Raw genomic sequence first — 230,686 nt, 5'->3', positions numbered from 1 at the left:
GTCGGCCTGGCGCACGAGCAGCCCCGCGCCCTCCAGCTGCTGCAGCATCCGGTGCAGCGTCGGTTTCGGCAGGCCGGTCTCCTCGACCAGGCCCTGCAGCGTCACCAGCTGGTCCTTCGCCGCGATCAGCTCGAGCAGCGCGAACAGCCGCATGGTCGGGGTGTCTCCGTCGAGGCCCGCGCCGTCCGGCTCGCGCACGAGTTCCACGGCGCTGGTCTTCCGCAACTCACTCACGTTCCGAAAACTAGCACATCCTGTCTCGTTTTCCATCAACTGCCGGTTGACCTCCCGAGCGTGGCGTCCTATCGTCCATCGCGTTCAGCTTTCACGAACCTCACGTACCGAAAACCAAGACTTTCAGCGTCGAAGGAGTTCAACCATGGCGGAGAGGAAGACGGGCGACGGCCGCACCGTCGTCAGCGGGCCGGCGAAGATGACCCCGTCGGAGGCCTTCGTCGAGACGATGGTGGCCAACGGCGTCACCGACATCTTCGGCATCATGGGCTCGGCGTTCATGGACGCGATGGACATCTTCGCGCCGGCCGGCATCCGGCTCGTCCCGGTAGTCCACGAACAGGGCGCCGCGCACATGGCCGACGGCTACGCCCGGGTCAGCGGACGGCACGGCGTGGTCATCGGGCAGAACGGCCCCGGCATCAGCAACTGCGTCACCGCGATCGCGGCGGCGTTCTGGGCGCACAGCCCGGTCGTGATGATCACGCCGGAAGCGGGCACGATGGGCACCGGCCTCGGCGGCTTCCAGGAAGCCAACCAGCTGCCGATGTTCCAGGAGTTCACCAAGTACCAGGCGCACGTCAACAACCCGAAGCGGATGGCCGAGTACACCGCGCGGGCCTTCGACCGGGCGCACGCGGAACTCGGCCCGACCCAGCTGAACATCCCGCGCGACTACTTCTACGGCGAGATCGAAACCGAGATCCCGGAACCGCAGCGCCTCGACCGCGGCCCCGGCGGCGACCGAACCCTCGCCCAGGCCGCCGAACTGCTGGCCACCGCGGAATTCCCGGTCATCATCTCCGGCGGCGGCGTCGTGATGTCCGACGGCGTCGAGGAGTGCAAGGCGCTCGCCGAGCGGCTGGGCGCGCCGGTCGTCAACAGCTACCAGCACAACGACAGCTTCCCGGCCAGCCACCCGCAGTGGTGCGGCCCGCTCGGCTACCAGGGCTCCAAGGCCGCGATGAAGCTGATCTCGCAGGCGGACGTGGTGATCGCGCTCGGCACCCGGCTCGGCCCGTTCGGCACCCTGCCGCAGCACGGCATGGACTACTGGCCCAAGAACGCGAAGATCATCCAGATCGACGCCGACCACAAGATGCTCGGCCTGGTCAAGAAGATCACGGTCGGCATCTGCGGCGACGCGAAGGCCGCCGCCGCCGCGCTGACCGAGCGCCTCGCCGACCGCACCCTCGCCAGCGACGCCACCCGCGACGAACGCGCCGGGCGCATCAAGGCCGAGAAGGACGCGTGGGAAGAAGAACTCACCGAGTGGACCCACGAGAAGGACCCGTACTCCCTCGACATGATCGCCGAGCAGGAGGGCGAGGAGGGCAACTGGCTGCACCCGCGCCAGGTCCTTCGTGAACTGGAGAAGGCCATGCCCGCGCGGGTGATGGTGTCCACCGACATCGGCAACATCAACTCGGTCGCGCACAGCTACCTGCGATTCGAGGAGCCGCGGTCGTTCTTCGCGCCGATGTCCTTCGGCAACTGCGGTTACGCGCTGCCGACCATCATCGGCGCCAAGGCCGCCGCGATGGACCGCCCGGCGATCGCGTACGCCGGCGACGGCGCGTGGGGCATGAGCATGGGCGAGGTCATGACCGCGGTGCGGCACGACATCCCGGTCACCGCCGTCGTGTTCCACAACCGCCAGTGGGGCGCGGAAAAGAAGAACCAGGTCGACTTCTACGACCGCCGGTTCGTCGCGGGCGAGCTGGAAAGCGAGAGCTTCGCCGGAATCGCGCAGGCGATGGGCGCGGACGGCATCGTCGTGGACAAGCTCGAGGACGTCGGCCCGGCGCTGCGGAAGGCCGTGGACGCGCAGATGAACGAAGGCCGCACCACGGTCATCGAAATCATGTGCACCCGCGAGCTGGGCGACCCGTTCCGCCGCGACGCCCTGTCGAAGCCGGTGCGGTTCCTGGAGAAGTACCAGGACTACGTGTAATCCCCCGCTTCGCGAACAGCTGAACCGGCCGGGCCTTCGCGCCCGGCCGGTTTTTCGCGTCCGGACACCGGATCTGGCACTAGTGATCCGCCTCTTTCTGGCTCTGGGCGTGGACCAGAAAGATTGCGATCGTCGACACATTCCCGTTCTCGCACACACAGGAGGTCGCCAGGTGAACGTCACGGAGCTGCGGGCCACTGCCCGCCGACACCTCGGGCCGCACTTCACGCGCAAGGACACCTGGCAAAGCGAATTCCCGGTGTTCGTCCGCGGCGAGGGCAGCTACCTGATCGACACCGAGGGCCGCCGTCACCTCGACGGTCTCGCCGGGCTGTTCTGCGTCAACATGGGCCACGGCCGCGCGGACATCGCCAAGGCCGCGGCCGAGCAGGTCGGCACCCTCGCCTACGCCAGCAACTGGGGCTCGGCGCACCCGCCGTCGATCGAGGCCGCCCGGATCATCGCCGACCTCGCCCCCGGCGACCTCGGCACCACGTTCTTCGTGAACTCCGGTTCGGAGGCGGTCGAGACCGCGCTGAAGTTCGTCCGGCAGTACCACCGCAGCCAGGGCGCGCCGGAGCGGACGAAGATCATCAGCCGCGAAATGGCTTACCACGGAACGACAATGGGCGCGCTGTCGGTCACCGGCCTGCCCAAGATCAAGGAGCCGTTCGGCCCGCTGCTGCCGGGCATCCGGCACGTCCCGAACACCCTCGGCCTCACCGGCGACTGCGGCCCGGCCGACCAGCTGGACTGCGTCCGCGCCATCGAGGCGGTCATCCTCGAGGAAGGCCCCGAGACGGTCGCCGCGGTCTTCGCCGAGCCGGTCCAGAACGGCCGGGGCGCGCTGGTCCCGCCGGAGGGCTATTGGCCGGCACTGCGGGCGCTGTGCGACAAGTACGGCATCCTGCTGGTGTCGGACGAGGTCATCTGCTCCTTCGGCCGCCTCGGCCACTTCTTCGGCCACGGCCTGACCGGCGTCGTACCGGACCTGATCACCTTCGCCAAGGGCTCCACCTCGGGCTACGCCCCGCTCGGCGGCGTGATCGTGCGCGAGCAGCTGGTCACCGAGCTGTACGACTCCCCGAAGGGCGGCGTCTTCACCCACGGCGCGACGTGGGGCGGCCACCCGGTGTCGACGGCCATCGCGGTCGCCAACATCAGCGCGATGCGCGACGAGAAGGTGCCCGAGCACGTCCTCTCCGAGGGCCCGAAGCTGCAAGCCGCGCTGGAGTCGCTGAAGGACGCCCACCGCTGCGTCAAGGACGTCCGCGGCACCGGCTTCTTCTACGCGATCGAGCTGATGGCCGACCGCGACGGCGGCCGCGAGCTGACCGACCAGGAGTCGCTGACGGTCCTGCGCGAGGTCCTGCCGGAGTCGTTCCGCCGCACCGGAGTCATCCTCCGCGGCGACGACCGCGGCGCGACCATGCTCATGATCTCGCCGCCGCTGGTGGCCGACACGGACGTGCTGGACGAGCTCCTGCACGGCGTCGACGGCATGCTCACCGACGTGGAGAAGGCGATCCAGCCCTGACGGATAGCCGCGACGGGCGCTGGGTACCCCTTTGTTCCGAGGGTGCCCGGCGCCCGTCCTGCTGTCCGGGATCAGGCCGTTCTGGTACCGGAGCATGGCTAGCATCTGGCTCTCGCGGAGGGGCCTGTTCCTTCCTACGGTGACGGGAACCACACAGCAGCTCTCAGCGACATCGCGGCGGCAGTCGGCGCGGGGACATCGAGGTCCCCCGGCGCCGCCGGAAGGAGGAGACGTGGGTTCTGCACCGGAAACAGCCGCCCAGAGCGGTCTCAAACCGGGCCTCAAGCAACGCCACATGAATCTGATCGCACTGGGCGGCGTGATCGGCGCCGGCCTGTTCGTCGGAAGCGGCGTGGTCATCCAGTCGGCCGGGCCCGCGGCGGTGGTCTCGTTCTTCATCGCCGGCCTGATCACCGTGCTCATCATGCGGATGCTGGCCGAAATGACCGTCGCGCGGCCCGCGCTCGGCTCGTTCTACGTGTACGCCAGGGAGGCGATGGGCAACCGGGCGGGCTTCACCGTCGGCTGGATGTACTGGTACTTCTTCGTGATCGTGGTCGCCGTGGAAGCGGTGGCCGGCGGCCGGATCCTGCAGCTGTGGCTGCCGAACGTGCCCCTGTGGGTGCTGAGCCTGGGCCTGCTCCTGCTGCTGACCGCGACGAACCTGGTGTCGGCGCGGTCCTACGGCGAATTCGAGTACTGGTTCTCCTCCATCAAGGTCATCGCGATCCTGGTGTTCCTGGTGGTCGGCGCCCTGTACCTGTTCGGCGTCTGGCCCGGTTCCCACGGAGGCGTCAGCAATTTGGTCTCCCACGGCGGCTTCGCCCCCATGGGCATCGGCGCAGTGCTGGCGGCGGTCGTCCCCTGCGTCGGCTTCTACACCGGTGCCGAGATCGTCACCATCGCCGCGGCCGAATCCGCCGAACCGCGCCGCGCGATCGCGAAAGCCATGCGCTCCATCGTGTTCCGCGTCGTGCTGTTCTACGTCGGCTCGGTCTTCGTCGTGGTCGCGGTCAAGGCCTGGAACGCCCCCGACACCGCAGTGAGTCCGTACGCCGCGGTCCTGGACGTCCTGGGCATCCCCGCGGTGGCGACGATCATGAACGCGATTGTCCTGACGGCCGTGCTCTCCTGCCTGAACTCGGCCCTGTACACGTCCTCGCGGATGCTGTTCGCCCTAACCCGCAACGGCGACGCCCCGAAGATGTTCACGAAACTGTCCCGCAGCGGCGTCCCCCGCCGGGCCATCATCGCCGGCACGTTCATCGGCTACGTCTCGGTCATCGCGGCCTACACCTCGCCGAACCTGATCTTCCAGTTCCTGGTGAACTCTTACGGAGCGGTGGCGCTGTTCGTGTACCTGGCCATCGCCCTGGCCCAGGTCCGGCTGCGGAAACGCCTGCAGAACACCGATCCGGGCGCACTCTCGCTGAAAATGTGGCTCTTCCCGTGGCTGAGCTACGCGACAATCGCCCTGATGGCGGCGGTTATTCTGGCCATGGCGTTCCTCCCGTCGACCCGCTCGCAGTTCTGGCTGAGCGCGGTGACCCTGGTGCTGATCCTGATCGCGTACCAGGTCCGCAAACGCCGTCCGGCCGGCCCCGCGGCGACGGCCGAGACCGATGCCTCACGCGGCGAGGCCGGGGTGGCTTCCACCTGAGCCGGGCCAGCACCAGCTGGGCGTCTTCGGTCTGCCGGTTCCCGGCCAGACCTTCCGCCCGGCTGGTGTTGCCTGCCGGACTCGGGGAGTTGGTCGCGGGTCCGGGAGCCAGCGGTCCTCGCCTGGGTCGGACCAGGTTCTCCCGACCGCACCAGCCGGGTCCGGGCGGCCTCCACCCGCTCAACCAGCTCCCCTGGCCTAGCCGGGCACGGGCCGCCGGAAAGCTGGCTCGAATACGGGTCCCCGGCGTCGCCGAGCGCGTCCGGAGAACTAGTTCCGGGCATTCTTCCCCTGACCTCACCGACCAAGCCCCGGCCTGGTCGGTGAGGACCGTTCCGGCGGCCCCCGCCCGGGTCAAACCTGGGCCCCGACCAGCTCGACGAACTGATTCCGAGCGTCCCCACCCTGCCGAACCAGACCCCGCTGACCGCATCGACCACGGGCCGCCCGGCAAGCCAGTTCCGGGCGGCCTCCACCCGCTCAAACCGGTTGCCCTGGCCCCGCCGGGTCCATGCCGCGCGGCTTGGTCCCGACCGACCCTCACCCGGGTCCGTCCCCCGCTGGTGCCCCGCGATGCCACGATTCTGGACCTACCGCCACGACCAGGCGTGCCGCAAGGTAAACCGATCCGCCCGCGCCGTGGAGGTCTGATGCCGCACCCGTCGAGTGCCCTCGCTCCCCCGGCCCGCCGATGACGTTCTGGCAGCTGCCCCCGGCGGCGATGGCCTTCGCCATCGCCGCTTTGCTGGCGGGAGGCCTGATCCGCGGCTACTCCGGCTTCGGCGCGTCCTTGGTCTGGGTGAGCTGCCTCTGCCTGGTGCTCCCGCCGTCCGCCGTCGTCCCGAGCACGCTCCTGCTGGAAATAGCCTCCAGCGTGACCCTGCTGCCGAAGGCTTGGCCCGACGCCCACCGCCCGTCCATCCGCTGGCTTCTCGCCGGCGCACTCGTCGGACTGCCGACCGGCATCTGGTTCCTCGCGGCGCTGCCCGAACGCACGACAAGACTGACCGTCGGACTGGTAGTCGGAATCTCCGCACTAGCCCTAGCTTTCAGCCACCGAACCCGGCGCCTTCCCAGCCGCGCCGCGTGCGCCAGCATGGGAACAGCGTTCGGAGTCCTCAACGGAGCATGCGGAATGGGCGGCCCGCCAGTCGTCCTGATGTACCTGGCGTCCCCGCTGCCGATAGCAGTGAACCGCGCGAGCCTGGTTGTGTTCTTCCTGGCCGCCGACTCGATGACAGTCACCACCGCCGGCGCCGGCGGCCTACTCACCGGCGACGTTCTCCTGCAAACCGCCCTCTTCCTCCCCATCGCCCTGGCCGGAATCGCCGCCGGAACCTGGCTGTACCACCACGGACGCGGCGATGTCCGCCGGATCGTCCTCGGAATCCTCGCCGTACTGTCCCTGGCTTTGGTAGGCCAAGCGGTGGTCACGTGACCCTGTCCCACACCCGCCAAGCGACATCCCTCGCCCCTCACCCCGCTTCCTTACCCCTAACCTCTCCCCAACGCCCCGGCACCCACGGGACGGCGTCTCTCGCCCCTCACCGCTTTCCCTTATGCCCCAACGCGACCACCCGCCCTGCGGCAGCCTCGTTCACCCGCCCAACAACGTCCCCCGATCCTCACCCCGCCTCCCTCCTGGACACGACAGCCCCGCCCACTCACCGCACCCCCCAGGCGGCCCCATGATCCTCGGCGCACTGGCCGTCGCCTTCGCGGGCTTCATCGGCGGCCTGACCGGATTCGGCGCGTCCCTGGTCGGCACTCCCCTGCTGCTGCTCATCGGACTCCCGCTGCCGCAGGTAGTCGTGATCAACCTGATCACCACCATGATCACCCGGCTAGCGGTGCTCCACCGAGAACGAGACCACATCGCCTGGCGCCGCGTAGCAATCCTCGGCGCAGCAAGCCTCCCCGGTGCCGCCGCCGGCGCCCTCACCCTGCACCTGCTGCCGCCCCACGCCCTCCGCATCCTGGCCGGCACCGTCGTCGTGCTCTCCGGCCTGCGTCTGTTGCTCCGCCCGACCCAAGAAGCCCACCCCGCAACCCCAATAAAACAAACCGTCGCCGGCCTGCTAGGCGGCTACCTCTCCACGACGACGTCCCTGAACGGCGCACCCCCAGCCGTCCTGCTCGCCTCCGCGAAAGTCCCGCCAAGAACCTTCGTAGGCGACCTCGCAGGCTACTTCGTAGTGACCAACTGCCTGTCCCTGCTGCTCCTGGTCACCGCAGGCCAGTTCGACACCACCAACCTGGGTTGGCTGCCACCCCTAGTCCTGGCCGCCCTAGCCGGAAACCTCCTCGGCGGCCGCCTCATCGGCCGCGTCCCGCGCACAGTGTTCGACCGAGCGATAGTCGGCCTGATCGTGACGTCCGGCTTGGTGACCATGATCAGCGCCTGACCCCAGGCGGCGCACACGTCCCGTCTCACTCCCGTCAACCGATTCGCCGGACTGCCTCGACCAGCGCTTTGAATCGACCGCGCCGATGCCAAGGCTCAGCCGGGAGAACACCAACCGCATCCCGCCAGTTCGTTCGCCTGGCAAGATCAGCAGCGCGCCCCGCTCCGGTCTCGGGAGCGATGTTGTAACCCCAACTTCGACTGGCGCTGACCTGCGAATACTTCGCCGGAGTTCAGAATGTTGAGAACAGATGATCATCTCATGCGAGCCAATGACCCGATTCCACACCCCCCTGAAAAGAGGTGTCCGAGCGTCGTATACTCTCTTCATCAGCAAGTCCGAGTGGCGGAATGGCAGACGCGCTAGCTTGAGGTGCTAGTGTCCTTAACGGACGTGGGGGTTCAAGTCCCCCCTCGGACACGCGTACTAACCCTACGGGGTGGGCGGATGGTCACATCGACCATCCGCTCTTTCGCGTTATAGACCAGTTCCAGGCCGATCTCCTCGTATAGCTCTTGCAGCCGGGCCGGGCTCGCGCTGATCACCTGTCTCCCGGCGTCCGCCAGCGAGTCGACCAGCGCTTCGACGTCCGCTCTCCCCAGCTCTGAGCCTGCCGGAGTCCTCGCCAACTCCTCTGCCGCCGCGTCGCGTTCCTCCCTCGCGCGGTTCAACGGTTCAATCAGCGCTTCCAGGTCCGCACCGGCCTCGATGGCCTGCGTAAGCCTCGCCAATCGAGTCTTCGCTTGAGTCAGCCGCCGCTGAGCATCCGCGGTGCGCTGCGAGTTGACGTTCACGTCGCCAGCGACGCCCAGCATTGCGTCCACAGTTGCGTCACGTTGATCCTCCGAGAACGCATCGTGGATGTAGCTGTTCAACGGACCTAGCAACGCCGCTTCCGGCAGATAGATGTTCTTCGGGTGATCCGTCAAAGCTGGCGATCCGGGAACGAGCGTCCGAGCAGCGCACCGGTAGTAGATCCGCGTGTCCCGCGGCGTCCCCTCCATCTTGCGTTTGCAGTGATCGCACCGGACTCGCCCGCGAAACGCGTACGTCCACTTCGTGGCCTTCGGTCCTCGCTCCAGCTTCCGACGCGCTTCGAGACCACCAGCCGCGCGAGACCGGCGAGCGAGCTGAACCGCAGTGAAGTCCTCCACCGAGATGATCTCCGGATGCGCTGGCTTGCGTGACCGGACAACCCGGTCAGCCGACGCGCGCCGGAACCGCGTCACATGCCCAGCCGCAACGTCGTCCGGATCTAGCAGCATCTCCTGCCGTGCCCACCTACCGAAGAACGCGTACCCGGTGTACCGCGGATTCTCCAGAATCGACCGGATCGTGCTGCCCTGCCACCCGTCCGCGAGGCGATGCTTGTTCTGCTCAGGACGACGCGCGGACGGACACCGAATCCCCGTCACGGTTCAACCCGTTGGCGATCGCGCAGGCAGAACGGAAAGGTGGAGACATGGCTGACTCTCCGGCAGTTGAAGGCTGACCGGCTAGCGGAACTGCCGCATACCCTCGACTGCATCTCGGCCGGCGGGGCATAGGCCGTTCGGGTTGATGGCTCGATGATCCGTAAGGTGCTCGCGACCCCGGAGTCTTTGATGAAGGTCTATCGCGAAGACTTGCACCAACCGCGCCGACTCATCTCCGACGGCGAGCCCGCCCACGATGCGATCGCCGTCTCGCGCCGCCGCTACCGGCTAAAGATGTTCCACCGACCTCTTGACGACCCCCACTTCGACTTCGAGACCGTTTAGATACCCGCCACGAAGCGGGCAGCAGTGGAACAGTGGTTCTCTGAAGACAACACCGGATCCCCTACGTTTTCCTCACCGTATTGCGTATCATCTTGCGGAATGAGCATAATCTAAAACACCTAAAGGCCGGAGTGTTGAAAACGACACGACGACGTCGAAAAGCGGCCTAACTAAGTGTTCGTATTTGTACGACGGTTAGCCGACACGCAGGGCGAGGAGCATGTGGCTGACCGAGGAGCTGCGTGAGAGATCCAGCCAAACGGCGCCCGGGCCAGCGTCGGGTCCGAAGAGCATAAAAGCAAGGTTGAATGGTTCCCGAAGGCGCCTGGCTCACTGTGGAGAACCGACATGCAGATGTGACCAAGCATCACTTCTGGACTATGTAATCATGTCACCCGAACTAACGATGGACTGTCGGCGCGCGGCCGTCCAGGTGATCCAAGGGGGACTCCGCTGAAATTCTCGAACAAGTTTTCGACCGCCCTCCCCGCGCGTAGCGATGCAGGCAGGTTACCGTGCGCATGATCCCGGACTCGGTGCACTCCAGTGCCAGTCGCGCAGAGCAGGAGATTTTCTCCCAGCTAGCCGCACTCGAAGTGGCGACGGGGTGGGAATATGCCCTGCACAGCACCAACTTGCCTGAGCACGACCGGAAACGGGTCTGCGAGATCGATTTCCTGCTGTTGGGCGAACGTGGCTTGCTGCTACTGGAAGCTAAGGGAGGCGAGATCCTCCTGAAGAAGGACGTGTGGCACACGCGCGACCTCAAGGGCAACCGGCACCGGCTCAAGGAGAGTCCTCTCGACCAGGCCCAGACGAGTATGTTCGCCTTGGCGAGAGTCCTCCGCCGCATCACCGCCGACCCGCAGCTGGTCGAGCGCACGGTGTTCGGCTACGGAGTTGTCTTCCCAGACAGCGAGTTCGACGCGGTCAGCGTGGAGTGGGCTCCGGAGATGGTGATCAACTCGATTCGACTGGCCTCCGAGGGGTGGGTGGACTGCCTCGACCGGTTGGGTGCGTTCTGGGAGAGGAAGCCGGGCAACCGTGGTCCTCTGTCCGCCGATGACGTCGAGCGCTACCTCAACGTCCTGCGCCCCGACTTCGACCGTGTGCTGTCCTTGCGCCGTCTCGACGACATGGTGGAGAAAGAACTCGTTGCCCTGACCAGGAGCCAGTACAAGGCACTTGACCAGCATCGGAGGAATCCGCGACTGGTGTTCGAGGGCGGTGCCGGGACGGGCAAGACCATGCTTGCAGTGGAGATGTGCCGACGTGTCCGAGACTCCGGCGAACGTATCCTGCTGACATGCCACAGTCACATCCTGGCAGCCTTCATCCGTTCGCAGCAGGACTTGGACGGCATTACCGCAGTACCGTTCGACGAGATGTCGACCTTTGGTGCGGACACCTTCGACATGGTCGTGGTGGACGAGGCACAGGATGTCATAAACGGACATGGCCTCGATGTGCTGGACAGCGTGCTGTCCGGCGGATTGGCAGATGGTCGCTGGGCCTTCTTCCTCGACTCCAATAACCAGCGTGGACTGGTTGGGCGCTACGAGGACCGCGCTAAAGCCAGGCTCGACTCGCACCGACCCACCTTTGTCGACCTGATGGACAACTGCCGGAACACGATCGAAATCGTCCGCGCAACCCAGGAGCGGACCGGCGCCGACTTGGGGGTGACCACGGCCGGACACGGCCGCGAGGTCGTAGTGGTCGAGGAGGACCGCGGTAAGGCAATCATCGCAGTGTCTGCGGCCTTGGCCGAGCTCGAAGAGCACGGCGTGCCGCTCGAGCAGGTCGTGCTGCTGTCACCGCACGACCTGGCCGCATCGATCTTCGTCGACCTGCCCGTCGAGTGGCTTGAGCGGGTCGATGTGCTGGACCTGATGCGCATGCGCCGTCCTGGCCGCGGACGCGTCGGGTTCGCGCAGGTCGCCGACTTCAAGGGGCTGGAGAGCCGGTACGCCTTCTTGGAGGTGGACGCCGCGACGGACGATCGGGCTGCGCGCGCCCAGTTGTACGTGGGCATGACTCGCGCCAAGGCCGCGCTCTGGGTGGTCAAGCCGGACGCATCGGGGGCAGATCAGTGAGAAGGTTGCACACCACCGGGTTCCCGGACCGCGACCGGGTGATCGACTATTTACACGACCAACTGGTCGGTCCCGTAGACGGCGAGGACGAGGTCTTGTACGAGCGGGCTCCGCAGCATCGGTACCTGACCGCCGTGCTGTATCCGATGTCGCTCACCGTGCCCTCCGCCGATGGGAGCTTCCCAGCCGACGATGCCGAGGAAGTCGACGATCAAGCGGGAGCATTGCCCGAGGACGACGACGAGAACCCCATCACGCTGGCGGGACAAAGTCGGCCGAGTTCGGCTGGCATCAGCTTCATGACCGCGGAACGGTCCGCCATTGTGGTGGAGGTGCGAGCTGGGCAGTACCTGGCCACCTCGGACGACGAGTGGCGACGCGAACCGCTGGACCTCGTGAGGGAAGAAGGGCTGCGATTTGAGCCTCCACCCTCCGGGGCGAGCAGGCGGACGGAGGTTTGGAACGGGGCGGCCAGCGTCGAGGTCATCTGGCGTCTGCATCCCGATGGCGTGATCGTTACCGTCGTCTTGGTCAACCGCAAGATGCAGGAGGAGCGCCGGGCGGTGAACCCAGAGGACTTGCTCTTCCAGGTCGACCTGCGCTGCTCGGCCGTCGAGGGCACCCTCATCCGCTATCCGGCACAGGCGCGGGCACATAGTGACGAAGAGGCGGAAGAACTCGAACTCCAGTACCGTGACGTGCCGGTGTACGCCGTCGGCCACGGGACGGCCGCCCTCTGGGACACGACCGGCGACCAGCCCTTGTGGGTCGGCACGTCGTTCCTACCCTTACACGTCGTGCCCGACGTCGACTTCGACCTCCCCGACGTGGCCGCCGCCGTCCGCCTGAACGGCCTCGCCGCGATCGCTACTGATCCTGAGCCCGTGTTCGCGGCCCTGACGGGCTTCGTCGAGCGGTACTCGGACTGGATCACGAAGACCTGGGACGCCGCAGTGGCGGACCTCGACCAGCGACTCCAAGCCGCCGCTCAGCGGTTGCGCGTCCGTGCCACAAGTGCCAGGGACCGCATGCTGAGCGGTCTCGACTTCCTGCGCGAGGACCAAGTTGCGCTCAAGGCGTTCGCGCTGGCCAACCGCGTGATGCTCATGCAGATGGCGCACAGTCAGCCGCACCTCGGCGGCTCGCCGCACGCTCCCTCGGAAGCACCGGACCCGGCAGTCGAATATGACTCGCTTGACTACGCTTGGCGACCGTTCCAGCTCGGCTTCCTGTTGATGACGGTGAAAGGAGTGGTCCAAGAGGGCGAAGATCGGGACTTGGTCGACCTGATCTGGTTCCCCACCGGTGGTGGCAAGACCGAGGCGTATCTCGGGCTCGCGGCGTTCACCATCCTCCACCGGCGCCTGACCAGGGGTGACGCGGGATTGGGCACGACGGTCATCACCAGGTACACCCTGCGTCTGCTCACCAGCCAGCAGTTTCAGCGCGCCGCGACCATGATTGCCGCCTGCGAGCGGGTGCGCCGGGACGACCCCGAGTACAGGGGACAGCTCGGCAGCCGTGCCGTGTCGATCGGCCTGTGGGTCGGCGGTGATAACAGCCCTAACAGCTTCGCGGAGGCCCGGCGACTGATCGCTCGGCTGCGGGACGGTGCAGCGAGCGACCAAGGCTTCCAGATCGAGTCCTGCCCGTGGTGCGGTACGAGGATCATGCCCGGCAGCCCAGCCGACGAGCAGCGATGGGGCATCTCGGCGACCAACAACTCCTTCCGCGTGCGGTGTGTGAACGACAAATGTCCATTCCGCACCGAGCTGCCCATGTCGTCCGTGGACGAAGACCTCTACTTGAACCCGCCCACCATGCTGGTCGGCACGGTCGACAAGTTCGCCCGCGCGGTCTGGAAAGAGGACACCGGCGTGTTCTTCGGCGCGGGTCCCTACCCGGGTCCGTCACTGATCATCCAAGATGAGTTCCATCTCATCTCAGGACCGCTCGGGACCATAGTCGGCCTCTACGAAGCGGCTTTCGATGTGCTGATGGCGCATCGGGGCAATAAGCCCAAGATCGTCGCCGCCACGGCCACCATCCGCAGGGCCGACGAGCAGACCAAGGGTGTCTTCGGGCGGCCTGTTTCGCTGTTCCCGCCAGCGGGTGTCGACGCGGCCGACTCGTACTTCGTGAGCACCGACCGCAAAGGACCCGGTCGTGCCTACATGGGAGTCATGCCACAGGGGCATACACCGCTCACCGCGCTCATCCACGTCGCCGCGGCGCAGTTGCAGGCACCGCTCGAAGTGGACCTGACGCCCGCGGCCAAGGACGCATACTCGACACTCGTCGTTTACCACAACAGTCTCCGTGAGCTGGGCAAGACGATCAACCTCGCTTCCGACGACATCCCGTCACGGTTGAAGGTGATCGCACAGGCCGAGGACCACGTGCGGCACCTCGACGACGACAACGTGGTCGAGCTGACCAGTAACGTGGCATCAGCACAGATCCCGCAACGCCTGGACCGGCTCAAGGAACCGCACGACGCTCCGAACGGCGTCGGCTTCCTGGCCAGCACCAACATGATCTCCGTGGGTGTCGACGTCGGCCGTCTCGGCGTCATGACCGTCGTTGGCCAGCCGAAGACGACCGCTGAATACATCCAGGCCACCAGCCGCGTGGGTCGGAACGCCGACCGCCCCGGCCTCGTGGTGACCGTGTACTCACCCTCCAAGCCGCGAGACCGGTCGCACTACGAGTCGTTCACTCCCTATCACGCGAGCCTTTACCGCTCGGTGGAGCCGAGTTCGGTGACTCCGTTCTCGGTACCAGCGCGCTTGCGTGCCCTTCACGCAGACTTGGTCGTCCTGGTGCGCCACGCGCTCGGTCTGTCGGGTGACCAGGAGGCCGCGTCATTCGACCCCGACGACGAGCGCTTCTCTGCGCTCCTCAAGAGGTTCCTCGGCCGCGTTGAACGAGCCGATGCAACCGAACTGGAGCGGGTCGAGGCTCACCTCAACGACCTCGTTGAGACGTGGGTGAAGCGGGCCGTGGATGCGGAGCAGGCTGGCGGTCTGCGCTACAGCCAGGGCGGGCGCGAGCGCCCCAGGCTGCTCAAGCGGTTCACCGACCAAGGGGACGGCTGGGCCACGCTCGACTCCATGCGCAGCGTGGACGTGGAGGTCCAAGTCGAAGTGAGGGGCACCCGGAAGTGACGATTCGCAAGGTTCGGCGTTCGCAAATCATCAGTCCTTTCGGCCCTGGAGCGATCATCGATCTCGTCGGCGAGTCGTTCGTGGTGGAGGACGCCGGGAAGTGGCGCGGCCCGCACGTGTCGATCGATTTTCCGCGCTTGGCCGCCTACCTGAAGGTGGATTCGCTCGCGGCACCGTCACCCCGCCGGCCCATCCCCTACTACCGCTTTCCCCAGTGGCTGTTCTGCCCAAGCTGTCGGCGCATGAGCCGGTGGTCGTACAGGAAAGAGGTCGCCAACACTGCCCCATCATGTGAACACTGTCCCGGCCGCAAGCAGCTCGTTCCAATGCGGTTCGTTGCGGTGTGCGCCAACGGACACCTGTCGGACGTCGACTGGGCCGCCTGGGCACACTCCGCGGATCGTCGCAACCGGAATCAGAACCAGTGCCAGCGGCCGGACCTGAAGTTCCTGAACAAGACCGGCGTCGGTGGTGGCCTCAACTCGCTCGTCGTGCGCTGCGGAACGTGCGGCGGTGAGAAGTCCTTGGACGGATTGACCACCAGGATCGGACTGAAGCAGATTGGCGGCAAATGCTCTGGCAGGCAGCCGTGGCAGGACTCGAGAGACGCCTCGGTCTGCTCCGAGCAAATGGTTGCGTTGCAACGTGGGGCCTCAAGCGTATATTTCCCCACGGTGGAGAGCGCGATCGACATTCCGCCGGAGTCGGCGTGGAGCACGATCAGCGACCCGCTAGCTGCACTGATGAGGAGCAACGAGTTCAAGTTCCTGGTCGGCCAACCTAATTACAAGCTGGCCAAACAGATGATCGAGGTAGCAGCCGATGAGTACGGGCTCTCCGTCGCCGAGGTCGAGGCGGCCCTGGCGCGCGAGGCCGGTGATCCGCGCACTCCCATCGACGGTGGTCCGGAGAACATTCGCCCGGACGAGTGGGCGGCCCTGATCAACCCCCAGGAGGACCACGATCACCGAGACCGCTTCATCTCGCGCCGAGCCGATCGACCGCTGGGTGACGCTGGAGGGACGACAAGCGGCTGGCGGAAACCGATCGTAGATGTCGTACTGGTCGATCGCCTGCGCGAAGTTCGGGTGCTGACGCATTTCGAGCGCCACACGATGCAGGAGAAGGTGCCGTCGAACTTGAGTTCCGACGGCGATTTCCTGCCGGCGATCGAGGTATTCGGCGAGGGCTTTTTCCTCAGATTCGACGAAGAAGCCCTCGTCCGCTGGGAACGATCAGGCCCGGTGGTCGACCGATGTCGGAAGCTGTTGGAGCGGCACGAAAACAAGGGAGTCAAATGGCTTCCGGATCCGACACCGCGCTTGGTGCTCCTGCATACCTTCGCGCACCTGCTTCTGCGCAACACCGCCTTCGAAGCTGGCTACTCGACTTCCGCGTTGCGCGAGCGCCTATACGTAACGAAGAGCGGCAAAGGCCCCGCCATGGCGGGCGTATTGATTTACACCGCAGCTGGTGACTCGGAGGGCACTCTCGGCGGCCTCGTAAGGATGGGTGAGTCCCCCCGGTTGGGTCGGCTCCTCGACATGTCGATCACTTCGGCCCAGTGGTGCTCCTTCGACCCTGTGTGCGCGGACCACCCCGGTCAGGGACCGGACGGGCTGTCCCTGGCGGCGTGCCACGCGTGCTCGTTGACCCCGGAGACGAGCTGCGAGGTGATGAACAGGCTGCTTGACAGGCGTCTTCTGATCGACCCGGAGTTTGGGTTCTTCAAGGACCTGGCTGCGATGGTTAACGGTGTACCGGGGAACACGCTGTGAGTGCCGTGTTACGTGCCCCGCATCATGAAGCGCTGTGTCACACCGTGGTAGCCGCCGCGCCCGCAGTCGACCAAGCGGACCAGGCAGTCGCGGCCTACCGCCGCTTGCGGGGGCGCGGCAAGGAGCTTCACGTCATCACCAGGTCCAGCGTGCTGACGAGCCGCATCCGCACGATGATGCCGTTCGAGAGCCGTGGAGACACGGTGATGACCTACCACTCCTACTTCGCCAACATGTGGCGCGCAGTGCTGCGAGTCAGACAACCGGAGACGGAAGATTACGACTTCGATTTCTGGGAATTCAAGCGGCATCTCCGGGCCCGTTACGTCCGACCGCTAGACCAGCGACATGTCATCGTGGTCCAAGGGCAGCAGCTGCCGCCCGACTTCTACACGGTGCTCCGGCTACTGAGCATCGAGGCGACGGTATTCGTCGACCCCGTGCAGACGGTCGGCGACTCCGGTACGACACTGCACGACCTCACCGCTCTTCTCGGTGTCGATGCCGCCACGACCTCGCACGACGTCGATGGCGGCACCGCGCAGATCGACCAGTTGCTAGAGCGCCTCGGCGATGGATCTTTCCTCACAGACGTCTCCCGCCATGAAGGTCCGCGGCCAGTGCTGGTGGATCATGAGGATGTCGACGAGGAGATCCGGTTTGTCGTAGAGCACGCGACGGCGCACCACGACCGGCGAATCGGCGTGCTGCTGCCGACTCGCGAATTGGTCCAAGCCTTCAAGGATGGGATCGGCGACCTGTTCGACGGAACGACGCAGTGGCACCTGTCCGGTGCAAGGGTCCCGCGGCACGCAGCGGTTACCGCATCCGACCCGGGAATCAAGGTTCTGACTTGGGTTAGCGCCGTGGGTATGCGGTTCGACCACGTCATGCTGGCGGGACTCGACCAGGTCGAGGACCGCTTCCGGCTCGAAAACGCGCTGCGGGTGCTCGGCCCGACGACGCACTCGGACTTGTTTCTCTCGTACTCCGGTGTGGGGCGGCCCACTGCTTTGAGCGGGCTCCCGTTCGCGTTGGTGGACGACCGCACGCGCAAGGCGGTCGGCGACGAGTGGGTGGAGGTGATATCCACTAGGTGCCTCCCAGTCTCTCCTTCCACGACAGAGCAGCTGCCCCCGCCCAGCCGCTCAGCCGTCGACAGTGCCCGCGCGGTGCTCGCTGCTCTAATGCGGAGCAAGGACCGCGCCAAACGCCTGCTGACGGCTGAGGAAGAGGTCGGGCTGGCGCAGTTGATGCGGCTTACCGGCGAAGATCTCGCGGAGGAACTGCCTAAGGGGTTTCGCTCAACGCTGCGCAGCGCTGACGTGCGGGCGAAGGCGTTCGACGCCATGGTGTTGCACAACACCGGCCTCGTGCGCTCCTGCATCACGAAGCACCTCGGTGCTGGTCTTGAGGACGAGGACCTGTACCAGCACGGGCTGTTGGGTCTGATGCGGGCGATCGAGAAGTGGGACGGTTCGCGAGGGCTGAAGTTCTCCACCTACGCGGTGAACTGGATCAACCAGCACATGGGCCGAGCAGTTCCCGACGAAGGCGCGATGATCCGGCTGCCGGTCCACAAGTACGAAGAAGTCCGCAAGGTTCGCACCATCCGGAACAACCTGCTCCTCCAGCAGGAAGACGCTCCAATCGCGGAGATCGCCAAACGCACCGGATTGTCTTGGGAGAAAGTGCTGGACTGCCTGCGGTTGTCCTTGGGTGTGATCAGCCTGGACGCACCCTTGGGCATGGATGGCGAGACCTCGTTCGCGGAACTGATCCCTGCTCCGCTCGACGACCATTCGAACCCCGACTACGTGGTAGACCGCGAACTCGGCGCCGAACTCGTGCGTGAAGCTTTGTCACTGCTGAAGGAGCGTGAAGCCGAAGTACTCAGGTTGAGGTTCGGCTTCAATGGTGGTGTCGACCTCACCCTGGATAAGATCGGCGAGCGCTTTTCGTTCACCCGCGAACGAGCGCGGCAGATCGAAAGCAAGGCGAAGGACAACCTGCGCGACAAGCTCGCGGACGTAGGTCTGGTGGCCGGTGGTGCAAATTCCGTTCGCATACCCTCACCGAAGCGTCCGACCTGTCGGGCGAACGGCATGCGTACACCGAAGCGTGAGAAGCGCCCGGCCAGCACGGAGATCGCCACGGGATCGGGACTCGTGGACCTGCTCGGCGCTGCAGACGGAGATAGTGCCGTGGGAACTCTGCTGATCGCCTTGGTGGACCGCGCGTTGGGATCCGGTGCCCGCCACGTCCGTATTAGGAGCGCGGGCTCTGGCACGAGCTGCAGACTTTCGCTAGTCCACGACGGCGCAGCCTTCGCCGGATATTCGTTGCTCTCGACGCTGTCCGAGGGACACGAGGTGTCGCGCGGGTCGGTAGCCCTCGGCATCGCCGCCTCCCTGTACGGTGAGATCACCACTTGGGAGTCGCATGCGTCCCCGGTTTGCTTGGTGCTCACCTCCGCCGTGGACACCGGAACTTGGTGGCTGCATCGCACTTCTCGGAGGCTCCCCGCGGGGCTGCTGGCCAAGGACAAGGTCGACCGCTGGTCGGTGGTGTTGCTCCGCATGCCACGTCCGCAAGTCGCGGGTGCACACTTCGGAACGATCCTCGACCGGTGCATCCGCGACTTGGGTGTGGTGTTCGGAGCGTTGTTGGAGCGCAATATTTGCCTGGAAGTCAATGGATGTGCGGTAACTGCGAGTGACCCGTTCTTGTGGTGCAATCCGGCCGGGCAGCACCTCGGGGAAGAGCGGGTAACCGGCGAAGGCTTCTCGGTGATCGCCAGTCCTCGCGTCCTACCTCACCCGGACCTCCTGCGTGCCGGAGAGGCGGACTCGGTCGGTGACCCGATCGACTGGCGGGCCTCGCAGGGTTTCTACGTGCGATGCGACGGCCGATACTTCTCGCTCGGTGGGTGGCTCGGACTCGACGGCCTGGACATGGCGGAGAGCACCGCACTGGCCAGGGTCCTCGTCGAGGTGCCGTTCGCCCAGCGCTCCGCCTGGGGCGAAGATCGCCCCGGAGCCGCGGCCGTAGTGCCGGCACCGCTGCGGCCGAGGCTGGCCGCTCTTGCGCGCATAGCGCGCGCCAAGTCAGAGCTTGTAATCGAACAACACCGAACCAGGGGGACGACGTGACGGACGGCGAGCTCGCCGCCTTCGCAGCGGAGCTGCGGCGCAGGGTGGAGGACCGGGTCCAGGCGGAGCCGGAGCTAATGGCACGGGACGCCTTCGTAACCCTAATCGGCGAGCACCTGATCGACGATGGGGCGCTAGACGATCTGGACACCTGTTACTTGTTCATGCCCTGGCAGAGCCGTCGCATCGAGGTTGCGGGGTACGACATCACAGGAGACGGCACGATCCTGCACCTCGTCACGGCCGATCACGGCTTGGACGCTGAGCCCCTGAAACGTGAGCGGCTAACCCAGTTGGTCCGTCGCGCCGGCGCGTTCGCAGAGTTCTGCCGCAGCGGACTGCACGAGCAGCTTGAGCGGTCGAGCCCGCCTTACGACATGGTCGAGCACATCCACGGCGCGTGGCCCCAGTTGCAGATGATCAAGATTCTGGTCTTCACCGACGGGAAGAGCGGGTTGCGCCGAGCGGAAGAGTCCACCGTTGCTGGTCTCCCGACCCTTGTGAACGTGTGGGACGTCAACCGTCTCCACAAGCTGATCAGCTCGGGCGCCGACCAAGAGGACATTCTCATCGACGTCGCGAAGATGGGGTACGAAGTGCACTGTCTGGAGTCACCCGAGCAGGCCGACGGTTACCGATGCTTGATGGCGATGCTGCCGGGGAAGCTGCTCGCCGATCTGTACGACGAGCACCACAGCCGGCTGCTCCAGCGCAACGTGCGTGCGTACCTTCAAGCCAGGGGAAAGGTCAACAAGGGGATCGCGGAGACGATCAAGGAACAGCCCGGTCGATTCCTGGCCTACAACAACGGCGTATCCGCCACTGCTCGAGAAGCAGACCTCGAGCGGACATCGAGCGGACTGGTGCTGCGGACCCTGACCGAGCTGCAGATCGTCAACGGTGGACAGACCACCGCCTCGTTGCACCACGCTGCGCGCAAGGGAATCGATCTGGCCCAAGTCATAGTGCCCGCGAAGATAACCTTGATCCCCGATGACCGGCTTGACAGCATGGTTCCGGAGATTTCCCGCTACGCGAACTCGCAGAACGCTGTCACCCCAGCCGACTTCGAGGGCAACAGCCGCTTCCATGTCGGGTTGGAGCGGTGGTCCCGCACCACCTGGGTGCCCTCTCTCGGGGTCGACGTCGAGCAGACTCGCTGGTACTACGAGCGCGTGCGCGGGCAGTACGACGTCGAGAAGAACAGGTTCACGACCGCCGCCACGCGACGCAAGTTCGACCGCGAGAACCCTGTGCGACAGCGATTCGGCAAGACGGACGCCGCCAAGTACGAGTTCGCCTACTCGCTGCGACCTGAAATCGTGTGTCAGGGCGCTGAGAAGTGCTTCCGAACGTGGACGTCGGACGAGGGCTTAGCCGAGCGCGAAGCGCCCGATGACGTGTACTTCCGCCATCTGGTCGCCAAGGCAATCGTGTTCCGCCAGGTCAGAGCGATTATCCAGAAGCAGAACTTCGGGGGGTACCTCGGCCAGACAGCTGCGCACAGCGTGTCGTTGATCGTACAAACGCTCGGCGGGCTCGATCTCGACCGGCTCTGGCGCGAACAGACGCTGCCCGAAGCGATCGTCGCGGCGGTACCCGAAGTTGCCAAGGCTGTGCGCCGGGTGCTCACCTCACCTCCGAGCGGCGGAAACGTCACCGAGTGGGCAAAGAAGACCGCCTGCTGGGACAGTGTCCGCGCGATAGGGTGGGTCCCTCCTGCCGACGTTCTCGTCGGTTAGGCGACTTCATCCCCGTTTCATTGTTAGCGCGTCGGGTCGGCCGAGCGGACCGGTCCCAGGAAGTGGCATGAGGAAATTGAGCACAACCAGATCTACGGTGGTGGAGGTCCCGCGCGGGTCCCTGTTCGTAGGACGGGAGGCGATGTGGCGGTCTACGCGGTGAAGCTCGAGCGCAGCGACTTGCTCCAGTTGCCGGCACACCCGGACGCGTGCACCGAGGAGACCTTCGAGCAATGGTGCGCCGAACGAGTGGCGAAAGGTGCCCGGCTTGCGGTCGACTTGTTCTCTGGTGGCGGCGGTTTGAGCCTGGGCTTGACCGACGCCGGGTGGACCGTCGCGGCGTCGGTCGACCACAACAAGTTCGCGTTGCAGACTCACCGGGCGAACTTCCCCGGGCTCGCGTTCGACGTCGATTTGGGAGACCCGCAAAAGCGCGCCGCGCTGGTCAGGATGCTCAAGCGCGTCGAGATTGATCTCATCGCCGGCGGGCCACCGTGCCAGCCGTTCAGCAGGGCAGGGCGCAGCAAGATCCGCAGTCTGGTGGACGCGGGCGTGCGCGACGAGTTCGACGAACGCAAGGAACTGTGGCGAGCGTACGTCGATGTCGTGCTCAAGGTGAGGCCTCGCGCGGTGCTGATGGAAAACGTGCCTGACATGGCTCTGGGCGACGACTTCCACGTCGTGCGGCGGATCGTGAACATGCTGGAGGACGTCGGATACCGGACCAACCTCCGGCTGGTTGACGCCCGGCACTACGGCGTTCCCCAGCACCGCAAGCGGTTGATACTGCTAGCCCGCCTTGACAGCGACGCCTTCACCTGGCCTCGCCCAGGCAAAGAGGTGTTCGTACAGGACGCAATTCACGACCTACCTCGCCTCGGCCTCACGACTGGTCGTCGAGATCTGCCCTACTCACCTGACGGCGAGGTATCGGAGTTCGCGAAGGCGATGAGACGCGGCATCGGCGAGCAGAGAGTGTGGGATCACATGACCCGGCCGGTTCGCGAAGACGATCGTGAGATCTTCGCCTCGATGACGTCGAAGACCCTCTATGCGCACATCGATCCCAGCCTGCGCAGGTACACCGCAGAAACATTCGACGACAAGTACAAGCGGTTGGACTGGAAAGAGCTGAGCCGTTCCATCACCGCTCACATCGCGAAGGACGGCTACTGGTACATTCACCCGTCTGAGAACCGCACGCTCACCGTACGTGAGGCTGCCCGTATCCAAACATTCCCGGACCACTTCCGCTTCGCGGGCAGCCGCAGTCACGCGTTTCAGCAGATCGGCAATGCGGTGCCGCCGATGTTGGGAAAGGCGGCAGCTACCGCCTTGGTCCCGGTACCCGTCGCCGACAAGGCCCGGCAGAACCGGTGGCGCGTTCTCGCAACCCGCTTGGTCGCTTGGGCCGAGGATCGGCGTGCCGGGAACTACTGGTGCGTCCTCCCCGGAGATGAGCTGACCCCGCCCGTTGCCGCGGTCGTGGCGATGCTGGACCCGTCACCCGTCGAACTGACCGCCTACTCTGCTGGCCTCCGCGAGGTGGCCACGCGGGGGCGGATCACCAAGCGAGCGGTCGACCTCATCGAACGAGCGGTAGTCACGCGTGGAGCGGCTGCATCGGTCACACGCCTACGGCAGTTGCAGAACAACAGGAAGCTCTGGCTGCACCCCCAGGACATGCCGGAAGTCTTAGCGCTTCCGCCTGGGAAGACCGCACTCCTGAAGCTGCTAGCGGGCGACGACGTCCTGTTAACCAGTCAGCCGGCCATCCGTGTGTCGTCACGCGTACTAAACACCAGTTCGGAGCGGACGAACAGCCTCACCGACGGCAGGGTCGACATCTCCCGCTTGGTAGGAGGCGACTCCAGAGCGCCGCTGCGCATGGCCGCGTTGCGGCTGGTCGGCCAGCTTCATTGCCACAAGCGAGCACCGATGTGCGCGGGATGTCCACTGGCCCGCCAGTGTGCGACCGCCCGCGACAGTGAGTTATCGGACAGACTGTTCTGACCAGAATTGCAAATAATGCCGACAGCCGGAAGGATATCGCGATAGATCAGGAGGATCCATCTTCCTTGCAGTGCGGTAAATGGGTGGCGTCAGGCGAACCCGTCGGTTCCATTTCTCAGTCTGTGGCCAATAGATCGCCCTGTTCAGTGAGGAGTGGCCGTGTAGGCTGTCTTGACGTGTCGCCGACGTCCGCTTAGCGATGCCCGATGCTCAGTTTGCGACCGTAGACTGCCATGCCTGGTCCAAACCAGCGAGTTGTTGGCGGTGTCTCGCGCCTGGCGACCAAGATGGTCCCAGCCGAGCATCGCTTTGGCGCTTCAAGCTGCAGTTCAACGTCGAGCTTGCTGAGATGTGTGCCTACACGCAGCACCCGCACACTCCCGGCCCGGCGCTTTACTCGCGGTGGACTTCTTGCGGGAATTCCTGGCCTATTCGAGGGTTTCAAGCATATTGCGAAGCGTTTCGTCGGGAGCTGGCTCGGTGATATGAACGGGTGGCCTGTTCGTCGGGGGTGCCTCTCTGGCTTTCGGTGTCGGGGTTTCGGCCGAAATACCTGCCTGGGCCGCGGCCGTAGCGACGACGTACGCGGGACGCAGCTCTTCGGGCAAATCTTCTGGCTCGACAGATGACAAGACCTCCGCCAAATCCCACCAGTTGCCGTAACGGGCTGTGTATGCTTGCCGTGCCGGCTCGTCGAACAGCCACGCGCGGAGTTCGCCGTGCACAACATCGGTCATGTCCTCGTGGATCGTCCGCAGGCGCTCGGGTGCTCCCGGTACCTCCAGGTCGGTCAGCAGTTCTGCTAGCTCGATGAGGTCCGACCACAGATATCCGAGCTGGCCTTGCGCGCGCGACCTGTCGGCGATGGCCTCGTCGAGCAGTTTGGGCCCTAGCCGAAGGCGCTGCTCTGCTGGGACCAGCTCGGTTGCCGCGAGGTTGGCAGCGAGGGTGATGAGATGCCGCGATTCGCAGTCGCCGATTCGGACGGAATCCGCGTTCTCGATCTTGTCGGCGATGAACTCGGCCAAGCCCCGGGAGCCGATGACGATTGCGGCTTTTAAGTAGTAGTCTAGGTCGCTCGTCCAGCTTCCGTCATCGTCTTCGTCGCCCCAGTCGTCGTCTCTAAGCGCCTCCTCGAAGGACCGTCTCTCGGTTTCGGCGTAGTCGCGAAGGAACAAGTCCGTCAGGTCGTCGACGCGGGTGCGTAACGTCTCCCGCAGAACGCTCTGGGAGCGCAGAGACGCGAGCGAGACCAGGTGGTGAAGACGTGAAGCGTCGATGATCGTCCCGAGCAGCTCGTCGAGGGAGACCAGCTTCGATTGGACACGGCTCAGCAGATAGTCACGAATAGACGGGTTGTGAAAGGTTGCAACGACGGGTGCGGGTTCGGATTCATGCTCGGTCGGGTCGAACCGGCGCGAGGTTTCGATCATCGAGCCGTCGAGGACTTTCACCGCGTCGTAGAACTGCCGGCGGTCGTCCGGCTGCCTGAGAGCGATGCGGTAGCTGCGCCAGGCGTCGTGGAGATCGTCGAGCTCCGTGTCCCGGCCGAAGGTGAACAGCACCTCGAGCAAGTGGACGGCGGAAGCATCAAGCTGCTGTTCTATGACGCGTGCCCAGATTCGCTCTGGGTTCTCGAAGTTGAGGAGCAGGGCCTCGGCCACCTCCGCGGTGCCGTCACGGCCAGCGAGGCGCAGGGTATTCGCGACGAGTCGGGGACTGAAGTTGCGGTGCCAGAGGAGATCGCGCCACTGCGAAGGGACGGCGAACTTTCTCTTCTCAGCGGCTGAGATTTCGGAGTAGTAGACGTGGTTGTACAGGATGCTGGCACGGATATCCACGCTGTAGGCGTCCATCCCGACATCGCACGTGAGCGGCTCGAGGTCGCCGTCGTCCAAAGTCTCGTGGCGATGCTTGGCCTCCCGCAGGATGTATTCGCGTGTGGTGAGGACCAGCAGTTTCCCCGGCGTCTCCCGGATCCGGCGAAGGACCCCGAGCAGCCGACGATCCTCGTTTTTTCCGAGGTGGTGGTCGAAGGCAATTTCGCCCAGGAAGTCGTCGTAGAAGAACAGCTGTGGGCTTTCGGGAAGCCACATTCTATCGATTTCGCTGATTTCCCGCGTCACGTCGACCACCTGGTAGCCTCTTCCCAGGTGGAGGCGGGCGAGCATCTTCGCGATCGTCGACTTGCCGATGCCCGGAATACCCGCCAGTAGGCAGACCGACTCTCGCTCGAGAAGCGCCCGGGCTATGTCGAAGGTGGGGGTCGGGACGAACGTCATCGCAGCGTCGTCGAGCTCGCTAACCAGGTCTTCCGAGCGGAGCAGCGCGTCTTGGTTCAGCACCGCATGCAGGACAGCGGCGCTGGTCAGCCACAGCCGAAGATGGCGCTGCACGAGTGCCGGGCGCTTGCGCAACTCCTCGGTGAGCTGCTCCGCGCCGTACAGGTCGCCAGTGCTGTGAACGTATGGGGCGAGGTCTTTAAGAAGGGTGTCCTTCGCGTCGACGGTCAATTCGACGCTCGTGGCGAGGATGTACCGTGCAGGCCGCAGTTCTGCGATCTTGGCCCGCTCCTTATCGCGCATGTGGGCGAGCAGCTTGACTCGGCCGCTGCGAGCCCAGTGCTTGCATTGGATCACCACGTCGCCGGCGTCACCGGTCATGTGCCGAAGGTCGATCCCTCGGTCGGCGCCGCGGGCTAAGATCTCGATCTTTAGACCCAGGATCTCCTCAAAAAGGTCCCGGCAGACCACTTCGAAGTCGTAGTCACTCAGCCGCCCCAGATCGAACGAATCCATCAGCCCATTCTGCCCGGCGCTCAACGGCGTCGCAGCGGCACCGTTAAGCGTGAGCCCGCAACGGCGAGGTGCCGTGGTCGGAGTCGCTGTTGAAGCCAGTCGTGACAGTCTTATCTGGTGCCAGGGTCGTGTTGCAGTCCGCGTCCATCACGGTGACCCGGTCCGCCGTGATGGAGATAATCGCCGTCTCCGCTAGGTGAGACCGCTGGCTCGCGGATGACATCGAAGTCAGCGTCCACGGCGTACCGACCTTTTTGGCCACGGCGAGGTCTGCTGTGAAGCCGTCGCTCCGCTGCTCCTGGCGGCGCTACGCCAGGCAGACAGGTCGCAGAAGCCGAACTCGACTCGCTGTCGAGCCTGCTCCGGCGACGTCCTGAATAGCTAACATGCCTGATCAAATCAGTATGAGCGTTGTGGTTAGCGTGCAAGATCGTCCTCGGACACTCTTTCGTAGCATTACTGCTACGTCTAACGTACAAGTGCTCTAAGGTACTTCAACATCCAGATCCGGCCTCTAGCCGGACCCCGCTGCGGCGGTCGTGGGCATGACCGGAACCGTCGTCTCCCCCGGTCTGCGTCATCGACGGCCTGCTGCGCAACGACTCCGCCATCCGACTGGACGATCAGCGGGCGGCTGCGCCAGTGCGTCTACCGCCGCATCCCGTTCCGACCTTCACGACGCCCGGCACCCGACCAGTTTCCTCCGGCAGGCCGCTCGGGTTTACGAGGCGGGCGGGTGCTCGGTCAGCCGGGCGCGGAGGGTGCCGGCGTCGGGGTGGTGCAGGTCGTCGAGGATGAGCAGAGCCCGCCGCCAGCACCGGTGCGCGGCATGGGTGTCGCCTGCGGCCTGGCGGGTGTCGCCGAGGCGGATGAGCGTGTTGGCTTGCGGATGGCGAACGCCCACCTTCTGATACAGGTCCAGTGCGGCGTGGTAACAGGCGACGGCTATCTTGGGCTCGCCGAGGTGATGATGGATGCAGCCGAGGCTGTCCCAGGTGTCCGCCTCGCCGTGCATGTTTCCGGCTGTTTGCTGTAGTTCAAGGGCTTTCGTGCAGTAGCGCAGGGCTTCGGCGTGCCGGCCGAGTTTGGTCTGCATCCAGCCGATCCCGTTCAGCGCGTCGGCCTGGCCTGCCCGGTGCCCTGCCGCTCCGAACAACTCGTAGGCGATCCTGTCGCTCTCGATCGCTTCCTGGTAGTCACCCTGCAGATACGCCACGATGCCGAGAACGGTGTGATCACGTGCCTGGCCGAGCGGGTCGCCGAGCGACTCGTCCGCTTCGAGCGCGCGGACCGCGCTGGACCGCGCATCCGGAAAGCGGCCGAGCTGGACGTAGGCCCGGCCGAGTTCGCGCAGAGACCGGGCCTGCCCATCCGGGTCGCCCGCACGTTCGGCCGCGGCGGTCGCGACGAGCTGAGCGGCGACCGTCTGAGTCCAGTGTCCGGCGCGGATGCAGAAATCGGCCACGCTGCAGGCGAACTGCCACGCGTGCAGGTCGAAACCGGCGTCGGCGGCGCGGGCGACGACGCCGGGAAACACCGGTCTCTCGGCGGCGAACCACTGCCGTGCCTGCTCGCCGTCGACGAGTTCGCCGACCACTGCACCGGGCTGGGGCGCGGCCAGAGACAGCCGGTCGTTGAACGGGTTGAGCAGCAGCGCCGCGGCGTGCGCGGTGTGGAGGTAGTGATCGAGCATGCGGTGCAGCGCGACGTGGCGCGCCTGCTCGGTCTCGTCCTGGCGCGCCGTTTGCGCCGAATACGCGCGCAGCAGGTCGTGGCAGGCGAACCGGCCGGTGCCGGTTTCGGCGAGCAGCTGTGCCCTGGTCAGCTCGGACAAGGCCGGCCGGGCCTGGTCGAGTCCGGTTCCGGCGAGACTGGCGGCGGCCGGGATCGAGACGTCCGGGCCGGGATGCAGGCTCAGCAGCCGGAACATCCGCGCCGCCGCGGCGCTCAGCGTCCGGTACGACCAGGAGAACACGGCGCTGAGGTCGACGCAGGCGTCGCCGATGTCCATGGCCCGCAGGCGATCGCGGGCCTCGCGCAACTGGCCGGCCAGTTCGGTCAGCGACAAAGTCGCGGCGAGGGTCGCCTGTGCGGCGACGATGCTCAACCCCAGCGGCAGATGCGCGGACAGCTCGATCAGGTCGTCGACCGCCTGCGGTTCGGCGGCCAGGCACTCCGGGCCAAGCCTGTTCGCCAGGAGGTCCCGGGCTTCGGCAGTGGTCATCAGATCCACGGACACGGCGTGCGCGCGCTCGCCGGCGATCAGGCCGCCGAGCCGGTCGCGGCTGGTGACGACAGTGAGGCATTCGGCCGAGCCCGGCAGCAACGGCCGGACCTGACCGGCGTCGCGAGCGTTGTCCAGCACCACGAGCATCCGGCGACCGGCCAGCTCGGATCGGTAGAGCGCCGATCGGTCCGCGAGACCGGCAGGGATCCGTTCGGCGGGTACCCCGAGGGCGCCGAGGAAACTTCCGATCGCGTCGGAGGGCGCGACCGGCTCGCCGCTGGGGTCGAAGCCTCGGAGGTTGACGTAGAGCTGCCCGTCGGGAAACCGGTCCGCGATCCGGTGCGACCAATGCACGGCAAGAGCGGTCTTGCCGACGCCCGCGGTGCCGGTGATCGCCGCGATCGCGACACTGTCCTGCCGGTCCAGCAACCCGGCGAGTTCTTTGAGCTGGTCCGCGCGGCCGGTGAAGCGCGACACCGCGCCTGGCAGCTGTCTCGGCACGGCAGCTGCCGCTGGGCGGGCGGCGGCCAGCGGTGCTGGTGCGGGAAGCGGGATCGGCGCGGCGAGGGTCGCATCGTTGCGCAGGATAGCCACGTGCAATTGCTGTAGTTCCGCGCCGGGCTCCAGCGCGAGATCGTCGGCCAGCCGCTCGCGGGTGCGTTGATAGACCTCCAGCGCTTCGGCGGTGCGCCCCGACCGATGCAGAGCCGACATGAGCTGCCCGACCAGCCGTTCCCGCAGCGGATGCGCGGCAACCAACGCGGTCAACTCCGCCACCAGACCCGCGTGCTCACCGGCGATCAGCTCCCAGCCGACCGCCTCTTCGAGCGAGGCAAGCCGGTCTTCCTCCAGCCGCCTCGCCTGCGCCGCCAGGCACGGAGTGACTCCGCTCAGCGCTGGCCCCCGCCACAGTCGAAGCGCCGCCCGCGCCGCTGCTGCCGCGCCGGCGGGATCCGCGGCCGAGAGTCGCCGGGCGCCCGCGAGTGACGAGGCGAAAACACCAGCGTCGACCTGATCCGGCTCGGCGTTCAGGGCGTACCCGCTCGAACAGGTGGCGATCGCGTCTCCGAGCGCGCCGCGCAACCGGCACACCAGCTTGATCACCTGACGCCGTGCCGACGACGGCGGCTCCTCATCCCACACCGCGTCGACAAGCGCGCTGACCGACACCGTGCGCCCCGGGCACAACGCCAGCGCGGCCAGCACGCAACACTGGTGACGACTCGAGATCGCCAGCCGTTCCGGTCCGCGCCAGACCTCCACCGGCCCCAGCAGCCGGAACTCCAAACGATCGGCAACACCCAACGGTCCCCCTCGCTGCGCCCACCCAACCTTCCGCCGTCCGCCTGCACCGGCAAATCGCTCCGGCACCGGCGGCGACGCCTGCCCCTCTGGCTGGAACCCGGTCGTGTGCCGTCCGAGCCGACAGCAGACGGATCTGCTGCTGTCGGCTGGGCAACGCACGAGATGATGCTTCTCCGTCGCGGCAGCCGCGGCGACCCGCCACGACGCCCCTTACGTCGTTCCGCTCAACACGCGGAAAAAATCCTACCGGCCGAGTCCCGTATCGGAAACTGAATTTCGACCTCATCTCCCCACCGCCATCACGATGCTACTGCTCGACGACCCGCAGGCAGGTCCCGGAATCATCGAACGTGCAGGAACTGCAATGCCAGATCGATTGGAGGCGCCGGCACTGCCCCGGGCCACCGTGGTACTCGCTGCGCCAGACAGCGTGAATCGCACGCCAAGCTCGTGAACTGTTTCGTGAATGTTTTTCCTGTGCCGCTTCCGCGTCGTCTCGACAAGTTGCATGTTCTATGACTGCTTGCCGAGGGAAACACGCGCACGCTCCTCTCGCTGAGACTGAGGCCGCGGAGCAGTCCGTCGCAACAGGCGCGTCAGAGCCTTCTGCGGCAGTCACCGGTGCTTGTCCAGTGCGGACCGGTTGTTTTGTGCCAGCACGCCGACGCGCTGCGCTCCTGCGGCCAGGCCCTCGAACTGCATCGGGCGGTCGGCAGCAGGCACGGCGAGGCCGACACCTGGGACAGCCTCGCTGTCGCCCACCACAACCTCGGCGAGCACCGGCGGGCCGTCGCCTGCTACCACAACGCACTGGACTTGCACGAGAAGTTGGGCGCTGCCCATCCTCCACGACCTGCACCACCCCCGACGCCGACGTTCTCCGCGCACGACTGGCCGGGCACCCACCGACCCCCTAGACCCACGCCCACCCGACAGAGCCCGTCGGGTACCGAACGGGTACCGAGCACCGACAGGCTGACAGTTGTCGGCCGACATCGGGTCGGTCGTTTTCACAGCAGGGGTGGATTCCCGAAGCCGGTACACAGTGGCAGGGGGCTCTCTGCCGAGATGCTGGATCAGCATGGCGCGTTACAGATTCAGAACCGCGAGTCTGGCGATCGCCGCCGCGGTCCTCGCGATGTTCGCGAGCACCGCGGCGGGTGTCCATTCACGGCCCCCCGAAAGGAGTAGTCGTTGTCCTCGTATATCGCTGACCAGCGTCTTTGGCCAATGAAAGCCCGCAGCGCATATAGTCGTTTCATCCGTTTAGCCTGATTAAATTTTCGGAAGAATTGACCACGCGATACCTGTCCCTGCCTGGGCGCAACGCTCTGGCCTGGGTAAACGCCTGGACGTAGACCCCTGAATGGATATATCTGACTCACTGGAGGAGCTTAATGCGATTCAACGGGATCAGGAAGCGCGCCACGGCTGCTGCGATCGCCGTGGTGGCGATGGCTGGGATCGGGGTCGGGACCGCGTCCTCGGCCCAGGCCTCCGAGGGCAGCACGCCGTTCAGTCACGGTGGTTGTGCGGCGATCGAGGACATCACTCTCGGAGCCGACTACCACGACTACATGGAGATCCTGCCGACGCAGAACAACGGCTCCTGCCTGTTCGGTGTCTTCAACCGGATCACCTGGAAATGGATGGGCACCGGCGCGAGCTCCAGCTCGAACCCGCAGGGGTGGTTCTACGACGGTCCCGGCCAGAGCCTGGAGGCGTGCCTGATCGACACGGCCAACAACAACACCTGGGCATGCGGCCCGATCAACTGAGCAAGGCGCAGTGAATGAGGCGGGAGCGGGCCCTTCCGGGTCCGCTCCCTGCGACTGCCGTGGGACCTGACGCGAGGGCATGACGCGAATCCACCACCCGGCTGTGCCCGGGCGATGACGCCCACCAGGCACTCGAGGCACGTCATGAACCTGCTCGACGCGCTAGCCCCCCATACCGAATCCGGCTCGAACGCCCCATCGACAACAAGACCACGACTCGCAAGTGACAGAAACCGTGATCGAGTGACAGCTATCTCGATCCGTCACAGCAGGTCTGCGACTACAAGCGATAGTTGTCACCGGACACAGTCTGCGAACTGGGCGACCAGTGCCGATTACAAGCGGCATCTGTCACAAAAGACAGACGCTAACTGTCATCTCACGCGGCGTGACGCGGGGTCGGGTGTGCGGCTCGGGTCCAAGATGCCCGCGTGACGACGACCGCGTCCGAACGAAACACTGGGTCCAACGCTCCACTGTGGTCTCATTTCTGCGAGTGGACGGATCTCGCGATCGCCGAGACCCACTTCGCCGAGGCTCGCGAGCAACTGGACCTGGCGGCGAATTGGCCTCGACGCTGGACCGCTGCTGTGCGAATCGCGTGCAGCGACGTTGCAGCGCCGTTCCCCTCGCAGCGTGCTAGCGCTGGTGATCGGTCACTGCAGTTTCCACTCAGAGGCGTTCCCGATCCCTTGCGCCCGGTCCAGTGCAAGGCAGTCTTTCTTCGACTCGGGTCCGAGGTACGGCCACATCTCGCGGAGCATGTCGTTGCGCTCGGCTCCGGCCATGTTCTGCACGTTGTCGAGCAGGAACATCCTCACCTGGAACCGAGCTTCCTCGTCGCCGGCCTTTTCCGCAGTGCGGAGGACGTGCTCGATGCAGCCGAACGTCCGATGGCGGGTGTCTTCGTCGGACTGGTCCCACGTCTGCACGATCGTGTTGGCGATCGTCGCGACCCGTTGGGACAGGCGGGTGCGAGGGGGCAGCTTCGGACGGCGGCGACGGCGTGCGGTGTCCTCGTCGAGCGGTTCCCAGGTGGGGTCGAGGTAGGGCGGCTCGTCCCAGTACGCCAGGAGATCCCGGTCCGCCGCGGTGAGTTCCGGGGCGGACCCGAGGAGCCCGGGCAGCCATGCGGGCTCGAGGTCCGCCGGCGTCCCCGGCTCGTCGTGGTCGGTCATCACATGATCGCATCCTTCATGTCGCGCAAAGTGTTCTCTGCCACCTGGCTAGCATGATTGATCACGTGACCGTTCTTGGCCAGCCAGTCCCCGAAGGCGGGTATCGGGGTCCGGATCTTCTCGGCATGGTCGGCATAGTCCCGCCTGGCGGACGCAAGATCGTCCTGGGCCTTCTTGTCGATGTAAACCGCGTTCGTCTTAATAGAGAGATGCGAAGTCGTATCACGGAGAACATCCGCGGAATCGAACGATTCGGGCTCGGCGATCACGCGACGCACCGAAAGTTCAGCTCCATCGACGGCTTCGTCCACCACATCTCAGGCTTGCTCGCATTCGCGGCCGATATCGAGCCCGCTTGGTCCGCTCGACACCGACGGCGATGGCTCGACGCACTGCAAGCCAACAACTGGCTGGACCCCGCATCTCAGCAAGTATCAGTCGAGTAGGGCCACGTTGTGTTTAAGTCGATCGAGCACATCTGCAGCTGCGCTGCACGTTCCAGTTAAAAAGCGTGCCTTCTCCGCCACTAAACCAGCGTGAGCCATGTGAATAGCGAGCAAATCGCCCCTCGGACACCAAAACTGGTGAGATTTTCCCAAGTCTCTCAGCAACCGATCACCCAGCACAAGGGTGGTCGGCTTTCCTCGTTGAGCAGCTGTTCCCGGTGTCGGGCGGGTGGTCGGCATGATCGCTGTCGTCCCGCCGCTCATCCCAGGAGTCGAGCGGCACTCTCGCTCCCCTGGCACCCGCTGTTGAACAACTCCTGCTGCTGACTGTCCCACGATCGACGAGCAGGGCCTTTCCGCCGTGGGAAAGTGATTCTCCTGCGGAGAAACCGAAGTACCAGCGGAGCTCGGCTTGCCGGAACGCGGCGGACGGCGGTCCCGCCGGTGTGTCCGGCAGGACCGCCTCTACCGGTTTACTCGCCGCGGGTGGCGGCGAGGTTTTCCCGGAAGAACGGGACCGCTTCGGCGACTGCGTGGTCGACGTACTTCGGCACGTCGTAGAAGTCCATGTGCGCGCCGCCCTCGACCACGACGAGCTTTTTCGGGCTGCGGGCGCGGCCGTACAGTTCGGCGGACATCCACAGCGAACCGGCGTCGCTGCCCGCGACCACCAGGAGCGGCTGCTGCAGCAGGTCCTCGACCATGTGGAACGCGTCGAAGGTGAAGATCCTTGACACGCTCTTGGTGAACAGGAACTTGTTCTTCGCGTTCGGGTGCTGCGCGCGCGGGGTCAGGTAGTACTCGCTCGCCTCGACCATGTCGCGCGGGGTGTTCTCGTCCGGCTCGGCCGGCACGTAAGGCAAGTACGCCGCCTCGGCGCCCTTAGCCTCGGCCGTGCGCTGCTGCGCCACGGCCTGCAGCGTGGGGACAGCGGCCGCGTCGGAGTCGGTGCCGTACCAGTTGCGGCGGAACGAGGTGCCGATGTTCACCGCGCTGACCGTGGTGAGGGCCTTGATCCGGTAGTCCGTCAACGCGGCGTTGACCAGGTAGCCGCCGCCGGCGCAGACGCCGAGGCCGCCGATCTGCTCGGCGTCGACGTAGCCGAGGGTCTGCAGGTAGTCGACCGCCGCCCGGACGTCGTCCACGCGCGCGGCCGGGTCCTCCAGGTGGTGCGGCTCGCCGCCGCTGTCGCCCTGGAACGAGGCGTCGAACGCGAGCGTGACGAAGCCCTGCCCGGCCAGCTTCTCCGCATACAGGCCCGCGGTCTGCTCCTTCACGCCGCCGCCCGGGTGCACGGCCACGACCGCCGGGTAGCTGCCCTTGGGGTCGAACCCGTCCGGCAGGTACAGGTTTCCCGCCATGGTGATCGAGTCGTTCGGGAAGGTAACTGCCTCCACAGACGTCACTGCACTCACTCCTTGCACGTCTTCGGTGTCCCGAACCAGGCGGCCCGGGCTGCTGATACCCACTCTGCGGCGGTTCGCGCGGGCGTGGCAGATGCCGCTTGTCGGGGGTACCGGCAGCCCCTCCTTCCGCCGGCGTTCCGCGTTTACCCTCGAGGCATGGAGATCGCCAACGACCTCAGGGAATTCCTGATGACCCGCCGCGCGAAAATCACGCCTGAGCAGGCGGGAATCATCGCGGGCGGGCGGCGGCGGGTCAGCGGGTTGCGCCGCGAGGAAGTCGCCCGGCTCGCCGGAGTCAGCACTGAGTACTACGTGCAGATCGAACGCGGCCGCGTGTCCGGCGTTTCCGACGAGGTGCTGCACGCGATCGCCACGGCGCTGCAGCTGGACGACACCGAAACCACGCACCTGTTCGACCTCGCCCGCGCCGCCGGGAAACGGGCCGGCTCCGGCCGCACCGTCCGGCAGCCGGTGCCGGAGGGGGTGCAAGCGCTGATCGACACGATGGTCAACGCCCCCGCGATCGTCCAGAACGGACACCTCGACGTGGTCGCGGCGAACGCGCTCGGCCGTGCCCTCTACGGCGTCGTCTACGAGCGCACCCCGCACCCGCCGAACCTTGCCCGGTTCATTTTCCTCGACGACCGCGCCGAAGAAGTCTTCCCGGACTGGAAGAAGGCCGCCGACGACGCGGTGGCCCTGCTGCACGTCGAAGCGGCCCGCGCACCGTATTCGAAAGCGGTCACCGGGCTCATCGGAGATCTCGCGACCCGCAGCGAAGCGTTCCGCACCCGGTGGGCGGCGCACGACGTGAAGGCGCACCGGCGGGGGACGAAACTGTTCCGCCACCCGGTCGTCGGCGAGCTGACGCTGCGGTTCGAAGGACTGCAGGTCGCCTCCGCGCCCGGCCTCACCCTGATCGGCTACACCGCCGAACCCGGCTCCCCTTCAGCCGAGGCGCTGCAGTTGCTGTCCAGTTGGACGGCGAGCGAGGCAGCCGGACCGGCGGTGCGCTCCGCGGGGCACGAGACAGCGGACGACGACCGCCGGGCTCAAGCCTAGCGAACTGGTCGTCCCGTTCCGCGGCCCAGCTCGCGCACCACCTGCTGGCGGACCGGCATCGCCGAGACGCTCATCGGGCCGGGTGCGGTCCACGGCACCGGAAAAGCGCCGGCGGGTCTGGGACGCACCGGCGCTTTTCCGCCTCAGAACTCGATGACCGCCTTGCCGCCGGTCTGCTTGTCGAAGGCGGCATAGGCCTCCACCGCGTCGTCCAGCCTCCAGCGGTCGGTGAAGACCAGGTCCGCCTGAACCCCGTGCCGGGCGATGAACCGGGCGCAGTCCGCCTGGCCCACCGGCGAGAAGGTGTATGAGCCCACCACCGTCAGCTGCTTGCGGATCAGGTCCGGGCTGACGTCGAGCGTCACCGTCGAGCCTTCGCCGACGAACGCGACAGTGCCCCATTTCGCCGCGGACTTCACCGCCGCTACCCGCGCCGGTGGTGCGCCGGAGCAGTCGAGCGCCTTGGTCACGCCTTTGCCACCGGTCAGTTCCCGGATGGCTTCGACCGGATCGACCGACGTCGAGTCGATCGCGTGCGCCGCGCCGAAGTCCTTCGCCCGCGCCACGCGTTCCGCCGCGATGTCGACCGCGACGACCTCCGCGCCCATTGCCGCGGCGAGCTGCACCGCGGCCTGACCGACCGGGCCTTGGCCGAAGACCGCCAGCGTGTCGCGCGCGTTGACGTCGAGCCGGGTCAGCGCTCCGTAGGCGGTGCCGGTGCCGCACGAAATCGCGGCGCCGGCGGCGAAACTCAGCTCGTCCGGCAGCGGCACGAGCGTCCGTGCGGGCACCTTGAGGTAGTCGGCGTGCCCGCCGTGCGCGGTCGCGCCGTAGATGACGTTGCCGCGCTCGCACATCTGCGGCCAGCCCGTCCGGCACAGGTCGCAGAACCCGCAGCCGTCGTAGTGGTGGACCATCATCCGGTCCCCCACTCGCACGGCGCGCGGGTCGACCGCCGAGCCGATCGCCGCGACGACGCCGCACGGCTCGTGCCCGCCGATGAACCCGGCACCGTCGCCGGTCATCCCGAACGCGGCCAGCGCCTGACCGGCAGGAGCCCGGTAGAAGTGCAGGTCGCTGCCGCACATCCCGGAGGCCTTCATCTCCAGCACCACGTCGTCCGGGCCGGGTTCGGGATCGGCGAAGGTCTGGATCTCGAGGACCCGGTCGCCTTGGAAAATGACTCCGCGCATGAGAATTCCGTCCTTGTCAGTGCACCGCGGCGAACATCAGGCTTTCCTCGTCGGCTTCCTCCGGGGAGAACTCCGCGGCGATGCTGCCCGCGCGCGCTACGAGCACGCGGTCGGACAGCGCCTGGATCTCCGGCAGGTACGAGGAGATGACCACGACCGCGACCCCGTCGTCGGCCAGCGCCCGGATCATCGCGTGGATTTCGGGGATCGTGCCGAGGTCCACGCCGCGGGTCGGCTCGTCGATGATCGCGACGAGCGGCTTCCGGGTCAGGCCCTTGGCCAGCACGATCTTCTGCTGGTTCCCGCCGCTCAGCTCCTCGACGGTCGCCTTCGTCGGCCGCAGCGTGCGGACCTGGAATTGTTCGACGAACCGTTTCGCGACCGAGGTGCGCGAACCGGGCCGGAAGAGGAGCGGCAAGCGCCGCGCACCGCAGAGGTGCCCGAGGTAGATGTTGTCGGCGATCGTCAGGTGGCTGAAGAACCCGGAGGCTTTCCGGTCCTCGGTGATGTAGACGATCCCGGCTTTGCGCGCCTGCCGTGGCGTGCGGAACCGCACCGGCTCGCCGTTGAGCCGCACGCGGCCGCCACGCAGCCGACGCCGTTTCAGGATCCCGCTGACGATCATCGCGGTCTCGCTGCGCCCCGCGCCGACCAGACCGTAGATGCCGACGATTTCCCCGGCGTAGGCGGAAAACGCCATGTTCCGCACCACCGGCAGCAACGTCACGTCCTCGACCTGCAACGTCGGCGTCGGCTCGGGTGCCCGGTTCGGCTCCACCCGTCCCATCTCGACCGTGCGGCCGACCATCATCTTCACCACGCGATCGCGGCTGAACTCCGGCCGCTCCAGCGTCCCCTGGACGACGCCGTCGCGCAGCACGGTGATCCGGTCCGCCTGCTCGAACGCCTCGTCGAGCATGTGCGTGATGAAGATGACGCCGATTCCGCGCTTCTTGAGCTGCTGCATGGACAGGAACAGCTGCAGCCGCTCCTCCGGCGTCACCGACGACGTCGGCTCGTCCAGGATCACCAGCTTCGCGTTGCGGTGCACCGCGCGGGCGATCTCCACCATCTGCTTCTGCCCGACGCCGAGTGCGCCGGCCGGGACGTCCGGGCGGATGTGGAAGTTGTGCGACTCCAGCAGCTCGCGTGCCACGACGTTCAGGTGGCCGAGGTTGTTGAACACCTTCTCGTCACCCATGAACAGGTTCTGGGCGACAGTCATCGACTCGACCAGCGAGCCTTCCTGGTAGACCATCGCCACCCCGGCCTCGACCGATTCGCGCGGAGTCGTGAACGCCCGGGCGGCGCCGTCGACCTCCAGCGTGCCCGAATCGTGCGCGACCGCGCCGGAGACGATCTTGACCATCGTGGACTTCCCGGCGCCGTTTTCGCCGAGCAGGGCGTGGATTTCGCCCGGCCGCACGTCGAAGTCGACGCCGTCCAACGCGTACGTTCCGCTGTAGCGCTTGCTGATGTTCGTCAGCCGCAGCACCGTGCTCATGCGTCCTCCAGCCGCAGCAGGTTCCGGCCGCCGCGCGCGGCAGCGACTACATGTCCGTTGTGGACGGTCACGCCGGTGACGCCGTGCCGCGGGCTGTCGACCCGGGCATGCGCGCTCTCCGCGACGCGGCCGGTGTGGTCCATCCGGAACACCAGGCCGCACGACCGTGCCGGGGCCCAGCTCTTGACCACGCCGAGCACGCGCAGCTGCCCCATTTGCATCGTGTCGGTGAAGGGGTCGCCCGCGCGCAGGCGCGGGACGAACCATTCGTCCGGGCTGATCGTCTCCGTCATCTCGGCCAGCAGCGCGGGTTCGTCCAGCAGCAGTTCGGTGACCCGGTTGCGGATGTAGGGCGCGACGAACCACCAGCCGTCCCCGCCGACGTGCACTCGCCCCGGATAGACGGGCAGGTTCGCGCTCAGCACCCGGCCTCGCTTGCCCGGCGCGGATCGCGCTTCCACCCGATGGTCCAGGCTCAGCGACAGCAGCACTTCGTCCTCGGCGATGCCGACGCCCGACGGCCACGCGAGGCGCTCCGCGACCACTTCCGCCCGCGCGCCGTCGACCCGTACGAGCAGCCCGGACCGGTCGCCGGTGACCAGCGCCCGGGGCCACTCCGCGACCTTCGTCGAGCCGACAGTCGCCAGCAACGCGGACCCGTCCGTCGCGAGCGCAGTGACGCAGGCGGTGACCGGTGCGTCCGTACACAGATCCTCGGTTTCGCCGGAGCGCGACACCGAGACCAGGCCACGCCCTTCGACTGCCGCGACGACCTGCTCGTCCCGCACGGTCAGCGCCGTCACCGGGCTGCCGAACGAAGCCAGCCGCGCCACCTCGTCCTCGCGCACCGAGAAGACCTGATTGCCGCTGCTGAACACCAACCCCGTGGCGGTCACGACCACGTCGTCCGGCTCGTACTCGCCCGCGGGCAGCAGTTCCGCCGCTCCGTCGAGCCGGAGGTTCGGCCGCAGCCCGGTGTCCATCGGGGGCACCGTGCGCGCACGGCCCCAGTTCGGGTTGATCCATTCCTTCACGGTGTCCAGTACCGGGCTCATCGCACCGCCTCCGCCGACCGGCGAGCACTGGCCGTCCCCGGAACGGCGGCCGGGTCGATGTCGCCGATCTCGCTCGGGTCCAGTTCGAGCCTGCCGATCCGGTTGTTGCTGACGCCGCACAGGTACAGGTGCCCGTCGCGTTCCTTCGCCGCGGTCACCATCGGATAGTTCTCCATCGTTTCGTCCCACAGCACGGAGAGGATCTCGCCGCGGTCGCTGAACTTGATCGCGCACGACGTGTTCAGCTGCGGCACCACCCAGTTGTCCACCGCCGCCTCGCGGGTCATCCGCCGCCGCACCGCCGGGTAGCGGCCGAGCAGGTCGGACATCTGGGTCCGCATGGCGCACAACGGCATCCAGTAGTTGCCGTCGGAGGACCGGTTGATGTTGTCCGGGTAGCCGGGCAGGTTCTCCAGCACCGGTTCCAGCTGTCCCTTCTTCGGCCCGGCGATCCAGAGCCGGTCGACGCGGCACAGCCCGGTGCTGGCGATCAGGATCGACTCGCCGTCGTGTGCGGTGCAGATGCCGTTGGGGAACACGTAGTTCGACACCACGACCTCGGTCTTGCCCTCCGGCGTCACCCGGATCACCCGGCCGTTCGGGCGGAATTCCACCAGCTCCAGCAGGAAGTCGGCGGTGTTCGTGCGGGTGGAGAAGTCCGAGGCGTAGATCGAGCCGTCCGGGGCGATGTCGAGGTCGTCGATCGCCCGCAGTCCCGAGTCGTCGATCAGCGACAGCGGGCTGCGCTTGACCTTGTTCGCGACCAGTTCGGGTTCGCCGTCGGTGCCGATCCGGTAGATGCCCATGCCGCCGACCGCGACGACCAGCCGTCCTTCGGCGTCCCACGCGTGCCCGCACGGGAAGCCGCCGGTGCGCGAGAAGATCTCGCCTTCGGTGTCGTCCAGGCCGCGGAACCGCCACACCCAGCCGCGCTGGTCGCCGCAGTAGACGTTGCCCTCGGCGTCCACCGCGCAGTCCTCCGCGCCGCGGATCTTGCCGAGCCCGACCGGAGGCGCGTCGGTGAGCCGGCGGTTGAGCGACCAGACCGTGCCCGGCTTCGTGACGTCCACCAGCGGGCCGAGCCGCAGCCGCGCCGGGTCGATCTTCAGCTTCTCCACCGCGCGCTGCCGGTACTTGCCCCATTTGAGGTCCAGCACGGTGAACACGAGCAGCACCGCGGCGAGGATGACGGTGTAGTACGAGCCCTGCGCGCCGTCCGAGACGGTCGCCTGCTCGATGATCGTCACCACCGCGACGCCGACCGCCGCGCGGAGCACCGAACCGCGGCCGCCCTTGATGCTGACGCCGCCGAGCACCACCGCGGTCAGTGCGATGATCTCCCAGCTGTTGCCGACGTTCGGGTCGGTCCGGGCCAGTCGCGCCGACGTGAGGATCGCGGCCGTTCCGGCGAGCGCGCCGGACAGGACGTAGGTCCAGAACGTCACGGCGGTGACCGGGATGCCGTTGCGCCGCGCGGACCTCCGGTCCGAGCCGGTCGCGGTGACCCACCAGCCCCAGCGGGACCGGGTCAGCGCCAGGTGGACCACGATCAGCACCACCGCGAAGAGGAACCACGCGGTCGGGATGCCCAGCACGCGGCCCTCGCTGAGGAAATCCCAGACGAGCGACGGTTTCGTGACGCCGATCTGCGTGCTGTTCGCGTTCTGCAGCACCGAGGCCGCGCCGCCGAAGGCGATCAGCGTAACGAGAGTGGTGATGAACGGGCGCATCCGCAGGATCGCGATGAGGAACCCGTTCACCGCCCCGAGCAACGCACCGGCGGCGATCGCGGCCGGGACGACCAGGGCGGTCGGCCACAGCCACACCCGGTCGGCGACCATCGCGCCCAGCCCGCAGAACCCGACGACGGAGCCGACCGACAGGTCGATGCCGCCGCCGACGAGCACGACGGTCAGCCCGATCGCGAGCAGGCCGTACTCGGACACCTCGTCCAGCACGAGCGGCGCGTTGGCCGCCCCGACATTGGTCGTGGCGAGCACGTAGACGCACAGGGCGAGCGCCAGCACCAGCGGCACCGCGCCTTCCATCCACCGTTTCTCGAACAGATCCGAGACGGTGCGGTAGCGGGCGATTCTTTCCGTGCGCCGGCCGCCGGTCATGCCGAACGCGTCCAGCCCGCGCCGCAGCGGAGACGTAGTCATCGGGTCCCGCTCACTTGCTCTGGTAGCACGCGATGGTGGTCTGGTCGATGTTCGCCTTGTCGACCACCGTGCTCGACACATACCCGACCGAATGCGCGCTGCCCGGCTTCGCCCCGTTGGTGAGCAGGTTCTGCGCCGCCACCGCACCGGCCGCACCGATGCCCTGGACGTCATAAGCGGCCGAAGCGGTCACCGTGCCTTGTTTGAGGGCGTTGCACCAGTCCGCGTCCGCGTCGAGCGTGTAGACGCCGACCGAACCCGGAGCGACCTGGCCGCGACCCTCCGCCGCCTTGACGGTCTGTCCGACGGTGATCGAGTTCAGGTCGAAGGTCACCATGAAGCCGCACACCTTGCCCTGTTGCTGCTGCAGCACGGATTCCGCGGCGGCCTGCGCCTGGGCGTTCTGGAACTGCGAGTGCGCGACGAGCGTCTTGTAACCCTCCTTCTCCACGACGTCCTTGATGCCCTGGTCCCACAGGATCGAGGCCGGGTCGTTGCCGGGGCCGTCGATGATCGAGATGGTCTTGGGAGCGTTGCGGGAGTTGCAGTCCGAGACCGCGCGCTTGGCGATCGACTGCGCCGCGCCGTAGACGTCGACGCCGACGAACGTGTCGCCGAGCCGTGTGGAAGGCATGTTGAGCACCACGGTGTAGATGCCCGCCTTCTGCGCCCGGTCGATCGCGTTGTCGAGCAGGCCCAGGTCCTGGTTCTGCAGCACGAGCACGTCGGCGGCCTTGCGCGCGATGAGGTCGTTGATCGTGCTGATCATCCGGTCGCTGCTGAAGTTCGAGTCGTAGACCTTGAACTCGGCCCCGGCGCTGTCGAACGTGCGCTGCATGGTGGTGCCCCAGTTCTCGGTGAGCTTGTAGCCCTTGTAGAGAATCGGGACGAAGGCGATCCGCTTGCCCTTCATCGCGTCGTGCGCCTTCTGCCGCATCGGCATCAGCTGCTCGTTCGCGCCGAACACCGCGTTCGCCGCGGCGGCCGTCGAGTCCGACGAGCCGCCGCCGACCGAACAGCCGGACAGTCCCGCCGCACCCAGCGCCGCCGACGCGGCGAGCACGAACAGCTTCCTGGTGATCTTCATGTCACTTCCGTTCCCCGGCGTCGTTGCCGGTCACAGTTCGCCGGATTTCTCGGTTTCCTCGTTGCGCGGGCGCAGCCACGCGTCGAACGCGATCGCGGCGGCGAGCACCGCGCCGCGGATGAGGTCCTGCACGGCCGTGCTCAGTCCGTGCAGCACCAGCAAGTTGTTGAGCACGCCCACGAACAGCGCGCCGACGAGGACGCCCAGGATCGTGCCGCGCCCGCCGGACAGCGAGACGCCGCCGATCACCACCACGGTCAGCGCGGTGAACAGGAGCGGATCGAAGGACGTCACGGTCGTCTGCACGCTGCCCTGGATCGACACCGTCACGAACCCGGCGACCGCGGCCAGCAGCGCGGACAGCACGTAGGTGAGGATCTGCAGCGGCCGCACCGGCGCGCCGGTCGACCGGGCGGTCTCGAAGTTGTCGCCCATCGCCCGGATCAGCCGCCCGGGCGTGGTGTAGGCGACGAACAGCCAGGCGAGCAGGAACGCGCCGCCCGCGATCAGCACCGGCCTCGGCACGCCGAGCACCGAGCCGCCGCTGAGGTGGGAGAGGAACGATCCGGCCGGCACGCCGTAGACGTTCTGGATGAGGAACAGGATGTCGATCCCGCCGATCGCCAGCATGCCGGTCGCCAGCGTCACGAACAGCGCGGGCACTTCGAAGACCGCGACGAGAACGCCGTTGACCAGCCCGATCGCCAGCGCGAGCGCGGTCATCAGCGTGATCGCCTGCCATTCCGGCATGCCTTCGCTGATGAACGCGAGCGTCGCCTGCGCGCAGCCGAGCCCGATCCCGGCCACCGAAAGGTCCAGCCCCTTGCCGAGGACGACGATCGCCTCGCCGATCGCGAGGATGCCGAACGCGGCGGACAGGTTGAGGATGCTGCCGAAATTGCCTGCGGTGAGGAAATTCGTCGTCGTGGCCCCCGCGGCGAGGGCGAGCAGCACGGTGATGCCGAGTACCAGATAGGTCTGGTCGAAGCCGCCGAGGCGTGCCCGCAGCGGCACGCGTGGCTTCGTTGCCACTGATGCGGTAGTCATGGGATTCCCGGTTCGATGGGTGGGACAGCGCGGCCAGTGTGTCGGCCGTCACCCGGCCGCCACATCTGCCGCCGGTCGTATTCCGTTACCCCGTACGGCCGATGCGGCGACTGGCCCCAGCCTCGTCGCGGATATATAATGTTCGGAATTTCCGCAAGGGAGCTGCCCATGAACGCGACCGGCTTTCCGCGGCTCGACAGCGTCCGGCTGAGCGCCGATCTGGCCGATCAGGTCCGCGAGCTCGGACTCGACGCCAGCGCCGTGCTCGACCGGCTGCTGCCGGTCGGCCGCTGCGCCGAGGTGCTGCCCGCCAAACGGCTGCTCGGCCGGGTCTGGGACGCCGCGATGGCCGAACTGGGCTCGGCTCCCGCGCCGGACCGGCTGCCCGGCCTGACCGCGCTGCTGAGCCGGGTCCGCGAGCTGGAGTCCCGAGTGGACGATGCCAGGGTCGCCGACGGCGTCGCGACGATGCGCCGCGTCCGCCGCGCGCTGACCCGTTTGCACGCCTCGTCGACCGCCGAGGAACTCCTCTCCCGCGCCGCCGAGGAGGCTTGCACGATCGGGTTCGACCGCGTGCTCGTCTCCACTGTGGACGATGCGACCTGGGTGCTGCGGCGCATGGTGATCGAACAGGATCCCCGGCTGGCCGCGGAAATGCTCGCCGCCGGCCGCGAGGCTCCCCCGCGCTTGGACGGCTCGCTGGTCGAGTCCGATGTCGTGCGGGAGGCCCGCGCGGGCTTGGTCTACGACGTGCAGGAGAACCCGCGGGTGAACCGGCAGCTCGTCTCGATGTCCGGCTGCACGTCCTACGCCATCGCGCCGTTGCGGGCGTACGGGAAAGTCGTCGGGCTGCTTCACGCGGACAGCTACTACTCGCCTCGCCGGGAGGTCGACGCCACCGACCGCGCCGTGCTGAACCTTTACGCGGACGGAGTGAGCGAGACGCTGGCCCGAGTGTCCGTCCTCGAGGGACTGGCCTCACTACAGGCCGGAATGACCCGGCTGGCCGCGGACGTGCGCATCGCTCCCCCGCCGCCGGACCCGCCGCGGCATCCACTGCTGTCGGCCCGCGAGGCGGAGGTGATCGACCTGATGGCGCGCGGCGACGCGAACCGGGCGATCGCGCGGAAGCTGTCGATCTCGGAGGGGACCGTGAAGACGCACATCACGCACATCCTGCGCAAGCTCGACGCGGCGAACCGGGCGGAGGCGGTCGCGTACTGGCTGCGGAACTGAGCCGGCCCGCGGCTCAGGCGGGCACCGGCTCCAGCCGGGTCGTGGTGGCGGCGGCGGTCTCGGCGACCATCGGCGCCAGCGCGCTCGGCATGCTGCGGTACTTCTGCGTGTACGCGGCGTCGACAGCGGCGTTCGTGTCGGCGTCCGCCTCGAGGTGCAGAGACACGTCGGTCTCCACTCCGTCCGCTCGCACCCGGGCGAGCTGCTTGGCCGCGGCCCAGCGGTACCAGCCGCCCTCCGTGCCGAACGCCGAACGGATGTACAGCTCGTCGCCGGAGCGGACCACCCAGATCGGGGTCCACCGGCGGAGTGAGCCGTCGCGGCGGTAGCTGCTGATCTGGATCTCCGACGCGGCGCCGATCCGGTCGCGGATCTCGGGGTCGAACGACATAGCGGGCTCCTTCGAGACGAAAACGAAACGGTTCGCTTCGCACGCTAGGCGCTCGCGGACGGGCGTGGGAGGTGCTGTCAGCCCCCTCCCACGCCCGCGTCGCCGGTCACGGCGCGTCGAACTCCAAGGTGGACGAATCGACCGCCGCGCCGCCGCCGTCCGCGACCAGGACATGACCGGTCACCATCGACGCGTCGCCCGAGGCGAGAAACGCGCACACCGACGCGATCTCCTCCGGTTCCGCGGCACGGCGCAGCGGCACGTGTTTCGTCGTCAGCGCATACGCCTCGTCGAGCGTGATGCCCTCGCGCTTCGCCAGGTAAGCCATCGCGCCCTCGCCCAGCGGAGTCCGGATCCAGCCCGGGCAGACAGCGTTCACCCGGACCCCCTTCGGTCCGTAGTCCCGCGCGAGCCAGCGGGTGATGCCGATGATCCCCGCCTTGGCCGCGGTGTAGCCGACAGTCCCGGGCGGACCGGCGATCAGCCCGGCTGTCGACGCGAACAGCACGAGCGAGCCCTGCCGCTGCACCAGATGCGGCAGGGCTTCCCCGGCCAGGTAGAACGAACCGTGCAGGTTCACGTCCAACGCCCGCTGATACGCCTCCACGTGCTCGGGCCGCGCGGTGCCCGACACTGCCGCGCCCTGCGTCGCGATCACCGTGTCCAGGCCGCCCAGACTCGCGACAGCCTGCTCGACCACGTCGTGGATCGCGGCGCGGTCGGTGCCGTCGGCGGGCAGCGCGACCGCGCCGAGTTCGTCCGCCAGTTCCTTGAGCCGTTCGGCGTTCAGGTCCGTGACCGCGACCTTCGCGCCGTCCTCGGCCAGCCTTCGCGCGGTGGCCGAGCCGACTCCGCCCGCCGCGCCCGTCACCAGTGCCAATTCGGGCTTGCGCCGCCGGACCGGGTCGTTCATCGTGCGCCTTCCTCTCCCGGCCGCGTCGCCTCGGACGCGCCGGAATTCGTTACGGTACCGAGCTTTCCGTACTTCTCACGCAGGGTGAACTTGAGGATCTTCCCGGACGCGTTGCGCGGCAGCTCCGGCTGCGCGGCGAAATACCGGGGCACCTTGTACGTCGCCAGGTTCTCCCGGCAATAGGCCCGCAGCTCCGCTTCGTCGAGCGCGATGCCTTCCGCCAGCACCACGACCGCGCAGCCGACTTCGAGGTACTTCGGGTCCGGCACCGCGACCACGGCCGCGTCCAGCACCGCCGGATGCTGCGTCAGCACCCGCTCGATCTCGGCCGGGTACACGTTCTCCCCGCCGCTGCGGATCATGTCCTTCGCCCGGCCGGCGAGCACGAGGAAACCGTCGGCGTTGACGAAGCCGAGGTCCCCCGTGCGGCACCAGCCGTCCACGAAGGTGTCCCGGTTCGCCTCCGGCCGCTGCCAGTACCCGGCGCAGACCGCAGGGCCGCGGACGAGGATCTCGCCCACCTCGCCGGGCGCGGCCGGTTCGAGCCCGTCCCCGGCGACCCGGACCTCGGTGAGCGGCACCGGGCGGCCGACGCTTTTCGGCTGGGCGTCGAAGTCCCCGTCGTCCAGCGTCGTCGCGATCGCACCGCCCTCGGTCAGCCCGTAGACCTGGGTCAGCCGCACCCACGGCAGTTTCCGCCGCACCTGGTCGACGACCCACGGCATCATCGTGTCCCCGCCGATGACGAAGTGCGTGACCGATTTCGGCAGCCGGTCCTCGATCCCGTCCACGCGCAGCAGGTCGTGCAGCATGAACGAGAACAGCAGGCAATCGGTCACCTGCTCGGCTTCGAGCACCTCCAGCAGCCGCTCGACGGTGAAGTTCCCCGACCGCATGCACACCACGGTGCCGTGCATCAGGAACGTCGGCGCGGTCACCGCCTCGAACGCCCCTGCGTGGTAGAGCGGGCCCGGCACCAGCGCGACGGTTTCCGGCGAGAACCGCCAGCGCAGCGCCTGCGTGGTCGCCGTGCTCACGGTGTTGGCGTGCGTCCACACCGCGCCTTTGGGCAGGCCGGTCGTGCCCGAGGTGTAAAGCAGCGACATCGGGTCCGCGTCGCTCACTTCCGGCACGTCGGCCAGCGGTTCGCGGCCGAGCAGGACGTCGAACGGAAGCGCCCAGTCCGGCACCGGATCAGCGGTGTCCGGCCGGACCACGAAGGTCTCGACGCCGGTTTCCGCGCGCACCGGCTCGACCCGGTCCAGCAGGCTGTTGTGCACGATCACCGCCTTGCAACCGGAGTCGGCGAGGATGAACTTCAGCTCGGCCGGCGCGAGCCGGAAGTTGAGCCGGACCGCGACCACGCCGAGGTGCATCGCGGCGAAGCACAGCGGCAGGTACTCGGCGTCGTTGAAGAGCATGAGGCCGAGCCGGTCGCCCTTGTTCAGGCCGAGTTCCCGCAACGCCGTCGCGTACCGCAGCGATTTGTCCCGCAGCTGCGCGTAGGTGAGCCGCTCGCGACCGTCGAAGCTGACCGCGATGCCGTCGTGGCCGGGCGGCGGGAGCTGGTCGGCCACCGCGTCGAGCAGCCTGGTGAACGTCATGACCTGCCCTCCTGTCTCACACGCCCGGTCCGAAGACGATTTGCTTCAGTTCGGTGAACTCCTGGATGCCCTCGGGCCCGGACTCGCGGCCCCAGCCCGAGCCCTTCACCCCGCCGAACGGAGCGCTCACGGCGGGCCCGAACGTGTTGATCGCGACCGAGCCCGCGGCGATGGCGGAAGCGGCTTCCGCGGCGAGAGCGCGGTCCGCGGTGTAGACGCTCGCGGCGAGGCCGAAGCTCGTGTCGTTGGCCAGCCGCAGCCCGTCGGCCAGATCGTCGTAGGTCTGCACGACGGTGACCGGCCCGAACACCTCATTCTGCGCCAGATCGGCGTCCCGGGCGACGCCGGTGATCAGGGTCGGCTCGTAGTAGTACCCGGCGGCGAATCCCTCCGGCCGCCGTCCTCCCGTGACGACTTCGCCTCCGGCAGCGCGCGCACGGTCCACAAAGCCCTCGGTCCGCCGCAGCGCCGCCTGATTGACCACCGGTCCGATCTGCGTCCCCCGGTCGAACGGGTCGCCGATCCGCAGTCCTTGCCAGGCGGTGCGGAGCCGGTCGACGAGTTCGTCGTGGCGCCGCCGCGAGATCAGCACCCGGGACAACGCGGCGCACACCTGCCCGGCACCGCCCGTCGCCCCGGGCACCAGCGACTTCAGCACCCGGTCGAGCGGCGCGTCGTCGAGGATCAGCGCCGGGGACTTGCCGCCGAGTTCGAGGTGCGTGCGGGCGAACCGTCCCCGCGTCGCCTCGATGATCTCCTGCGCGGCGACCCGGCCTCCGGTCAGCGAGACCAGATCGGCGCGCGGGTCCGCGGTCAGGTGCCGGGCCACCTCGACGTCGCTGCACAGGATGCTCAGCGCACCGGCCGGGAAACCCGCTGCCGCGGCGGATTCGGCCACCAACCGCATGACCAGCTGCGATTCGGGTGCGGCCTTCACCACCACCGGGCAGCCCGCGAGCAAGGCGGGCACGACCTTCGTGGCCATCGTGACCACCGGTCCGTTGTAAGCCAGGATGGCGACGACGACCCCTGCCGGTTCGCGGCGCACCACGACGTCGCCGAGCAAGGAGCTGCGGTGGTCGTCGCGCAGGGCGTCCTCCGCACTCGCCAACGCGGAGTTCCACGCCCCCGCTGCGCCGTATTTGTGCAGCGTCGCGCTGTAGCGCACCGGCATGCCCGCTTCCGCGGCCCAGACCGTGCCCAGGTCCGGGAACCGGGCCTCCAGCGACGCGCAGAACCTCGCACAGATCTCGACTCGCTGCTCGACCGGCAGCCGGCCCCACCTGGAGTCCGTCGCCGCCGTGAGGGCCGCGTCCGCTTCCGTTGCGGACGGCAGCACGACTTCGGCGACGGTTTCCTCGGTCGACGGCGAAACGATCTCGTACGCCGGTCCGGTAGCAGGCACCCACTCCCCGGCCACGTAGACCGAGTCGAGGCGAGGCACCGGGACACCGGCGATCTCGCGCGTCATGCCCCGCGATCCGACCGGAAGAACGGGCTGGCGGGCTTGAGAAACATCGTCGCGAACGGCGGGATCATGAAGTCCGGCAACACCATCTCCCCGGACATCAGCTGCCGCTTGACTTCCGCGCGGAAGCCTTCGAGGTCGCCGGCGGTTTCGTAGATCGCCAGGTGCCCCTCGTCGACCGGGCTGACGCCGGGCAGCGGCTTGACGTCCGACACCTCGAACCGTTGCGCCCGAAGCATTCCCGGCGCGGACATGATCTGCGGAATGTGCTCCTCGTCGTACCACTTCCCGAACGTCGCGTCGTCGCCGGTGTGGCGGCTCCACGCGAAGAACAGATGCCGGTCGTCCAGGTTCTCCGCCTCGGCGAACCGCTCGGTGTGGAAGGGTTCGCTGACCGGCTTCGCGAACAGCGCTTGGAACGGCTGCACCATGTAGTCCGGCAGCACCATGTCCCCGGAGATCAGCTTCCGCTTGACCTCGTCCCGGAACCCCTGGGGGCTTCCGTCCATTTCGTACAGTGCGAGGTGGCCGAAGTCCAGCGAGCGCACGCCCGGCAGCGGTTTGGTGTCCGCGATGAGGAACCGCTGCGCCCCGGCCATCCCTGGCGCGTCCATCACCTGCGGGATGTGCTCGTCGTCGTACCACTTCGCGTAGGTCCCGTAGTCGGTGGTGTAGGTGCTCCACGCGAAAAACAGGTTCCGATCCCCGAAAACCGGGACCTTGGCGGAAACCATCAGCTCACTCCTCGTTCGTCCGACCGGCCGGAACGCAGCCGGGTTGTTGCTTTTTCGTCGACCCGCAGGCCTTCGGGGTCGAAGTGCGGGTCGCCGACGACGACCACCCCGTAGTCCCGCGCCGCCCCTTCGACGCTCACGTACTCGTCGCGCACATCGGCGAGCACCTTGGCCGGTTCGCGCTCGAACGGCGAGCCCCATCCCCCGCCGCCGTTGGTCAAGCACCGCAGCACCGAACCGGCTTCGGTCAGCCACGCCTTCTGGCTCGCGAAGTAGTGGTAGACGCCCTTTTCCGGGTCGAGTGCTTTGGTTTCCGGATCCAGCACCCCGGCGACGGGCGTGCTCCGCGCGTAGACGTCGCTCGAGACGCCCAGCAGTCCGTCCGGTCCGGAAGTCCCTTCTCCCGGCGGGAAAATCCACATCGCCCCGGTCGGGCCGGGCTTCCCGCCGTCGGCGCCGACGCCGCTGGGCTCTTTGGTCCGGAACGGCGACAGATGCTGGGCGGCGGCGGTCAGCCAGAGCGTGTCCTTGAGGTTCGCCGCGCCGCCGCGGTGCTTGCCCGGCCCGCCGGTGTCGATCGCGTGCTCCTTGCGCAACATCACCACCGGCGAGTCGTGCTCGATCGTCTCCGTCGCCGGATCGAGGTTGTTGAGGTTGTACAGCACGGTGTAGCTGTCGCCGTCGCCCTCTTTGGTGGCACCCCACGGGCCGTGCTCGCCGCCGCATTGCGTCGCGCTCGTCCAGGGCGTGCCGTCGTCCCGCACTCCGCTCGCGTTGTGCGTGTTGGTGGAGCCGTAGTCCCCGCCGACCGCGCGTTCGCCCAGCACCGGGTTCAGCGCTTCGAAGATCGCGGAGATCAGCGCGCCGGAGGGCTCCCAGAACATCATCGGTGCGCCCTCCGGCGGCAGCGCGCTCAGCGGCGTTCCCGGCGGCGCGACGAGGTCGACGTTGCGCCAAGTCCCGGAGGTGAACGGGATCGCCGGGTCGAGCAGCATCGTCAACGCCACGCCCAGCGCGGTTTTCGCGTCGAGGACGCCGCAGTTGATGCAGGTCCGGGCTTGCGCCGAGGTGCCGGAGAGATCGGCCTCGATGTCGTGCCCGCGTTTGCGCAGCGTCACGCGCACCCGGTAGTCGACGGTGTCGTCGAGCCCGTCGGCGTCGATCAGCGCGCTCCCGGAGTAGTCCCCGTCCGGGATGCGGGCGATCGCTTCGCGCATTTGCTCGGCGGACGTGTCGCACGCGTAGGCGAGGGAGCCGAGGAACGCGTCAAGGCCGTAGCGCTCGATGTTCTCCCGCACCAGCCGCTCGCCGAGCTGCAACTGCTGGTGCATGCTCTGGAAGTCCGGCAGCAGCAGACCGCCCCAGCGGGTGTTGTCGAAGATCAGGCTGAACGTGGACCGCACCGGCTGGTCCTTCGCCCACAGCAGCATCGGCGGCAACACGAGGCCGTTCTCGTAGACGTTGGTCTTGGTCGCGGAGAACCCGCCGGGCACCGTGCCGCCCATGTCCAGCTGGTGCGCGCACATCGTCACGAACGAGACGATCTCGCCGGCCACGAACACCGGCCGGGTGAACAGGACGTCGTTCACGTGGCGGCCGCCGCGGTACGGGTCGTTGCAGATCAGCACGTCGCCCGGGGAAAGGTTCTCCGGCCCGAACTCTTCCACCGCGTTGCGGGTGGCGTCGGGCATCGTGCCGAGGAACGGCGTCAGGCTGTTGCTGACCACGGCCATCCGGTAGTCCTGCGCGGGTGGGCCGCTGATCGTGCACGCGAAGTCGTACCAGTCGCGGATGATCGGCGAGAACGCTTCCCGCAGGAACGCGGTGCTCATGTGCCCCACCGCGTACTTCAGCCGGTTCACGATCACCGACCCGGTGAACCGGTCGGCGTGATAAGCCGTCTGGAACTGCTCGTCGGTGAGATCGCGGATGCGTCCGGCGGGCTCCTCGATGGTGGTCATGGCGCTCACTTCTTCCGGATGACGAGTTCGCCGTAGCGGCCGACGACCAGATGCTGGCCCGCCCCGACGTGAGTGGTGGACAGTCCTTCGTGGACGATCGCCGGGCCGTCGAATTCGTCGCCCGCCCGGAGCGCGATGCGTTCGTACACCAGCGCTTCCTGGCCTTCGGCGTCTTCGCCCAGGTACCGCAGAGTCGTGGTGCGAACCGGAGTGAGCGGCTCGTCCGCAGCGCGCGCGGGCAGCTCGGGGTACTCGACCTTCGGGGTGTCCAGCACCGCGCGGACCCGGAAGGTGACGCCCTCGACCGGGATCATCTCGAAGCGGTTGCCCGAACGTTCCTGGTAGGTGTCGTGGAACGACGCGATCATCGCGGCGACGGCCGGCTCGTCGATCGTTCCGTCCGGGACGGGCACGAACGGCGTGTCCCAGCTCTGTCCGACCAGATGCCCGTCGTAACTGCGCTCGAAAGTCACTGCGGCGTCCGCGCTCAGCCGCTCGCGCAACTGCGCCTCCATCTCGGCGAACAGCGTGTCGATCCGCTCCGCGACGTCCGGCGTGAGCACGGTGTAGGCGCTGCGGTTCACGGTGAACACCTGGTCGGCCGAGAGCAGGCCGAGCGCGGAGAACAAGCCCGGGTTCGGCGGCACGACGACCTGCTTGCAGTGCACCGCGTCCATCGCCGCGGGCAGCAGCATCGGCCCGGCCGCTCCGTACGCGATCAGACTGTAGTCGCGCGGGTCGACGCCGTTTTTGATCGCCACGTTGAACACGCCCTCGGCGATGTTGTGCACCGCCATCTCGTACGCGTACCGGACGCGCTGGGCGAGCGTGAAGTCCGATTCGAGGTTCTCGAACGCCTGGCGGGCGAGTTCCGGGTCCAGCGCCAGCTCGCCGCCGGCGAACGTGCCCGGGTCGATGATCCCGATCAGCAGGCAAGTGTCCGTTGTGGTCGGCTGCGTGCCACCGCGGCCGTAGCAGGCCGGGCCGGGCGTCGAACCGGCGCTGCCGGGGCCGACCTGGATCTCGCCGGTGGCGCCGATCGTCACCAGGCTCCCGCCCCCGGCCCCGATCGCGCTGACGTCGTTCGCCAGTGCGTTGACGACGAGGTCGTGCTCCAGTTCGAAGGTCGTGTCGACGAACGGTTCGCCGCCGGTGACGACGCTGATGTCGCACGACGTGCCGCCGACGTCCGCGCACAGCAGCTGCGACTCCCCGATCAGCGAACCGAAGTGGGCGCTGGCGACCGTGCCCGCGGCGGGGCCGGAGAACACGATGCGGAACGGCTGCTCCATCGCCCGATGCGACGGCACGAGCGTCGCGGCGCAGTCGGCGAAGTTCAGCTGCCCGGTGAAGCCGAGTTCGGCCAGGCCCTTCTCCAGCCGCGCGGTGTAGTCGGCGTAGATCAGTTTCATCAGCGCGTCGACCATCGTCGTCGAGGCCCGCGCGTATTCCTTGGCCAGCGGGGAGACCTCGCTGGACAGCGAGCACGGCACGTCGCCGAGGACCTCGCGGACCAACTCGCGCAGCCGGAGCTCGTGCGCCGGGTTCACGTAGGCGTTGATCAGGCAGATGGCCACTCCGGCCACGCCGCACTTGCGCAGCACTTCGAGTTCGGCCCGCGCCTGGGCTTCGTCCAATTCGAACAGGACATCGCCGGAAGCGGTGAGCCGTTCCCGGATTCCCCGGCGCAGATACCTCGGCACCAGCGGCCGCGCGGCGTCGCCGAAGCTGCGCCGCCAGCCCGGGTCCAAAATGGCCTCCGCGGGCCGCCAGACCCGGCCCATGTCGAGGATGTCGCGATGCCCCTCGGTGGCGAGAAACCCGATCTTCGGCACAGTGCGGGTGATCACCGCGTTCAGCCCGTGGGTGCTGGCGTGGTTGAACACCGGTGCGCCCGCGACGCCGAGCAGCGCGGCGCCCTCGAGCACCGGACGGGTCACGTCGGTGTAGTCGGTGGAGACTTTGGCGGTGCGGATCTCCCCGTCCTGCAAGGCGACCACGTCGGTGAAGGTGCCGCCCACGTCGACTGCGATCATCATTGATCCTTTCGCTACAGGAGGTCGGAGAGCAGCTGGACCGGGCCGAGCCGCGGACCGGGGTCCCGGCTGACCGAGAACAGGCACGACCGGCATTTCACGACGTCGAACCAGCCGCCCTCGGAATTCACCGGATAGCGGGACAGTTCGGCGGCGCCGCAGCGCGGGCAGACTCCCTCGACTGGTTCCCGCTCGAGGGAAGGCGGGTTCGGTTCCTGGCTCATTTCGGCGCAACTCCACTGTTGGCTCGATTCGGCCGGCGCTGGTGCGCCACCGCACACCGAACGGTAGGCCGGAGGAGACCGGGGCAACAGCCGCTCACCGCACGGCCGAGTCCGCAAAACGAAGCACGCCTCACCCGAAGTTCGATCCATTATGGACGGACTGGACCGCGGATTCCCTGACGGGCACATGGTTACGGGCGGTGCGGCAGCCTCCTCGGCCGTCGCACCGCCCGTCGCTCTAATTCAGGCAGCCTCGCCGATACCGCCCAGGACTTCCGCGCCGGCCGGGGTGAGGCGTGCGCGAACGCGCTTCCCGATCCCCGCCGGTCCGGTTTGGACGATCAAGCCCCGGTGGGCGAGCGCGTGCGCGGTGTACTGGTCGCAGCACGCCACGCCGTCGACGAACATGTCCGGCTCGCTGCTGCAGGTGATCTCGGCCCGCCCGGCCGCCACGACGCGGAGGAGGGCCCGTGCCCGGCAGCTCAGCTCGGAATCGGTTCGAGGCGCCATCGCGCACCTCCTCGTCGTCGAAATAATATTTTATATTATCCTTCGGCTGCGGCCGGCGTCAAGGCCCGGCGGCCCAGCAGCGCGAGCGGGACCAGGCTGATCAGGCAGGCCACGAGGATGTAGACCGACACGGACAGCGTCGTGTGCGTCGCGGCGATCAGCGCCGCCATCACGAACGGGGCCAGTCCCCCGCCGATGATGTTGGCCAGCTGGTACCCCATCGACGCGCCGGAGAACCGCACGGACGGCGGGAACATCTCGGCGAACATCGTGACGCCGGGGCCGAACATCGCGCCGACCGAGATCTGCCCGACCACGATCGCCAGCAGGATCGCCCAGAAGTTCCGGGTGTCGGCCAGCGGGAAGAGCGCGAAGCCCCAGATTCCCGCGAGCACCACGCCGCCGGCGTACACCGGACGCCTGCCGACGGTGTCCGACAGCCGCCCGCACAGCACCGTGCTCACCCCGGTCGCGATCATCGAGAACATCACCGCGGTGAGCATGGTGCCCTTGGCGATCTTCAGCTCCCGCACGCCGTAGTCCAGCAGGCCGGTCACGGTCGCGTAGAACATGATCGTCGCGGGCAGGAAGATGAACACGACCAGCAGCAGATTCTTCGGCCGGCGCAGCACCTGCACGACCGACGAGCGCTTCGGCGCCGCGGCGAGTTTCTCCTCCACCGCCCGGAAATCGGGAGAGTCTTCGAGGAAGCGGTGGATGTAGAACACGACCGGGATCATCACGATCCCGAGCAGGAACGGAATCCGCCAGCCCCACGCGGCGAACTGGTCCGCGGTGAGCGCACCGGACAGCACGACGAAGACCAGGGTGCCGAGCACCATCCCGGCGAAGATGCCCAGTTGCGGCAGCGAGCCGTGCAGCCCCCGGCGGTTCGGCGGAGCGTGCTCGACCGCGAGCAGGGTCGACCCGCCCCACACCCCGCCGACCGCGATCCCTTGCGCGACGCGCAGGATCACCAGCAGCACCGGAGCCAGCGCGCCGACCGAGGAGAACGTCGGCAGCAGCCCGACCAACGTGGTCGCCACCGCCATGGACAGCGTCGACGCCACGAGCGCGGGTTTGCGCCCGAACCGGTCGCCGATGTGCCCGAAGACAGCCGCGCCCACCGGGCGGCCCGCGAACCCGACCGCGAAGGTCGCGAACGCGGCGAGCACCCCGGCCGCCGCGCTCGTCGACGGGAAGAACGCGTGGTTGAAGACCAGCGAGGCCGCGGTTCCGTAGATCAAGAAGTCGTAGTACTCCAGAGACTGCGCCGCGATGGCGGCCGCCAGCACTTTCCCGCGGCGTTTCGTCGCCGCCTCAGCCGGTGCGATACGTCCTTGTACGCTCATGTCGTCCTCATCCCGGAGCCGGTGTTCACCCGACAGTGTTCGACGGGCAATGAAATATAAAATATTCAATCCTTGATCACAAGGAACCGGATCCTGATTCGGCGGCGGGTCAAGCGGTGCGCTGACGGGCGGGTCTCGGGCCCGGGCAGAGCGCGCTGAAGAGTCCGGCCGCATGGCCGGCGGGAGTCTCGAGACGACGCGGGAATCGCGACGACGACCGGGCCGAAGATCTCCCTGCGGGCGATCCGCATGTCGTCGGCGACACCGCGGAAGATCGCCGGACTCGCTCAGTCGCCGATGGTGCGGGGACCCGGGCAAGCACGCGGCAGCCCTGCTCGGTCGCGAGTACCGAGCAGGGCCGCCGTTGCCGTGCGCACTTGGGCTACGCCCGGAAAATCGTCTTGTACTCCAGGTACGCGTCCACGCTCTGCGGCCCGAGTTCCCGGCCGATCCCGCTGTTCTTCACCCCGCCGAACGGCGTCTCGATCGGCAGGGTCGAGGTGTTCACCCCGACGCTCCCGGTCACAATCCGGCGAGCCACCGCCGTCGCGCGCTCGCGATCCGGGGAGAACACTCCGCCGCCGAGGCCGTACTCCGAGTCGTTCGCGATGGCGACCGCTTCGTCCACCGTCTGGTACGGCATCACGGTGAGTACCGGACCGAAGATTTCCTCGCGCGCGATGCGCATGTCGTTGGTGACGCCGCGGAAGATCGTCGGTGCGACGTAGTACCCGCGCTCGAACGGGCGGCCGCCGCCGATCACCATCTCGGCGCCTTCTGCCTTGCCGAGTTCGATGTAGGACTCCACTCGTTCCCGCTGCGTCGCGTTCACGAGCGGGCCGAAGAACACCGTCGGGTCGAGCGGATCTCCTTGCGGGATCCCGGTCATCGTGGCCGCGAGCAGGTCCACGACCTCGTCGTAGCGCGACGCCGGAGCCAGCACCCGGGTCAACGCCCGGCAGGTCTGCCCGGTGTTCGGCGAACACGCGGAGAGCACCAGCGGCCGGAACGCGTCGAGATCGACGTCGTCGAGCAGGATGCCCGCCGATTTGCCGCCCAGCTCCAGCGTGACGTGCTTCAGCTGCTTCGCACACTCGGCGGCGATCGCTTTGCCCGCCACGGTCGAACCGGTGAAGGCCACCTTGTGCACGCCAGGGTGCGCGACCAGGGCAGCGCCAGTCTCGCGGCCGCCAGTCACGATGTTCACCACGCCTTCGGGAATTCCCGCCGCAGCAACGATTTCCGCGAAAACGAACGCATCGAGCGACGTCTCTGGCGCCGGCTTGATCACTGCGGTGCAGCCAGCCGTCAGCGCGGGGCCGAGCTTCCACGCGATGAGCGGCTGCGGCCCGTTCCACGGAGTGATGGCCGCGACCACGCCGACCGGTTCGCGCAGCACGATCGCGTCGCCGCTCGCTGTCGTGACGTGTTCCTCGACCGAGAGTTTCTCCGCCAGCGAAGCGAAGTACCGGTAGCAGACCGGTACCTGGCTCTGCATCGCGCGGGTGATACTGATCGGAGTGCCGTTCTGCCGCGTGACCAGTTCCGAGATCTCGTCGGACCGCTTCTCGAACTCGTCCGCCAACGCGCGCAAGTACCCGGCACGCGTGGCTGGCGACAGAGCCGACCAGGGGCCGAGGGCTGCGCTGGCGGCGGATACGGCGGCGTCGACGGTCGCGGCGTCGCTGTCCACAATGGACCCGATCACTTCTTCCGTGGCCGGGTTGACGACGTCGATCATGCCACACCTCCGACCTGGTTCAGCAGCACCGAAACGTCCTCGACGTGCTGCAGATCGAAAACCGCCTGGACGATCGCGTCCGGGTCCGCCACGACGCCCTCCACGTTGTGCCGGAACTTCGCGACGAGTTCGTCGTCAGTCAGATACGTGGCCGGGTCGGGCGACGGGCTGCCCTTCGGGTAGGCGCGCTCGCCGCGGTAGGTGGTGCCGCGCGCCTGGACCTCGACCAGCGACCGGCGAGCGGCCGGGTTGTTCTTGAGCGCCTCCGTGTAGTCCGGGTGCGCCTTGAACTCGGCCTTCTTCGTCAGGTCGAGCACCGACGGGTCCAGCACCGCTTCCGGGGTCTGCCAGTCCTTGCCGGGCGGAATCCGGTGCGCGGCGAGAGCGAGGCCGTGCGTCATGCTGAACTGGGCGTCGCGCGGGTTGCGGATGCTTTCGTTCACCCACACCGGCTGCATGACGAAGCTCTCGCCATACGCGGTGATCGCGTCGATCTCGTCGGGACGGAGGTCGTGGGTCTCGACGATTTCGGTCAGCGCGTCGAACAGTGCGTGCATGACCCGGCAGTGCGGATACGGCTTGAACGATTGGAACGGCGTGAACGTCCACTCCGCACCGAGGTCCGCGGTGATCGGCGCGGGTTCCCAGCGGGAGGTGCCGATGAAGCGCGGGAAGCCGTACTCGCGGTCGTCGAGCATCTGCCGGTCGCCGGTGTGGCCGCGTTCGGCGAGGTTCGCGGCGGTGACCGCGGACAGCGCCATTCCTCCGGCGAGCTGGTACTTGATCGTCGTCGACGGGGCGTGCATCATCCACGCGCGCTGAGTGTTGGTCGGCGCGGTGGAGCCCATGATGCCGAGCGCGTCGGCCAGAGTTTCGCCGTCGAGGCCCTTTACGACGCCGACCGCGGCCGCGGCACCGAAAAGCGTGCTGCTGTAACCGATGACGTCGGGGATGGTGACGACGCCGTCCTTGATGTCGCGCAGGTAGTCGGTCGCCTTCCCGATTCGGTACGACATTTCGTGGGCTACCGCGATGGCCTCGAGCAGCTTCATGCCGGACGTCCGCAACGACTCCGCGGTGGCCAGTGCGCCGGGCAGCACGTACGGTGTGACGTGCCCGGGCGGCAGGACCGCGTCCTGGTCGAGCGCGTTGATCAGTTCGGCGTTGGCGAACGCGGCGGCGGGGACCGAAGTCTTCGTGCCGGTGCCGAGGATCGACGCCGAACCTTCAGTGCCGCCGAGGTAGCGCGCGTAGTCGACGCCGCGCTGCGCGCCTTCGTCACCGAGGGACGCCACGGCGCAGCCGAGCGAGTCGAGCAGGATGCGCTGGGATTCGCGGATCACCTCGTCGGGGAATTCCCGGGCGTCCGCGCCCGCGGCGAATCCCGCGAGCTGCTCGATGATCGTCGCCATGCCTGCTCCTCGTCGATGTCAGGTCGGCCGCCACCCGGCAGCGCGCATGAAATATATAATATCTAGTCAATGGATCCGGTCAACCCGCGCGGGCGGCGGCTCGGAGAATCAGCGGATGCGCAAGGCTTTCAGCCGGTTGTACAGCGTCGAGCGGCTGATCCCCAGCGCCCGGGCGGCTTCGAGCTTGTTGCCGCCTGCGGCCGCGATCGCCGCGACGATCACTTCACGCTCGGCCCGGTCGAACGGCGAAGCAAGCGCCGATCCGTCCCGGTGAGACGGCGGAAGGTCGGCCGGGACGACGTCGCCCGCCGAACGCAGCTCCGCCACCGCGCGGACCACCCGGCGCAGTTCGGCCAGATTCCCCGGCCACGGCTGAGCCGCCAGCACCCGCAAGGACTCCGGCGTGAACCAGGCCGCGCACTCCTCGCTGAGCATGCGCTGCGCCAGCCGCGGAATCTCGTGGCGGCGGACGCGCAACGGAGCCAGCTCCCGCCGCTCGCCGCAGCACGCCGTGATCGGTGGGTGCGGTTCGCCCGGGGCGGAGGTCAGCACGAGGTTCCGCTTCGACGTCCGGGCCCGCGCCGCGACCAGCGCGGCCAGCCGCCCCGACAGCAGCTGGACGTTTTCGACGATCACGGCCGGCCCGTCGCCGTCCAGCAGGCGGCTGGCCTGCTCGGCCCAGTCCGCCTCGCCGACCCGGACCGTTTCGACCCCGTCCAGCACCGCCGCGTCTTCCCCGGCGGCCTCCCGCGCGACGGTCGTCTTGCCCGTGCCCGGCTCCCCCGCCACCAGCAACGGCCATCGCACCGGCACCGCAGCGCGCGCACGCGATTGCGTCTCGGCGACCAGGTCGACCATGGTCCCCTCGGTGCCGTCCACCGGTGCCCAGGACAGCCGCACCGGCTGGCCGGACGTCAACGTGATCCGCGCGTTCTCCCCGCCGTCCTCGATGCAAGCTTGCACCGCGGCATGGTCGGCCGGTGCCAAGAGGTCGAGCGCGGGCTGAGTGGCCAGCACGAGGCCGTGCCCGACGACCAGCACCCGACGGTCCCGTCGGCGAGCCGCGGACTGGAACGCGGCGAGCAGCCGCTGCTGCGCCTCCGCCGCGTCCGTGCGCAACCTGCTTTCGATCTCCGTGACCAGATGGCGCACCAGTGCCGGGGCCAGCCGTTCGTCGCGGCTCACGGGCACCGCGAAGTCGAGCACTCCGGCAACCCGCCGGGTCCCGGGGTGGACGATCGGGTGGCCGAAGCAGGTGAACCCGTGGAACGCGGGCAGCGCGTGCTCGGCGCCGCGCAGCAGAAGGCTCCGGCGGGTTTCCAGCGGCGTGCCGATCGCGTTCACGCCGACGTCGTCCTCGCCCAGCCGCACGCCCGGCAGGACGCCCAGCGAAGCGACTTCCCGGCCGAACGAGCGTTCGCCGTACCGGATGTCCACCACCCGGGCCTGGGGGTCGGCCAGCAGCACCGCGACCGCGCTGCCCCGCACCTCCGTCTGCACGCGGTCGAGCACCGGACCCGCGGCGCGGGCCAGCGCGCCGCGAGTCGGCACCGCACTCATGGAACATAATATTTCATGTGGCCGTCCGCCGGGTCAATGAAACGGCCCGCTCAGTACAGTGTGTAGCCGCCGTCGACCGGGACCGTCACGCCGGTGACGAACGACGCCGCGTCCGACAGCAGCCACATCGCCGCCTGCGCCTGTTCGACCGGCTCGCTGCCGCGCCGCAGCGCGTGCGTGGCAGCGACGGTCTTCTCGTACTCCGGATTGAGCTTCAGGTACTCCAGGTACATCGGCGTGCGCGCGGTGGACGGGCCGATGGCGTTGACGCGGATGCCGTGCTCGCCGTATTCGGCCGCCGCCGCTTTCGTCAGGCCCATCAGCGCGTGCTTGGACGCGGTGTACTCGGCCGCCAGCGGAATGTAGATGAACGACCCGACCGACGCGGTGTTGACGATCGACCCGCCGCCCGCGCGGAGCATCGCCGGCACCTCGTGCTTCATGCAGAGGAACGGCCCGGTCACGTTGATCGCGAAGACCCGGTCGAACTCCTCTCGGCTGAGATCGGCCAGCTTCTTGCCGTTGTTCGGCACACCCGCGTTGTTGAACGCGCCGTCCAACCTGCCGTACGCGGATTCCGCCGCTTCCACCATCGCCGCCACCTGCGCCTCGTCGGTGACATCGGTGGTGACGAACTGGACCTCGTAACCCTTGCCCGACAGTTCCTCCGCCAGCGCTTGGCCTGCTTCGGCGCTGATGTCCGCGATGGTCACCAGCGCGTCGTTCTCGGCGAACAGCCGCGCAGCCGTCTCGCCGATTCCGCTCGCACCGCCGGTGACGATGATGGAGCGTCCTGCGATTGCACTCATCGAAAGTCCGTTCCCCGCCTAGACGGCGATGTCCATCTCGGGGCCGATGTACTCCTCGGCCGAGACCGCCTTGCCGTCCTTCACCGTTACCACCTGAATCAGGTGCACCCGCGCGGCCGCCAGCGTGGCCGAGGTCTGCACGAAGAAACCCTTGTCGGTCAACGTGTAGCGGGAGTTTTCGAACGTCGGAAGGCCGCCACGCTCGTGGACGGCGTCGACTGCTTCCTTGACGGTCATCCACTTGTCGTCGGCGCTGTGCCAGACCTTGCAGTCGTCCGCGCACAGCGAGTAGAACACTTCGACGTCCGAGAGCGCGCGGATCCAGCCCTTGGCCAGTTCTTCATGAGTCGTCGTTGACATGCGAAGAACGCTAAGCGCGCACTGACCGCCCGACTGTCCGGATACTTGGACACTTCAGCTGTCGAAGGCCACCGTCGAGGCGTCCACCGCCGCGCCGCCGCCGTCGGCGACCAGCACGTGGCCGGTGACCATCGAGGCATCGCCCGAGGCCAGGAATGCGCAGCAGGCCGCGATTTCCTCCGGCTCCGCGACCCGGCGCAGCGGAACGTGCGCGGCGCTCAGCGCGTAAGCATCTTCCAGGCTGATGCCTTCGCGCTCGGCGAGGTGCGCCATGCTGCCTGCGGCGAGCGCGGTCCGGACGAAGCCCGGGCACACCGCGTTGACGCGCACGCCTTTCGGCCCGTAATCGCGGGCCAGCCAGCGGGTGAGGCCGATGATCGCCGCTTTCGCCGCGGTGTAGCCCGCAGCTCCGGGCGGACCGGCGATCAATCCCGCGGTCGAGGCGAACAGCACCAGGGAGCCTTTGCTGGCCGCCAAGTGCGGGAGCACTTCTCCGGCCAGGTAAAAGGATCCGTGCAGATTGACGTCGAGCGCGCGGTGGTACGAGTCGACGTGTTTCGGGTGTGCTCCCCCGCCGATCGCCGCGCCTTGGGTGGCGATCACCGTGTCGAGGCCGCCCAATTCCTCGACCGCTCGCGCGACCAAGGCCCGGATGGCTTCGCGGTCGGTGCCGTCGGCCGGGACCGCGAGCGCGCCCGTGTCGTTCGCGACCTTCGCCAGCCGGTCCTCGTCGATATCGGTGACGACCAGCTTGGTACCGCCTTCGGCGAGCCGTCGTGCGGTGGCGGAGCCGACGCCGCCCGCGGCCCCGGTGATCAGCGCGAGTTCCGGCTTGGCGCGCCGTGGTGGATAGCTCATGTGCGACTCCCGGTCAGTTCTCGGCGGGGAAGAACGGGCTGACTGGCTTCAGGAACATCGCCGTGAACGGAGGGATCATGAAGTCCGGGAGCGCCATTTCCCCGGAGATCAGCTGTCGCTTCACCTCGGCACGGAAGCCTTCGAGGTCTCCGGCGATCTCGTAGATCGCGAGATGACCGAGATCCGGGGTTTCGACGCCGGGCAGCGGCTTCAGTCCCGACATCTCGAACCGCTGGGCGCGCAGCATTCCCGGCGCGGACATGATCTGCGGGATGTGCTCCTCGTCGTACCACTTCGCAAAAGTCGCGTCGTCCCCGGTGTGGCGGCTCCACGCGAAGAACAGATGCCGGTCGTCCAGGTTCTCCGCCGCCGCGAACCGTTCGGTGTGGAACGGTTCGCTCACCGCGTCGAGGAACAACGCCTGGAACGGCCGGTTCATGAAGTCCGGCAGCACCATTTCGCCAGAGATCAGCTTGCGCTTGACCTCCTCGCGGAACGGCTGCGCCGAGCCCTCCATCTCGTAGATCGCGAGGTGCCCGAAATCGAGCGCGCGCACCCCCGGCAGCGGTTTGGTGTCCGCGAGCAGGAACCGTTGCGCTCCCACCATTCCCGGCACGTCCATCACCTGCGGGATGTGCTCGTCGTCGTACCACTTCGCGTAGGTGTCGTAGTCCGTGCTGTACGTGCTCCACGCGAAGAACAGACTCCGGCTGTCGAAAGTGGGCGCCGCCATGTGTTTCACTCCTTCTGGTTCACGCGGAATTCAGACCCGGCGCTGCAGGCCGGTCCACAATTTCTCGCGCAGGATCTGTTTCTGGATCTTCCCGGTGCCGGTCTTCGGCAGGTCCTCGACGAAGACCACCTTCTTCGGCACCTTGTAGCCGCCGAGCCGCGCCCGGCAATGCGCGAGCACCCCGTCTGCGGACACGGCGTTCCCGGGTTCGGTCGAGACGAACGCGGTGATCGCCTCGCCCCATCGCTCGTCCGGAGCGCCGACGACGGCGACTTCCCGGATCCCGGGCAGTTCGGAGACGACGTTCTCGATCTCTCGCGGGTACACGTTGAACCCGCCGGTGATGATCATGTCCTTGCGCCGGTCGAGGATGAACAAATACCCGTGCTCGTCGAGGCAGCCGACGTCGCCGGTGTGCGCCCAGCCGTCCACAAAGGTCTCGGCTGTCGCTTCCGGCTTCCGCCAGTACCCGGCGCTCACGTGCGCGCCGCGGGTCCGGATCTCGCCGGTCGTCCCGGGCGGGACGGGGCGGCGGTCCGCGTCCACGATCTCGACCTCGACGTGCGCGGTCACCCGGCCCGCAGAGGCCAGCCGGGGCAAACCGCGCTCGTTCAGGGTTTCGACGTGGTCCTCCGGACGAAGCGTCGCGATCGGCAACTGCGCTTCGCTCGCGCCGTACAGCTGCTGCATCGCCTCGCCGAAGTACGCCCGCGCTTTGGCCGCCCGATCCGGCTGGATCGCCGAGCCCGCATACGGCAGGATCCGGACGTTGCCGACGCGACCGGCCGGAGCGCCGCGCCGGGCGAGTTCCTCCAGCAGCATGGTGATCATCGTCGGGACCAGCGGCAGCACAGTCACCTCTCCACCAGCCGCAAGGTCCGCGACCTGCGCCGCGTCGAACTTCGACGCGTAGACGTTCAGCCCGCCGCTGGCGGTGAGCACGTCGGCGATGCCGCCGCTGAAGTGGCTGATCGGCGCGGTGTGCAGAGCGGCGTCGCCCAGGCCGAGTGGAGGCAGGACCTCGCGGGCGTTGCGGACGAGCGCACCGACCGTCCGGTGCGGCACCCGCACGCCCTTGGGCTGCCCGGTCGAGCCGGACGTGTAGAGCAGCCAGGCATCGTCCTCGGCATCGGGCAGTGGCAACTCGTCGTCCGAGCCGGAGGCGACGAACTCCTCGAACGGGATGCCCTCGGATCCTTCGCCGAGGACGATGATTTCCTTGACCTGCGGCGGAATCCACGCGGTGCCGTTCTCGGCGAGCCACTCGCCGTCGACGAGCACGAACGCCGGTTCCGCGTCTGCGGCGATCTGGGCCAGCTCGGCGGGGTGCAGCCGGGGCAGCAGCCCCACGCGGACTCCGCCGCCGAGCACGAGCCCGTGGTACGCCTCGGCCCATTCGCAGCTGTTCGGCCCGAGCAGCACCGCGCGGGTGCCGCGTTCCGCGCCGAGCGCCCGGAACGCTTGGGCGATCCGCCGGGCGCGGGTGCCGAGTTCGCCGTAGGTCAGCTCGCGCCGGGAGTCCCGGATCGCGGGCCGGTCGGCGAACTCGGCGTACGCCTGGGTGTACAGCCGGGCCAGTGGGGTCGGGGACATGCGCGTCACCCCAGCCGCGAGGGTGCCCAGTCGCGCGTCGGCGAGCGCCACGCGGGCCAGTGGTCCTCGGGCTCCGGCCGGGTCACTGACAGATGCGTGAAGCAATCCTGGCACTTCACGACCATGCGCGGGCCCAGGTAGTTGGCCACCGGGTACCGCTTGACGTCCGTGCTCCCGCACGACGGGCAGGTGGCGTCCACCGGCGTCCGCTCGACGGACACGCGCGGGGTTTCCGGGCGGGGGAAGAGAAGTCGGTCGACAGACATGGGTGCTCCTATCCCAGGATCCAGTTGACGGGCGTGGCGACCGGCACCGACCAGGTGCCCGCGTCGCGCCGGGCGGCGAGTTCGGCGCGGCGCTCGGCGGTCGCGGTCTCGTCGATTCGGCCGTCGCGCAGCACGGCCCCGAACGCCTCGGCGGCGAATTCCTCGCTGTACAGCCCGTCGGCGAGGTCACGGCCGAGCCGGCCGAGGTCCCGGGCGAGCGGATCGCCCCAGCCGCCGCCTCCGCCGATCAGGAAGCGGATCGCGTCGCCCGCTTTCAGCACCAGCCCGGAGAACTTGCCGGTCTGGTACCGCGCGCCCCGGCAGAACCCGCCGTTGTTCGGGTCCGGGCGGCCGTCGTCGTCGAACATGCCGAACAGCGGTTCGGTGCCGCGAAGGTCGAGCGGATCCGCGTGCTGTGCCAGGTCGAAGTTCTCGATGTACCAGCCGAACGCGGGCGCGCCCGGACCGGCCCCGGCGGCGCCCGGCGCACCGACGCGCACCCGGTCGCAGGTGATCGTGACCATCGTGTCCGACTGCGCGGTGAGCGTGTACACCGAGCCGAGCCCGCCGCGGTACTCGCCCGCTCCGGCGGTGTCGAGCACCATCTCGTGCTGCGCCACGATCAACGGGCTTTCGATCTCGACGTGCTCCTGCACCGAGGTCCGGCAGTTGCCGATCGGCGTGACGCAGAAGGAAATCCCGTCTTCCTTCCAGGTTCCGCCCCACCCGCCGCCGGCGAGGGCGAACGCGCCCCACGGCATGCCCTCGTGCCCGGCGCGAGTGTCGATCCCGCCCAGGCTGACCACCAGTGCGGTACCGGTGTCGCACGCGATCGCCCTGTCGCCGACAGCCTGGCTCAATGCACTGGCGACGGCGTTGATGCCGCGGGCTCCGATGTCGGCATGGTTCGAGCAACTCGACGGCGGCAGCACGCACACCACGCTGCCCTGCGGCAGAAGTGTCTCAATAGGACGGAGCGTGCCGCTGTTGACCGGCGTGCTCGGGTCGACCATCAGCTTGACCGCTTCGATGCACCGCACCGCCTCGCACCACGCCGTGCCGCAGTTGCCCAGCGGCTGCCTGCCGGAACCGGAGAAGTCGATCTCCATGCTGTCGCCGCGCACTTTCACCGTCACGCGCACCGGAATCGGTTCGTCGGTGACGCCGTCCTCGTCGAGGAAATCCTCCACGGTGTAGTCGCCGTCCGGGATGCCCGCGATGCCGCGGCGCATGCTCGCTTCGGTGGCCTCGATCGCGTAGCGACCGGCTTCCTTCACCTTCTCCAGACCGCCGCGCGCGACGAGCGCCTGCAACTGCCGCTCCCCCACGACCAGGCAGCCGTGCAGGGCGCGCAAGTCGCCGAGGACGAGGTGCGGCACCCGGTTGTTCTCCAGGATGAAGTTGAACAGCGGCCGCACCGGAACGTCGTTGGCATACAGCAGGGACGGCGGCAGCTTGAGCTGTTCCTCGAACGACGTCTGGGTGCCGTTGGAGAATCCGCCGGGGATCGGGCCGCCGAGGTCGACCAGATGCGACGTCGAATGCAGCATGAACTCGACCCGGCCGTCCACGAACACCGGCCGGAGCAGGTTCACGTCGGACTGGTGGATGGTGCCGCGCCACGGGTCGTTGACGAAGATGACGTCGCCGGGCTGCAGCGAGTCGAGGTCGAACTCGTCCATCACGAAGTTCACGATGTGCGGCGAGGTGAAGGCGTGCTGCATACAGCCTTCCCACTGCGCCACGGTCTCCCAACCGTCGCCGCTGCGGACGTGGATGGCGGTGGTGCAGTCGAGAATGTCGCGGCACACCGGGGAGAACGCGCTGCGCATCAGCGCCTCGTTCATCTCGCGGGCGACCTCGATCAGGCCGTAGCGCAGGATGTCGAGTTCGAACTCAGCGGTGCCGGTGGCGGGTTCCGCGGAAATCGTCATGGCGGCGCTCCTAGTCCTGGTTTTCGATGATCAGGAGACGGTCGGCGTCCACGCGGGCGCGGCGGCCCGGGAGCACGACCGTGGTGGCGAACTTCTCCGAGACGATCGCCGGGCCGTCGACGACCTCGCCCGCGGCGAGCCGTTCGCGGACATGCACCGGGACGCTCGTGGTCTCACCGGACCCGGGCACGCGCAAGTCGCGTTCGCCGAGCAGGGATTCGCCTTGCTCGGCCGCGGTGGACGGCACCTTGTTCGGCCTCGGGATCACCGCGGTCACTTCCAGCGTCGAGACGACGACGGGGATTTCGGCCGCGGAGAAACCGTAGGAATCCTGGTAGAACGCGTGGAAGTCGGCGACCACGCCGGGCACGCGCTCCTCGGACATCGGGCCGGGCGCGAGCGGGAGCCGGTTGTCCCAGGTCTGCCCGCGGTACATGGCGAAGACCGCGCGGTCGAACGCCAGCCCGTCCAGTTCCACGCCCTGTGCGGCCAGTTCCTCGGTGAGGCTCTGTTCCATCGCGGCGAATTCCGCTTCGACCGTCTCGGCGTTGTCGGCGGTGAGAGGAACCATCAGCGACTGCGCCCGCGTGGTCCGCAGGTCGCTCTGCAACAGCCCGAGCGCGGAGAACTGGCCCGGCGTCGACGGCACGACAACCGTGTCCAGTCCGAGGATCCGTGCGACGCGGTCGGCCAGCATCGGGCCCGCCGAACCGAACGGCAGCAACGCGAACTCGCGGACGTCCAGTCCGCGGTAGACCGAGATGGTGCGGATCTTCGCGGCGATGTCCTCGCACGCGATCTGGTAGGCGGCCTCGGCCAGCTCCAGCGCGGAAAGCCCCCACTGCTCGCCGGTCTTGGCCAGCGCAGCGCGGGCGGCCTCGACGTCCAAGGAGATCCGGCCGTTCGCGAACAGATCGGGTTGGAGCACTCCGAGCAGCAGGCAGGCGTCGGTGAGCGTTGCCTCGGTGCCGCCGCGCCCGTAACACGCTGGGCCGGGGTTGGAGCCCGCCGATTTCGGTCCGACCGCGACCTGCCCGAGCGCGTTGGGGCCGATGATGCTGCCCGCGCCCGAGCCGACGCTCTCCACATCGACCAGTGGCAACGTCAGCGTCAGGCCGGTTTCCAGGGTCCACAGGTCGGTGAGCGGGGTCTGCGCGTCGACGATCGCCGCGACGTCGGTGCTGGTGCCGCCGACGTCCATGGTCAGCAGATTGCGCTTGCCCGATTCGCACGCCAGCTGAAGGCTGCCGGTCACGCCGCCGACCGGGCCGGACACGAGCTGGAAGACCGGAGCTTTGCCAGCGTCCTGCACGGTCGCGACGCCGCCGTTGGTCGTCATGATCCAGAGCGTGTCGCCGAACCGCCGCTCCTCCAGCGCGACGGTGAGCCGCTGCAGGTACCCGACCACGGCCGGGCCGACATACGCGTCCAGCGCGACGGTCGTGGTCCGTTCGTGCTCCTTCGTGACCGGATACAGGTCCGAGGTCTGCACGTAGGCGTGCGGAATCTCCTCGGCGAGGATCTCCGCTGCGCGCCGTTCGTGGCCGCGTTCCCGGTAGGAATTCATGAAGCACACAGCGACCGCCTGCACACCCTGCGCGGCGAAATCGCGGGCCGCCGCGCGGACGGCGTCCTCGTCCAGCGCCAGCAGCTCCGTGCCGTCGTAGCCGATCCGCTCCGGGATGCCGATCCGGTCGCGCCGGTGCACGATCGGCCGCTCCTGGTGCGGACGCAGCCAGGTCGGGTCGTAGAACCGGTCGCCGAACTCGCGGTGCATCCGGCCGATGTCGAGCAGGTCCCGGTGCCCGCGCGTGGCCAGCAGCCCAGTCTTCGCGCCCGCGCGGCTCAGCAGCGCGTTGATGCCGACGGTGTGCCCGTGCACGATCTCCGCGACCTCGGCCGGCTCGACACCGATCGCGGCGAGCGCCTCGAGGACGCCGTGTTCCTGTTCCTTCGTGGACAGCACTTTGCCGTCCCGGATTTCCCCGGTGGCGCGGTCAAGCCCGATGATGTCGGTGAAGGTCCCGCCGACGTCGATGCCGACCAGCCAGCCTGCCGAGCCTCGTTGCTCAGTCACCTCATGCCTCCACGGGTCGTGGTGTGTGAGGTGATTCTGTGCTCGGTGCGACCGCGGTCACATCGGACAAGGGTGCGAGAGGGAGTGGGACCTTAGGACAGTCCTCCGCGCAGCCAGAGCGCGATCGCCTCCGTACGGCTGGCGACGCCGAGCTTGCGCAGGATCTGCGTGACGTGGGATTTAGCGGTGCGTTCGGTGATCGCCAGCTCGCGCGCGATGTGCCGGTTGGACCGGCCTGCCGCGAGCAGCTCCATCACCTCATTTTCCCGTGCGGTCAACGGGATTTGCGGACTCGCCGCAGGTGGAGCGACCGGCGCGGGAAGAGCCGCCGGACGCGTCATCAAGCCGTCGGCGGTGTCGCGCAGGAATGCCAGGCCTTCCAGCATCGTGAGGCGGCCGAGGGAATGGCTCAGCGCTTCGGCCATCAGTGTGAGCAGCGCACGGTCGGTTTCGTCGACGTCGCGGCCTTGGTGGTAGCGATCGCCGTGCAGCAGCCCGACGACCTGGCCCTGCACCGTCAACGGCGCGATTCCGTACGAAGTGGACTTCGTGACGCGGATCAGGTCGCGGTCCACGCGCCGGCTGTGCTGGGTGTCGAAGATGAGCCGGGTTTCGGCCCGGTCGACCACGTCGGCCTCGATCAGCCCGCCGCGCAAGGCGGGCGGCGACGCTTTCCCGACCGCGACGATCTCGTCCGCCCACCGCGGCTCGCGCACGACGCACATCGTGTGCAGCCGCCACACCGAATCCACCACCCGGGAGACCAGGACCCGGTCGAACCCGAGCCGGCACCCCGCTTCCGGTACCCGGCCGAGGAATTCGTCCACGGACTTAGCGTCCCGGACCGACGCGAGCGACGCGGCCACCTGCCGCAGCAGCACATGCCGGTCGGCGAGCCGCGCTTCCGCCAGTTCGGCCTCGACCGCGCGGATCCGGGCCAGCAACTCAGCCAGCTCACGCCGCCGTGTTCCGGACACTCCCGCTTCCTCGGCAGTGTGCAGCGTTTCGGCCAGCACCGCGTTCCACAGCCGCCCGAGCACGCTGACCGCTTCGTCGGCCCAAGGACCGTCGAGCCGCGGCACCGGCACGTCGAGCCCCAGCGCGGCCCCGACGTCCACGCACAAGTCCCGGTACCGCGCGGCCTCCGAGACCGTGTTCTCCACGTCCATCGGCCACCTCTGGTACTTCCGAGGCACGGCATCGCCGCCGTGTTATGCACAATATATGCGCAGCAGGGCGAGGGTTCAAACACCGCCTTCCCAGCGGCCCGGCACAGAGAGCAGCGGGGAACGGCGAGGCCCTCAGCTAAGCGCCGAAGGTACCGCCGTTTCCCGCCACAGCACCCTGTCTCAGTACGAGCGCGGCAGCCCGAGCACCTGCTGTGAGATGTAATTCCGCACCATCTCCTGCGAGAACGGCGCGTTGCGCAGCAACCGGACCTCGCGCCACAACCGCTCGACGTGGTACTCCTTCGCATACGCGTAGCCGCCCAGCGTCGAGAACGCCCGGTCGCACGCCTCGAACCCGCCCTCGGCGCCCAGATACTTCGCCGCGGCCGCCTCCGGCCCGCACGGCTTGCCCTCGTCGAACAGCCGCGCCGCGCGCAGCACCATGCCCTCGGCCGCTTCCAGCCGGATCCACGAATCCGCCAGCGGGTGGGCGACCGCCTGGTTCTGCCCGATCGGACGGTCGAACACGACCCGGTTCTTGGCGTACTCCGACGCGATGTCCAGCGCCGCCCGGCCGAGGCCGATGCCTTCCATGCCGACCACGATGCGCTCCGGGTTCAGCCCGTCCAGCAGGTAGTAGAAGCCCTTGTCCACCTCGCCGACCAGCCGGTCCTCCGGCACGAACAGGTCGTCGATGAACAGTTCGTTCGTGTCGATCGCCGCGCGGCCCAGCTTCTCGATCTCCCGGACCGTGATCGCGTCGCGGTCCATGTCCGCCAAGAACAGCGACATGCCGTAAAGCGGCTTGTCCTCCCGCCGCGGCGAGGTGCGGGCCAGCAGCAGGATCTTCTGCGCGTTCTGCGCGTTGGTGATGAAGACCTTCTTGCCGTTGACCTTCCAGCCGCCCTCGACCTTGGTCGCCTTGGTCTTGATCCGCGACGTGTCCACCCCGGCGTCCGGCTCGGTCACGCCGAACGCCATCAGCAGCTCGCCCGCCGCCAGCTTCGGCAGGAACTCCCGCTTCATCTCCTCCGAGCCGTACTTCACGACCGGGGCGGGCGGGAACACGTAGAAGTGGATCGCCGAACCACCGGCCATCCCGGCGCCCGACGCCGAGATCTCCCCCATCATCACCGCGGCCTCTTCCAGGCCAAGGCCGATGCCGCCGTACTCCTCCGGGATCATCGCGCCCAGCCAGCCGCCCGCGGCGAACGCCTTCACGAACTCCCACGGGTACTGGTGATTGCGGTCCTTGTCCAGCCAGTAGTCGTGGTCGAACTTCCGGGCCAGCTCCCGCGTCGCCTTCCGGACGATCTCGACATTGCTTTCCGGGTCGGTCATTGCGCGTTCTCCTCCGCGAGTACCGGGATGTCTTCCAGCGGCGTGGCCGGGTCCAGCGACGACAGGTCGCCGACCGGCGTCCCGACGAACCGCGCCCGGATGGCGCGCCGCATGATCTTGCCGTTCTTGGTCTTGGGCAGCGTCGGCACGACGTACAGCTCCGGGGCGAACGACTTCCCCGCGTTTTCGAGCGCGGTCGCCGCCAGGTCGCCACGGTCGGCCCCCGGTGCGCGCAGCACCGCGAACGCCACCGCCCGCTGGCCGCGCAGTGCGTCCGGGGCGCCGATCACGGCCACCTCGGCGATCCGCTCGTCCCGCAGCAGCGCCGCCTCGATCTCGGCCGGACCGACGCGCCGCCCGGCCAGCTTGAGCGTGTCGTCGGAGCGGCCGTGGATCCGCCATTGGCCGTGCTCGTCCACACTGGACAGATCGCCGTGCACCCAGATGCCGTCGAACCGTGCCCAGTAGGTCTCGAGGTAGCGCTCGCGGTCGTGCCAGAACGCGTGCGTCATGCCGGGGAAAGTGTTGCGCACGGCCAGTTCGCCGATCGCGCCGACGACCGGTTGCCCGGCGTCGTCGAGCACCACGGCGTCCACTCCGGGCAGCGGACCGGTGAACGCCGCCGCTTCGCCCGGCAGGAACGGATAACCGACGATCAGCCCGCCGCCGACCTCGGTGCCGCCGCTGTAGTTGACGATCGGCACCCGGCGCTTGCCGACCTGGTCGAACAGCCACCACCAGGTCGGCTCGTCCCACGCCTCTCCGGTGGAGACGAACGACCGCAGCGTGGCCAGCGCGTGCTCCGGCTTCTCCTGCGCGGCGCGCAACGCACGGGCCGCGGTCGGCGCGATCCCTTGCACGGTAACGCCGTTGCGCTCGACGACGTCCCACATCCGGTCGGGGGCGGGATGCGTCGGCAGGCCTTCGATCATCACGATGGTCGCGCCGAGCTGCAGCGGTCCGGTCATCAGCATCGGGCCGACGAGCCAGCCGAGATCGGTGATCCAGCAGACGACGTCGTCGGCGTGCACGTCGAAGCCGTAGGCGAAATCGACGGCGGTCTTCACCGCGAATCCGCCGTGGGAGTGCACGATCCCCTTCGGCCGGCCGGTCGTGCCCGAGGTGTAGACGACGGTGAGCGGGTCGTTCGCCTCGGTCGACGCGGTTTCCACCGGAGCGGGCGACGGATCCAGCTCGTCGTAGTAGACATCCCGGCCAGGCCGCATCGCCACGTCGGTCCCGAGGTGGCGGACCACGACGACGGTGCGCACGGACGGCGCGTCCGCCAGCGCCGCGTCGGCGACCGGTTTCAGCGGGACTTCCTTGCCCCGCCGGGTGGTCCCGTCCGCGGTGATCAGCGCGACCGCTTCCGAATCCTGCAACCGGGTGGCGAGCGCGTCGGCCGCGTAGCCGCTGAACGTCGGGACCGCGATCGCGCCGAGCATCGCGATCGCGAGGAACGCCACGACCGCCTCGGGCACGACCGGCATGAACAACACGACCCGATCGCCTCGCGCGACGCCCGCGGCGGCCAGGTTCGCGGCGAACCGGCGCACCCGCTCGTCCAGTTCGCCGAAGGTCAGCGTGCGCCGCTGCCCGGAATCGCCCTCGTAGACCACCGCGGTCTTGCCGGCGAGTTCGCCGCGGGCGTGGCGGTGCGCGCACAGTTCGGCGACGTTGATCCGGCCGCCGGGGAACCAGCGGGGAAACGGCTTTCCCTCGGATTCGTCCAGCACCCGGGCGAACGGTTCGGCGAAGGCGACGTCGAGGTCGTCGACGACGGCGCGCCAGAACCACTCCGGGTCGGCGATCGCCCGCCGGTTCACCTCCGCGACGCCCGCCGCGTCGGCGGACGCTCCCCACTTCCGCACGGCGGCGAGGTACCTGCTGCGGTCCCGCACCTCCCGCGGCGGCGTCCAGGCAGGGCCTGCTGCGTCCTCGGCCATGGCCACTTCCTTTCCCGAACCGCTGCTCAGGCCTGTGCGGCTGCCGGGTCGGCGGACCGCTTGAGCATCAGGCCGGCGCGCAGGGCGTCGCACACGATCTCGTCGCGCTGGTTGATCCCGAGGTGCCGGAACATGACGATGCCGGAATCGCCGCGGCTCTTGGACTCGCGCTTGCTGACGATCTCGGTGCGCACGTGGATGGTGTCGCCGTGGAACACCGGCTTGGGGAAGGTGATCTTCTCGAAACCGAGGTTGCCCAGCGTGGTGCCCTGCGTCGTCTCCGGCACCGTCACCCCGGACACGAGGCCGAGGATGAACAGGCTGTTCACCAGGCGCTGGCCGTAGATGCTGTTCTTGCTGTACTCGGCGTCGAGGTGCAGCGGAGCCAGGTTCAGCGTCATGACGCTGAACAGCGTGTTGTCGGCCTCGGTGACCGTGCGGCGGGTCGGGTGGTCGATGACCATCCCCGGCTCGAACTCCTCGAAGTACAGGCCTGCCATCCGGTGTCCTCTCCCCGCCGCGCTGGTCGCGGCGCCTGTAGTCACGGTTGATGTGCCGCCGGGCCTCGGACCGGTTGCTCGGCCGCGCCCCGCCTTCACTGAATATAAAATATATACTCTGCGAGTTGACCCGTCCAGCCGCGAGGTGAATATCATATATTCTGCGTACTCCCCCGACGGCGCGGGAGACGAGGAGGAGCCCATGTCCGAGGACCAGCAACTCGCCGCGCGGCCCGGCCCGGTCACCTTCCGCACCGCGGACCTCGACACGGCCCGCGAGCAGGTGACGCGAACCTTCGCGAGCCACGAGGTGCATGTGGCCGATCGCGCGGGAATGCGGTTCCGGCTCGATCTCGCGCCGTCCCCGCACCTCACGATCGGGCGGATGGCCTACGGGGCGGACACGACGATCGTCGGCCCGCCGATGCGGTTGTGCTACCACGTGAACCTGCCCGCCACCGGCACCAGCACGGTGGAGCAGCACGGCGTCCGCCGCACCTTCGCCGCGGGCGAGGCGGGCGTCGCTTTCGTGCCGCAGTCCCCGGTGCTGGTGCGGTGGAGCGCGGACTCCTGGCAGTACCACGTCAAGCTGCCCAAGGATCTGCTCGAGGCGCACGCGGCGAAGCTGATCGGGCAGCCGATCCGCGAAGAGATCGACTTCGACCTGACCTTTTCGCTCCGTTCGCCCGCCGCGCAGGCGTTTCTCGCGACCGTGAGCTTCCTGTACGCGGAACTGAACCGGGACGGCGGCCTGGCGACGGTTCCGGCCGCGTGCCACGAGTTCGAGTCGGCGCTGATGACCCAGCTGCTGCTGACCCTGCCCAGCAGGCTCAGCGACCGGCTGCACAGCCGCCCCGCGCACACCCGGGGTTCCCGCATCCGCGAGATCGTCGACTACCTCGACCGGCACCCCGAGGAGACCGTCACCACCGCCGACCTGGCCGCCATGGCCTCGATCAGCCCGCGAGCCCTGCAAGCGGGTTTCCGCGAGGAGGTCGGAAAATCGCCGATGGCCTACCTGCGCGCCGTCCGGCTGGACCGGGTGCACCGCGAACTGCTGTCCGGCGGGCCGGACTCAGTCACCGACGTCGCGGCGCGCTGGGGCTTCTTCCATCCCGGACGATTCGCGCACCAGTACCGCGAACGGTTCGGGGTGCTGCCGTCGGCAACCGCCCGCCGGTGCGGCTGACGGACGGCTTCCGGGGCTCAGGCCGACTGTTCGCGAGGCTCGGCGGACGCGGTCCACGCAGTCAGCAGCCGGTCCAGGTCCAGCACCCCGGCGTCGGGCGCGGACGGTTCGCGCGCCGGAGTACGGCTGAAGCGCGGGGCGGGCCGCGGGTGGAGCACACCGCCGACGCGCTCGAATACCTGCCGTTCGGCGTTGTGCGGATGCTCGGCCGCTTCGTCGAAAGTGAGCACCGGCGTGACGCAAGCATCGGTGCCCGCGTAGATCCGGGCCCATTCGTCGCGGTCCTTCCCGGCGAGCGCCGCCGCGATGAGCGTGCGGAGCCGGGGCCATCCCGCGCGGTCGTCCTGGTCCGGCCAGTCGCTCGGATCGACGCCGAGCCGGGAGACGAACTCGCGGTAGAAATCCGGCTCCAGCGCGCCGACCGCGACGTACCGGCCGTCCGCGCAGCGGTAGGTGTCGTAGAACGGAGCGCCGGAGTCGAGGTAGTTCGTGCCGGGTTCGTCGGAGTACCGGCCGGCGGCCCGCAAGCCTTGGAGCTTCGCGGTCAGCAACGCGACGCCGTCGATCATCGCCGCGTCGAGCACCTGGCCCCGGCCCGACGTGCGGGCTTCCAGCAGCGCGCTCACGATGCCGAAGGCCGCGACGAGGCCTCCGCCGGCGTAGTCGCCAAGCAGGTTGATCGGCGGCCGCGGCGCCTCCCCTGCCCGGGCCATCGCGTGCAGCGCACCGGTTTGCGCGACGTAGTTGATGTCGTGGCCGGCCTGCTGCGCGAGCGGACCCGACTGGCCGTATCCGGTGAGCCGCGCGTAGACCAGCGCGGGGTTCCCGGCCAGCAGGACCTCCGGCCCGAGCCCGAGCCGCTCCGCGACGCCCGGGCGATAACCCTCGACGAACACGTCGGCCGCTTCGGCGAGCCGCCGCACCGCGCGAACGCCCTCCGGAGACTTGAGATCGGCCTCGACCGTCCGGACGCCCCGGTTGGCGAGATCGTGGCGGGCGGCCATGCCCTCGGTCTGGCCGAGCGCCCGGCCCCGCCGGCGCGCCGGTCGCGTCACCCGCACGACTTCCGCGCCCAGGTCGGCCAGCAGCATGCTCGCGAACGGCGTCGGGCCCATCCCGGCGAGCACCGCCGCCCGTACTCCGGCCAGCGGTCCGGTCCCGGCCGTCTCGGTGGTCATCGGCGCTCCTCGGCAGTCGCAAGAATCACGGCAGAGATAATTAAATATTATATACTCCGGGTCGGCCCAGGCAAGGGCGTCGCCCCGTCGCGAGCGGTCAGTTCGCCCAGAACCCTTGCCGCTCCAGCAAAGCCACCGCGCGCTCGCTTCCGTCCGCGAAGTGCTTTTCCACGAGCGTCCGCGCGCGGGCGCCCGAACGGCTGCTCAGCGCGCGCAGGATCCGCCGGTGGTCGTCGGCCGCCTTGTCCGGCCAGTCCGGATGCGCCTCGTAGAACCCGTGCGACACGGTCTTCACCAGGATCGCCAGGATCGAGACCAGCCGGCGCGAGCCCGAGGCGTGGTTGATCCGGCGATGGAACTCGAAGTTCAGCCGTTCCAGCTCCGCCCGATCCGGCTCCTGTTCCATCCGGTCGGCGAGATCTTCCAGCGCCTGAAGGCTTGCCGGCGACAGATTCTTCGCCGCCCGTTCGGCGGCCAGTCCGGACACGAGGCCGAACACGCGGTAGTGGTCGCGGATGTCGTCGCGGGTCAACTGCGCGACGAACGCGCCGCGGCGGGCGATGTGCTCGACCACGCCCTCGTGGTCGAGGGTGATCAACGCTTCGCGGATCGGGAGTTTGCTGATGCCGAGTTCGTCGGCGAGGGCTTCCTGGTCGATCTTCGCCCCGGCGCGCAGCTGGCCGGAGAAGACCCGGCGGCGGATCTCCTGGGCGGCCATCGCCTTGAGGTTCGCCGGGCCGGTGCGGCGCGGCGCGGCTTTCGCGGTTTCGGGCATCGCCACGACTCTCTCCGATCCGTGCGTCGGCGGCTGTATCGGATGAAGTATTACACGACCGGGGCAAGCCCAGGCGGGCTCTTCACCGCCTTACCGACGAGGGCGGCCAGGATCGGAAAAGCGCCTTGAGCTGGGAAGAAAGTCCGACAAGAGATCGTCTCCGGCTCACCCGGCGGTGTGAGCCATTCGATGATTTCTGATAAAGTATTTTCTCAACGGGCGGTTCTGGGTCATAGTGTGGGGCATGGCAGCAGCGGTTACCCCCGAGGACTTCCGGCCGATCCTGGAGTTGGTGCGCGACTTCGTCCGGGCGAAGGTCGTTCCGCGCGAGCAGGAGATCATGGACGGCGACGCCATCCCGGACGATCTGCGGACGCAGGCGGCGGAGATGGGCCTGTTCGGCTACGCGATCCCGCAGGAGTGGGGCGGGCTCGGGCTCGACCTGACCCAGGACGTCGAGCTGGCGATGGAGTTCGGTTACACGTCGCTGGCGCTGCGGTCGATGTTCGGCACCAACAACGGCATCGCCGGGCAGGTGCTGGTCGGGTTCGGCACCGACGAGCAGAAGAGCGAGTGGCTGGAGCGCATCGCCTCGGGCGAGGTGGTCGCGTCGTTCGCGCTGACCGAGCCCGGCGCCGGGTCCAATCCCGCGGGACTGCGCACCAAGGCGGTGCGCGACGGGGACGACTGGGTGATCGACGGGCAGAAACGCTTCATCACCAACGCTCCCCTGGCGGATCTGTTCGTCGTCTTCGCCCGCACCCGGCCGGCGGACGAGTCCGGGCCGGGCATCGCGGTGTTCCTCGTGCCCGCGGACACGCCGGGGCTGGAGGTCGGGCCCAAGGACAAGAAGATGGGTCAGGAAGGCGCCTGGACCGCCGACGTCACCTTCAACGGCGTCCGCGTGCCCGGGTCCGCGCTGGTCGGCGGCAACGAGGACGACGGGTACCGCGCCGCGATGACGTCGCTGGCTCGCGGCCGGGTCCACATCGCAGCGCTGGCAGTGGGTTCCGCGCAGCGTGCGTTGGACGAGTCCGTCGCGTACGCGGCTTCGGCGACGCAGGGCGGTCAGCCGATCGGCGATTTCCAGCTGGTGCAAGCGATGCTGGCCGATCAGCAGACCGGGGTGATGGCAGGACGCGCGCTGGTGCGGGAGACCGCGGCGCGGTATGTGTCCGGTGAGGACCGGCGGATCGGACCCTCGGCCGCGAAGCTGTACTGCACGGAGATGGCGGGCAAGGTCGCCGACCTGGCGGTGCAGATCCACGGCGGCACCGGGTACATGCGCGACGTCCCCGTCGAACGCATCTACCGCGACATCCGGCTCCTTCGGCTCTACGAAGGCACCAGCGAAATCCAACGGCTGATCATCGGCGGCGGTCTGGTCCGCCAAGCCAAGAAGGCGCAGAAATGACCAGCCGCGCGGCGACGCGGGCACGGGAAGCGACCACCCTCCTGTTCGTCCCGGGCGACCGCCCCGAGCGCTTCGGCAAGGCCGTGGCCTCGGGGGCGAGTCTGGTCGTGCTCGATCTGGAGGACGCCGTCCCGCCGGACCGCAAGGAGTACGCGCGGGAACAAGTCGTCGCGTGGCTCGAGGAGAACCCCGAGTGCGCGGTGCGGGTCAACGCCGCCGGCACCGCCTGGCACGACGAAGATCTCGCCGTGCTCAGGCGGCGCCGGTGCACCGTGATGCTGCCGAAAGCCGAACCGGTCACGACGCGCGCCGCGGGCGAACAGCTCGGGGTCCTGCCGGTGGTGATCGCGCTGGTCGAAACCGCGCGCGGGGTGCTGGACGCGCGGGAGACCGCGACCGTCCCGAACGTGCAGCGCCTCGCGTTCGGCAGCTTCGACCTCGCCGCGGAACTCGGCGCGGATCCGGCGGACCGGGACGCGTTCGTCGCCGCGCGGGGCGCACTTGTCCTCGCCTCCGCCGCAGCCGGTCTGCCCGGACCGATCGACGGCGTCACCGCGGATCTGGACAACGAGCTGCATCTCACCGACGAAGTCCACTACGCACGGCGGCTCGGGTTCACCGGAAAGCTGTGCGTGCACCCGAAACAGGTCCCGGTCGCCGCCGCGGCGCTGCGGCCGACCCGCGAGGAAATCCGCTGGGCACAGTCGATCCTCGATGCCGGTGCGGACGGCGCGGTCGCGGTGAACGGGCAGATGGTCGACAAGCCAGTGCTGGAACGCGCCCAGCGCGTCCTCCGGCAGGCACGAGAAGGGAACGGGCGATGACGCTCACCGACGACGAACAGCAGATGGTCGCCCTGGTCGCGGAATTCGTGGACGAACGGGTCCGGCCCCGCGTGCGCGAATTCGAAGCCGACGACATCTACCCGGCCGAGTTCATCGACGAGATGAAGAAACTCGGCTTCTTCGGCCTGCTTGTCCCGGCCGAGTACGGCGGGGTCGACGTCAGCACCGCGTGCTTCGCCCGCGTCACCGAGGAACTCGCGCGCGGCTGGATGAGTCTGGCGGGCGCGATCGGCGGGCACTCGGTCATCACTTATCTCATCAAAACCTTCGGCACTCCGGAGCAGCGCGAGAAATACTTGCCCGCGATGGCCGAGGGGCGGATCCGCGCGACGATGGCGCTGACCGAGCCCGGCGGCGGCAGCGATCTGCAGGCCATGCGCACCCAGGCTGTGCCGGGCGACGACGGCTACACGATCACCGGATCGAAGACCTGGATCTCCAACGCCGCGCACTCCGGCCTGATCGGGCTGCTGTGTATCACCGACCGCGACGCCTCCCCCGCCCATCGCGGCATGAGCGTGCTTTTGGTGGAACCCGGCGACGGGCTCACCATCTCGAAGAAGCTGCCCAAACTCGGCTACCGCGGCGTCGAAGCGTGCGAACTCGTCTTCGACGGCCAGAAAGTGCCTGCCGACGCGGTTCTCGGCGGCGAGCCGAACCAGGGCTGGTCGCACATGATGCGCGGGCTGGAAGTCGGCCGGATCCAGGTCGCCTCCCGGGCGCTGGGGGTCGGGCAGGCCGCGTTGAACGACGCCGTCCGCTATGCCCAGGAACGTGAATCGTTCGGCAAGCCCATCTGGAAACACCAGTCCGTCGGGAACCTGCTCGCCGACATGGCTACGAAGATGCGCGCGGCCCGGCTGCTCACGTTGGACGCTGCGGAGAAGCTCGACGCGGGCGAACGAGCGGACATGGAAGCCGGGATGGCGAAACTGTTCGCGTCCGAGACCGCCATGCAGGTCGCGCTCGACGCCATCCGCGTCCACGGCGGCTACGGCTACTCCCGCGAATACAACGTCGAACGCTACTTCCGCGACGCCCCGTTGATGATCGTCGGCGAGGGAACCAACGAAATCCAGCGCAACGTCATCGCCGCCCAGCTCGTCGCCCGCAACAATATCTGAGGAATCGCCATGACTCTGCTCACCGGCCGGACCGCCGTGATCACCGGCGGCGCGCAAGGCATCGGACTCGCCATCGCCCAGCTGTTCGTCGCCCAGGGCGCCCGCGTGGTGCTCGGCGACATCGACGGCGACGCGGCCGCGAAAGCCGCCGAGAGCTTGGACGGTGTCGGCGTCGCCTGCGACGTCACCAAAGCGTCCGATGTGGACGCTCTGCTCGCCGCGGCCCCGTCTCCGGTGGACGTATTCGTCAACAACGCGGGCATCACCCGCGACGCGACCATGCGCACCATGACCGAGGACGACTTCGACCAGGTCATTTCCGTGCACCTCAAGGGAACCTGGAACGGCACCCGCAAGGCCGCCGCGCTCATGCGCGAACGCAAGAGCGGCGCGATCGTCAACCTGTCCTCGCTCTCGGGCAAGGTCGGCATGGTCGGGCAGACCAACTACTCCGCCGCCAAAGCCGGAATCGTCGGACTCACCAAAGCCGCCGCCAAAGAAATGGCCCACCACGGCGTCCGGGTCAACGCGATCCAACCGGGCCTGATCCGCACCGCCATGACCGAAGCCATGCCGCAGAAAGCCTGGGACCAGAAAATGGCCGAGATCCCGATGCACCGCGCGGGCGAAGTCAGCGAAATCGCCTCCGTCGCGCTGTTCCTCGCCTCCGACCTGTCCTCCTACATGACCGGCACCGTGCTCGAAGTGACCGGCGGGCGATTCATGTGACCGGCTGGGAACCGCACGCCGTCACCACCGCGGAGCTGGTGGACCCGGCCCCGGTCGAGGCGCTGGCCGCACTGTTCGACAACGGCCTGCCGGCGCCGCAGCCGGGCGACGACCTGCCGCCGCTGTGGCATTGGGTCGCACTCCCCCGCTGGCCGGTCTCCTCCGAACTCGGCCCCGACGGACACCCGGCGCGCGGCACGTTCCTTCCGCCGATCGACCTGCCGCGGCGGATGTTCGCCGGAGGAGAAGTCTTGCTGCACCGCGCGCCGAAGATCGGCGAGACGGTCACCCGTCGGTCCATTGTGGACTCCGTGACGGAGAAATCCGGCCGTTCCGGACAGCTGGTGATCGTCGTGGTGCGGACCGTTCTGTCCGGTGTGGACGGTGCGCCGCTCGTCGAGGAACGGCAGGACCTCATCTACCGCGAAGCAGGCACGACCGCCTCCGAGGCAGCCCCGGCGCCAGCCGACCTCGCGGGCGCCCCGTTCCGCCGCAGCGAAGACGGCTGGGATTTCGCCACCGACCCCACCCTGCTGATGCGCTTCTCCGCCGCCACTGCGAACGCCCACCGCATCCACTACGACTGGCCCTACGCGACCCGGACCGAGGGCTATCCGGGTCTGGTCGTGCACGGGCCGCTGATGTCTCTCGCGCTGGCCGAGGTGCTGCGCCTCGGCTCCCCCGCCGCGCGGGTGACCCGGCTGGCGCACCGCAACCTGGCACCGCTGTTCTGCGGCCAACCCGCGCACCTGCGCACCGAACCGCGTCCCGGCGGCGCGACCCTGACTCTCGTCGGTCCTGCGGGGCCGTGCACCAGCCTCGAAGCCGACTACCCCGAGGAAGGCACTCCCCATGCGTGACGCCGTCATCTGCGAACCTGTCCGCACCCCGATCGGCCGCTTCGGCGGTTCGCTCAAGACCGTGCCCGCCGCCGACCTCGGCACCATCGCGCTCAAAGGCCTCCTGGAACGCACCGGCCCGCCCGCCGACGCGATCGACGACGTCATCCTCGGCCACTGCTACCCCAGCGCCGAGGCCCCCGCGATCGGCCGCGTCGTAGCGCTCGACGCCGGACTGCCGGTCACCGTGCCCGGCATGCAGGTCGACCGCCGCTGCGGATCCGGGCTGCAGTCGGTGCTGCTGGCCGCGCTCCAGGTGCAGGCGGGCGCGAGCGACCTGATCGTCGCCGGCGGGGCGGAAAGCATGTCCAACACCGTCTTCTACGCCAACGACCTCCGCTGGGGCGCCTCCGGAGCAGGCGTCCACCTCCACGACTCCCTCACCCGCGGCCGCCAAACCCCCGGCGGCAAGCACTACCCCGTCCCCGGCGGCATGCTCGAAACCGCCGAGAACCTCCGCCGCCAGTACAGCATCAGTCGCGAAGAACAAGACCGGCTCGCCGCCGAATCACACCGCCGGGCCGTCGCCGCACAGCAATCCGGCGTGTTCGCCGAGGAGATCATCCCGGTGCCGGTCGAGACCCGCAAAGGCACCACCGTCGTCGACACCGACGAACACCCCCGGCCCGACACCACCGTCGAGACCCTCGCGAAGCTGCGACCGGTGCTGGGCAAACAAGATCCCGAAGCCACCGTCACCGCGGGCAACGCCAGCGGCCAGAACGACGCCGCCGCCGTCTGCATCGTCACCACCCGCGAACGCGCCGACCAACTCGGCCTCCGCCCCCTCGTCCGGCTCGTGTCCCACGGCGTCGCCGGGGTCGAGCCGAAGGTGATGGGCATCGGACCGGTGCCCGCCTCCGCGCTCGCACTCGAACGCGCCGGGCTCAAGATCTCCGACATCGACCTCATCGAACTCAACGAAGCCTTCGCCGCGCAGGCACTGGCCTGCACCCGCGAATGGGGCTTCGGCGACAAGGATTTCGACCGGCTCAACGTCCACGGCTCCGGCATCTCCCTCGGCCACCCCGTCGGAGCCACCGGCACCCGCATCCTCGCCACCATGGCCCGCGAAATGCAGCGCCGCGAAGCACGCTACGGACTCGAAACCATGTGCATCGGCGGCGGGCAAGGCCTCGCCGCGGTCTTCGAGCGGGTGACCGCATGACCCGCGTATTCGGCTCAGCCGACGAAGTCCGGGCCGCGATCGGCGAGGAAATCGGGCCGACCGACTGGTTCGCCGTCGACCAGGCACGGATCGACGCGTTCGCCGAGGCCACCGGCGACCGGCAGTGGATCCACACCGATCCCGAGCGGGCCGCGAACGGGCCGTTCGGGTCGACGATCGCGCACGGCTTCCTCACTCTGTCGCTGATCCCGTTCTTCAGCGCGCAACTGGTCCGGCTCGAGTTCGGGTCCGCGCGGATCAACTACGGGCTGGGCAAGGTCCGCTTCCCGGCACCGGTTCCGGTCGGGTCCCGGCTGCGCGCCCGTGCGACGTTCGCCGAGGCGAAGGACAGCGCCGCCGGGGTCACCGTCACCACGCGGTACACCGTGGAACTCGAAGGCGCGGCGAAGCCGGCGTGTGTCGCCGAAACCTTGGTGGTCGTGGCCGGATGACCGAGTTCTGCCGCCTCGACGAAGCCGTCGCCCGCCATGTCCGCGAGGGCGACGCGCTGCACGTCATCCTGGGACACAGCCGCTGGAGCGCGCTCGTGCGCGAGATCGCGCGGCAGCACTGGCACCGGCCGTCGCGGTTCACGCTGATCATGGCCAGCCTCTCGTCGCTCGGCGCGGTGCTGTTCCGTTCCGGGTGCCTGGAGAAGGTCGTGACTGTCTACTCGGGAGACTCGTTTCCCGTGTTCACGCCGAATCCGGTGTTCCAGCAGTCCTATTCGGACGGTTCGGTCGAGGTCGAGAACTGGTCGTTCCTGAGCTACATCCAGGGTTTGCGCGCCGCCGCGACCGGCGTGCCCGCAGTCGTCACGGGCTCGGTCCGCGATTCGTCAATGGCCGAAAACCCCGGTTACGCGGAGGTCGACACGCCGTTCGGCCGCGTCGGCCTGGTCGCGCCGCTCACCCCGGACGTCGCGATCGTGCACGCCGCGGTCGCCGACCGCCAGGGCAACCTGGCCATCGCACCGCCGATGTTCGAAGGCTCGATCGGCGCGTTCGCCGCCCGGCGCGGAGTGCTGGCGACGGTGGAGAAAGTCGTGGACGACCTGCGTCCCTGGGCACCGTTCGTCCGCATTCCGGCGCACCGGGTGCTGGCCGCGGTCGAGGCTCCGTTCGGCGCCCATCCCGGCGGGGTCTTCCCCGGCACCGAGGGCGCGCGGCTGCCGGTCGACGGCTACGCCGAGGACGTCGAGTTCTGGATCGCGGCGCGGGAAGCGAGCCGTTCGGCGGACTTCGACGACTGGATCCGCGAATGGATCCTCATCGACCACGACACCTACCTGGCGAAACTCGGCGAAGCGCGACTCGCCGACCTGACCCGCACGCTCGGGCAGTCGACTCCGCCGACCGGCCGCGGCGAGCACACCGGGCCAGTGACCCGGCCGGAACGCGCGGCGACCTGGCTCGCCGCACTGGTCCGGTCGCGGATCGCCGAAACCCGCGCCGACGGCGTGCTCGCCGGTGCCGGGCTGGCGAACCTCGCCGCCTGGGTGGCCGTCGAACAGGCGAAAGCGGACGGACACGAGGTCGCGCTGGCGGCCGAACTCGGGCTGTGGGACTACTCGCCGACGCCCGGCGACCCGTTCATCTTCAGCTTCGCCAACTTCCCGTCGTCCTCGATGCTCCTCGACACCGAACAGGCGCTCGGGAATCTGGTGAACGGCCCCGCGACGCGCTCGATCGCCTGCGTCGGCGCGGCGGAAATCGACCGGCAGGGCAACATCAACACCACCCGCGTCGCCGGCGGCCCGTATCTCGTCGGTTCCGGCGGCGGGAACGACGTCGTGACCGGTGCGGACGAGACGTACGTCGTCGGGACGATGAGCCCGCGGCGGTTCATCGAAAAGTGCAGCTACGTCACCAGCCCCGGCGCACGGGTCCGGGCCGTGGTCACCGATCTCGGCATCCTGACCCAGCGCGACGGCGAACTCGTGCTCACCGCGATCGCGCCCGGTCCGGAGCCGCTGGCCGAACGCATCGAGCACGTCCGGTCGCGGTGCGGCTGGGACCTCACCGTCGCCGACGACCTGCGCGAACTGCCCGAGGTGACCGAAGAAGACGTACGACAGCTGCGAAAGTACGACCGCGAGGGCTTGTTCCTCCGCGACGGCAAGAAGGGAGCAGCATGAGCCGCTACGCACGATTCGAGAACCTGCGGATCGACGGACCGGACGAGGACGGCGTCCTCGAACTGGTCCTCGACGCCCCGAACCTCAACGCGGTGAGCGAAGCCGCGCACGCCGACCTCGCCGACGTCTGGCGCGAATTCGACCGCGACCCTTCGGTGAAAGCCGTTCTGCTGCGCGGCGAAGGCAAAGGCTTCTCCGCGGGCGGGTCGTTCGATCTGGTCGAGAAGCTGGCCACCGACTTCGAAGCGCGCTCCCGCACCATGCGGGAGGCGCGGGACCTCGTCTACAACGTGATCGACTGCTCGAAGCCGATTGTCTCGGCGATCCACGGCCCTGCCGTCGGCGCCGGGCTGGTCGCCGGGGTGCTCGCGGACGTCTCCGTGGTCACCGCCAACGCGAAGATCATCGACGGCCACACGCGCCTCGGCGTCGCCGCGGGGGACCACGCCGCGGTGTGCTGGCCTTTGCTGTGCGGGATGGCCAAAGCCAAGTACTACCTGATGACCTGCCGACCGCTCAACGGCGCCGAAGCCGAACGGATCGGCCTGGTGTCGCTGTGCGTGGACGAGGAAGCCGACCTGCTGCCCACCGCCCGAGAGATCGCGCACGAACTCGCGAACGGCGCGCCCACCGCGATCCGGTGGACCAAGCAGAGCCTCAACCTCTGGTACCGCCAGCTCGCCGGTGCCATCTTCGACTCCTCGCTCGCTTTGGAGTTCTACGGCTTCGGCGGGCCCGAGGTGCACGAAGGCCTCGCCTCGCACCGCGAACGCCGCAAGCCGGACTTCTCCCGGGTGCACGACGCATGAACCCCGCACTGCTGGCAGGGCTGCGGGTCGTCGAGCTGTCCGCCTACGTCGCGACCCCGCTGTGCGGGCTCACCCTCGCCCAGCTCGGCGCGGACGTGATCCGCGTCGAACCGCTCGGCGGCGCCGCCGACCGCACCCGCTGGCCGCTCTCTGACTCCGGAACCAGCCTCTACTGGTCCGGCCTGAACAAGGGCAAACGCGCGATCGCCGTCGACCTGGAGTCCGAAGAGGACCGTTCGCGGGTCGCGGACCTGATCGTCGGCGGCGGCCCGTGCGTCGTCGTGACGAACACCGAACGGCACGCCGACCTCGGATACGAAACACTCAGCGCGCGACGGCCGGACCTGATCCACGTGCTGCTGTCCGGGCGTGCGGACGGCGGCGCGGCGGTCGACTACACGGTCCAGGCCGCGACCGGATTCCCGATGCTCACCGGTGCCCCCGAGACGCCCGCGCCGGTCAACCACGTGGTGCCCGCGTGGGACGTCTGCGCCGGGCTGTACCTCGCGGTCGGGCTGCTGGCCGCCGAACGGCACCGGCAGGTCACCGGCCGCGGCCGGTCGATCCGGGTCGCGCTCGAGGACGTCGCCCTCGCCACCGCCGGGAACCTCGGCTACCTCGCCGAAGCACAGCTCACCGGCCACGAGCGGACGAAGTCGGGCAACGACGTCTACGGCACCTACGGCCACGATTTCGAGACCGCCGACGGCGTCCGGGTGATGATCGTGCTGCTCACCGAACGGCACTGGGCGAAAATGCTCGCCGCGACCGGATTGTCGGCCGCCTTCGCCGGATTGGCCGAGGCGCTGGGAATCTCGTTCGCCACCGAGTCCGACCGCTACCGGCACCGCGACGTGATCACGCCGCTGCTCGCGAGGTGGTTCGGGCGGACGCCGTACGCCAAAGCGGCGGAAACGCTGACACGGCACCGGATTCTGTGGGAGTGCTACCGCAGTTTCGCCGAACTCGGCCGCGACGGCGGGGCCGCGCTGCGCGAACTGGCGCTGTTCGGAGAGGTCGACCAGCCCGGCGCGGGCCCGCACCAGGCGCCGAAGTCGCCGATCCAAGTGGACGGGGCCCGGCTCGCCCCCCGCCCCGCGCCGGAAGTCGGGCAGCACAACGACGAAGTGCTGCCGACGCCCGCCGAAAACTGACGACGCTGTCCGCGGCCGCCTCCTTCCTCTGACATATAAAATGTTATATTCGGGAGGTGACGATGGCCTTTTTCACCGCGGCGCCGGGCCCGGCCGGCGAACTCCTGCACCCGCTGCCGGAAGCACGGGCGAGCTGGAGCGACGGCGCGCAGCTGCGCGGCATGGCGACCAGCGGAGCGCTCGCTCGCGCCGCGGAACGGGCGGCCGGGACGGGAGCGTTCCGCCCGGCCCGCTGGACTGTCGATCTGCTGCGCCCGGCGGCGTTCGCGCCCTCGGCCGTACGGACGGAGGTCGTGCGCCGCGGCCGTCGCCTCTGCCTCGTCGAGGCGACGCTCTGGCAAGGGGAAACCCTCGTCGGCAAGGGCTCCGGGCTGTTCCTCGCGGCCGGCTCCCCCGCTGTCGGCAGCGTCTGGGCCCCGGCTGGGCACCCCGCGCCACCGCCGCCGGACGTGGCGCCCGCGACCGAGGAACCGCGCGTGTTCCACAGCGAGGGCGTCGGCTGGACCGGATCGCCCGAACCGCACCAGAACGCCTCGCGCAAGACGATCTGGGTGTTCCCCCAGGACATCGTGCGCGGCGAGCGGCCCACGCCCTTCCAGCACGCCGCGACCGCCGCGGACCTGGTCAACCTCGTGACCAACTGGGGCGACGCCGGCCTGGAGTTCATCAACGCCGACCTCACGCTCACCCTCGGCCGCGTCCCCGCGAGCGACCTGCAGCTGGGCCTCGCCGCCGACCACCGCGTCGAGCACGACGGCGTCGCGGTCACGACCGCGACCGTGTTCGACCGCGAAGGGCCCCTCGGCACGGTCAGCGGAACCGCGCTGCTCGCCGCCGCGCCGGTGGATCCCCGGCGGGTCGGCGCGCCCGGGAGCCTGCCGGCCGTGCCATAATCCCCTGCCGTCGATATATCATGTTCTTTGCTGAACATCAGATCCTCGAAACCGCTTCGAGGCGTTGGGGAGGTGGCCCGTGGCCGACGAACTGGCCCGGCTGCGCGGCGGCGACCGCCGTCAGCAGCTGCCCGAGGAAGTCGCGACGTACGTCCGCGAGCTGATCATGTCCGGCGACGTCAAGCCGGGCGAATTCCTGCGCACCGAACCCATCGCCGAGGCGGTCGGGGTCAGCAACACGCCCGTGCGCGAAGGGCTGCTCTCGTTGCGCAGCGAGGGTTTCGTGGAACTCGTGCCGCGCCGCGGGTTCGTCGTGGCCCCCGTGTCGCGCCAGGACGTGCGGGACCTGTTCTGGGCGCAGGCCCAGTTCTCCGCCGAACTGGCCGCGCGCGCCGCCAAGAAGATCACGCCGGAGCAGGTCGCGCGCCTCGAAGCGATCAACGAGGATTTCGAGAAGGCCGCCGGAGCCGGGGACCAGGAAGCGATCACCCGGCTCGGCCACGAGTTCCACCGCCAGCTCAACCTGGCCGCCGACTCCCACCGGTTGACGCTGCTGCTCAGCTCCGTGGTCAAGCACCTGCCGAACCGCTTCTACGCGACGATCGAAGGCCACGTCGAGCACACCCTCGCCGACCACGCCGAACTGCTGCAGGCCTTGCGCGGCCGCCACGCCCGCAAGGCGCGCACGATCGCCGAACGGCACATCCTCGACGGAGCCGACAACGTCGTCCGGATGCTCGAGGAGCGCGGTCTCTGGTCGGAAGAGACGGAATAGTCCACACCGGACAGCGGCTGAGCGGCCTGCCGCTGACAGAACGAAACCGGCTGGGTCACCTCGATCGAGGTGACCCAGCCGGCGCTTTTCGGCAATGCCAGGATCTTGAGCCGCGTGGTCTCAGTCTCGCTGACCGTCCACAAGAGACGCCACAGCCACTGAAATGCCTGATTGCTCCCCGCCCGACCCTGTCTTGCGGTCCGTGAGGGGAACCCTGAGGGAATCTGATTCCTTCAGGGTTCCCCTCACGGACCGCACACCCCGCATCCCAGGCCAGGAGACACCATCGACCTGGGCGGACGCTGCTCGAACGCACCCGCAGCGCCGCCTTAAGCTCCTGGCATTGGTGCTTTCCGGGCATTCACCGCGCCAGTCTCCGCCCGCGCGACAATCCTCGAACCGGCCGAGGCGGACCGCCCCGGAAGCAGCCGGGAACAGATCAAGCGTTCGCCGCGATCGCGTCCGCCTGCGCGACGATCCCTTCCGCTGTCTTCACGTGCGCGATGTCGACGTGCTGGCCCTCGAAGTCCACCGCCGCGCTGCCCGCCGCCTCCGCCGCGCGGAACGCCTCGATCAGCCGCCGGGAGTGATCGACCGCCTCCGGCGTCGGCGTGAACACCTCGTTGGCGATCGCCACGTGCGACGGGTGGATGCACACCATCCCGCGGTAGCCCAGCTGCTTGTTGTCCGCGCAGAACTGGCGCGCCCCGTCGAGATCGCGGATGTCCTGCCACACCCCGGCCACCGGGTGGTGCAGTCCGGCCGCGCGGGCGGCGAGCACGAGCCTGCTGCGCAGGTACAGCGTCTCCAGTCCGGCCGGGGTGAACTCGAAGCCCAGCTCGCGGCCGACGTCGGCGCTCGGGCCGGTCGCGCCGAGCAGGCTGGACACCCGAGTCGTCGCGGCGGCGATCTCCTCGCAGTGCGCCATCGACACCGCGGTCTCGAAGCTCACGATCAGCCCGACGCTGCCCGCTTCAAGTCCCTCGCGCGCCTCGATGTGCGACACGACCGCGTCGATGCGGATCAATTCCTCGGCGTCGAACACCTTCGGCAGGAACAGTCCGGCCAGCCCGGACCGGATAACCGCTTCGAGGTCGGCGCCCTGGATGCCGCTGACCGACGCGTTGGGCCGCACCCACACGTCGGGACGCACGCCCTGCGCGTGCAGCCGGTCGATCGTCTCCGCGACGACCGGGCGCGCGCTCTCCTTTTCCGCGACCGGGACGGAGTCTTCGAGGTCGAGGATCAGCGCGTCGGCACCGGACGCGAGACCCTTGTCCGCCCAGGAAGCCTTGTGGCCGGGGACGAAGAGCATGGAACGGTACGGCTTCATCGAAGTTCTCCAGTAATCGTTCAGGATTCGTACAGGACGCCGGTCGCGAACAGCTTTTCGACGTCTTCGGCCGCCAGCACCTCGCTCGCGACCGCACGAGAGTCAGCGCCCACCGTCGCCGCGACCGAAGACCGGTCCGGGCGCACGCCGTCGAACGTCCACGGCGGACGGAGCAGCGCGAGACCGTCCGGCTGATGGTCGGCGATGTCCAGGTGCCGCACCTGCGGATGGTCGAGGTAGCCGGTCATGGACAGCACCGGCGCGAACGGCACGTCGTGTTCGGTGAGCACGCGCTCCCAATATTCCTTGGGTTTGCGCGCGAACTCCGCCTCGACGATCGGCACCAGCTCGAAGTAGTTCGCCTCGCGCGGGCGGTACTCGGCGAAGCGCGGGTCCTCGAGCAGATCGGTGCGCTCCAGCGCGCGGCACAGCGCCTGCCAGAACTTCTGCGACGACGACAGGTGCACCGCGAGGTACTCGCCCGTGGAGGTCGGCACGCAGAAGTTCTGCGCCTGCGGGTGCCTGCTGGTGCGACTGGGATCGCGGCCGAGTTCGAAGGCCTGCGTGATGCCGTCGGCGGTGAGCACGCTGACCGCCTCCATGATCGAGGTCTCCATCCGCTGCGGCTGCCCGGTCTTCAGCTTGCCGACCAGCGCGGCGAGAACGCCCGCCGCCGTCGTCAGCCCGGTGACCAGGTCCGCGCTCAGCCCGCCCGCGAGCTGCGGCCGCCCGTCGTCGCTGAAGAGCGAGTACAGCCCGCCGAACGCGTGCCCGATCGTGTCGTAGGCGGGCCGGCCGGCCAGCGGCCCGGTGGAGCCGAACCCGGTGACCGAACCGTAGACGACGTCCGGGCGCAGTTCCCGGCACTCGTCGGGACCGAGCCCCATGGCGGCGAGCTTGCCGGGGCGGAGATTCTCGAGCACCACGTCGAAGCGCGGCACCAGCGCCTTGATCAGGTCGATCCCCTCGGCGGTCTTGAGGTCGACCGAAAGGCTGCGCTTGCCGGCGTTGTACTGGCGGAAGTACGGGCTTTCGTTGTTCATCCGGCGCCGGAAGTCCTCGCCGACGACCGGCTTCTCCACCTTCACCACCTCGGCGCCGAGGCCGCACAGCATCGAGGTCCCGAACGGGAGCGAGATGTAGCCCCCGATCTCCAGGATCCGGATGCCGTCGAGTGGCTTGTGCTGCATGTCGCCCGCCTTCGCTGAGGGTGCACTGCGATAATATTTTATATTATCTGGCCTGCCGTGAGTCAAGGCGTCCCCGTTCGCCGCTGACCCTGGTTTAGATATTTTATATTCTGTATGCTGACCCAGGTCTCCCTCGGACGAGCAAGGAGCGTGCCCCGATGCCCGCACAGCCCCAGCTGTGGCAAGGCCACTACGACAAGCTTTTCCTCGGCGGGCGGTGGACGGCCCCGGCGTCCGGCCGGCGTTTCGACGTGGTTTCCCCTTCCACAGAGGAAGTCCTCGCCCGGGTGGCCGAGGGCGTCGAGTCGGACATGGACGCGGCAGTCGCCGCAGCGCGCCACGCGTTCGACCACGGCCCGTGGCCCCGCCTCCCGCTCGAAGAGCGGATCGCCGTGCTGCGCAAGCTCAGCGCCGCTCTGGCCGAGCACGAGACCGACATCGCGCAGCTGGTCAGCGCCGAGATGGGCTGCCCGATCACGCTGTCGACGAAGATGCAGGCGATCGGCCCGCGACTGCTGCTCGACGCGTTCCTCGATCTCGCGCCGGACTACCCGTGGCAAGACACCCGCCGGTCCGCGACCGGGCACGCACTCGTCACCCGGGAGCCCGTCGGGGTGGTCGCCGCGATCGTGCCGTGGAACGCACCGTTGCTGATCACCATGATCAAGCTCGCGCCCGCCCTGCTGGCCGGCTGCACCATGGTGCTCAAGCCCTCGCCGGAAACCCCGCTCGACGCGTACCTCCTCGGCCATCTGCTGGAAGAAATCGGGCTGCCCGACGGGGTGGTCAACATCGTCCCGGCGGGGCGGGAAGTCAGCGAATATCTCGTCCGGCATCGCGGCGTGGACAAGGTGTCGTTCACCGGTTCCACCGCGGCCGGGCGGCGGATCGGCGCGTTGTGCGGCCAGGACCTGCGCCGCTGCACGCTCGAACTGGGCGGCAAGTCCGCGGCGGTGCTGCTCGACGACGCCGACCTGGACGCCGCGATCGCCGCCGTCCGCGCCGTGTCGCTGCGCAACACCGGCCAGGTGTGCAGCAACAAGACCCGCATCGTGGTCTCCCGCTCGCGCCGCGACGAACTCCACGACCGGCTGGTGGACCTGATCGGGTCGATGCCGGTCGGCGATCCGTTCGACCCGGCGACCGAGATCGGCCCGCTCGCCAGCGCGGCGCAGCGCACCCGGGTCGAGGGCTATCTCGCCGACGGCAAGGCGTCCGGCGCGTCGCTGCTGATCGGCGGCGGACGGCCGGACGGGCTGGAGCGCGGCTGGTACGTCTCCCCCGCCGTGTTCGCCGACGTCGATCCGGGCGCGAAGATCGCCCAGGAGGAGATCTTCGGCCCGGTCCTGACCGTGCACGCCTTCGACACCGAGGACGAGGCGGTCGCCATCGCCAACAACTCGGACTACGGCCTCAACGGTTCGGTGTTCTCCGCCGACCCGGAGCACGCGCTGGCGGTCGCCCGGCGGATCCGCACCGGCACCGTCGAGGTCAACGGCAACCCGGTCGGCTTCACCGCGCCGATCGGCGGATTCAAGAACAGCGGCATCGGCCGCGAAGCGGGCCCCGAGGGCTTCGGCGCCTACGTCGAGCTCAAGTCCTACGGCCTCCCCCTCTCCTGATCGGAAAGGCAACCACTGTGGGTACCTTCTCTCCCGTCGAAGAAGCCGCGGCGCGGCTCGTCACCGACCTGACCTTCGACGCGATCCCGGCCGAAGCCGTCGCCGGGACCCGTCGGCTGCTGCAGGACCAGCTCGCCCTCCAGGTGGGCAGCGCGGCGCTGCCGTGGAGCCAAGCCGTGCTCGAAGCGACCAGGGCGGCACACGTCCCCGGAAACGCGCACGTCGTCGCGAGCGGCGACGCGATGAGCGCGGCCGACGCGGCCTTCCTCAACGCCACCTTCGGCCACGGCTTCGAGTACGACGACGCGCACCGGTCCAGTTCCGCGCATCCGGGCAGCTGCGTGATCTCCGCGGCGCTGGCCGTCGGCGAAGAACTCGGCTCCGACCTGCGCGACGTGCTCACCGCCATCGTCGCGGGATACGAGGTCTACACCCGGATCGGCAAGCTGGCGAACCCCGATCTCCTCGTGCGCGGGTTCCATCCGCACGGTCTGCTGTCGACCTTCGGCGCCGCCGCGGTGGTGGCCAAACTGCGCGGATTCGACCTGGAGACCACCGGGCACGCGCTCTCGATCGCGCTCAGCCACGCCTCCGGCACCACCGAGTACACCTCCGGCGGCGGTTCGATCAAACGCGTGCACTCGGGCATCGGGACCCGCGGCGGCATCCGCGCGGCCGAACTCGCCGGGGCCGGGATCACCGGCCCGACCACCTTCCTGACCGGTTCGAAGGGCTTCTTCCGCACCTTCGCCGCAGTGGAGGTCGGCGACGAGCACGCGGCCGACTTCGGGCTCGGCGAGACCTTCGAGATCTCCCGCGTCTGGCTCAAGCGCTACTGCTGTTGCGGGATCAACCACGCCTACATCGACGGCGCGCGGCAGCTGACCGGAGACGCGGACCGGATCGAGTCGGTGCTGCTGGGCATCCAGACCGGCGGGGACGTGGTGATCGGCAACCAGAACCGCAACGCGTACGCGCCGAAGATCATCGAACACCTCCAGTACAGCCTGCCGTTCCAGTTCGCGCTGTCGGCGCTGGGGCGCGGCAACGGGTTCTCGACGCATCAGGCGTACCTGGCCGGGAAACTGGACCTCGGCGAAGACAGCGACGTCGCCTCGCTGGCCCGGAAGGTGAAAATCGAGGTGCGGCCGGACCTGGACGAGCAGTACCCCGGGCGCTGGGTCGCGGACCTGACGGTGACCTATCAGGACGGCACGGGCGAGCACGTGTTCGTGGACAACCCCGCCGGGACGGCGGAAAACCCGATGTCGCAGGCGGATCTGGACGCGAAGTTCCACGACGTGCTGTCCTCGGCGCTGAGCGAGGACCAGCGGGCCGCACTGCTGCACGCGATCAAGGGCGGCGACCTCGACCAGCCGGCCGCCGAGTTCGCCAAGCTGCTGCGGGCCTGAATCGGCGAAAAGCGGCGGCGGGTCTCGGCCTCCGCCGCCGCTTTTCGCTTGCCTGCCACAGGACTCGATGACTGCCTTGCCGCCGGTCTGCCGGGCGACGCGAACCGTTCGATCGCCCGGAAACTCGCACTCTCCGATCGAGCCCGGCACCGCATCGCATCCTGCGCCGGTCTAGAAATATTTTTTATATTATTGCTAGACTGTGCGCATGACCCCTGACGAGGCACTCGAGAATCTGCTGGTCACAAGGTGGAGCTGTCGCGCCTACCAGGACCGGCAGGTGCCCCGGCCGGTCGTCGAGCGGCTGCTGTCGCTCGCGCAGCGGACGGCGTCGTGGTGCAACACCCAGCCCTGGCAGGTGATCGTCACCAGCGGTGCGGCGACCGAACGGTTCCGGAAAGCGATGACCGAGTGGGCGCGGGAGAACCCGGCCGAGTTCGACTTCGCCCCGCCCGCCGAATACCGCGGCGTGTACCGCGACCGGCGCCGCGCCAGCGGCTGGCAACTGTACGAAGCCGTCGGCATCGAACGCGGCGACCGGGAAGCATCCGCCCGGCAAGCGTTCGAGAACTTCCGCTTCTTCGGCGCCCCGCACGTCGCCATCGTCACCACCGACGCCGTGCACGACCTCTACGGCGCCGTCGACAGCGGGCTGTACGTCGGAACCTTCCTGCTGGCGGCGCAAAGCCTCGGGCTGGGCGCGATCCCGCAGGCCGCCCTCGCCGGGCACGCCACGCTGATCCGGCAGCACTTCGACATCCCGGACGACCGGAAGATCCTGCTCGGCATCTCGTTCGGCTATCCCCACGAGGACCATCCGACGAACAGCTACCGCACCGCTCGCGCGCCGCTGGAGGAAGTGGTGACCTGGGCCGACGAATGACGCCGGCCGTCGTACTTCAGGAAAATGCCCCCAGAAGCAGCAAGAGGCGGGGCGGATGTCTCCGCGCGGCGAGTCGATGATCGAGCGGGTCGTGCGCGTGCTCGAGGCGGTGAAAGACACGGGCAGCGCGCGCACCGCGTCCGAGATCGCCCGGTGCACCGGGATTCCGGTGCCTTCCGCGCACCGCATCGTGGCGGACCTGACCCGGCTGGGAATCCTCGACCGCGACGCCGACCGCCGGATCCGGATCGGAGTGCGGCTGTGGGAGATCGCGGCCCGGTCGGCCGGGCTGCCGACCCTGCGCGAGAGCGCTCTCCCCTACCTGGAGGATCTGCGCGCCGTCGTCCAGGCGCCGACGCTGCTTTCGGTCCTGGACCACAACGACGTGCTCAACGTCGACACCCTGTCCGCACGCCAGGCCGGTGCCACCAATGTCACCCAGCCCGGCGTCCGGCTGCCCGCGCTGTCCTCGTCGCCCGGCATCGTGCTCGTCGCGTTCGCCCCGCCGAGCGTGCGTGACGAGATCCTCTCCTCCGCCAAGATCGTCCGCTTCACCGCGCACAGCATCCTCGACCGCGCCGAGGTGGCCCGGATCGTGCACGAGGCCCGCCGGGTCGGGCACGTCGTCGCGCGCCGCTGGATCTCCCTTGATTCGACCGGCATCGCCGCCCGATCCTCGCCGACGACCGCACCGCGCTCGCCGCCCTGTCCGTCACCGTCCCGTTCGCCGCCGACGCGGCCGCCGAACTGCTGCCCGCGCTGCACACCACTGCCCGCGGCATCTCCCGCGCGTACCGGCTCCACTCGCCCGACCCGCGGATCGCTCTGCTCCTCCGGCAGATCCGGCGTGCCGTCGAACCCGGCTGAGACTCATCGCACCGGCTGTTTCTCGACAGCCGAGAAACACCCTTCCCGCGTCGGCCGAACCGGACGAATCTCGGGGCCGGACAACGGAGTCGAGAACGGAGCTGAGCGCATGCCAGGAAAACTCGCAGGCAAGGTCGCGTTCGTCACCGGAGCGGCGCGCGGGCAAGGCCGCGCCGAAGCGCTGCGGTTGGCGCGGGACGGCGCGGACATCATCGCCGTCGACATCGCCGCACCGGTGGAGACCAACGTGGCGCCGCCAGCGACGCCCGCAGACCTCGAAGAAACCGCGCGCGGGGTGAAAAGTCTGGGACGTTCGGTGGTCACCGCGCAGGTCGACGTGCGCGACTACGCCGCGCTGAAGGCCGCGCTCGACGACGGGGTGCGACAGCTCGGACGCCTCGACGTGGTGGTCGCGAACGCCGGGATCTGGTCGTACGGGCTGAGCGAAGAGATCTCCGACCTCGAATGGCAGACCACTCAGGACGTGGTCCTCAAAGGCGTGTGGCACACCGCGAAAGCGGCGATCCCGATCCTCAAGAACCAGGGCTCGGGAGGGTCGATGATCTTCACCAGCTCGACCATGGCGATCAAGGGAATGCAGAACCTTTCGCCGTACGTCGCGGCCAAACACGGCGTGGTCGGCCTGATGAAGACGCAAGCGCTGGAGCTGGCCCCGTTCGGGATCCGGGTCAACTGCGTGGCGCCGACATCGGTCAACACGAAACTGATCCACAACGACGAAACGTACGCGCTGTTCGCACCGGACCTCCCGGAAGCGGAACGCACCGCCGACCGGGTCAAGGACCGGTTCGCGACCATCCCGGTGATGGACGTGCCATGGGTCGAACCTGAGGACGTCGCCAACGCGGTGGCGTTCCTCGCTTCCGACGAAGCGCGTTACGTGACCGGGCTCGAACTGAAGATCGACGCGGGGCAGACGCTGAAATGACCGAGGACCCCATGCGCGCGCTGTGCCGGTTCGCAGCGCGGACGACCTGCGCCCACCTTCCCGAAGACGTCGTCCGGCACGCGAAACACACCCTGCTCGACTGCATGGCGGTCCTGATCGGCGGGTCCGGAATGGACGGCATCCCGGCCATCGCGGACCTGGTGCGGGACAAGGGCGGCAAACCGGAAACGCCCCTGCCGTTCTACGGCGGACGCGTGCCCGCCGCCGAAGCCGCGCTGGCCATCGGCCCGATGCCGAGGGCGATGGACTGCGGCGATCTGCACGAGGAAGCCGGGCACGTCAGCGAGTACATCGTCGCGAGCCTGCTCGCCGCCACGGGGCTGCGGTCGGCCGTCACGGGCGCGGAGTTCTTGACCGCACTGGTGATCGGCCAGGAAACGTTGATCCGCATCGGATCGGCGTACCGGGTGATCAGCAAAGCGGTGAAAGACAACGACTGCGGCGGGCACTACATCTTCGGAGCTGTCGCCGCGGTCGGCAGTCTGCTCGGATTCTCCCAGGAGGAGCTGGAGAATGCCCAGGGCATCGCCCGCACGATGACTCAGCCGCACACTATGGGCATCTACGCACCGGCGACGCTGATGGTGCGTGTGCACCACGGGCTGGTGTGCCAATCCGCGATCACCGCGTGCCTGCTCGCTCGCCGCGGCATCACCGGGCCCCGGCAGGAAGTGCTGACCGGACCCAACGGTTTTCTGCGCACCGCACGCTGGGAAACCGATCCGGACGCGATCGCCCGCGGCCTCGGAAAGGACTGGACGGCAACCCAGATCACTAGCAAGGGTTACAGCGCCTGCTATTTCTCGCACTCTTCGATCGACGGCATCATCGAGCAGATGCGCGCGCACGAGTTCGCCGCCGCCGACATCGCGAACGTCCACATCGCAGTCTCGACCTCGGGATGGCGGGCAGTGTGCGAGCCGACCGAAAAGAAGTGGGATCCGCAAACCGTCCCGGAATGCCAGTTCAGCCTTCCCTACGCCGTGGCCACTGCCGCCTTCGACCGACGGGTGTTCGTGCAGTCCTATTCGGACGAAGCGCGGCGGCGTCCGGAGGTGCGCGAGCTGATGACCCGGATCTCCGCCGTCGAGGATCCGTCCGTTTCCGACTGGGGCACCCGGCTGACCACGACCCTGCGCGACGGCCGGGTGATCGCCACCGAACACGTCTATGTGAAGGGGCATCCGAAGAACCCCTTCAGCGAACAGGACTTCATCGACAAGTTCCGGATGTGCCTGCCGTTCTCGGTGCTGCCGCTCGAGGATTCGACGGCTGACCGGATGCTCCAGGACGTTCTGGCGCTGGAAAAGGTCGACGACGTGATGGCGGCCTTGCTGCTGCCCCTGACACCGGAAGACTGACGGACTCATGACAGAAGAATTCGCGGGCAAAGTCGCCGTGATCACCGGAGCGGGACGGGGCATGGGCGCGGAAATCTCGTCCCGGCTCGCCCAGGCGGGAGCATCCGTGTTCGCGGTCGACCTCGAACCGGCTTCGGAATCCGCGCCGGGGATCGTCCCGGTCCCGTGCGACGTCTCCGACCCCCGCGCCGTGCGCGCCGCAGCCGCCTCCGTCCTCGCGGACGCCGGGCAGATCGATTTTCTCGTCAACGGCGCGGGATTGGTCAGCGTCACCCGGCCGGTCGAGACCATCTCCGACGACGACTGGGCACGGCTGATGGGGGTGAACGTCAACGGCGCGTTACACTGGATGCGCGAGGCACTGCCCGGAATGAAGGCGCGGCGATCCGGCAAGATCGTCAACCTCTCCTCGCGAGCCGGGCGGACCCTCGCCAACTTCGCCGGCGCGCACTATTCCGCGTCCAAAGCCGCGTTGCTCGGCCTCACCCGCCAAGTCGCGCTCGAAGCGGCACCGGACAACGTGCACGTCAACGCGATCGCGCCCGGGCTGGTGGAAACCCCGATGCTGAGCGGTTCCGTCGACGAGCGGAAACGGGAAGCAGCCCGTGCGGCCACTCCGCTGCGGCGCATCGGCACGACCTCCGACATCGCCGAACTGGTGCTGTTCCTGCTTTCCCCGAAGTCCGACTACATCACCGGAGCCACGGTGGACATCAACGGCGGCGATCTGATCCTGTAGCTCCCGACCCCTGGCTGAGGCGCTCTCAGCCAGGGGTCGCCAGTACCCCCGAACAGGAGCGTCTGTCTCGACGAGGCGAATCCGGGCAGGCTCGAACTCACGGAAGCCACTGCCGAGGAGAAGAGGCTCATGAGCGAGATCGAGACCCGCCAAGTCATCGTCAAAGCCCCGTACTGGGACATCGCGGCGAACCTGCTGCTGCCGCCGGGCTTCGACGAGAACAAGACCTACCCTGCCGTGCTCAGCGCCCATCCGATCGGCAGTTGCAAGGAACAGACCGCCGGGAATGTCTACGGCCCGGCGCTGGCGCAGGAAGGCTTCGTCGTCATCGCCTTCGACGCGAGCTTCCAGGGCGACAGCGGCGGCGAGCCGCGCTGGACCGAGGACCCGACCCAGCGCGTGGCCGACTTCTCCCACGTGGTCGACCACCTCGTGACGCTCGACTACGTCGACGCGGACCGGATCGGCGTCCTCGGCATCTGCGGCGGTGGCGGGTATGCCACGAACGCGACGATGCTCGAACGCCGGATCAAGGCGCTCGGCGCGGTCGTGCCGGTGAACTACGGCCGTCTCATGCAGGAGGGCTTCAGCGAGTTCGACCCGGTCAAGCTGCTCGAACAGGTCGGCGAACAGCGCACCAAGGAGGCCCGCGGCGGCGACGTCCAGGTCAATGAACTGCTGCCGGCCTCCCCTGAAGCGGCCCGCGAAGCAGGCGCTACGGACCGGGACGTCGTCGAAGCCACGGACTACTACAAGACCGGGCGGGGCGGGAAGCCCAACGGCGTCGCCCGGATGAACTTCGGCTCGCTGAACCAGGCACTGAACTGGGACGCGTTCCTTCGCGCCGAGACGATGCTGACGCAGCCGGCGCTGATCGTCGTCGGAGACCAGCCGGGTGCGTTCGGTTCCTACCGCGACGGGACGGAGCTGTACGGCCGGATCGCGGCATCGCGGGACCGCCAGCTCGTCGTGGCCGAGGGCTACTCGCACTACGACCTTTACGACCAGCCCGAGCCGGTCAAGATCGCGCTCGACGCGCTGATTCCGTTCTACCGCAAGCACTTGGGGCAGGCTGCCTGACGCGGCTCACTCACCGCCCCCGAACAGCCCGACGAGAGTGCGGGACACCGACTCGGCGAACTCGTCCACGCCGAGCCGGTATTCCGGGTCGAACCATTCGCCGATGAGCGCCAGTCCGCCCAGCGCCAGATTCAAGGTCAGGTGCAGGTCCTCGGCCAGCTCGTCCGCCACTGCCCGGAAGATCATGGTCTGCTCGCGCCGGAGTTCGTCGCGACGGGACTCCAGCGCCGCGACCGGGACCCGCACCTTGAGGAAGAGCGGAATGAACTCCGGGTACTCGCGAAGAGCGAGCACGGCTTCCTCCCGGAACATCAGCCTCAGCCTTTCCCGTGGCGGATGTTCCGACTCCGCGATCGCCACGAGCCGGGGGAACACCTCCGCGGCCGCGTGCTCCATGCACCGGAGGAACAGCTCTTCCTTCGACGAGAAGTAGTGGTAGAGGCTGGGGCCGCGCAGATCCAAGGCCGCGCCGATGTCCTCGAAATTCGTCGCCTCGTAGCCGCGCTCGGCGAAAAGCCGGGCGGCGGTGTGCTCGATGAGCCGGACCCGCTCGGCGCGTTTGCGCGTCGCGCGGGCCTCGGTGCCGCTCGCGTCCTTCACCCGGCCTCCTCGCTTGCCCGATCTGAACGCACAATATATTATCTATTCATTCATAGGGAATCTAGCGGTCAGGAGAATCGTGGAAGCGGCAGGCGTACGGGTACCGCACACCGACGACGTCTTCGTCGGTGGCGAATGGCGGCCGGCGACCGGAGACGGGCACACCATCGTGTCTCCGTCGGACGCGAGTCCGGTCGGCATGGCACGGCAGGCTTCCGAAGACGACGCGACCGCGGCGGTCGATGCCGCCTTCTCCGCCCGTGGAGCGTGGGCCGCCACTCCCCTGGCCGACCGGGTCGCGACGTGCGCCCGCTGGCTGGACAACGTCGACCGGCGTGCGGCGGATCTGGACGTGGCCTGGGCCGTCGAGGCGGGAATGCCGGTGCGGCACGGCAAGGCGCTGCACCGGTTCGGGACTCTCGCCTCGTGGCGATCCGCGCTCGACGGCGCCGAGGAGATGCTGCGGGAACGACGCCGGTCCTCGGAACTCGGCGATGTCCTCCTGCGGCGGGAGCCAGCCGGCGTCGTGGCGGCAATGCTGCCCTACAACGGTCCGGTGGTGACGGTGGCGTCCAAGGTCGTTCCAGCGTTGCTCGCCGGGTGCCCCGTGATCGTCAAGGCAGCACCGGAATCCCTGTTGACGATGGCGTTAGTGGCGGAATGCGCCCAGCAGGCCGGTTTTCCCGCCGGAGTGGTGAACTTCGTGTCGGGACCGGTCACCGTCGGGCAGGCACTGACCCGGGACCCCCGGGTGGATCTGGTTTCGCTGACCGGCGGGCACACGGCGGCGCAGGACGTCCTCGCGGTCACGCACGGCCGGTACGCGCGCACTCAACTGGAACTGGGCGGGAAGTCGCCGGCGGTGATCCTGGACGACGCGCCGCTGGACAAGGTGCTGCGGGCGCTCGTGCCCGGCGCTACCAACGGGGCGGGCCAGGTGTGCGCGTTGCTGTCCCGGATCCTGGTCTCCGAACGTCGGCACGACGAGGTCGTCGAGCGGCTGAAGTCCGCCTGGGAACGCCTCGTCATCGGTGATCCGCTCGATCGGGCGACGCACATCGGCCCGCTGGTCAACGAGGCGGCTCTGCGCCGCACCGAAGGTTTCGTCGCCCGGGCGAGGCAGGACGGCGCCCGGCTCGTCACCGGCGGCGGACGGCCCGCCGGGCTGGAGACCGGGTGGTTCCACCAGCCCACGATCTTCACCGACGTCGCCGAGAACGCCGAACTGGTGCGGCGCGAGGTGTTCGGGCCGGTGACCGCGGTGCAGGTGTACCGCGACCTCGACGACGCCGTCCGGCTGGCCAACGCCACCGATTTCGGGCTGTCGGGTGCGGTGTACACCGCTGATGTCGAGGCAGGGATCGAAATCGCGGGCCGGATTCGCGCCGGGGCGGTGGCGGTCAATTCCTTCGGTCCGGCGATGAGCGCTCCGTTCGGCGGGGTCGGCGCGTCGGGCTGGGGTCGCGAGTCCGGGCCCGAAGGAATCCTCGGTTTCACCGAGCTCAAGCAGATCCTCGTCGGTGCCGCATGACGGCGGGACCGCTGACGGGGCTGAAAGTCATCGAACTCGCCGGGATCGGGCCGGGGCCGTGGTGCGGAATGCTGCTCAGCGATCTCGGCGCCGAAGTGCTGCGGGTGGACCGGCCAGCTGCCGTGGGCACGATGCGCACCGATCTCGGCGCCGCCAACGGGCGGCAACCGGCTTTCGTCAACGACCGGGGACGGCGCTCGATCGCGGTCGACCTGAAGCACCCCGAAGGCGTCGATGTGGTGCTGCGGCTGGCAGAACAGGCTGACGTCCTCATCGAGGGCAACCGCCCGGGAGTCGCCGAGCGGCTTGGCGTGGGCCCGCAGGACTGCTTCGCACGCAACCCCAGCCTGGTCTACGGGCGGGCCACGGGCTGGGGCCAGGAGGGTCCCCTGAGCCAGACCGCCGGACACGACCTCAACTACCTCGCGACGTCCGGCCTGCTCGCGACGATGGGACCAGCGGGCGGACCGCCGGCGATCCCGCTCAACCTGCTCGGCGACTACGCCGGCGGCGGGCTGATGCTCGCCATGGGCCTGGTGGCCGCCCTGTGGGAAGCCCGCGACGGCGGACCCGGCCAGGTCGTCGACGCGTCGATGCTCGACGGAATCGCCCTGCTCGGCGGCGTCTTCTACGGCCAGCACCAAGCCGGGATGCTCGCGCCCGAGCGAGGCAGCAACACTCTCGACGGCGGGGCGCCGTTCTACACCGTCTACGAGACCGCCGACCGCGGCTGGATGGCTGTCGCCGCGATCGAGGCCAAGTTCTTCGCGGAGCTGCTCGCTGTCCTCGAACTGGCACCGGAACTCGCCGCGCGCCAATGGAACCGCGCCGAGTGGCCGTCGCTGCACGCGACGATCGCCGCGGTCTTCCGCACTCGTTCGCGAACCGAGTGGGAATCCCGGTTCGAAGGGCGGGAAGCGTGCACGACACCGGTCCTCGACCTGGACGAGGCGCTGCGTCACGAACACGCGGCAGCCAGGAAGAGCTTCGTTCCGGTCGACGGCGTGCTGCAGCCCGCCCCTTCGCCGCGGTTCAGCCGAACCCCGGGCGTCGTCCAAGGCCCGGCGGTTCCTGCGGGGGCCGACACCGGCACCGCATTGCTCGACTGGGGCCTCACCGCGGAAGAGGTGACCGCTTTGCGGGCATCCGGAGCGATCGTTTAGCCGTCCGACGCGAGACACGGGAGTCATCGATGGGGATGAGCCTCAACTACGTCACCGATTCGATCGCGGGCCAACTGCCGCCGATCGACCCCGGCCGCCCGGCCGTCGTCCTGGGCGGCGAACCCGCGGTGTCCTGGACGGAACTGCGGGCGAGGGAACTGCGCTATGCCCGTGCCTTGCAACGAGCGGGCGTGCGGAAAGGCGACCGGGTCGCGCTCCTGCTGCGCAACTGTGCCGACTACATCGCGCTGTACCTCGCGATCGGCCGGGTGGGCGGCATCGCCGTTCGCCTCAACTGGCGGCTGACCGGCCCGGAACTCGAGTTCGCCTTGAGCGATTCGAGCGCGAGCCTGCTGCTGTTCGACGCCGAGTTCGCACCGGTGATCGAGAACATCCGCGACGGCATCGTGGTCTCCACTTATGTTTCACGCCCCTCGACCGGCCCTGGCCCGGACTGGGCCACTCCCCTGCCGGTGTTCGCCGCCGAGGAGTCCGACGCCTCCGGTTTCCCCGAACTGAACGCCGACGACCCCGTCTCGCTGATGTACTCGTCTGGTACGACAGGGCGGCCGAAGGGTGTGCTGTTCTCCCACGGCAACGCGTTGTGGATCGGCTCCGTCCAGGCGCAACGGTGGCGCATCGACGAGCGCACCGTCGCCCAGACCAGCGGGCCGCTCTTCCACGCAGGCGGCTTCGAAGTGCTGCTGCTGCCCGCGCTGCTCGCACACGGCACGGCGGTCACCTTCCCTTCCGGCAACTTCACCTGCGAACGGTTCCTTGAAGTCGCCCGGCACAACGGCACCACGTCCATGCTCCTCTACCCCTTCATGCTCGCCGACCTGCTGCACATGGACGCGATCGAAACTCTCGTCCCCGCCGCCCTCCGCCGGATCGTCACCGGCGGCGACGTCGTCATGCCGTGGATCTACGACGAAATGGAACGTCGGCTCCCCGGCGTCGAACTGGTGCAGTCCTACAGCCTCACCGAAGGCGGCGCCGTGAGCACCAGCCTGGAATTCGCGGTGGCGCGCGGCCGCGAAAGCAGAATCGGCCGCCCGCAGGCCATGACCGAGGTGAAGGTGATCAGGCCGGACGGAACACCCACCGGCAGCGGAGAAGTCGGCGAGATCTGCGTCCGCAGCGGCGGGGTGAGCATCGGGTACTGGAATCTTCCGGATGCCACCGAAGCGACCTTCGTCGACGGGTGGTGTCACACCGGCGATCTGGGCAGCATCGACGAAGACGGCTTCCTGACGATCGCCGGACGGGCCAAGGACATGTACCGCAGCGGCGGCGAAAACGTGTATCCGGCCGAAGTCGAGATGGTCCTGACCGGACACCGCGATGTCGCCGACGCCGCGGTGATCGGCGTCCCCGACCCCCGGTACGTCGAGACCGGGGCCGCGATCATCGTGCCCGCCGAAGGCCGCCCGGTCGACGCCGAGCACGTGCGCCGGTGGCTGGCGGAACGACTGGCCAAATACAAGGTCCCCAAACACTTCCACTTCGTGGACGACCTGCCGCGCAACGCCAGCGGGAAGGTCCTCAAGAGCGTTCTCCGCACAACTTATGGAGGCAAGCGAAATGACTGAAGCCGCGCTGCTCGAGAAGGCGGGCTCCGCCCTCCGGATCACCGAAATCACGCTGGCCGATCCAGGCCCCGGAGAGGTCGTCGTCGAAGTACGCGCCACCGGCGTGTGCCAATCCGACGTGGGCGTCTTCACCGGAAAGCTCCCCGCGCCGGTACCGCTGGTCCTCGGCCACGAAGGGGCGGGCGTGGTCGTCGAGGTCGGTGCCGGCGTCGAGGACCTGAAAGCCGGTGACCACGTAGTGCTGTCCTGGCTGGCCAGCTGCGGCAGCTGTTTCTATTGCCAGCGGGCCGAACAGCACCTGTGCGGCCGTCCCCGGACCATGCTCGGCGCGCACACCATGGTCGACGGAAGCACCCGGATGAGCCTGAACGGCGCCCCCGTCCGCCAGTTCTGCGGGTTGGGCAGCTTCTCGCAACGGACCGTCGTGCCCGCCGGAGCCGCGATCAAGATCCCCGACGACATCCCGATCGCCTCCGCCGCCCTGCTCGGCTGCGGTGTCCTCACCGGATTCGGCGCCGCCGTCCACACTGGCGAAGTACGTGTGGGCGACACTGTCGCCGTCGTCGGCTGTGGCGGTGTCGGCCTCAACGCCGTGCAAGGCGCCCGAATCGCCGGAGCCACCACCATCATCGCGATCGACGTGCACGCGGACCGCCTGGCGCTGGCCTCCGAACTCGGCGCCACCCACACCCTGACTGCGGGCCCCGACGTCGTCAAGCAGGTGCAAGCCCTCACCGGACGTCGCGGCGCGGACGTCGTGATCGAGGTGGCCGGACGACACGAAACCGTGCAGCAGGCGATCGCCATGGCACGCCGCGGCGGCACGACGGTTCTCGTCGGCGCCGGACCAGGCGTCGGCATCGACGAGGTCTTCGGCAACGTCGTCATGGCGGGCAAGACGGTGAAGGGCTGCCTGTACGGCTCAGCGCACGTCAAACGCGACATCCCGCGCCTGGTCGAGCTGTACCGCAGCGGTGCCCTGCACCTCGACCAGCTGGTCACCGAGACCTTCGCCTTCACCGACATCGCCAAAGCCGTCGACTACTGCGCCGCGGAACAAGGCGCCCGCGCCGTCGTCCTCGCCTGAACCGCCCGAAGGAGACCTCCGTGTCCGGCACCGTCAAACACCTCTGGGCGCTCGACGCCCCCACCATCGCCACCGACTGCGGCCTGTTCCAGCTCGGCACCGGCGGCGCCCCGCTCGCCGTGCCGATCCCGACGTTCCTGATCGAGCACGACCTCGGCCTGCTCATGTTCGACTCCGGACTAGACAGCGACGCCGCCGGTGACCCCGCCCGCGCCTACGGCCCCCTCGCCGAAGCCTTCGACATCCGATTCCCCGAAGACCATCGGCTGGACACCCAGCTGGGTGAAGGACAGCGGGCTCGGTTACGACCTGGGTCTCGAAGGGTTCGACGAGTTCGTCGAGATCAACAGCATCGGCATTCCCTCGGACCTGCCCTGGCCCGCCCGCTGAGCACACCCGATCGAAGAGACAGGAGACATCCGATGAGAGCGGCCGTCATGGTCGAGGTGGGCAAGCCCCTCGAGATCCGCGAGATCGAGCTCGACGAGCCGATGCCGCGCGAGGTCGTGGTCAGGGTCAAGGCCAGCGGGCTGTGCCACAGCGACCTCCACACGATGAACACGGACTTCGAGTGGCCGCTGCCGCTGGTCCTCGGCCACGAGGTCGCCGGCGTCGTGGAATCGACCGGCGCGGACGTCACCGGAGTGAAGGCGGGCGATCATGTCGTCGCCAACCTGATCTCGAGCTGCGGCGCCTGCGCCGACTGCGTGCTCGGGGTCCCGACGAACTGCGCCAACCCCGGCGCGATCCGGCGCGGACCGAACGAGCGGCCGCGTTATTCGCTGGACGGCAAAACCGTCACCCAGATCGGCGACATCGGCGGCTTCGCGGAAAAGATCCTGGTGCACGAGCGCAATCTCGTCCCGGTCGACAAGGCCCTCCCCTTCGACCGGGCCGCGCTGCTCGGCTGCGGAGTCATCACCGGCATCGGGGCCGTCAAGAACGCCGCCCAGGTGAAGTTCGGGAACACCGTCGCCGTGATCGGCTGCGGCGGGGTCGGCCTCAACGTCGTGCAGGGAGCCGCGATTTCCGGGGCGAGCCACGTGATCGCGATCGACCTCCAGCCGGCCAGCTCGAACACGCCCGCACATTCGGCGCCACCGAGGTCGTCAATCCGGCCGAAGAGGCCGATCTCGCCGCCCGCGTCCGGGAAATCGTCGGCAAGGGCGGTGTCGACTACGCCTTCGAGGTCGTCGGGCTGCCGCAGACCGTTCGGCAGGCGACCGACATCACCGGCCGCGGCGGTTCGACCTACGTCGTCGGCAAGATGAAACCGGGGACCGGGGCCGCGCTCACTGCCGACGACCTGTTGCGCGGCAACAAGAAGCTGAGCGGAGTGTTCATGGGCGCGACCGTGGCGGAGATCGACATCCCGCTCTACACGCGGCTGTACCGGCAAGGCAGGCTGAACCTGGACGACCTCGTCTCGGAGACCATCACACTGGACCAGGTCAACGACGGATACGCGAAGCTCGGGATAGGCGAAACCGCGCGCAGCGTCGTGGTCTTTGACTGAACCCCGCCGCGCCGTCAGACCTCCTGGCCGTCGAGCGGCCGCCGCCAGACGAGGACCACGACCGCTCCGGCGAGGATCGCGGCCGTGAGCGCGAACGGGACCGGAATGAAAGGGTCCACCAGGACCAGCAGCCCGGCCAACGGCAGGACGGCGTTGACGACCCGGTCGGCGTGCGGCCGGATCGCGAGAGCCCAGATGCCGAGCACGAAGACCGCGAGCGGAACAGTGTAGGCGAAAGACGCGCCAGGCTGATGCAGCGCACTGTGCCCGGTGAGGACGTCGATCTCGACCTCGATGCCGGCGGAAAACGCTCCCGCGGCGGCGAAGATGAAGAAGTGCCCGTACCCGTAGGCCAGCGAACTCGCGAAACCCTTGATGGCGCGGTGATGCGGCGGCCAGAAGTAGATCCACCACAGCGCCGCCGTCGCGACGAGAGTCAGCACGGCGATGCCGATGAGTTCTCCGGGCGATTCGGTGTCGCGAAGGGCTTCGATGATCGCGTTGGCAGAGGCGAGCAGGCTCTCGCCGAGGAGGATGAGCGTGAACAAGCCGTACCGTTCGGTGATGTGATGCGGGTGCCAGGGCGTGGACCCGGTGCGCTCGGCGACGATCGGCACGGCGATTTCCGCGACGACGAGCACGATCAGCGCGACCGTGAACATCCCGGCCGGAAGCAGCAGCGAAGCCAGCCACAGCAGCTGGACCAGGGTGATGCCCGCCGCGTAGATGAGCGTCGCCCGGCGCGCGGGCCCGCCTGATCGCGACGCGCGCAGCCACTGGGCCACGAGCGCGAAGCGCATCACGACGTAGGCGAGGATCAGCACCGAATAGTCGCCGTGCTCGAACGCCGGACCGATGCCGGAAGCGAGGACGAGCACGCCGCCCATCTGCACGATCGTGAAGACCCGGTACAGCCAGTCGTCGGTGTCGAACGAGGTGGCGAACCAGGTGAAGTTCATCCAGGCCCACCAGATCCCGAAGAACACGACACAGTAGTTGCCGATCCCGTCGAGCACGTGCCCCTCGCCGAGCGCATGGTGCAACTGCGCGGCGGCGATGCTCACGGCGACCACGAAGACGAGGTCGAAGAACAACTCCAAGGTGGACGCGGCACGCCCGGCTTCGTTCGGGTCGCGCGGTCGCATCGGAACGAGCCGGAATCGGGAGTCGGGCGTCATGGCATGGATCTTCCTGCACCCTAGCGGTGTACGCAGTCCTCAAGCGTGTTGCGGGTGGGCGGCAGCCCGCGCCTCGCGAGCTAGTCGGGCCAGTGGGTGCTGGCCGCCAAGGACTTCGGCTTCCCCGAACTGCACCGCGCGGAGACCCCGCGGCGCGAACTCGAATTGCTGGTCACCACTCGGCTGATGGCGGTGGTGCCGCGCCAGTACGCCCTGATGCCGAACCAGCGTGGCGGCGTCGGGGCGTCCGCGACCTCGGCTACCTCATCGAATCTGATCCGGCGGCCAACCGGGAGCGCGCCATGACCGGGTCCGGCATGATCGGCTCAACTGCCGGGGTTTGGCGACCGATGTGACCGCGGCGTGGGGCTTCCAACAACCCGGGCACTGTCGCTCCCGCTTCGGCGTCAGCCCGTCGGAGACCGCACCCGAGCCATCGGGACGCCTGCTCAGGATCGCTGGGTGAGATGCGCGGCGAGCCCTGCGAGACATCCGGCTGCGACGACAAGGACGAGCACCGCCGTGCTCAGGACCGCGACCGTGCCGCGGGTCGTCGCGAGCCTGAGCCGTAGGGCAAGAAGCAGGCTCAGTACCGCGCAGCCGATCGGCACTGCCCACAGCCAATGCGGTCGCACAAACAGACCCAGCACAGCTAGTGCCGCCAAGACCAGGCTGATCAGGAGGGCGCTGAAACACGCTTGCCGGAGGATCGCGCTCTGCCAATACACCGGACCTGGCTCCTCGCCCGAAGTTCGACGGCTGTTACTCATCAAGCCAGTCCCGTTCGGAAAAGTCTTCGATGTACTCGTCGTCTTCGAACTGACGGCGCGAAGTTCGAGGCTTCCGTGATTCGTCCACTTGCTCGTCTGCCAGATCGCGGAGTGCGTTCTCGCCTTTGGCTGCCTCAGCGTCCTTCTCAGACTTCGACAAGCCGCTGTACCAGGCGGCGAAGTCGTCGACCGGTTTCTCCAGAGCCCCGGCGTAGAGCTGAGACTCGACGACCCGTCTCGGAGTCACATTCCCGGCCAGCAGTTCTCGAGCAAGTTCCGCCATCACCGGGTTTCGGGTGTTCGCGGCCAATTTGACCAGCAACGCATGCCGTGCACGGTCCTGGACCGGGTCGGCGGAAAACCGCGGGCGGTCTTCGGTCATCTTCACGCGCCGGGGTGATCGTAGCCGGCGGGCAATGGGTGTGCCTGAAGTGCTCCGCTGGAGCCAACGACATCGAGGATGCCGCTGTGGGTGATTCGAACGGTGTTCTCAATATTCATCAGGAGGTTGCTTATCTGTTCCCAGGCGTCGACGATGCTCTTGCACTCCAGAGCCGCCAACGCCCAAAACGCCGCCGCGCCGACCACAGTCTCGGACAGCACAGCCCCGGCGGCGACCTCGATGGCAGCCCAGAAGGCGTTGTCGAAGATGCTTTGAATCAGGTCATTGACCGACTCCGAGAACTCCCAAACTCCTTGCGCTGCCTCGCGGTACTTGTCTCGCAGAGCTGCCAGCCCTCCGCTGTATCCGTTGACCACGTCGCCGAGCCCGGTGAAGTAATGGAATGCTTCGTTGGCCGCGTGGCCGGTCCAGGACGTCAGCAGTGCGTCGATATTCGCTTTGAGGTCCTGTCCCAGGTCGGAGCAGAAGAACGACAACGAGTTCAACGCGTCCGACGCTTTGGCGAATTGCTCCCAGTCGCCGGCCACCCAGTTGGAGAACTCTTGAACCGGGTTGACCCCGATCGTGCCTTCAAGAGCCTTCTGGATCCAGTACCCCGGGCTGATGAGATTGCCCAGATCGTTGAGGATCTGGACGGGGTTGGTGAACCCGTCGGCCTTGGGCTCCGCGAGCCGGGTGGCCGGAAACGCGGTCTGCTGGACGGCCTCCGGCCCCTGGCCGGCGGGAAGCCCGGGCAGCGACGGCATCGGCGGCGGACCGCCGGGATCGGGATAGGTCTGGTCCAGCCGACCGGCCGAACCGTGGTCGGTGCGGTCGTACATCTGCCAAGCGCGATCCAGTTCGGCCCCGCTTGCTTCGCACACCTTCTCCAGATTCCGCAACGCGGTGAGGATCTCCGTTTTGGCCTGCTCGTGACTGCCGAGCAGCCCAGCGATCAGGCCCGGGTGCTCGCCGATCCGCAGGTTTTGTCCGCGAATCCCTCGGCGGCCGTCGCATCCTGCTGATGGTTCTTGACGATCCCCGCATACACGCCGAGCTGGAATGTATCGACAGTGAATCCCACCGAGCCCCTCATTCGCGTAGTCGTCCCGGAGCTCCTGAATCAAGACGACCCACTCGTCGCGCACGGCGCACTCGGACACACGCATTAACCCTACGGGGTGGGCGGATGGTCACAGCGACCATCCGCTCTTTTGCGTTATAGACCAGTTCCAGGCCGATCTGCTCGTACAGCTCTTGCAGCCGGGCCGGGCTCGCACTGATCACCTGCCGACCGGCATCCGCCAGCGAGTCGACCAGCGCCTCAACGTCCGCTCTCCTTGACGCCGAACCGGCTGGAGTTCTCGCCAGCTCCTCTGCTGCCACGTCGCGTTCCTCCGTGCGCGGTTCAACGGTTCGATCAGCGCTTCCAGGACCGTCCCGACCCCGCCCGTGACGGCGAACGGCCCAGAACGGATCTGCGCGTATCGGGTCCGGCAACACACACCGCGGCCCATGCGAGCACCCCAGAACAGCCCGAACGACTGGAGAACGAGATGACCAATACCCGCCACGCCGCCGGTGTCAGTGCTCGATGCTCGCCCTCGCGGCGGCCGCGGCCGGTCACCGCCTGCCCAACGAGAGAAACGGCGTTGCCCCGGCCGACGGGCCGGGGCAACGCGGTCAAGCAGGATTCCTGGGTCAGTTGAACGAGATCGTCGCAACCGCGTGCTCGCTCAACGAATCGTTGGTGACACCGACTCCGCACACTGAGACGGAACAGTCCACCGAGCCGTACGGACTGCCGTCGATCTTCACCCCTTCGAAGGTCTTCGTCACGACCAGGTTGCCGGACAGACCGCCGTTCGCGTCAGTAGTCGCGCGCTGAGAGGTAGCCTGCACGCACACGACGTCACTGCCGATCTGCGCGCACTCGCCGACTCGCACCTTCTCGTTGCCGGTGAACCCGGACGCCGTATACGAGACAGTGTCACCGCTGTTGAGACCAGTGGACGGTGTCGCCGTTACAGCCGGCGGACCGGCCAGCGGTTCAGCCGCGGCGACGGACTGCCCGAGCCCGGCCAGCCCAATCGAGAAAACGAACATCGAAGCCCCGAGAGCGGTTCGACGGCCAGTCAAATTCATTTTTGCCCCGTTTCATATCTGACTGAAAAGACAATTATTACGCATTTTTATATGACCAGAACGGCCGCCACCAGACTAGCCGCTGACTCAAATCCCGTCCACCCGAAGGAAATCCCCCCCTGATTCATGACGCAGCAAATCCCGATAATTCGGAATAATTGAGTTGCTAGCAATAGCATCGAATTGAGGTACTAGCAGCAGTGACCGCCCCTGGCCGAACGGACCGGCCCGAACGACGGAGCGGGCAGGTACGCCCGCTTGGCAGCGAACTCACCGGCCGTCAGGCTGTCCCGTCCGCCCTCTCGGCAGCCAGCCGTTCCGCGAACTTCTGCCACATCTCCGCACAGCCCCGGGCCAACTCCAGCACCGTTTCCTTGCAGTGGTCGGGCACGTTGGCGATGATCCGCTCCCACTCCTGCTCAGTGACGGCATTGACGTCCAGCAGGCGCAACAGCATCCGGCCCACCCCGTTCAACCGCAGGGACGGATCCCCGCGCAGGCTGCGAAGGACCAGTGCCCGCTCTTGGGCGAAGATCCGGCCGGCCGGCCCGTCGTCGTCACCGCGCCGGCGACCGTGGCCGGACTGGTCGGCAGCACGACGCAACCGTTGCGGCACCGGATCCTCGTCGCGGCGAATCCTAGCCAGAACGTCGCGGACCGTTCCCGGGGAGAGACCCGCGGTGCGAGCAATGTCACGCAGCGAAGCGTCCGGGTTCTCGGCGATCAGGCGAGCGGCCAGCTCTCTGCCGCCCGCACTGTTGATCGGCCGCACGCGACCGTCACGGCCAACCCTGTTGCGCAACTGGGCGTCGCGCCCGGTTGCACGCTGCCGGAGCCCGCCGACAGTGTGCGGCGACAGTCCAGCAGCGGCGGCGATAAGCCGATCCGACCAGCTCGGGTAAAAGGCGATGATGCGGGTCGCCGCCGCCATCCGGTCGGCGAGCGAAAGAGGCAAGCCATGACTTATGTTCTCGCGCACGCCGAGAACATAAGCCGCAGTATCGTCGCCATCGAAAAAAACAACTTCAATATACCCGGCACCGCGCAACGCCTGAGCCCGCAGCCGGTGCATTCCGTCGATCACTCTCATCGTGCCCCGCTGCACGATAATCGGCGGCAACTCCACCCCCGACTCAGCGAGCGTTCTGACATGCTCGTCGTTCTCGCCCTTTATCCTCGGCGAGTCAGCGGCCAGCAGTTCTTTAATCGGAACTCGAACCGACTTCCCGCGGCGAACTTCTTCCGCCATGGGAAGCGCCGTTCTACGTTCTTCGCCAATTAGAAAAGTTCCCTGAAAGTCCCTCGAAGACTCGACCACAATCCCCCCGTGCACCAACACCAGCACGATACACACAACACGCGATCCGAACCGTCGAATCATCCCGATTTCTCAGTTCCTATGCATGAACACACCTCACACGTCCGAACGGCCTAACGGGACGTTCCGAGCAGTTTTTACCGCAGAACTCCATATTCGACATGGTGATCCTCTTGAGCCAATCGGTCAAGCAGGCCGGAATCGCAGTGTCAAAACTGCCGATCCGGTACGAATTCAGCTGTTTTGCCAACGCGAAAGACCTCGACCAGCAGCGACAGTGAAGAGCGATCAGCGTTCTGGACCGCGCAGCACCCGGAGTCGCATGCGGTAAGCTGATCACGCCACCCAGTCCGACCACTATGAAGGCAGTGCCGCGAGTCGCGCGCGGCGAAGCTCTGACGCTGCCGCGGGACGGGCTTGATCCGTCTGTTCGAAGCGCATGCGTGCATCGTCACGATCGGCAACGGATCTGAACTCGAGAGGACACGGATCGGTCTCCTCGGTGGACGTTCGGGTGCCGCCCACTATGGCGGAGGACGGGCCGCACGCAGCGATCGCCGCCCGGCGCGTGCAGCCCGCGCTGCCGACGCTCACCCTGCCCGGTACGCCGAGTCGTTGCGTGCCCGAGAGTTGTTGTCGAACCGGCCGGGGCGCGGTCGGCTATCTGCCAAAAAGCGAGTTCCGACATCAGCCAGTTCATCGACGCCGTGCACCGGGTCGCTGCGGGCGGCGGCGCCGTGGACCCCGAGACTGTCGCCGAGATGCACTCTCACGGCTCGCGGGGCGCACTCTCGACGGTCCACCCCGCGAACTGGAGGTTCTGGCACTGGAAGTCGAGCGTCCATCCCATAGCGCCATCGCCGCCCTTCTGTTCATCACCGAGAAAACGACCGACAAGCACGCCAACAGCATCTTCGGAAAACTCCGCCTGCAGGCCGCCGGAGACAGCGATCGCAGAGTTTCCGCCGTGGTGGCCTACTTGAACAGCTGACAGGACGGCCACCGAACGCCCACCCGCGCGACCGGTAAAGCCGCCCACAAACCGGTCCGGTTGTTCTCCGCGCATTCGACGCGCCCTGGCGCGGCGACGGCCCGCGCACCACCGTCCACCCCTTGGGGCGTCGACGAAATACCGCCGCAGGATGTGCTGATTCTCATCGTTGACCAGCATCCGGTACATGCCGTCTTTGCCCTCGAACAGATTGCTCATGCGGCTGCCTCGGAACGCCCGCCAGCCGGACGGCCTGCTGTCAGGCTGAATCCTTGCGAAGACGGCGAACTGCCGAAAAACGAATCAGCAATTGCACCTTACCAATCAACATCCTACGAACGAAGCCGAGGAAAGGTCGAACGCATGGATCCATGCGCGGACGCGACTCCTCTGCATCCTCGAGAGCGCCTCGCCAAGCGGGACATAGATACGCTGATGCGGCTACTGCTCGACCACCCCGTCGACCGAGGATTCATATATCCCGGGGCCGCTCCTGCGCTACCGCAACGGCGAACACAGCACCAAACGTCAGTGCGACCACTTCTGATAACGACTCGGGCGCACCGCCCTCGCTCACGTCGAACGCCGCTTCGGCGACGGCGCTGCCTACCCCTTCTACCAGACGCACCTTTCGCGTTCCGCTTCGGCGACTCCCCAATCGCCGCCGCGATCTGGCCGCTGATCGTTGACGGTCTGGGCGTCATCGCAACGGTCGATCTCCGGAGACGCCCCACCGACACCAGTCGCCGAACCGCGTGGTCCACCTCCGCGTTCGACATTTCGCTCTCGCACTGCGCCACCATGGGAGCAACCGAGAACCTCGCCGTTCTCGGCACCGTCGCCGCAGGCCCGCCCGCTCGGCCACCCTGCTTCGCGCCGCGCGGTGGGCGCAGCCTCGACTGCGCCGACCGCCGACCACGCCTCCGTTGCCGCAAGTCGAGCACGAGGGCCCGGCTTGGGACCTCCGCAGACCGGTTCCGGTCCCCGGACGGGTCAGTGCGCTTCACGCAGGTAGGTCAGGACGGCCAGGACTCGCCGGTGGGTGTCTGGGGCGACCGGCAGCTCGAGCTTGGCGAAGATGTTGCCGATGTGTTTGGCCACCGCCGCTTCGGTGACCGACAACTGGGCGGCGATCGCGGCGTTGCTCCCTCCTTGGGCCATGCGGTCCAGCACCTCGCGCTCGCGGGCGGTCAGGCGGGAAAGGGTGGGGCTCTCCCGGTTTCTGGCGAGCAGCTGGCGGACCACCTGGGGATCTATCACCGTTCCGCCGGAGGCGACGCGACGGATCGCGTCGGTGAGGACGTCGATGTCGCCCAGGCGGTCCTTCAGCAGGTACCCGACGCCCGCGGAGTCGGAGCGCAGGAGTTCGGCCGCATAGGTCTGCTCCACGTACTGGCTCAGCACGAGCACCGGCAAAGCCGGGCGGGTGGTTCTCAACCGCAGGGCCGCGCGCAGTCCTTCGTCGGTGTTTCCCGGGGGCATCCGCACGTCGGTGATCACCAAGTCGCATTCCGCCCGCGCTAGCGATGCCAGAAGTTCCGGGGCCGTGCCAGCCTGGACGACCACCTGGTGGCCGTGGAACTCCAGGATTCGCACCAATCCTTCGCGCAGCAGGACCGAATCCTCGGCCACCGCGATCCGCAGCCCGGTCACGACAGGGGCTCGCTGGGGATGCGCACGCGCACCACGGTGGGGCCGCCGGGAGGACTGGACAGCGCCACCGTCCCGCCGACCACCGCCGAGCGGTCGGCCAGCCCGGTCAGGCCGCCGCCCGCGTGCTGGTCGGCGCCGCCCCGGCCGTTGTCCCGGATCTCCACCAGCAACACGCCTTCTTGGTATCGCGCGACGACTTCGGCCCGGTCGGCGCCGCTGTGTTTGACGACGTTGGTCAGTGCTTCGCTCACGGCGTAGTAAGCGGCGCTCTCCGCCGAATCCGGCAGTCGTGCACCGACCGCAGTGTCCAGCCGCACCGGCAGGGCGCATCGGTCCGCCAGATCGCCGAGCGCGGCGTCCAGCCCCCGGTCGGACAGGATCTTGGGATGGATGCCGCGAATCAGGTCGCCGAGTTCCGCCAACGCGAGCTTCGCCTCCGCATGAGCGCGGTCGACCAGGGCTCCTGGGCCGCTTCCGGCGTCCAGCTGGGTGCGGGCCAGGCCCAGCATCATCGCCAGCGAGGTCAGCCGCTGCTGGGCGCCGTCGTGCAGGTCGCGTTCGATCCGGCGGCGCTCGGCCTCGTGCTGGTCCACCATCCGGGCACGTGAGCGCCGCACTTCCACCAGTTCGAACTCGCCGCCGCGCGCCGGCTCCAGCATCACCCGGGTTACCCTGGCCCGCGCGCCCGCCGCCGCGGGCAGCACGAACACGGCGACCGCCAGTGCGACAGCTCCGAGCGGCACAATCACCCAAGCGAGACCGCTTCGCACCATCGCAGCGCCGGAGGGCACCCATCCGGACGGGGACACCGCCACCACCAACGGCGCCAGGATCATCGCGCAGGGCAGCACCACGCCCACCAGCACGACGAGCAGGTCGAACACCCACAGCAGCGTGGCGAGCAGGGCCGTGTAACCCAGTTCCTGCCAGGTGGCCCGTTCCCGCAACCTGGCTTTCGACCGTCGCCACCAGCCGCCCGCGCCCGACGAGCGGAGGGCGACCGGCACCGGCTCGGGACTGACCCACCGCAGCCTGCGCCGCTCCAGCCGCGCGACCGGGATTCCCAACTGGCACAACAGGAGCAACGGCCCCAGCCCGATCGCCACCGGTGCCAGCGCCACTCCCGCGCCTGCCGTCGCCACGATGACCAGCAGACAGCCGACGCCCAGTGGCACACCGCTCAGCAAGTACGCCACCGAACGCACCACGCCGGCTCTCGACCTGTCGCGCACCACGCCCCCTCCTTCGGAAACCACCATAGGGCGGTTGGCACGCACCGCGCCGGTATATCCAGCACTACCCCTGAACACCTGCCTAGGCCCGTGCGCGGAGGTTCGAACCAGTGTTGGCTCGAGCGCATGGGATCTTCGCCGTCGTCTGACGCCGTTCGTCTGGTGCGCCTGACCAAAGTGCACGGCACCGCGCCGCACGAAGTGGTGGCGCTGAACGCCATCGACCTGACATTCCGCCGGGGCACCTTCTCCGCGGTCATGGGTCCGTCCGGTTCCGGCAAGACGACGCTGCTGCAGTGTGCGGCAGGCCTGGACCGGCCCACCGACGGCGCGGTCTTCCTGGGGGACACCGACATCAGCACCTTGTCCGAAAGGGAGCTCACTGCGCTGCGCCGGAACCGGATCGGGTTCGTGTTCCAGAGCTTCAACCTGATGGCCGCCCTGACGGCCGCGCAGAACGTGGCGCTGCCGCTTCGCCTGGCCCGGGGCAGGGTGGAAGCCGATCGGGCGCACCAGCTGCTCGCACAGGTCGGGCTGGGCAACCGAACCACACACCGGCCGGCCTCGTTGTCCGGTGGCCAGCAGCAACGGGTGGCCATCGCGCGTGCGCTGGCCGGCAATCCTGAGGTGGTGTTCGCCGACGAACCGACCGGTGCCCTGGACAGCCGCAACAGCCGTGACGTGCTCGAACTGCTGCGGAAACTCGTCGATGACGAAGGGCAGACCGTGGTGACGGTGACGCATGACCCGGTCGCGGCGGCGTTCGCCGACCGGGTGACGTTCCTGGCGGACGGCCGGGTCTCCGGTCATCTCGACAAGCCCACCGCTGCGGTGGTCGCCGACCTGATGACCGCGCTTGAGGAAACCGCGCCGAAGGAGGCCGGCTGACATGCTGTGGATCGCCTTGCACACCCTGCGCGGCCGCCGCGTGTCGTTCGCGGGAGCGTTCCTCACGCTGGTTTTCGGCGTGGCCATGATATCCGCGGCCGGCACGGTGATCGCCGTGTCAGGAGACGAGCCGGGCACCGCAGGCTTGGCCGCCCGCACGGCACTGGCCGAGGCGGGCAATCTGCTGGCGCTCTTCGCCGGCATCGGCGGATTTCTGACGATCTTCATCGTGGCAAGCACCTTCTCGTTCACGGTGTCGCAACGCCGGAGCGAGTTGGCGTTGTTGCGGATGGCCGGGGCCGATCCCGGTCAGGTGCGTCGGATGGTGCTGACGGAGACGACGCTCCTCGGCACGGCGGCAGCGGCGTTGGGCGCGTTGCTCGGAGTCCCGCTCACCTCGGTGCTCAGCGACGTCCTGGTATGGAAGCAGGTGCTGCCCGCCGGCATCGAGTTGCCGTTGTCTCCGTCGAGGTTGGTCGCACCGCTGCTGGTGGCGTTCGCGCTCGGCCTGGTGGTCGCGCTCCTCGGCGCGTGGCCCGCCGCGCGCCGGGCCGGCGCGATCCGTCCGGTGGAAGCCTTCCGGGAGGCGGTCGTGGACAACCGGCCGATCCCCCGCGCCCGGTGGATACTCGGTGTGCTGGGTCTGGCCGCCGGGTTGGGCATGGTGTTGTCGCTGCCGCGCGTGCCCCCGGACGGCCAACTGCCGCTCGCCCTGTTCACCGCCCAGCCGATCGTGGTCGGCTTGGCGCTGCTCGCGCCGGCGTTCGTCCCTCGGCTCACCGGGCTCGTGGTCGCACCTCTGACGGCGTTCACCGGAGCCAGCGGTCTGCTGGCGCGAGAGAACCTGCGCGCTGCGCTGCGCCGGACTGCGTCCTGCGCCGCTCCCGTCCTGGTCACAATAGGAATCACCGGCTCCCTGCTCGCTGGCACGGACCTGCTCGGGGCGGCGGGACGGGCGAGCGCGGCGAAGCTGTACACGTCGCAATTACGGGCCACCGGAGACAACCTGGACACAGCTGTACCCGGTGTCCGCGCCGCAGTGCTGACCGAGGAGGCCACAGTCAGCGCGCTGGTACAGCGCACCAGCAGAGAGGTGACCGCCGTCGGCGTCACCGGGAAAGGACTCTCCGACGTTCTCGGACTGGGCACGACCACCGGTGACCCGGCTCGGCTCACCGGTTCGACCGCGATGCTGGGAAGACGCCAGGCGGCAGGCTTCGGCTTGGCGGTCGGCGACTCTGTGATCCTTCGGATGCCCGATGGCACAACAGTTCCGGTCAGGGTGGTGGCGGTCTACGACGGCCCGCCTTTGGCCACTCCCCTGCTCCTGCCGGAACAGCTCGTGGCCGAACACCGAACGCCCGGTTCCCGTCCACCCGCGCTGCACCTGGCGCTGAACGATCCGGCGGACGCCGCCAGGGTGGAAAACCTGTTGACAGCGAAGGGTTACCGGGTGACGTCGACGGCGGAATGGCTGGCGACCTCAGCGGGGTTCCGTGAGGACGGCATGCGACTCGGCGCGGAGCTGCTGGCATGGTTCGCCTTGCTGTACACCCTGTTCGCCGTCGCCAACACGGTCACCATGTCGTTCGGCGAGCGCGCGGGCGAGTTCAGCCAGCTGCGATTGCTCGGCGCCCAACGAGCGCAAGTGTTGCGGATGGTTCTGTGGGAGGCCATGGGAATCGCGCTCACCGGTCTCGCATTGGGAGCGGCGGCGGTCGCACTGGCAGTAGGCGGACTGTGGCAGGCGATACGGTCGGCAGGGCTCGACATCCCGCTCGACCTGCCGTGGGGTCCGCTGCTGTCGATCGCGGCGGCCTGTGTCGTGGTGCTGCTGACAGTGGCCACAACGGCGACAACGGTGGTGATGCGCCAGTCAGACGCGCGCTGACACCCACGCGCGGGCGAGCCGTCGAACGCCTTCGACGAGTTGGTCCGGGCGGTGGAAACTGTAGGACAGCCGGACGGCGGGCACGGGGCCGCGGCCAAAGCGGGAACCGGGGATGACTGGAGCGCGAGCCAGAGGAAAAATCCGCCGTGGGGGCAGGCGAATCGAAACTCGGGCAGCAGGTGCTCGCGCAACGCGGAAACCAGGACGTCGCGGCGAAGTCGCAGCTGCTCTCGCAGACGTCGCACATGGGCTTCGTAAGCACCGCTGGCCAGCAGGCCCGCGACGGCGACAGCCGCCAGGTGATTCAGGCCTCCGCCGCTGCTGAACACCGCGCTTTCAGCCAGCCGGCTCGCCGTACCCGCATCGGCGGCGAGCCAGCCGAGGCGCAGACCTGGGGCAAGCGACTTGGAGAAGGTCCCCAGCCGCAGGACCCCCTCGTATCCGGCGAGTCCGGCGACGGAAGACGGCGGGACCGAACCGAACGTGATGTCCGCGTAGGCGTCGTCCTCGACCACCAGCGCCCCGTGATGCCTGGCCACATCGATCAGTGCTTCGCGGCGACTGCTGGGCAGGACGACGCTTCGGCCCGCCTTCGCCCCATACGCCCGACGCCCAGCCGCCTCCTGGTCGTCCCCCTGCACGACACGCATCAATCGACCGAGTTTTCCGCAGAGGACCCCGTCAGCTGGCTTCGGCCTTCGAGTCGCCGCGCGAAATCCGCCCATGATCGCGCACATTCCCGCGCCAAACCTGAAACCGCGTCGCGGCAATGCGGCGGGATGCCGCGGCCCAGCTCGGCCTGCCGCAACGCCGGATCCTTGCGCAGAATTTCCAGTCCCGATACCGGGTCCCGCACGCTCGGGGCCGGCGAGCCGGAACCGGCGAGGCCGCCGCTCGCCGCCGCGTTGCCGACTCGGTCTGTGCCAGTCGCCCCGGTTGCCGACCGTCGGGAAGGCTTGTCCTCCCCCACCGTCAGACGCACCGACATCAACCCTCCTCTGCTTACCGCAATCAGCACGCATCTCCCGCCGCCCGAAGGAGAAGTCGACACTCGCGCCGTCCTCCAAGTCAGCATGCCTGCAACTCGTTGTGCACCTGCTGCCAGACCACGTCGTCGTCCACCGGCTGGGTCGTGCGCGAGATCTCGTACCGTCCGAAGAAGCGCGAGGACCTTGGCGAAATTCTCACGAACGATCTCAGCCTCGAGCGGGGTGCCGGAATCGCCAGTGCCGCGTTCGGTTACGCGCGACATCCATACTCGCTTGAGTAATGCGACCTGGGGCAGCTTACCCCGAAGCCCACGTTCGCGGAATCAGCGAATTAGGCGCTTCCGGCACGAGAAAATCGTGAACATTCTCCGCGCAAAGAGATCGCTAGAGCACTCGACCGTCGGACTGGGTGATCGCCCATCATATCGACGCACCTACCCGAGCAATTATAATCATGGACTAGAAACGTCGCGAATACCGCTCCTGCAGCTTATCGTCGAGCAATCAATACGCACGTGGAATAGCTCTGCACCACGGCACCGTCGATCCCGGCAAAATCGTGCGGACAGGCTAAGGCACGTCGAAGCCAAGGCGAGGCGACGGAGCTGAGCGGTCGCTTGACAAGTGGCGCCCCGGCGCATCCACGGCTTCCGCTCGCGCAAGCCCGCCGTCGAACGGCCGAGCAGGTCACCGTCCAGCCGAACCCGGGCCCAACGAACGCCGACTGCCCGCATTGCGATTGTGCACCCGCAAAAGTTGAACTTGGAGCCCGAACTGACAGCGGGCACAGCAGCGGCACCGCAGTGCCCGGCTGCGCGAACGAACCGCAAGTCTTCACCGCGAGATGGTCGCAGCCGGACAAGCCCGGTCCGATTAATGCTGACCGTCGGCACCGCCTTTGCGAGCACGCGCTCCTGCTGAGCGACCGACACGGCTGCCGTCTGCTGCCACATCGCTTCCTCTCCGCGTCCGTCGGCGTTGCACGACCTGCCCCCTCGACAGATCGTGCAACGCCGAACCCAATGCCCGGACGAGCCGACTGAGACCACGGCATAGGTTCGGGCACAACGACGTCGCTGCCGCTGTCTTCCCGTCGAGTCTGGTACTGCTCCGCGCTCAGTGGATCTTCCAGGCCCGTTCGCCTCGACAACACCAAGGCCAGAGGCCCAAACGCGTTTTCCGGTCCGGACGGCGCGGAGGCTCACAGGCGCCATGACGGTCCTGAACGAAGCCCTGGCCGTCGCTTTCGGGTTCGCGTCCATCGCAACCTCCGCAGCGCGCACGCCGCTTCACCGGACGGGGGCAGCACTCAGTTCCAGCAGGCCGCGCCGCGGCCGGCAACTTGCGTGGTTTCGACCGTTCCTCGCTCGCAAAGACCGAATGCCGGGTCCGCCTGCTCCGACCACCATGCTCGCCGGGATCACCTTGCATTCCCAGACCGCAGTGGCCAGTATGAGTCTCCGCCCGACCGGAGTAGCCACCCGAGCACGTACGGTGCCCGACCGCGACGGCGACATCGGCTTGGGGAGGACGATGAGATGGGCTTTGAGCCGCGCGGGCTTTTCGCGGAGCGCTTCGCGCTGCTTTACGCCGAGGCGGGCGATCCGCCGCTGAAGCGGGTAACTGAATCAGTTCTGCGCACGCGGCGGCTCGACGAACGGGGACGGCCCATCACAGTCTCGGCGCAGCGGGTAAGCGACTGGCGACGGGGACGAAACGTCCCTGCCCGCTTCGCCTCGCTAGCTGTCGTCTTGGAGATCCTGATCGGGCAGGCACGCCAGACCCGTTCCACCCCGGTCGTGCCCGATCTGTACGACCTGGCTGCCTGGCAAGAACTGTGGAAGCAGGCGCTCGACAGCCCGATTCCCGGCACTTCCGCGGCTGACGACACTGACCGCAAGACCGCCGGTCAGCCCGGCTCCGCAGCCGCGGCCGCCTGCCCTTACCGGGGTCTGGCATCGTTCAGGCAAGAGGACGCCGGCTCCTATTTCGGACGCGGCCGGAGTACGGACGCCCTGGTCACCAGGCTGACGACCAAGGCGGACGCCGGCGTGGTCATGCTGATCGGAGCGTCAGGCGCCGGGAAGTCGTCGCTGATCGCCGCCGGCCTGCTCCCGAGGCTGGAAGAGGCCGCATCGAGCGGCAGCTGGACAACTGTCACGATGACCCCGCGCGACAATCCGATCCGCGAACTCGCCGCACGTGTGCCAGAGCTTGAAAATGCCGCGAAGCTTTTGTCTGATCTGCGCGACACAGAATCCGGCTCTTCGTCAAGCGAAGACAACTCAACGGCCATAGAGCAAGGGGAGCCTGACGCCGTCCAGGCCGATTTCCTGGAAGCGGTGCAGGTCGCTGTCGCTGAGCACCTCGACCGCCGAGCGCGACCGACGACTCGGCTCGTGCTGGTAGTGGACCAATTCGAGGAAACCTTTACCCAGTGCGCGGACGAGTTGCAGCGACGTTTGTTCGTTCGCACACTTCACGCCATCAGCAGCTGCACTTCACCCCACACTGGACGACCTGTTGTCGTACTGCTCGGGTTAAGGGCCGACTTCTTCGTTCACTGCCTCGAATACCCGGAACTCACGGCCGCCTCCCAGAACGGCGACCTCCAGGTACTCGGCCCGATGACCACCGGCGAGCTGCGCGAGGCCATTACCGGACCGGCGAAGTCGATTGGTCTGCAACTGGAGCCAGGGCTCGTCGACTTGATCATCCGCGACGTCGGCGCCGGCGCGGCACGCACTCACACCGGTTCGGCCGAAGGGCTCCACGACGCGGGAGTTCTGCCCCTGCTGTCGCACGCGTTGCTGGCAACGTGGCAGCACCGCCAACCCGGCAAGCTCACCATCGAGGCGTATCAATCAGCCCGCGGAATCCGGGGTGCGGTGGCAGCAACCGCGGAACAGGTGTGGGCCGACTTGGACGGGCGAGGGCAAACAGCCGCACGCGCCATCCTCCTGCGACTCGTGCGGGTCAGCGAGGACATGCGCGACACGCGGAGGCGATCGACCCGGCACCACCTGGTCGACCAGGCCGAGGATCCCGTCGCCGCGGAAAAAGCCCTGGAAATGCTGACCGCGGCCAGGCTGGTCACGCTCGACGAGCGATCGGTCGAGATCACGCACGAAGCCCTGCTCCAAGCCTGGCCGCGGCTGCGGAGATGGCTCGATCAGGACCGAGCCGGCAACCTTCTTCGGCAACGGCTTGAAGAGGACTCGACGTCCTGGGAGAGACAGGAACGCGACGCGTCCTTGCTCTACCGAGGCGCGCGTCTGGAGGCGGCTGCGCAATGGATCAAGACAGCGGACCCCGCTGAGGCGACGACCACCGCCCAGGAATTCCTCGCGGCATCGTCACGGCAACGCCGTCGAAGCAGCTGGACTCGACGCGCTGCCATGGCCGCTGTAGTCGTCTTCGCCCTTGTCGCGGCATCAACAGCAGTGGTCGCCATCCGGCAGCGGGACGAAGCGCAGTTCCTGCAGGTCGTCGCCGAAGCCGACCGGCTCCAGGCGTCCGACCCCTCGCTGGCGGCCCAGCTCGATCTCGTCGCGCACCAGCTGCGTCCAGACGATCAGAACGTGCAGACCAGGCTGCTGTCCACCCAGCAAAGCCCGCTGGCCACACCGTTGGCCGGCCACAACGGCGCCGTGTACTGGACCGGTTTCAGCCCCGACGGAAACGTCCTGGCCACCGCCAGCGCCGACCATACGGTCCGGCTCTGGGACACGCGTGACCGCGGACGACCCCGCCAGCTCGGGGCGCCCTTGACCGGATTCGGCAGCTGGGTCGCCTCCGCGGTCTTCACCCCGGACGGCCGCACGCTGATCACAGCCGGAGACGACCATGCGTTCCGGCTGTGGGACGTCGCCGATCCCGCCCGTCCGCGCCCGCTGGGACCCTCGGCAGACGTCGGGAGCACCATTTACACCGCCACAGTCAGCCCGGACGGCCGAACGCTGGCCGTCGCCACCAGCGACCGCACCGTCAGGCTCTGGAACATCGCCGACCGCGCACACCCGGTCCCGCTCGGGAACCCGCTCGCCGGTCACACCGGGCTGGTGCGGACTGTCGCGTTCAGCCCGGACGGACGCACCCTCGCGTCCGGCGGCAACGACCACACGATCCGGCTGTGGGACGTCTCCGACCCCACCAGGCCATCGCCGCGAGGACAGCCGATCCTGGGCCATGCCGGCATCGTGCATTCAGTGGCATTCAGCCCGGACGGTCACACTCTGGCCAGCGGCAGCGAAGACAAGACCGTGCGCCTCTGGGATCTCGCCGCGCCGGCAGGGCCGGCCGTTCTCGGCAAGCCTCTCCTCGGGCATGTCGGAGAGGTCTGGCAAGTCGCGTTCAGCCGGGACGGCCGCATGCTCGTGTCAGGAGGCGACAGCACCGCGCGGCTCTGGAATCTTTCCGACCCATCCGCCGCGGTGCCGCTGGGCAAGCCGCTGTCGGCCAGCAACGGCCAGGTGTTCTCAGTCATGTTCAGCCCCGACGGCCGCACGCTCGCAGTCGGCAGCGGAGACGGCATAGCACGGCTGTGGTCCATCCCCGACCTCATTCTGCTGGGCCAGAAATCAGCCATCACGTCCTTGGCTTTCAGCCCGAACGGGCGACTGCTGGCAACCGGTTCCGAAGACAACTCCGGCCAACTCTGGGACGTCGCCGACGTGGCGCACCCCCATTCTCTCTGGCTCTCGAAGACGGGACACAAGGGGTCAGTCAGCTCGATCGCATTCAGTCCCGACAGCCGCGTTCTCGCCACCAGCGGAATTGACAGCACCATTCAGTTCTGGGACGTCACCGCTCCAGCGAACCCGACTCCGATCGGACACCCGCTCCGACTGAACACAAAATACGGAAGCCCCATTCTGTTCAGCCCGGACGGCCGCATTCTCGCCACAGCCAACGACGATCGAACCCTGCAACTTTGGGACGTCCGCAACCCGGCGGATCCCGTGCGACTGGGCCAGCCGATTCCCGGCAACCCGTCCAACGGGAACTCCGCGGCGTTCAGCCCGGACAGCCGCATCCTCGCCATCAGCAACGACGACAGCACTGTACAACTCTGGAACGTCACCGCGCCCGCACACGCGTCACGTCTCGGCCGACCTCTTGCCGGCCACACGAAGCCGGTCCTGTCCGTGGCGTTCAGCCCGAACGGCCGCACACTCGCCACGGGCAGCGACGATCAAACACTCAGGCTCTGGAACATCGGCGATCCGTCAAGCCCGGCCCCGCTGGGCCAACCCCTCGGCGGCTACACCGATGCCGTCAACTCCATCACGTTCAGTACGGACGGCACTATGCTCGCAACCGGCAGCACCGATCGAACATTCCAGCTATGGGCCGTCTCGGCGACAGAGGCAACACCCATCGGCCAGCCCATCGGCGCGGATGCGGACGCCGTCCACCTGAGTTCCTTTCACCCCTTCGATCCGCACGGGAACATTCTCGCGACCGGAGGGGAGGACGGCGCAGTCCGAATCTGGAATCTCGACGAGCAGCAGGCCGTCCGCCGAATATGCGAGTCGACCAATAATGTTCTGGCCTCCAAGCAACCGCGAGCACGCTTCCCGCAAATCGACTACGATACACCCTGCCAGTAACGTTTTCAAAGATTGCCTCCTTTGCAAAGCATCTTCACCACAGCAAACCCTGGTCCAGTCCTACACTGGCGGAGCCTCATTTCTTTAAACCACCGCAACATTTACGAAAAACGTGTAACATGGATGCATGCAGGTTTTCAGGAGACTCGGAACTCTTCCCGCGGCCGCCACGGTTCTCACCGGAATGACAGCCGTGCAAATGACTCTCGTCGCTGCCGGGAACATCACGGACTTCGGAACAAACCAAACTTTCGTCCGTCATGTCCTGGCAATGGACACGACTTTTCAGTCGCCCCATATGATGTGGCGTGCGATCACCAGCACCGGAGTTGCCGACGCGATTTACGTCGCCATCATCGCATGGGAACTGATCACCGCACTGGCACTGATCGCCGGTTTTTTCGCCGGAATACGGTCCCACCTGGCCGGACGCACTCTGCCGATGGCGAGCCAGCTTTCCAACCTTGGCTGGGTCATGCAGTTGACACTTTTCGGAGTCGGCTTCATGGCAATCGGCGGGGAATGGTTTCAAATGTGGCAGTCCAGCAAGTGGAACGGCCTTTCGCCAGCCTTTCAAAACGTCATTGTCGCCTCACTCGGCCTCATCCTCACCCACCTCGCCACAAAAGAGTCAAAACAGGCAGCGAACCCGACTGACGGCAGTTCAAACTGACCTTTTCCCGGCCACAACACCCTGGCAGCGAACCACGTCGCGGTGACCCCGCCGCGACTCTTCTCCCGCAGCGAGAAAGTGATGCGGCAAGCCCTTGTCGCTGAAATTCCCGCCGGCTCGGAGTTCACTGCATCGCGCCTGCCACCTGGAGTCGGAGTTCGCGAACTGAAGTTTCAAGAAGATTCTTCTCATAGGCCATGGGATCGGGATCGCTTTCGTCGTAGCCGTCGATAATGGCTTCGATCCGGGAGAACCACGCTTCAAGATTGGGCTTCAAGCCGACCGGAATACGCCCGCGGCCGATCGCGTGCTCGACGAGCAACCGGAAGTCTTGCGCAAGCAGTTCCGGCTTGGGCCGAATGGGGTTGAACCAATCGTCGGCGAGAACCGAGCGCAGCCGGCTGGCATGCTCATTCCAATGGAGCGTTATTGCCAAGTCCGAAGTGAAGCCCGCAGGCAGGACCTTGGGCCAGAGGTCGCTACGCGCCGCGCGCTGGCCTGACCACGGAGTAGAACCAACCTTAGGGAGGATTTCAGGCAGAAAAAGACCGGCCAACGGGGCGAAAAAACCATTAAGCCATTGATCGGGGTAGATGGGACGCCAGTAGAGGTTCGAGATCGTCGCGTCGGCAATCCCATGCACAATAGGATCGACCAATAAAGCAACCAGCGGCGTTTCTCCATAGTACTCCAGGTCGGCATCCATCAGGCAGACAATATCTCCCGCTGCGGAATTTACGCCCTGAACAATGGCTTCCCCTTTACCCTTTTCGGCGATCACTACGCTCGCGCCGGAGTCCTTGGCGACCTGCGCCGTCCGGTCGGTGCAACCGCTCGCGCTGACAATCACTTCACCCTCGACGCCCAACGCTGAAATTCCCTGCCGAGCGGCGGTCACCGCGGCTGCGATGCTCGATTCTTCGTTATGCGCAGGCAGCACGACAGAAAGGGTGGCAGACTCGGTCACGAGCGTACGAGATCGAGGCATGTCCATGATCACTTGCCAGTACTCCATTCTTACGATCGAACGAGGGCAGTCGTCGGGTTGCGGTGCGAGCCTCGTTCGCTGAGATTTGGGCCTTCGTTCACCAGCCCAACCCGCGCGCACTGAACGAACAACGACTCACCCGCCCGAAAGCCCAGCCCGACACGAGCAGCAGTCTTGTCGCGGACGGCGAGGCCGTTCACATCGACTTGTCGGGCGAGACTACGGGAGTCTTCGCTCCACGCAGCATTGGCTGGCGGGCGGCAAACCGAACCGATGCGACTCCACACATGCCAGTAAAGCCTCCCCCGTAATTCCGCGCCAACAATACGGCGCGCGCCGGGAGTGCGCAAACGCTGTGATGATCCGGAACGCGCTGATCCCCTCAGAAAACCCCCGAAACTCATTACTCCAAGCCTCCGGTTGCAGCCCAATCGGGACGGACCCGCCAGGACGATCCGCGAACGGCAAGGGCGATCTGCGCGCGGCACATACCTGGCACTTCCAACGACAAACACCGCGTCTCCACCGCTCGCAGCCCGTCCGTCCGGGGCACCAGAGCAAACCTCCTGTTCTGACCAGTGATTTTGCGCGATCGCTCGTATCGTTGATCAGGTCTCCGAGGAGCCGCCAGAGCCTGATCCTCACCGCAACTCGGACCGTCCGCTGGCTCGATTGGCCACGACACCTGCACGGGCGATGCAGCGGCCTCGCATCGCGCACCAAGACGAGCGGATAGTCGTGGTCCTGGCCCCGATCCAGGCGAGCAGCCCGAATGGATCAGTGGCCCGGACTTCCGGAGCCCACACCGAATCGTATCCGCAGCACTCGGCGGCGCGGGCCAGTTCCGCGAGTGCGTCCGGCACCGGGTTCGCCGGGCGCGAACGAAGGCGCGCGCGTCGCCGCGGGCTGAGGACGGCACGGTTCGGTGGGCTATTTCGTCGAGCCGACAGTGCTGGTGGAGACACGGCCGGGCATGAAGGTCGTCGACGAGGAGATCTTCGGACCGGTGCTGACCGTGCAGCGTTTCGACTCCACCGAGGACGCAGTGAAGGCGGCGAACGCCACCGCGTACGGGCTGGCCGGCGGGATCTGGACGGCCGATCTGGCCCGCGCCCACACCGTGGCGGCCGAACTGAAGGCGGGCACGGTCTGGATCAACTCCTACAACGTCCTCGACCCCGCCCTGCCGTTCGGCGGTTTCAAGCAGTCAGGGTGGGGCCGCGAACACGGTGAGGCGGTGTTCGACGCCTACACCGAAACCAAAACCGTGGTCGTTCCCCACTAGCGGACAAGCCGCCCGTGCTGCTGACCGCGACCGAATCGCGGTCAGCAGCACGGGATCGAACCGCGGGCCGGTCGACGTTTCCGCGACCGCGGTCGCCCAGCCGTGCATCCGATGCGGCGACACACCCCGCAGAGCATCGGAGCGCATCGGTCGACACCTGCGGGTTCGCGCTCAGCGGCTACACCGACCAATCCCATTTCAACCGGGAGTTCCGGGCGCTCACCGGCTGCGCGCCCACCCGGTTCCTTTTCCTCACCAACCAGGAGACCTGATCCCCTGCTGTCGGTGATTCAGACGTTTTGGCCGTGTGCCTTCCACCGCCCTAGGCCCGGCGGTGCAACTCCCCCGCGTAGGTGTTGATCGCACGCCGAATCCGCACCGGATCGCGAAAGTTCCAATTGTCCAGCATCTGCACGCGGCCCGGTATTCCGTTAATGCTGCTCGATTCGCCCTTCCAGCTGAACTCCGGCGCGTCGGCATTTGCCTTCACCCAGAGCCCGCCCGAGTCTTCGGACCAAATGTTCGCCAGGTGCGTCCACGGAATGGTGAGGTGCTCGCGTTCGGTGCGCCTGTTCTCCCGGAACGAGATTTCCAGATACGCGGGAGCGAACTCCGCCCAGCAGTAGAACGTCCACCAGGAGTTCACGGAGATACCGACGCAGAACACGGCCACCAGGAGCATGCCGACTGCAGCCGGAATCGAATACCCGCGGTCATTCGAAACCCAGAACAGGGCTATCCCGGTGGTGCCGAGGAACACTCCCATCGTCATCCAGATTCTCGAGCCGCCGCCGTCGCCGTCAGGCCGAATTCGCACTTTCTGCGAACCGCCAGCAACACCGCTCTGCGCCAACTGGATCGCGGTCAAGACCGCTGCCACGCCCAGTCCCGCGGCGACCGTCCCCACGCTGTTGCGGTCGCTGGCCAGGTTCACCAGGTAGGCCGCGCCGACGGCGCAGACGGCACTGCACAGGATCCGACCGATCATGAGACTCCCCACGCGGCGTCAAAAGACACCTCAGCTTGCCCATCGTGCATTCATCCGCGGGCAGGCCTGCCCGCCACAATCTCTGGTCGGCCGCGCTTTTGCTGGTGTTACGCCCGGCGCTGGCCGTGGTCACCGTTGCGGTCCTGAACCACGACCCGGTCTACGCGCTAACGCTGATCACGGCCGCGCGAGTTCGAGTTCCCCGAGCGAGCCCTAGCGCGAAGATCCTCCAGCCCACCGGGAGTCGTAGCGCTGGCGGCCACGGTCTCGATCCCTTCGCGAGGGCGAGGGATCGTCGGGGACAGCGCACACCAGAGGCTTCGAGTCAGGCGCGCGCTGGCGGTGGCGCCGATGGTGTTCAACAGGACGTCGTCGGTGGCACTGACCCGGCCAGCGTCCAACAGGTACTGCACGGCTTCGATTCCGATCGAGACGAGCGCCGCCGCCGCTGCTACTCGGGTGAGCGACCGCAGCCACTGCAACCGAAACGGGACCAGCGCGGCAAGCGGCGCCAGCAGCACCAGATTGCCCGCGATCTGCCAGCCGGCGTCTTCTCCCAGTGTGGCGACGTCTTGGCCCGGTATCAGGTGCAAAGTGCTGCCTTCGGCGTCCCCGGCGGGCGCCGTGACCAGGACGACGACCAGCCCGCCGCAGAGCAGGATCGCGGTGTCGATCGCGGCGGTGAACGTCGCGACGGAGGCTGGCCAGCGCCGACTTCGGCGCACCGCCAGCACGACCCAGAGGATCTGCGACAGCGGCAGCGCGACGACCGTGACCGGAATGAGGCGTTCGACTACCGAGTCCACCCAGCACCTCTCCCCTGACCGCCCCTGGCAAGATCACCTTCGCATCGGCCGGGGAGGGTGTCTCGTCGTCACGATCACCCAACCTGGTGGAGGCCGCGCCTCGGTCGTTGCACCGAATGCCGTGTCTTGCAGCGGGATCGACCAGCCCAGGGCTCGGTGACCGGTTAACGCAATTACGCCGGTCGTGTAGCCGAAGGGAGCGCGACATTGCCGCCGCACCCTCCGCCACCCGGGTGCGAACTGCTCGCGGATCGCCCCGGAAACTGTCGGTGGCGCGTGCGAAGCTGGTGACGTGGAAGTGCACTTCGACGCTGAACTGTGGATCTGGAACGCGCGGCGGACCGACACCTGGACCTTTGTCGCCCTGCCCGGTGACATCTCGGGCGAGGCAGCACGCGCGGCTACGTGCTCCCGGTGAAACGCGCCGTGCGCAAGGCCGAGAAGCTCGATCCCGGCGACGTTGCCCGGGTGACCGTGCCGGTCCTCGACCTCTGACGTCGGCGGAGGCGGTCCGCCTGCAGGAGGCCGTGAGTTCGTCCGGGCATCCAGTCGGTCTGCTCGCCCGGGGATCCGTGATCGCGACAGTCTCTGGCTCCGGTCCGCTGCATGAATCCCGGCGGCGCGTGGTTCGCGATACGACCCGATCCAACTGGATGACGACCGCGGCCATAGTGAGGCCTGCGATCACGACAAGCGACTCTGGCTGATGCTCCCGTTGCTCAGCACACCTCATCGCTAGCCGCTGGTGGCGGCGGCCAGCTTCACTGACGAAACCTCGTATCCAGCGCACGACAATCTGAGCGGCCAGCCAAAGCTTTCCAGAATGAGGCACCGGATGTTCGCGGTGCCTGGGCCGCCGGGGCTACGGCCCGCTGCTGTGTGAGAGCTCGGCGGCGATGTCGGGGAAATGGCGGTGTTGGCCAGACCGAGCCGCCCGGCCAGCGCGACAACGGCCGGGGCCTTGCCGGTCGTTTCGGCGAGTTCGTCGTGGGCCGGGCGGACGTCGTCAGCGGTAGACAGGCGGTGTGGCGGTTCACGTGTTCTCCAGGCGTGCGTTCAGTCGCATCGACCCGATCCGCGTCTCCATGAACTGCGATCCGTGCGCCTTCGCCGACCTCAAGGGCAAGACCAGGGCATCGACGCTGCTGAGTCCCGGCGCAGCAGCCCTGCGCCCCAAGTCTCCAGTTCAGGCCGAGTCTTCCAGGGCTTTGACGAGGAGAAGAGACAGTCGGCGGAACTCCTCGGCGTCGGCCCGGCCGAACTTCTCCAGTGCCGGAGCCAGCCGGGCCTCGATCTGGACGAAGGTCTCGTCCATCAGCTTGTGCCCCTTGGCCGTGAGATTGTTGTCCACCACCCGGCCCCGGGCCGGGGAGCGCTCCACCAACCCCTCCTCTTGCAGGCTCCGGACGAGCCGGCTGACCGCCTGCGGCGTGTGGACCGCGGCGCGTGCGAGTTCCGAGGCGGACGCTCCGGGCGCCCGCTTCAGCTCCCGCAGCACCGTCCATTGCCCGAGGGTGAGCCCCAGAGGGTGGATGACCTGCTCGATCCGGTCGGCGAAGTGTTGCCGGATGATCCTGGACAGAGCACCGATTTCGATCCCCTGAGGAAGCGGGTCGCCCGGGTTCTTCATGGTTGACATCGTACCTGCCGGGTTCTATGTTGAATCTAGATTCAATGTTGAATCTAGATTCTATGCCAGCGAGCTGACCGCTACCGACTCGCCTGCCACCCTCCCCGCGTCCGCATCCGGAGATAGACCATGCCCGCAGCCGCCCAGTCGAATACGCACCAGCGAGCAGTGCCTGGCCGGCTGGTCGTCCTCCTGGCCGTTTCCTGCGGGCTGACCGTGGCCAACCTCTACTACGCCCAGCCGCTGCTGGAGATGCTGCGCCGGACCTTCCAGCTCCAGGACTCGACAGCCGGCCTGCTGATCACCCTGACCCAGCTCGGCTACGCCGCCGGCATGGTGTTCCTGGTCCCCCTCGGCGATCGCATCGAGAACTCCCGCCTGGTCTCCGTCCTGCTCACCGTCACCGCCCTGGCCATGGCCGCCGGCGGCCTCGCCCCCACTTTCACCGTCCTGCTCGTCGCCGCGCTCGTCGCGGGCGCCACCTCCGTCGTCGCACAGGTCCTGGTCCCCTACGCCGCCGACCTCGCCCCCGATCACCTGCGCGGCGCCGTGGTGGGCAAGGTCATGAGCGGACTGCTCGCCGGGATCCTGCTCTCCCGCACCGTCGGCAGCCTGCTCGCGGACGTCGCGGGCTGGCGCGCCGTCTACCAGGTCTCCGCCGCGCTGATGGCGGTCCTGTCCCTGGTCCTGCGCCGCGCACTGCCCCGCCGGGCCCCCACCAGCACCCATTCCTACGGCGCGTTGCTGCGTTCCACGACCAGCCTGGTCCGCGTGCATCCTCGGCTGCGCCGCCGGTCCTTCTACCACGCCTGCATGTTCGCCGCCTTCAGCGCGTTCTGGACGACGATCTCCTACGTCCTGGCCGCCGCGCCGTACAACTACTCCCAGCTCCAGATCGGCCTGTTCGCTTTCGTCGGCGCCGCCGGCGCGCTCGTCGCACCTCTCGCAGGCCGCCTCGCCGACCGAGGGCTCGCCCACCGGCTCACTCCCGTGACCTGTCTGCTCGCCTCAGCCGCCCTCGCCTGGGCCGGTCTGGCTGCCCACCAGATCGTCGCCCTCGCCGCCGCCGCGGTCCTCCTGGACTGCGCCGTGCAGTGCTCCCTGATCTTCGGACAGCACATCATCTACCAACTCGACGGGGCCGCCCGCGCCCGAATCACCAGCGTCTACATCGCCACTTTCTTCATCGGCGGCGCCATCGGCTCCCAACTCGGCACCCTTGCCTACCACTGGGGCAACTGGCACGCGGTCACGCTCACCGCGGCGGCCTTCCCCGTCGTCGCCGTGCTCGCCTGGACCACCGACCGCACCCACACCAGCCGGAAGCGCCGGGCGGCAGGCACCGTGTGAAGCCGCCTTCGCCATCTTCGAGGACAGCTCCGCAGTCGCGAGTTCGCTTCCTGGCAGGGCGAGGCGGGTGCTCCGAATGTTGATCAGCGACTGCGACAGAGAACGTCCGCTCATGCCAACGAGAGGACATCACACGGGCAAGTAGAGGGGGACGCCGGCAGGCTCGGTGGCGTCGGCGCGGGGTTCGGCGGTTACCCCGGCAGGACGTAGGCCCGGTCGGTCGCGTAGATCGCGGCCAGGTCGTCCGCGGTGATGCCGCGACCGGCGAAGCGGGCGATCACTGTCAGTCCCTTCGCGTTGAGGTGCCGGAAGTCGTCGAAGTCCAGGTCTTCACAGTGCGGGGCGCCGGGGTCATGACCCGGATGGCCCGCGTACAACAACTGCCCGCGCTCGGCGAGGGTGAGTTGAAAGTTGGCGTTGACGTTCCAGTACAGGCTCGCGGCCTTTCCGTTGCGGGACAGCGCGGTCAGCCTGTCACGGTCGGCGCCTTGGAAGCCGTTCTCCTCGACGGCCAGCACCACGTCGTCCACCTCGAGCACGGCCAGCAGCGGCACGTACCCGTGCCCTGGGCCCCTGAGCCGTTCCCACGCGGGCCGCTCGACGATCGACTTGATCGACACCGGTGCGGCTGGGTCGCCGCCGAGCGCACTGATCACCTCCTCCGGCGCGAGGCCGCGCACAACGGTGATCGTGGCGGCTTGGCCGAGCGAGCTTTTCTCGATCCACCGGTGCTCGGCGTCGGGTGCGATCACCAAAGGCGGTTCAGGTTCCCCACGCAGCCGATGACCGAGCCGGTCCGTCTTCTTGTGCACCGCGTCGGGTGCGGCCGGTGCCTGCCACATGACCAGGTGACAGAAGTCTTCGGCATCGTCGCGGCCGGTCACCTGCACGCGGACTCGGTAGTCGCCCGGCCACGGCGGCGTTTCCCCACAGCGGCGGCCGTATCCGGATGCGTTCCCGGACAAGACGGCACCGCCCTCCGACGCGGTCCAACTGATCTCGACGACCTCGTCCCAGCCGGTGAGGTCGAGTTCCTCGGGCGGTCCGGTCAGCACGTGCATCGATATCGGCACGTGGCCTTCGGCCACGCCCGTCCGGATCACCACGCCGTCTTCCACTGCGGCGACCAGGCCGTTGCCGGAGAAATCGGCGTTCGCCGGAACCGCACCTTCGGTGACCCAAAACCGGTGGTCCGTTACCGCGGCCGACATTGAGGAAGACTGCGGCAGCAGGTATTCAGCGCGCCGCTTGGCCAGCACGGCCGCCGCGTAACCAAGCGGCTTGGGCACCGTCGGCAACACGAGCGCCGCAGCACCCAGCGCCACACCGACGATCGCGGGCGTCTCACCGGCCACCGCACTGCCCAACGAGCGCAGCACCGCGGTCGACACGATCACGGCCAGAGCGAAATGCGCGGCACCGTGCTGCGCGGCAATTTCCGCTTCATCGCCGGCCGCATGCGGCACAGCCGCTATGTCCCGCAACGCTTCGAACAGTTCCACCACGCGGTCAGCCGCGCCAGGGTGTACCTGTTCGACGATGGCCACGGCCTGCTTCGTGGCGCACTGCTCATCGCCCATCCACCCTGTGACGTACCGCGTGACGGTCGACTGAGCCAGTCCGGACACAAGATCATGCGGGATGTCCACGGCCAACCGATCGACAGTCAGTTCCAGTGCACCCAGCAGCCGTTCGGAAAGTACGTCGCCAATTTCGTCCAGCGCTGTTTGGACCCTCGTGCCGTGCCGCGAATACCCCTTCGGCTCCCACCGGCCAAGGCGACCAGCAGGCTCTTTCGGCACGCGCGCAACGATGTCCGGCAGCGCAGCCGACACGACCGACTCGAAATTCTCGATCCCCATCACACTATGATGCCCATGCGTCCACAGCCCCAGCAATGTTGTCTCGCTGGACGCTAGATGATGTTGGTATCGGCCTCTTGAGCCAGCGTCCAGACGTAGTACCAGGAGTCTTGGCGAAGCGCGCAAGGCCGGCCCGTACACGGCCACCAGCGTCGCCCCGACCGATCCGATCACGGCACCGGTGACGCCGACGACCTTCTTCCGCCGTGCTTTCTCCATCTCGGAACGTGTCGACCGAATGCGGTCTTTGATCTGCAAACCCAGTTTGAGGAGTTCACGGTCCGATTGCACAGCGTTGACCGCCGTGTCCAGGTCCAGGAGGCTCTGGCGCAGGAAATCGCGGAAGCCCGTATACGAAGCGAATTCCTCAGCTGGCGTGGCGCTCAGCTTCGCGTGACCACGGTGTCTGTCGCTGCGGGCCAAGTGCCTGCCCGACGGCTAGCCGTCGCGGTTCGATCCCACGCGAGCGGAGCGGAGTGCCCAGGCTGCGGAGCCAGGCCCCTACGGCTTCCGGGCGCTGATCGTCGCCTGGTCGGTTTCGATGTTCTTGAAGCCCGCAGCCTCCAGCGCTTTGGCGCAGACCTCCACGTCGCTGCTCGCCCCGCGCCAGGAATACTTGAAGCTGCCACCGCTTCTGAGCGCGCGGAACGCGCCGGGCGCGGCCCGGTTCCAGTCGATCGCCTCGGGCGCCATGTAGTAGCCCTCGACGGCATCGAGGCTGCCCGGCTCGAAGAGCTGGCCGACATCGGAGCCGTCGGCTTCCACGTGGTTCGGGATGTCCTTGCGGCTGACAGCCTTGATGTTGAGATTGACGTTGATCCCGTCCGGCGGCTCGTGCGCCGCTCCGGTGCCACCGAGGTTGGCCACCACTTCCTTGCCTTCGGCGCGAAGGCGTTTCACCAGTGCCCGCGCCTGTGCGGTTGCCTTTGACATGTCCGGCGTGCGAGCAGCCGTAGCCGGGTGTTTCTGCGTCTGCGCGGCCTGCCGTTGTCGCACGTCCTCCGATGCGGGGCGGCCAGCGGCGGGACGTTGCAGCGGAGGCCGGGCTGGTGGTTGGCCCGTGGCCGGAGGCTGCTGCGCGGTCGGGCCCTGCGGCGAGCCTGCCTTGTCAGCCCGCGGAGGCTCCGCGGGACCGTGCGGCTGTGTCGTCGGAGCCGATGGTTCGGTCTCTGTCCGAGGACTCGGCATGGCGGGTCCGGCACTCGGGGCTTCGGGTTCGGCCGACCCGGCCGGTGGTTCTGGCTCCTTCGCGATCCCCGGCGCCTCACCCGGTACCGGTGAGGTTCTGAGCAACTCTGGAGGGATCGGCTCCTTCAGGTAACGGCCGAGCCTGGCGAACCCGATCCGCACGCCGATGACCGCAGCGGACGCGGCCACCAGCGTCAGGGCGAGCACGGTGAGTTCGCGCTGGACCTGTGCGACGTATTCATGAATGGCGTCGTTCATCATCCACGCCAGACGAGGGGTCGTGGCGGGTGAGACGACGGTGGGCGCGATCACGGCGCCGCCCGCGCCCCGGTAATACGCGAATGGCTGCGCTGTCCCCGAGGCGAACGGCCCGAACGGGATATCCTTCACGGCGTCGTCGTAGGCGGCGTAGACGCTGTGATTGATCGGGGTTGCCCGCCGCAGTCCGAGATCAACGTAGGCGTCGGCGACGAACACCGGCTTGTCCAGCCCCTTGCACACGATCAGATACCCGCCGAAATAGAGGTTGAAATACACGGCGGTGACGCGGCGGTCAAGGTAGTCGGCAGCGGCGCGCGGGTCGGCGGCTTGTGCTGATACCGCGGGGAGCCGCACCCCTGCGCTGCGAAGCCGGGCCGTCTCCTGCGGGGTCTGGCCTTCGACATCCACGTCGATGTCGGGATCCGGTTGACGTTGGACGGCGAGCGCCGTGGGCGTCGCCGCGCTGACGGTTCGGGCTCCGGCCGCGGCGTCGGCCTCGTGCTCGGCGGGACTGGCGGCTGCTCCCAGGGGCAACGGCTCGGACGGCACGGTCGCTGCCGGTGGCTGCTGGGCGACATGGGTCAATTCATGATCGAGGAGTCGGCGGCCTTCGGATGTACCCGGTCGGTACTTGCTTGCCTGGAAAACAATGTGCGAGCCGACTGTGTAGGCGCGGGCTCCGACAGCGATGGCTGATGCGTCCGCGCGGCGGTCGGTATGCACCCGCACGTGGCTGAAGTCCTGGCCGAATTTGTCCGCGGCGGCCCGCTGGACCGATTCTTCGAGCGGTTCGCCCGTCGATCGCACCACTTCGTGCACGGCCGCGGGCGGGACGTGTCGTCGACGCGGACGTGCGTGCGCGTGTTCGCCCATGCGAGGAACCGTGCCTCGCGGGCGTCACCGCAGCGTCACGTGCGCCCGCCCGAGATCCTTTTCCCGAGAAATGACTCCGGTTTTGTGGCATGGCCACGGATTTTCATGCCGGTGCAGTCCTCCGTTCCAAGCGCTTGCCCACCGTCACAGAGTGGCAGCCGCGCGCCACGACCGGCTGCTTTTCGCGGCCGCGCGGGCGACGACAGCCCCGTCCTCAGGCCCACAAAGGCAACTAGCGGCCGCGTGGCGTCTGCCCCCGGCCTTCGCCTGCCCCGACTGTCAGCAAGTGACCATTCCAGCAACCCGCAGAGCGTGACCGGCCTGATCTTCGGCAGGAACTTCCCTCATTCCACTCGCGGCCGCAGGCGCGTTGGCCGATGCGGTGTGGTCGCATTCGCGCTCATCAGCCGGGACGCCGCCGTGATCGCACAGACGGCGTCCCCCGCCAGGAGCGACCGATACCCGGGCTATCCGGCCGGTCGCAGTCAGAAACCGGCGAACGCTGCTCGACCCCTGATGACAACATCCGCTCACAAGTGACAGCTACAGTGCGCCAGCTAGCAGATTCATTGCGCATGAAGCGAGTCAAGGCACAACCCGCAGTTCCGGGCGCGGGGAATGATCCAGGAATTTCCGCTCTCCGTCGGTGACGAGACTCGGGTTCTCGCTTTCCCGGGCGTCGTGGCGGTCCTCGGCGAGCACTCGGTCGAAGTCCGCCACATCGGACCCGATCTCGGTGCGCACACCGGCTTCGTGCTCACCCGGATGCGAGAGACGACTGGCTCCGCTCCAGCTCTGTCGGCACTGCCCTGCGGAGGACCGGGATTCCCCTTCTCCGGCCAGCTTCGGCACCGGGAGCTGGTCCAGTTCGTCGGCTCCGGCAGGAAGCCATCGGCAAGCTCAAGGAGGCCGACGGCTGAACGGCTGTCGGCGTCCATGGGAGCACAGCGTCGAAAACATCCGTCGTGGCAAGAAGATCATCGCCGGGCACGCCCGCGGAGTCAGTACCTCGGATACAGCTCCGGCCCGGGCAGAGCGCGTCCTCCGTCGCGCCGCCCGGCGTGGAACAGCAGGGTTCGCGCCTGGTCCCGGGTCACCCCGAGACAGCCGCACAAGGTGCCGAGCGAAGCGCCGCGCTCGGCCAGGATGAAACCGACGTAGAGCACCGCCGGGGACACCTCCGGCAACTCGGCCGCCAAATCCGGCGGGAGCGAGCACAGCAAGTCGCGCTCGAACTCCCGGCGAGCCTCCGCCAGCAACTCGTCGCACCCGTCCCCGCGGCGACGGCGCAGGCACCGGGTCAGCACCGTCCACATCAGACTTCACCGCACCAGCGGGCACGCAGCCGACGCGTGCCGTTCTCGTCGAGCACCGGCTCCCAGATCATCCGCAGCCGACGAGCCTGCTCGATCGGACGGCGCGGGGCCGGCGGGGTCGTCTCAGCGTGCGGCTGGCGGACGCCGGTCAGGATCCTTGTCATGAGTCCTCCCAAAGATTGATCGATCACGGATGTGCGGCGACTGTGCGACGGACTCACGGCCCTCACCTCCTTCGCGCATTGACGGACAAGCTGGACTGCGGCCGACCGTGTTTCGGGCAGGCGCGAACCCCGCACCGGAATCTCCGGGCGGGTCGTTCGGCCTGAGGGTCAGTCTCGGATGCCGGGTGCAGACGGGGACGCGAGGGTGAAGGGGCTGCTTCGCCCCGGGCGACTTCGGCTCATTCCTCGCCCCCCTTTGCTGTCTCGGGCACCAACCGGTCGATGCCCGCGCCAAGACAGGGGACCGCGTTCCACCGCGAGCGGCGCACCCCTGCACATTCGTAAGAGCTTTGGCACTGCCCGGCGTATCCGCGCACCCGTGCGCGAGAAGCCACTTGGCCTCACCCCTTAACCCGGGGAGAGGTGTCCTGACCGTGGGCGTCTCTCGACGTCGTGGGGTCAGTGGCCTGTGTCCGGACAGACGCCTCACCTAACGAGGTGCCGCTCCGCCAGTGAACACCTCCACGGCCACCACTGTCAAATACTTGTACAAGTGTTGTAGGCAAGGGCCGCGACGTTGCTACCGCCGTCGGCGACCGCGAACGGCAGGACCTGGCGGCGAAGGCCAAGGGAGCGCTGAGGGTTTGTCGCCCAGGCCGAACTTCCGGCGGTAGTCGCCGAACATCCTGCGGACCGGCACAGCCAGCCGGTCCGGGTTGCGTCGAGCAGTCTCAGCCGGAAGCGGACGCGCCGGCCCTCGTCCGGATGAGCTCCTCGATCCCGTCCAGGATGCGGTCCAGGCCGAAGACGAACTCGTCGTCCGGGCCGTCCTCGGCGTCGATCGCTCCGGCCTCCAGTGCCGCGGCCACGGCGGGGAACCGGGCCGGGTCAAGGACTTTGCCCAGCATCTGGCCGTAGAACGACATCGCCTCGCCATGCTCGGCTCCGGCGGAGGCGAAGGCGTCCGCCACGTCGGCGATCACCGTGGCCTCGCTCCGGACGAATCCGATGAGCAGCATCATCACCGAGAGCTTCTCCCGCTCGCCGAGCCCGCTGCCGTCGAGGCGGCCCAGCCCGTGTTCCAGCCAGATCACCTGGTTCGGCGTGACCGGCGGACCGCTCACCGGGATGCGCAGCACCCAGGTGTGCTCGCGCAGGACGGTGTGCAAATCCCAGGCCCAGCGGGACAACGCCGCGCGGCAGGGCTCGCCGGGCTCGCCAGCGGACGGCGGCGTGCGGTATGCCGCGTCGGACATCAGGATGAGCAACTCCTCCTTGGTATCTACGTAGCGGTAGAGCGCCATGGTGGAGGAGCCGAGTTCGGCGGCCACCCGGCTCATCGACACCGCGGACAACCCCTCCGATGCCGCGACGCCGACCGCCGCGTCGACGATGCGCTCCAGGCTCAGCCCCCGCTGCCGTGCCTTGCCCGGCCGCTCTCGCACTCCCCAGGCCGCTTCGATCACCGATGGCAATCCAAGTCCGCGCCGATCGCCCATGTGGTCCGCTTTCGTCGACTTCGCCAGTCTGTTTCGTCCAGCGCAGATTGTAGTGCGCGGCGGCGCTCGCGCTTCTCCGCGGCGGGGAGAACAGCCAGGTCAGCACGCGCGGTATGGAGCGACGTCCGGGGTCGCGTGAGCAGGCCGCCCGCCTCTCCCATGAACCGCGTACGACTTACGCGTATGCTATAAACTTAACCGGACAGCCATTCGGACGGCAGCGATCCATCGGTAGTTCGAGGAGAAGAATGTGACCCCGACCGGAACAGCCATCGCGGCGAGAGGGATCCGGAAGAGCTACGGCTCGCTGACCGCCCTCGACGGATTCGACCTGACCGTGGAGGCGGGCACCGTGTGCGGCCTGCTCGGCCCGAATGGCTCCGGCAAGACCACCGCGGTCAAATGCCTGGCCACGCTGCTGCGGCCCGATGCGGGCAGCGCGCGGATCAGCGGGCTCGACGTCGTCTCGAACGCGGACGCCGTGCGCCGGCGGATCGGGCTGACCGGTCAGTACGCGGCGGTCGACGAGATCCTTACCGGACACGAGAACCTGGTGATGTTCGGCCGTCTCTACGGGCTGACCGTCCCGGCCGCCAAGCGCAGGGCCGGCGAACTGCTCGAGCACTTCGACCTGGTCGAGGTGGGCAAGCGGTCCGTGGCGCAGTACTCCGGCGGAATGCGGCGACGGCTGGACCTCGCGGCCAGCCTCGTCCAGGCGCCCGAGGTGCTGTTCCTGGACGAGCCGACGACGGGCCTGGACCCGCGCAGCCGCAACCAGGTCTGGACCGGCATGCGGCAACTCGTCGAGGCGGGCGCCACGGTGCTGCTGACGACGCAGTACCTGGAGGAGGCCGACCAGCTCGCCAACCGGATCGCGGTGCTGGACACCGGCAAGGTGATCGCCGAGGGCACGGCGGACGAGCTGAAATCACGGGTCGGCGGCGACCAGGTCGACGTGATCGTGCGCGACGAGGCCTTCCTCTCCGCTGCGGCCGACGTCCTGCGCAGGCTCGGCGAACCGTCGGCGGTCGAGCACGAGCGCAAGCTCAGCATGGCCGTTCAGGGCGACCGGATCACCATGCTCAACGAGATCCTCCGCCTCCTCGGCGACGCGGGCATCAACGTCGAAGACATCGGCGTACGGCGGCCGACCCTGGACGAGGTGTTCCTCGGACTGACCGGGCGGCGCGCCGGCGAACCGGAACCGGAGGGCGCGGCGTCATGACGATTTCCAGCAGCACCCGCAGTTCCGGGGCGCCAGCCGGCGTCGGCCAAGCCCCGCGGCCGGGCGACCGGGCGGTGCACAGCCGCGGCGGCAAGGCGTGGGCGGACACCCGGGCCCTGGTGCGCCGCACCATGACCCACGGCATCCGCGAACCGATCGAGCCACTGCTCTCGCTGGTGATCCCGATCATGATGATGCTGTTGCTCGGGTACGTCTTCGGCGGATCGATCACCATTCCGGGCGCCTCGAACTACCGCGAGTTCCTGATCGCCGGGATCATCGTGATGGTCAACGCCTACGGACTGAGCAACACCGCGTCCGGCATGGCGAGGGACACCGAGCGCGCGGTCTTCGGCCGGTTCCGCTCGATGCCGATGGCCGCGTCCGCGCTGGTCGCCAGCCGGGCGATCTACGAGATGGCCCGCGGCGTCGTCGAGACCGTCGTGGTGGTGCTGGCCGGCCTGCTGATCGGCTGGAACTGGCACCACGGCTGGGGCGATTTCCTCACCGCTCTCGGCCTGCTCCTGCTGTTACGGCTGGCCTTGGTCTGGGTCGGCATTCTGCTCGGCCTGACGGTGCCCGCCGAGGCGGTCTCGCCGATCGTCTACCCGCTGGTGTTCCCGGCGACGGTCATCTCCAGCAGCTTCGTCGCCCCGGAGAAGATGCCGGACTGGCTCGGCGCGGTCGCCGAGTGGAACCCGATTTCCTCGATCGTGAACGCCACCCGCGAACTGTGGGGCAACCCTGGCGTCGGCGGCGACTCCTGGATCGTGCACCACGCGCAGCTCATGGCGGTCGTCTGGCCGCTGGCGATGATGGCGCTGTTCATCCCGTTGGCTGTCCGGCGTTTCCGCCGGGTCACGGCCTGACTCGGGCTCAGCCCGCACCTGGCGGGTGGCACCGGGTTCGCGTCCTACGTCGATGACAAATAGCGGAGGACGGCGGCGGGCCGCTGGCAAATTCCGGTCCGGACTTGGGCACTGGTCGCGATTCGACGAATCCGGCTGCTTGTCCGGTTTACCCTGGCACTGACAGCTTTTTGCCGCGTCGCACGCATTGTGCCCACGGTGTGCGGCGTCAGCCGGGACCGGGGCGCGCTCGGCCGGGGCATCGTGCTGGCGATGGTGCGCCGGGCGCTGGGCGGCCACCGGCTGCGCCTTGCCGAGGGCCTGCGCGACGCTCGGCACCTGAGATCCATTCAGGACTGTCCTTAGTGGATAGTCCTGAATGGATCGCGCCGGTCCCCCGACAGGACGACGCCCATGCCCGTCCGGCCGGGCGGATCGGCCGCCAGTCCGTGACAGCGAACGCCGGGTCTCGGTCCTGCCAAGGTCAGGCCGTCCGCGCATCCCCTGTCCGCCAGCATGAGGTCGCGGACGTCGGTTCGACGATCGAACTGACCGGGCGGCCGAGGCGGCAGGAAAGATCACAACGCCGCGGGCGGCCAGGCCGGCAGGGCGGCGGTCCGCGGCCGGAGAGCAGGCATCGCGCGGGGCTCGACTCCGATCTCGGCCATGGCGCGGCGATAAATGTCATGGCGGCGGCGCGCTTCTCCGATCCGGCCCGCTGTGATCAGCACCTTGATCAGGTTCAAGTGCGCTTGCTCGTCGTAGGGGTCGTCCTCGAAGAGGCGCAAGGTGTGGCGGACAACCTCGTCCACGTCGCCGTTCGTCTGGCAGTGGTGGATCAGGGCGCGCAGTACCGCCTGGTGCAAAGCGCGCAGCTCTTCGACCGTGTGTTGTGCCCAGTCGGCATAGGGATCGTCTTCGAGGAAGTCGCCCGTGTACAGGCCCGCGGCCCGGTACATGCGGGCCACGGCATCGGTCCGGCCGGCGCGATGCGCTTCCACCGCGGAGATTGCGGTGCTGCGGAACTCCGCGACGTCGATGCTCACCAAAGCCGAGTCCAGCCAGACGGACGTGCCGTCGGTGAGCAGCGGCTGCGGATCATCTTTGGCCGGCTGCAGGACCTGTCGCACGGTACTCAGCAGCACCGACAACCGGTTGCTGGACTTGCCGGGGTCGACGCCTGGCCACAGGACTTCCATCAGCTGGTCCCGGGGCGCGGGCCTGCTGCGCGAAACGAGGACTTTCAGCAGGTCTCGCGCTTTGCGTGACTGCCACGCCGTCCTCGGCACGGCGACGCCGTTTCGGATGACCCGGAAATTGCCCAGCGCGTAGATCGCCACGGTGTGCGGCGCTTCGGTCGCCGAGCGAAGGCCGTTCGCGCCGCACTCGACAGCCGGGTCGAGGCCGTGCGCGGGCACCGCGGCCAGGGTGCCGGCGGCGAAGCCGGGAAGCGAGACGGTCGCGGCGCCTTCCGGACGGAGGCCGTTCTCTTCTCGAGTCTCGGCGTTTTCGCGCGGCACGTCCGCACCGGCTGCGGCGAATTCCTTCAGACTGGCCACCGAGGCGGTGTCAGGCAAGTTTAGTCGCATTGATCTCACCTGGAATGCCTTTGCCTTGTTGGTCTTTTCCCGTCGAACGCCGGAACTTCCCGGCACCGAGCGGGCGGAAAACCCGGGGACACGCGCCGTCGCCGAGGCGGCCGCGGGCGGCTCAGACCATTGCGCCGGTTCCCGGCCTTCCCGTCACCTGCCGAGCCTGCGTTCACTATCCGACCCCCATTGCTTTCGTCCGGGCGGAATCCGCCGTCTCGGCGGACTTCTGGCGCTGATTCCGCCGCTCCGGCGAAGTCCTGGGTATGCCGGATGCTCATACGCGTCCTTCGTCGAGGGAGTGCTTGGTCTGCCCACATCCAGTCGTCGGGAACCGCACTCCGTTACCGCTGGAAACGAAATTGCTCCATTCGTGGGATTAGCCCCCGAATGGAGCAGCGGGCAGCCGTTTAACCCGCCGCCGAATGCCCTTAAGTGAACGCTAAGCCTGCCGGAAACCCCATTTCTTAACCTTCCGTCCGTCCGCGAATCGCAGCCGAAAGGGGTGGCTCGGATGACGGTGCAGGACGAGGCGAACTACGAGGTCTACTGCCTCGCCGACCGGCTGTTCTACGACCAGCCGACCCGTCACGCCGGCGAAAGCACGGACTTCGCGGCCGCCGCGCGCGCGGTTCCGCCCGGCTGGGCGCACGAGTCCAGCGACACCTGGATGTACTACGCGCCCGAGGACGTGCCGCTTCCGGCACAGGGCTGGAAGATCCACGTGTCGTCGCGGCTGGAGGACGCCGAACGGGTGCTGGACACGGTACGGGAATTCTGTGAAAGCAACCGAATCGCCTTCAAGTTCTTGCGCAGCAGAAATGTTCTGGTGCTGTTCAACGCCAAATCGGCATTCCGGGGATCGAGCGGAAAACTGGTCACGATTTACCCGGATTCGGACACCCGTTTCGAGGCCGTGCTCGCCGAACTGGACGGCCTGCTTCGCGGGGTAGCAGGCCCGTACATCCTGAGCGATCTTCGCTACGGCGACGGGCCGCTGTACGTGCGGTACGGCGGCTTCACCGAGCGTTTCTGCGTATCGGACAATGGCGAGCGCGTGCTCGCCATCGAAAACGCCGACGGGACATTGGTGCCCGACGTGCGCGGTCCCACGTTCGCGCTCCCGCCGTGGATTCAGCTGCCGTCGTTCCTGGAACCGCACCTCGCCGCCCGTGCGGCCGTCACCACCGCGGATCTGCCTTACGCGATCGAGAGCGCGATGCAGTTCTCCAACGGCGGCGGCGTGTACCTCGGCCGGGACACTCGCACCGGCGACCAGGTAGTGCTCAAGGAGGGCAGGCCGTACGCGGGCCTCGACGTGGCCGGCCGAGACGCGGTGACCCGGATCCGGCACGAGCGCGACATGCTGGCCCGCCTCGCCGGGCTCGACGCGGTGCCCGCGGTGCTCGACTGCTTCGAACTGGGGGAACACCACTTCCTCGTCGAGGAGTTCGTCGACGGCAACCCGTTGCAGCGCCTGCTGGTGCACCGCTATCCGCTGACCCATCCCGATCCGGAGCCGGAAAAGCTGGCCGAGTACGTCGAGTGGGCGCTGGGCATGCTGGCCCAGGTCTCCGCCGCGGTGGACGCGCTGCACGAGCGCGGCGTCGTGTTCGGCGACTTGCATCCGGAGAACATCCTGGTCACGGCCGAGGGGCGGCTGGCACTGATCGACTTCGAGGTCGCCACCCTGACGGAAGACGCGGCCCGCTCGTCGCTCGCGCACCCGGCGTTCTCCGCGCCGCCGGACCGGGTCGGCACCGAGGTGGACCGGTATGCGCTCGCCTGCCTGCACCTGGGTATGTTCGCTCCGCAGGCCACCATCACCACGCGGTTCGACCCAGGCAAGGCACGGCAGATCGCGGCCTACGCGGCCGAGGTCTTCCCGTTGCCGCCGGGCGCGTTGGACGAGTCGGTGCGCGTCATCGAGGGCGCGGAGCCGGGGCCGTCCCGGATGAGCGGGCTTCCGCTGCCCGGAGTCTCCCCCTGGGACGATCTGCGGGCCGCGCTGCGAACCTCGATCCTCGCGTCCGCCACCCCGGACCGCGACGACCGCCTTTTCCCCGGCGACATCGCGCAGTTTCTGCCCGGAGGCGGGATCAGCATCGCGTATGGCGCGGCAGGCGTGCTCTACGCGCTCTCCGCCACCGGTGCCGGACGCTTCCCCGAACACGAGGACTGGCTGCGCAAACACGCGTTGACTCCGGCCGACGGCGCTGCCCTCGGCTTCTACGACGGCCTCCACGGCGTCGCGTATGTCCTGGCCGAACTGGGGCATCGGCAAGACGCGCTGAGAATCGTCGAACGCTGCCTCGCGATGCCAGCGGACGCGGCCGAACTCGGGTTGCACGGCGGGCTGGCCGGCATCGGGCTCGCTCTCCTGCACTTCCGGGCCGACCTCGGCATCGGGCCCGCGCTGTCGGTGGTCGACCAAGTCGCCGACCGGCTGGGCGGAGTGACCGATGTCCCCGAAATCAGCGGAGGCGACCATCCCCGGGCCGGGCTGATGTTCGGATCGGCCGGGCCGGCGTTGCTGTTTCTGCACGCCTACGAGCAAACGGGCGACCTCGGCCTGCTCGATCGCGCGGAAATCGCGCTGCGCCAAGACCTTCGCCGCTGCATCCGCGCCGAGGACGGCACCGTGCAGGTCGACCAAGGCTGGCGGACGCTGCCGTATCTCGACGAGGGCTCGGTCGGGATCGCGCTGGTGCTGGAGCGCTATCTGCGCCACCGCCCGGACGAAGAGCTCGGCGAAATGCTGGCCAGGCTGCGCGCGGTCACCCGGAGCGCGTTTTTCGTGCAGTCCGGCCTTTACACCGGCCGGGCCGGAATGCTCCTGGCCGCGGAACCGTCCGGAGCGGACGCGTTGGTCCGGGGTTTGGGCTGGCACGCGGTGCCCTGCGGCGACGGGCTCGCGTTTCCCGGCGACCAGCTGTTGCGCCTGTCGATGGACTTCGCGACCGGGACGGCGGGCGTGCTGTTCGCGCTCGGTTCGGCGCTGCACGGCGAACCGGTGCGGCTCCCGTTCCTGGCCGGCCCCGAAGACCCGGATGCCACTGGGCATTCGTCAAGTGACGACCCATCGAAGGAGGTGTAATCACATGGCACTTCTCGACCTGCAGGGCATGGAGGCCCCCGGCGGCAAGGGCGGCGGCGGCGGTTCCACGCTGACCGTTCTGGGCTGCGCGTCGCACACGCCGAGCAACGTCAGCCTGTTGCTCTGCCACTGACGCCCGACGGGTCCTGGGCGGACTTGGCCTCCGCCCAGGACCCTGCCCTTCGCGAAAGGAGCGGCCGTGCTCGCCGAACGCCTGCCGATCGCCGACGACCTGCACGGCCGCCTCGTGCCCGATCCCTACCGGTGGCTCGAAGACGCCGCCAGCGCGCAGACCCGGCGCTGGCAGGCCGCCGAGGACGACCGCTGGCGCGCGCACGCCGCCGCTTTGCCCGGACGCGCCCGGCTGCACGGGGACGTGCGGCGGCTGAGCGCGGTCGGGGTGGTGACGGCTCCCCTGTGGCGCGGCGACCGGCGGTTTTTCCTGCGCCAGGAACCCGGTCAGGAACACCCGGTGCTCTATGTGTCCGAATCGGACGGTACGGAACGGGCGCTCGTCGACCCGATGAAGCTGGACAGCGACGGCCTGGTGGCGCTCGATGCCTGGCACCCCAGCCACGACGGCGCCCGCCTGGCGTTCCAGCTCTCCCGCGGCGGCACGGAGAACTCCGTTCTGCACATGCTCGACGTCGGCTCGGGCGAGCAGATCGACGGACCGATCCGGGGATGCCGGTACACGCCGGTCGCGTGGCTGCCCGGCGCCGACAGCTTCTGCTACGTGCGGGAGCGGCGAGTGTGGCGGCATCAGGTCGGTGCCTCGGTCCAGCAGGACGTCGCGGTGACCGGCCGAACCGGGTCGTTCGGGCTGGAAATCGACCGCGACGGCCGGTGCCTGGTGCTCGCCGAAGGCACCGGCCTGTGGCTCGTCGACCCCGCCACCGGCGCGGAGCGGACTGTCCACGAAGGACCGGACGGCCGCGCGGCCGCGTTGCCCCACAAGGATCTCCTGTACCTCCTCACCGACAAGGGCGCGCCGCGCGGCCGGGTGTGCGTGGCCGATCAGTCCGCGCCCTCGCAGTGGCGCGAGTTGATCCCGGAAGATCCGGCGGCGGTGATCAGCGATGTCGCAGTGCTGGACGATTTCCTTGTGGTGAGCCGGATCCGGCACGCGATCGGCGAGATGAGCCTGCACGACCTCAGGACCGGCGACCGGGTCGCCGACGTGCCGTTGCCCGGTGCCGGATCGCTGGGATCGGTGTCCACGCGCGGAAACGAGGCGTGGTTCGGCTACACCGACAGCGTGACCCCGGGTGCGGTCTACCGATACGACGCCGAGACGCGCCAAACCAAACTCTGGGCGGGAACGCCCGGCATGAAAGTCCCCGACGTGCTCAGCCGGCAATTGACCGCGAAGTCCTCGGACGGCACCCCGATCCGGGTCGTGGTCCTCGCGAAGCCCGGCACTGGACCGCGTCCGACGATTCTCTACGGCTACGGCGGTTTCGGCGTTCCGCTCACGCCGTCCTACTCCAGCTACATCCTCGCGTGGGTCGAGGCGGGCGGTGTCTTCGCGTCCGCTCAGGTGCGAGGCGGCGGCGAGGAGGGGGAAGAATGGCACCGCGACGGAATGCTCGACCGCAAGCAGAACGCCTTCGACGACTTCGTCTCCGCGGCCGAGCACCTGATCGCCGAGGGCTGGACGACGCCGGCGCAGCTGGGCATCTGCGGCGAGTCCAACGGCGGCTTGCTGGTCGCGGGAGCGCTCACTCAGCGTCCGGAATTGTTCGCCGCCGCGGTGTGCTCGGCGCCGGTGCTCGACATGGTGCGGTACGAGCGGTTCGGCCTCGGTCCGCAGTGGCGCGAGGAGTACGGCTCGGCCGCGGACCCCGAGCAATTGGCTTGGCTGCTGGGCTATTCGCCGTACCACCGGGTGGAGAAAGGCGTCGCTTACCCCGCGGTGCTGTTCACGACGTTCGGCGGGGACACCCGGGTAGACCCGATGCACGCCCGCAAGATGTGCGCGGCGCTGCAATGGGCGACCACGAGCGGGCGGCCGGTGTTGTTGCGCCACGAACCTGACGCCGGCCACGGCGCGAGTTCGGCTACCCGGGCGATGCGGCTGGCGGGCGACCTGCTCGCGTTCCTCGCCGAGCACACCGGGCTGGACCTCTCATGATCACTTTCGGCGACGTGGTGCGGCGCGCGGGCGGCTGGCTGCCGTTGATCGGGCTCGCCGGCCTCGTCGGCAGCCTCGGCACCCTCGCGTTGCCTACCGTGCTTGGCCACGCGGTCGACGCGCTGATCACCGGGCACAGCCGCGGCGTCTGGGTGGCGGCCGCAGGGGTCCTGATCGCCGTCAATGTCGTGTTCGACGTGGTCGACGCCTACGCGGGCACCGCCTGCGTCGCCGGGACCACGGCGTGGCTGCGCGATCGCGTCGTGCGGCACGTGCTCGCGATCGGTCCGGCCCGCGCCGCCCGATTCGAGACCGGCGACCTGGTCACGCGGGTCTCCGGCAGCGCCGTCGAGGCCGCGCAAGCCGGGCCCGCCGTCGTCACGACGATCTCGGCCGCGCTGCCGCCGATCGGCAGCCTCGTGCTGCTGGCCTGGATCGACCTGTGGCTCGCTCTCGCCTTGCTGGCCGGCCTCGCGCTGGTAGTGGTTGTGTTGCAGACGTTCGCGTTGCGCAGCGCGGCAGTGCTGGTCGCCTACCAGCAGACGCAAAGCGCGATCGCCGCCCGGCTCGCCGAATCCCTGGGCGGGGCCCGGACAATCGCCGCCGCGGGCACGGTCGGCGCGGAAGAACGCCGGGTGCTGGCAGACCTGCCGAAGCTGCACGAACACGGTGCCGGCACCTGGCACGTCCTGGCGCGTTCCAGCGCGCAAGCCACCTTGGTCGGCCCGCTCGTGCTGGTCGCCGTCCTCGCCGCCGGCGGCATCGAACTGCTGCGCGGCCGGATCACTCCCGGCGAACTGTTCGCCGCCAGCCAGTACGCGGTGATCGGCGGCGGGCTCGGCGCGTTGACCGGGGTCTTCAGCAGGCTCGCCCGTGCCAAGGCGGGAGTGCGCCGGGTCGGCGAAGTTCTCGCGACGGAACCGGTTTCCTACGGCACCGAAGCGTTGCCGGACGGCCCGGGCACTGTCGAATTCCGCGGCGTGACTGTGCGCGCGGACGACGCGGTGTTGCTGGAGGACGTGCACCTGAGTATCCCCGGCGGAGCGGCGGTGGCCGTCGTCGGCGCTTCCGGGGCGGGCAAGTCGGTGCTCGCGGAGGTCGCCGCGCGCCTGCGGGCACCGGACGAAGGCGAGGTCCTGCTCGACGGAATCGCGCTGGCGGCGCTGGATCATCGTGCGCTGCGGACCGCGGTCGGCTGCGCGTTCGAGCGGCCGGTGCTCGTCGGCGCGTCGATCGGGGACGCGGTGGCCGCCGGGCGCGAGATCGACGTGCGGGCCTCGGCGCGCGCCACGCACGCGGACGAGTTCGTCGGCCGGCTCCCGGACGGCTACGCGACACCGCTGGCCGACGCTCCCCTGTCCGGCGGCGAGCACCAGCGGCTCGGCCTGGCCCGTGCCTGGCCCGCCCGGCGCCTGCTGGTCCTCGACGACGCGACGTCCAGTGTGGACATGGTCACCGAGATGCAGATCGCCCGCACCCTCACCGACGACCACGGCGAACGCACCCGGCTGATCGTCACGCACCGCGCGGCGACCGCGGCCCGCGCCGACCTGGTGGTCTGGCTGGCCGGGGGCAAGGTCGTCGCGACCGGCACCCACGACGAACTGTGGGCGCGGCCCGGTTACCGGGAGGTCTTCGGATGAAGCGCGAAATATCCTTTGGCCTCAAGGCGATGCCGCGCGGGCCGGTGGCGGCGTTGCTGCTGTGGTCGGTGCCCGAGGCGCTGCCCGCCGCGCTGTCCGGGTTCGCGGTCGCGCACGCGGTCGACTCGGGTTTCCTGGCCCATCGCCCGGCAGTGGGCCTCGCGTGGCTCGGCCTGCTGCTCGTGGCCGCCGGACTGGGCGCCGTCGGCTCGCGACAGGTGTACCGGCTGCTCGGCGCGCTGGTCGAGCCGTTCCGCGACACGCTCGTGCGCAAGGTCGTCAGCGGAGCGTTGGGGCACGCGGTGCGCGGGCGTGCCGACGACGGGGCCATCGCGCGGCTGACCCACCAGGTCGAGATCGTCCGGGACACCTACGCCGGGCTGATTGTCGTGCTGCGCGGGTTTCTCGTCACCGTCGTGGGCGTGGTAGCCGGAATGGGGTCGGTCGACCCGGTCATCGTGGCCTTGCTGCTACCGCCGTTCCTGCTGGGCCTCGGCCTTTTCCTGGGCACGCTCCACCTTGCCGCCGAACGATTCCGCCGATCCGTGCACGCCGACGAGCGCCTCGCGGTCACCGCGGGAGCCGTACTGGCCGGAACTCGCGACATCGCCGCGACCGGTGCCGAAGAGCACTCCGCGGACCTGGTCGCCGGGCCGATCCGGGCGCAGGCCGACGCCGAGCGCGCGATCGCCACCGTCACGGCGGCCCGCACTCTTTGCCTGGCAGTCGGCGGCTGGGTGCCGCTGGTGGTCCTGCTCGTCGCCGGACCGTGGCTGGTCAGCCGCGGCCTGACCGCCGGCGCCGTGATGGGCGGGCTCACCTACGTCCTCATCGGACTCCAGCCGGTGCTGCGCAACCTGATGACCGCGGTCGGCGGAAGCGGCCTGCGGTACGTCGTCACCGTCGGGCGCATCCTCGACGCCGCTGAGCTGCCCGCCGAACCGGAGCGCCGGGCCGAGGCCGGCCGCAGCGGCGAACTGACCGTCCGCGACCTCACTTTCGCCTACGGCTCGCATGCCGAACCCGTGCTGAGCGGGCTCGATCTCGTCGTGGCGCCGGGAGATCACCTGGCCGTCGTCGGTCCCAGCGGCATCGGCAAGTCGACGCTGGCCGGGCTGCTCTGCGGATTGCTGCGTCCCACCGCGGGCGAGGTCCTGCTCGGCGACGTGCCGGTCTCCGACTTGTCCGCGCAACGGCTTGCACAGGTGCGCACGCTGATCCCCCAGGAGGCCTACGTCTTCGCAGGCTCCGTATTGGACAACCTGACCTACTTCGCGCCGGACGCCGACCCCGAGCAGGTGGCGCGGGCCGTCACCGCGATCGGCGCGGACGAGCTCGTGGCCCGGCTCGGCGACGAACTCGTGCCCTCGGCGTTGTCGGCAGGCGAACGGCAGCTGATCGCACTGGTGCGCGCCTACCTCTCGCCGGCCTCAGTAGTGGTCCTGGACGAAGCGACCTGCCATCTCGACCCCGCTGCCGAACGCCGGGCAGAGGAGGCGTTCGCCCGGCGCGACTGCACGCTGATCGTGATCGCGCACCGGATCAGCTCGGCGTTGCGCGCTCGCCGGGTGCTGGTGCTCGACGGCACCGGTGCCATCGCCGGAGAGCACCAGACACTGCTCGAAACGTCTCCGCTCTACCGGGACCTGCTCGGTCACTGGAACCCCGATCGCCGCCTGGAGGAAGTGTGACGACCGCCAATCCGCTCGCGCCGCTCACGGCCGACGAGATCGCGGCCGCGTCCGCGATTCTCAAGGGAGCCAAGGGACTCGGCGCCATGGTGCGGTTCATCAGCATCGAACTGCACGAGCCGGCGAAACGCTCCGTGCTCGACGGCGTCCCGGTCGACCGCGAGGCGTTCGCCGTCCTGCGCGACCGGGACAGCCGCACCACGATCGAGGCCGTGGCCTCGATCACCCGCGGGGAACTGCTGTCCTGGCGAGAGGTTCCCGGCGCGCAGCCGGGCTTCTCCCGCGACGAGTTCGCCGACTGCGACGCGGTCCTGCGCTCCGACCCGCGGTTCCGGGAGGCGTTGCGCCGCCGGGGAATCACCGATCTGGACTCGGTCGCGATCGACCTGTGGGCGGCGGGCAACACCGGCCCGGCCGAGGACCCGGCACGGCGGCTGATGCGCCCGCAAGTCTATGTGCGGCAAGGGATGTACGACAATCGCTACGCGCACCCGGTCGAAGGCCTGACTGCCCTGGTCGACATCGACCGGATGGAGGTCGCGGAACTCGTCGACCACGGCGTCGTGCCGATCCCCCACCGGCACGGCAACTACATCCCGGAGCTGATCACCGGCGAGATCGAGGGCTACCCGGACAACGTCCCGGCGTTCGCCGCGACCCGAGACGATCTGCGGCCGCTGGAGATCACGCAACCGGACGGCCCGAGCTTCACGCTGGACGGCTACGAGCTGAGCTGGCAGCGCTGGCGCCTGCGCGTCGGCTACACCATGCGGGAAGGCCTCGTGCTGCACCGGATCGGGTACGACGACGGCGGGCGAGAGCGGCCGATCGTGTACCGGGCCTCGATGTCGGAGCTCTACGTGCCCTACGGCGATCCGAACCCGTCGCAGCGGGTGAAGAACGCCTTCGACATCGGCGAGGGCGGCATCGGGCCCTGGCTGAACTCCCTCGCGCTGGGCTGCGACTGCCTCGGCGAGATCCGCTACCTGGACGTCGTGATGTGCGACGACGACGGCGCTCCCGTGACGCTGCCCAACGCCGTCTGCATCCACGAGGAGGACGACAACCTGGCCTGGAAACACACCGACGGCAACCTCGGGCACGCCGAAACCCGCAGGCAACGCCGGCTCGTGGTCTCCTGCTGGGCCACGGCGAACAACTACGACTACGGGTTCTTCTGGTACTTCTACCTCGACGGCACCATCGAGTTCGAGGTGAAGCTCACCGGCATCGTCTCCACCGGCGCGTACGAGGGAGATGCTCCGCGCTACGGCACCGCGGTCGCTCCCGGCCTGTACGCACCGAACCATCAGCACTTCTTCAACATGCGGCTGGACATGTCCGTCGACGGCGAGCACAACAGCGTGTACGAAGTGGACACTGTCGCGGTGCCAGGCTCCGAGCAGCACAACGCGTTCGCCGCGCAGCCGACGCTGCTCGCCCGGGAAAGCGAGGCACAGCGGCTGGTCGACCCGCTCTCCGGTCGCAATTGGACAGTCGTCAACCCGTCGGTCCGCCACCACACCGGCCGCCCGGTCGGCTACCAGCTGATGCCGGGGACGAACATCCTGCCGCTGGCCCAGACCGGATCGCAAACGAGCAGGCGCGCGGGCTTCGCGTACCGGCATTTGTGGGTCACCGCCTACGATCCGGACCAGCGCTACGCGTCCGGCGACTACCCGAACCAGCGTCCCGGCGACGACGGACTCGTCGAGTACGTCCGGGCCGACCGGCCGCTCGTGGACGCCGATGTCGTTGTCTGGTACACGTTCGGAGCGAACCACGTGCCGCGCCCGGAGGACTGGCCGGTGATGCCGGTGTCCAAGGTGGGCTTCCATCTCAAACCGGTGGCGTTCTTCGCCGCGAACCCGGCGTTGGACCTGCCGAGACCTCGGTGCTGAGGCTTGCGGCGGCGGTATCGTCGGCCGGACAAGGCTTTGCGGGAGGCGACGCTCGGGCATGCCGTCGGGAGGACCGGCTCCGGCGCCTCCCGACAGCACCCGCGAATCAGGACTTGGGCAGCGTCACGCCGTACCTCTTGGCCGACAACGTCGCCGGGAAGAAGCACGAGGTCTGAGTGTCTCCGCCGGACAGCGTGCCGAGACCCTTGCTCCCGTCATAGGCCGGACCGCCCGAGTCGCCGTGATCGGAATGCGCGGTCGTGCAGAACTCGTGGTAGACCGTGTAACCCTCCGCCTCGAAGGTGTAGTCGACCTTGGTCACCTCGCCCGACGTCACCCCCGAGGTGATCCCGGCCCGCTTGATCTGCTCGCCTACCGTCGCGTCGGCGAACTCGGTGATCTTCGTGCCGTCGTTGATCTCGCTCGGTCCCTCGCCCGAAGCGTTCTCCACGAGCATGTTGTCCTCGTCGGGGAACACCGCGTCGACGGTCTTGCCGTCGTTCCACGGGCCGCCGCCGCCGAGCTTCTCGCAATGGCCGGCGGAAAGGAGCAGCTTCTGGCCGTCCTTCTCCACGTTGAACCCGTTGGAACAGGACGCTTGGCCGTTGCTGATCTTGTCGCCGCCCTTGATGAACAACGACATCGCGCCGGGATGGTGCTCGACGCGGACCATGTCGCCGTACTGGCGGGCGGTCTCGAGCAGCGAGTCCTTCTGTGCCTTCGGGGTGGCGTCGTAGACGTCGACGACGACCTGGTTGCGGGCGAGGTCGAGGCCCCAGCCGGCGCTGGGCACGCCGCCGGTGGCGTCCAGGTGCTGCTTCACCGTGCCGAGCTGGCCCAGGCTGTACCGCACCACCTTCGCGTTCAGGCCGGAAGCGCGCACCTTGGCCGCGTCGGCGTCGTTCAGCACGGTGACGACCGAGGCGCCGCTGTCGTCGAGGTAGTGCCCGCCGGTGGCGGAGCCGAGGCTGTTCATGACCGCGGCCGGTGTCGCCGCCGCGGACGCGGCGGGCACGGTGGTCATGGCGAGGGCCAGCGTGCCGAACGAGCCGACGGCGAGGACGCTCAGCCTGAAACGTGTCGATCGCATGTGTTTCCTCCTGTGCGGAACGGGAGAGAAAGGACGTGCACCGAGCGGGGAGCCCGCGTCAGGGCCTCCGGATTCGGTGCCGGGCTCGGCTGAGTGCGGAGGCAGCTCCGCCCGGGTGCGTCGGGTGACCGGATCGGGACCATGAACCTCCAGTTCGGCGGTCCGGACCGTCTCGTCGTTGAAACGGAACGTGATCAACCTTCGGTTCGTGATTCTCGAACAATTCGAGGCAAGTGCGACACCGACGAAGGTAGGTTCACGTTTGTCGCAATCCCGCGCCCGAACGGCGCAGCGGAGGCGACGAGCGCGGCGCGCCCAGCGCGGTCGACGCCTCCGTGCTCGGTCTGCGGACGGTCGGGCGCGAGTGTCCACTTGGGACGGTCGCTTCCACGCCTGGCGCCGGCCGGAACTCAAGCCGGACCGAGACGTTCGAGCGACACCGTCGCTTTACGGTGCACTGGAAAACGGTTCTTGCCGCTCTTTCTCGCGTCGTTCTTCTTCCGCGGACTGGCAATCAAGCCCGTCCGCGAATAACTGGCCGCCGGGTTACTCTCCGGTGCTGTCTCCACGCTGGCCGTGGGCGCATCGGCTGGGCTCGGCGCGCAGGCACACCGCACCTCCGTTGACGCGCAGTCCGGCGTCGTCGAACGCGGTAGTCCAGGAACGGGCGATGGCGGTCTGCGCGGTGGCGAGCGGGATCAGCCCGCTGCAGACGGCGTCTTTGAGTTTGTTCTCGACCGCGTCCTTGGGGTTGGGAATCTTCCCCGGCTCGACCCACAGGTTGCGCGGGTCGTCAGGCGCTCCCCCGAGTTCCAGGGAGACAAGGTGGTCGTACTCGCCGGTCTCGCCGGCGGGCAGGGTGTACGCCTTCGCCGTGGTGTCCTTCATGCGACTGGTCTTGCCGGTGGGCGGACGCACGGTTTTGGTCCAGCCGCTCTTGCACACCGTGGTGGCGATATTCGCTTGGGAGACCTGCGGATTCACCGCACCGGGGGTGCAGGACGGGTCTGGCGTCGGTTGCCCGTCGCGGTTGCCGAGGTGGCAGGAACCAGCTGCCGGAAGCGGCGTCGCAGAGCTTCCGACCGACAGCGCGGCACCGCCGGCCGACTGGGCAGGCGCCTTGCCACCGCTCGATTGCTGCCCGGTCGCGTGGCCGGGGGTGCACGCGGAGCATGCCACGATCCCCGCGGCAAGAACCCCAGCGAGACGTACCGCCCGAAGCGGACGTAAACCCTTCTTCAGCACGTTCTTCCTTTCACCGCAGCAACAATCACGCGCGCCCAGATCCGGGCGGCGCACAGCTTCTCCGCTGCCGCCGGAAGCGAGCGGCAGCGACACGCGCCCTTCCTCGGAAATCCCCCGCGCCGGGGCCGATCGCGGCGGCAGGTTCGGATGTTTCCGACGTCGCAGCATCAACTACGCGCACCAGGCCAGCCGAACCATTGGCGGAGGATGTGGGTTCCTGGGCGTGCTGAACGAAGCGGACATGACCGGCGTAACGAACGGAGTCGCACACACGACTACAAATCACCATGTGGCAAGGAGTTTGCTCATGTTCAAGGGCGTCGCCCTCACCGCCTGTTCAGGTCGTGACGTAGGCGATCTCGTTGCCGGCGGGGTGACTCCCACCGCCGCTTCGACACAAGGATCCTGTCCTCCGCGGCAAGCCGGACAGCCATGCGTCAATGGGCAACTGGTCCAGTCCAGCCCGCCCAGCGAGACACCTCGTTCTCGCGCACCGGCCTGATCCGGCAGCTGACGGCCCACGTCACACGGCTCGCCGCGCGCCAGGCACGAGCCCTGACCGGCGAAACTCCTGACTGAACTGAGAGGTCACGAGCGCCCAGACCCGGTGCCGTGCAAAGGAAGGCCACGAGCGGCAGCCGCCGCCTTCGGGCTCGACCGTGTTTCGCGCTCCGGTGAGGCGAATTCTCACTGTTTCGTCTACGGCCCTCGCTTCAGCGGCAGCCCGGGCGGCCGCCCGGCAGGCTCGTGAGCAGTTCCACGCCACGCCACGCGCCGCACTCCGCGCTGCCAGCCTGGCCTCGATCAGGGAACGACCTCCGCCATCCCCCCGCCGTCGATCGCGGAGGCGGCGAGTGCGCGCATGCGGCGGAGCAGGCGGGACGTCACCGGGCGGACCAACGGGTGGACGCCGCCGTTCGCCTCGGCGGCCTGCTGCCACTTCGCCTGGCGAGACTGGCGGACGGCGGGGTCGGCCAATTCGGCGCACTCGAGGGTGTCAGTGTTCAGGTCGACGGTGATCGTGTCGCCGTCCTCGACGAGGGCGATGGGGCCGCCGAGCGCGGCTTCCGGGCCGACGTGTCCGATGACCAGGCCGACCGATCCGCCGGAGAACCGCGCGTCGGTCATCAGCGCGATGGAGATGCCTTTCGTCCGGCACAGCGCGGTGATGCGGGAGGTCGGGTCGAGCATCTCGGGCATGCCCGGCGCGCCCCGCGGGCCTTCGTAGCGGATGACGACCATGTCCCGGTCCGCGAACTCGTCCGGCGTCTCGACCAGCGCCCGCAGCAGGGACTGCTCGCTGTCGAAAACGCGCGCCCGTCCCTCGAAGCGGCCGTCGACCACGCCGGTCTCGACCCCGGCCAGTTTGATCACCGCGCCGCCGCCGGGGGCGAGGTTGCCCGACAACAGCCGCAGGCCGCCGGTGGGCTTGAACGGCTCGGCGACGGGGAAGATCACCCTGCCGTCCGGGGCGGGCGGGTCGAGCCGTTCGATTTGCTCGCTGAGGGTCTCGCCCGTGCAGGTCAGGGCGGAGCCGTCGAGCAGGTCGTGCCGGAGCAGTTCAGCCACCACCGCCTGCAGGCCGCCGGCGGTGTCGATGTCCACCATGCTGTACTGCCCGAACGGCCGGGCGTCGACGAGCACCGGGACGTTCCGGGAGAGCCGGTTGAACTCCTCTTGAGTCATCACCTCGGACCAGAAGTCGAGGCCGGCCGCGCGGGCGATCTCCGGCGCGTGCAGGACCACGTTCGTCGAGCCGCCCAGCGCGATCGCCACGACGGCGGCGTTGCGGAACGCGAGCGGGGTGGCCAGAGCGCGCGGCGCCATTCCGCGCTGGGTCATGATTTCGAGGCAGTCCACGATCTGCTCGGGGAATTCCTCGACCCGGCGCGGGTCCTCGGACGCCGGCGACACCATATGCAGCGGCTCCAGCCCCAGCACGGCGATGAAGGACTGCATCGTGTTGTAGGTGAAGATCCCGCCGCAGCTGCCGTGCCCGGGACACGCGTTGCGCGCCCACCGCTCGCGTTTGGCCGCGTCCGGGTCCCCGGCGACCTGGAAGCAGCTGACCAGATCGATCGTTTCCCCGGTTTCGGGATCCGTGCCCGGACGGATGGAACCGTCGGAAACCACCACCGCGGGCACGTCGCGCTCCAAGATCGCCGCCGTGGCGCCGACCGGAGGCTTGTCGCACGCCACCACGGCGACGACTCCCCGCATCTCGCTGCCCTCGAAATGCAGGGACAACCCGTCGTTCGTCGTCTCGCGGCCGATCAGCGAGTACCGCATCTGCGGGGTGCCGTTGCGCTGGCCGTCCGAGATCCCGCCGGAGTAGTTCGGGGCGAGCAGCCGGACGGGCAGGTCGCGCTCGCGGATCCGGCGCGCCAGTGCCTCGTGGATCGCCGTGACTTTGTCCGTGACGCCGACGCAGCAGACGCTGTCCCCCAAGGTCCCGACGACGCCCCACGCGTCCCCGTGGATCTTGTCCACGTCCTGGCCCAGCGACCGGGCCGTGGCCACCGCCTGGCAGTCCTGGCCCGGACGCCACACATCCCGGCGGCTCGACTCGTCCATCAGCTCTCCCGTCGTCGACACGATCGTCCCTATCGTCGCAGATCCGGCCGGGTGCGCAGCTCGAGCGACGCGGCGGCACGCGGAACGGGATGCATGGGCCTCAGCGGTATCGATCTGGATCTCCTGGTGGCGCTCGACGCGTCGCTGGCCCGTCTGCGCAAGCACTTCGACGAGCCGCTGCTGGTGTGCGAGGGCTGCGGCTCACAGTCTCGCCCCGGTCGCCGAGTCGCTGGTCGCGCCTGTCCCCGGAGCGGGTTCTAAACCTATGCCCGCCGAACTGTCCGCTTTGGCGTCCGGCACGTTCACAGAACAGGACGCCGCTGAAGCCGCCGCGTGCCGGATGTGCCTGCGCTTGCTTGGCGCTCCTGGGCCTTGGTCACCGATTTGGACCGCGAAACCCTGGTGGAACTGACCGTCCTGGTCGGCTATTACCGCACCCTTGCCCAGCTGATGCACATTTTCGGGATCGGAATCCCGGTGTCTTCGTGACGACAGTGTCCGGTCTCGGCGCAGCGTGGTGACGGAGCGCATGACGGGGAATACCTTAGCGTCCCTGATCGGAGGAGAGCACCGTGCGCTCGGCCCCATTGCGGCGAGTACCCGGCCTCAGACAGCACCTTGCCCATCAGGTGCTGTCTGAGGCCTCGCGACCTTGCCGTCGATAATGCCGCTCTCGGATCGCTGAACCGCTGCGATCACGACCTTCCCGGACTCCATTCCGGACACAATGCGTTGCAGGCGTGGACTTCAGCGGCGAAAGCCGCGATTCGGGTCGCGTTCCTCGCCGTCATAGAATGGTTCGAACAAAAACTCCAGCTCGCCGGGCGCGGCGGAACTCTGATCCGAGTACAACAAACCAATGTGGTCCGTGTCCTCGAAAAGCGCGTCGTAGAGGTTGTCGAACTCGTTGTCGTATCGTGTCTCCGGCAAGCCTTGAACAAAGCTTTCAATCACGTCCGGGTCGTCGAGCAGGCCCTCCGCCTCCCGGATCATCAGGTCCAAAGCGACCTGCTCCGCCATGTCCAGAGGATGTGGCTCGACCCCGTCTTGCAGATCGTTGGTCAGATCGTCGAAGACGCGTGCCATGCGGCGAAAGAACTCGGCTGGCTGCTTGGCCATGATGGCAGGCATAATTTCCGCAAAGGTCCGCGGACCACCGGCATTCACCTCCTCAGCATGGTCGAAATACTGGTCAGCGAGGATGGATCCCGCCGCGGCCAACACCTCCGCAGTGCGAGGAGTCAGATCAGGCCGGACACAGTCCACACACCCGCCTTCTTCACAGATTTCGCAATCCTGGCAGTCGTCGACACAGTTTCCGCACGCGGTGCACTCGCCGGATGGGCAGACCGTCGACGGGAACATCAGGATTCCGTCGACGGGGTCGCCAGGCAGATGGTCCGCCAGCCTTGACCGTCCCAGCCGGGTGTCCTGAGCAGGCTCGATCGGCAGCTGACGCACCGCTGCGGCGACACTTTCCGGCAGACCGGTCAACGCCCCGTCAAGACGTTCGACGTGGTTGCGACGACCGAGCAGACGAGAATTGAGAGCATCCGCCAGACGCCGCGCGGCGGTGGCATCGGGCACGGTGGCCAAGGCAAGCAATTGAGGATGGCCCGGGAATCCGGTGATCGCCATAATCCGGTGCTTGCTGGCTGTGTGATGAGGCAAAAATGCCTCGTACCGATCGTCGTCAAAGGACACAGTGGTCTCCGATAGCAGAGGCTGACCAGGCGTTCTGCCAGCACACGCCGACAGAACGCCCCTCAACAAAGGTTATGGGTGCGCACTGATGGTCCGGGTGCTTCCGCAGACCGCGTGGTGCAAGGAGACGGTAGCACAGTTCGCCGCTGCGCATGGACCGGCATTCGGTGCAACGGACTGCCTGCTCCGACAGGCCCGAGGCGGCGAACAGGAACATCGCCGAGTCAGCCTAATTGATCAAGGACGCGATGCCCCCGCTCGCGGCCAAGCCAGCGCGAGCAACTTGCCACCCGCCAACAGATCGCCGCTCCTGGCCTGGGAGCGGCGGCGGACGCGATGACAGGCAAGCGAGAGTTCGCGGAGGCGCTTGGCACCGACGAAGCGAGCGACTACGCAGAGACGGTCCGCCCTCTCACCCTCGCACTGACACCCTCGGCGATTGATCACCCGCGGTTCGCGAACTCCGAAGGCCGCCAACCGCGCACACGGCAGCAACCGCGAAGGCCGCGGCCTCGTAAGTCATCGCGTGCCACAACGCCGCACCCGCCGTCGCCGCTGGCGCGGCGTACGCGATGCCAGCGAACGTGACTCCCAGCGTTCCGCCCAGCTGCTGCGCCGTGGGAAGCAATCCGGAAACCGAAGCCGCCGCCTCGGGGCGCGCTCTGGCGATGATCTGGGTGAATGCCGACGCGGTGAAGACCCCGAAGGCGACTCCGCCGACGCACAACGCGAGCCAATACCACCAGCGCAGGTCGATCAGCACCGGGACGGCAAGGCACACCAGTCCCATCGCGAGCGAGGCGGCGGCGAGCGCCCGGGGGCCGAACCGGTTGCCCAGGCTGTTCGCGATCCGGCTGCTGGCCAGCGCTCCGACGGCGTACGGCGTGACGCTCAGGCCCGTCTCAAGCGGGCTCCAGCCCTTGGCGCCCTGCAGGTGCATCGACAGCAGCAGAGTGAAGGACGGGACGCCCGCGTTGAAGACCAGCACGGCGGCCAGTCCCCATCTGGTCGCTGGTTCGTCCAATGTGGACGGTTGGATGAGCGGTTCCGCCGCCCTGCGCTGGGAAAACACGAAACCGGTCAGCGCCACCGCCGCCAGTGCCAGGCTTGCCCAGGTCCACGGCGGCCAGCCGGTCTGGCGTCCCATCGTCAGCGGGAACACCAGCAGTGCGAAGCCCAGCAGGCTCAGCGTCGCGCCCAGCGGATCGACGCGCGCGGGTTTGCGTTCTTCCCGGACGGACGGCAGCGCGGGCGAGAGCGCGAGGGCGGCGATCCCGATCGGGACGACCACCAGCATCGCCGCCCGCCAGCCCAGTCCCAGCGGATCGAGCTGGGTCAGCACGCCGCCGAGCACCGGGCCGGCGAGGGAAGCCGCCGCCATCGTCGCTCCGAAGGCGCTCAGCGCGGCGGGGCGGCGGTTCGCGGGCAGCGCCGACTGGATGATCGACAGGATCTGGGGCGCCATCAGGCCGCTGCCGAAACCTTGCAGGGCGCGCCCGGCGATCAGCACCCACGCGTCCGGCGCGGCGGCAGCCCCGATCGAGGCGGCGGTGAACAGCGCCATCCCGGCGACGAACATCCGGCGGTAGCCGTACTTGTCCCCCAACCGCGCGGAGACGAGCAGCGAGCAGGCGTAGGTGAGGGTGTAGGCGGCGAGGACCAGCTGGGTCTCCGCCGCCCCGGCGTTCAGGTCCCGCTGGATGTCGACCACGCCCACCTGCATGACCGTGACGCTGAACAGCTGCACAAACGTGCCGGACAGGACGATCGGCAGCAGAAGTCGTTGCGACGCCGGAGAAAGACGCACCGAGCTCATCGGTCGGACCGGTGCAGGGCGACCGCGGCGAGGGTCGTCGCCAGTTCGTCCGGCCGGGTCACGAACGGAGAGTGGCCGCCCGGCAGGGAATGCACGCGGAACGGGTTGTCCGGGGTCAGCCGGTCCGCCTCGGCGATCATCAGGTCCTGGGTCGCGGGCGGCAGGGCGAGATCGTCGACCAGCCGCACGTAGGAGCGGGAAATCCGTCCCCAGCGCGCGGCGGAGACCGGGACCGGGGTGGTGAAGTTCGCGAACGGGAGGTCGGGGTGCAGGAACTGCCGCCACGATTCCGGGCTGCCCTCGGGGAGATCGTCGAGGAACGCCCGGCGGATGACGCCCACGACGGCCGGGTCGGGGGAAAGCGGGTTGATCCGGATCGCGCCGAGTCCGGCCGGATCGCCGACCGGCGGGACCTGGACGGCGCCCGCGTTCTCCTTGGCCTCGATGTAGTCGGCGAACCGGGGCCGGCCGCCGGGCACGAACGCGGACAGGTAAACGAGCCGGTCGACGAGTTCCGGCGACTGCTCCGCGGCGGCGGACGCGGCCGCGCCGCCGGCGCTGTGGGCGACCAGGACGACGTTCCGGTACCGGGTGCGCGCGCTGACAAGCGCGTTGAGCACGACGTCCGTGCTGTCCTGCATGGTGACGTCGTGCAGGGCCGACCTTTCGCTGGCGAAGCCGGGCTGGCCAGGCAGGAAATACCCGCTGGGGACAGGCGCGTCGAGCCCGCTCCCCGGCAGGTCCACGGCGACGCTGGCGAGGCCGTGCCGCGCGAGCGCGCGTTGCGTCGCTGTCCAGTGCAGGGCGGAATGCCAGGCGCCGTGCACGAGCAGGATGACGGTCTCGGACGAGGAGGGTCGGGTCACTTGAGGTCCTTCGGGAGTCGATCACGGACCTCCCCAGAGCACACCCGCCGTGCAGCGTTATCCACCGCGATATCTTGCGAATGCCTTCGCGATACTTCCTGCGTATCATGACGCCGTGGAAGCTCGTCACCTCCGTTACGCCCTGGCCCTCGCGGAACACCAGCACTTCGGCCGCGCCGCCGCGTCGCTGGGCATTGCCCAGCCGCCGTTGTCGACGCAGATCGCCGCGCTCGAGCGGGAAGTCGGCGAGCGGCTGTTCGACCGCACCGCGCGCGGCGTTTTTCCCACCGCCGCCGGGGACGCGTTCCTCGCCAGGGCGCGCGGCGCGCTTGCCGAGATGAGCCTCGCGCTGGTCGACGCGGGCCGCGCGGCACGCGGGGAGACCGGGAGGCTGCGTCTCGGGTTCATCGGGTCCGCGCTGCTCGACCCGCTGCCCGGGGTGATCGGCCGGTTCCGGAGGACTCGTCCGGAGGTCCGGATGACCTTGCAGGAGCTGGACAGTTCCGCCGGGTCCGCGGCGTTGCTCGCGGGCGAGCTGGACGTGGCGGTGGGACGGGGCAGCCCCCGCGGCACCGGCGCGGAGCACCTGGTCACCGTGCCCATCGGCGCCGACCACCTGGTGGCCGCGGTTTCGGCGGGACATCCCTTCGCCGGGCGCCGGTCCGTCGACGTCGAACAGCTCTCCCGCGAGCCGCTCGTGGTCAGCGCGGACGCGGCGGGCTCCTATCTCAGATCGGTGTTCGAGCCCGCCGCCCTCGACAGCGCCACGCTGGCGCGCGACATCCACACGATCGCCGGGCTCGCCGCCTGCTCCGCGGGAGTCGGACTCGGTCCGGAACGGATGCGGCTGATCGCTCGCAAGGACATCTGGTTCTGCGCCGTCGAGCCGCGATTCCGGCTGCCGGACCTGCAGATGTCCTTCCGGGCGGCCGATTCCTCGCCGACGCTGGCCGCTTTCCTTTCCGTGGTCCGGCAGAACTGCGCCGACGTCGGCGGCCGGCTCGACGAACTGCTCGCCCGACACCCGGCCGCCACTGGGCGACAGCCGTCGCCCGGCGACTCGTGACTCGAAACGCCGACCGCAAGGGAGAAAGCATGCTTCGGAACACACTCGAGTCGGTGCGCCTCGACGACGTCGAACTGGCCTGCCGCGTCGTCGGCGACGGACCGGAACTGGTCGTCCTGGTGCACGGATGGCCGCAGACGCACGAGTGCTGGCGTCAGGTCATCCAGCCGCTCAGCCTCGGCCGCACCGTCGTCGCCCCGGACCTGCGCGGCTACGGCGCATCCGGACTGGCCCGCTCGGGCGGCTACGACAAACGCGCCACCGCCGCCGATCTCAGTGGCCTGATCCATCACCTGGGATTCGAATCGGCGACGGTGATCGGCCACGACCGCGGCGCCAGGGTCGCGCACCGCTGGGCGCTCGACCGCCCCGCCGACATCACCGCGCTGGCTCTGCTGGACATCCTGCCGACCAGGGTGGTCATGAACTCGTTCGACCGCGGCTCCGCGAACGCGATGTGGCACTGGTTCTTCCACCGGAACTCCGAACTTGCGGCGAAACTGGTCTCCGGGAACGTCGAGGCCTACCTCGGCCATTTCCTCGCCAGGGTGCGCGAAACCGGAGCCGTCGACGAGGAAACCTTCCGGCATTACGTCAAAGCGTTCGACGACCCGAAGCGGCTGCACGCGTCCTTCGAGGACTACCGCACCGGATTCTCGACCGACCTCGACCGCGACGAGGCGGACCACGCCGCCGGAGCGCGGATACAGGCGCCGCTGCTGCTCCTGTGGGGCGCAGAAGGGGGCCTCGGCGGGCTCGACGTGGTGAAGGTCTGGCAGGAACACCACGCTGATCCGGCTGGTGTGCGCGGGTGGTCGGTTCCTGGCGGGCATTACGTTCCGGAGGAAGCGCCGGGGGCGGTCGTGGATGCGGTCGAGGGGTTTTTGGGGTGAGGGCGGCTGTGTTTGATTGCCGCGACTTCGTCGCGGCGGAGAAATCGCCTTCATCCGGTTTCTTCCCTCCCGATCCGCTCGGCCCGGGGGCCGATCGGATCGCTCAGTCCAGAAACCGGGGCGATTTCTCGTTGTGGTCGGCTGTGGGGTCAGGGCGACCCGGGGCGATTTCTCGGGCCGGTTCAGTGGGCGGTCAAGGCGACGGTGGGGCGATTTCCCGGTTAGGTGCGGCGGGGGGTTAGGGCGACGGCCGGGGGCAGGTTTGCGGGGTGGGGGTCGATGGCTGTTCGCGCAGGGGCTGGCAGCTCGGCTCAGGGCGGGCGGGAGCGGGCTTCGCCGTGGAGACCGGATTGCCGTCGAGTGTCTCTGCTGGAGGGGGCGGGTGGGTCGCGGGTTCGCTGGGGCGTTAGGCGGTGGACTCGTAGGTGGGATCGTCCTGGTAGCTCCGGGCGGTTTCCCGCAGGCAGCCCAGCAGCACGTCGCCGTGCTTCAGGTCGTTGCTTGCCCAGGCTGCCCACGTCCGCATCCAGTGCTCGGGGCGCTCCGCGTGCAACGGGATCCAACGCCAGGCGGGAAACCACTTCCGGGCGGACGTCGCGCCGATGAGCACTGTGTCGACCCCTGAGCTGGTGGCGATCAGTTCGCTGTGCTCGGAAAACGCGCGGAACAGCCAGTCGACTTCGGTTCCGGTCGCGGTCGCCGCCGCGCGGAGGCCGACCTCTTCTCCCTTGGCGGAATGGGCCATGACGCGCAGCCCGCCGAGATCGGTGACATCGAGCTGCTCCCGGTCGCGCGGCCCGGTGCCTTCGCGGAAAACGCAGCCGAGCCGTTGCCGGAACAGGAGTTCCTTGCGGAGCTCGGGCGGCTGGGTGTGCACGAGGCTCAGATCCAGCAACCCGTTGAGCAGCAACCGGCGCTGCTCCTCGCTCGTGGCTTCGACGATCGCGAAATGGATCTCCGGCGCGGCTTCGCGCACCGCGTTCAGGTAGTTCTCGATCCAGCCTGCCGGAATCCCCGACGGGACTCCCAAGTGGACGAGACGCCGCGCGCCGGCCGCGGCCTGGAGAACCTCGGGGACCCGGTCGACCAGCTCGAAGATGGACAGCAGGTGGTCCCGCAGGCCTTCGCCGACCGCGGTCAGCTCGGTGCCGGTCGCGGTACGCCGCAAGAGCTGGTGCCCGAGCGACTTCTCCAGCCGGGCGATCTGCCTGCTCAGCGTCGGCTGGGTGAGGTGCAGGGCCGCCGCGGCGCGCGAGATCGAGCCGAACTCGGCGACAGCGCGGAAATAGTCGAGGTGGCGCAGCTCCAGCATGAACCGATGATATGCCTCTGAGGCATGGCCAGGTCGATCAATAGGCATTTGATCTATAACTGCTGGTCGCTCAGGATCGTCCCAGCGAGCAGAAGAGCGGAGAGGAAGCGATGACCGTCGAGTTGGCTTTCGAGCAACTGCCAGGGCCGGAGGAAGCCCCGTTCGTCTTCGTGCTCGTCCACGGCTGGGCACGCTCGCGCTCGGATTGGCACCCCGTTCTGCCTGGCCTGCAACGGATCGCTCCGGTCGTGCTCGTCGACCTGCGCGGGCACGGCGAGTCCGGGCCGGGGCCGGACATGCGGCTGCCGCACCTAGCAGCGGACGTGCGCGCGCTGGTGGACCGGCTCGGTCTCGGCCGGGTGGTGCTGGTCGCTCATTCCGCGGGCAGCGAGGTGGCCGCCTTCCTCGCCCGGCAGGCACCGGAATCGGTGGCCAGGCTGGTCGTGATCGACCCGGCGTTCGGACTTCCGGACAACGATCGGGCCCGCATCGAAGCGATCGCCGAGCGGCTCCGGCGCGAGGATCCCGTCGCGGTCGCCCGGGAACACTTCGCCGACCACGGTCCGTGCCCGGTGCTCCCCGGCACCGGCGACCAGGTCGCGGCCGCGCCCGAGGCTGTCCGCGACCTGTTCATCGAATTCGCTTTCGGCGCGGAGGCGCTGCATTTCCGCTCTCAGGCGAAGCAGTTCTTCGCCGATTTTCCCGTACCGCTGCTCGCGATCTACCGAAACGACGAACGCGCCCGCCTGGCCCGCGAGTTCCTCTCCGGAGCCACGGTCAAAGTCCTGCCGGGCGGGCATTGGACGCACCACGAGCACCCCGGCGACGTGGTGGCCGCGATCGCCGAATTCCTGTCCCCCGCGGAAAAGAAGGAAGCACACCATGACTGAACCCCGCCGTGTCGCCATTGTCACCGGAGCCGCGGGAAAACTGGGCGCCGCCATCGCCGAACGCCTGCTCGAAGACGGCGTCGCCGTCGTGGTGGCCGACGTCAAGTCGGGTGCGGCCGCCGCGACCGCCGCGGATCTGCGCGCCAGGTTCGCCCCGCCCGCGGTCGGCATCGCCGCGGATCTCGGGTCCGTCGAGTCGATCGAGGCCCTGGTCGCGGACGTGGGCAGGCGCTTCGGCCGGATCGACGTCATCGTCAACAACGCGGCCGTGAACCGCCGCTCCACGCTCGCCGAACTGTCGGCGGACGACTGGGACCTCATGAGCGAGGTGAACCTGCGCGGCCCGGCGTTCCTCGTCAGCAGGGCGCTGGAGTTCTTCAAGGCGCAACACGGCGGCGCGGTGGTCAACATCGCCTCGCGCAACTGGGTTTCCGGCGGGCCGGTCGCCTACACCGCCATGAAAGCCGGGCTCGTCGGGCTGACCCGCTCCTTCGCCACCGAACTCGCGAAGCACAACGTCACCGCGAACGCGGTCGCGCCCAGCTTCATCCGGTCCGACTTCACCGCCTACGACCGCGACGACGAGCAGATCCGGCGCCTGACCGCCGAGTACCAGGCCATCACGCCGATGCCGCGGATGGCGGAACCCCGGGACGTCGCCGAAGCTGTCGCCTTCCTGGCCTCGCCCGCGGCGTCGTTCATCACCGGCGAGGTCCTGCACGTATGCGGCGGCGCGCAGCTCGCCCCGCTTCCCCAGACCCCGCTCGCCGTCGAACACGCGGCCCTGCCGTGAAGTTCGGCGTCGCGACGATCTGTCTGCCCACAGTGGACATTCCCGAGTGCATCGCCCAGGTTCGCGCAGCGGGTTTCGCCGGGATCGAATGGCGGGTCGAGCCGCGCCCCGGCAGCATCCGAGACCCCAAGCCCGCGCATCCGTACCTGGTCGGCCACCGCGCCACCCTCCCGCTGGACGTGCCCACGGCCGAGTCAGTCGCCCGCGACACGCGCGCGGCAGGACTCGACGTGATCGGCCTGGCGCCCTACCTCGAGGTCGGCGACACCGAGATGCTCCGGCTCGCGTGCGATCTGGCCAACGCTGCCGGCGCTCCGCAAATCCGGTTGCAGGCACCGCGAATCTCCCGAACGGGACAGTCCTATTCGGACCTGTTCGAGCGCACCGTCGCGTTCTTCGGGGAAATCGAGACCGCCGCGAGAGCGGCCGGAATCCGCGCTCTGCTGGAGATCCACCACAACACCATCTGCCCCAGCGCCTCGCTCGCGCACCGGGTGGTCTCACGCTTCGACCCCGCGCACGTCGGGGTCATCTACGACCTCGGCAATCTCGTCTTCGAAGGCTACGAGGCGCACGAGATCGCGCTCGACCTGCTCGGCGGCTATCTCGGACACGTGCACCTGAAGAATGCCGCGCACTTCCGCTCGCCGGGCGGCGGTTGGCAAGCCGGGTGGACTCCGCTCGAGGACGGCGAAGTCGACGTCCGCCAGGTCCTCGGCCTCATCGACCGACGCGGTTACCCCGGCTGGGTCTCGGTCGAGGACATGAGCCTGGACCGCCCGCCCGTCGCGACCCTGCACCACAACGCGGCACAGCTCCGCGAGTGGGGCCTGCTGCACTGAGCTTCCCGTTACTGGACAAGGAGGTCCACAATGGATGCGACAAAGTCCGCATCGGACACCGCCGCGCCCCTGGTCGCGAAGGCCTCTCGCTACCGGTGGGTGATCCTCGCCGTGTGCTGGCTGGCCTACACCCTGATCTACCTCAACCGCACCGCCTGGTCCGTGGTCGCGGTCGACGCTTCGCATTCCATCGGGTTGTCCGTGGCGCAGCTGGGGATCTTCGCGACCGCGATGTCCATCGGGTACGTGGTCACCAACATCCCCGGCGGAATCGTCGCGGACCTGATCGGCGGCCGCCTCGCCGTGGGGATTTCCCTTGTCCTGGCGGGAGTGCTGACGTTCGCCTTCGGCACCGTGCGCAACCTCGGCGTGGGGATCGCGATCCAGGTCCTCATCGGGCTGGTCAGCGGCGCCGACGTCGCGTCCTTCACGAAGCTGCTCAGCCGCTGGTTCCCGCCGCGCGAGCGCGGGACCGCGTTCGGGCTGTACATCACCGCGACCGCGTTCGGCAGCGTGCTCGCCAACGCCTCCATCCCCGCGCTCATGGCGCGGCTGGACTGGAACGGGGTCTACTACCTGTTCGGCGTGCTCACCGTCGCGGCCGGCGTGGTCTGCTGGGTCCTGCTGCGCAACGACCCGCCCGGCTCGGCCGAGCCGGCAGAACCCGGCGGACGCCTCGGCTTCGCGGCGATGCTCAAGAACCGCAACCTGATGTCGCTCGCCGCCGCCGGACTCGGCATGCAGTGGGCCACCCTGGGGTTCCTGGCCTGGGGCAACTCCCTGATGGTGAAATCGCTCGGGCTCTCGGCGGGAAAGGCCGCGCTGGTCATGGTCATCGTCAGCACCACCGCGATCGGCGTCAAACCCCTGGTCGGCTTCATGTCCGACCGCCTGCGCGGCACTCGCAAGGCGCACCTGATGATCCTCAGCGGGTACTTCGTGCTCATCCTGGTCGTCTTCGGCCTGGTGCGCGATTACACCGTCCTGCTGATCCTCGCCCCGCTTCTCGGGTTGGGCGTGTACGGCTACACAGTGCTGACCAACTCGACCGTCCCGCAGTACGCCGATCCGCGCTTCGTCGGAGGCGCCTTCGGCCTCGCCAACACGGCCTGGCAACTGGGCGGCGTATTCGCACCGATCGCCGTCGGCGCCGTCTTCAGCGCGACCGGCTCGCTGTTCCTGGCTTTCGGCGTCCTGGCGATCGGGCCGCTGCTGGGGGTGCTGCTGCTTATTCCGATCCGCGAGCAGGCAGACCGCCGCTCCGACGATGCCGCCGGGTCATCGAGCACAGTCAGCCTTTGAGACGGGGACAGCTGCATTGTCTCGGAAACCCGTGCCGCCATCTCGGGGCCGGTGTTCACCACGGTATGGGCTGGTGCTCGCCATCGCTGTCACCGCCCTGCGAAACAACGCAAGCGTCAAGGGCGGCGCCCCGAAGCGAAGAACATCTGCCCGCATTCGCCGGGGCGGGCGGCGCGCAGTTCGGCGTCGAACTCGGCCAGTGCGTCCAGGTGGGCTGTGGTCGCGCCGGTGGAGGTCGCCATCCAGTCGGGAAGCAGGTAGAAGGGCGTGGTCCCGGTTTCGGTGAAGCCCGCGGCGGCCATCTCGCCTGCCAACACGGGCGGCGGGACTAGGCGGGTTCGGAGGTCGGACAGTTCGGCCGGGGTGTACATGGCGAGGAACGACTGGTGGGGGCACCGCGGATCCCAGGCGCTCACGATGAAAACCCCTCCCGGGCGCAGCACTCGGTGGGCCTCGGCGACGAAGCTCAGCCGGGCCGCCCGGGAAAAGTGGTTGATTGTTCCCATCATGCAGGTAACGAGATCGAACGAGCCGTCGAGGAAGGGCAGGGCCGATCCGTCGGCGACGGCGAACCGGCGCGGGCCGCCGTCGTCGGGGAGTTGGTGGATGCCCTCGTCGCGCAGGTCGATCCCGACGGACAGGACTCCGTGTTCGGCCAGCAGCCGCGGATAGCGCAGGGTCCCGCTGCCCACGTCGAGCGAAGCTCTCGTCCGGGACAGGTCGATCGCCTCGAACAGGCGGGTCATCTCGACGTGTTTCTTGGCGCGGTCGGGTTCGGAGGCGTTTTCGAACTGGTGGTAGAAGGTGCCGTCGTAAGCGCTGATCCGGGTGCCCGGCCGGGCCGCCGTCCGCTCTCGTCGGCAGGTCTCGGCGCGAGTCCAGGCGTCCTGGAAACCGGCCTCCCATGAAAGAAGCAGTTCGAACTGGCAGACCGCTTCGGGAAACCGGGCCCGTTTCTGGAGAGCGCAAGCGAAATCGTAGATCTTCCGCTTGTCCGCGAGAGTGGGCTCGCAGGCAGCGGACCGCCGGTAGGCGAGGTCCGCTGCGGCGTCCGCTCCGAGACTGCCAAATGCGTCGCCGACGGCTCGCAGGGCACGGGCGCGGAGCCGGACCGAATCGGCCGCCGTTTGGTAGAAGCCGATCGCCGTCTGGGTTTCGCCGGTTCGGGCGAGCGCCTCGGCGGCGTCGAAAGCGGCGAACGGGTCTTCGCGGAGGGTTCTCCCGGACGTCCGGGCGATCTCCGCCACGAGCCGGTCCGCGTCCTCTTGGGCGAGCACGCCCGTGCGGCGCAAGCGGGCAATTCGCCGCACTGCGAAGCCAGGCGAACCTAGGGAGCTGAAGTGGCACGCGGCTTGGGAGAAGTGCTGGCCGCTCAGCTCCTGCTCCGCGCACAGGAGGGCGGCGACCTCGGCGGCGGTGGGCGAGACGTGCACGGCGTACAGGACTCCCGAAGCGGTGGCGGCGACAGCCAGTCCCCAGTTCTTCGCGAAGGCCAAGCCGACGATCTCGCCGTCGAGCCGGAGGGAGTCCCAAGGGATGCCCTCGACGAGGACGTGGACGCGCTCCGCGTCGGCCGCAACGACCAGGCGCGGCTCGCCGGTCTCCGCCCGGTGCCGTACCGGGAGATCGCCGCCCCAGTCCTCGACCGGTCCCGGCGCGGTCCTGCCGGGCGCGCGGGACGGTTCCGGACCGGTGACCGGCTCGCCTGACTTGTCGAGCAGGAAAGTCTCCCCTGTCGTCTCGACGGCGACGGCCTCCTGCTCCTCGACGGCCCGGACCGCCACGACGGGGCCGGGGCTGCGACGGGTCCAGCAGATCCTCATTCCGCCGCTTCTCCCCTGCTCTCGCGGATCCACTCGGCGAACGCCGCCACGGTCGGGCGTTCGAACAGCTTCTCGAGCGACGCCTCGACCCCGAAGCGTTCGTTGAGGTCGGTCAGCAAGGCGGCGGCATGCAACGAGTTCCCGCCCAGGTGGAAGAAACTGTCGTCGACGCCGACCTCGACGGCGTTCAGGGTGCGGCCCCACGACTCCAGCAGCGCCTCCTCCACGCGGTCCCGCGCCTCGCGCCCGCTCCCCGAGATGGTGACCGGCCGCTCCGCGAGCGCGCGCCGGTCGACTTTTCCGTTGGCAGTCAAGGGAAATCGGGGAACTGCCACGAACGCGACCGGCACCAGGTGCTCCGGCAGCTTCCGCTCCAGTTGCGCGCGGAGGTCCGGCGGGGCGGCCCGGTCGCCCGCGAGCACGTAGGCGATCAGGCGGACCCCCGCGACCGGGTCGCGGTGGGCGACCACCACCGCGTCCGTCAGTCCCGCCAGCGCCTTCACGGCCACCTCGACCTCCCCCGGCTCGACGCGGTGACCGCGGATCTTGACCTGATTGTCGGCGCGCCCGGAGAACAGGACCTCGCCGTTCGCGTCGACCTGCCCGAGGTCGCCGGTCCGGTAGGCGCGCCCGCCCGGCGGTCCCGACGGATCGGGGACGAACCGTTCGGCGGACAGCCGCGGCCGGTTCAGGTAGCCCCTCGCCAGCACCGGGCCGCCGATGTGCAGTTCGCCCGTGGTCCCCGGCGGAAGCGGCGCGCCGTGTTCGTCGAGGACCTCGATCCTCGCCCCGTCGATGGGCCGGCCGATCGGCGGCAGCTCCGGCCAGCTGCCCGGGTCGGCGGCCAGCCGGGTCGAGGTCACGATGTGGGTTTCGGACGGGCCGTACTGGTTGCAGAGCCGGGTCCCGCGCAGCTGCTGGAAGAACCGGCGCAGGCTCGGCGTGACCACGAGCTGCTCGCCCGCGGTGATCACTTCGCGAAGCAGGGTCGGATAGGCGTCCCGGGCGTGGGCGGCGTTGGCGAGCGCCTGAAGCGCGACGAACGGCAGGAAAAGCCGGGTGATCCGGTTCTCGGTCAAGAACCCGAGCAGCCGCCCGGAGTCGCGCCGGATTTCGTCGGCCACCAGAACCAGGCAGCCCCCGGTCGACCAGGTGCTGAACATCTCCTGGAACGAGGCGTCGAAGCCGGCGGCGGAGAACTGCAGGGTCCGGTCGGTTTCGCCGGCCGCCGAGTCCCCGCGCTGCCACTCGACGAGACTCGCCACCGGGCCGTGCGGCATCGCGACGCCCTTGGGCACTCCGGTCGAACCCGAGGTGTACATGACGTAGGCGAGGTCGTCGGGCGAGACGGGAACGCGGACCGGCTCCGGCGGCGCTCCCTCCGGGGCCTGGTCCGGGTCGACGACCGTGATCCCGGCCGGCATCCCGAGGCGCCGGGCTGCCTCGGGCCGGGCGACGAGCACGCGGACGCCCGCGTCGGCCGCCATGAAGGCCGTCCGCTCGGCGGGAAGGCCCGGGTCCAGCGGCAGGTAGGCGGCGCCCGCCTTCAACGTGGCAAGGATCGCCAGCGGCAGCGCGAACGACCGCTCCGCGCAGATCCCGAGCACCGTGCCCGCGACGCCGAGCGCGGCGAGGCGGGCGGCCAGCCGGTCCGCCAGGAGATCGAGACGGGCATACGACATCGCCCGCCCGCTGTGCTCCACCGCGGGCAGGCCGGGCGTGCGGCGGCACTGCTGCTCGACCAGCCGGTGCGCCGCCGGGCGGCCGTTCCCGGCGTCTGCCGTCATCGCCCGGACCCCGTACCGCCCGGTGCCGCGGGGACACGCCCGCCGGGGTTTTCGACGAGGTGCCCCAGGAGCGCCGAGAACCGGGCAAGCAGGCGATGCGCGGTCCGTTCCTCGAACAGTTCCGCGTTGTACTCCAGGAAACCGCTGATCGCGTCGTCGTGTTCGGTCAGCAGCAGAGCCAGGTCGTTGCGGGTGGTGCCGAGGTCGAGCTCCATCGGCTCGGCGGTCAGCCCGGGCAGCGCGGGCAACGGATCGCCGGTCGCGGTGGTCAGGCCGAGCTTCGCCTGGAAAAGCGGACTGTGGCGGGCGGTGCGAGGCGGGTTCAGCGCCTGGACGACCCGTTCGAAGGGGACGTGCTGGTGCGGCAGCGCCCCGACCACGGCCGCCCGGACCTCCGCCAGCAGCTCCCGCCAGGCTGGCGACGCCGGCATCCGGACGCGCAGCACGATCTGGTTGACCAGGAAGCCGATCAGCTCCTGGGTCTCCGGGTCCGGCCGGTTCGCCACGTCCGTGCCGACGACGAGGTCCCGCTGGCCGGTGTGCTCGCCCAAGGCGGCGCAGAACGCGGCGAGCAGCACCATGAACGGGGTCGCGTGCTCGGCTTCGCCCAGCCGCCGGACCGCGCGGGTCGTCCGGCCGTCGAACGAGACGGGAACCAGGCGTCCTTCGTGACCGAGCCGGGCCGGGCGCGGCCGGTCGGTGGCCAGCGGGGGCAGGTCCAGGATCCCGTCGAGCCGGGCCGTCCAGTAGTCCAGCTGCCGGTCGAAGAACCCTTCGTCGGCCAGTTTCCGTTGCCAGGCGGCGTAATCGGCGTAGTGGAACGCGGGCTCGCCCGGCGGGAACGGCTCGCCGCGCAGCGCGGACTGGTACAACTCGGCCAGCCCGGTGCGGAACAGCTCCATGGACCGACCGTCGTGGACGAGGTGGTGGAAACAGAGCATCAGGACGTGCTCGTCCGCAGACAGGCGCAGAATCCTGGCTCGCAGCAACGTTTCGCGGTCGAGCCGGAACGGGCGGCGGTACTCGGCCGACGCCAAGCGCGACACCTCGGCTTCGCGCTCGCCCGCCGGCAGCGCGCTCAGGTCGACGACCGGCAGCGGCACGGGCAGCGGCGGCCGGATCGACTGGAACGGCCGCCCGTCGCGGGTGACCAGCACGGTGCGCAGAATTTCGTGGCGCCGGGCCAGCTCGGTCGACGCGGCGGCCAGCGCTGCGACGTCCAGCGGTCCGCGCAGGCGGTCGAAGGCGGGCACGTTGTACTGGAAACCGTCGGGATCCATCTGCTGCATGAACCACAGCCGCTCCTGGGGGAACGACGGCACCAGGAAAGGCGTGCGCTCGACGCGCCGGAGTGCGGGCCGATCCGCCTCGGGAGTTTCCTTCTCCGCCATGGCCTCGTCGACGCAGGCGGCCAGGTCGGCCAGCACCCGCTTGTCGAACGGGAGCTGGACGGGCAGGTCGAGGCCGAACTCCTCGCGGAGCCGGAAGACCAGCCGGAACACGACCAGCGAGTTGCCGCCCAGACCGAAAAAGTCGTCGTCGGCGGCGATCCGCTCGCGCCCCAGCAGTTCCCGCCAGACGGCCGCGATCTTCTCCTCCGTCGCGGTGAGCGGGCGTTCCGGCGTTTCGGCCGTCGTCTCGGGCACTCCGGCCAGCTCCCGCAGCGCCGCGCGGTCGACCTTGCCGTTGAGGGTCAAGGGAAGTTCCGGGAGCACGACGTACCGGTCGGGGGTCATCGCCTGCGGGAGATACCGGCGCACCTCGTCCGCGACCTCGGCCAGCACCCCGGCGTGGGCCTTGCGCCACAACGGGTTGTTCGCGTATTGCCGCAGATCCGGCCGGGCAGCGGGCGGCGCGGGGGTGGGTGCCGGGCCGGGCTCGACGTCCGGACCGGCCGGCACCGGCCGCACGACGGCGTCGAACGAACCGTCGGCACGCCCCTCGAGCCAGCTCACCTCGACGTGGCAGGGAAGCTCGTCGGCCAGTGCCCAGAGGTCTTCGGGGTCGACGCCCGGGTTCGAGATTCCCTCGGCCTGGGCCAGCAGTTCGCCGACCGAAGACGCCGGATCGCGTTCGGCCAGCAGGTCGCGCAGCACCGCGAGCTGTTCGAGCCGCGCGTTGGGGATGTTCCGCAAGGATAGCGGCGGAACCGGGTCCCGCACCAGGCGGCGAAGCTCCTGGAGGCTGAACTCGTCGGCCTCCCAGTCCCGCCACTCGGCGGCGGGGACGGCCTCGGGCCGCTCGCTCCCGTCGCCCACGGTGAGGACGACGTCGTATCGGAAGCGGGTCAGTTCGTTGCGGTAGCGACCGCGTTTCGGCAGGACCCTGGCCGCAGAGATGCTGGGCAGTTCCGCCCGCAGGACACCGAAAAACCGCGGGTCGATGCACAGTTCCTCGTCGTAGGCGGTGCGCCGCTGGACGCGCGCCTTCAGCTCCCTGACCCGCATCGCCACGTCGGCCCGGTGCGCCTCGACCGAGGCGTGGAACAGATCGAGCAGGCACAGGCTTCGCAGGTCGCCCAGGAAGATCCGGCCGCCGGAGGGCATCGCCGCCGCCGCGCGGCGCAACACATCGACCAGATAGGCGAGGGAGGGGAAGTACTGGACGACGGAGTTGAGGATGACCGTGTCGAACTCCTCGCCGTCCAGGATGCTCTCGTGCGCGGCGGCGAGGCGCAGAGCGACGGCGGATTTCCCTGTGTCGCCGAGAAAACCCCGGACGGTGTCCAGCGCGGCCGCCGAAAGGTCTGTGCCCACGTAAGACTCGCAGCTCGGGGCGACTCTGGCGAGGATCATCCCGGTGCCGCAGCCGATCTCCAGCGCCCGGCGCGGCCGGAGTTCCAGAACCCGGGCGACGGTGTCCCGCAGCCAGTTGGCCATCTCGGCCTCGTCGATCGGGCCGCCGGTGTAGCTGCTGGTCCAGCCCGCGAGGTTGAACGACGGGTCCTCCGCGGCTTCCCCTCGTCCGCGATAGGTGCCTTCGTAGATCTGCTGCCACTGGCCCACGTGTTCGCCAGGCAGATCGTCGCCGCCGTCGATCCGCCGCTCGTCGAGGCACAGGAACGCAACCAGGGATTCTTCGCCCGGCGCGGCTCCCTCGACTACGTCGGCGGCGCACTGCCGCACCGCGTCGTGGCGGGCGAGCACGGCCTCGATCTCCCCCAGTTCGATCCGGTTCCCGCGGACCTTGACCTGGCCGTCGCGCCTGCCCAGGTACTCCAGGTTCCCGTCGGGCAGCCAGCGCACCTGGTCGCCGGTCCGGTAGAGCCGCGCCCCGGGTTCGCCGCCGAACGGATCGGGGACGAACCGCGTCGCGGTGAGGGCCGCGCGCCGCCAGTAGCCGTAGGAAACCCCCGCGCCTCCGACGTAGAGTTCGCCGGCCACGCCCACCGGGACCGGGCGCAGCCGGTGGTCGAGGACGTACGCCCGGACGTTGTCGATCGGCCTGCCGATCGGGACCCGGCCGCCGGGCGACACCGCAGCGCCGACCTCGTAGGCGACGCACGCCACCGCGGCCTCGGTCGGCCCGTATTCGTTGACCACGCGCGTCTTTCCGCGCAACGCCGCGATGTCGTCTTCGAAGAGCGCTTCCCCACCGATGATCACCGTCTTGGCCAGGTCGCCCGCTCCAGGCCCGCCGCGCTCCAGCAACCGCACGTGCGCCGGTGTCAGCTTGACGAACGCCAGGTCCCGCGCGGTCCGGGCGAAGTTCCGCAGATCCTCGCCCGGCGCGCCCGAATCGGGCAGCACTACCAGGCGCTGCCCGACGAGCAACGGCGCGAAGATGCTCGTCACGGTGAGGTCGAAGGCGACCGACGAATGGACCGGAACCCCGCTTCCCCCAACGGGATCGAAGGTCGCGATGACCCATCGGAGGTAGTTCACGACGTTGCTGTGGGACAGCATCGACGCTTTCGGCTGGCCGGTCGAGCCCGAGGTGTACATGAGGTAAAGCAGGTCGTCCCCGGACCCGGTTTCGCCGAGTGGGCGGTCCGGCCGCGCGGAGACAGCGGCCTCGTCGGTGTCCAGACAGAGCACACGCGCCGGCGCCGCCGTGACGGCGGTGCGAAGCCCTTGACACGTAAGCAGAAGCCCCGACTCGCTGTCGGCCAGCATGGCGTCCAGGCGTACGGACGGCTGGGCCGGGTCGAGGGGCAGGTAGGCCGCGCCCGTCTTGAGGATCGCGAGCAGCGCGGTGACCAGCTCCGGCGACCGGCCGAGCAGCAGCGAGACCACTTCGCCCCGGCACGCTCCCAGTTCCCGGAGCCGGTGAGCGAGCCGGTTCGACGCGCGGTCGAGAGCCTCGTAGGACATCTCGCCGTCCGGGGAGCTGATCGCCACCGCTTCGGGCGTCCTGGCCGCCTGCTCCCGGAAAAGTTCGTGCAGGACACTGCTTTCCCGGCGATCCCCGGCGGCCCCGTTTCCCTGCGACAGCAGGCGGTCCGCCTCGGCGGGCGACAACAGCGGCAGGTCGGCGACCGGAGCGGCCGGGTGCGCCACGACCGCGGCGAGCACGCTTACCCACGAGGCGGCGATCCTCGCGGCGGTCGCGGCGTCGAAGAGGTCGGCCGCGTAGTCGAGGCAGCACTCCAACCGGTCCGGCGTGCCCCAGGCGTTGAGATCGAGGTCGAACCGCGCGGCGTCGCCGTCGGTCTCCAGCAGCGTCACCTTGAGCCCCGGCAGCGCGCTGAGCGGCGGCGGCGTGTTGTTGAGCGTGAAGTTCACTTGGTACAGCGGGCTGCTGGCGAGGTCGCGCCGGGGAAACAGGCGCTGCGCGATGAGATCCACCGGCGTGTCCTGGTGCTCGTAGGCGGCCAGGCAGGTCCGCTTGACTGCCTTCAGAAGGTCCACAAAGGACTGATCGCCCGCCGGACGGATCCGGAAGAGCACCGTGTTGGCGAAGAAACCGATGAGCGACCGAAGCTCCGGCTGGCGGCGGTTCGCGACCGGGCCGCCGATCACGAGGTCGTCCTGCCCGCTGTACCGGGCCAGCACGACCGAGAAAGCGGCCAGCAGCGTGATGTACAGGGTCGTCCCCGAGTTCCGGCTGAGGTCGTCCAGCGCCCGCCCCAGTCCGGCGGGCAGGGCGAAGCGGTGGGCGCCGCCCCGGTACTCCTGCACCGGCGGCCGGGGCCGGTCGACAGGCAGCGCCAGCAGTTCCGGGGCGCCGCTCAGCTCCGCCTGCCAGAACGCGAGCTGACGCTCCGCCTCGGGACATTCCGACCAGTCCCGCTGCCATCGGCTGTACCCGGCGTACTGGACCGGCAACGCGGGCAGCGGCGACGGGAGCCCGTTCAGGAACGCGTCGTACAACGCGCGGAGCTCCTCGCCGAAGACGCCGAGCGACCATCCGTCCACCACCGCGTGATGGAAGTCGGTCACCAGCACGTTCTCGTCCGCCGCGCGACTGATCAGCCGGAACCGCACGGGAGGCCCGGCGGCGAGGTCGAAGGGGGTGGCGTGCTCGGCGGCGATGAGACGCGCGCACTCCCGCTCCCGGCCTTCCGGAGGCAGGCCCCGGAGGTCGATGACGCGGACCTCCTGGCGGGCGGCGGGCAAAATCCGTTGCCACGGCACGCCGTCCTTCACCGGGAAGGCCGTTCGGAGGATCTCGTGCCGGGCGACGATCTCGTCGAGGCAGCGGGACAGCACGGCAACGTCCAGCGGGCCGGACAACCGGTAGGCGATGGGACTGTTGTAGAAAGAGCTGGCTGACTTGAGCTGGCCGAGATACAGGATCCGGCGCTGGGTCGAGGAGACCGGCGCGTCCTCGCCGGAGGTGCCCGCGTAGGCCGTCAGGACCGGCGGCAGGCCGCGTTCCTTCAGCCGCCGCCGCAGGACTTCCCGCTGCCCGGCGGACAGCCGCCTGATCCGCTCCGTCAGGTCAGGCACGGTCACCCCCCGCTTTCCTCGAGATCCGGGATCTGCTCCAGGTCGTCGACGAGCGCGCTCAGCTCGTGCCGGGAGCCGCCGCCCGCCCGGATCTCCTCGGCCAGGCTCGCGACCGTCGGGGCGTCGAAGAACCGTTCCAGCGCGACGTCGGCCCCCAGCCGCTCCTGGACCAGCGACAGGACCACCGTCGCCAGCAGGGAATGGCCGCCGAGGGCGAAGAAGTTGTCGTGCCGGCCCACGTCCTCGACGCCGAGCGTCTCGGCCCACACCGCCGCCACCGCTTCCTCGGTCCGGCCTTCCGGCGGCACGTGGGCGTCGTCCTCGATCCGCCGGGCGCCGGCCGGTTCCGGAACGGGGACAAGCTCCAGACCGCCGTCACGACGTCGCCGCACCCGGTGCTCCGTCCGGACCGGCGGGGCGCCGCCGGCCCACAAGTCCCCCGGGAGTCCGGGCGGCACGGGGTGCCGATACGCGTCGAGCACCTGGAAGGTGCCGTCCGGCCGCGCTGCTGGCTCGCGGTACAGGTCGTCGGCGGCGAGACCGGCCGGGAGCGCGCTTTCGTCGAGACAGCCGCCGTCGTTCTGCCCCAAGGGAAAGCCGCCCACACTCTCGTCCAGCGATTCCGTCATCCGGCGCAGCACGGTCAGCCACGCGTCCACGAGCCCGGTCACCGTCTCGGCGTCGAACAGGTCGGTGGAGTACTCCACGTCGCCGGTCAAGCGGCCGCCGGCTTCGGTGACGGTGACGGAGAGGTCGAACTTCGCGGTCGGCCGTTCGATCTCCCGGACCTCGACCCGCACGCCGGGCAGCGGCAGCCGGGTTTCAGCCGCCCGGATGAGCTGGAACATGGCCTGGAACAACGGATGGCGGTCGGCCCGGCGGTCGCCGCCCCACATTTCGACCAGCCGCTCGAACGGCACGTCCTGGTGGTCGTAGGCGTCCTGGCAGGTGCGGGCCGAGTCGGCCAGCACCTCGCGCAAGGTGGTGCCGGCGCGGACCGGGGTCCGCAGCACGAGCATGTTGACGAAGAGCCCGATCATCTCGTCGGTCTCCGGCCGGTCGCGCCCGGCGATCGCGGTGCCGAGGACGAGGTCGGTCTGCCCCGAACAGCGGTGGAGCACTACGAGGAATCCCGCCAGCAGGGTCATGAAGAGGCTGACGCGCTCGTCCCGGCCGAGCTGTGCCAGCTTCTCGGCGAGGGTGTGGTCCAGCGGGAAACGGTAGGTGCTGCCGCGGAAGGAGACGTCCGACGGACGCGGCCGGTCGGCGGGCAGGACGAGGGTGGGCAGCCCCTCGATTTGCTTGTGCCAGTAGGAAAGCTGCCGTTCGAATCCCTCCCCCGTCGCCGCCTTGTGCTGCCAGGCCGCGTAGTCCGCGTACTGCAGCCGCGGCATTGGCGGCGGGTGGCGGTCGCCGGACTGGAGTGCTTCGTAGCGTTCCCCCGCTTCGCGGAGCAGGTTGTCCAGCGACCACGCGTCGGCGACGATGTGGTGGAACGTGACGAGCAGCAGGTGGCGGTTCTCCGCGGTTTTCAGAAGCCGGAGGCGCAGCAGCGGCGCGCTTCCCAGATCGAAGGGCTCGTCAGCTTCTTGCCGGACAAGTCGGTCGACCGCCGGTGTCCGCGCGGCCTCTGGGACCCCGGTCAGATCGACGAACCGGAGCGCGACCTCCTTGCCGGTGATGATCTGCTGCAACCGGCCGCCGGCCAGCCGAAAACAGGTCCGGAGGCTTTCGTGCCGGCGGGAGCAGGCCCGGAAAGCCTCGCCGAGCCGCCCGGCGTGCAGCGCGCCCGTCAGGTCCGCGGCGACGGTGACGTTGTACACCGACGGGTCGTCCCCGAGCTGGCTCGAGAACCAGATCCGCTGCTGGGCGAACGACGCCCCGGCGGCGGTGGCGGCGCTCAAGGCCGCTCCTCCGCGTGCGAAGGATCCGACATCGCGACGGCGATCCGCCGCGGCCCGGTGAAGGGCTCGCGCCCGTGGGAGGCGAGCATGTTGTCCACCACCAGCACGTCGTCGAGGCGGTAGTCGAACCGGCTCGCGGCGGACCGGTAAGCGTCGCGAAGGGCGGCCAGCACGTCGTCGGGGATGCGGCCGCCGTCGCCGTAATAGGTGTTGCTGGGCAAGCCGTCCTCCCCGAACATCTCGAGCAGGCCCCGGCCGACCTCCGCCGGGAGCGCGCTGACGTGGAAGATCGCCACGTGGTTGAACCAGACCGCTTCCCCGGTCCGCGGATGCCGGTGCACGGCGTCCCGCACCGCCGTGGTCCGGAGGCGGCCGGGGCCTCGCCACTCGGCGCTCGTCCCGGTGCGGGCGCAGTACCGCAGGACCTCGTCCGGATCGTCGGTACCGAACGCCTGCTGCCACGGGATGCCGACGTCCTCGCCGAAGTTCCGGACGACCCGCCACCGGCGGCGGGCGAATTCCTCGACCACCGCCGGGTCCAAGGCCCGCAGGACCCGCCGGGTGTCGGCCAGCGGAGTGGCGCCGCGCTCGTGCGGCGGCTGCAGGCAGTGGAAGTACAACGTCATCGGCCAGGACAGCTGGTAGGAGTTTTCGTTGTGGAAGAAGATCTCCTCCGCCGGCGGGTAGTCCGTCGACGTGTAGATGTTGCCCTGGATCGTGCTGCGGGGCGAAGACCGCTCGACGTAGGGAAGCGGCTCTCCGGACAGCGCCCGGACGACCGCCTCGAACCCGGCCACCCCGCCGACGTCGAAGCCCCGGAGCAGCACCGCCCCGTGCTCGTCCAGCCGGGCCCGCAGGGACGCGCGCTCGGCGGTGATGCGCTCGACGAGGTCTTCCTCGGGCGCGCCGCGTTCGACCACGTAGGGAAGCGCCATGGTTTTCCCTCTCTCGACGGGGCCGCTCAGGTCCGGGCGAACCGCAGGTCTTCCGGGATCTCGAAGTGCAGCGCCGAGGCGCAGAACTCGTGCCACTGCGGGGACAGCGTGTCCCACAGGATTCCTGGTTCGGCCAGCACCGGACTGCGCACCACCGCGAGATCGCCGCGGACGTAGACGATCGCGTCGTCGCCGAGTTCGGCGGCTTCCGGCCGGGCGGCCGCGGCCCAGCCGGGGAATGCCCGGAGGTCGCCGAGCCGGTAGGCCCTGAAGTAGTCCTTCATTCCGCACCCTCCCGGTCCGTTCGCTCGCGCAGGCTCAGCGGACGCATATCCGTCCAAACAAGCTCGACTCGGTCCAGACACTCGCTTTTCGTGCCGCCCGTGCCCTCATCCCGCCAGCCCGGCGGGTTCGGCCGGTCCGCGGGCCAGATCGAGTACTGCTCCTCGTGGTTGACGACGACTCGGTAGGCCCGGTCGTCGGTTTCGGCCTCCGGCATCACTGCGTTTCCTCTCCCGCGTAATGGACGGCTGTCCGTTCCGCCGGGACCATCTCCGCCGATTCCGACGGCCCGACGTCGCCGCGTCGGAGCCGGTCGTCGACCAGCGCGGCGAGCCGGGCGGGAGTGGAGTTCCGGAAGAAGTCCCGCATCGAGACCTCGACCGCCCACCGGCCGCGCACGCCGGCCAGCACCCGCATCGCCAGCAGGGATTCGCCGCCGAGACGGAAGAAGTCGTCCTCCGCCCCGATCCGGGAGCGCGACAGCACCCGTTCCCAGATCCGGACGATCTCCTGCTCGGTCCCGGTCCGCGGCGCGCGATACGGGCGGGCCCGGTCCGGCTCGGCGGCCTCCAGGGCCGCGACGGCGAGCCGGTCCGGCTTGCCGCCCGCGGTAGTCGGGAGCGCGTCCACCAGGACGATCCGGTCGGGCAGCATGTACGCCGGCAGCCGGGCGCGGAGCTCCTCGTGGCAGTCTTCCGGCTCGATCGCCCAGCGCCCGCCGGCCGGGACGAGAAACGCCCGCAGGCGCGCACTGTCCGCGACGACGACGGCGTCGCGAACGCCCGGGACCGAGCGCGCCGCGGCCTCGACCTCGCCCAATTCGACCCGGTAGCCGCGGATTTTCACCTGGTGGTCCCGGCGTCCGAGGAACTCGATCGCCAGGCCGCGCGGTGTCCGCCGGTACCGGGCCAGGTCACCGGTCCGGTAGAGCCGCTGCCCCGCGACGGCGCCGAACGGATGGGGCACGAACGCTTCGGCGGTGCGCGCCGGATCGCCGAGGTAGCCCCGGGTCACCGTCGGGCCCGCGACGTGCAGGCAGCCGGGCACGCCCGGCGGCACCTGGTTCAGGTCCGAGTCCAGGACGTAGGCCTCCATGCCGGGCAACGGGGTCCCGATCAGGACGATCCGGCCGTGGTCCTCCTCCGGCGCACAGGAGAAACAGGTGCTGTCGATAGTGGCTTCGCTGACGCCGTAACAATTGAAGACGCGGATCTCCCGCTCGGCCAGCGCGTGGATCGCGGCCAGGTCGCCGGTGTCGAACACGTCGGACCCCACGATGACCACCCGCAGCGGGCCGAGGCCGCCGCCCGTCGCCCGGACGTGGCCGAGCAGCGCCCGCAGGACGACCGGGACGAAGTCGGCCAGGTCGACTCCCTCGGACCGGACCAGGCGGAGAAGTTCCTCGGGGCGAAGGAGATCCTCCCTCGGGCACACGACGAGCTTCGCCCCGGAGCACAGACCGCGCACGAACTCGCCGAGGAACCCGTCGAAGGTGAAGTTCGCCATCTGGAGGTGCGCCGTGGTCGACGCCTCCAGCCGGAAGGTCTGATTCCAGGCCGCGTACACCGCGGCCAAACCGCCGTGCGTGCCCATCACGCCCTTGGGGCGGCCGGTGGAACCGGACGTGTAAATCACGTAGGCGAGCCTGTCGGGGCCGGTTGCCCGCACCGGAGCAGTCGCGTCGTCGTCCTGAATGTCGTCAAGGCACAGCACGGTCAGCGCGGGGCCGCCGATCTCCCCCGCCAGCGCGCGGTGGGTGAGCACGACCTCCGCTCCGGCGTCGTCCAGGATGATCCGGAGCCGGGCGGCCGGGCTGTCGAGATCGAGCGGGACGTAGGCCGCCCCGGCCTTCCACACCGCCTGCACCGCGACGAACGTGTCGGCCGAGCGCTCCAGGTAGACGCCGATCCGGTCCTCCGGCCGCACCCCGAGCCGGATCAGCCGGCGCGCCAGCCGGTTCGCGCGCCGGTCCAGTTCCGCGTAGGTCAGCCGGACGTCCCCGTGGACGATCGCGACGGACTCCGGCGCGGCGCGGGCACGGCGCTCGAGGAGGTCGGGCACGAGCGGCCGGGGGCCCGGCGGGAGCGCCGGACCGCGGGCGGCGCGGGCCAGTTCGGCCGCATCGGCCTCGCTGACGATCCCCGCGTCCCGCAGGGGCGTGTCCGGGTGTTCGACGAGTTGCCCGACCACCGCGAGCCAGCTCGTGATCAACCGGTCGATCGTTTCCCGGTCGTAGAGCGCGGTGTCGTAGCGCGCCTCGATCGAAGCGCCGGAGCGGGACTCGACGATCTCCACCGCGAGGTCGAACGGGGTGACGTTGACCGCGACCCGGTCGACGCCGGCGACCAGCCTGCTGCGGTGCGAGTCTTCGACCGGTTCGGCCAGGTACTGGAACAGGATCCGGAACAGCGGGCTGCGGGTCGGCGGCCCGCCAGGCACCAGGCTCGCCACCACGTCGCCGAACGGGATTTCGTGATGGGCGTAGGCGCCAAGGCAGGTGTCGCGTACCCGGGCGAGCACCTGCCGGAGCGTCGGGCGGCCGGTCAGGTCGGCGCGCAGGACCAGGGTGTTGATGAACGGTCCCACCAGGTGCTGGCTCGCCGGGTCGGCGCGGGTGGCGATCGGCGTGCCGATGGCGACGTCGTCCTCGTCCAGGTAGCGGCCCAGGGTCGTCAAGAACGCGGCCGCCAGCACCATGAACACGGTGACACCCTCGGCGGGCGCGAAAGCCTGCACGCGCGCGGAAAGCGCGTCGCCGAGCTCGCGCCGGTAGACGGCGCCTTCGGCGGGGGCGTCCTGTGTTCGCGGCCGATCCGGCGGCAGCTCCGTGGCGGGGAGACCGTCCAAGCGGTCGCGCCAGTAGGCAAGGCACCGCTGATGATCCGCGCCGTGGCGCCAGGCCTCCAGCCGGGCCGCCGCCGCGGCGTAATGGCCGGCTAGGTCCGGCAGTTCCGTGGGCCGATGCTCGATCGCCGCGTAGTAGAACTCGAAGAAATCGCGGAGGAGGATCCGGGTGGAGTGCACGTCCGAGACGATGTGGTGGACCGACACCACGAGGGTGTGCCGGTCGTGGCCGGTCCGGATCAGGGCCGCGCGCACCAGGGGGCCGCGCGCGAGGTCGAAAACGCGGTGGGCGAGATCTTCGACGAGCTTGCCGAGAAGCGCTTCCCGCTGGCCGGACGGCAACGGCGACAAGTCCGCCACCGGCACCGGCACGGCGGGGTCCGCGGCCAAGCGCGGCGCCGGTTGTCCTTCCACCGCGGGAAATTCGAGGCGGAGGGCCTCGTGCCGCCGCACGACCTCGCGCAAGCTCCGCTCGACCAGCGAGTGGTCGACGGGCCCGCGCAGCCGCACCGCGGTCGCCAGGTTCTGGTGCGGCTTGCCCGGCCAGATCCGGTCCAGCAGCCAGAACTGGCGCTGTGCCGGCAGAAGCGGGACCGTCGCGTTCATTCCGCGCTCCCGGACAGCTCCGGCCGGGCGCGCCGGCCGATCGGGGTGAACGATCCCGCAGCGGCGATCGCCAGGCACGCGCCGCCGATCGCCAGGCAGACCGGGCCGACGCCGAACTTCGCCGCCAGCGCGGTGAGCACGGCCGCCCCGATCGGGCCGAGGGTCGAGTGGACGGTCCAGAAGGTGGAGGTCACCCGGCCCAGCAGGTGGTCCGGCGTGACTTCCTGGCGCAGCGACATCGAGCAAATCCCCGCGATTCCGGTGCAGAACAGGAAAACCGACACCAGCACCGCGACGAGGGCGACATTCGCGGCGAGCCCGAGACCCGCGACCACCGCGCCCGCGAGCGCGTACGCGCCGATCCAGCTGCCGCCGAAACCCAATGCCCCGCGGACCCGGGCGACCGACGCCGAAGCGATCAGGGTTCCGACGGTGCCTGCCGCGAGCACGACGCCGACGACACTGTCCGGCTGGCCGAGATCGTGCTTCACGTGGAAGACGACGATGTCGATCAGGCCGAGCGTGAGGAAAGTCAGGAAGGACAACAGGATCGTCAGGGTCCGCAGAACCGGGTGCCCGCCGAGGAATCGCAACCCGACCATGAAGTCCGACAGGAAGGAGCGCCGCGCCGCGTCCGGCGCTTCGGCCGGCTTCGGGACGCCGTCCCAGCGCAGGAGGTACAGACCGGCCGCGGACGCGACGAAGGTGGCGGCATCGATCGCGATCACGGCAGCCGGGCCGAAAACTCCGGAAAGCGCGCCCGCCAGCGTGGGGCCCAGGACACCGGCGACAGCGTAGGAGGCGTAGAGACGTCCGTTGGCCTTCGTGATCTGGTCCGCTTCGACCAGGCTCGGGGTGACGGTCACGTACGCGACCTGCGCGGCCATCGAGAAAACCCCGGCCACCGGGACAATGACGTAAAGCAGCCAGACTTGAGGCGAGAAAGCCCAGATCAGCGGGACGGCCCCGAACAGCAGCGCGCGGGCGAGATCGCAGACGATCAGCAGGCGGCGCCGGTTCACCCGGTCGGCGACCGCGCCGGAGAACAGGCCGGTGACGATCGTGGCGACGCTGACCAGCCCGGTGATCATCCCCATCTGGACGACCGAACCGGTGGCGCGCAGGACGAGCAGGGGGATCGCGACGTAGGAAATGGAGTTTCCCACCGCGGACAGGGTCTGCGAACTGAGGAAAATGAAAAAATCACGGGTTCCGGCCGACGTTTTCGGCTGTGCCTTGGCCTCCCCGCGCGGCATCAATTCCCCTCCCCCGGCGCCGGACGGCCGCGGGCCGCCCGGACTTTGTGGAGAACCCTCGGATCTGCCGAGTAGAACAGCGTCCACCGGCAGTGTCAAGGACAGTCGCGCGAATGCGCGGCCGTCCGGCAGAGACCCGCAGGCTTGACAGAATCCGTTGCCTGGCCTCAAATAGAAAGGAAGAGGGGGTGTTCCGCCCGGCCGGTTCCACTGCGGTTCGACCGCGGAGCCGAGGCCGGGTTTCCGCGGCTGAACCGTCCGCGCCGACCCGTTCGGAAGCGGCCGGAACTGGGGGGTCGAATCCGTGCCGGTCACCGAAAAATCCGTTCCACCGCCGCAGCGATCATGACCGCCGGCGCCTGCTGGCGGCAGTTGTCGGGCAGCTCCGGGCACCTGGTGCCGTCGGTCAATTTCGAGGCCGTGCGCGGCACGGCCGGATTCGCCGACCTCGCCGCGGCCGCCGGCGGACTCGAGCAGTTCGAACTGATCGAGACTATTCCGCGGAAGTTCGCGCGCGGCTGCGATTATCTCCGGGTATCCGAGCCGGATCGCTATCTCGGACCCTGGCTGGCCGAATTGACCGAAATGGCCGCGCCCGAACGTCCGGTCCGCGCGGTGCTCGGCTACTGCGCGGGAGCCGCATTGGCCAGAGCATTGGCTGACGCGGCAACGAAATACGGCCTCGGAGAACCGATTCTGCTGCTCTTCGATCCCCTTCGGGTCAATGGCACGACGCTGAGCCGAGAATTCGCCGAGGCACTCGACACGGTCCGTCCCCAGCTCACGCCCGGCGAAATCGAGGGCGCCCGGAATTCGGCGGCGCGCTGGGAGGAGCGCTGCGCCGACGCCGGCGGCCGCGCTCTCGCGCCCATGGCGGAAGCGCTCGACGAGGTCTATCAGGGCCTGGTGACCGCCGCGTGCGGCCGGCTTCGGGTGGCGCCTGCTCTCGAAAGACAGCTGTGCGACCGGTTCGCCTCCTATTTCGCCTATCTCGTCGCGTCTTCCCGATGCGAGGAGACGGCCGCCGGTCCGGTCGCGGAAGTCGTGTGGTCGAACACCCGCGAAGCGGTCCCGCACGCCGGGGACCGCGCTGTCCGCTTCGATGTGCCCGAACCCCAGCTGCTGGCCGACGCCGCGGTGGCGGAGTTCGTGTCCCAAACCCTGCGTCGCTGAGGCAAGGAGACCGCGATGGTCCCCGGCAAGCCGGCCGACCCGCTCGACGAGCGCCGTGCCCGCGTGCGCGAGCGACGGCGGGCGCTCTCCCGGTCGTTGCATGCTCACGAGCGCGACTGGCGGTTCGCCCCAGGCGACGGCGGCAGCCCGGAAACGGTCTCGGCGACGGCACTCGAACGCGAGCTGGAGCTCGACCGGGAACTCGCGTCGTGGGCGGAGTCCTCGCCTAAGCCGCGAAGCGACGCCGAACTGGCCGCCGAACGCCGCCGGCTCAAGTACTTCCCGGTGCTGTTCGTCAGCGCACCGCACATCGAATCCGGGGCCAGCGGGTCGTTCCCAGGCATTCCGACGCCGCTGTTGTACGCGACGTCGGTCCTCGACCGGGCCCTTCGGATCGACGAATTCCCCGGCGCCCGCGTCCCAGAGGTCGTCGCGGTGATGAACCCGCTCGTCTACGACAGCGCCTTCGAGGAGCAGCTGACCGCGCTTCTGCGCGCGCACCGCCCGCGGCTGGTCGGCGTCAGCAATCTGTCCGAAGGCCACCACTTCGCCCTGCGGATCGCCCGTCTGATCAAGCGAGTGTCGCCGGAATCCCTGGTGCTGCTGGGCGGCCAGCACGAGGACGGCGTCAACCCCGAGGTCTACGTTTCGGCCTCGGAGCGGCTGGCCCGGCGCGGCGCGCGGTACCAGGCGGCGTATTCGCCGTTCCTGATCACCCCGGAGGAGGCCGACCGGCTGCGCACCCTCCAAACCCTTGCCAGCCAAGAAGAACGCGCGTTCGTCGACCTGGTGTTCGCGGGCGACGCGGCCTACGCGCTCCTGGAGATCCTGAAGGTGGTCGCGGACCATCTCACCGCGGACACCGCCCGGATCAAGGCGGAAATCCTGGCCCGGCCCGAGGTTTTCGCCGGCCTGCCGGGCAGCGGACGGCTTTTTCTGGTCGACGAGGGCACCGAAACGCTGGAATCCGTGCGGTTGAGCGGTTCGGCGCTGGAAGGCGACTCGATGCCGTTCATCGACCTGGGCCGCCTGACTCACGAGAACCGGTTCCCGATCTTCGGCGGCAAGCTCACCGCGCAGGTGCTGGCCTGCCACGGCTGCAAGTACTCGTGCTCCTTCTGCCACGAATCGGCCGACTCGACGCTCTACGGGACGCCCAAGATCCGCCAGCGCTCGGCGGGCAACGTGGTGAAGGAGATCGAGCTGCGGCTGGAGCAGGGTTTCGAGGCGGTCTTCTTCGACGACAGCACATTCACCCAGGACCGCCGCTGGGTAGCGGAGTTCGCCGGGCTCATGGCCCGCCGCGGCGGCGGCCGGCCGCTGATCGAGTGGGGCTGCCAGACCACGATCAACGACGTCGACGCGGCGCTGCTGCGGCAGCTCTCGGAAATCGGGTGCAGCTATGTCTATTTCGGCGTCGAGTCCGCCGAACCCGATCCCGCAAGCGTGCAGAAGGTGCGCCAGCTCCGCGTCCTGCCGGCCGCGACGAACTGGTCCGCCCGCTTCCGGGAGGTGGCGAAGTGGTGCCACGAGGCCGGAGTGCGCGTGGGGACGTCGTTGCAGTTCGGCCTCGGCGAAACGCGCGAGCAGCTGATCGAGACGGTGGAGCTGATCGCCGAGATGCACCGCTGCGGCTACATCCCGGACGGCTGTGTGGCGCTGAACATCAACAGCCCCTACCCGGCGACCCGGCAGTGGCTGGAACTGCTGAAGTCGGGCCGCCCGATGCCCGACTACCGGGAGAAGCTCAAGCGGCATCCGTCGTTCGAGACCGCGCACCAGTTCTCCAGCATCAGCGGAGCGGAGGCCGAGGAGCTTTACCGGCTCGCGGCGGAACGGCTGGGCGCCGCCATCCACGTCGAAGGGCGGTAGCCGTGCCCGGCGAGGACCGCCTGTCCGGCGCACGGACACTGACCGAGGTGTTCGCCGCTTCGACAGTCCGGTATCCCGGCCGCGTCGCGCTCAGAGATCCGGACCGGACGCTGACGTACGCGGAGCTGGACCGGCGCAGCAGGGCGCTCGGCGACCGGCTGGCGGCCTCCGGAGTGCGCCCCGGGGACTGGGTCGGGCTCCTGCTCGACCGCACTGTGGACGTCGGGGTGGCCGTGCTCGGCGTCCTGCGGTCCGGGGCGGGTTACGTGCCGCTGGACCCGGCGCTGCCCGCGGCGAGGATCGCCGAGATCCTCGCCGACGCGGCGGTGGACGTGATCGTCACCGAACCCGGTCTGCCCGCCACGCCCGGCGTGACACGGGTGGAGGTGTCCGTCCGGAACGACGTCGCGGCAACGGTTCCGGGCGTTCCGGACCCTACGCCGTCCTCCCCCGCGTATGCCATCTACACGTCTGGATCGACCGGACGGCCGAAGGGCGTGGTCGTCACGCACGCCAATGTGGTCGCGCTGCTTCGGCACGCCCTTCCGCTGTACGACGTCCGCGAGACGGATGTCTGGAGCCTGTTCCACTCGTACGGTTTCGACTTCTCGGTGTGGGAGCTCTGGGGAGCGCTGGCCACCGGCGCGGAGTGTTTCGTCGTCCCCCTCGCGGTGGCGCAGTCCCCCGAATCGACCCTGCGCATGCTGGCCGAACGGCGAGTGACAGTCCTGAACCAGGTGCCCTCGGTGTTCGCCCGGTTCGTCGACGCCTTCGTGAGCGCGGGCGCTCCGGCGCTGTCTCTGCGCTACGTGATCTTCGGCGGCGAAGCGGTGAACCTGGCCGCCGCCGACCGCTTCGGCGAGCTGGCCGCCGCCACCGGACGACGGCCGCCGGTGCTCGTGAACATGTACGGCATCACGGAAACCACCGTGCACGCGACCTGGCAGATCCTCCGGCCGGACCGCGATCCGGCCCTGCGCTCGCCGATCGGGCGGCCGCTGCCGCACCTGTCGATCGCAGTACTCGACCAGGACCTGCGCCCGGTGCCCGAAGGCGCGGTCGGCGAGCTGTGGATCGCGGGAGAAGGGGTCGCCGCCGGGTATCTCAACCGACCCGGGGCGAACGCCGAACGGTTCCGCGACCTCGACCTCGGCTCCGGACCGGTCCGGCACTACCGCTCCGGCGACCTCGCGCGGCTGCTCCCGGGCGGCGCGCTCGACTACCGTGGCCGCGCCGACGATCAGCTCAAAGTGCACGGCTTCCGGATCGAGCCGGGCGAAATCGAGACGGTCCTGCGCGCGGAGCCGGAAGCCGACGATGTCGCGGTCACGGTAGTCGTCGCCGCGAGCGGTGCCCCGATCCTGGCGGCGCTCGCGGTCCTGGCGCGCGGCCATGCCGACGACGTCCTCGATCGCCTGGCGCGGCGGGCCAGAGCCCAGCTGCCGGATCACCTGGTGCCCGCAGTGTGCGTTCCGGTGGCTGCCCTGCCGGTGACCGCCTCCGGCAAGCTCGACCGGGCCGCGCTGCCCGCCTTGGCCGGCACCTCGCTGCCCGCCGCCGGACGCGCGCGAGAGCCGGTCCCGACCGGGCCTGCGGCCGAATTGGCCGCAGCCATCGCGCACCGCGCCGGACCGGTTCTCGGACTCGGCGGGGTGACGGCGGAAGACGATCTGCGGGCGCTGGGACTGGATTCCTTCGGCGCCGCGCGCCTGGCTCGCGTGCTGTTCGAAGAGAATGACCTTTCCCTGCCGGTGCGGGACTTCCTGCGACACGGAACGCCCGCCGCCATCGCGGCAGCGCACCATTCGGGGAGCAGGCCGCCCGCCGCCGTCGTGAGCCCGGCGGGGACTTTGGTGCCCACCGAACAGCAAGTCGCGATGTGGCTCTACGACTTCGCCTGGCCGGAACGGTCTCTCGCCAACGTCGTGCTCTTCGCCTACCGGATCCGCGGCGACCTCGACCCGCACCGCCTCGCGGCCGCTCTGCGAACCGTGACCGGCCGCCACGACGCACTGCGGACCGCTGTCCGCGGCGACGAGAACGGCATCCCGGCCGCGTTCGCCCTGTCCGTCCCGGAAGCCGCGACCATCACCGTGCCTGCGGGCCGCGGGGCCGAGCTCACCGACGACGACCTCCGGAACCGGGCCCGAGATCTGGCGAAAGCCGTGGCGCTGGAGACTGGACCGCTCATCGCCGCCGAGGTCCGTCCCGGGGCAGTCGTGCTCGCGGTGCACCATGCCGCTTTCGACGGCCTCAGCGAGCACGTGCTGACAAGGGAAATCAGCGCTTTGCTATCCGGGCGAGACCTGCCGCCCGCGCCGTCGTACCGGGAGTTCGCCCGGCTGAAACCGGCCGGGAGCGACCGCGCGGATCTGGTTCGCTGGGCCGCCCGGCTGGCGCGAACGTCGGCTCTGGAATGGCCCGCGCGCACGGAAACCCGGAGCGAGGCGGGATCGGTTGTCCGGCCGTGGGCCGTGCCCGAAGACCTGCCTTCCCGGCTTTCGGCACCGGCGCGTGCCGCTCGGGTCACGCCGTTCGTCCTGTTGCTGGGCGCGTTCGGCGCCGCCGTTCGCTCCGTGACCGGGACTTCGCGGTTCTGTGTCGGCGTTCCGGTGGCGGGCCGGGACTCGCCCTCGCACCAGGACGCGATCGGATGCTTCGTGCGGACCGTCGTCGTCCCCTTCGACGAGGAGACGTTCGCGACTCCGGTGGGCGGAGTGTCCGACGCCTGGACGAAAGCCCTGTCCTACAACGACGTTCCGATGAGCGAGCTGACGCGCGCAGCCGGGCGGCGCGCGCTCGACCGGCCGCCGCTGTTCCAGGTCTTCTTCGCGTGGCAGAACCACGGCGCGGCCCGTTGGTCGGTGCCGGGCTTGTCGGTGGAAGCCGTCGACGCGGTGCCTGCCGTCCCCCGGTTCGAGCTGACCCTGGTCCTGTGGCCGCGGAACGGCCGCGAGCAGGCGCGCGGCCGCCTCGAGTACGACCCGGGCTGGGTGTCCGACGACACGGCCTGCCGACTCCAGGAGGCCTTTTCCCGCGCCCTCGACGAACTCACCGCACAGGCGAGCGGAAATGCCCGCCGATGATCTTGGCGACCTCGGACACGGCCGGTTCCCGAAGCAGCCCATAGTGGTCGGCGACGACGCTGCGCGCCGTGAATTCCCCGGCGCACACCGCACGCCAGCGGCGGCCGCACTCCCGCAGCGTGGCGGAATCGTGAGCGGCCGCCTGCACCAGCCACAGGTCGCCGTCGTAGGTGGCGGGTACGTGTCCGCGCCAGGCCCGAACATGCGCGCTGTACAGGTCGATCCGCTCCAGGACCGTCTCCCGGGGAATCGCTGTCGCGGCGACGATCTGCTCGGCGAAATCAGCCGCGTCCGCGCCGGAGGGAACCTCCCGGCCGAACATGTGGCCCACCACCGCGAGGGCGTCCGCGTCGTCGGCCGCGTCCTCCCCCGGCCCCGCGATGAAACCGTCCAGCACGGTGAGGCTCGCCGGGTCGTGGCCCGAGGTCGCCAGCTGACAGGCCAATTCGTGCGCGACAACCCCGCCGAAGGACCAGCCGGCCAGGTGACAGCGGCCCGGCCCGGCCACCCGTTCGAGGTCCTCGCGATACCGCCGCACCAACCCGCGCAGTTCCTGGTCGCCTTCGTGCTGGGAATGCAGGGACTGGACCGCGTAGACGCTCAGGTCGTCGTCGAGCCGGCCGAGCAACGCGGTGTACGCCGACAACTCGCCTCCCGCCGGAGGCGTCAGGACCAGTCGCGGGGCGTCGTCGCTGCCGGTCCGGACGCGGACGACGCTGCTGACCCGGGCGTCGCCGTCGGCGCGGATGCGCTGGGCCAGCCCGGCGGCACTGGCCGGCGGGTCCTCGCCGACGACCTCCTCCAGCAGCGCGATGACCGGGATGCGCACCCCGAAGGTCCCCTCGATGCGGGCGAGGAGCTGGACCGCGAGCAGCGAATGGCCGCCGAGCTCGAAGAAGTCGGCACGGGGATCGACGCCGGAGATCCCGAGGAGCGCGCCGAACAGGTTTGCCAGGTCCCGTTCGAGCGGATCGCCGATCGGCCGCGGGACGGACCCGTTCCCGGGTGCGGTGACGAGCGCGGTCAGCGCGCCCCGGTCGATCTTTCCGTTCACTGTCAACGGAATCTCCGCCACCGGAAGCAGTAGATCCGGCAGCAGATGGGCGGGGAGCATGCTCGCCAGGAACGCGCGCAGTTCGGCCGCCTCCGGCCGACCGCCCGGGGCAGCGGCGACGACCGTGACAAGGCGTTCGTCGTCGGTCTTGAACGTGAAGGCCTCGTCGCACGAGGGATGGTTCAAGAGCGTCCCGTTGATCTCTGCGGGATCGATCCGGTGTCCTCGCACCTTGATCTCGTCGTCCGCCCGGCGCAGGTAGACGAGATTGCCGTCGGCCCGGCGGAGACCGATGTCCCCGGTCCGGTACAGCCGCGCGCCTGGCACCTCGGACTCCGGGTCGGGAACGTAGCGCTCGGCCGTCGCCGCCGGGGCCTGAAGATAACCGCGGGCCAGACCCGTTCCGCCGATGTAGATCTCCCCTGCCACGCCGTCGGGAACCGGTCGAAGGCGGCTGTCGAGGACCCGCAGCACAGCGCCGTCGATCGGACGGCCGATCGAGACCGCGTCGCCGGACGGTCCCCAGTCGCGCACCTCGTGCGCGCTGCAGCCGACGGTGGCCTCGGTCGGGCCGTACTCGTTGAACACAGCGCTGTGGTTCCAGCCGTGCAAGTCGCGGAAGTAGAGCTGCTCGCCGCCGACGACCACTCGCTCCGGCCGGGACCGTTCAGCACTCTGGGCGTTGAGCGCACGCAGGTGCGAGGGGGTGAGTTTCACCAGACCAGGCGGTTCCGCCGCGCGCAACGCCTCGGCCAGGCCCGGCAATCCGCTGCTCACCAGCACCCGCTGCCCAGCGGCCAGCGCCGGGAAGATGCTCGTCAGCGTCAGGTCGAAGGCGATCGAGCTGTGCAGCACGGACACCTTTCCCGGCCGCAACCGGTAGGCCCGCACGGCCCACGCCGTGTACCGGGAGAGGGCCGCTCTCGGCACTGCCACGCCCTTCGGCGCGCCCGCGGAACCCGAGGTGAACAGGACGTAGGCCAGGCTGAGCGGATGGGCGCGTTCGGGCGACCCCGCCATCGGCGCGGCCAGCCAAGCGTCCCGGGGACAGGCCGTCCGGCCCGCCCAGCCGGCGACAGCCGAACCGTTGTCGTCGACCAGCACGTCGGCCGCGGCCCGCTCGAGCAGCTGCCGCACCCGGGCATCCGGTGTCGCCGGATCGATTGCCAGGAAAGCGGATCCCGACTTGAGCACCCCCCACAGGACGGCCACCAGGTCCGCCGACGGCCTCAGCCGCACTCCGACCACCCGTTCGGCGCCGGCGCCGTATTCCCGAAGCCAGCCCGCGACCCGGTCGGACAGCGTCGCGAGTTCGGCGTAGGTCACCTGGCGGTCCGGGTCCCGCACGGCGATCTGCCCGGGCCGCGCCTCGGCAGCGGCCGCCAGCAGTCCGCAGATGTCTTCGTAGTCCCCCGAACCCATTCGCCCCCCAGTCAGTTCGACGGCGCGGCCCCGTCGAAAGTCGTCTCGTCGCCCATCGCCACGAGAAGCCGCCGCTTGCCGCGATACGGATTTCTCGCGTGCGCCACCAGAATGTTGTCCAATGCCAGCACATCCCCGGCCTGCCAAGGGAAAACGGACTCCAGCGAGGCGTAGACCTCGAGAATCGCCGTCATCCACGCGTCCGGGATCACGCTTCCGTCGCCGAGACGGCAGTCCCGCGGCAAGTCGGGGCCGAAGACCGTGGCGAGCGAACTGCGGGTCGCCGGGTCGAGGCAGGACGGATGCCAATGCTGCGCCTGGTTGAACCAGGACCGCTCCTTCGTGATCGGGTGCTCGAGGATCGCCGGCCGCGTGCACTGGGTCGTCAACACCTTGCCGTGCCAGGAAAACTCGATGCCGCCGATCCGGCACAGCTCCTCGGCCCGGACCCGGTCCTCGGTGCCGAACACCTGCTGCCAGCTGCGCCCGACTCCCGGATGATAGGCGCGGCGATACTGCACGCCCTGCGCCGAAAACGGCTCCCGGATGTGGCCCGGCAACGCGGCCAGCACCAGCCTGCTGTCCACGATCGGCGTCTCGCCGCCCTGCTCGGCGGGCTCGGCGCAGCAGAACAAGATCCGGGCCGGACCGGTCCGGTCGAACGACTGCTCGTTGTGCCAGAGCAGTTTCTGTTCGGGCGCGTAGAAAACCGGCGAGAAAACGCTTCCCCCGACCTGGTCCCGCGGATGTTCGCCGGTGTCCCGCATGAGTCCGGCGCACAGGCTCCTGGCCGCGGGTTCGAACTGATCCGCTTGCGTGACGCCGAAACCGCGGAACAGGACGGCTCCCGAAGTCCGCAGGTACTCGTCGATTTCCGCGCGATGGTCCCCGGCCCATCCGGCGAGATCCGCCCCGTCGGGAGGCGCGGTGACCCGGATCGGGAGCGCGCGGGCCGAAACCGAACCGCCTGAAGGCTGGGAAGTGCGATGAGGTGGCACTGGATTCCCCCGTGACACGACGTTGGAGACGCTGATTTCGTCCCCGGCCGTCTCTCGCGGCGGACACGGGGGCCGCTGAGTCCCTTGGTACTGTACGAATGTCGGCCTCCGCACCGCAACCTCCCCTTCTCCACCGTTCCGGTTGATTGACAGCCGCCGACCACCGCAGGAAACTCGGAAGCGATACTGGCGCCGCGGGACGGAACTCCGCGAATCCTCCCCCGGCTTTTCGGGACACCAGCGGACAATCGAGCCGTTCGCGCGTCCTTGCCCGCCGTTCGGCGCGGGCGCGGTCGAACCGGCGCGAGAACGGTGCGAGCCGAGGGGGAAATGCCGCATGATCTCCGACCGCGACGAAAACGACGCCGCCGCCGGCGCTTCGCTGACAGCACAAGAAGAAGCCGCGTTCTGGCGGGACGGATTCGCCGGCCCGTTCCGCCCCGCCTCGGCGCCGCAGTGCCTTCCGGCCCTGGCCGACCGGCTCGAGGACGTGGTGCTGAACCGCCGGCCCCATCCGGTCTACGGCCGGTATTCCCATCGCGACTGGCATCTGGTCGACAAGGAACTGGAAAGCGTGCTGACCCAGGACGCCGTCGTGGGCCGGGTCGCCTCGCTGCTCGGCCCCGATCTGCTTCTGTGGCGGTCGAAGATCTTCCACAAGCCGCCGGGCGGCGACGCCATCGGGTGGCACCAGGAGTGGGGGGCGTTCGACGGCGAGGAGATCGGCAACTCCACCCCGTCGCTCCGGCCGGTCGATCCGGAGGGCAAGATCTGGGACCTGACGGTCTGGATCGCGCTCGACGACGTCACCGAGGAAAACGGCCCGCTGCGGTTCGTCCCCGGCAGCCAGCGCACCAGGGTCCCGTGGAAACGGGTCCCGATGCCGGAATCGGCCTTTTACGAGGAACCGTTCCAAGGGCTCGCCAAGGACGAAATAGCGAAGCGGACCCGGTCCGGGGAACTGATCCTGGACATCGACACCTCGGCGTGGCTGACCGGTTTCGACGTCGACGGCAGCGACCGCGACACCCTCGTGGACCACCTCACGAACCGGTTCCGCGGGCTGTGGGCGAAGTTCACCGAGTACTCCCCCGACCCCGCCGACGTCGTCACCATGACGATGAAGGCGGGAGATTTCCTCGTCTTCAGCGAGCGCACCATGCACAGCTCGCCCGCCAACCTCTCCGGCCGGCGGCGAACCGCCGTCAACTGCCGGATCACCACCGCGGACACGCTGGTCTACCCCGGCAGGCTGACCCAGCACTACATCGACGGCTCGAACCTCGACATCCGCCACCACGAGAGCGTGCTCGTTTCCGGGACCGCGCTGGAATCCCGGAACCGCTGGCGCACGCCGCGATGACCGGCGCATGTGTCCACTGTGGACATCTCGCCAGCCGACCCCGCGCCAGCTCTCCTCGGCTGATTCGCCTTCGATGACCGCCGACGGAGTCCGGCCGCGAGCGCCCGGCGCGAGTTCAGTCCCCTGCCGAGCGCTGGTGCGGCAGGCTCGCGTCAGTCCCTCCCGGCCTGGGCGATCTTTTCGGCGAGCAGCCGGGGATTGGTGAAGACGACCTCGTGGCTGCCGGGCAGCTGCACCAGCCGGTGCAAGCCGAGCCGTCCGGACATCCGCGGGTGCCATCCCCATTCGCCGGGCGGAAGCGCCGTGTCGTCGGTGCAGTTCAGGTAGCTCTTGGCGATCTCCAGCCGGTAGAACCTCGACAAGTCGAGCCGGTCCAGGAACGGCTGGTACGGCGTCGGCGACAGCTGCTGGTAAGCGGCCGTCGCGCGGTCGAGGTCGGCGTCCTGGACGAACGCCTCGCGCCAGATCGGGAACGGCAACGTCACCGTGTTGTCGCCCGACTCGCTGGCCAGGCGTGCGAACAATTCGCGGTAATGGGGCGGAAAATCGTCCTCGACGCTGGTGCCCGGCCGCGGCACGAACGCGTTCCAGAAGACCAGGCGGCGCAACCGCTCCGGGACCTCCTCGGCGACCCGCGCGATCACCGACCCGCCGAAACTGTGGCCGACCAGCACGACGTCCGCGAGATCGCGGTCCACGACGAACCGCTGGACCGACCGCACGCAGTCCTCGTGGCCGACCGCTTTGTCCGCGCCCTTGCCATGACCCGCCATCGTCGGACTGTGCGCGACGTGGCCGAGTTCTTCCAACCGGGGAACGACCGCGTCCCAGGCCGAACCGTCGTGCCAGGAACCGTGCACGAGAACGAACGTGCTCATGACCGAGCCTCCATTTGCCGGTATGCGAAGGGCCGAATGCGATTCGCACGGGATAAGGACCGACCGCCGTTCCTCGCCGCATTCGCGGGCGAAACAGCGGGTATCGAACAACCCTGTCCGGGGACGCGCACCGGCCCAGGCTGACCTGGCCGCAGTGGGCTGCCCGGCGATGCGCTGGATCAGGGAAAGGCTGGCGAACCCGAGGGCGGTGCGGCCCGCCAGTCGTGGCAGCTGTGCGAGGGCCGACCATCGCTCGTCCTCCCGACGTCCGCGTTCCCGAGGCTCGCGCTGGGAGGGTATTGCCGGTCCTCGGGAGCGGTCCCGGCTTCGGGCATGCCGTCACTAGCGGCAGCACCTTCGGCGGCTCAGGGCTGGCGGCCAGGGGTCGTCTTCGGCCGACGCGCCAGTTCGCTGGCCGTCGGCACCCCCGAACAGCCGGGACACACTGCGCTTTCAGGAGCCTCCCAAGCCCAGGAACACTCAAGGCGGCCGTCCTCCCGCACGAGCCGAAAGCGCCCCCGTCGGGTAATCAATGGGGGAAGTCTCCGGGGTCCGGTAAGTTATCGCTATCTCGGTCCGCCGGGAACGACGACCCCATCGATTGGGTCCGGGTACGAGGGGAATCAGATGCACAAGGGTTTTGTCATGTCCATCGGCCGTGCGGCCGCGGCGATCGCCGCGGTCTCCGCGCTGGCGGCGTGCTCGTCGGAAGCCACCAGCGCTCCGCCGGAAAGCGCCGCCGCCCGGCCCGAGGTTTTCGGCGCGGCCGGTTACCGCGGCATCGCGCCCGGGATGGCCAAGGAAGCGGCCGCGGCCACCGGGAAACTCGCCAACGCCCCGGTGTCCACGCTGGACGGCTGCACGGTTCTGAGCTGGCAGGGCGGCCCCGCGCCGGACCAGGCGCGGCTGGCCGCCGAGGCCGAGGCGCAGCGGAAGGCCGACGACCTCAACGCCAAGGCGGACGCGGCGGACCAGGCCGCGAAACAGCCCGCGGGCAAGTCCGCCGCGGATTCGGCCAAGGCGGCCGCCAAGGACGCGGAGGCGGCTCAGCTGTCGGCGGACGCGGCGATGGCGAGTGCCGACCTGGCGGGCAAGCGGGAAGAGCGCGACAAGGCGTTCGCCGCGGCCGGTGGCGCCTCGTTCGGCAAGAACGGCGTGCACGAGCTGGGCGCGCCGCCCGACGCCAAGACCGCGGAGGGCATCGGCGTCGGATCCTCGCTGGCCGACCTGCACAAGGCGTACGACGGGCGCGGACTGAAGGAAAGCAAGGCCGGGCGGCTCGAGCTGCCCCTCCCGGAAAAGCCGGGCTGGCAGTTCGAATTCACCCCCACGGCCGACGGCAAGGTCGGCGGAGTGGCGATCTCCGACGGCGCCCTGAAGTGCCGGTGACGCGTTTCTGAGTCCATTATGGACGTAGGAAGGCCTCCTTGTCGCCGTGGACAGGGAGGCCTTCTACTCTTCGGCCAGGATTCGCACCTCGCCGAACTGCCGCGCTCGCTCCTTACGCTCTCAATTCACCGGCCCCATTCCCGCAGCAGGTCCTCGACCTGGCGCAGCAGAATTCGGCATCCGTCGCAGAACTGGCCGCCGTTCGATTGCAGCCGCGCGGCGATGCTTCGCAGTCGATGCAAGGATTCACCGGATATCAGTTCGCCTATCCGTTGCTCCGACGTCAGGTCAAAGTATTCAGCCAGGCACTCGCGCAGCAGGTCGCAGGAAGCACCGGCAGCTACCGGCGAATCGTCGGCATCAGCGAGCACCCGGGAGGCCTCGGCCAGCCGCCAGCCGCAATAGCCATCCGAAGCAAAGAGCAACCACAGCCCGGACGCCACCTCGATTTCTTCCACTTTCGAGACAACATTACTGTCGACGCAGAACAAGGTGTCGTCGGACCGGTAGTGGCGATAGCGCGTAGCAGGGGCGAAGAAATCGCGAACCGGGTCCAGTCGCACTGCGCCTCGGCTCGCCGAGCCGGATGCTCCGTGCGGGGCGGCGAGAAACGTTGTGTCCGGCACGCGCAGAGCAACGCTGGTCAGCAGGCCGGTTCGCCGGTCGAATCTGAACTCGTCAACAGGCTCCCACGTGAACCAGTCGACGCTGCCCCGAGTAGACAGAACGCGTTCCTCATGGCGCGCACGATCGAGATACGGACCGCTCGACACGACACCCGCGGCGAGCAGCAACCTCGGGCGAGCGATCGCGAGAGCACCACCATCGGCAAGCAGTTCGAGATCGTAGAATTTCAGCTTCGTGACCATCTGCTTCGGGCGAACGTCCACATTAGTGTTGGCACGCGAATCTTTCCATTGCCGCGGCGAGCGTATCACCAGCGGCAGCAAGGACTTGTCTCCGCGGCCGAGCGGCAGCCGTCAGTCTCGGACGCCCGCCAGCCGTTCCAGTTCCGGCACGATCTGGGCGGGCGCGGGGGTTTCCAGCACCTGCGCGCGCACCTTCTCCGCCGACACGGCGAACGACGGCTCGTCCAGCAGCCTCACCAGCTGCGCGCGCAATTGCCCGGCAGTGACCTGGTCGTGTTCCAGCACCAGACCGGCTCCTTGAGCAGCCAGCAAATCGGCCAAACCCGCCTTGTCCCACATGTTTCCTGGGATCACCAGTTGCGGAACGCCGTGCACCACGGCGTTTCCGATCGTTCCCGCACCTCCGTGATGAATCACCGCGGCGCAGGTCGGCAGCAGGGCGTCCAGGGGGACGAAGTCGTACAGCCGGACGTTGTCCGGTACTGCTGAGGCCGATTCCGCCTGCCGGGCGGTCAGGGTTGCCACCACTTCGACGTCGAGGTCGGCAACCGCGGCGAAAAGGTCGCTGACCGAGAACTGGTCATCGCCCCACAGGTCTCGGCGGGACATGCCCAGGGTGACGCAGACGCGACGCCGGGAGGGCGGTTCGGACAGCCACGGCGGCACCGTCGACGGGCCGTTGTAGGGGACGTGCCGTACCGGGAGATAGTCCGTGCCGACCGGGAATCGGGTCCACGGCGGCAGCGGGTCGAGCGTGCGCTGCCCTAGGACCAGTTCCTCGTCGAAAGCGCAGCCGTACCGGTCCAGCTTTCCTGACAGCCACTCCGCCATCGGGTCAGCTCCCCCGACGCCGCCCAGGTCGGTGAAGAGGGCGCGCATGCGGGCCCAGTGGTCGAGGCCGAACAGCATCCGGACGTGTGCCGCGCCGCTGGCCCGCGCGGCGATCGGGCCCATGTACGTCAGCGCGTCCCACACGACCAGATCCGGCCGCCATGACCGGGCGAACCCGACGAGGTCGTCGAGCGCCGCGTCGTGGGCGAGGTTTTCCAGCGCGATCGAGCACCACGTCGTGAACACGCCGCGGACGTAGTCCAGGGTGAGCAGGTCTTCCCTGGTCTCGGTGATGTCGAACTCCCCGTCGAAGACAGTCTTGCCGGCGGGCCGTTCCTGGTCCTTGCCGTTGCGTCCGCCCAGATCCAGCACCGGGCCGACCGCGACCGCGGGCAGTCCGGTGCGGACGATCGCGTCGGCGAGGTCCGGCTGGGCGGCGACCCGGACGTCATGTCCGGCCGCGCGCAGCGCCCACGCCATCGGCACCAGGTTGTAGAGATGCGCGTTCGCCGCGAACGTCGTGAACAAGACCTTCATCGAGTTCTCCCCGCCATTCTTCGATCGCGTGCACAGCGTGCACAGTCCGCGGTCCGAAACCTGGCAAAACATACCGATCAGTACGGTTTGAGGACCACCCCTAGCCGTCTCGCCAGGGGCCTCGCGGACCTCCGCCGGGCGACGCCAAAAGCCGGGTCTGCAGCTCGATCGTGAAGCGCTGCACGGGATCGTCCAGGTCGACCGCGCACAGTTCTTCGATGCGTTGCAGCCGGTACCGGAAGGTGTTGCGATGAATCCGAAGCGCTGCCGCAGCGCGGGTGGCGTCTCCGCCGGCGTCGAACCAGCAGCGCAGCGTGTTCAGGTACTCGGCACCGCGCGGCGACGGGTCGCGGCGCAACACGTCGAGGGAACCGTCGAGCAGGGCGGGGTGTTCGGCGGCGAGGTCCGCCAGCTCGGCGATCAGGACGTGCGGGAGAAGGTCCGTCAGGTGGGCGGTGGCGGGTGCCGTTCGGGCGGCCAGCACACCTGCGGCGTGCCGTAGTGGGCCCAATTCGGCGCGGATTTCGGAGCCGGTGGTGCAGGGGCGGCCGAGGCACGCCACCAGCGGCACGTCCGTCGAGGCGCGTCGCCGCAGGCGCTCGGTGAAATCGGCGGGTCCTGAGCCCGGGGCGGAGGGAAACAGGACGAACATGAGGGAACCGAGTATTGCGGTCGCCGTGTCTGGGTTGAGCATCCGGGTGCAGCGCGCCAGGGCGCTCTCGCGATCGGGAGTGATCGCGCCGAGGGCCGCGAGACGCCACCGTCGCGAAGGGCCGAGCCGTTCGGTCAGCGCTTCCAGCGATCCTGAACCAGCCAGCAGTCCGCGCAGCAGCTCGGCGCGGATCGTGTCTTCGTCGTCTCGCCCGGCGGGTTCGTCGATGAACCAGGCAGCGGCGGCCGTCGACACTTCATCCAGCACTCGCGGCACGGACGCGGACGATCGGCGCGGTGTGCAGACGACGTAACCGCCGGTGGTGTTGCCGGAGCGGATCGGGGCGGCCCAGCGCGTGCCCGCGTCCGGGAGGTCAAGACGCGCGATCTTTCGGACCTGGGCGAGTCGCTTCCGGACCTTCTCCGGAACGCGTCGGGCCAGCACCATTTCGGTCGTGAGTGCATCCACCGGTTCGGCACATCCGAAAGCGAGCACGCGGAAGGCTGAATCGGTGATCATCACGGCGCCGTCCAGCGCCAGGGACGCGCTTTCGGCTAGGTCGTAGAGACCGCTCGCAGTCGGGGTGACGGCACCGAACCGGGCGCTGGACAGCAGAGACCGCACCGCCGTGTCGATCTCCGCCCAGCCGACCTGTTTTTCCGCCACCAGCACTGGCACCGCGGCGGCAGTGAAGTCCAGTTCTGCAGGCAGAGCGCGTACGACGAGCGCCGCAGCTCTTGCGCGGCCAACCGCGGTCAGGGCTTCCGCCAGTTCGTCGGCAGTCGGGTAAGGCGTCGTCATCAGCACTAGCTGGTGTCGGCCGGGCGGCTGGGCTGGGTCCCACGGCACCGCCCCGGTTAGCGGCCGGTCCAGGCCGGAAGCCGGGGCCGCCACGCTGAACCAGCCGCGTCGCGCGCTGAGGAGGAGCGGCAGCCGGATCGTCCCGTCTGGCGGAGGGAGGTCGGCGGCACTCGGTTCTCCTGGCCGGGTATCGACTGCCGTCATCGGGCTGCTCCTTCCGTCCACGCGACGCCGCGTCGGAGGAAGGCTAAGCAGCGGCCGCAGTGCCGTCAGTGGGCTCACCGCACTGCGGAGGCCGCTCGGCAGGGCTCTCAGCCCAGCCTGCGCAACCGGGGCAGGAGGTCCTGCCGGGCCAGTTCGAGGAAGCGGGCTTGATCGTCGCCGGGCGCGTGCAGCACCAGGTCGGTGAAGCCGGCGTCGACGTACGGGCGGATCCGTTCGACGACCTCGTCGGGATCGGCGGAGACGATCCACCGGGAAGCGATCTGGGACATCGGGAGTTCGTCGGCGACGCGCTCCATGTCGACGGGGTCGGAGATGCCGTGCTTCTGTTCGGCGGTCAGGGACAGCGGCGCCCAGAACCTGGTGTTCGCGACGGCGGCCTCGGCATCGGTGTCGTAGGACAGCTTGATTTCGATCGAGCGCGCGACGTCCGCGGGTTTGCGGCTGCCTGTTCGGCTCCGGCGTCGACGGCCGGTTGCAGCTTCTCCGTGTAGAGCTCCACGCCCTTGCCGCTGGTGCAGATGAAGCCGTCCGCTGTCCGGCCGGCGTACTTCGCCACCACTGGGCCGCCCGCCGCGACGTAGACGGGCACCGGCCGCGCGGGGCGGTCGTAGACGGTCGCGTTCTCCGTTTGGTAGTACTCGCCGTCGAAACTCACCCGCTCCTCTGTCCACAAGCGACGGATGAGGTCGATCGCCTCGCGCAGGCGGGCGAACCGTTCCTTGAACCCGGGCCATTCCATCCGGGCGACCGCGACCTCGTTGAGCGCTTCGCCGGTGCCGAGACCGAGCAGGACGCGTCCGGGATACAGCGCGCCGAGAGTGCCGAAAGCCTGCGCCACGACGGCCGGGTGGTAGCGGAAGGTCGCGGTCAGCACACTGGTGCCGAGCCGGACCCGCCCGGTCCGCTCCCCCGCCGCGGCGAGCCAGGCCACCGAGAACGGCGCGTGCCCGTTCCGGTGCCGCCAAGGCTGGTAGTGATCGCTCACCAGCACCGAATCGAACCCCTGCTGTTCGGCGAGGACGGCCAGCTCCACCAGAGGCCGCGGCCCGAACTGCTCGGCCGATGCCTTGTAGCCGACAGTGATTCTCGCAGTGCGTGTGTCCATTCGGGACACTCAACCGGCTCGGCCGCGCGGGGTCATCGTGCACGGCGGCCGAATTGCGGCTCGCCGTCTTGTGCGCGACGTCAGCTCGGCAATCCTTTCCAAGCGCTGCATCACGGTGTTGCGGTGGAGACCGAGAGCGGCTCCGAGTGATGCGTTGTAGCCAACAGAGATTCCCTCGCTGCCGAGTCATCGTGCACCACGGACGAACCACAACCCGCCGTCCTGTGCGCGACGTCAGCCGGATTCATCCCAATCCACACCCGCCGCACGCGTCGCCAAATGCACGGCCAGACGATCGTCCGGATCACCGAGATCGACAGCCAGCAACTCGGCAATCCGCTCCATCCGCTGCATCACAGTATTGCGATGCACCCCGAGAGCGACCCCAGCCGCCTTCGCTGACGACTGGGAATCCAGGTAGCACCGCAATGTGCGGACCAGGCCGCCGGAGGGATCTGCCTCGTCGAGCGGTGCGAGCAGGTCGGCTGCCGCCCCGCGCAGCGGAGCGGATCCGTACCAGCCTGCGATCAGTTTCCGGGCGGAGCCGGCGTCGATGTGCTCCACGACCGCCCGGCGGTGCGAGGTGTGGGCGAGCAAGGCCGCGCGGCGGGCCTGTTCGGCGGAGCGGCCGATGCCCGCCGCGCCCGTGTGTGCGCGGCCCACTCCCGCGCACAGCCGCAGCCCGGGATGTTCCGCTTCGACGGCGGCGAGCGTCCTGGCCAGCCGGTCGAGCAGCGGGCCGGGATCCGCCGCCTCGGCAGTCAGCCAGAACAGCCATCCGTCGCCGCGTTCTACGAGGCTCGCGTCGATGCCGTGTTCGGCCAGCCGCGCCTCCAATTCCGTACCCAGCGCGGACATCCGGAGCGCGGCCGGGACATCCGCGGTCTGCACCTGCACCGCGGTGTGCCGTCCGGCGAGCCGCCAGCCGAGCGCGGTGGCCCGCTCGACGGTGCCGCGTCCCGGTTCGCCGGGCTGTTCCAGGATTTCGCTGAGCAGCAGCGATCGGCGCCGGTGTTCCCGTTCGTCGCGCAGGGCTTCCCCCGCCACGTGCACCGCGAACGACAGCGCCGCGATCGCGATCGCGCGCCGGACCGGTTCGAGCAGCACTCCGGACGCGAAGCGAGGCCGCCGCACCACGATCCAATAGACCGCGGGCCCGGTCGCGACGACCTGGACCGGGTGCAGCATCAGCTCGCCGTCCACGCCGACAGTGAGGGCGACCGGCCGCGAATCGGCCAGCAGCGCCGGGTCGGCACACCGGCCGAACAGCGCGTGCACAGCCGGATCGCCGGCCACGAAACGGGCTTCGGCGTCGACGAGCGCCACCGGTTCGCCGAGAGTCGCGGTGAGCTGCGAGGCGAGCGCGTTCGCGTCGGCGGGCGGGCGCTGGAAGCGGCGCGAGGCGTCGCCGAGCACGCGCAGGCCGGCGATCTCGGGGGCGCTGACGTAGGAGGCGAACGCGGTGACCACCCCGGTGGGAGTGATGTCGTCGACGCCGATGAGCGGCAGCGCGAGCCGGTCGGCGAGCCTGCGGGTGGCGAAGGGCACCGGCCGGTGCGTGCGGGCCGCGACGATCCCGGACAGTCCCGCGCTGCCTGCCAGCCGGATCGCGAGATCCGCGGCGAGGTCGTCGAGGACGAGCTGCTCCCGGCCGAACACGACGACGCTGCGCGGGGCGAGTTCGGAAATCTCGTGCACCGCGGCACCCGCGACGACCGCCCCGACCGGCCGCTTCAGCCCGGATTCGCCCGCGAGCACCTCGTAGTGCTCGACCAGGTTCAGGTCCAGCAGCTGGGCCAAGGTGGCCGTCATGGCGCCACCGGTTCCAGGATCGGCCCCACCGCGGTCGCCTGCAGGCGCGCGGCCGGCACCGGAACGTAAGTCATCAGCGCCTCCTTCACCGGGGTTTCCCGCAGGGTGCGGGGATCGGCTCCGGCGCGGACCGCCGCGTCCCGGGCCAGCTGCCGGGCACGAGCTGCCGAATCTTCCCTTCCGCCGGTGCCCTGCCAGAAGATCCGGTCGACCGAACCCGCCGCCTCCGCGGTCGCCGCCCCCACCGCGGCCGCGAGATCTCCGTCCAGCAGCCGAATCGCGTCGGGCACGGACCGGTCTCCGACGAGAACGACGGGAAGATCGTCGTACCCGTACCGCGCGCGGGCCACCGCTGAGGAGAGAGAACTCTCGCGGTTCAGCACGGTCAGCCGAGGCAGGCGCGCGCCGATCCGGATGCCGCCGAATTCCCGGTGTGCGCCCGATTCCGGAAGCAACCCGCCGCGGGTCGTCCCGACGACAGTCTGGCCGCCAGTCGTTTCCACCACCACGGCCGCGGCCACTCCGGCCAGCCGGGCGGCACCGTGCAGCATCGCCGCCCGGGCCGCGCCGAGGCACGCTGTGGCGTGACGCTGTGCGGCGAGTTCGGGCAGGACCGTTCCGTCGCCACGGACCAAGTACAGCTCCGCCTCGGGATTGTGCTTCCGGACGGCCGCGCCCAGCTCGGCGATCCGGGCGCGGGCGAACTCGGCGAGGGCCGCGTCGAGCGCGGCGGTGTTTTCCCGTTCCAGCAACCCGATCGCTTCGGTCTCGCTGCCTTTCCGCACCGGGATCTCCGGACCGAGCACGTCGGCGAGCAAGGCCGCGGCCTGCTGTTCGTGGTCGGGATTCTCCAGCCCGTGGACTCCGGCGAGCGCGACCGCGCGCACGTTTCCGGCGCACCGGCGGGCGAATTCGGCCACCGCGGCCAGGTCCAGCGGCGCCGACGGAGTGCCGTCGTATTCGTGCCCGCCGCGCACCATCGCGACCGGTCCCGCCAGCGCGCCGGACATCCCGGCCGGCCAGCCCACGAGCGGCGGCAGCGCGGTCGCGCCGCCGATGCGCAGGACCCCGACGCGAGCTCCCGTCTCGGCAGGCACGGGCTCCGGCAGGATCGCCACGACCCGGTCGATCGCCGCGGCGTCGATCCCTTCCGCGACGAGTGCGCCGAGCAATCGCGACGGCGAGTCAGCCTCGGGAAGTCCTCGGCAGGACGCCACAATCCGGCTCCGCTCGTCCATCGCCACGGCTCGGGCGGCGACGGCGTCGAGGCCCACTCGCAACCGGCTCATCGGGCACCGGCCAGCGGAGTCGAACCGTCGAATCGCACCGGGTCGACGGCGTAGCCGAACGCGCGCGGCCCGGCCGCCGCGTGTCCTTCGGGCGTGTGCCACCGCTCGTCGACCGGGCTGGCGAGCACGTGGACTTCCTGGCCGACGGCGAGGTCGATCGTCTGCGTCAGCGCACCCGTGTCCGCGTCCGCGACGCCGATCAGGTCCGGAACGGTCGCCAGCACCGTGCCTTCCCGGCTGACGATCAGGTTCTCGTTCTGGAAGTCGATCCGCACGAAACCCTCTGGGGTATCGAGAGAAACCACGCCGCGCGGCCAGCCGTCCGACGAGTGCTGCAGGACTTCGGCGACGGTCCCGGTGCACACCAGGCGTCCGCCGCAGGCGCGCAGGTACGGGTCGTATCCGTCTTCGGCGAGTGCCGCGCCGATCCTGGCGCACTCGCTGATCGACCCGAGGGCGCCGAGCCGCGCGCAGTCCCCCGCGGTCACCCGATACGCGCTGATCAGCGCCACGAGACCCAGCGGCGGCAGCACGGCCCGCACCAGCTCGCCGAGCACGGCGCCGGAGCCTTGGCTGAATTCGGCGACCACCCCGGAGCCGCCGACCACGGTGATCGGCGAGACGGAGAACCCGGCCAGCCGCAACAACGTCAGGTCGATCGAGGGCAGCGTGCGGCGCATCAGGTCGAGGTCGAGGCACGGCAGGCCGAGTTCGGCCGCGACGGCCAGCGGGACGGCCACGTTGACGCTGCCGAGCTGGATCGGCAGGATCGCCGCGCACTTCCGCCCGGCGCGTGCTTCCACCGCGGTCCGGAGAGTCTCCGCCTCGACGGTGCTGTGCGCCTTCTCGACGAGCGTGTGCGGGGTTCCGCCGGACACCACGGGGAGGACGAGGGCGTCCGGCGGCAGTTCGTCGGCGGTGACGAGCGGGATCGGCCCGTGCTGCCGGACGGCCGCGAGCAGAAGCTGCTGTGCCAGGTACGGGTCGCCGCCGCCTCCGCTCCCGAAGTGCACGGCACCGCGCACCACGTCGTCGATCGCGGACTCGGCGACGTGTTCCATGCGCAAACCTTAACTGCCGTCGTGGCTGCTCACGAGGTCGTGACACCCCGGAAACCGGCATACAGCCGGGCGAACGTGCGGGCGGCGGCGGTCAGTTCGGCGACTGGCACGTACTCGTCGGCGGTGTGCGCGACGGTCATGGACCCGGGTCCGTACACGACGGTCGGGATGCCGAGCTGGTTGCGGAGGAACCGTGCGTCCGTGCCGAGTTTCAGCCCGCGGACCGGTGCGTCGCCCGCCGTCCGCCGGACCTGCGCGACGAACGGGTGCTCCGGGGCCAGTTCGGATCCCTCGGCGAAGGCGAGCACGTCCGCGTCGTAGTCGAACACGCCCGCGGCGTCGATCAACCCGGTCACGGTGGCCAGCGCCGCGTCCCGGGTCTGGCCGGGCAGCACGCGCCGGTCGATCCGCAGGCGGCATTCGGCCGCGACGATGTTGACGGCGGTGCCGCCCGCGATGGTTCCCGCGTTGGCGGTGGGAGTGCCCAGGAGCGGATGCTCGCCGTCGCCGAAATCGGCGAGGTGGAGCGCGGAGACGATCCGCGCCGCGTCGGCCACCGCCGAGTGCCCGGCCGCCGGGTCGCTGCCGTGCCCCGCCCGGCCGCGCACCACGATCTCCGCCATCAGCGAGCCGCGTTCGGCCACCCCGACCCGCAGCTCGCTCGGTTCGGGCACGACGGCCGCGTCCGCGTGCACCAGCCCGGCCGAGACCAGCGCTTCCGTCCCGAACCGGCCGCCGGTCTCCTCGTCGGCCACGAGGTGGAAGACGATGTTCGCGGGCGGCACGATTCCGGCGTCGCGGCAGGCGCGCATCCCTTCGAGCGCCGCGGCGATCCCGCCTTTCATGTCGCAGGCGCCGCGGCCGTAGAGCAGCCCGTCCCGGACCAGTCCGCCGAAGGGCGGCACCGACCAGTCCTCTTCGGACACCGGAACGACGTCCACGTGCCCGTTGACCAGCAGCGTGGGACCCTCGCCGGACCCGATGCGGCCCAGGACCGACGGACGGCCCGGCTCGGGCTCGAAAATCTCGACCTCGGCGCCCAGCTCGGCCAAGACCGCGCACAGCGGTTCGACCGCCGGACGCTCGCCGCCCGGCGGATTCCGCGTGTCGCACCGGATCAGGCTCGCGGCCAGTTCGGTCACCCGCGCGGTTTGGACCGCGGCTGCGGGGTTCATGCCGGCTCCTCGAGGTGCGCGGTCATCGCGACGAGGGCTTCGCGGTCGAGAAAGCCCAGCGGGGCCAAGCCTTTCGCGAATCCCAGCAGCGCGGGACGGAACGCCGCCACCTCCGCGAAGAGGTCGGCGGCCTCCCGATGTCGTCCGGCGCGGGCGAGCAGCACCGCACGCCAGAAGTCGGCCTCGCGGTTGTCCGGCCCGATGACCTCCGCCGCCGACGCGAGGTCTCTCAGCCGCTCGTCCAGTTCGTCCGGGGCGACCCCCTCGAACGGCCCGAGCGTCAGACCGCGGGTGAACATCACTCCGCCGACCGCGCCGAACGCCCGCGAACGCGGGAGAAGGCGGGACAGCTCGGCGAGCGGATCCGGGTGGTCGTCGACGCGCAGATCGACGACCACCTCGTTCCAGGGCGTCGGCCCGCGGCGGCCGGACACGACCAGCAGCGCGGCCGACTGCGAACCGCGCACGTCTCCCCCGGCGCTGTCCGCGGCCCGAAGCCCGGCGAGGATGCGGTCAGCGAGATCGCCGTCCGCGGTCTCGAAGGCGCTGAGCGCGGCCTGGCACACGCCCGAACCGGCCAGCATGTTTCCTTGCACCGTCACCTGATGCCCGCGCGCGGAACCGGCGTGCGGCGCGCACGACTCGCCGGTGTGCGCACCCACCGAGCCCCGGGCGTCGACGATTCCCAGCTGGCGGTACCCGGAATCCGAGTCCTCCGCGATCAACAGGTCCACAGTGGACGGTGCGGGTACGCCCGCCCGTAACAGTTCCAGGCCGCGCGGCCCGTAGCCGACGTTGACGAACGCCTGGGTGGCCACCGCGCCGACGCCCGCCTCGGCCCAGGGCAGCAACGCGCCGACGCCGAAGAAGTGGGTCTGGGCGCCGACGCCGAGCCAGCCGGTGACCGGATCGCGCGCGACGATCGAGTACGTCACGGCCTTCCTTCCTGGGCGGTCGCGAGGTGTTTCCGGAGGAGTTCGGCCACCTGATCGGTTTCCTCGAGCATCGGCAGGTGACCCGTTCCTTCCAGCACTTTCGCCGTGCCGCCAGTGGCTTCGGCCAGTTCGCGCGACATCGCGGGCGGGCAGGTCGGATCCTCGGTGCCAGCCACGGCCAGCACCGGCGCGGCAACCTTTCCGGCCAGGTGCCGGATGTCCGCGCCGAACGCTCCATAAAGGATCTCGGCTACCACCGTCGTCGGCCGGGTGCCGACCGCTTGCGCCATCACCTCCCTGATGCGCGCCGAGTCGCGGTGCTTCCGGCCCACGATCTGCGGGACCTGATCCGCGAAGTACCCGGCGGTCCCCTGGGCTTCGAGCTCGCGCACCATCGCGGCGATCGCCTCGGCCGGAACGCCGGTGCCCAACGTCGAACCGAACGTCGCGACACTGCGTACCCGGCCGGGATGCAGCGCCGCCAGCGCGACGCTGATCGTGCCGCCGAGCGACCCTCCGGCCAGGTGCACCTCGTCCAGCCCCAGAGCGTCGAGGACCGCCAAGACGTCCGGCACGTAGCCTTCCTCGACCGTGAACGGGCCGGTCTGCCCGGAGTTTCCGTGCCCGCGCAGGTCCGGTGCCACGACTGGCCGGTCGAGCCGCGCGGCGACGTCCTCCCAGACCGCCGCCGCGGAGTTGATCGGATGCAGGAGCACGAGCGGCACGCCGGATCGGCCGTCCGCCGTGCGCAGCACCGAAAGTTTCCCGGCGCGTCCCTCGATGCTGACGCGGTCCAAGCTCATCCTCATTCCGTTCCGTGCTTGGGCATCCGCGGGTCCTGGACGCTGACGTGCATGTGCCAGATCCGCCAGTCCGGGCCGCCCTTGCCGTCGTCGCGGCGGAAGAATTCGGTGGTGCGGAACGGAGTCGCGACCGCGTCCTGCTGGCCCGGAGCCAGCACGTCCGCGGTTCCCTCGGCGGTGAGCAGCGCGACGTCCCCGAAAACCTGGACGTCCGGGCCGGCGGTGTCCTTGATCGCGGTGATGCTCAGCCCGATTTTCGCGGCGTTGACCCACAGGCGGTGCTTGTCGAGAACGCCGTGGTAGGTGTGGCCGTTGAGGTTGAACTGGTGATAGCCGTCGCCCTCCGGGAAGTACTGCAGCATCCGGTCGGCGACGAGGCCGACGTTCGCCTCGTACCAGCCTTCGTGCACCTCGAGGATTCGCTCGCGGTCAGTGCTCATGGTCGTGCCCTTTCAGTGAGTGAATTCGCCGGTCAGTTCTCCGACCGCGGCGAGAGTTTCTTCCGCGCCGTCCGCGACGACGGTCGCGATGGCGACGTTGTCCGCACCGGCGTCGAGGTATTCCTTGAGGCGCGCCCGCGCGGTGTCCTGCCCGCCCACGACACCGAAAACGTCGAGCCAGTCGTCCGGCATCTCGGCGGCGACCACCTCGGGACCGCCGCGCGAGAGCATGTCCGCGAGCTGCTCGTTGGCATCGACCGCGCCGAACAACGGTCCTGGACCGGTCGCGGCAAGGTAAAAGGCGAGAACCGCCTTGAGCGCTTCCCTGGTGGCGGCCGCCTGCCCGGGATCCCGCGTGACGTTGGCCGCCGCGAGAACCGTGATCGTGATGCGCTCGTCCCGTCCGGCCGCGCGCGCCGCCTCGTCCAGCTTGCGCCGCGCGCTCCGCACGTACTCGACCGGCGCGAGCGCGCTCACCAGCAGGCCGTCGGCCAGGCGTCCGGTCAGGTCGAGCCCCTTGTCCCCGAGCACCCCGGTGAACAGCGGCACCCGCTCGGGGACGGGGTGGGTGATCGCGACCTCGCGGAACGCGGCGAACCGGCCCTTCTCGTCGATCGTCTCGCCGCGCAGCAGTCCACGGACGGCGGCGAGGGTTTCGCGCAGGGCGCTCATCGGCGACCGCTGGGTGAGGCCCATCTGCGCGGTCCAGGCGGGGACGCCGTGCCCGATCCCGGGCATCAGCCTGCCCGGGTAGGCGCGGGCGAGCGTGCTGATCTCCATCGCCAGCAGCGCCGGATGCCGCACGACCGACGACACCACGCCGATGCCGACCGGAACCCGCGACGTCGCCCCGAGCGCCAGCGCGGCGCCCGCGATGCCGCCGAGGAAGAAGTAGTCCTCCGGCAGCCACAACTCCCCGAAACCGGCGGTCTCCGCGGCCGCGGCCTGCTTGCCGATCTGTTCGGGCGGAGTGGTGCTGCCGAGCAGCACCCCCAGCCGGCTGCGAGAAAGGCGGGTCATCGGCGGGCTCCTGTCGTGCGGGGTCACAACGTTGAGCTCGACGGTAGGAAGTGCGGTGGGTGCGGCGCTTCGGGCGGGGCGACGAAACGGAGGAAGGGCGGTGGTGCACGGTGCACGAGGCGGACGGGCAGGGGCTAAGCCGAGGTTCGAGGCTTCCGGCTCTGCACGGGTGGCGATTCGCCAGCCAATGCCTCCAAACGCCAGCTGTGCCCGGGCACCGCGAGGCGCCCGGGCACAGCAGTTCCGCATCAGTGCGCGGCGGTCACGAACTTGTCCGTGTACGTCTTCCCAAGATCGATCTGCTTGCCCTTCACATCCGGATTGAACGCCTGCAAGACAGTGAGGTTGGTCTTCGGCCCGTCCGGCGGCATGATGCCCGTCGGGTTGTAGATGCCCTTCTCGTTGTCGAATGCCTTGGCGTAGGCGTCTTTTCCGGAACCGGCGTAGTAGTCGGCCGGCATCACGTCGGCCAGCTGCGCGCCGTTGTGGCCCTGGATCCATTTGAGGGCCTCGACATACGCGTTCACGAGCTTCTGCACCACCTGGGGATGGCTGTCCACGTACTTCGTGGTCATGTACAGCGACGTCGCGGGGTACTGGCCGCCCAGCTGCTGTTTCGTGCCGGCCGCGGTGCGCATGTCCAGCAGGACGAACGCGGCGCCCTGGGCCAGGGCCGTGGACACCGTCGGCTCAGTCGTCATCGCGCAGTCGACGTTGCCGTGCTGCAGGGCGCCGATCAGCGTGGCTCCGGCCTGCACGCCGACCCGGTGGATTTTCGTGGGGTCGACGCCGTTCTTCTGCGCGAGGTACTGGGTCAGGAAATCCGTGGAGGAACCGAGATCGGTCACTCCGAGGTTGCGGCCGGACCAGTCGGCGGGCGAATGGATCTGGCCGCGCACTTCGTTGCGGCACAGTTCGACTTCGCCCGGCGTGGTCAGCATCGACACCACCGATTCCATCGACTGGCCGAGCCCCTGCATGGCGATGGTGTGGTCGTAGAAACCGCCGACGCCGTCGACCTTTCCGGCGACCATGTTCGTGGTCGCGTCGACGCCGGCTCCCTCGTCCTGCAGGGTCACGTTCAGGCCCTGCTTCTGGTAGAGGCCGAGCCGCTGGGCGAGCATGAACGGCAGGTAGATCTGCTTGTTCAAGCCGCCCACCATGATGCTCACCGGGGTGCCGGTGCCGCCGGTGGAACTGGTGCCGGCGTTCTGGCTCGCGGTCGAGGCGCAGCCGGCCACGGCGAGCAGCGCCGCCGCGAGCACGGCCGCCAATTTCTTCGCGGACACGGGGATCTCCTTTGTTCGAGCGGAAAATCGGGGGGTTACAGGTCCGGACCGGACAGCTGGGCGGGCCGCCAGCGCAGCAGGCGGCGTTCGAGGCGGGTGATCAGCCATTCGGCGATGAGCGCGACGACGCCCATGATCACCATCGCCGCCCACACGCCGCTCGCGTCGAAGGTGCCCTGCGCGTTCTTGATCAGCACGCCGAGACCCGCGTAGCCGCCGAGGAATTCGCCGACGATCGCGCCGATCAGCGCGAAGCCGAAGCTCACGTGCAGGCTCGCGATGATCCAGGTGAACGCCGAGGGCAGCACGACCTGCCGGGTCACCTGCCACCGCGAGGCGCCGAGGATGCTGGCGTTGGCGATGAACGTCCGGTCGACCTCGCGGGTGCCCTGGAAGGCGTTGAAGAACACCCCGAAGAACACCAGCACGATCACCAGCAGGATCTTCGATTCGAGGCCGAGTCCGAACGCCAGCACGAAGACCGAGCCGAGCACGATCCGCGGAATCGCGTTGAGCACCTTGATGAACGGGCCGAACACCTCGGACAGGAACCGGATCCGGCCGAGCGCGATGCCGCAGACGATGCCCAGCACCGTGCCGATGGCGAACCCGATCAGCGCCTCTTCGATCGTGGTCCAGATCTGGCTGCCGAGCGAGCCGAGCGCGGTGCCCTCGGTGACCCACGACCGCAACCGGTCGAAGATGCCCGAGGGAAGGCCGTACAGCACGATCGCGTGCTGGTCTCCTTGCACAAGCAGCTGCCAGCCGCCGAGAAGCACCACCAGCACCGCTGCCTGGACGGTGTGGACCAGGACGGCGTGTGTCCGGCGGCGCGAACGGCGAGCAACTGCTGCAGCTCCGGCGGCGGGGCTCGCGGGCGAGTCCACTTCGGTCGTCATGCTCCCGCCTCCCCGCTGATCCGGGTGGTCTGCGCGTACGCCAGATCGACCTCCGTGCGCAGCGCGTCCCAGATCTGCTGGTACAGGTCGACGAACCGGCGTTCGAAGCGGATTTCCTGCACCACCCGCGGACGCGGCAGGTCGATGGCGAACCGGGCCTTGATCGTCGCCGCCGGCCCGGCGGTCAGCACGACCACCGTGTCCGCGAGCGCGATCGCCTCTTCGAGGTCATGGGTCACGAACACCACGGCGGGCCGGGTAAGTTCCCACAGCGACAGCAGTTCGTCGGACATCTTCGCCCGGGTCTGCACGTCCAGCGCGCTGAACGGTTCGTCCATGAGCAGGATCCGCGGCTCGTTGATGAGGTTCTGCGCGAGCGCGACCCGCTTGCGCATCCCGCCGGACAGCTGGTGCGGGTAGCGGTCCTCGAACCCGCTCAGCCCGACCCGGCGGATCCAGTCCCGCGCGCCGGAAACCGCCGCACCCTTGGCCACGCCGCGGAACCGCGGGCCGGCGGAAACGTTGTCCAGCACCGTTTTCCAGGGCAGGATCGCGTCGGTCTGGAACATGAACCCCACCCCGGGCGTGATGCCGGAGACGTCCGCGCCGTGCACCCGGACCGTGCCGGCCGACGGCTGTTCCAGGCCCGCGACGAGGGTCAAGGTGGTGGACTTGCCGCAGCCGGTGGGTCCGACGACCGCGCAGAACTCGCCGGGAGCCACCTCCAGGTCGAGGTCGCGCAGCGCGGTGTAGGGCTCCGGGCCCTCGGTCGCGAACTGCTTGGTGACGTCCCGCATGGCGATGGCGGCGCCGGGCGGTCCGGATCTGGGTGCGTGCACGGTGGCGTCCTCTCGATCGGGGCCGATTCCGTTCGAGGAGGCTAAGAAGCGCCGCGGCGCGGCGGAATGTTGCGTGCGATACCTGCGATCAGTGCGCTTTTCTCGGTTTCTGCTCATTAAGTGCACGCCGGACCGGACGATCCGGGCGTACCGGCCGCGGTTTCTTGGCATCCGCGCGGTCTCGTGGTGTCATGCGGGACGCCCCTACGACAAGTGGCAGAGCGGAGCGGTCATGTGGCGGTCACGTCCCCTCGCCTCGCAGATCCTCGTCGCCGTGCTCGGGATCCTGCTCGCCACTGTCTCGGCCGGGGCTCTGCTCTACGTGAAGCTCGCCGGCCAGACCCTCGACACGCAATACGGACAGCGCGCGCTGGGGATCGCGAACACCGTCGCGCAGATGCCGTCCGTCCGCGACGCCCTCGTGCGGCGCGATCCCGGCCGCGCCATCCAAGCCGCCGCCGAGCAGGTCCGCCGGGCCACGGGCGCGTCGTACGTCGTCGTCACCGACCGGTCCGGGCTGCGCTACTCCCATCCCAACACCGCGCTCGTCGGCGAGCGCATCGAGGAACCGGTGGCCGCCCTCGACGGCCAGGGCCATCTCGGGATCGACAACGGAAGCCTCGGCCGGTCCGCCAACGGCAAGGCGCCGATCTCCGGTCCGGACGGCGGGGTCGCGGGCCAGGTTTCGGTGGGAATCCTCGAAGAACAGGTCACGAGCGAGCTGGTCAGCGACATTCCCTGGGTGCTCCTCTACTCCGGGTTGGCGCTGGCCATCGGGATGGCGGCGTCCCTGCTGCTTTCCCACCGGATCAAGCGCGCGACGTTCGGCCTCGAAGTCTCCGAGATCGCGTCCCTGCTCCAAGAACGGGAAGCGATGCTGCACGGCATCCGCGAAGGCATGGTGGGCCTCGACCGGCACGGCCGCGTCGAGGTGATCAACGACGAAGCCCGCCGGCTGCTCGGAATCCCCTCCGCCGCCCGCGGCCGCGACCTGTGCGAACTCGTCCCGCCCGGCCGCCTCCGCGACCTGCTGGCCGCGCCCGCCGCCGACGACGAGGTCGTCCTCACCGACGAATTCCTGTTGGTGGTCAACAAAATGCCGGTCGTCCTTTCCGGACAGGACGCCGGTTCGGTGCTCACCTTGCGCGACCGCACCGAGATGGAAGGCCTGGTGCGCGAACTCCACGCCGTCACCGGCCTGACCACCGCTTTGCGCGCGCAGGAACACGAATTCGCCAACCGGCTGCACGTCCTGTCCGGGCTGCTCGGCCTGGGCGAAGCGGAGGAGGCCGGCCGTTACCTCACCGAGATCGCGCACGGCCCGGCCGCGCAAGCGACCGATCTGCGCGCCCGGTTCTCCCCGCCGGAACTCGCCGCGCTGCTCTCGGCCAAGGTCGCCATCGCCGCCGAACGCGACGTGCGCCTCGAAGTCGACCCCGGTTCCGGGCTCGACCTCAGCACCGCCGACCCCGGCGCGCTCGTCACCGTGCTCGGCAACCTCATCGACAACGCCGTCGACGCCGTGGCCGGGCAGCCGGGAGAACGCCGCGTGCGGGTCCTCGTCGACACCCTCGGCCCGGACGTCCGCATCGCCGTCTCCGACACCGGTCCCGACATCCCGGAGGAAGCGCTGCAGGAGATCTTCGCCGACGGCTACACCACGAAGACCCCGCGTCCGGGCATGCGCCGCGGACTCGGTCTCGCCCTCGTCTACCGGCTGGTGCGCCGCTCCGGCGGATCGATCACCGTGGACGGCTCGGCCGGCGCGCGATTCGACGTGCTGCTCCCGAATTCCCGTTCCCGCGCCGCGCTCGAACCCGCGGAGTACGCATGACGATCCGGACTCTCGTCATCGACGACGACTACCGCGTCGCCGCGATCCACGCCGCCAGCATCGACCGCGTGCCCGGCTTCGCCGCCGTCGGCAAGGCCCACACCGCGGCGGAGGCGCGTGCCCGCGTCGAGGAAGTCCGGCCGGACCTGCTGCTGCTCGACATCTACCTGCCCGACGAGGACGGCCTCTCGCTGCTGCGCGACCTGCGTTCGGGAGCCGCCCCGCCGGGGTGCATCGTGATCACCGCGTCCCGCGACCTCGGCACGGTCCGCTCGGCGATCCAGCTCGGCGCGGCCTACTACCTCGTCAAGCCCTTCGGTTTCGAGCAGCTGCGCGAACAGCTGACGGCGTACCGGAGCTGGTGCGAACGCGCGTCCGGCAGCGGCGAAGTCGATCAGGCCACAGTGGACAGTCTGTATTCCGTTCTGCGCGGCTCCGCACCGCGCACGGACCCGCTTCCCCCGACCATGCGCAAGGTGCTCGACGCGCTGCGCCGGGCCGGGCAGCCGCTCGGCGCCGGAGAGCTCGCGAGCGCGCTGGGCATCAGCCGCCCCACGGCGCAACGCCATCTGAGCGAGTTGCACCGCCGCGGTTTCCTCAGCCTCGAACTGGAATACGGAAGCGCGGGCCGCCCGACGCACCGGTACGCGGTCGCCGCCCAGCACTGACCCGGGCGGCCCGGACTCCCGGCGCGAACCCGGCGAACAGCCCCTTCCGCGCAATCGGCGATATCCCGGGCAGCACAAGGGATTCCCGTTGCTCCCATCGGGGTTTCCCGGTGGCCGGGGCACCGGCGGCGGGCGATCATTCAGCGGAACCGGCGCGACCGGAGCACCCGGCCGCCCGCCCGCCGGAGCACCGAAGGGATCGCCATGGCCGCCACCGGCCCGATCGACCACGTCGTCGTCCTGGTCCAGGAAAACCACACCACCGACAACTACTTCCGCTCGATGGCCGCGTTCGGCGCGAACGTCGCGACCGGCTGGCCGGTCTCCCCCAACCCGCCGAAGTCCGACCAGCCGCACGACCGCAAGGCCTACTACCGCTGGCTCACGAAGAAGAGCACCGGCGCGCACGTCCAGTTCGACACGGTCGCCGACCTGCCGTTCTACGCCTGGCTCGCGGCGAGCGGCGCGTTCGTCGAGAACCACTGCGCCGGCTACGGCACCAACTCGACGCCGAACCACCTGCTCATCGTCGGCGGCCAGACGCCCACCCTGCGCAATCCGCCGCGCAGCCAGGCCGACCCGGTGTGGGACCTGCCGTCCCTGCCCGGGCTCGCCGCCGACCACGGCGTGAGCTGGAAGGCCTACACCGGGACCAGCGGGTATCCGGTCGAGTTCTACCAGCAGCTCAAGGGGTCGCCCGAGATCGTGCGCTCCGCCCAGATCATCGCCGACGCCCAGGCCGGCGCGCTGCCCGCGCTGTCGATGGTCTGGCACGACTCGCCCTACGACGAGCACCCGCCCGCGGACGTCGGCAAGGGCGAGGACACCGTGTGGCAGGTGGTCGACGCGATCGTGAAGGCCGGGCTCTGGGACTCGACGGTCTTCCTGCTGACCTGGGACGACTGGGGCGGTTTCGACGACCACGTGGCCACGCCGAACGTCGAGATCACCCCGGACGGCGTGCAGCTCGCCTACGGCCCGCGCGTGCCGCTGCTGATGTTCGGCGGCCGGGTCAAACCCGGCATCGACCACCGCTGGTCCTGGCATCCGAGCATCCCGAAGACCGTCATCGACCTGCTGAAGCTGCCGAAGCTCGGCGTCCCGCGCGTCGACGGCGACCCCGGGCTCGCCGACCTCGTCGACCTCTCCCCCGGCGCGAAACTGAACCCGCCGCCCCCGGCGCACGGCACCGCGATCACCCAGCCCGCGCCGCCGAAACCCACACCGACACCGACCCCGGTGCCGCCGCCCCCGGTCGCCAAACCGGCTCCGGTCGGGCCGATCCTGCTGCGCGGCGGCGGCACGCTGCCCCCGCCGAACGACGTGCCCTTGACCGTCCACTAAGGACAAACCGGCCGAGCTCTTGCCGCTCGCGACCCGCCCGGGCCGCTCGGCACGGCGTCGGACCTCACTGCTCAGCGCTCAGGCAAGTACTTGCCTCAGGGGAAAACGAGAGGTACTTTCTCCTCAGGCAAGTACTTGCCTGAGAGGTTGCGCCGCGAAGGAGTGGCAGCAGTGAGCGAACCAACGAACAAACCGACGCCCGAAGAAGCGGCGGCGGCCCTGCGCACGGCCTGGGAGAGCCGGGAGCGGGTGCTCGCCTCCGCGCTGGGCGCGCGGTGGATTCCGATCGTCGCCGGTCTGGTCGTGTTCGGCTACACCGTCGCCATCGACCTGATTTCCTGGACCCGGCCCTGGCTGACCTTCGTCGTGCTGGCCGTCGCACTGGCGCTGGTCGCGGTCCTGCGCACCAGGACCGGCGGCAGCCTGCTCGGCCGTCCGGTTTCGGTGTCGAGCCGGGCGCTGCCTCCCGCCGTCTGGCGCGTCGCGCCCGTGCTCGGCCTGGCGATCGTCGCGGCCGTCGCCGTCCCGGTGCTGCACATCCCGCACGGCACGATCGTCTACGGCGCGCTGGCCGGGCTCTATATCATCTTCCTCGGCCCCAGGTTCCAGCTGTGGCTGCTTCGCCGGCGAGACAAGGACTGAACGGTGGCCGACCTCGATCAGCTCCTGCTGGACCCGACGAGACTGGCCATCGTGGCGCTGCTGTCCGCCGCCGAATGGGCCGAGTTCGGGTTCGTGCGAGACGCGGTGAAGCTGTCGGACTCCGCACTGTCCAAACAGGTCTCCACGCTTTCCAAGAACGAGTACGTGGACGTCCGCAAGGGCTACGTCGGCAAGCGGCCGCGCACGTGGCTCAACCTGACCGACAGCGGCCGCGACACCCTGGCCAAGCACCTCTCCGCCCTGCAAACCATTGCCGTGCAAGCCCGCTCGGACGGCGCCCGGCAACCGCGCGATTGACGCGGTGCCGCGCGTTTCCGGGCCGGGACGCCAACGACGCGGGACGCGAGGCGTCCCGGCCTCCGTTACCGGATCGAACGGGTGACCAGCTCGTCGAAATCCCGGTCCGGCAAGGCCCGGTTGAGCTTCAGCAGCTCCTCCGCGTGCAAACCCACCGCATAGCGGGTCTCCGGCGGGTCAGCTTCCACCGCCCGCCGGATGGTCTCGGCCACGACAGCGGGATCACTACCGTCCGCGAGACCGGTTTCGGATTTGCCCGCCATCGCCTCGGCCATGTGCCCGTACGGGCCGTTTCCGGAGTATTCCCGGAGTTGCGAAGCGGTCTGGTCCTCGAATTCGGTCTTGATGATGCCGGGCTGAATGACCACGACCTCGATGCCGAAAGGCCGGACCTCCATCCGCAGCGTGTCGGAATAAGCCTCGAGCGCGTGTTTCGAGGCGTAGTACCAGGATCCGAGCGGGAGACTGATCTCCCCGCCGATCGAGGAAACGTTGACAATGCGGCCCGACCCTTGCGCGCGCATGGCGGGCAGCACCAGCTGGACGAGCCTGGCGGGCGCGAAAACGTTGACCTGGAACTGATCGCGCGCGGCCGCCAACGGGACGTCTTCGGCGGCTCCGTGCAGCACCGTCCCGGCGTTGTTGATCAGGACGTCGATCCGGCCCTGTTCGTCAAGGACCGTGCGGACGGCGCGGTCGAGGTCCGCTTCGCTGCGGGCGTCCATGGCGAGCGGGCGGCCGCCGGCGGCACGAAGTTCGTCCATTTTGGACACTCGCCGTGCGGCTCCGTAGACGAGGTAGCCCGCCTTCAGCAATTCCAAAGCGGTGGCGTGGCCGATTCCCGCGGACGCTCCGGTCAGCAAGCACACTTTCGGCACGGTTCAGGCCTCCCAGGCGACAGGCAGGTGGTGGACGCCGTAGATGAGCATGTCGGAGCGCACGGCGACGTCTTCGGCGGGAACGGCGAGACGCAGCGACGGGAACCTGCTCAGCAAGGCAGGCAGGGCGACCCGCATCTGGACGCGCGCGAGCTGCTGGCCGAGGCATTGGTGGATGCCGTGGCCGAAGGCGACGTGACCGCTGGTTTTGCGGCGCAGGTCCAGTTTTTCCGGTGCGGGAAAGTGCTCCGGGTCGTGGTTGGCCGCGGGCACCGAGACGGTGACCGATTCGCCGGCGGTCACGTGTTCGCCGCCGAGTTCGAGGTCTTCCAGTGCGGTGCGGACGGTGAACGGGATGATGCTCAGGTAGCGCAGCAGTTCTTCGACCGCGTTGCCGGCCAGCTCCGGGTCGTCGCGCAGCAGGGCGAGCTGGTCAGGGTGTTCGAGCAGCGCGAAGAGGCCCAGCGCGAGCATGTTCGTGGTGGTGTCCAGTCCGGCGCCCAGCAGGGAGAAGCCGATGTTGACCAGTTCGGTATCGGTGAGGTCGCTGCCGGTCAGGTCGCTGAGCACGTCGTCAGCGGGAGCTTTTCGCTTGGCGGCGATCAATTCGCCGATGACGCCGAGCACCGCGCCGTAGGCTTCGCCGGTCTCTTCGGGCGTGTTGTCCAGCCGGAAGAGGGCGAGCGCGTGCTGCTGGAACCGGTCCCGCTCGGCGTAGGGAACTCCGAGCAGTTCGCAGATCGTCTGCGCCGGCAACGGCTGCGCCAACGCCGGGACCACGTCGGCCGGGCTGCCGCGTTCGGCCATGGCGTTCAGGCATTCGTCCGCGATCTCCTGGATCCGCTCGGTCAGCCGGCGCATCCTGCGGACGGTGAACTGGCCGGCGAGCAGCCGCCGGTAACGCGTGTGCTCGGGTGCGTCCATGCTGCCGAACATCCCCGGAGGCGCCGGTTGATCGCTGGTGACGGCTCCGGGAATCGGCAGGTGCCGCAATTCGACCCGCGCGCTGAACCGGCGGTCGGCCAGCACCTCCCGGGCCAGCGCGTGTCCGGTCACCAGCCATCCGGCGTGCCCGTCCGGGTAGTCCAACCGGCTGAGCGGACTCTTCCCGCGCAGCTCGGCCAGCCCCGGCGGCGGGTCGAACGGCTGGCCCGCCGCCCGCTCGGTCGGCAGTGTCCTGGTCATCGCCAGCTCCCTTCCGGTGAACCTCTTGCGGGAAACGGTAGGGCGATGTTTCATGGTGTCGCAAACAGCGGATCTGCGTTTGCGCAGGCCAAACCAGCATTATCGATGCATTGGCCTGCAGCTGAACGCATCGATGGCGGGTCTGGCTCGAGGGCGGAGACGAAGCGGATGTCAGGCGGCAGGTTGAGCTACCCGGAACGCCAGCGCGTCGCGGCCGGGCTGGCGGACGGACTGAGCTACGCCGAGATCGGCCGGCGGCTGGGCAGGCCGAAGTCGACGGTGATCCGCGAGGTCGCCCGCAACGGCGGAGCGCACGACTACCGGGCCGACCACGCCGAGCAAGCCGCCCGGCGACGAGCGCGCCGCCGCACCCCCGCCGCGCCGCCCGCCCCGCCGGCTCGGGCAGCGGCCGATCCGCGGACGCGCGGCGACTTCGAGACGCAGTTCGCGCGGATGGCCGCGCAGACCGGAATGCCCTCGATGATGGCGCGGGTCCTGATCTGCCTGTTCACCGCCGAATCGGGCAGCCGCACCGCGACCGAACTCGCCGCCCGGCTGCGCGTCAGCCCGGCGTCGGTCTCCAAAGCCGTTGCCTGGCTGGAAGAACGCGGGCTGCTGCGGCGCGAGCGGGACGGCCGCCGCGAGCGTTACCTGGTCGACGACCACGTGTGGCAGCGGGCCTGGCTGGCCAGCATGGACGGCATGGCGCAGTGGGCCGATTTCACCCGCCAAGGCGCGGAGCTGTTCGGCGGGGACACACTGGTCGGCATCCGGCTTCTCACGACCAGCCAGTGGCTTCGGCACATCCGGCAGGACATGATCGACGCCGCCGAACACTGGCGGCAGGTTTCCCGCAGCACGAGGTCTTGACCTCCAGCGAACTGGAGGTACCAGGGTGAGCGCATGACCATCTGGATTTGCGGGACGTGCGGGGTCGAACATCCCGACACCGAAGAGCCTCCGGCCGGGACCTGCCGGATCTGCGCGGACGAACGGCAATACGTCCGCGCCTCCGGGCAGGTGTGGACCACAATGGACAAACTGGCCGCCGACCCGCACGACCTGGTCCACGAGGAACCGGAGCCGGGAATCCACCGCCTGCACCGCGAACCGGGGTTCGGCATCGGCCAGCGGACCTACGTGGTCCAGACCAGTGCGGGCAACCTGCTGTGGGATCCGCCCAACGCCCTCGACCCGCCGCTGCTCGACAAGATCGCCGAACTCGGCGGCGCCGCGGCGATCGTCGCCAGCCATCCGCACATGTACGGCTCGCAGGTGAGCCTCAGCCACAGTCTCGGGAACGTCCCGGTACTGGTGCATTCCGCCGATCGGCGATGGGTGCTGCGGGAAGACCCGGTGATCCGCGAATGGCAGGGCGCGGAACGGATTCTGCCCGGGATCACCCTCGTCGAAGCGGGCGGGCACTTCCCGGGCGCCGCGGTCGCGCACATCGCGACGGAGAAGGGAACGCTGCTGGTCGGCGACACCATCGTGCCGGTCGCCGCGCCGGGCTGGGTGACGTTCATGCGCAGCTACCCCAACCAGATCCCGCTTTCCGCCGCTCTCGTCCAGCGGCTTGTGGATCGGCTCGAACCCTACGCATTCGACCGGCTCTACGCCCTGACCGGAGCTTCGCTGCAGACAGACGCGAAGGCTGCCGTACGCCGCTCCGCGCAGCGATACATCGCCTGGGTCAACGGCACCAACGACCACCTCGGCTGACCCGCGGCCACCAACGCCCGAAGCGCCGGGCGGACTGGACACCCACTGAACGTCTGCTGGACCCGCCGCCTCCGCGTCTTGCGGGTCTCGCGGACAGCCAACACATTGGGAGGACACGGAAACGAGGGGGTTGTCATGCTCAGAGCCGGCGCACTCACGGCTGTCACGGCGGGGTTGCTCGCCGCCGTCCCGTTCGTCACCGGCGCGGCGCAGGGAGGGACCGGGTGCTGGTCCACCGCCCCGGTCGAACTGGCCAACGAAGGGGTGTGGAAGTACTCCGACCAGGTTTCGTGGTGTGCGCAGGACTCGAAGATCACGTCGGTGGAGGTGACGGTCACCCACCAGGTGCTCAACCGGGCCTGCCGGTGGGTGGGCCTGGTCGCGGCGTACAGCGAGCCCGCGAAGGACGGCACCGGCCGGACGGTTTACTCCCGAGGCGAATTCGCGTGCCAGGGCACGGTCGGCGCGGACGGCGTGAACCCGTGGGTGACCCTCACCGTCGAGCCGGACGGCACCTACACCGTGGACCGGAGCGGCATCCGCTGGTGACGCCGGCCGGAATCACTCGCCGCGGCGCAGCCGGGAAAGGAGGGCGAGCGTCCGCGTCTCCCCCGGTCCCTGCCCGGTCTCCCGGTGCACGGCGAGCGCGTTCAGGGCGTGCTCGACGGCGGCCTCGGGCTCGCCCCGGGCGAGCAGAGCCCCAGCCAGCGCCGTCAAGGCCTGGCCCCGCAGCGCCCGGTAGCCCGCCCGCTCGGCGAGCGCGAGAGCCTGCCGGGCGGGTTCCGGGTCCGCGGTGACCGTCGTCAGGCCGATCAGCGCGTCGGCCTCCGGGTACCGGTCGCCGGTTTCGCGGATGAGGCCGAGGGCCTGCTCGTACCGGCGGATCGCCTCCGGCCGGTCGCCGAAGCGGGCGAGCACGGCCGCCAGCGCGGCCAGCGCCTCCGCTTCGGTCCGCGGGTCCCCCGCCTCCCGGGCGAGCGCGAGCCCGGTGCCCGCGCATTCGAGCGCCATGGCCCGATGGCCGCGATCGCTGTGCGCCAGGGCGAGCCTGCTGCGGGTTTCCGCTTCGCCGCCCCGGTTTCCGGCCTCGCATTGCAGGTCGAGGGAGCGGCAGAGCAGGTCCACCGCCTCGGCGGTCCGGCCGCGGGCGTGCTGTGCCTGCCCGAGATTGGCGAGGCTGATCGCTTCGCCGTACCGGGACCCGATCCGGCGGTACCGGCGCAGCGCCTGGGTGTAGTGCTCGGCGGCTTCGGCGAGCCTGCCCATTTCCCAGTGGACGAGCCCGAGATTGCCGAAGGCGACCGCCTCCCCGGCCGGCTGGCCGATCCGCCTGCTCAGCGCCAGCCCGCGGCCGAACCGGGACGCGGCGTCGGCGAGCCGCCCGGACTGCCAGTACACGCACCCCAGGTTGCCGAGCACCGCGGCCTGCGCCTCGACCCAGCCCGCCTTCCGCGCGAGCAGCAGCGACGCCGTGTACTGCCGGACTGCCTGCTGGTACCGGCCCTGGCGGAAGTACAGGTCCGCGAGGCTGAGCCGGGCGGCGGCCCGCGCGCGGAGCCCGCCGTCCGCGTCGGCGGCGCTCAGGCCGGCTTCGGCGACCGCGAGCCATTCGACCCGGCGCATGCACATCCAGAAGTACCCGCGCAGCGCATCGGCGAGCCGCGACGCCATCGGCGCCGGGCCGCCCTCGGCCGCGAACCGCACGGCGGCGACCAGGTTGCCGCGTTCGGTGTCCAGCCACGCCGACGCCTCGCCCAGCCCGGCGAACGCGGCCGGGACGCCGGACACCGGCAGCCGCAGCATGTGCGGGTAGAGGAGCCTGGCAGCGCCGTCCGCCGCCGCCAGGTACCAGTCGTAGAGGCGGCGCAGCGCCTGCTCGCGGTCCGCGGCGGACTCCAGCTGTCCGGCTTGCTCGGCGGCGTACCGGCGGAGCAGGTCGTGGAAGCGGTACCGGCCGGGCGGGTGTTCGACCAGGTGCGCGGAGGCGA

Annotated in this window: 182 protein-coding genes, 1 tRNA gene, 4 pseudogenes and 1 riboswitch (2 of these 188 cut by a window edge); of the genes and pseudogenes, 80 read left to right on the top strand and 107 right to left on the bottom strand. The window is 68.9% G+C overall.

Features of this window, described 5'->3' with window-relative positions; all coding sequences use genetic code 11:
* Positions 1-234: the start of an IclR family transcriptional regulator gene (locus ABD156_RS17240; RefSeq protein ID WP_344273801.1), read on the bottom strand. 612 nt of this gene lie to the left of the window's left edge; 234 of the gene's 846 nt are visible here — the first part of the coding sequence; the start codon lies at positions 232-234; its stop codon lies beyond the left edge, outside the window.
* Positions 235-379: 145 nt separating this feature from the next.
* Here ABD156_RS17240 and xsc point away from each other — a divergent pair, with 145 nt between their 5' ends.
* The 6 genes from xsc (at position 380) to ABD156_RS17210 (ending at position 8,210) form a co-directional block, all read left to right on the top strand.
* Positions 380-2,188 (top strand): sulfoacetaldehyde acetyltransferase, encoded by a 1,809-nt coding sequence (gene xsc, locus ABD156_RS17235; protein WP_344273798.1) that lies wholly within the window; start codon positions 380-382, stop codon positions 2,186-2,188.
* A gap of 172 nt (positions 2,189-2,360) precedes the next feature.
* Positions 2,361-3,725 (top strand): aspartate aminotransferase family protein, encoded by a 1,365-nt coding sequence (locus ABD156_RS17230; RefSeq protein ID WP_344273795.1) that lies wholly within the window; start codon positions 2,361-2,363, stop codon positions 3,723-3,725.
* Positions 3,726-4,020: 295 nt separating this feature from the next.
* The gene (locus ABD156_RS17225; RefSeq protein WP_344273792.1) at positions 4,021-5,385 is read left to right on the top strand and encodes an amino acid permease; all 1,365 of its coding nucleotides are present in this window, start codon (positions 4,021-4,023) and stop codon (positions 5,383-5,385) included.
* A gap of 691 nt (positions 5,386-6,076) precedes the next feature.
* The gene (locus tag ABD156_RS17220; protein WP_344273789.1) at positions 6,077-6,823 is read left to right on the top strand and encodes a sulfite exporter TauE/SafE family protein; all 747 of its coding nucleotides are present in this window, start codon (positions 6,077-6,079) and stop codon (positions 6,821-6,823) included.
* A 250-nt stretch (positions 6,824-7,073) separates the two neighbouring features.
* Positions 7,074-7,790, top strand: a complete 717-nt coding sequence (locus ABD156_RS17215; protein WP_344273786.1) for a sulfite exporter TauE/SafE family protein — start codon at positions 7,074-7,076, stop codon at positions 7,788-7,790.
* Positions 7,791-8,126: 336 nt separating this feature from the next.
* Positions 8,127-8,210, top strand: a tRNA-Leu gene (locus tag ABD156_RS17210).
* On the opposite strand, the gene ABD156_RS17205 is transcribed toward ABD156_RS17210, so the two are convergent.
* Positions 8,192-9,205 carry a recombinase family protein gene (locus tag ABD156_RS17205; RefSeq protein ID WP_350539955.1) on the bottom strand — a complete coding sequence of 338 codons (1,014 nt, stop codon included), beginning with the start codon at positions 9,203-9,205 and terminating at the stop codon, positions 8,192-8,194. The genes ABD156_RS17210 and ABD156_RS17205 overlap by 19 nt on opposite strands.
* A gap of 165 nt (positions 9,206-9,370) precedes the next feature.
* Here ABD156_RS17205 and ABD156_RS17200 point away from each other — a divergent pair, with 165 nt between their 5' ends.
* From ABD156_RS17200 to ABD156_RS17170, 7 genes are all read left to right on the top strand, one after another.
* Positions 9,371-9,550, top strand: a complete 180-nt coding sequence (locus tag ABD156_RS17200; RefSeq protein ID WP_344273783.1) for a hypothetical protein — start codon at positions 9,371-9,373, stop codon at positions 9,548-9,550.
* Between the two features lie 521 nt (positions 9,551-10,071).
* Entirely contained in the window at positions 10,072-11,646 is a 1,575-nt protein-coding gene (locus ABD156_RS17195; RefSeq protein WP_344274489.1) for an NERD domain-containing protein, read from the top strand.
* 5 nt (positions 11,647-11,651) lie between these two features.
* The gene (locus tag ABD156_RS17190) at positions 11,652-14,813 is read left to right on the top strand and encodes a helicase-related protein (RefSeq protein ID WP_344273780.1); all 3,162 of its coding nucleotides are present in this window, start codon (positions 11,652-11,654) and stop codon (positions 14,811-14,813) included.
* Positions 14,810-16,591 carry a DrmB family protein gene (gene drmB, locus ABD156_RS17185; protein WP_344273776.1) on the top strand — a complete coding sequence of 594 codons (1,782 nt, stop codon included), beginning with the start codon at positions 14,810-14,812 and terminating at the stop codon, positions 16,589-16,591. The genes ABD156_RS17190 and drmB overlap by 4 nt, the downstream gene beginning before the upstream one ends.
* A complete protein-coding gene (locus tag ABD156_RS17180; protein WP_344273773.1) occupies positions 16,588-19,743 on the top strand; it encodes a sigma-70 family RNA polymerase sigma factor in 3,156 nt (1,051 codons plus the stop codon). Before drmB ends, ABD156_RS17180 begins: the two co-directional genes overlap by 4 nt.
* On the top strand, positions 19,740-21,485 hold the full coding sequence (locus ABD156_RS17175) for an AIPR family protein (RefSeq protein ID WP_344273770.1): 1,746 nt from the start codon (positions 19,740-19,742) through the stop codon (positions 21,483-21,485). Before ABD156_RS17180 ends, ABD156_RS17175 begins: the two co-directional genes overlap by 4 nt.
* A 144-nt stretch (positions 21,486-21,629) precedes the next feature.
* Positions 21,630-23,498: a DNA cytosine methyltransferase gene (locus ABD156_RS17170; protein WP_344273767.1), complete on the top strand. Its 1,869-nt coding sequence runs from the start codon at positions 21,630-21,632 to the stop codon at positions 23,496-23,498.
* Positions 23,499-23,926: 428 nt separating this feature from the next.
* Here ABD156_RS17170 and ABD156_RS17165 read toward each other — a convergent pair whose 3' ends face one another.
* The 4 genes and pseudogenes from ABD156_RS17165 to ABD156_RS17155 form a co-directional block, all read right to left on the bottom strand.
* On the bottom strand, positions 23,927-26,296 hold the full coding sequence (locus ABD156_RS17165) for an nSTAND3 domain-containing NTPase (RefSeq protein ID WP_344273764.1): 2,370 nt from the start codon (positions 26,294-26,296) through the stop codon (positions 23,927-23,929).
* A 43-nt stretch (positions 26,297-26,339) separates the two neighbouring features.
* Positions 26,340-26,579: pseudogene (locus ABD156_RS47825) on the bottom strand (hypothetical protein); the annotation flags it as partial.
* A 438-nt stretch (positions 26,580-27,017) separates the two neighbouring features.
* The gene (locus ABD156_RS17160) at positions 27,018-29,828 is read right to left on the bottom strand and encodes an AfsR/SARP family transcriptional regulator (protein ID WP_344273761.1); all 2,811 of its coding nucleotides are present in this window, start codon (positions 29,826-29,828) and stop codon (positions 27,018-27,020) included.
* A gap of 615 nt (positions 29,829-30,443) precedes the next feature.
* Positions 30,444-30,671 (bottom strand): hypothetical protein, encoded by a 228-nt coding sequence (locus ABD156_RS17155; RefSeq protein ID WP_344273758.1) that lies wholly within the window; start codon positions 30,669-30,671, stop codon positions 30,444-30,446.
* Between the two features lie 554 nt (positions 30,672-31,225).
* On the opposite strand from ABD156_RS17155, the gene ABD156_RS17150 reads away from it, so the two are divergent.
* Positions 31,226-31,606: a hypothetical protein gene (locus tag ABD156_RS17150; protein WP_344273755.1), complete on the top strand. Its 381-nt coding sequence runs from the start codon at positions 31,226-31,228 to the stop codon at positions 31,604-31,606.
* 656 nt (positions 31,607-32,262) lie between these two features.
* Here the strand turns inward: ABD156_RS17150 and ABD156_RS17145 are convergent.
* From ABD156_RS17145 to ABD156_RS17135, 3 genes are all read right to left on the bottom strand, one after another.
* Entirely contained in the window at positions 32,263-32,784 is a 522-nt protein-coding gene (locus ABD156_RS17145) for a hypothetical protein (RefSeq protein WP_344273752.1), read from the bottom strand.
* Positions 32,784-33,095 (bottom strand): hypothetical protein, encoded by a 312-nt coding sequence (locus tag ABD156_RS17140; RefSeq protein WP_344273750.1) that lies wholly within the window; start codon positions 33,093-33,095, stop codon positions 32,784-32,786. The genes ABD156_RS17145 and ABD156_RS17140 overlap by 1 nt, the downstream gene beginning before the upstream one ends.
* Positions 33,096-33,703: 608 nt before the next feature.
* Positions 33,704-34,636, bottom strand: a complete 933-nt coding sequence (locus ABD156_RS17135) for an alpha/beta hydrolase (protein ID WP_344273748.1) — start codon at positions 34,634-34,636, stop codon at positions 33,704-33,706.
* Positions 34,637-34,792: 156 nt separating this feature from the next.
* Here ABD156_RS17135 and ABD156_RS17130 point away from each other — a divergent pair, with 156 nt between their 5' ends.
* Positions 34,793-35,698, top strand: coding sequence for a helix-turn-helix domain-containing protein (locus tag ABD156_RS17130; protein ID WP_344273745.1), 906 nt, complete (start codon positions 34,793-34,795; stop codon positions 35,696-35,698).
* A gap of 143 nt (positions 35,699-35,841) precedes the next feature.
* On the opposite strand, the gene ABD156_RS17125 is transcribed toward ABD156_RS17130, so the two are convergent.
* Genes ABD156_RS17125 through ABD156_RS17100 form a run of 6 tightly spaced genes read right to left on the bottom strand, consistent with a single transcriptional unit; the run spans position 35,842 to position 43,746 of the window.
* Entirely contained in the window at positions 35,842-36,891 is a 1,050-nt protein-coding gene (locus tag ABD156_RS17125; RefSeq protein ID WP_344273742.1) for a zinc-dependent alcohol dehydrogenase family protein, read from the bottom strand.
* 16 nt (positions 36,892-36,907) lie between these two features.
* Positions 36,908-38,395 carry a sugar ABC transporter ATP-binding protein gene (locus tag ABD156_RS17120; protein WP_344273739.1) on the bottom strand — a complete coding sequence of 496 codons (1,488 nt, stop codon included), beginning with the start codon at positions 38,393-38,395 and terminating at the stop codon, positions 36,908-36,910.
* Complete coding sequence (locus ABD156_RS17115) at positions 38,392-39,450, bottom strand: hypothetical protein (RefSeq protein WP_344273736.1); 1,059 nt, start codon at positions 39,448-39,450, stop codon at positions 38,392-38,394. Before ABD156_RS17115 ends, ABD156_RS17120 begins: the two co-directional genes overlap by 4 nt.
* Entirely contained in the window at positions 39,447-41,612 is a 2,166-nt protein-coding gene (locus tag ABD156_RS17110) for an ABC transporter permease (protein ID WP_344273733.1), read from the bottom strand. Before ABD156_RS17110 ends, ABD156_RS17115 begins: the two co-directional genes overlap by 4 nt.
* A 10-nt stretch (positions 41,613-41,622) precedes the next feature.
* Complete coding sequence (locus tag ABD156_RS17105) at positions 41,623-42,699, bottom strand: sugar ABC transporter substrate-binding protein (RefSeq protein ID WP_344273730.1); 1,077 nt, start codon at positions 42,697-42,699, stop codon at positions 41,623-41,625.
* Between the two features lie 30 nt (positions 42,700-42,729).
* Positions 42,730-43,746 (bottom strand): ABC transporter permease, encoded by a 1,017-nt coding sequence (locus ABD156_RS17100; protein WP_344273727.1) that lies wholly within the window; start codon positions 43,744-43,746, stop codon positions 42,730-42,732.
* 168 nt (positions 43,747-43,914) lie between these two features.
* Between ABD156_RS17100 and ABD156_RS17095 the strand changes: the two genes are divergently transcribed.
* Positions 43,915-44,982: a helix-turn-helix transcriptional regulator gene (locus ABD156_RS17095; protein WP_344273724.1), complete on the top strand. Its 1,068-nt coding sequence runs from the start codon at positions 43,915-43,917 to the stop codon at positions 44,980-44,982.
* Positions 44,983-44,995: 13 nt separating this feature from the next.
* Here ABD156_RS17095 and ABD156_RS17090 read toward each other — a convergent pair whose 3' ends face one another.
* From ABD156_RS17090 to ABD156_RS16970, 26 genes are all read right to left on the bottom strand, one after another.
* The gene (locus ABD156_RS17090) at positions 44,996-45,373 is read right to left on the bottom strand and encodes a DUF2255 family protein (RefSeq protein ID WP_344273721.1); all 378 of its coding nucleotides are present in this window, start codon (positions 45,371-45,373) and stop codon (positions 44,996-44,998) included.
* Positions 45,374-45,479: 106 nt separating this feature from the next.
* Positions 45,480-46,286 carry an SDR family NAD(P)-dependent oxidoreductase gene (locus ABD156_RS17085; RefSeq protein WP_344273719.1) on the bottom strand — a complete coding sequence of 269 codons (807 nt, stop codon included), beginning with the start codon at positions 46,284-46,286 and terminating at the stop codon, positions 45,480-45,482.
* On the bottom strand, positions 46,283-47,890 hold the full coding sequence (locus tag ABD156_RS17080; protein WP_344273716.1) for a class I adenylate-forming enzyme family protein: 1,608 nt from the start codon (positions 47,888-47,890) through the stop codon (positions 46,283-46,285). The genes ABD156_RS17085 and ABD156_RS17080 overlap by 4 nt, the downstream gene beginning before the upstream one ends.
* 16 nt (positions 47,891-47,906) lie before the next feature.
* Positions 47,907-49,361, bottom strand: a complete 1,455-nt coding sequence (locus ABD156_RS17075; RefSeq protein ID WP_344273713.1) for an aldehyde dehydrogenase family protein — start codon at positions 49,359-49,361, stop codon at positions 47,907-47,909.
* A complete protein-coding gene (locus ABD156_RS17070) occupies positions 49,358-50,092 on the bottom strand; it encodes a hypothetical protein (protein ID WP_344273710.1) in 735 nt (244 codons plus the stop codon). Before ABD156_RS17070 ends, ABD156_RS17075 begins: the two co-directional genes overlap by 4 nt.
* Positions 50,092-52,053 carry a hydantoinase B/oxoprolinase family protein gene (locus tag ABD156_RS17065; RefSeq protein WP_344273708.1) on the bottom strand — a complete coding sequence of 654 codons (1,962 nt, stop codon included), beginning with the start codon at positions 52,051-52,053 and terminating at the stop codon, positions 50,092-50,094. Before ABD156_RS17065 ends, ABD156_RS17070 begins: the two co-directional genes overlap by 1 nt.
* A gap of 5 nt (positions 52,054-52,058) precedes the next feature.
* Entirely contained in the window at positions 52,059-54,089 is a 2,031-nt protein-coding gene (locus ABD156_RS17060; RefSeq protein WP_344273705.1) for a hydantoinase/oxoprolinase family protein, read from the bottom strand.
* 14 nt (positions 54,090-54,103) lie between these two features.
* Positions 54,104-54,313, bottom strand: coding sequence for a hypothetical protein (locus ABD156_RS17055; protein WP_344273702.1), 210 nt, complete (start codon positions 54,311-54,313; stop codon positions 54,104-54,106).
* A gap of 243 nt (positions 54,314-54,556) precedes the next feature.
* Positions 54,557-54,823 carry a hypothetical protein gene (locus ABD156_RS17050; protein ID WP_344273699.1) on the bottom strand — a complete coding sequence of 89 codons (267 nt, stop codon included), beginning with the start codon at positions 54,821-54,823 and terminating at the stop codon, positions 54,557-54,559.
* Positions 54,824-54,858: 35 nt separating this feature from the next.
* The gene (locus tag ABD156_RS17045) at positions 54,859-56,175 is read right to left on the bottom strand and encodes an MFS transporter (RefSeq protein WP_344273695.1); all 1,317 of its coding nucleotides are present in this window, start codon (positions 56,173-56,175) and stop codon (positions 54,859-54,861) included.
* 65 nt (positions 56,176-56,240) lie between these two features.
* Complete coding sequence (locus ABD156_RS47820) at positions 56,241-56,450, bottom strand: aldehyde dehydrogenase family protein (RefSeq protein ID WP_350539902.1); 210 nt, start codon at positions 56,448-56,450, stop codon at positions 56,241-56,243.
* A gap of 107 nt (positions 56,451-56,557) precedes the next feature.
* Positions 56,558-57,916, bottom strand: a complete 1,359-nt coding sequence (locus ABD156_RS17040) for an aldehyde dehydrogenase (RefSeq protein WP_344273691.1) — start codon at positions 57,914-57,916, stop codon at positions 56,558-56,560.
* Positions 57,913-59,328 carry an MmgE/PrpD family protein gene (locus ABD156_RS17035; protein WP_344273688.1) on the bottom strand — a complete coding sequence of 472 codons (1,416 nt, stop codon included), beginning with the start codon at positions 59,326-59,328 and terminating at the stop codon, positions 57,913-57,915. The genes ABD156_RS17040 and ABD156_RS17035 overlap by 4 nt, the downstream gene beginning before the upstream one ends.
* Positions 59,329-59,436: 108 nt before the next feature.
* Positions 59,437-60,888: a helix-turn-helix domain-containing protein gene (locus ABD156_RS17030; RefSeq protein WP_344273685.1), complete on the bottom strand. Its 1,452-nt coding sequence runs from the start codon at positions 60,886-60,888 to the stop codon at positions 59,437-59,439.
* 50 nt (positions 60,889-60,938) lie between these two features.
* Positions 60,939-61,697 (bottom strand): SDR family NAD(P)-dependent oxidoreductase, encoded by a 759-nt coding sequence (locus ABD156_RS17025; RefSeq protein ID WP_344273682.1) that lies wholly within the window; start codon positions 61,695-61,697, stop codon positions 60,939-60,941.
* A gap of 18 nt (positions 61,698-61,715) precedes the next feature.
* Positions 61,716-62,057 carry a nuclear transport factor 2-like protein gene (locus tag ABD156_RS17020; protein ID WP_344273679.1) on the bottom strand — a complete coding sequence of 114 codons (342 nt, stop codon included), beginning with the start codon at positions 62,055-62,057 and terminating at the stop codon, positions 61,716-61,718.
* Between the two features lie 54 nt (positions 62,058-62,111).
* On the bottom strand, positions 62,112-62,915 hold the full coding sequence (locus tag ABD156_RS17015) for an SDR family NAD(P)-dependent oxidoreductase (RefSeq protein ID WP_344273675.1): 804 nt from the start codon (positions 62,913-62,915) through the stop codon (positions 62,112-62,114).
* A 13-nt stretch (positions 62,916-62,928) separates the two neighbouring features.
* Complete coding sequence (locus ABD156_RS17010) at positions 62,929-63,648, bottom strand: hypothetical protein (RefSeq protein WP_344273672.1); 720 nt, start codon at positions 63,646-63,648, stop codon at positions 62,929-62,931.
* A 30-nt stretch (positions 63,649-63,678) separates the two neighbouring features.
* Complete coding sequence (locus ABD156_RS17005) at positions 63,679-65,241, bottom strand: class I adenylate-forming enzyme family protein (protein WP_344273669.1); 1,563 nt, start codon at positions 65,239-65,241, stop codon at positions 63,679-63,681.
* 5 nt (positions 65,242-65,246) lie between these two features.
* Positions 65,247-65,507, bottom strand: a complete 261-nt coding sequence (locus tag ABD156_RS17000; protein ID WP_237599758.1) for a hypothetical protein — start codon at positions 65,505-65,507, stop codon at positions 65,247-65,249.
* Between the two features lie 8 nt (positions 65,508-65,515).
* On the bottom strand, positions 65,516-67,441 hold the full coding sequence (locus tag ABD156_RS16995; protein WP_344273662.1) for a hydantoinase B/oxoprolinase family protein: 1,926 nt from the start codon (positions 67,439-67,441) through the stop codon (positions 65,516-65,518).
* Positions 67,442-67,451: 10 nt separating this feature from the next.
* Entirely contained in the window at positions 67,452-69,518 is a 2,067-nt protein-coding gene (locus ABD156_RS16990) for a hydantoinase/oxoprolinase family protein (RefSeq protein ID WP_344273659.1), read from the bottom strand.
* Positions 69,519-69,610: 92 nt separating this feature from the next.
* Positions 69,611-70,687 (bottom strand): helix-turn-helix transcriptional regulator, encoded by a 1,077-nt coding sequence (locus ABD156_RS16985; protein WP_344273656.1) that lies wholly within the window; start codon positions 70,685-70,687, stop codon positions 69,611-69,613.
* 180 nt (positions 70,688-70,867) lie between these two features.
* A complete protein-coding gene (locus ABD156_RS16980) occupies positions 70,868-72,028 on the bottom strand; it encodes an acyl-CoA dehydrogenase family protein (protein ID WP_344273653.1) in 1,161 nt (386 codons plus the stop codon).
* Positions 72,025-73,974 carry an AMP-binding protein gene (locus tag ABD156_RS16975; RefSeq protein ID WP_344273650.1) on the bottom strand — a complete coding sequence of 650 codons (1,950 nt, stop codon included), beginning with the start codon at positions 73,972-73,974 and terminating at the stop codon, positions 72,025-72,027. Before ABD156_RS16975 ends, ABD156_RS16980 begins: the two co-directional genes overlap by 4 nt.
* Positions 73,975-74,000: 26 nt before the next feature.
* Positions 74,001-74,474, bottom strand: coding sequence for a MaoC family dehydratase (locus ABD156_RS16970; RefSeq protein WP_344273647.1), 474 nt, complete (start codon positions 74,472-74,474; stop codon positions 74,001-74,003).
* 202 nt (positions 74,475-74,676) lie between these two features.
* Between ABD156_RS16970 and ABD156_RS16965 the strand changes: the two genes are divergently transcribed.
* Entirely contained in the window at positions 74,677-75,663 is a 987-nt protein-coding gene (locus ABD156_RS16965; protein ID WP_344273644.1) for an AraC family transcriptional regulator, read from the top strand.
* Positions 75,664-75,680: 17 nt separating this feature from the next.
* On the opposite strand, the gene ABD156_RS16960 is transcribed toward ABD156_RS16965, so the two are convergent.
* Together ABD156_RS16960 and ABD156_RS16955 are read right to left on the bottom strand one after the other, a co-directional pair.
* Positions 75,681-76,841, bottom strand: a complete 1,161-nt coding sequence (locus ABD156_RS16960) for a CaiB/BaiF CoA transferase family protein (RefSeq protein WP_344273641.1) — start codon at positions 76,839-76,841, stop codon at positions 75,681-75,683.
* Between the two features lie 97 nt (positions 76,842-76,938).
* A complete protein-coding gene (locus ABD156_RS16955; protein WP_344273639.1) occupies positions 76,939-77,616 on the bottom strand; it encodes a GntR family transcriptional regulator in 678 nt (225 codons plus the stop codon).
* Positions 77,617-77,860: 244 nt separating this feature from the next.
* On the opposite strand from ABD156_RS16955, the gene ABD156_RS16950 reads away from it, so the two are divergent.
* From ABD156_RS16950 to ABD156_RS16895, 12 genes are all read left to right on the top strand, one after another.
* A complete protein-coding gene (locus ABD156_RS16950; protein ID WP_344273636.1) occupies positions 77,861-79,030 on the top strand; it encodes an acyl-CoA dehydrogenase family protein in 1,170 nt (389 codons plus the stop codon).
* On the top strand, positions 79,027-79,854 hold the full coding sequence (locus ABD156_RS16945; protein WP_344273633.1) for an HpcH/HpaI aldolase/citrate lyase family protein: 828 nt from the start codon (positions 79,027-79,029) through the stop codon (positions 79,852-79,854). The genes ABD156_RS16950 and ABD156_RS16945 overlap by 4 nt, the downstream gene beginning before the upstream one ends.
* Positions 79,851-80,999, top strand: coding sequence for an acyl-CoA dehydrogenase family protein (locus ABD156_RS16940; protein ID WP_344273631.1), 1,149 nt, complete (start codon positions 79,851-79,853; stop codon positions 80,997-80,999). Before ABD156_RS16945 ends, ABD156_RS16940 begins: the two co-directional genes overlap by 4 nt.
* 9 nt (positions 81,000-81,008) lie before the next feature.
* Entirely contained in the window at positions 81,009-81,728 is a 720-nt protein-coding gene (gene fabG / locus ABD156_RS16935) for a 3-oxoacyl-ACP reductase FabG (protein WP_344273627.1), read from the top strand.
* Positions 81,725-82,588: an HTD2 family dehydratase gene (locus ABD156_RS16930; RefSeq protein ID WP_344273624.1), complete on the top strand. Its 864-nt coding sequence runs from the start codon at positions 81,725-81,727 to the stop codon at positions 82,586-82,588. The genes fabG and ABD156_RS16930 overlap by 4 nt, the downstream gene beginning before the upstream one ends.
* Positions 82,581-83,795 carry an acetyl-CoA C-acetyltransferase gene (locus tag ABD156_RS16925; RefSeq protein WP_344273621.1) on the top strand — a complete coding sequence of 405 codons (1,215 nt, stop codon included), beginning with the start codon at positions 82,581-82,583 and terminating at the stop codon, positions 83,793-83,795. Before ABD156_RS16930 ends, ABD156_RS16925 begins: the two co-directional genes overlap by 8 nt.
* On the top strand, positions 83,792-84,247 hold the full coding sequence (locus tag ABD156_RS16920) for a MaoC family dehydratase (RefSeq protein ID WP_344273619.1): 456 nt from the start codon (positions 83,792-83,794) through the stop codon (positions 84,245-84,247). The genes ABD156_RS16925 and ABD156_RS16920 overlap by 4 nt, the downstream gene beginning before the upstream one ends.
* Complete coding sequence (locus ABD156_RS16915) at positions 84,244-85,932, top strand: CoA-transferase (protein WP_344273617.1); 1,689 nt, start codon at positions 84,244-84,246, stop codon at positions 85,930-85,932. The genes ABD156_RS16920 and ABD156_RS16915 overlap by 4 nt, the downstream gene beginning before the upstream one ends.
* Positions 85,929-86,741 carry an enoyl-CoA hydratase/isomerase family protein gene (locus tag ABD156_RS16910; RefSeq protein WP_344273614.1) on the top strand — a complete coding sequence of 271 codons (813 nt, stop codon included), beginning with the start codon at positions 85,929-85,931 and terminating at the stop codon, positions 86,739-86,741. Before ABD156_RS16915 ends, ABD156_RS16910 begins: the two co-directional genes overlap by 4 nt.
* Positions 86,738-87,895, top strand: a complete 1,158-nt coding sequence (locus ABD156_RS16905; RefSeq protein WP_344273611.1) for a CoA transferase — start codon at positions 86,738-86,740, stop codon at positions 87,893-87,895. The genes ABD156_RS16910 and ABD156_RS16905 overlap by 4 nt, the downstream gene beginning before the upstream one ends.
* Before the next feature lie 62 nt (positions 87,896-87,957).
* Complete coding sequence (locus ABD156_RS16900) at positions 87,958-88,788, top strand: acyl-CoA thioesterase domain-containing protein (protein ID WP_344274486.1); 831 nt, start codon at positions 87,958-87,960, stop codon at positions 88,786-88,788.
* 79 nt (positions 88,789-88,867) lie between these two features.
* Entirely contained in the window at positions 88,868-89,563 is a 696-nt protein-coding gene (locus ABD156_RS16895; RefSeq protein WP_344273608.1) for a GntR family transcriptional regulator, read from the top strand.
* Positions 89,564-90,002: 439 nt separating this feature from the next.
* On the opposite strand, the gene ABD156_RS16890 is transcribed toward ABD156_RS16895, so the two are convergent.
* Positions 90,003-90,896: an HpcH/HpaI aldolase/citrate lyase family protein gene (locus tag ABD156_RS16890; RefSeq protein ID WP_344273605.1), complete on the bottom strand. Its 894-nt coding sequence runs from the start codon at positions 90,894-90,896 to the stop codon at positions 90,003-90,005.
* Positions 90,897-90,916: 20 nt separating this feature from the next.
* The gene (locus ABD156_RS16885) at positions 90,917-92,086 is read right to left on the bottom strand and encodes a CaiB/BaiF CoA transferase family protein (protein WP_344273602.1); all 1,170 of its coding nucleotides are present in this window, start codon (positions 92,084-92,086) and stop codon (positions 90,917-90,919) included.
* 158 nt (positions 92,087-92,244) lie between these two features.
* Between ABD156_RS16885 and ABD156_RS16880 the strand changes: the two genes are divergently transcribed.
* The 7 genes from ABD156_RS16880 to ABD156_RS16850 all read left to right on the top strand — a co-directional run bounded on the left by ABD156_RS16880 (position 92,245) and on the right by ABD156_RS16850 (position 101,020).
* Entirely contained in the window at positions 92,245-93,708 is a 1,464-nt protein-coding gene (locus tag ABD156_RS16880) for an aldehyde dehydrogenase (protein WP_344273599.1), read from the top strand.
* Between the two features lie 17 nt (positions 93,709-93,725).
* Entirely contained in the window at positions 93,726-95,120 is a 1,395-nt protein-coding gene (locus ABD156_RS16875) for an MmgE/PrpD family protein (protein WP_344273596.1), read from the top strand.
* Between the two features lie 208 nt (positions 95,121-95,328).
* Positions 95,329-96,003: a nitroreductase gene (locus ABD156_RS16870; protein ID WP_344273592.1), complete on the top strand. Its 675-nt coding sequence runs from the start codon at positions 95,329-95,331 to the stop codon at positions 96,001-96,003.
* A 55-nt stretch (positions 96,004-96,058) separates the two neighbouring features.
* Positions 96,059-97,819 (top strand): mycofactocin-coupled SDR family oxidoreductase, encoded by a 1,761-nt coding sequence (locus ABD156_RS16865; RefSeq protein ID WP_344273589.1) that lies wholly within the window; start codon positions 96,059-96,061, stop codon positions 97,817-97,819.
* On the top strand, positions 97,816-99,201 hold the full coding sequence (locus ABD156_RS16860; protein ID WP_344273586.1) for an MmgE/PrpD family protein: 1,386 nt from the start codon (positions 97,816-97,818) through the stop codon (positions 99,199-99,201). Before ABD156_RS16865 ends, ABD156_RS16860 begins: the two co-directional genes overlap by 4 nt.
* A 7-nt stretch (positions 99,202-99,208) precedes the next feature.
* Positions 99,209-99,940: an SDR family NAD(P)-dependent oxidoreductase gene (locus tag ABD156_RS16855; protein ID WP_344273584.1), complete on the top strand. Its 732-nt coding sequence runs from the start codon at positions 99,209-99,211 to the stop codon at positions 99,938-99,940.
* Positions 99,941-100,069: 129 nt separating this feature from the next.
* Positions 100,070-101,020, top strand: a complete 951-nt coding sequence (locus ABD156_RS16850; protein WP_344273581.1) for an alpha/beta hydrolase — start codon at positions 100,070-100,072, stop codon at positions 101,018-101,020.
* 6 nt (positions 101,021-101,026) lie between these two features.
* On the opposite strand, the gene ABD156_RS16845 is transcribed toward ABD156_RS16850, so the two are convergent.
* Positions 101,027-101,620, bottom strand: coding sequence for a TetR/AcrR family transcriptional regulator (locus ABD156_RS16845; protein WP_344273578.1), 594 nt, complete (start codon positions 101,618-101,620; stop codon positions 101,027-101,029).
* 79 nt (positions 101,621-101,699) lie between these two features.
* Between ABD156_RS16845 and ABD156_RS16840 the strand changes: the two genes are divergently transcribed.
* From ABD156_RS16840 to ABD156_RS16815, 6 genes and pseudogenes are all read left to right on the top strand, one after another.
* A complete protein-coding gene (locus ABD156_RS16840; RefSeq protein ID WP_344273575.1) occupies positions 101,700-103,151 on the top strand; it encodes an aldehyde dehydrogenase family protein in 1,452 nt (483 codons plus the stop codon).
* Entirely contained in the window at positions 103,148-104,314 is a 1,167-nt protein-coding gene (locus tag ABD156_RS16835; protein ID WP_344273572.1) for a CaiB/BaiF CoA transferase family protein, read from the top strand. Before ABD156_RS16840 ends, ABD156_RS16835 begins: the two co-directional genes overlap by 4 nt.
* A 29-nt stretch (positions 104,315-104,343) precedes the next feature.
* Positions 104,344-105,906: a class I adenylate-forming enzyme family protein gene (locus tag ABD156_RS16830; RefSeq protein ID WP_344273569.1), complete on the top strand. Its 1,563-nt coding sequence runs from the start codon at positions 104,344-104,346 to the stop codon at positions 105,904-105,906.
* Entirely contained in the window at positions 105,899-106,993 is a 1,095-nt protein-coding gene (locus tag ABD156_RS16825) for a zinc-binding dehydrogenase (RefSeq protein WP_344273567.1), read from the top strand. Before ABD156_RS16830 ends, ABD156_RS16825 begins: the two co-directional genes overlap by 8 nt.
* Before the next feature lie 164 nt (positions 106,994-107,157).
* Positions 107,158-107,853: pseudogene (locus tag ABD156_RS16820) on the top strand (alcohol dehydrogenase catalytic domain-containing protein); the annotation flags it as partial.
* 47 nt (positions 107,854-107,900) lie between these two features.
* Positions 107,901-108,509 (top strand): zinc-binding dehydrogenase, encoded by a 609-nt coding sequence (locus ABD156_RS16815; protein ID WP_344274483.1) that lies wholly within the window; start codon positions 107,901-107,903, stop codon positions 108,507-108,509.
* Positions 108,510-108,523: 14 nt separating this feature from the next.
* Here ABD156_RS16815 and ABD156_RS16810 read toward each other — a convergent pair whose 3' ends face one another.
* Positions 108,524-109,687 carry a low temperature requirement protein A gene (locus ABD156_RS16810; protein ID WP_344273565.1) on the bottom strand — a complete coding sequence of 388 codons (1,164 nt, stop codon included), beginning with the start codon at positions 109,685-109,687 and terminating at the stop codon, positions 108,524-108,526.
* A 96-nt stretch (positions 109,688-109,783) separates the two neighbouring features.
* Between ABD156_RS16810 and ABD156_RS16805 the strand changes: the two genes are divergently transcribed.
* A complete protein-coding gene (locus ABD156_RS16805; protein WP_344273563.1) occupies positions 109,784-109,993 on the top strand; it encodes a hypothetical protein in 210 nt (69 codons plus the stop codon).
* Between the two features lie 143 nt (positions 109,994-110,136).
* Here ABD156_RS16805 and ABD156_RS16800 read toward each other — a convergent pair whose 3' ends face one another.
* From ABD156_RS16800 to ABD156_RS16765, 8 genes are all read right to left on the bottom strand, one after another.
* Complete coding sequence (locus ABD156_RS16800) at positions 110,137-110,415, bottom strand: hypothetical protein (protein ID WP_344273559.1); 279 nt, start codon at positions 110,413-110,415, stop codon at positions 110,137-110,139.
* Between the two features lie 34 nt (positions 110,416-110,449).
* Entirely contained in the window at positions 110,450-110,845 is a 396-nt protein-coding gene (locus tag ABD156_RS16795) for a hypothetical protein (RefSeq protein WP_344273556.1), read from the bottom strand.
* On the bottom strand, positions 110,842-112,002 hold the full coding sequence (locus tag ABD156_RS16790; protein WP_344273553.1) for a hypothetical protein: 1,161 nt from the start codon (positions 112,000-112,002) through the stop codon (positions 110,842-110,844). Before ABD156_RS16790 ends, ABD156_RS16795 begins: the two co-directional genes overlap by 4 nt.
* Positions 112,003-112,540: 538 nt before the next feature.
* The gene (locus ABD156_RS16785; RefSeq protein WP_344273550.1) at positions 112,541-112,945 is read right to left on the bottom strand and encodes an enediyne antibiotic chromoprotein; all 405 of its coding nucleotides are present in this window, start codon (positions 112,943-112,945) and stop codon (positions 112,541-112,543) included.
* 319 nt (positions 112,946-113,264) lie between these two features.
* The gene (locus ABD156_RS16780; RefSeq protein WP_344273547.1) at positions 113,265-114,233 is read right to left on the bottom strand and encodes a ParB/RepB/Spo0J family partition protein; all 969 of its coding nucleotides are present in this window, start codon (positions 114,231-114,233) and stop codon (positions 113,265-113,267) included.
* Positions 114,234-115,071: 838 nt separating this feature from the next.
* Positions 115,072-115,512 (bottom strand): hypothetical protein, encoded by a 441-nt coding sequence (locus tag ABD156_RS16775; RefSeq protein ID WP_344273544.1) that lies wholly within the window; start codon positions 115,510-115,512, stop codon positions 115,072-115,074.
* 774 nt (positions 115,513-116,286) lie between these two features.
* Positions 116,287-116,937, bottom strand: coding sequence for a response regulator transcription factor (locus ABD156_RS16770; protein ID WP_344274480.1), 651 nt, complete (start codon positions 116,935-116,937; stop codon positions 116,287-116,289).
* A 5-nt stretch (positions 116,938-116,942) separates the two neighbouring features.
* The gene (locus tag ABD156_RS16765; RefSeq protein WP_344273541.1) at positions 116,943-118,181 is read right to left on the bottom strand and encodes a sensor histidine kinase; all 1,239 of its coding nucleotides are present in this window, start codon (positions 118,179-118,181) and stop codon (positions 116,943-116,945) included.
* Positions 118,182-118,304: 123 nt separating this feature from the next.
* On the opposite strand from ABD156_RS16765, the gene ABD156_RS16760 reads away from it, so the two are divergent.
* Together ABD156_RS16760 and ABD156_RS16755 are read left to right on the top strand one after the other, a co-directional pair.
* Positions 118,305-119,066, top strand: coding sequence for an ABC transporter ATP-binding protein (locus ABD156_RS16760; protein ID WP_344273539.1), 762 nt, complete (start codon positions 118,305-118,307; stop codon positions 119,064-119,066).
* Position 119,067: 1 nt separating this feature from the next.
* A complete protein-coding gene (locus ABD156_RS16755) occupies positions 119,068-120,957 on the top strand; it encodes an FtsX-like permease family protein (RefSeq protein WP_344273536.1) in 1,890 nt (629 codons plus the stop codon).
* 122 nt (positions 120,958-121,079) lie between these two features.
* Here the strand turns inward: ABD156_RS16755 and ABD156_RS47815 are convergent.
* A pseudogene (locus ABD156_RS47815) lies at positions 121,080-121,607 on the bottom strand (aminotransferase class I/II-fold pyridoxal phosphate-dependent enzyme); the annotation flags it as partial.
* Complete coding sequence (locus tag ABD156_RS16750) at positions 121,607-122,209, bottom strand: hypothetical protein (RefSeq protein WP_344273533.1); 603 nt, start codon at positions 122,207-122,209, stop codon at positions 121,607-121,609. The gene ABD156_RS16750 and the pseudogene ABD156_RS47815, both read right to left, overlap by 1 nt.
* A 1,275-nt stretch (positions 122,210-123,484) precedes the next feature.
* Here ABD156_RS16750 and ABD156_RS16745 point away from each other — a divergent pair.
* Entirely contained in the window at positions 123,485-127,558 is a 4,074-nt protein-coding gene (locus tag ABD156_RS16745) for an nSTAND1 domain-containing NTPase (protein ID WP_344273531.1), read from the top strand.
* A gap of 127 nt (positions 127,559-127,685) precedes the next feature.
* A complete protein-coding gene (locus ABD156_RS16740; protein ID WP_344273528.1) occupies positions 127,686-128,231 on the top strand; it encodes a DUF2165 domain-containing protein in 546 nt (181 codons plus the stop codon).
* A gap of 124 nt (positions 128,232-128,355) precedes the next feature.
* On the opposite strand, the gene ABD156_RS16735 is transcribed toward ABD156_RS16740, so the two are convergent.
* Together ABD156_RS16735 and ABD156_RS16730 are read right to left on the bottom strand one after the other, a co-directional pair.
* Positions 128,356-129,246: a glycosyltransferase gene (locus ABD156_RS16735; RefSeq protein ID WP_344273525.1), complete on the bottom strand. Its 891-nt coding sequence runs from the start codon at positions 129,244-129,246 to the stop codon at positions 128,356-128,358.
* Between the two features lie 614 nt (positions 129,247-129,860).
* The gene (locus ABD156_RS16730) at positions 129,861-130,184 is read right to left on the bottom strand and encodes an LLM class flavin-dependent oxidoreductase (protein ID WP_344273522.1); all 324 of its coding nucleotides are present in this window, start codon (positions 130,182-130,184) and stop codon (positions 129,861-129,863) included.
* Here ABD156_RS16730 and ABD156_RS16725 point away from each other — a divergent pair.
* Positions 130,145-130,504: an aldehyde dehydrogenase family protein gene (locus ABD156_RS16725; protein ID WP_344273519.1), complete on the top strand. Its 360-nt coding sequence runs from the start codon at positions 130,145-130,147 to the stop codon at positions 130,502-130,504. The genes ABD156_RS16730 and ABD156_RS16725 overlap by 40 nt on opposite strands.
* Before the next feature lie 322 nt (positions 130,505-130,826).
* Here ABD156_RS16725 and ABD156_RS16720 read toward each other — a convergent pair whose 3' ends face one another.
* Together ABD156_RS16720 and ABD156_RS16715 are read right to left on the bottom strand one after the other, a co-directional pair.
* Positions 130,827-131,492: a hypothetical protein gene (locus tag ABD156_RS16720; protein ID WP_344273516.1), complete on the bottom strand. Its 666-nt coding sequence runs from the start codon at positions 131,490-131,492 to the stop codon at positions 130,827-130,829.
* A 167-nt stretch (positions 131,493-131,659) separates the two neighbouring features.
* On the bottom strand, positions 131,660-132,298 hold the full coding sequence (locus ABD156_RS16715) for a VanZ family protein (protein ID WP_344273513.1): 639 nt from the start codon (positions 132,296-132,298) through the stop codon (positions 131,660-131,662).
* Positions 132,299-132,590: 292 nt separating this feature from the next.
* Between ABD156_RS16715 and ABD156_RS16710 the strand changes: the two genes are divergently transcribed.
* Together ABD156_RS16710 and ABD156_RS16705 are read left to right on the top strand one after the other, a co-directional pair.
* The gene (locus tag ABD156_RS16710) at positions 132,591-132,716 is read left to right on the top strand and encodes a DUF1905 domain-containing protein (protein WP_344273510.1); all 126 of its coding nucleotides are present in this window, start codon (positions 132,591-132,593) and stop codon (positions 132,714-132,716) included.
* A complete protein-coding gene (locus tag ABD156_RS16705; RefSeq protein WP_344273508.1) occupies positions 132,704-132,793 on the top strand; it encodes a DUF1905 domain-containing protein in 90 nt (29 codons plus the stop codon). Before ABD156_RS16710 ends, ABD156_RS16705 begins: the two co-directional genes overlap by 13 nt.
* A gap of 691 nt (positions 132,794-133,484) precedes the next feature.
* On the opposite strand, the gene ABD156_RS16700 is transcribed toward ABD156_RS16705, so the two are convergent.
* Positions 133,485-133,928 (bottom strand): MarR family winged helix-turn-helix transcriptional regulator, encoded by a 444-nt coding sequence (locus tag ABD156_RS16700; protein WP_344273504.1) that lies wholly within the window; start codon positions 133,926-133,928, stop codon positions 133,485-133,487.
* A gap of 129 nt (positions 133,929-134,057) precedes the next feature.
* Here ABD156_RS16700 and ABD156_RS16695 point away from each other — a divergent pair, with 129 nt between their 5' ends.
* The gene (locus tag ABD156_RS16695; RefSeq protein WP_344273502.1) at positions 134,058-135,278 is read left to right on the top strand and encodes an MFS transporter; all 1,221 of its coding nucleotides are present in this window, start codon (positions 134,058-134,060) and stop codon (positions 135,276-135,278) included.
* A gap of 191 nt (positions 135,279-135,469) precedes the next feature.
* On the opposite strand, the gene ABD156_RS16690 is transcribed toward ABD156_RS16695, so the two are convergent.
* The 6 genes from ABD156_RS16690 to ABD156_RS16665 all read right to left on the bottom strand — a co-directional run bounded on the left by ABD156_RS16690 (position 135,470) and on the right by ABD156_RS16665 (position 142,408).
* A complete protein-coding gene (locus ABD156_RS16690; protein ID WP_344273499.1) occupies positions 135,470-137,140 on the bottom strand; it encodes a DUF6461 domain-containing protein in 1,671 nt (556 codons plus the stop codon).
* A 501-nt stretch (positions 137,141-137,641) separates the two neighbouring features.
* Positions 137,642-139,462, bottom strand: a complete 1,821-nt coding sequence (locus ABD156_RS16685; RefSeq protein WP_344273496.1) for an eCIS core domain-containing protein — start codon at positions 139,460-139,462, stop codon at positions 137,642-137,644.
* Between the two features lie 585 nt (positions 139,463-140,047).
* Complete coding sequence (locus ABD156_RS16680; RefSeq protein WP_344273492.1) at positions 140,048-140,206, bottom strand: hypothetical protein; 159 nt, start codon at positions 140,204-140,206, stop codon at positions 140,048-140,050.
* Between the two features lie 257 nt (positions 140,207-140,463).
* Positions 140,464-140,778, bottom strand: a complete 315-nt coding sequence (locus ABD156_RS16675) for a hypothetical protein (protein WP_344273489.1) — start codon at positions 140,776-140,778, stop codon at positions 140,464-140,466.
* Complete coding sequence (locus ABD156_RS16670) at positions 140,778-140,942, bottom strand: hypothetical protein (RefSeq protein ID WP_344273486.1); 165 nt, start codon at positions 140,940-140,942, stop codon at positions 140,778-140,780. The genes ABD156_RS16675 and ABD156_RS16670 overlap by 1 nt, the downstream gene beginning before the upstream one ends.
* Positions 140,943-141,269: 327 nt before the next feature.
* Positions 141,270-141,447, bottom strand: a riboswitch (M-box (ykoK) riboswitch).
* Between the two features lie 226 nt (positions 141,448-141,673).
* Entirely contained in the window at positions 141,674-142,408 is a 735-nt protein-coding gene (locus tag ABD156_RS16665) for a TetR/AcrR family transcriptional regulator (protein WP_344273483.1), read from the bottom strand.
* A 283-nt stretch (positions 142,409-142,691) separates the two neighbouring features.
* Here ABD156_RS16665 and ABD156_RS16660 point away from each other — a divergent pair, with 283 nt between their 5' ends.
* The 3 genes from ABD156_RS16660 (at position 142,692) to ABD156_RS16650 (ending at position 144,880) form a co-directional block, all read left to right on the top strand.
* Entirely contained in the window at positions 142,692-143,666 is a 975-nt protein-coding gene (locus tag ABD156_RS16660) for an ATP-binding cassette domain-containing protein (RefSeq protein ID WP_344273480.1), read from the top strand.
* Positions 143,663-144,535: an ABC transporter permease gene (locus ABD156_RS16655; RefSeq protein ID WP_344273477.1), complete on the top strand. Its 873-nt coding sequence runs from the start codon at positions 143,663-143,665 to the stop codon at positions 144,533-144,535. The genes ABD156_RS16660 and ABD156_RS16655 overlap by 4 nt, the downstream gene beginning before the upstream one ends.
* A gap of 198 nt (positions 144,536-144,733) precedes the next feature.
* Entirely contained in the window at positions 144,734-144,880 is a 147-nt protein-coding gene (locus tag ABD156_RS16650; RefSeq protein ID WP_344273475.1) for a hypothetical protein, read from the top strand.
* Positions 144,881-145,092: 212 nt separating this feature from the next.
* On the opposite strand, the gene ABD156_RS16645 is transcribed toward ABD156_RS16650, so the two are convergent.
* The gene (locus ABD156_RS16645; protein ID WP_344273471.1) at positions 145,093-146,103 is read right to left on the bottom strand and encodes an AfsR/SARP family transcriptional regulator; all 1,011 of its coding nucleotides are present in this window, start codon (positions 146,101-146,103) and stop codon (positions 145,093-145,095) included.
* A 514-nt stretch (positions 146,104-146,617) separates the two neighbouring features.
* On the opposite strand from ABD156_RS16645, the gene lanKC reads away from it, so the two are divergent.
* The 6 genes from lanKC (at position 146,618) to ABD156_RS16615 (ending at position 156,569) form a co-directional block, all read left to right on the top strand.
* Positions 146,618-149,200, top strand: coding sequence for a class III lanthionine synthetase LanKC (gene lanKC / locus ABD156_RS16640; RefSeq protein WP_344273468.1), 2,583 nt, complete (start codon positions 146,618-146,620; stop codon positions 149,198-149,200).
* Positions 149,201-149,204: 4 nt separating this feature from the next.
* A complete protein-coding gene (locus ABD156_RS16635; RefSeq protein ID WP_116203144.1) occupies positions 149,205-149,333 on the top strand; it encodes a SapB/AmfS family lanthipeptide in 129 nt (42 codons plus the stop codon).
* Between the two features lie 66 nt (positions 149,334-149,399).
* Positions 149,400-151,334 (top strand): prolyl oligopeptidase family serine peptidase, encoded by a 1,935-nt coding sequence (locus ABD156_RS16630; protein ID WP_344273464.1) that lies wholly within the window; start codon positions 149,400-149,402, stop codon positions 151,332-151,334.
* The gene (locus ABD156_RS16625) at positions 151,331-152,977 is read left to right on the top strand and encodes an ABC transporter transmembrane domain-containing protein (protein WP_344273461.1); all 1,647 of its coding nucleotides are present in this window, start codon (positions 151,331-151,333) and stop codon (positions 152,975-152,977) included. Before ABD156_RS16630 ends, ABD156_RS16625 begins: the two co-directional genes overlap by 4 nt.
* Positions 152,974-154,668, top strand: a complete 1,695-nt coding sequence (locus tag ABD156_RS16620) for an ATP-binding cassette domain-containing protein (protein ID WP_344273458.1) — start codon at positions 152,974-152,976, stop codon at positions 154,666-154,668. Before ABD156_RS16625 ends, ABD156_RS16620 begins: the two co-directional genes overlap by 4 nt.
* Entirely contained in the window at positions 154,665-156,569 is a 1,905-nt protein-coding gene (locus tag ABD156_RS16615) for a primary-amine oxidase (protein WP_344273455.1), read from the top strand. The genes ABD156_RS16620 and ABD156_RS16615 overlap by 4 nt, the downstream gene beginning before the upstream one ends.
* 106 nt (positions 156,570-156,675) lie before the next feature.
* Here ABD156_RS16615 and ABD156_RS16610 read toward each other — a convergent pair whose 3' ends face one another.
* The 3 genes from ABD156_RS16610 to ABD156_RS16600 form a co-directional block, all read right to left on the bottom strand.
* Positions 156,676-157,659, bottom strand: a complete 984-nt coding sequence (locus ABD156_RS16610) for a S1 family peptidase (RefSeq protein WP_344273454.1) — start codon at positions 157,657-157,659, stop codon at positions 156,676-156,678.
* A 546-nt stretch (positions 157,660-158,205) separates the two neighbouring features.
* Positions 158,206-158,643 (bottom strand): hypothetical protein, encoded by a 438-nt coding sequence (locus ABD156_RS16605; protein ID WP_344273451.1) that lies wholly within the window; start codon positions 158,641-158,643, stop codon positions 158,206-158,208.
* Between the two features lie 1,065 nt (positions 158,644-159,708).
* Positions 159,709-161,499, bottom strand: a complete 1,791-nt coding sequence (locus ABD156_RS16600; protein ID WP_344273449.1) for a dihydroxy-acid dehydratase domain-containing protein — start codon at positions 161,497-161,499, stop codon at positions 159,709-159,711.
* Positions 161,500-161,811: 312 nt separating this feature from the next.
* Between ABD156_RS16600 and ABD156_RS16595 the strand changes: the two genes are divergently transcribed.
* Positions 161,812-161,967 (top strand): hypothetical protein, encoded by a 156-nt coding sequence (locus tag ABD156_RS16595; protein WP_344273446.1) that lies wholly within the window; start codon positions 161,812-161,814, stop codon positions 161,965-161,967.
* 258 nt (positions 161,968-162,225) lie between these two features.
* Here ABD156_RS16595 and ABD156_RS16590 read toward each other — a convergent pair whose 3' ends face one another.
* From ABD156_RS16590 to ABD156_RS16580, 3 genes are all read right to left on the bottom strand, one after another.
* Positions 162,226-163,182, bottom strand: coding sequence for a hypothetical protein (locus tag ABD156_RS16590; RefSeq protein WP_344273443.1), 957 nt, complete (start codon positions 163,180-163,182; stop codon positions 162,226-162,228).
* Between the two features lie 412 nt (positions 163,183-163,594).
* Positions 163,595-164,998 (bottom strand): MFS transporter, encoded by a 1,404-nt coding sequence (locus tag ABD156_RS16585; protein ID WP_344273440.1) that lies wholly within the window; start codon positions 164,996-164,998, stop codon positions 163,595-163,597.
* Positions 164,995-165,864 (bottom strand): alpha/beta fold hydrolase, encoded by an 870-nt coding sequence (locus tag ABD156_RS16580; protein ID WP_344273437.1) that lies wholly within the window; start codon positions 165,862-165,864, stop codon positions 164,995-164,997. The genes ABD156_RS16585 and ABD156_RS16580 overlap by 4 nt, the downstream gene beginning before the upstream one ends.
* A gap of 115 nt (positions 165,865-165,979) precedes the next feature.
* On the opposite strand from ABD156_RS16580, the gene ABD156_RS16575 reads away from it, so the two are divergent.
* Together ABD156_RS16575 and ABD156_RS16570 are read left to right on the top strand one after the other, a co-directional pair.
* A complete protein-coding gene (locus ABD156_RS16575) occupies positions 165,980-166,930 on the top strand; it encodes a LysR family transcriptional regulator (protein WP_344273433.1) in 951 nt (316 codons plus the stop codon).
* Between the two features lie 29 nt (positions 166,931-166,959).
* Positions 166,960-167,823: an alpha/beta fold hydrolase gene (locus tag ABD156_RS16570; RefSeq protein WP_344273430.1), complete on the top strand. Its 864-nt coding sequence runs from the start codon at positions 166,960-166,962 to the stop codon at positions 167,821-167,823.
* Between the two features lie 406 nt (positions 167,824-168,229).
* On the opposite strand, the gene ABD156_RS16565 is transcribed toward ABD156_RS16570, so the two are convergent.
* The gene (locus ABD156_RS16565) at positions 168,230-169,135 is read right to left on the bottom strand and encodes a LysR family transcriptional regulator (RefSeq protein ID WP_344273428.1); all 906 of its coding nucleotides are present in this window, start codon (positions 169,133-169,135) and stop codon (positions 168,230-168,232) included.
* A gap of 110 nt (positions 169,136-169,245) precedes the next feature.
* Here ABD156_RS16565 and ABD156_RS16560 point away from each other — a divergent pair, with 110 nt between their 5' ends.
* From ABD156_RS16560 to ABD156_RS16545, 4 genes are read left to right on the top strand one after another with little or no spacing between them, the layout of a single operon-like run.
* The gene (locus ABD156_RS16560) at positions 169,246-170,025 is read left to right on the top strand and encodes an alpha/beta fold hydrolase (RefSeq protein ID WP_344273425.1); all 780 of its coding nucleotides are present in this window, start codon (positions 169,246-169,248) and stop codon (positions 170,023-170,025) included.
* On the top strand, positions 170,018-170,818 hold the full coding sequence (locus ABD156_RS16555; protein WP_344273422.1) for an SDR family NAD(P)-dependent oxidoreductase: 801 nt from the start codon (positions 170,018-170,020) through the stop codon (positions 170,816-170,818). The genes ABD156_RS16560 and ABD156_RS16555 overlap by 8 nt, the downstream gene beginning before the upstream one ends.
* Complete coding sequence (locus ABD156_RS16550) at positions 170,815-171,660, top strand: sugar phosphate isomerase/epimerase family protein (RefSeq protein WP_344273419.1); 846 nt, start codon at positions 170,815-170,817, stop codon at positions 171,658-171,660. Before ABD156_RS16555 ends, ABD156_RS16550 begins: the two co-directional genes overlap by 4 nt.
* 30 nt (positions 171,661-171,690) lie before the next feature.
* Positions 171,691-172,962: an MFS transporter gene (locus ABD156_RS16545; protein ID WP_344273417.1), complete on the top strand. Its 1,272-nt coding sequence runs from the start codon at positions 171,691-171,693 to the stop codon at positions 172,960-172,962.
* Between the two features lie 116 nt (positions 172,963-173,078).
* On the opposite strand, the gene ABD156_RS16540 is transcribed toward ABD156_RS16545, so the two are convergent.
* The 9 genes from ABD156_RS16540 to ABD156_RS16500 are packed head-to-tail and all read right to left on the bottom strand — an operon-like array spanning position 173,079 to position 190,290.
* Positions 173,079-174,785 (bottom strand): class I SAM-dependent methyltransferase, encoded by a 1,707-nt coding sequence (locus tag ABD156_RS16540; protein WP_344273414.1) that lies wholly within the window; start codon positions 174,783-174,785, stop codon positions 173,079-173,081.
* A complete protein-coding gene (locus ABD156_RS16535; protein WP_344273411.1) occupies positions 174,782-176,572 on the bottom strand; it encodes a non-ribosomal peptide synthetase in 1,791 nt (596 codons plus the stop codon). The genes ABD156_RS16540 and ABD156_RS16535 overlap by 4 nt, the downstream gene beginning before the upstream one ends.
* Positions 176,569-182,469, bottom strand: a complete 5,901-nt coding sequence (locus ABD156_RS16530) for an amino acid adenylation domain-containing protein (RefSeq protein ID WP_344273408.1) — start codon at positions 182,467-182,469, stop codon at positions 176,569-176,571. The genes ABD156_RS16535 and ABD156_RS16530 overlap by 4 nt, the downstream gene beginning before the upstream one ends.
* Complete coding sequence (locus tag ABD156_RS16525; protein ID WP_344273405.1) at positions 182,466-184,367, bottom strand: condensation domain-containing protein; 1,902 nt, start codon at positions 184,365-184,367, stop codon at positions 182,466-182,468. The genes ABD156_RS16530 and ABD156_RS16525 overlap by 4 nt, the downstream gene beginning before the upstream one ends.
* Positions 184,364-185,302 (bottom strand): TauD/TfdA family dioxygenase, encoded by a 939-nt coding sequence (locus ABD156_RS16520; protein WP_344273402.1) that lies wholly within the window; start codon positions 185,300-185,302, stop codon positions 184,364-184,366. Before ABD156_RS16520 ends, ABD156_RS16525 begins: the two co-directional genes overlap by 4 nt.
* 26 nt (positions 185,303-185,328) lie before the next feature.
* Complete coding sequence (locus ABD156_RS16515) at positions 185,329-185,586, bottom strand: hypothetical protein (RefSeq protein ID WP_344273399.1); 258 nt, start codon at positions 185,584-185,586, stop codon at positions 185,329-185,331.
* Positions 185,583-185,801: an MbtH family protein gene (locus ABD156_RS16510; protein WP_344273396.1), complete on the bottom strand. Its 219-nt coding sequence runs from the start codon at positions 185,799-185,801 to the stop codon at positions 185,583-185,585. The genes ABD156_RS16515 and ABD156_RS16510 overlap by 4 nt, the downstream gene beginning before the upstream one ends.
* Positions 185,801-189,034, bottom strand: coding sequence for a non-ribosomal peptide synthetase (locus ABD156_RS16505; RefSeq protein ID WP_344273393.1), 3,234 nt, complete (start codon positions 189,032-189,034; stop codon positions 185,801-185,803). The genes ABD156_RS16510 and ABD156_RS16505 overlap by 1 nt, the downstream gene beginning before the upstream one ends.
* Positions 189,031-190,290, bottom strand: a complete 1,260-nt coding sequence (locus tag ABD156_RS16500; RefSeq protein ID WP_344273390.1) for an MFS transporter — start codon at positions 190,288-190,290, stop codon at positions 189,031-189,033. Before ABD156_RS16500 ends, ABD156_RS16505 begins: the two co-directional genes overlap by 4 nt.
* 345 nt (positions 190,291-190,635) lie before the next feature.
* Here ABD156_RS16500 and ABD156_RS16495 point away from each other — a divergent pair, with 345 nt between their 5' ends.
* The 3 genes from ABD156_RS16495 to ABD156_RS16485 are packed head-to-tail and all read left to right on the top strand — an operon-like array spanning position 190,636 to position 196,421.
* On the top strand, positions 190,636-191,463 hold the full coding sequence (locus tag ABD156_RS16495) for a hypothetical protein (protein ID WP_344273387.1): 828 nt from the start codon (positions 190,636-190,638) through the stop codon (positions 191,461-191,463).
* Between the two features lie 15 nt (positions 191,464-191,478).
* Positions 191,479-193,335: a B12-binding domain-containing radical SAM protein gene (locus tag ABD156_RS16490; RefSeq protein ID WP_344273384.1), complete on the top strand. Its 1,857-nt coding sequence runs from the start codon at positions 191,479-191,481 to the stop codon at positions 193,333-193,335.
* A 2-nt stretch (positions 193,336-193,337) separates the two neighbouring features.
* Complete coding sequence (locus ABD156_RS16485) at positions 193,338-196,421, top strand: amino acid adenylation domain-containing protein (RefSeq protein WP_344273381.1); 3,084 nt, start codon at positions 193,338-193,340, stop codon at positions 196,419-196,421.
* Here the strand turns inward: ABD156_RS16485 and ABD156_RS16480 are convergent.
* Both ABD156_RS16480 and ABD156_RS16475 read right to left on the bottom strand, forming a co-directional pair.
* Positions 196,387-198,897, bottom strand: coding sequence for an amino acid adenylation domain-containing protein (locus tag ABD156_RS16480; RefSeq protein ID WP_344273378.1), 2,511 nt, complete (start codon positions 198,895-198,897; stop codon positions 196,387-196,389). The two genes, ABD156_RS16485 and ABD156_RS16480, sit on opposite strands and share 35 nt — an antisense overlap.
* Before the next feature lie 11 nt (positions 198,898-198,908).
* Positions 198,909-199,895 carry a TauD/TfdA family dioxygenase gene (locus tag ABD156_RS16475; protein WP_344273376.1) on the bottom strand — a complete coding sequence of 329 codons (987 nt, stop codon included), beginning with the start codon at positions 199,893-199,895 and terminating at the stop codon, positions 198,909-198,911.
* A gap of 337 nt (positions 199,896-200,232) precedes the next feature.
* On the opposite strand from ABD156_RS16475, the gene ABD156_RS16470 reads away from it, so the two are divergent.
* The gene (locus tag ABD156_RS16470; protein ID WP_344273374.1) at positions 200,233-201,258 is read left to right on the top strand and encodes a phytanoyl-CoA dioxygenase family protein; all 1,026 of its coding nucleotides are present in this window, start codon (positions 200,233-200,235) and stop codon (positions 201,256-201,258) included.
* Between the two features lie 152 nt (positions 201,259-201,410).
* On the opposite strand, the gene ABD156_RS16465 is transcribed toward ABD156_RS16470, so the two are convergent.
* Entirely contained in the window at positions 201,411-202,136 is a 726-nt protein-coding gene (locus tag ABD156_RS16465) for an alpha/beta fold hydrolase (protein ID WP_344273371.1), read from the bottom strand.
* A 645-nt stretch (positions 202,137-202,781) separates the two neighbouring features.
* Between ABD156_RS16465 and ABD156_RS16460 the strand changes: the two genes are divergently transcribed.
* Positions 202,782-203,525 (top strand): hypothetical protein, encoded by a 744-nt coding sequence (locus tag ABD156_RS16460; RefSeq protein WP_344273368.1) that lies wholly within the window; start codon positions 202,782-202,784, stop codon positions 203,523-203,525.
* 125 nt (positions 203,526-203,650) lie between these two features.
* On the opposite strand, the gene ABD156_RS16455 is transcribed toward ABD156_RS16460, so the two are convergent.
* The 16 genes and pseudogenes from ABD156_RS16455 to ABD156_RS16385 form a co-directional block, all read right to left on the bottom strand.
* Complete coding sequence (locus ABD156_RS16455; protein ID WP_344273366.1) at positions 203,651-204,475, bottom strand: hypothetical protein; 825 nt, start codon at positions 204,473-204,475, stop codon at positions 203,651-203,653.
* Positions 204,476-204,505: 30 nt separating this feature from the next.
* Positions 204,506-205,762 carry an activator-dependent family glycosyltransferase gene (locus tag ABD156_RS16450; protein WP_344273365.1) on the bottom strand — a complete coding sequence of 419 codons (1,257 nt, stop codon included), beginning with the start codon at positions 205,760-205,762 and terminating at the stop codon, positions 204,506-204,508.
* Between the two features lie 100 nt (positions 205,763-205,862).
* Positions 205,863-207,419 (bottom strand): PucR family transcriptional regulator, encoded by a 1,557-nt coding sequence (locus ABD156_RS16445; protein ID WP_344273363.1) that lies wholly within the window; start codon positions 207,417-207,419, stop codon positions 205,863-205,865.
* 107 nt (positions 207,420-207,526) lie between these two features.
* Positions 207,527-208,545: pseudogene (gene fgd / locus ABD156_RS16440) on the bottom strand (glucose-6-phosphate dehydrogenase (coenzyme-F420)).
* A 9-nt stretch (positions 208,546-208,554) separates the two neighbouring features.
* Entirely contained in the window at positions 208,555-208,716 is a 162-nt protein-coding gene (locus tag ABD156_RS47810) for a helix-turn-helix domain-containing protein (protein WP_350540052.1), read from the bottom strand.
* A gap of 63 nt (positions 208,717-208,779) precedes the next feature.
* Positions 208,780-210,357, bottom strand: coding sequence for a PucR family transcriptional regulator (locus ABD156_RS16435; protein WP_344273360.1), 1,578 nt, complete (start codon positions 210,355-210,357; stop codon positions 208,780-208,782).
* Positions 210,354-211,646, bottom strand: a complete 1,293-nt coding sequence (locus ABD156_RS16430; RefSeq protein ID WP_344273358.1) for a hydantoinase/oxoprolinase N-terminal domain-containing protein — start codon at positions 211,644-211,646, stop codon at positions 210,354-210,356. Before ABD156_RS16430 ends, ABD156_RS16435 begins: the two co-directional genes overlap by 4 nt.
* The gene (locus ABD156_RS16425; protein WP_344273356.1) at positions 211,643-212,707 is read right to left on the bottom strand and encodes an S-methyl thiohydantoin desulfurase family protein; all 1,065 of its coding nucleotides are present in this window, start codon (positions 212,705-212,707) and stop codon (positions 211,643-211,645) included. The genes ABD156_RS16430 and ABD156_RS16425 overlap by 4 nt, the downstream gene beginning before the upstream one ends.
* 29 nt (positions 212,708-212,736) lie before the next feature.
* Positions 212,737-213,882 carry a M20 family metallopeptidase gene (locus tag ABD156_RS16420; protein ID WP_344273353.1) on the bottom strand — a complete coding sequence of 382 codons (1,146 nt, stop codon included), beginning with the start codon at positions 213,880-213,882 and terminating at the stop codon, positions 212,737-212,739.
* On the bottom strand, positions 213,879-214,817 hold the full coding sequence (locus ABD156_RS16415) for a DUF1028 domain-containing protein (protein ID WP_344273349.1): 939 nt from the start codon (positions 214,815-214,817) through the stop codon (positions 213,879-213,881). The genes ABD156_RS16420 and ABD156_RS16415 overlap by 4 nt, the downstream gene beginning before the upstream one ends.
* A complete protein-coding gene (locus tag ABD156_RS16410; RefSeq protein ID WP_344273346.1) occupies positions 214,814-215,620 on the bottom strand; it encodes an alpha/beta fold hydrolase in 807 nt (268 codons plus the stop codon). The genes ABD156_RS16415 and ABD156_RS16410 overlap by 4 nt, the downstream gene beginning before the upstream one ends.
* A gap of 2 nt (positions 215,621-215,622) precedes the next feature.
* On the bottom strand, positions 215,623-216,060 hold the full coding sequence (locus ABD156_RS16405) for a nuclear transport factor 2 family protein (RefSeq protein WP_344273343.1): 438 nt from the start codon (positions 216,058-216,060) through the stop codon (positions 215,623-215,625).
* A gap of 12 nt (positions 216,061-216,072) precedes the next feature.
* Positions 216,073-217,080 (bottom strand): LLM class flavin-dependent oxidoreductase, encoded by a 1,008-nt coding sequence (locus tag ABD156_RS16400; RefSeq protein WP_344273340.1) that lies wholly within the window; start codon positions 217,078-217,080, stop codon positions 216,073-216,075.
* A 248-nt stretch (positions 217,081-217,328) separates the two neighbouring features.
* A complete protein-coding gene (locus ABD156_RS16395) occupies positions 217,329-218,369 on the bottom strand; it encodes an ABC transporter substrate-binding protein (RefSeq protein ID WP_344273336.1) in 1,041 nt (346 codons plus the stop codon).
* 35 nt (positions 218,370-218,404) lie between these two features.
* Positions 218,405-219,268, bottom strand: a complete 864-nt coding sequence (locus ABD156_RS16390) for an ABC transporter permease (RefSeq protein WP_344273333.1) — start codon at positions 219,266-219,268, stop codon at positions 218,405-218,407.
* Entirely contained in the window at positions 219,265-220,065 is an 801-nt protein-coding gene (locus tag ABD156_RS16385) for an ABC transporter ATP-binding protein (RefSeq protein ID WP_344274477.1), read from the bottom strand. The genes ABD156_RS16390 and ABD156_RS16385 overlap by 4 nt, the downstream gene beginning before the upstream one ends.
* 274 nt (positions 220,066-220,339) lie before the next feature.
* Between ABD156_RS16385 and ABD156_RS16380 the strand changes: the two genes are divergently transcribed.
* The 5 genes from ABD156_RS16380 to ABD156_RS16360 all read left to right on the top strand — a co-directional run bounded on the left by ABD156_RS16380 (position 220,340) and on the right by ABD156_RS16360 (position 224,913).
* Positions 220,340-221,941, top strand: coding sequence for an ATP-binding protein (locus tag ABD156_RS16380; RefSeq protein ID WP_344273330.1), 1,602 nt, complete (start codon positions 220,340-220,342; stop codon positions 221,939-221,941).
* Entirely contained in the window at positions 221,938-222,609 is a 672-nt protein-coding gene (locus tag ABD156_RS16375; protein WP_344273327.1) for a response regulator, read from the top strand. The genes ABD156_RS16380 and ABD156_RS16375 overlap by 4 nt, the downstream gene beginning before the upstream one ends.
* Before the next feature lie 204 nt (positions 222,610-222,813).
* Positions 222,814-223,953: an alkaline phosphatase family protein gene (locus ABD156_RS16370; RefSeq protein WP_344273324.1), complete on the top strand. Its 1,140-nt coding sequence runs from the start codon at positions 222,814-222,816 to the stop codon at positions 223,951-223,953.
* Positions 223,954-224,124: 171 nt separating this feature from the next.
* Positions 224,125-224,595, top strand: coding sequence for a hypothetical protein (locus ABD156_RS16365; RefSeq protein WP_344273321.1), 471 nt, complete (start codon positions 224,125-224,127; stop codon positions 224,593-224,595).
* 3 nt (positions 224,596-224,598) lie between these two features.
* On the top strand, positions 224,599-224,913 hold the full coding sequence (locus tag ABD156_RS16360) for a winged helix-turn-helix domain-containing protein (protein ID WP_344273319.1): 315 nt from the start codon (positions 224,599-224,601) through the stop codon (positions 224,911-224,913).
* 65 nt (positions 224,914-224,978) lie between these two features.
* Here ABD156_RS16360 and ABD156_RS16355 read toward each other — a convergent pair whose 3' ends face one another.
* Both ABD156_RS16355 and ABD156_RS16350 read right to left on the bottom strand, forming a co-directional pair.
* Positions 224,979-225,791 carry an oxidoreductase gene (locus ABD156_RS16355; RefSeq protein ID WP_344273317.1) on the bottom strand — a complete coding sequence of 271 codons (813 nt, stop codon included), beginning with the start codon at positions 225,789-225,791 and terminating at the stop codon, positions 224,979-224,981.
* A gap of 3 nt (positions 225,792-225,794) precedes the next feature.
* Entirely contained in the window at positions 225,795-226,976 is a 1,182-nt protein-coding gene (locus ABD156_RS16350) for a cytochrome P450 (RefSeq protein ID WP_344273315.1), read from the bottom strand.
* Positions 226,977-227,144: 168 nt separating this feature from the next.
* Between ABD156_RS16350 and ABD156_RS16345 the strand changes: the two genes are divergently transcribed.
* The 3 genes from ABD156_RS16345 to ABD156_RS16335 all read left to right on the top strand — a co-directional run bounded on the left by ABD156_RS16345 (position 227,145) and on the right by ABD156_RS16335 (position 229,247).
* Positions 227,145-227,846, top strand: coding sequence for a helix-turn-helix domain-containing protein (locus tag ABD156_RS16345; RefSeq protein WP_344273312.1), 702 nt, complete (start codon positions 227,145-227,147; stop codon positions 227,844-227,846).
* A 33-nt stretch (positions 227,847-227,879) separates the two neighbouring features.
* The gene (locus ABD156_RS16340) at positions 227,880-228,698 is read left to right on the top strand and encodes an MBL fold metallo-hydrolase (RefSeq protein ID WP_344273309.1); all 819 of its coding nucleotides are present in this window, start codon (positions 227,880-227,882) and stop codon (positions 228,696-228,698) included.
* Between the two features lie 135 nt (positions 228,699-228,833).
* Positions 228,834-229,247 (top strand): hypothetical protein, encoded by a 414-nt coding sequence (locus ABD156_RS16335; protein ID WP_344273306.1) that lies wholly within the window; start codon positions 228,834-228,836, stop codon positions 229,245-229,247.
* 12 nt (positions 229,248-229,259) lie between these two features.
* On the opposite strand, the gene ABD156_RS16330 is transcribed toward ABD156_RS16335, so the two are convergent.
* A protein-coding gene (locus ABD156_RS16330; RefSeq protein WP_344273303.1) for an AfsR/SARP family transcriptional regulator crosses the window boundary here: on the bottom strand, positions 229,260-230,686 show its 3' end. The gene runs 1,687 nt beyond the window's last position; 1,427 of the gene's 3,114 nt are visible here — the last part of the coding sequence; its start codon lies off the right edge, out of view; the stop codon is at positions 229,260-229,262.

This window comes from Amycolatopsis albidoflavus (assembly GCF_039525725.1).
Classification (GTDB): Bacteria; Actinomycetota; Actinomycetes; order Mycobacteriales; family Pseudonocardiaceae; genus Amycolatopsis; species Amycolatopsis albidoflava.
Note: the sequence above shows the minus strand (reverse complement) of the source record. Positions and strands in the feature narration are given on the sequence as shown.

Excerpts from the sequence above, each read along its gene's own strand:
- ABD156_RS16850 (WP_344273581.1), top strand. The coding sequence starts at position 100,070 with ATGAGCGAGATCGAGACCCGCCAAGTCATCGTCAAAGCCCCGTACTGG.
- ABD156_RS17090 (WP_344273721.1), bottom strand. The coding sequence starts at position 45,373 with ATGTCGTTCGACCCCGAGATCCGCGACCGGATCGGCGCCGCGTCGGAG.
- ABD156_RS16720 (WP_344273516.1), bottom strand. The coding sequence starts at position 131,492 with ATGATCGGTCGGATCCTGTGCAGTGCCGTCTGCGCCGTCGGCGCGGCC.
- ABD156_RS16405 (WP_344273343.1), bottom strand. The coding sequence starts at position 216,060 with ATGAGCACTGACCGCGAGCGAATCCTCGAGGTGCACGAAGGCTGGTAC.
- ABD156_RS16655 (WP_344273477.1), top strand. The coding sequence starts at position 143,663 with ATGACGATTTCCAGCAGCACCCGCAGTTCCGGGGCGCCAGCCGGCGTC.
- ABD156_RS16335 (WP_344273306.1), top strand. The coding sequence starts at position 228,834 with ATGCTCAGAGCCGGCGCACTCACGGCTGTCACGGCGGGGTTGCTCGCC.
- ABD156_RS17005 (WP_344273669.1), bottom strand. The coding sequence starts at position 65,241 with ATGTCCCCGACCCCACTGGCCCGGCTGTACACCCAGGCGTACGCCGAG.
- ABD156_RS17055 (WP_344273702.1), bottom strand. The coding sequence starts at position 54,313 with ATGAGCCAGGAACCGAACCCGCCTTCCCTCGAGCGGGAACCAGTCGAG.
- ABD156_RS17165 (WP_344273764.1), bottom strand. The coding sequence starts at position 26,296 with ATGGATTCGTTCGATCTGGGGCGGCTGAGTGACTACGACTTCGAAGTG.
- ABD156_RS16970 (WP_344273647.1), bottom strand. The coding sequence starts at position 74,474 with ATGGCAGGCCTGTACTTCGAGGAGTTCGAGCCGGGGATGGTCATCGAC.
- ABD156_RS16610 (WP_344273454.1), bottom strand. The coding sequence starts at position 157,659 with ATGCGATCGACACGTTTCAGGCTGAGCGTCCTCGCCGTCGGCTCGTTC.
- ABD156_RS16775 (WP_344273544.1), bottom strand. The coding sequence starts at position 115,512 with ATGAGCAATCTGTTCGAGGGCAAAGACGGCATGTACCGGATGCTGGTC.
- ABD156_RS16855 (WP_344273584.1), top strand. The coding sequence starts at position 99,209 with ATGACAGAAGAATTCGCGGGCAAAGTCGCCGTGATCACCGGAGCGGGA.
- fabG (WP_344273627.1), top strand. The coding sequence starts at position 81,009 with ATGACTCTGCTCACCGGCCGGACCGCCGTGATCACCGGCGGCGCGCAA.
- ABD156_RS17010 (WP_344273672.1), bottom strand. The coding sequence starts at position 63,648 with ATGGCGGCGCCCACTTTCGACAGCCGGAGTCTGTTCTTCGCGTGGAGC.
- ABD156_RS16910 (WP_344273614.1), top strand. The coding sequence starts at position 85,929 with ATGAGCCGCTACGCACGATTCGAGAACCTGCGGATCGACGGACCGGAC.
- ABD156_RS16750 (WP_344273533.1), bottom strand. The coding sequence starts at position 122,209 with ATGTCGCGCGTAACCGAACGCGGCACTGGCGATTCCGGCACCCCGCTC.
- ABD156_RS16980 (WP_344273653.1), bottom strand. The coding sequence starts at position 72,028 with ATGACCGACCCGGAAAGCAATGTCGAGATCGTCCGGAAGGCGACGCGG.
- ABD156_RS17215 (WP_344273786.1), top strand. The coding sequence starts at position 7,074 with ATGATCCTCGGCGCACTGGCCGTCGCCTTCGCGGGCTTCATCGGCGGC.
- ABD156_RS17060 (WP_344273705.1), bottom strand. The coding sequence starts at position 54,089 with ATGATCGCAGTCGACGTGGGCGGCACCTTCACCGACGTGGTCGCCTTG.
- ABD156_RS16380 (WP_344273330.1), top strand. The coding sequence starts at position 220,340 with ATGTGGCGGTCACGTCCCCTCGCCTCGCAGATCCTCGTCGCCGTGCTC.
- ABD156_RS16740 (WP_344273528.1), top strand. The coding sequence starts at position 127,686 with ATGCAGGTTTTCAGGAGACTCGGAACTCTTCCCGCGGCCGCCACGGTT.
- ABD156_RS17070 (WP_344273710.1), bottom strand. The coding sequence starts at position 50,092 with ATGGTTTCCGCCAAGGTCCCGGTTTTCGGGGATCGGAACCTGTTTTTC.
- ABD156_RS17065 (WP_344273708.1), bottom strand. The coding sequence starts at position 52,053 with ATGACCACCATCGAGGAGCCCGCCGGACGCATCCGCGATCTCACCGAC.
- ABD156_RS16925 (WP_344273621.1), top strand. The coding sequence starts at position 82,581 with ATGCGTGACGCCGTCATCTGCGAACCTGTCCGCACCCCGATCGGCCGC.
- ABD156_RS16430 (WP_344273358.1), bottom strand. The coding sequence starts at position 211,646 with ATGAGCCGGTTGCGAGTGGGCCTCGACGCCGTCGCCGCCCGAGCCGTG.
- ABD156_RS16370 (WP_344273324.1), top strand. The coding sequence starts at position 222,814 with ATGGCCGCCACCGGCCCGATCGACCACGTCGTCGTCCTGGTCCAGGAA.
- ABD156_RS16460 (WP_344273368.1), top strand. The coding sequence starts at position 202,782 with ATGTCCATCGGCCGTGCGGCCGCGGCGATCGCCGCGGTCTCCGCGCTG.
- ABD156_RS17030 (WP_344273685.1), bottom strand. The coding sequence starts at position 60,888 with ATGAGTGCGGTGCCGACTCGCGGCGCGCTGGCCCGCGCCGCGGGTCCG.
- ABD156_RS17225 (WP_344273792.1), top strand. The coding sequence starts at position 4,021 with ATGAATCTGATCGCACTGGGCGGCGTGATCGGCGCCGGCCTGTTCGTC.
- ABD156_RS16690 (WP_344273499.1), bottom strand. The coding sequence starts at position 137,140 with ATGGGGATCGAGAATTTCGAGTCGGTCGTGTCGGCTGCGCTGCCGGAC.
- ABD156_RS16780 (WP_344273547.1), bottom strand. The coding sequence starts at position 114,233 with ATGGCGGAAGAAGTTCGCCGCGGGAAGTCGGTTCGAGTTCCGATTAAA.
- ABD156_RS16955 (WP_344273639.1), bottom strand. The coding sequence starts at position 77,616 with ATGCCCGAAACCGCGAAAGCCGCGCCGCGCCGCACCGGCCCGGCGAAC.
- ABD156_RS16670 (WP_344273486.1), bottom strand. The coding sequence starts at position 140,942 with ATGACAAGGATCCTGACCGGCGTCCGCCAGCCGCACGCTGAGACGACC.
- ABD156_RS16480 (WP_344273378.1), bottom strand. The coding sequence starts at position 198,897 with ATGGGTTCGGGGGACTACGAAGACATCTGCGGACTGCTGGCGGCCGCT.
- ABD156_RS16465 (WP_344273371.1), bottom strand. The coding sequence starts at position 202,136 with ATGAGCACGTTCGTTCTCGTGCACGGTTCCTGGCACGACGGTTCGGCC.
- ABD156_RS16555 (WP_344273422.1), top strand. The coding sequence starts at position 170,018 with ATGACTGAACCCCGCCGTGTCGCCATTGTCACCGGAGCCGCGGGAAAA.
- ABD156_RS17100 (WP_344273727.1), bottom strand. The coding sequence starts at position 43,746 with ATGACTACCGCATCAGTGGCAACGAAGCCACGCGTGCCGCTGCGGGCA.
- ABD156_RS16785 (WP_344273550.1), bottom strand. The coding sequence starts at position 112,945 with ATGTTCGTTTTCTCGATTGGGCTGGCCGGGCTCGGGCAGTCCGTCGCC.
- ABD156_RS16535 (WP_344273411.1), bottom strand. The coding sequence starts at position 176,572 with ATGACGGCAGACGCCGGGAACGGCCGCCCGGCGGCGCACCGGCTGGTC.
- ABD156_RS16860 (WP_344273586.1), top strand. The coding sequence starts at position 97,816 with ATGACCGAGGACCCCATGCGCGCGCTGTGCCGGTTCGCAGCGCGGACG.
- ABD156_RS16760 (WP_344273539.1), top strand. The coding sequence starts at position 118,305 with ATGGGATCTTCGCCGTCGTCTGACGCCGTTCGTCTGGTGCGCCTGACC.
- ABD156_RS16385 (WP_344274477.1), bottom strand. The coding sequence starts at position 220,065 with ATGCGGGACGTCACCAAGCAGTTCGCGACCGAGGGCCCGGAGCCCTAC.
- ABD156_RS16685 (WP_344273496.1), bottom strand. The coding sequence starts at position 139,462 with ATGGGCGAACACGCGCACGCACGTCCGCGTCGACGACACGTCCCGCCC.
- ABD156_RS16625 (WP_344273461.1), top strand. The coding sequence starts at position 151,331 with ATGATCACTTTCGGCGACGTGGTGCGGCGCGCGGGCGGCTGGCTGCCG.
- ABD156_RS17115 (WP_344273736.1), bottom strand. The coding sequence starts at position 39,450 with ATGAGCCCGGTACTGGACACCGTGAAGGAATGGATCAACCCGAACTGG.
- ABD156_RS17000 (WP_237599758.1), bottom strand. The coding sequence starts at position 65,507 with ATGTCTGTCGACCGACTTCTCTTCCCCCGCCCGGAAACCCCGCGCGTG.
- ABD156_RS16745 (WP_344273531.1), top strand. The coding sequence starts at position 123,485 with ATGGGCTTTGAGCCGCGCGGGCTTTTCGCGGAGCGCTTCGCGCTGCTT.
- ABD156_RS16585 (WP_344273440.1), bottom strand. The coding sequence starts at position 164,998 with ATGAGCTCGGTGCGTCTTTCTCCGGCGTCGCAACGACTTCTGCTGCCG.
- ABD156_RS16500 (WP_344273390.1), bottom strand. The coding sequence starts at position 190,290 with ATGCCGCGCGGGGAGGCCAAGGCACAGCCGAAAACGTCGGCCGGAACC.
- ABD156_RS16940 (WP_344273631.1), top strand. The coding sequence starts at position 79,851 with ATGACGCTCACCGACGACGAACAGCAGATGGTCGCCCTGGTCGCGGAA.
- ABD156_RS16510 (WP_344273396.1), bottom strand. The coding sequence starts at position 185,801 with ATGCCGGAGGCCGAAACCGACGACCGGGCCTACCGAGTCGTCGTCAAC.
- ABD156_RS17120 (WP_344273739.1), bottom strand. The coding sequence starts at position 38,395 with ATGAGCACGGTGCTGCGGCTGACGAACATCAGCAAGCGCTACAGCGGA.
- ABD156_RS16515 (WP_344273399.1), bottom strand. The coding sequence starts at position 185,586 with ATGAAGGACTACTTCAGGGCCTACCGGCTCGGCGACCTCCGGGCATTC.
- ABD156_RS16995 (WP_344273662.1), bottom strand. The coding sequence starts at position 67,441 with ATGACGATTTCCGCGGAACCCGCCACCGGCACCGCTGAGTTCGAACTC.
- ABD156_RS16835 (WP_344273572.1), top strand. The coding sequence starts at position 103,148 with ATGACGGCGGGACCGCTGACGGGGCTGAAAGTCATCGAACTCGCCGGG.
- ABD156_RS16445 (WP_344273363.1), bottom strand. The coding sequence starts at position 207,419 with ATGACGGCAGTCGATACCCGGCCAGGAGAACCGAGTGCCGCCGACCTC.
- ABD156_RS16400 (WP_344273340.1), bottom strand. The coding sequence starts at position 217,080 with ATGACCCGCCTTTCTCGCAGCCGGCTGGGGGTGCTGCTCGGCAGCACC.
- ABD156_RS17110 (WP_344273733.1), bottom strand. The coding sequence starts at position 41,612 with ATGACTACGTCTCCGCTGCGGCGCGGGCTGGACGCGTTCGGCATGACC.
- ABD156_RS16700 (WP_344273504.1), bottom strand. The coding sequence starts at position 133,928 with ATGAAGAACCCGGGCGACCCGCTTCCTCAGGGGATCGAAATCGGTGCT.
- ABD156_RS16830 (WP_344273569.1), top strand. The coding sequence starts at position 104,344 with ATGGGGATGAGCCTCAACTACGTCACCGATTCGATCGCGGGCCAACTG.
- ABD156_RS17155 (WP_344273758.1), bottom strand. The coding sequence starts at position 30,671 with ATGGGCAGCGCCCAACTTCTCGTGCAAGTCCAGTGCGTTGTGGTAGCA.
- ABD156_RS16560 (WP_344273425.1), top strand. The coding sequence starts at position 169,246 with ATGACCGTCGAGTTGGCTTTCGAGCAACTGCCAGGGCCGGAGGAAGCC.
- ABD156_RS16870 (WP_344273592.1), top strand. The coding sequence starts at position 95,329 with ATGACCCCTGACGAGGCACTCGAGAATCTGCTGGTCACAAGGTGGAGC.
- ABD156_RS16885 (WP_344273602.1), bottom strand. The coding sequence starts at position 92,086 with ATGCAGCACAAGCCACTCGACGGCATCCGGATCCTGGAGATCGGGGGC.
- ABD156_RS16915 (WP_344273617.1), top strand. The coding sequence starts at position 84,244 with ATGACCGAGTTCTGCCGCCTCGACGAAGCCGTCGCCCGCCATGTCCGC.
- ABD156_RS16920 (WP_344273619.1), top strand. The coding sequence starts at position 83,792 with ATGACCCGCGTATTCGGCTCAGCCGACGAAGTCCGGGCCGCGATCGGC.
- ABD156_RS16435 (WP_344273360.1), bottom strand. The coding sequence starts at position 210,357 with ATGACGGCCACCTTGGCCCAGCTGCTGGACCTGAACCTGGTCGAGCAC.
- ABD156_RS16975 (WP_344273650.1), bottom strand. The coding sequence starts at position 73,974 with ATGGCCGAGGACGCAGCAGGCCCTGCCTGGACGCCGCCGCGGGAGGTG.
- ABD156_RS16635 (WP_116203144.1), top strand. The coding sequence starts at position 149,205 with ATGGCACTTCTCGACCTGCAGGGCATGGAGGCCCCCGGCGGCAAGGGC.
- ABD156_RS17050 (WP_344273699.1), bottom strand. The coding sequence starts at position 54,823 with ATGGCGCCTCGAACCGATTCCGAGCTGAGCTGCCGGGCACGGGCCCTC.
- ABD156_RS16825 (WP_344273567.1), top strand. The coding sequence starts at position 105,899 with ATGACTGAAGCCGCGCTGCTCGAGAAGGCGGGCTCCGCCCTCCGGATC.
- ABD156_RS16345 (WP_344273312.1), top strand. The coding sequence starts at position 227,145 with ATGTCAGGCGGCAGGTTGAGCTACCCGGAACGCCAGCGCGTCGCGGCC.
- ABD156_RS16505 (WP_344273393.1), bottom strand. The coding sequence starts at position 189,034 with ATGAACGCGACGGTCCCGCTTCTGCCGGCACAGCGCCAGTTCTGGCTG.
- ABD156_RS16620 (WP_344273458.1), top strand. The coding sequence starts at position 152,974 with ATGAAGCGCGAAATATCCTTTGGCCTCAAGGCGATGCCGCGCGGGCCG.
- ABD156_RS17020 (WP_344273679.1), bottom strand. The coding sequence starts at position 62,057 with ATGTCAACGACGACTCATGAAGAACTGGCCAAGGGCTGGATCCGCGCG.
- ABD156_RS17085 (WP_344273719.1), bottom strand. The coding sequence starts at position 46,286 with ATGAACGACCCGGTCCGGCGGCGCAAGCCCGAATTGGCACTGGTGACG.
- lanKC (WP_344273468.1), top strand. The coding sequence starts at position 146,618 with ATGACGGTGCAGGACGAGGCGAACTACGAGGTCTACTGCCTCGCCGAC.
- ABD156_RS16350 (WP_344273315.1), bottom strand. The coding sequence starts at position 226,976 with ATGACCAGGACACTGCCGACCGAGCGGGCGGCGGGCCAGCCGTTCGAC.
- ABD156_RS16570 (WP_344273430.1), top strand. The coding sequence starts at position 166,960 with ATGCTTCGGAACACACTCGAGTCGGTGCGCCTCGACGACGTCGAACTG.
- ABD156_RS16490 (WP_344273384.1), top strand. The coding sequence starts at position 191,479 with ATGGTCCCCGGCAAGCCGGCCGACCCGCTCGACGAGCGCCGTGCCCGC.
- ABD156_RS17220 (WP_344273789.1), top strand. The coding sequence starts at position 6,077 with ATGACGTTCTGGCAGCTGCCCCCGGCGGCGATGGCCTTCGCCATCGCC.
- ABD156_RS17125 (WP_344273742.1), bottom strand. The coding sequence starts at position 36,891 with ATGCGCGGAGTCATTTTCCAAGGCGACCGGGTCCTCGAGATCCAGACC.
- ABD156_RS17080 (WP_344273716.1), bottom strand. The coding sequence starts at position 47,890 with ATGACGTTCACCAGGCTGCTCGACGCGGTGGCCGACCAGCTCCCGCCG.
- ABD156_RS16960 (WP_344273641.1), bottom strand. The coding sequence starts at position 76,841 with ATGACCACCGAGACGGCCGGGACCGGACCGCTGGCCGGAGTACGGGCG.
- ABD156_RS16565 (WP_344273428.1), bottom strand. The coding sequence starts at position 169,135 with ATGCTGGAGCTGCGCCACCTCGACTATTTCCGCGCTGTCGCCGAGTTC.
- ABD156_RS17015 (WP_344273675.1), bottom strand. The coding sequence starts at position 62,915 with ATGAGCTATCCACCACGGCGCGCCAAGCCGGAACTCGCGCTGATCACC.
- ABD156_RS16675 (WP_344273489.1), bottom strand. The coding sequence starts at position 140,778 with ATGTGGACGGTGCTGACCCGGTGCCTGCGCCGTCGCCGCGGGGACGGG.
- ABD156_RS16540 (WP_344273414.1), bottom strand. The coding sequence starts at position 174,785 with ATGAGGATCTGCTGGACCCGTCGCAGCCCCGGCCCCGTCGTGGCGGTC.
- ABD156_RS17130 (WP_344273745.1), top strand. The coding sequence starts at position 34,793 with ATGGAGATCGCCAACGACCTCAGGGAATTCCTGATGACCCGCCGCGCG.
- ABD156_RS17025 (WP_344273682.1), bottom strand. The coding sequence starts at position 61,697 with ATGAGTGCAATCGCAGGACGCTCCATCATCGTCACCGGCGGTGCGAGC.
- ABD156_RS16810 (WP_344273565.1), bottom strand. The coding sequence starts at position 109,687 with ATGACGCCCGACTCCCGATTCCGGCTCGTTCCGATGCGACCGCGCGAC.
- ABD156_RS16755 (WP_344273536.1), top strand. The coding sequence starts at position 119,068 with ATGCTGTGGATCGCCTTGCACACCCTGCGCGGCCGCCGCGTGTCGTTC.
- ABD156_RS16735 (WP_344273525.1), bottom strand. The coding sequence starts at position 129,246 with ATGGAGTACTGGCAAGTGATCATGGACATGCCTCGATCTCGTACGCTC.
- ABD156_RS16905 (WP_344273611.1), top strand. The coding sequence starts at position 86,738 with ATGAACCCCGCACTGCTGGCAGGGCTGCGGGTCGTCGAGCTGTCCGCC.
- ABD156_RS16470 (WP_344273374.1), top strand. The coding sequence starts at position 200,233 with ATGATCTCCGACCGCGACGAAAACGACGCCGCCGCCGGCGCTTCGCTG.
- ABD156_RS16375 (WP_344273327.1), top strand. The coding sequence starts at position 221,938 with ATGACGATCCGGACTCTCGTCATCGACGACGACTACCGCGTCGCCGCG.
- ABD156_RS16545 (WP_344273417.1), top strand. The coding sequence starts at position 171,691 with ATGGATGCGACAAAGTCCGCATCGGACACCGCCGCGCCCCTGGTCGCG.
- ABD156_RS16425 (WP_344273356.1), bottom strand. The coding sequence starts at position 212,707 with ATGGAACACGTCGCCGAGTCCGCGATCGACGACGTGGTGCGCGGTGCC.
- ABD156_RS17105 (WP_344273730.1), bottom strand. The coding sequence starts at position 42,699 with ATGAAGATCACCAGGAAGCTGTTCGTGCTCGCCGCGTCGGCGGCGCTG.
- xsc (WP_344273798.1), top strand. The coding sequence starts at position 380 with ATGGCGGAGAGGAAGACGGGCGACGGCCGCACCGTCGTCAGCGGGCCG.
- ABD156_RS16340 (WP_344273309.1), top strand. The coding sequence starts at position 227,880 with ATGACCATCTGGATTTGCGGGACGTGCGGGGTCGAACATCCCGACACC.
- ABD156_RS17035 (WP_344273688.1), bottom strand. The coding sequence starts at position 59,328 with ATGGCGACGATCATCGAGCAGCTCGCGGGATTCGCCGCGGGCGCGGAC.
- ABD156_RS16945 (WP_344273633.1), top strand. The coding sequence starts at position 79,027 with ATGACCAGCCGCGCGGCGACGCGGGCACGGGAAGCGACCACCCTCCTG.
- ABD156_RS16865 (WP_344273589.1), top strand. The coding sequence starts at position 96,059 with ATGTCTCCGCGCGGCGAGTCGATGATCGAGCGGGTCGTGCGCGTGCTC.
- ABD156_RS16890 (WP_344273605.1), bottom strand. The coding sequence starts at position 90,896 with ATGAAGCCGTACCGTTCCATGCTCTTCGTCCCCGGCCACAAGGCTTCC.
- ABD156_RS16880 (WP_344273599.1), top strand. The coding sequence starts at position 92,245 with ATGCCCGCACAGCCCCAGCTGTGGCAAGGCCACTACGACAAGCTTTTC.
- ABD156_RS17040 (WP_344273691.1), bottom strand. The coding sequence starts at position 57,916 with ATGATCGACGTCGTCAACCCGGCCACGGAAGAAGTGATCGGGTCCATT.
- ABD156_RS16390 (WP_344273333.1), bottom strand. The coding sequence starts at position 219,268 with ATGACGACCGAAGTGGACTCGCCCGCGAGCCCCGCCGCCGGAGCTGCA.
- ABD156_RS17075 (WP_344273713.1), bottom strand. The coding sequence starts at position 49,361 with ATGACGCGCGAGATCGCCGGTGTCCCGGTGCCTCGCCTCGACTCGGTC.
- ABD156_RS16695 (WP_344273502.1), top strand. The coding sequence starts at position 134,058 with ATGCCCGCAGCCGCCCAGTCGAATACGCACCAGCGAGCAGTGCCTGGC.
- ABD156_RS17045 (WP_344273695.1), bottom strand. The coding sequence starts at position 56,175 with ATGAGCGTACAAGGACGTATCGCACCGGCTGAGGCGGCGACGAAACGC.
- ABD156_RS17145 (WP_344273752.1), bottom strand. The coding sequence starts at position 32,784 with ATGACCGACCACGACGAGCCGGGGACGCCGGCGGACCTCGAGCCCGCA.
- ABD156_RS17195 (WP_344274489.1), top strand. The coding sequence starts at position 10,072 with ATGATCCCGGACTCGGTGCACTCCAGTGCCAGTCGCGCAGAGCAGGAG.
- ABD156_RS16965 (WP_344273644.1), top strand. The coding sequence starts at position 74,677 with ATGTCCGAGGACCAGCAACTCGCCGCGCGGCCCGGCCCGGTCACCTTC.
- ABD156_RS16410 (WP_344273346.1), bottom strand. The coding sequence starts at position 215,620 with ATGAGCTTGGACCGCGTCAGCATCGAGGGACGCGCCGGGAAACTTTCG.
- ABD156_RS17150 (WP_344273755.1), top strand. The coding sequence starts at position 31,226 with ATGCGATTCAACGGGATCAGGAAGCGCGCCACGGCTGCTGCGATCGCC.
- ABD156_RS16985 (WP_344273656.1), bottom strand. The coding sequence starts at position 70,687 with ATGGACGTGGAGAACACGGTCTCGGAGGCCGCGCGGTACCGGGACTTG.
- ABD156_RS16520 (WP_344273402.1), bottom strand. The coding sequence starts at position 185,302 with ATGGCGCTTCCCTACGTGGTCGAACGCGGCGCGCCCGAGGAAGACCTC.
- ABD156_RS17095 (WP_344273724.1), top strand. The coding sequence starts at position 43,915 with ATGAACGCGACCGGCTTTCCGCGGCTCGACAGCGTCCGGCTGAGCGCC.
- ABD156_RS16645 (WP_344273471.1), bottom strand. The coding sequence starts at position 146,103 with ATGCGACTAAACTTGCCTGACACCGCCTCGGTGGCCAGTCTGAAGGAA.
- ABD156_RS16420 (WP_344273353.1), bottom strand. The coding sequence starts at position 213,882 with ATGAACCCCGCAGCCGCGGTCCAAACCGCGCGGGTGACCGAACTGGCC.
- ABD156_RS16495 (WP_344273387.1), top strand. The coding sequence starts at position 190,636 with ATGACCGCCGGCGCCTGCTGGCGGCAGTTGTCGGGCAGCTCCGGGCAC.
- ABD156_RS16450 (WP_344273365.1), bottom strand. The coding sequence starts at position 205,762 with ATGAAGGTCTTGTTCACGACGTTCGCGGCGAACGCGCATCTCTACAAC.
- ABD156_RS16950 (WP_344273636.1), top strand. The coding sequence starts at position 77,861 with ATGGCAGCAGCGGTTACCCCCGAGGACTTCCGGCCGATCCTGGAGTTG.
- ABD156_RS16900 (WP_344274486.1), top strand. The coding sequence starts at position 87,958 with ATGGCCTTTTTCACCGCGGCGCCGGGCCCGGCCGGCGAACTCCTGCAC.